General features: G+C 41.6%; 191 protein-coding genes, 4 tRNA genes and 5 pseudogenes (1 of these 200 cut by a window edge). 114 read left to right on the top strand and 86 right to left on the bottom strand.

Going from position 1 to position 230,686, the window contains the following annotated elements; genetic code table 11:
- Together MSG93_RS15215 and MSG93_RS15210 are read right to left on the bottom strand one after the other, a co-directional pair.
- Positions 1-951: the 5' portion of an alpha/beta hydrolase family protein gene (locus MSG93_RS15215; RefSeq protein WP_324622390.1), read on the bottom strand. It extends 648 nt beyond the left edge of the window; 951 of the gene's 1,599 nt are visible here — the first part of the coding sequence; the start codon lies at positions 949-951; its stop codon lies beyond the left edge, outside the window.
- 135 nt (positions 952-1,086) lie between these two features.
- Positions 1,087-2,025, bottom strand: coding sequence for a DMT family transporter (locus tag MSG93_RS15210; RefSeq protein ID WP_324622389.1), 939 nt, complete (start codon positions 2,023-2,025; stop codon positions 1,087-1,089).
- A 351-nt stretch (positions 2,026-2,376) separates the two neighbouring features.
- On the opposite strand from MSG93_RS15210, the gene pnuC reads away from it, so the two are divergent.
- Positions 2,377-2,982, top strand: a complete 606-nt coding sequence (gene pnuC, locus MSG93_RS15205; protein WP_324622388.1) for a nicotinamide riboside transporter PnuC — start codon at positions 2,377-2,379, stop codon at positions 2,980-2,982.
- Positions 2,983-3,022: 40 nt separating this feature from the next.
- Here the strand turns inward: pnuC and MSG93_RS15200 are convergent, their stop codons facing one another.
- Both MSG93_RS15200 and MSG93_RS15195 read right to left on the bottom strand, forming a co-directional pair.
- Positions 3,023-4,165 (bottom strand): glycerophosphodiester phosphodiesterase, encoded by a 1,143-nt coding sequence (locus MSG93_RS15200; protein ID WP_324622387.1) that lies wholly within the window; start codon positions 4,163-4,165, stop codon positions 3,023-3,025.
- 174 nt (positions 4,166-4,339) lie between these two features.
- Positions 4,340-5,953: a phosphoethanolamine transferase gene (locus MSG93_RS15195; RefSeq protein ID WP_324622386.1), complete on the bottom strand. Its 1,614-nt coding sequence runs from the start codon at positions 5,951-5,953 to the stop codon at positions 4,340-4,342.
- A 338-nt stretch (positions 5,954-6,291) separates the two neighbouring features.
- On the opposite strand from MSG93_RS15195, the gene MSG93_RS15190 reads away from it, so the two are divergent.
- The 3 genes from MSG93_RS15190 (at position 6,292) to MSG93_RS15180 (ending at position 11,699) form a co-directional block, all read left to right on the top strand.
- Positions 6,292-9,396: an efflux RND transporter permease subunit gene (locus MSG93_RS15190; protein ID WP_324622385.1), complete on the top strand. Its 3,105-nt coding sequence runs from the start codon at positions 6,292-6,294 to the stop codon at positions 9,394-9,396.
- Positions 9,397-9,689: 293 nt separating this feature from the next.
- Entirely contained in the window at positions 9,690-11,027 is a 1,338-nt protein-coding gene (gene mgtE / locus MSG93_RS15185) for a magnesium transporter (protein ID WP_324622384.1), read from the top strand.
- Between the two features lie 78 nt (positions 11,028-11,105).
- Positions 11,106-11,699 (top strand): DUF4112 domain-containing protein, encoded by a 594-nt coding sequence (locus tag MSG93_RS15180; protein ID WP_324622383.1) that lies wholly within the window; start codon positions 11,106-11,108, stop codon positions 11,697-11,699.
- Between the two features lie 57 nt (positions 11,700-11,756).
- Here MSG93_RS15180 and htpX read toward each other — a convergent pair whose 3' ends face one another.
- Both htpX and MSG93_RS15170 read right to left on the bottom strand, forming a co-directional pair.
- Positions 11,757-12,662 carry a protease HtpX gene (gene htpX / locus MSG93_RS15175; protein ID WP_005231873.1) on the bottom strand — a complete coding sequence of 302 codons (906 nt, stop codon included), beginning with the start codon at positions 12,660-12,662 and terminating at the stop codon, positions 11,757-11,759.
- Between the two features lie 217 nt (positions 12,663-12,879).
- A complete protein-coding gene (locus tag MSG93_RS15170) occupies positions 12,880-13,749 on the bottom strand; it encodes a lytic transglycosylase domain-containing protein (RefSeq protein ID WP_324622381.1) in 870 nt (289 codons plus the stop codon).
- 497 nt (positions 13,750-14,246) lie between these two features.
- Between MSG93_RS15170 and ttcA the strand changes: the two genes are divergently transcribed.
- Positions 14,247-15,152, top strand: coding sequence for a tRNA 2-thiocytidine(32) synthetase TtcA (gene ttcA / locus MSG93_RS15165; RefSeq protein ID WP_004774851.1), 906 nt, complete (start codon positions 14,247-14,249; stop codon positions 15,150-15,152).
- A 196-nt stretch (positions 15,153-15,348) separates the two neighbouring features.
- The gene (locus MSG93_RS15160) at positions 15,349-15,732 is read left to right on the top strand and encodes an SCP2 sterol-binding domain-containing protein (protein WP_005231862.1); all 384 of its coding nucleotides are present in this window, start codon (positions 15,349-15,351) and stop codon (positions 15,730-15,732) included.
- 55 nt (positions 15,733-15,787) lie between these two features.
- Here MSG93_RS15160 and MSG93_RS15155 read toward each other — a convergent pair whose 3' ends face one another.
- Entirely contained in the window at positions 15,788-16,897 is a 1,110-nt protein-coding gene (locus MSG93_RS15155) for a transglycosylase SLT domain-containing protein (RefSeq protein WP_324622380.1), read from the bottom strand.
- A gap of 376 nt (positions 16,898-17,273) precedes the next feature.
- Between MSG93_RS15155 and greB the strand changes: the two genes are divergently transcribed.
- The 3 genes from greB to MSG93_RS15140 all read left to right on the top strand — a co-directional run bounded on the left by greB (position 17,274) and on the right by MSG93_RS15140 (position 19,337).
- Positions 17,274-17,762, top strand: a complete 489-nt coding sequence (greB, locus tag MSG93_RS15150; RefSeq protein WP_005231858.1) for a transcription elongation factor GreB — start codon at positions 17,274-17,276, stop codon at positions 17,760-17,762.
- Between the two features lie 96 nt (positions 17,763-17,858).
- Positions 17,859-17,948 (top strand) — tRNA-Ser (locus MSG93_RS15145).
- A gap of 168 nt (positions 17,949-18,116) precedes the next feature.
- Entirely contained in the window at positions 18,117-19,337 is a 1,221-nt protein-coding gene (locus MSG93_RS15140; RefSeq protein WP_016541152.1) for a tyrosine-type recombinase/integrase, read from the top strand.
- Positions 19,338-19,612: 275 nt separating this feature from the next.
- Here MSG93_RS15140 and MSG93_RS15135 read toward each other — a convergent pair whose 3' ends face one another.
- Positions 19,613-20,092 (bottom strand): hypothetical protein, encoded by a 480-nt coding sequence (locus MSG93_RS15135; protein WP_016660198.1) that lies wholly within the window; start codon positions 20,090-20,092, stop codon positions 19,613-19,615.
- A gap of 450 nt (positions 20,093-20,542) precedes the next feature.
- Here MSG93_RS15135 and MSG93_RS15130 point away from each other — a divergent pair, with 450 nt between their 5' ends.
- Positions 20,543-21,643, top strand: coding sequence for a ComEC/Rec2 family competence protein (locus tag MSG93_RS15130; RefSeq protein WP_032860717.1), 1,101 nt, complete (start codon positions 20,543-20,545; stop codon positions 21,641-21,643).
- Between the two features lie 99 nt (positions 21,644-21,742).
- On the opposite strand, the gene MSG93_RS15125 is transcribed toward MSG93_RS15130, so the two are convergent.
- A complete protein-coding gene (locus MSG93_RS15125; RefSeq protein WP_016541154.1) occupies positions 21,743-22,000 on the bottom strand; it encodes a helix-turn-helix transcriptional regulator in 258 nt (85 codons plus the stop codon).
- Positions 22,001-22,193: 193 nt separating this feature from the next.
- Between MSG93_RS15125 and MSG93_RS15120 the strand changes: the two genes are divergently transcribed.
- From MSG93_RS15120 to MSG93_RS15110, 3 genes are all read left to right on the top strand, one after another.
- Positions 22,194-23,093: a hypothetical protein gene (locus MSG93_RS15120; protein ID WP_016541155.1), complete on the top strand. Its 900-nt coding sequence runs from the start codon at positions 22,194-22,196 to the stop codon at positions 23,091-23,093.
- Between the two features lie 225 nt (positions 23,094-23,318).
- Entirely contained in the window at positions 23,319-25,742 is a 2,424-nt protein-coding gene (locus MSG93_RS15115) for a hypothetical protein (protein WP_324622379.1), read from the top strand.
- A gap of 282 nt (positions 25,743-26,024) precedes the next feature.
- Entirely contained in the window at positions 26,025-26,942 is a 918-nt protein-coding gene (locus tag MSG93_RS15110; protein ID WP_016541157.1) for a YagK/YfjJ domain-containing protein, read from the top strand.
- Positions 26,943-27,059: 117 nt separating this feature from the next.
- Here MSG93_RS15110 and MSG93_RS15105 read toward each other — a convergent pair whose 3' ends face one another.
- From MSG93_RS15105 to MSG93_RS15095, 3 genes are all read right to left on the bottom strand, one after another.
- The gene (locus tag MSG93_RS15105; protein ID WP_016541158.1) at positions 27,060-27,824 is read right to left on the bottom strand and encodes an NYN domain-containing protein; all 765 of its coding nucleotides are present in this window, start codon (positions 27,822-27,824) and stop codon (positions 27,060-27,062) included.
- Positions 27,825-27,990: 166 nt separating this feature from the next.
- Positions 27,991-28,560, bottom strand: coding sequence for a hypothetical protein (locus MSG93_RS15100; RefSeq protein WP_016541159.1), 570 nt, complete (start codon positions 28,558-28,560; stop codon positions 27,991-27,993).
- 49 nt (positions 28,561-28,609) lie between these two features.
- Positions 28,610-29,026, bottom strand: coding sequence for a hypothetical protein (locus MSG93_RS15095; RefSeq protein WP_016541160.1), 417 nt, complete (start codon positions 29,024-29,026; stop codon positions 28,610-28,612).
- 681 nt (positions 29,027-29,707) lie between these two features.
- Here MSG93_RS15095 and MSG93_RS15090 point away from each other — a divergent pair.
- From MSG93_RS15090 to MSG93_RS15070, 5 genes are all read left to right on the top strand, one after another.
- Positions 29,708-29,941: a hypothetical protein gene (locus MSG93_RS15090; protein WP_016541161.1), complete on the top strand. Its 234-nt coding sequence runs from the start codon at positions 29,708-29,710 to the stop codon at positions 29,939-29,941.
- A 36-nt stretch (positions 29,942-29,977) separates the two neighbouring features.
- Complete coding sequence (locus MSG93_RS15085) at positions 29,978-31,027, top strand: DUF932 domain-containing protein (RefSeq protein WP_016541162.1); 1,050 nt, start codon at positions 29,978-29,980, stop codon at positions 31,025-31,027.
- A 165-nt stretch (positions 31,028-31,192) separates the two neighbouring features.
- Entirely contained in the window at positions 31,193-32,305 is a 1,113-nt protein-coding gene (locus MSG93_RS15080; protein WP_016541163.1) for a YqaJ viral recombinase family protein, read from the top strand.
- A 225-nt stretch (positions 32,306-32,530) separates the two neighbouring features.
- On the top strand, positions 32,531-33,427 hold the full coding sequence (locus MSG93_RS15075) for a hypothetical protein (protein ID WP_016541164.1): 897 nt from the start codon (positions 32,531-32,533) through the stop codon (positions 33,425-33,427).
- A 438-nt stretch (positions 33,428-33,865) separates the two neighbouring features.
- Entirely contained in the window at positions 33,866-34,621 is a 756-nt protein-coding gene (locus tag MSG93_RS15070; RefSeq protein ID WP_016541166.1) for a hypothetical protein, read from the top strand.
- Here the strand turns inward: MSG93_RS15070 and MSG93_RS15065 are convergent.
- The 6 genes from MSG93_RS15065 to xseA form a co-directional block, all read right to left on the bottom strand.
- Positions 34,604-35,089: a Mov34/MPN/PAD-1 family protein gene (locus MSG93_RS15065; protein ID WP_016660199.1), complete on the bottom strand. Its 486-nt coding sequence runs from the start codon at positions 35,087-35,089 to the stop codon at positions 34,604-34,606. The genes MSG93_RS15070 and MSG93_RS15065 overlap by 18 nt on opposite strands.
- Positions 35,086-36,849 (bottom strand): ThiF family adenylyltransferase, encoded by a 1,764-nt coding sequence (locus tag MSG93_RS15060; protein ID WP_016541167.1) that lies wholly within the window; start codon positions 36,847-36,849, stop codon positions 35,086-35,088. Before MSG93_RS15060 ends, MSG93_RS15065 begins: the two co-directional genes overlap by 4 nt.
- Positions 36,842-38,026, bottom strand: coding sequence for a hypothetical protein (locus MSG93_RS15055; protein WP_016541168.1), 1,185 nt, complete (start codon positions 38,024-38,026; stop codon positions 36,842-36,844). The genes MSG93_RS15060 and MSG93_RS15055 overlap by 8 nt, the downstream gene beginning before the upstream one ends.
- 1,034 nt (positions 38,027-39,060) lie before the next feature.
- Entirely contained in the window at positions 39,061-41,796 is a 2,736-nt protein-coding gene (locus MSG93_RS15050) for a UvrD-helicase domain-containing protein (protein WP_016541169.1), read from the bottom strand.
- Between the two features lie 93 nt (positions 41,797-41,889).
- Positions 41,890-42,084, bottom strand: a complete 195-nt coding sequence (xseB, locus tag MSG93_RS15045) for an exodeoxyribonuclease VII small subunit (protein ID WP_016541170.1) — start codon at positions 42,082-42,084, stop codon at positions 41,890-41,892.
- Positions 42,077-43,336 carry an exodeoxyribonuclease VII large subunit gene (xseA, locus tag MSG93_RS15040; RefSeq protein ID WP_016541171.1) on the bottom strand — a complete coding sequence of 420 codons (1,260 nt, stop codon included), beginning with the start codon at positions 43,334-43,336 and terminating at the stop codon, positions 42,077-42,079. The genes xseB and xseA overlap by 8 nt, the downstream gene beginning before the upstream one ends.
- A gap of 312 nt (positions 43,337-43,648) precedes the next feature.
- Between xseA and MSG93_RS15035 the strand changes: the two genes are divergently transcribed.
- The 4 genes and pseudogenes from MSG93_RS15035 (at position 43,649) to MSG93_RS15020 (ending at position 47,268) form a co-directional block, all read left to right on the top strand.
- Positions 43,649-44,011 carry a DUF2513 domain-containing protein gene (locus MSG93_RS15035; protein ID WP_016541172.1) on the top strand — a complete coding sequence of 121 codons (363 nt, stop codon included), beginning with the start codon at positions 43,649-43,651 and terminating at the stop codon, positions 44,009-44,011.
- Between the two features lie 658 nt (positions 44,012-44,669).
- The gene (locus MSG93_RS15030) at positions 44,670-45,776 is read left to right on the top strand and encodes an ImmA/IrrE family metallo-endopeptidase (protein WP_016541174.1); all 1,107 of its coding nucleotides are present in this window, start codon (positions 44,670-44,672) and stop codon (positions 45,774-45,776) included.
- Positions 45,769-46,275: a DUF4411 family protein gene (locus MSG93_RS15025; RefSeq protein ID WP_016541175.1), complete on the top strand. Its 507-nt coding sequence runs from the start codon at positions 45,769-45,771 to the stop codon at positions 46,273-46,275. The genes MSG93_RS15030 and MSG93_RS15025 overlap by 8 nt, the downstream gene beginning before the upstream one ends.
- 106 nt (positions 46,276-46,381) lie before the next feature.
- Positions 46,382-47,268: pseudogene (locus MSG93_RS15020) on the top strand (IS5 family transposase).
- A gap of 550 nt (positions 47,269-47,818) precedes the next feature.
- Here the strand turns inward: MSG93_RS15020 and MSG93_RS15015 are convergent.
- From MSG93_RS15015 to MSG93_RS15005, 3 genes are read right to left on the bottom strand one after another with little or no spacing between them, the layout of a single operon-like run.
- Positions 47,819-48,409: an MBL fold metallo-hydrolase gene (locus MSG93_RS15015; RefSeq protein WP_016660200.1), complete on the bottom strand. Its 591-nt coding sequence runs from the start codon at positions 48,407-48,409 to the stop codon at positions 47,819-47,821.
- Positions 48,410-48,457: 48 nt separating this feature from the next.
- The gene (locus MSG93_RS15010) at positions 48,458-49,105 is read right to left on the bottom strand and encodes a peroxiredoxin (protein WP_016541178.1); all 648 of its coding nucleotides are present in this window, start codon (positions 49,103-49,105) and stop codon (positions 48,458-48,460) included.
- Between the two features lie 32 nt (positions 49,106-49,137).
- Positions 49,138-49,533 carry a rhodanese-like domain-containing protein gene (locus tag MSG93_RS15005; protein WP_016660201.1) on the bottom strand — a complete coding sequence of 132 codons (396 nt, stop codon included), beginning with the start codon at positions 49,531-49,533 and terminating at the stop codon, positions 49,138-49,140.
- Positions 49,534-50,233: 700 nt separating this feature from the next.
- Between MSG93_RS15005 and MSG93_RS15000 the strand changes: the two genes are divergently transcribed.
- Together MSG93_RS15000 and cydB are read left to right on the top strand one after the other, a co-directional pair.
- Complete coding sequence (locus tag MSG93_RS15000) at positions 50,234-51,667, top strand: cytochrome ubiquinol oxidase subunit I (RefSeq protein WP_016541179.1); 1,434 nt, start codon at positions 50,234-50,236, stop codon at positions 51,665-51,667.
- On the top strand, positions 51,664-52,668 hold the full coding sequence (gene cydB / locus MSG93_RS14995; protein WP_016541180.1) for a cytochrome d ubiquinol oxidase subunit II: 1,005 nt from the start codon (positions 51,664-51,666) through the stop codon (positions 52,666-52,668). Before MSG93_RS15000 ends, cydB begins: the two co-directional genes overlap by 4 nt.
- Positions 52,669-52,790: 122 nt before the next feature.
- Here cydB and MSG93_RS14990 read toward each other — a convergent pair whose 3' ends face one another.
- Positions 52,791-54,185: an ATP-binding protein gene (locus tag MSG93_RS14990; protein ID WP_016541181.1), complete on the bottom strand. Its 1,395-nt coding sequence runs from the start codon at positions 54,183-54,185 to the stop codon at positions 52,791-52,793.
- Entirely contained in the window at positions 54,182-54,853 is a 672-nt protein-coding gene (locus tag MSG93_RS14985; protein WP_016541182.1) for a response regulator, read from the bottom strand. The genes MSG93_RS14990 and MSG93_RS14985 overlap by 4 nt, the downstream gene beginning before the upstream one ends.
- Before the next feature lie 109 nt (positions 54,854-54,962).
- Between MSG93_RS14985 and dsbD the strand changes: the two genes are divergently transcribed.
- The 3 genes from dsbD to dsbG are packed head-to-tail and all read left to right on the top strand — an operon-like array spanning position 54,963 to position 58,462.
- Positions 54,963-56,870, top strand: a complete 1,908-nt coding sequence (gene dsbD / locus MSG93_RS14980) for a protein-disulfide reductase DsbD (RefSeq protein WP_016541183.1) — start codon at positions 54,963-54,965, stop codon at positions 56,868-56,870.
- On the top strand, positions 56,867-57,703 hold the full coding sequence (locus MSG93_RS14975; RefSeq protein ID WP_016660204.1) for a TlpA disulfide reductase family protein: 837 nt from the start codon (positions 56,867-56,869) through the stop codon (positions 57,701-57,703). The genes dsbD and MSG93_RS14975 overlap by 4 nt, the downstream gene beginning before the upstream one ends.
- Before the next feature lie 12 nt (positions 57,704-57,715).
- A complete protein-coding gene (gene dsbG, locus MSG93_RS14970; protein WP_016541185.1) occupies positions 57,716-58,462 on the top strand; it encodes a thiol:disulfide interchange protein DsbG in 747 nt (248 codons plus the stop codon).
- Between the two features lie 199 nt (positions 58,463-58,661).
- Here the strand turns inward: dsbG and MSG93_RS14965 are convergent, their stop codons facing one another.
- From MSG93_RS14965 to MSG93_RS14935, 7 genes and pseudogenes are all read right to left on the bottom strand, one after another.
- Positions 58,662-60,119 carry a GMC oxidoreductase gene (locus tag MSG93_RS14965; RefSeq protein WP_016541186.1) on the bottom strand — a complete coding sequence of 486 codons (1,458 nt, stop codon included), beginning with the start codon at positions 60,117-60,119 and terminating at the stop codon, positions 58,662-58,664.
- 2 nt (positions 60,120-60,121) lie between these two features.
- Positions 60,122-60,469, bottom strand: coding sequence for a rhodanese-like domain-containing protein (locus MSG93_RS14960; protein WP_016541187.1), 348 nt, complete (start codon positions 60,467-60,469; stop codon positions 60,122-60,124).
- Between the two features lie 52 nt (positions 60,470-60,521).
- The gene (locus tag MSG93_RS14955; RefSeq protein WP_016541188.1) at positions 60,522-61,274 is read right to left on the bottom strand and encodes a glutathione S-transferase N-terminal domain-containing protein; all 753 of its coding nucleotides are present in this window, start codon (positions 61,272-61,274) and stop codon (positions 60,522-60,524) included.
- Complete coding sequence (locus tag MSG93_RS14950; RefSeq protein WP_016541189.1) at positions 61,271-61,792, bottom strand: hypothetical protein; 522 nt, start codon at positions 61,790-61,792, stop codon at positions 61,271-61,273. The genes MSG93_RS14955 and MSG93_RS14950 overlap by 4 nt, the downstream gene beginning before the upstream one ends.
- A gap of 92 nt (positions 61,793-61,884) precedes the next feature.
- Positions 61,885-62,784 carry a LysR substrate-binding domain-containing protein gene (locus MSG93_RS14945; RefSeq protein ID WP_016541190.1) on the bottom strand — a complete coding sequence of 300 codons (900 nt, stop codon included), beginning with the start codon at positions 62,782-62,784 and terminating at the stop codon, positions 61,885-61,887.
- A 186-nt stretch (positions 62,785-62,970) separates the two neighbouring features.
- Positions 62,971-63,327, bottom strand: a pseudogene (locus tag MSG93_RS14940) (integrase); the annotation flags it as partial.
- Positions 63,328-64,153: 826 nt separating this feature from the next.
- Complete coding sequence (locus tag MSG93_RS14935) at positions 64,154-64,504, bottom strand: hypothetical protein (RefSeq protein ID WP_324622377.1); 351 nt, start codon at positions 64,502-64,504, stop codon at positions 64,154-64,156.
- 193 nt (positions 64,505-64,697) lie between these two features.
- Between MSG93_RS14935 and MSG93_RS14930 the strand changes: the two genes are divergently transcribed.
- From MSG93_RS14930 to MSG93_RS14910, 5 genes are all read left to right on the top strand, one after another.
- Positions 64,698-65,045, top strand: coding sequence for a hypothetical protein (locus MSG93_RS14930; RefSeq protein ID WP_324622376.1), 348 nt, complete (start codon positions 64,698-64,700; stop codon positions 65,043-65,045).
- 35 nt (positions 65,046-65,080) lie between these two features.
- A complete protein-coding gene (locus MSG93_RS14925) occupies positions 65,081-65,398 on the top strand; it encodes a hypothetical protein (RefSeq protein WP_324622375.1) in 318 nt (105 codons plus the stop codon).
- Positions 65,399-65,479: 81 nt separating this feature from the next.
- The gene (locus MSG93_RS14920; protein ID WP_324622374.1) at positions 65,480-70,288 is read left to right on the top strand and encodes an RHS repeat protein; all 4,809 of its coding nucleotides are present in this window, start codon (positions 65,480-65,482) and stop codon (positions 70,286-70,288) included.
- Positions 70,285-71,310 (top strand): RHS repeat-associated core domain-containing protein, encoded by a 1,026-nt coding sequence (locus MSG93_RS14915; RefSeq protein WP_324622373.1) that lies wholly within the window; start codon positions 70,285-70,287, stop codon positions 71,308-71,310. Before MSG93_RS14920 ends, MSG93_RS14915 begins: the two co-directional genes overlap by 4 nt.
- Positions 71,311-71,313: 3 nt before the next feature.
- On the top strand, positions 71,314-71,811 hold the full coding sequence (locus MSG93_RS14910) for a hypothetical protein (RefSeq protein ID WP_324622372.1): 498 nt from the start codon (positions 71,314-71,316) through the stop codon (positions 71,809-71,811).
- Position 71,812: 1 nt separating this feature from the next.
- Here the strand turns inward: MSG93_RS14910 and MSG93_RS14905 are convergent, their stop codons facing one another.
- The gene (locus MSG93_RS14905) at positions 71,813-72,409 is read right to left on the bottom strand and encodes a DUF4291 domain-containing protein (protein WP_324622371.1); all 597 of its coding nucleotides are present in this window, start codon (positions 72,407-72,409) and stop codon (positions 71,813-71,815) included.
- A 196-nt stretch (positions 72,410-72,605) separates the two neighbouring features.
- Here MSG93_RS14905 and MSG93_RS14900 point away from each other — a divergent pair, with 196 nt between their 5' ends.
- Entirely contained in the window at positions 72,606-73,193 is a 588-nt protein-coding gene (locus MSG93_RS14900) for a hypothetical protein (protein WP_324622370.1), read from the top strand.
- A 763-nt stretch (positions 73,194-73,956) separates the two neighbouring features.
- Here the strand turns inward: MSG93_RS14900 and MSG93_RS14895 are convergent.
- Entirely contained in the window at positions 73,957-74,553 is a 597-nt protein-coding gene (locus MSG93_RS14895; RefSeq protein WP_005288361.1) for a LysE/ArgO family amino acid transporter, read from the bottom strand.
- Positions 74,554-74,941: 388 nt separating this feature from the next.
- Between MSG93_RS14895 and MSG93_RS14890 the strand changes: the two genes are divergently transcribed.
- Positions 74,942-76,105: an MFS transporter gene (locus MSG93_RS14890; protein WP_324622369.1), complete on the top strand. Its 1,164-nt coding sequence runs from the start codon at positions 74,942-74,944 to the stop codon at positions 76,103-76,105.
- A gap of 244 nt (positions 76,106-76,349) precedes the next feature.
- Positions 76,350-77,237, top strand: coding sequence for an ArgP/LysG family DNA-binding transcriptional regulator (locus MSG93_RS14885; RefSeq protein ID WP_005231855.1), 888 nt, complete (start codon positions 76,350-76,352; stop codon positions 77,235-77,237).
- 183 nt (positions 77,238-77,420) lie between these two features.
- Here the strand turns inward: MSG93_RS14885 and MSG93_RS14880 are convergent, their stop codons facing one another.
- Positions 77,421-77,756 (bottom strand): hypothetical protein, encoded by a 336-nt coding sequence (locus tag MSG93_RS14880; RefSeq protein WP_005288357.1) that lies wholly within the window; start codon positions 77,754-77,756, stop codon positions 77,421-77,423.
- A gap of 317 nt (positions 77,757-78,073) precedes the next feature.
- On the opposite strand from MSG93_RS14880, the gene MSG93_RS14875 reads away from it, so the two are divergent.
- The 3 genes from MSG93_RS14875 to MSG93_RS14865 all read left to right on the top strand — a co-directional run bounded on the left by MSG93_RS14875 (position 78,074) and on the right by MSG93_RS14865 (position 79,907).
- A complete protein-coding gene (locus tag MSG93_RS14875) occupies positions 78,074-78,490 on the top strand; it encodes a J517_1871 family lipoprotein (protein WP_324622368.1) in 417 nt (138 codons plus the stop codon).
- 65 nt (positions 78,491-78,555) lie between these two features.
- A complete protein-coding gene (locus MSG93_RS14870) occupies positions 78,556-79,179 on the top strand; it encodes a MarC family protein (RefSeq protein WP_005231852.1) in 624 nt (207 codons plus the stop codon).
- A gap of 206 nt (positions 79,180-79,385) precedes the next feature.
- Positions 79,386-79,907: an acyl-CoA thioesterase gene (locus MSG93_RS14865; protein ID WP_005231850.1), complete on the top strand. Its 522-nt coding sequence runs from the start codon at positions 79,386-79,388 to the stop codon at positions 79,905-79,907.
- Between the two features lie 138 nt (positions 79,908-80,045).
- Here MSG93_RS14865 and MSG93_RS14860 read toward each other — a convergent pair whose 3' ends face one another.
- The gene (locus MSG93_RS14860; protein WP_009511294.1) at positions 80,046-80,237 is read right to left on the bottom strand and encodes a hypothetical protein; all 192 of its coding nucleotides are present in this window, start codon (positions 80,235-80,237) and stop codon (positions 80,046-80,048) included.
- Between the two features lie 477 nt (positions 80,238-80,714).
- Here MSG93_RS14860 and MSG93_RS14855 point away from each other — a divergent pair, with 477 nt between their 5' ends.
- The 7 genes from MSG93_RS14855 to pgaD all read left to right on the top strand — a co-directional run bounded on the left by MSG93_RS14855 (position 80,715) and on the right by pgaD (position 87,452).
- Positions 80,715-81,728: a GTP-binding protein gene (locus MSG93_RS14855; protein WP_324622367.1), complete on the top strand. Its 1,014-nt coding sequence runs from the start codon at positions 80,715-80,717 to the stop codon at positions 81,726-81,728.
- Between the two features lie 81 nt (positions 81,729-81,809).
- Entirely contained in the window at positions 81,810-82,340 is a 531-nt protein-coding gene (locus tag MSG93_RS14850) for a YaeQ family protein (protein ID WP_324622366.1), read from the top strand.
- Between the two features lie 30 nt (positions 82,341-82,370).
- Positions 82,371-82,712, top strand: a complete 342-nt coding sequence (locus tag MSG93_RS14845; RefSeq protein WP_005288344.1) for an FKBP-type peptidyl-prolyl cis-trans isomerase — start codon at positions 82,371-82,373, stop codon at positions 82,710-82,712.
- 362 nt (positions 82,713-83,074) lie between these two features.
- Complete coding sequence (locus tag MSG93_RS14840; protein ID WP_324622365.1) at positions 83,075-83,476, top strand: hypothetical protein; 402 nt, start codon at positions 83,075-83,077, stop codon at positions 83,474-83,476.
- A gap of 258 nt (positions 83,477-83,734) precedes the next feature.
- Complete coding sequence (pgaB, locus tag MSG93_RS14835) at positions 83,735-85,732, top strand: poly-beta-1,6-N-acetyl-D-glucosamine N-deacetylase PgaB (RefSeq protein WP_199974697.1); 1,998 nt, start codon at positions 83,735-83,737, stop codon at positions 85,730-85,732.
- Positions 85,733-85,745: 13 nt separating this feature from the next.
- Entirely contained in the window at positions 85,746-87,002 is a 1,257-nt protein-coding gene (gene pgaC, locus MSG93_RS14830; protein ID WP_324622364.1) for a poly-beta-1,6-N-acetyl-D-glucosamine synthase, read from the top strand.
- Positions 87,003-87,035: 33 nt separating this feature from the next.
- Positions 87,036-87,452 carry a poly-beta-1,6-N-acetyl-D-glucosamine biosynthesis protein PgaD gene (pgaD, locus tag MSG93_RS14825; protein WP_324622363.1) on the top strand — a complete coding sequence of 139 codons (417 nt, stop codon included), beginning with the start codon at positions 87,036-87,038 and terminating at the stop codon, positions 87,450-87,452.
- Between the two features lie 130 nt (positions 87,453-87,582).
- Here the strand turns inward: pgaD and MSG93_RS14820 are convergent.
- Positions 87,583-87,668, bottom strand: a tRNA-Leu gene (locus tag MSG93_RS14820).
- A 212-nt stretch (positions 87,669-87,880) separates the two neighbouring features.
- Between MSG93_RS14820 and MSG93_RS14815 the strand changes: the two genes are divergently transcribed.
- On the top strand, positions 87,881-89,650 hold the full coding sequence (locus tag MSG93_RS14815; RefSeq protein WP_324622362.1) for an alkaline phosphatase D family protein: 1,770 nt from the start codon (positions 87,881-87,883) through the stop codon (positions 89,648-89,650).
- 124 nt (positions 89,651-89,774) lie between these two features.
- Here the strand turns inward: MSG93_RS14815 and MSG93_RS14810 are convergent.
- Both MSG93_RS14810 and MSG93_RS14805 read right to left on the bottom strand, forming a co-directional pair.
- A tRNA-Leu gene (locus MSG93_RS14810) sits at positions 89,775-89,860 on the bottom strand.
- An 8-nt stretch (positions 89,861-89,868) separates the two neighbouring features.
- Positions 89,869-89,942 (bottom strand) — tRNA-Cys (locus MSG93_RS14805).
- A 152-nt stretch (positions 89,943-90,094) separates the two neighbouring features.
- Here MSG93_RS14805 and folD point away from each other — a divergent pair.
- From folD to MSG93_RS14790, 3 genes are all read left to right on the top strand, one after another.
- Complete coding sequence (gene folD, locus MSG93_RS14800; RefSeq protein ID WP_324622361.1) at positions 90,095-90,943, top strand: bifunctional methylenetetrahydrofolate dehydrogenase/methenyltetrahydrofolate cyclohydrolase FolD; 849 nt, start codon at positions 90,095-90,097, stop codon at positions 90,941-90,943.
- Positions 90,944-90,991: 48 nt separating this feature from the next.
- Positions 90,992-91,660 carry a class I SAM-dependent methyltransferase gene (locus tag MSG93_RS14795; protein ID WP_005288333.1) on the top strand — a complete coding sequence of 223 codons (669 nt, stop codon included), beginning with the start codon at positions 90,992-90,994 and terminating at the stop codon, positions 91,658-91,660.
- 144 nt (positions 91,661-91,804) lie between these two features.
- A complete protein-coding gene (locus MSG93_RS14790; protein ID WP_005231835.1) occupies positions 91,805-92,086 on the top strand; it encodes a GNAT family N-acetyltransferase in 282 nt (93 codons plus the stop codon).
- A 55-nt stretch (positions 92,087-92,141) separates the two neighbouring features.
- On the opposite strand, the gene MSG93_RS14785 is transcribed toward MSG93_RS14790, so the two are convergent.
- Positions 92,142-92,564 (bottom strand): hypothetical protein, encoded by a 423-nt coding sequence (locus tag MSG93_RS14785; RefSeq protein ID WP_009511110.1) that lies wholly within the window; start codon positions 92,562-92,564, stop codon positions 92,142-92,144.
- A 260-nt stretch (positions 92,565-92,824) separates the two neighbouring features.
- On the opposite strand from MSG93_RS14785, the gene glpK reads away from it, so the two are divergent.
- Both glpK and MSG93_RS14775 read left to right on the top strand, forming a co-directional pair.
- Entirely contained in the window at positions 92,825-94,339 is a 1,515-nt protein-coding gene (glpK, locus tag MSG93_RS14780) for a glycerol kinase GlpK (RefSeq protein WP_005231833.1), read from the top strand.
- A gap of 51 nt (positions 94,340-94,390) precedes the next feature.
- A complete protein-coding gene (locus tag MSG93_RS14775) occupies positions 94,391-95,149 on the top strand; it encodes a DeoR family transcriptional regulator (protein WP_005231831.1) in 759 nt (252 codons plus the stop codon).
- 269 nt (positions 95,150-95,418) lie between these two features.
- On the opposite strand, the gene MSG93_RS14770 is transcribed toward MSG93_RS14775, so the two are convergent.
- Entirely contained in the window at positions 95,419-95,691 is a 273-nt protein-coding gene (locus tag MSG93_RS14770) for a hypothetical protein (protein ID WP_005288324.1), read from the bottom strand.
- 431 nt (positions 95,692-96,122) lie between these two features.
- Here MSG93_RS14770 and glpD point away from each other — a divergent pair, with 431 nt between their 5' ends.
- Entirely contained in the window at positions 96,123-97,643 is a 1,521-nt protein-coding gene (glpD, locus tag MSG93_RS14765; RefSeq protein WP_324622360.1) for a glycerol-3-phosphate dehydrogenase, read from the top strand.
- A gap of 64 nt (positions 97,644-97,707) precedes the next feature.
- Here glpD and MSG93_RS14760 read toward each other — a convergent pair whose 3' ends face one another.
- The gene (locus MSG93_RS14760; RefSeq protein WP_324622359.1) at positions 97,708-99,900 is read right to left on the bottom strand and encodes a TonB-dependent siderophore receptor; all 2,193 of its coding nucleotides are present in this window, start codon (positions 99,898-99,900) and stop codon (positions 97,708-97,710) included.
- A 199-nt stretch (positions 99,901-100,099) separates the two neighbouring features.
- On the bottom strand, positions 100,100-101,929 hold the full coding sequence (locus MSG93_RS14755; protein ID WP_199949881.1) for a phosphoenolpyruvate carboxykinase (GTP): 1,830 nt from the start codon (positions 101,927-101,929) through the stop codon (positions 100,100-100,102).
- Between the two features lie 398 nt (positions 101,930-102,327).
- On the opposite strand from MSG93_RS14755, the gene MSG93_RS14750 reads away from it, so the two are divergent.
- From MSG93_RS14750 to MSG93_RS14730, 5 genes are all read left to right on the top strand, one after another.
- A complete protein-coding gene (locus MSG93_RS14750) occupies positions 102,328-103,266 on the top strand; it encodes a diacylglycerol/lipid kinase family protein (protein WP_009511408.1) in 939 nt (312 codons plus the stop codon).
- A complete protein-coding gene (locus MSG93_RS14745; protein WP_324622356.1) occupies positions 103,247-104,014 on the top strand; it encodes a metallophosphoesterase family protein in 768 nt (255 codons plus the stop codon). The genes MSG93_RS14750 and MSG93_RS14745 overlap by 20 nt, the downstream gene beginning before the upstream one ends.
- Before the next feature lie 177 nt (positions 104,015-104,191).
- Positions 104,192-104,482 (top strand): co-chaperone GroES, encoded by a 291-nt coding sequence (locus MSG93_RS14740; RefSeq protein WP_004652030.1) that lies wholly within the window; start codon positions 104,192-104,194, stop codon positions 104,480-104,482.
- A gap of 59 nt (positions 104,483-104,541) precedes the next feature.
- Positions 104,542-106,176 carry a chaperonin GroEL gene (gene groL, locus MSG93_RS14735; protein ID WP_004878354.1) on the top strand — a complete coding sequence of 545 codons (1,635 nt, stop codon included), beginning with the start codon at positions 104,542-104,544 and terminating at the stop codon, positions 106,174-106,176.
- Between the two features lie 188 nt (positions 106,177-106,364).
- Positions 106,365-107,081 carry a hypothetical protein gene (locus tag MSG93_RS14730; RefSeq protein ID WP_324622355.1) on the top strand — a complete coding sequence of 239 codons (717 nt, stop codon included), beginning with the start codon at positions 106,365-106,367 and terminating at the stop codon, positions 107,079-107,081.
- A gap of 690 nt (positions 107,082-107,771) precedes the next feature.
- On the opposite strand, the gene MSG93_RS14725 is transcribed toward MSG93_RS14730, so the two are convergent.
- A complete protein-coding gene (locus tag MSG93_RS14725) occupies positions 107,772-108,146 on the bottom strand; it encodes a diacylglycerol kinase (protein ID WP_005231823.1) in 375 nt (124 codons plus the stop codon).
- Between the two features lie 191 nt (positions 108,147-108,337).
- On the opposite strand from MSG93_RS14725, the gene MSG93_RS14720 reads away from it, so the two are divergent.
- Together MSG93_RS14720 and epmA are read left to right on the top strand one after the other, a co-directional pair.
- Entirely contained in the window at positions 108,338-109,402 is a 1,065-nt protein-coding gene (locus tag MSG93_RS14720; protein ID WP_324622354.1) for a 4-phosphoerythronate dehydrogenase, read from the top strand.
- Positions 109,399-110,382 (top strand): EF-P lysine aminoacylase EpmA, encoded by a 984-nt coding sequence (gene epmA / locus MSG93_RS14715; protein WP_324622353.1) that lies wholly within the window; start codon positions 109,399-109,401, stop codon positions 110,380-110,382. Before MSG93_RS14720 ends, epmA begins: the two co-directional genes overlap by 4 nt.
- Before the next feature lie 18 nt (positions 110,383-110,400).
- On the opposite strand, the gene MSG93_RS14710 is transcribed toward epmA, so the two are convergent.
- From MSG93_RS14710 to MSG93_RS14695, 5 genes are all read right to left on the bottom strand, one after another.
- The gene (locus MSG93_RS14710; RefSeq protein WP_324622352.1) at positions 110,401-111,528 is read right to left on the bottom strand and encodes a helix-turn-helix transcriptional regulator; all 1,128 of its coding nucleotides are present in this window, start codon (positions 111,526-111,528) and stop codon (positions 110,401-110,403) included.
- A 181-nt stretch (positions 111,529-111,709) separates the two neighbouring features.
- Complete coding sequence (locus MSG93_RS19285) at positions 111,710-111,862, bottom strand: hypothetical protein (protein WP_420714316.1); 153 nt, start codon at positions 111,860-111,862, stop codon at positions 111,710-111,712.
- 105 nt (positions 111,863-111,967) lie between these two features.
- Complete coding sequence (locus MSG93_RS14705; protein WP_324622351.1) at positions 111,968-112,966, bottom strand: SUMF1/EgtB/PvdO family nonheme iron enzyme; 999 nt, start codon at positions 112,964-112,966, stop codon at positions 111,968-111,970.
- A complete protein-coding gene (locus tag MSG93_RS14700) occupies positions 112,963-114,645 on the bottom strand; it encodes an arylsulfatase (RefSeq protein ID WP_324622350.1) in 1,683 nt (560 codons plus the stop codon). Before MSG93_RS14700 ends, MSG93_RS14705 begins: the two co-directional genes overlap by 4 nt.
- A 133-nt stretch (positions 114,646-114,778) precedes the next feature.
- Entirely contained in the window at positions 114,779-115,396 is a 618-nt protein-coding gene (locus MSG93_RS14695; RefSeq protein ID WP_005231817.1) for a rhomboid family intramembrane serine protease, read from the bottom strand.
- A gap of 153 nt (positions 115,397-115,549) precedes the next feature.
- Between MSG93_RS14695 and nfuA the strand changes: the two genes are divergently transcribed.
- The 11 genes and pseudogenes from nfuA (at position 115,550) to MSG93_RS14640 (ending at position 131,030) form a co-directional block, all read left to right on the top strand.
- On the top strand, positions 115,550-116,188 hold the full coding sequence (gene nfuA / locus MSG93_RS14690) for a Fe-S biogenesis protein NfuA (protein WP_005231815.1): 639 nt from the start codon (positions 115,550-115,552) through the stop codon (positions 116,186-116,188).
- Between the two features lie 307 nt (positions 116,189-116,495).
- Positions 116,496-118,208: an amidohydrolase gene (locus tag MSG93_RS14685; RefSeq protein WP_324622349.1), complete on the top strand. Its 1,713-nt coding sequence runs from the start codon at positions 116,496-116,498 to the stop codon at positions 118,206-118,208.
- A gap of 168 nt (positions 118,209-118,376) precedes the next feature.
- Entirely contained in the window at positions 118,377-120,080 is a 1,704-nt protein-coding gene (locus MSG93_RS14680) for an amidohydrolase (RefSeq protein ID WP_324622348.1), read from the top strand.
- Between the two features lie 99 nt (positions 120,081-120,179).
- On the top strand, positions 120,180-120,377 hold the full coding sequence (locus MSG93_RS14675) for a hypothetical protein (RefSeq protein WP_324622347.1): 198 nt from the start codon (positions 120,180-120,182) through the stop codon (positions 120,375-120,377).
- A gap of 97 nt (positions 120,378-120,474) precedes the next feature.
- Positions 120,475-121,234: pseudogene (locus MSG93_RS14670) on the top strand (TorF family putative porin).
- Between the two features lie 370 nt (positions 121,235-121,604).
- Entirely contained in the window at positions 121,605-122,864 is a 1,260-nt protein-coding gene (locus MSG93_RS14665; protein ID WP_324622346.1) for a Zn-dependent hydrolase, read from the top strand.
- A 78-nt stretch (positions 122,865-122,942) separates the two neighbouring features.
- On the top strand, positions 122,943-124,343 hold the full coding sequence (locus MSG93_RS14660; protein ID WP_005288265.1) for an aminotransferase: 1,401 nt from the start codon (positions 122,943-122,945) through the stop codon (positions 124,341-124,343).
- A 203-nt stretch (positions 124,344-124,546) separates the two neighbouring features.
- Positions 124,547-125,962, top strand: coding sequence for an aldehyde dehydrogenase family protein (locus MSG93_RS14655; RefSeq protein WP_324622345.1), 1,416 nt, complete (start codon positions 124,547-124,549; stop codon positions 125,960-125,962).
- Between the two features lie 112 nt (positions 125,963-126,074).
- Entirely contained in the window at positions 126,075-127,403 is a 1,329-nt protein-coding gene (locus MSG93_RS14650) for an APC family permease (protein ID WP_324622344.1), read from the top strand.
- A 72-nt stretch (positions 127,404-127,475) separates the two neighbouring features.
- Positions 127,476-128,561 carry an agmatine deiminase gene (gene aguA / locus MSG93_RS14645; RefSeq protein WP_324622343.1) on the top strand — a complete coding sequence of 362 codons (1,086 nt, stop codon included), beginning with the start codon at positions 127,476-127,478 and terminating at the stop codon, positions 128,559-128,561.
- A 459-nt stretch (positions 128,562-129,020) separates the two neighbouring features.
- Complete coding sequence (locus MSG93_RS14640; RefSeq protein WP_324622342.1) at positions 129,021-131,030, top strand: ligand-gated channel protein; 2,010 nt, start codon at positions 129,021-129,023, stop codon at positions 131,028-131,030.
- 33 nt (positions 131,031-131,063) lie between these two features.
- Here the strand turns inward: MSG93_RS14640 and MSG93_RS14635 are convergent, their stop codons facing one another.
- Both MSG93_RS14635 and MSG93_RS14630 read right to left on the bottom strand, forming a co-directional pair.
- On the bottom strand, positions 131,064-132,071 hold the full coding sequence (locus tag MSG93_RS14635; RefSeq protein ID WP_324622341.1) for a hypothetical protein: 1,008 nt from the start codon (positions 132,069-132,071) through the stop codon (positions 131,064-131,066).
- A 25-nt stretch (positions 132,072-132,096) separates the two neighbouring features.
- Entirely contained in the window at positions 132,097-133,110 is a 1,014-nt protein-coding gene (locus tag MSG93_RS14630) for an alpha/beta hydrolase (RefSeq protein ID WP_324622340.1), read from the bottom strand.
- A 236-nt stretch (positions 133,111-133,346) separates the two neighbouring features.
- On the opposite strand from MSG93_RS14630, the gene MSG93_RS14625 reads away from it, so the two are divergent.
- Positions 133,347-133,961, top strand: coding sequence for a carbonic anhydrase (locus MSG93_RS14625; protein WP_005231802.1), 615 nt, complete (start codon positions 133,347-133,349; stop codon positions 133,959-133,961).
- Positions 133,962-134,065: 104 nt separating this feature from the next.
- Positions 134,066-134,506 carry an AAC(6')-Ighjkrstuvwx family aminoglycoside N-acetyltransferase gene (gene aac(6')-I, locus MSG93_RS14620; protein ID WP_324622339.1) on the top strand — a complete coding sequence of 147 codons (441 nt, stop codon included), beginning with the start codon at positions 134,066-134,068 and terminating at the stop codon, positions 134,504-134,506.
- A 27-nt stretch (positions 134,507-134,533) separates the two neighbouring features.
- Here aac(6')-I and MSG93_RS14615 read toward each other — a convergent pair whose 3' ends face one another.
- A complete protein-coding gene (locus MSG93_RS14615; RefSeq protein ID WP_171062181.1) occupies positions 134,534-135,157 on the bottom strand; it encodes an arylesterase in 624 nt (207 codons plus the stop codon).
- 42 nt (positions 135,158-135,199) lie between these two features.
- On the opposite strand from MSG93_RS14615, the gene MSG93_RS14610 reads away from it, so the two are divergent.
- Both MSG93_RS14610 and MSG93_RS14605 read left to right on the top strand, forming a co-directional pair.
- Entirely contained in the window at positions 135,200-135,904 is a 705-nt protein-coding gene (locus MSG93_RS14610; RefSeq protein WP_005231798.1) for an ABC transporter ATP-binding protein, read from the top strand.
- Positions 135,901-138,387: an ABC transporter permease gene (locus MSG93_RS14605; protein ID WP_324622338.1), complete on the top strand. Its 2,487-nt coding sequence runs from the start codon at positions 135,901-135,903 to the stop codon at positions 138,385-138,387. The genes MSG93_RS14610 and MSG93_RS14605 overlap by 4 nt, the downstream gene beginning before the upstream one ends.
- Here MSG93_RS14605 and MSG93_RS14600 read toward each other — a convergent pair.
- Entirely contained in the window at positions 138,384-139,190 is an 807-nt protein-coding gene (locus MSG93_RS14600) for a rhomboid family intramembrane serine protease (protein ID WP_324622337.1), read from the bottom strand. The two genes, MSG93_RS14605 and MSG93_RS14600, sit on opposite strands and share 4 nt — an antisense overlap.
- A 72-nt stretch (positions 139,191-139,262) precedes the next feature.
- Here MSG93_RS14600 and mtgA point away from each other — a divergent pair, with 72 nt between their 5' ends.
- Together mtgA and ppk1 are read left to right on the top strand one after the other, a co-directional pair.
- Entirely contained in the window at positions 139,263-139,937 is a 675-nt protein-coding gene (gene mtgA, locus MSG93_RS14595; RefSeq protein WP_005231795.1) for a monofunctional biosynthetic peptidoglycan transglycosylase, read from the top strand.
- 113 nt (positions 139,938-140,050) lie between these two features.
- Positions 140,051-142,129: a polyphosphate kinase 1 gene (gene ppk1 / locus MSG93_RS14590; protein ID WP_279696074.1), complete on the top strand. Its 2,079-nt coding sequence runs from the start codon at positions 140,051-140,053 to the stop codon at positions 142,127-142,129.
- A 53-nt stretch (positions 142,130-142,182) separates the two neighbouring features.
- Here the strand turns inward: ppk1 and MSG93_RS14585 are convergent, their stop codons facing one another.
- Together MSG93_RS14585 and MSG93_RS14580 are read right to left on the bottom strand one after the other, a co-directional pair.
- Positions 142,183-143,226 (bottom strand): NAD(P)H-dependent flavin oxidoreductase, encoded by a 1,044-nt coding sequence (locus tag MSG93_RS14585; RefSeq protein WP_324622336.1) that lies wholly within the window; start codon positions 143,224-143,226, stop codon positions 142,183-142,185.
- A 119-nt stretch (positions 143,227-143,345) separates the two neighbouring features.
- A complete protein-coding gene (locus tag MSG93_RS14580; protein ID WP_005288229.1) occupies positions 143,346-144,047 on the bottom strand; it encodes a VIT1/CCC1 transporter family protein in 702 nt (233 codons plus the stop codon).
- A 231-nt stretch (positions 144,048-144,278) separates the two neighbouring features.
- Here MSG93_RS14580 and MSG93_RS14575 point away from each other — a divergent pair, with 231 nt between their 5' ends.
- Positions 144,279-145,493: a hypothetical protein gene (locus MSG93_RS14575; protein ID WP_324622335.1), complete on the top strand. Its 1,215-nt coding sequence runs from the start codon at positions 144,279-144,281 to the stop codon at positions 145,491-145,493.
- 23 nt (positions 145,494-145,516) lie between these two features.
- On the opposite strand, the gene MSG93_RS14570 is transcribed toward MSG93_RS14575, so the two are convergent.
- The 9 genes from MSG93_RS14570 to MSG93_RS14530 form a co-directional block, all read right to left on the bottom strand.
- Positions 145,517-146,404 carry a hypothetical protein gene (locus MSG93_RS14570; RefSeq protein WP_324622334.1) on the bottom strand — a complete coding sequence of 296 codons (888 nt, stop codon included), beginning with the start codon at positions 146,402-146,404 and terminating at the stop codon, positions 145,517-145,519.
- On the bottom strand, positions 146,382-148,229 hold the full coding sequence (locus MSG93_RS14565; RefSeq protein ID WP_324622333.1) for a hypothetical protein: 1,848 nt from the start codon (positions 148,227-148,229) through the stop codon (positions 146,382-146,384). The genes MSG93_RS14570 and MSG93_RS14565 overlap by 23 nt, the downstream gene beginning before the upstream one ends.
- On the bottom strand, positions 148,230-149,480 hold the full coding sequence (locus MSG93_RS14560; protein WP_005231784.1) for a glycosyltransferase family 2 protein: 1,251 nt from the start codon (positions 149,478-149,480) through the stop codon (positions 148,230-148,232). It abuts the gene before it with no gap.
- Entirely contained in the window at positions 149,467-150,372 is a 906-nt protein-coding gene (locus MSG93_RS14555; protein WP_262769031.1) for a hypothetical protein, read from the bottom strand. The genes MSG93_RS14560 and MSG93_RS14555 overlap by 14 nt, the downstream gene beginning before the upstream one ends.
- The gene (locus MSG93_RS14550) at positions 150,372-151,121 is read right to left on the bottom strand and encodes a hypothetical protein (protein ID WP_005231782.1); all 750 of its coding nucleotides are present in this window, start codon (positions 151,119-151,121) and stop codon (positions 150,372-150,374) included. The genes MSG93_RS14555 and MSG93_RS14550 overlap by 1 nt, the downstream gene beginning before the upstream one ends.
- Before the next feature lie 179 nt (positions 151,122-151,300).
- Positions 151,301-152,743 (bottom strand): deoxyribodipyrimidine photo-lyase, encoded by a 1,443-nt coding sequence (gene phrB / locus MSG93_RS14545; protein WP_324622332.1) that lies wholly within the window; start codon positions 152,741-152,743, stop codon positions 151,301-151,303.
- Positions 152,744-152,862: 119 nt separating this feature from the next.
- Positions 152,863-153,345 carry an FKBP-type peptidyl-prolyl cis-trans isomerase gene (locus MSG93_RS14540; RefSeq protein WP_004770302.1) on the bottom strand — a complete coding sequence of 161 codons (483 nt, stop codon included), beginning with the start codon at positions 153,343-153,345 and terminating at the stop codon, positions 152,863-152,865.
- 125 nt (positions 153,346-153,470) lie between these two features.
- Positions 153,471-154,757: an NAD(P)/FAD-dependent oxidoreductase gene (locus MSG93_RS14535; RefSeq protein ID WP_324622331.1), complete on the bottom strand. Its 1,287-nt coding sequence runs from the start codon at positions 154,755-154,757 to the stop codon at positions 153,471-153,473.
- A gap of 93 nt (positions 154,758-154,850) precedes the next feature.
- Entirely contained in the window at positions 154,851-156,170 is a 1,320-nt protein-coding gene (locus tag MSG93_RS14530) for a D-alanyl-D-alanine carboxypeptidase PBP6B (RefSeq protein WP_032870412.1), read from the bottom strand.
- 439 nt (positions 156,171-156,609) lie between these two features.
- Here MSG93_RS14530 and MSG93_RS14525 point away from each other — a divergent pair, with 439 nt between their 5' ends.
- Positions 156,610-158,313 carry a M61 family metallopeptidase gene (locus MSG93_RS14525; protein ID WP_324622330.1) on the top strand — a complete coding sequence of 568 codons (1,704 nt, stop codon included), beginning with the start codon at positions 156,610-156,612 and terminating at the stop codon, positions 158,311-158,313.
- Between the two features lie 36 nt (positions 158,314-158,349).
- Here the strand turns inward: MSG93_RS14525 and uraH are convergent, their stop codons facing one another.
- Positions 158,350-158,751, bottom strand: a complete 402-nt coding sequence (uraH, locus tag MSG93_RS14520) for a hydroxyisourate hydrolase (protein ID WP_005231777.1) — start codon at positions 158,749-158,751, stop codon at positions 158,350-158,352.
- A 117-nt stretch (positions 158,752-158,868) separates the two neighbouring features.
- Positions 158,869-159,561 carry an outer membrane protein gene (locus MSG93_RS14515; protein WP_324622329.1) on the bottom strand — a complete coding sequence of 231 codons (693 nt, stop codon included), beginning with the start codon at positions 159,559-159,561 and terminating at the stop codon, positions 158,869-158,871.
- A gap of 150 nt (positions 159,562-159,711) precedes the next feature.
- Here MSG93_RS14515 and MSG93_RS14510 point away from each other — a divergent pair, with 150 nt between their 5' ends.
- From MSG93_RS14510 to MSG93_RS14500, 3 genes are all read left to right on the top strand, one after another.
- The gene (locus MSG93_RS14510; RefSeq protein WP_324622328.1) at positions 159,712-160,398 is read left to right on the top strand and encodes a heavy metal response regulator transcription factor; all 687 of its coding nucleotides are present in this window, start codon (positions 159,712-159,714) and stop codon (positions 160,396-160,398) included.
- A complete protein-coding gene (locus MSG93_RS14505) occupies positions 160,391-161,758 on the top strand; it encodes a heavy metal sensor histidine kinase (protein ID WP_324622327.1) in 1,368 nt (455 codons plus the stop codon). The genes MSG93_RS14510 and MSG93_RS14505 overlap by 8 nt, the downstream gene beginning before the upstream one ends.
- 327 nt (positions 161,759-162,085) lie before the next feature.
- The gene (locus tag MSG93_RS14500; RefSeq protein ID WP_005288190.1) at positions 162,086-164,317 is read left to right on the top strand and encodes an NADP-dependent isocitrate dehydrogenase; all 2,232 of its coding nucleotides are present in this window, start codon (positions 162,086-162,088) and stop codon (positions 164,315-164,317) included.
- Positions 164,318-164,453: 136 nt separating this feature from the next.
- On the opposite strand, the gene MSG93_RS14495 is transcribed toward MSG93_RS14500, so the two are convergent.
- Positions 164,454-165,257: a pseudouridine synthase gene (locus tag MSG93_RS14495; RefSeq protein WP_009511275.1), complete on the bottom strand. Its 804-nt coding sequence runs from the start codon at positions 165,255-165,257 to the stop codon at positions 164,454-164,456.
- Between the two features lie 193 nt (positions 165,258-165,450).
- Here MSG93_RS14495 and icd point away from each other — a divergent pair, with 193 nt between their 5' ends.
- Positions 165,451-166,707: an NADP-dependent isocitrate dehydrogenase gene (gene icd, locus MSG93_RS14490; protein WP_324622326.1), complete on the top strand. Its 1,257-nt coding sequence runs from the start codon at positions 165,451-165,453 to the stop codon at positions 166,705-166,707.
- A gap of 137 nt (positions 166,708-166,844) precedes the next feature.
- Entirely contained in the window at positions 166,845-167,465 is a 621-nt protein-coding gene (locus MSG93_RS14485) for a pentapeptide repeat-containing protein (protein WP_324622325.1), read from the top strand.
- 196 nt (positions 167,466-167,661) lie between these two features.
- On the opposite strand, the gene MSG93_RS14480 is transcribed toward MSG93_RS14485, so the two are convergent.
- Positions 167,662-168,273, bottom strand: coding sequence for a DJ-1/PfpI family protein (locus tag MSG93_RS14480; protein ID WP_324622324.1), 612 nt, complete (start codon positions 168,271-168,273; stop codon positions 167,662-167,664).
- Between the two features lie 273 nt (positions 168,274-168,546).
- Here MSG93_RS14480 and MSG93_RS14475 point away from each other — a divergent pair, with 273 nt between their 5' ends.
- Both MSG93_RS14475 and MSG93_RS14470 read left to right on the top strand, forming a co-directional pair.
- Positions 168,547-169,365: a PhzF family phenazine biosynthesis protein gene (locus tag MSG93_RS14475; protein ID WP_324622323.1), complete on the top strand. Its 819-nt coding sequence runs from the start codon at positions 168,547-168,549 to the stop codon at positions 169,363-169,365.
- Between the two features lie 144 nt (positions 169,366-169,509).
- Entirely contained in the window at positions 169,510-172,278 is a 2,769-nt protein-coding gene (locus MSG93_RS14470; RefSeq protein WP_324622322.1) for a pitrilysin family protein, read from the top strand.
- A 52-nt stretch (positions 172,279-172,330) separates the two neighbouring features.
- On the opposite strand, the gene MSG93_RS14465 is transcribed toward MSG93_RS14470, so the two are convergent.
- Positions 172,331-172,714: a DUF3144 domain-containing protein gene (locus MSG93_RS14465; protein ID WP_004770279.1), complete on the bottom strand. Its 384-nt coding sequence runs from the start codon at positions 172,712-172,714 to the stop codon at positions 172,331-172,333.
- Positions 172,715-172,819: 105 nt separating this feature from the next.
- Here MSG93_RS14465 and MSG93_RS14460 point away from each other — a divergent pair, with 105 nt between their 5' ends.
- Positions 172,820-173,452 (top strand): hypothetical protein, encoded by a 633-nt coding sequence (locus MSG93_RS14460; RefSeq protein ID WP_324622402.1) that lies wholly within the window; start codon positions 172,820-172,822, stop codon positions 173,450-173,452.
- A gap of 254 nt (positions 173,453-173,706) precedes the next feature.
- Here the strand turns inward: MSG93_RS14460 and MSG93_RS14455 are convergent, their stop codons facing one another.
- On the bottom strand, positions 173,707-175,155 hold the full coding sequence (locus tag MSG93_RS14455) for a CHAD domain-containing protein (RefSeq protein WP_324622321.1): 1,449 nt from the start codon (positions 175,153-175,155) through the stop codon (positions 173,707-173,709).
- 177 nt (positions 175,156-175,332) lie between these two features.
- Between MSG93_RS14455 and MSG93_RS14450 the strand changes: the two genes are divergently transcribed.
- The 6 genes from MSG93_RS14450 (at position 175,333) to rapA (ending at position 182,386) form a co-directional block, all read left to right on the top strand.
- The gene (locus MSG93_RS14450; protein WP_005231759.1) at positions 175,333-175,704 is read left to right on the top strand and encodes a DUF962 domain-containing protein; all 372 of its coding nucleotides are present in this window, start codon (positions 175,333-175,335) and stop codon (positions 175,702-175,704) included.
- 155 nt (positions 175,705-175,859) lie between these two features.
- Positions 175,860-176,471 (top strand): thiamine phosphate synthase, encoded by a 612-nt coding sequence (thiE, locus tag MSG93_RS14445; RefSeq protein ID WP_324622401.1) that lies wholly within the window; start codon positions 175,860-175,862, stop codon positions 176,469-176,471.
- Between the two features lie 82 nt (positions 176,472-176,553).
- On the top strand, positions 176,554-177,852 hold the full coding sequence (gene hemL, locus MSG93_RS14440) for a glutamate-1-semialdehyde 2,1-aminomutase (RefSeq protein ID WP_324622320.1): 1,299 nt from the start codon (positions 176,554-176,556) through the stop codon (positions 177,850-177,852).
- Between the two features lie 348 nt (positions 177,853-178,200).
- On the top strand, positions 178,201-178,617 hold the full coding sequence (locus MSG93_RS14435; RefSeq protein WP_324622318.1) for a GlcG/HbpS family heme-binding protein: 417 nt from the start codon (positions 178,201-178,203) through the stop codon (positions 178,615-178,617).
- A gap of 142 nt (positions 178,618-178,759) precedes the next feature.
- Positions 178,760-179,404 carry an RluA family pseudouridine synthase gene (locus MSG93_RS14430; RefSeq protein ID WP_324622317.1) on the top strand — a complete coding sequence of 215 codons (645 nt, stop codon included), beginning with the start codon at positions 178,760-178,762 and terminating at the stop codon, positions 179,402-179,404.
- A gap of 144 nt (positions 179,405-179,548) precedes the next feature.
- Entirely contained in the window at positions 179,549-182,386 is a 2,838-nt protein-coding gene (rapA, locus tag MSG93_RS14425) for an RNA polymerase-associated protein RapA (RefSeq protein WP_005231754.1), read from the top strand.
- Between the two features lie 58 nt (positions 182,387-182,444).
- On the opposite strand, the gene dps is transcribed toward rapA, so the two are convergent.
- The 3 genes from dps to fabR all read right to left on the bottom strand — a co-directional run bounded on the left by dps (position 182,445) and on the right by fabR (position 184,955).
- Complete coding sequence (gene dps, locus MSG93_RS14420) at positions 182,445-182,942, bottom strand: DNA starvation/stationary phase protection protein Dps (protein WP_005231753.1); 498 nt, start codon at positions 182,940-182,942, stop codon at positions 182,445-182,447.
- Positions 182,943-183,157: 215 nt separating this feature from the next.
- Positions 183,158-184,174, bottom strand: coding sequence for an AI-2E family transporter (locus tag MSG93_RS14415; protein WP_324622316.1), 1,017 nt, complete (start codon positions 184,172-184,174; stop codon positions 183,158-183,160).
- Between the two features lie 85 nt (positions 184,175-184,259).
- A complete protein-coding gene (fabR, locus tag MSG93_RS14410) occupies positions 184,260-184,955 on the bottom strand; it encodes an HTH-type transcriptional repressor FabR (protein WP_324622315.1) in 696 nt (231 codons plus the stop codon).
- A gap of 140 nt (positions 184,956-185,095) precedes the next feature.
- Here fabR and MSG93_RS14405 point away from each other — a divergent pair, with 140 nt between their 5' ends.
- On the top strand, positions 185,096-186,163 hold the full coding sequence (locus MSG93_RS14405) for a ferredoxin reductase (protein ID WP_324622314.1): 1,068 nt from the start codon (positions 185,096-185,098) through the stop codon (positions 186,161-186,163).
- Positions 186,164-186,177: 14 nt separating this feature from the next.
- A complete protein-coding gene (locus MSG93_RS14400; RefSeq protein ID WP_150956662.1) occupies positions 186,178-187,272 on the top strand; it encodes a fatty acid desaturase family protein in 1,095 nt (364 codons plus the stop codon).
- 55 nt (positions 187,273-187,327) lie between these two features.
- Here the strand turns inward: MSG93_RS14400 and MSG93_RS14395 are convergent.
- A pseudogene (locus MSG93_RS14395) lies at positions 187,328-187,796 on the bottom strand (hotdog fold domain-containing protein).
- A 111-nt stretch (positions 187,797-187,907) separates the two neighbouring features.
- Here MSG93_RS14395 and MSG93_RS14390 point away from each other — a divergent pair.
- Positions 187,908-188,540, top strand: a complete 633-nt coding sequence (locus tag MSG93_RS14390) for a TetR/AcrR family transcriptional regulator (protein WP_324622313.1) — start codon at positions 187,908-187,910, stop codon at positions 188,538-188,540.
- A gap of 34 nt (positions 188,541-188,574) precedes the next feature.
- Positions 188,575-189,036, top strand: coding sequence for a GFA family protein (locus MSG93_RS14385; RefSeq protein ID WP_324622312.1), 462 nt, complete (start codon positions 188,575-188,577; stop codon positions 189,034-189,036).
- A 48-nt stretch (positions 189,037-189,084) separates the two neighbouring features.
- Here the strand turns inward: MSG93_RS14385 and MSG93_RS14380 are convergent, their stop codons facing one another.
- Positions 189,085-189,786, bottom strand: coding sequence for an SIMPL domain-containing protein (locus MSG93_RS14380; protein ID WP_324622311.1), 702 nt, complete (start codon positions 189,784-189,786; stop codon positions 189,085-189,087).
- 466 nt (positions 189,787-190,252) lie between these two features.
- Between MSG93_RS14380 and MSG93_RS14375 the strand changes: the two genes are divergently transcribed.
- From MSG93_RS14375 to MSG93_RS14365, 3 genes are all read left to right on the top strand, one after another.
- Positions 190,253-191,623 (top strand): diaminobutyrate--2-oxoglutarate transaminase, encoded by a 1,371-nt coding sequence (locus tag MSG93_RS14375; RefSeq protein ID WP_312056646.1) that lies wholly within the window; start codon positions 190,253-190,255, stop codon positions 191,621-191,623.
- 3 nt (positions 191,624-191,626) lie between these two features.
- Positions 191,627-193,159: an aspartate aminotransferase family protein gene (locus MSG93_RS14370; protein WP_324622310.1), complete on the top strand. Its 1,533-nt coding sequence runs from the start codon at positions 191,627-191,629 to the stop codon at positions 193,157-193,159.
- 285 nt (positions 193,160-193,444) lie between these two features.
- The gene (locus MSG93_RS14365) at positions 193,445-194,875 is read left to right on the top strand and encodes an aldehyde dehydrogenase family protein (protein WP_324622309.1); all 1,431 of its coding nucleotides are present in this window, start codon (positions 193,445-193,447) and stop codon (positions 194,873-194,875) included.
- A 61-nt stretch (positions 194,876-194,936) separates the two neighbouring features.
- On the opposite strand, the gene MSG93_RS14360 is transcribed toward MSG93_RS14365, so the two are convergent.
- Entirely contained in the window at positions 194,937-195,422 is a 486-nt protein-coding gene (locus tag MSG93_RS14360; protein ID WP_324622308.1) for an Lrp/AsnC family transcriptional regulator, read from the bottom strand.
- A gap of 135 nt (positions 195,423-195,557) precedes the next feature.
- Between MSG93_RS14360 and MSG93_RS14355 the strand changes: the two genes are divergently transcribed.
- Both MSG93_RS14355 and MSG93_RS14350 read left to right on the top strand, forming a co-directional pair.
- Positions 195,558-197,279, top strand: a complete 1,722-nt coding sequence (locus tag MSG93_RS14355; protein WP_324622306.1) for an alpha-keto acid decarboxylase family protein — start codon at positions 195,558-195,560, stop codon at positions 197,277-197,279.
- A 138-nt stretch (positions 197,280-197,417) separates the two neighbouring features.
- Entirely contained in the window at positions 197,418-198,800 is a 1,383-nt protein-coding gene (locus tag MSG93_RS14350) for an amino acid permease (RefSeq protein ID WP_005231736.1), read from the top strand.
- A gap of 286 nt (positions 198,801-199,086) precedes the next feature.
- Here MSG93_RS14350 and MSG93_RS14345 read toward each other — a convergent pair whose 3' ends face one another.
- Positions 199,087-199,536 carry an SRPBCC family protein gene (locus tag MSG93_RS14345; RefSeq protein ID WP_199949931.1) on the bottom strand — a complete coding sequence of 150 codons (450 nt, stop codon included), beginning with the start codon at positions 199,534-199,536 and terminating at the stop codon, positions 199,087-199,089.
- Positions 199,537-199,880: 344 nt separating this feature from the next.
- Here MSG93_RS14345 and MSG93_RS14340 point away from each other — a divergent pair, with 344 nt between their 5' ends.
- The 6 genes from MSG93_RS14340 to blp2 all read left to right on the top strand — a co-directional run bounded on the left by MSG93_RS14340 (position 199,881) and on the right by blp2 (position 208,232).
- Positions 199,881-200,912: a substrate-binding domain-containing protein gene (locus MSG93_RS14340; RefSeq protein ID WP_324622305.1), complete on the top strand. Its 1,032-nt coding sequence runs from the start codon at positions 199,881-199,883 to the stop codon at positions 200,910-200,912.
- A 99-nt stretch (positions 200,913-201,011) separates the two neighbouring features.
- A complete protein-coding gene (pstC, locus tag MSG93_RS14335; RefSeq protein WP_004770234.1) occupies positions 201,012-202,391 on the top strand; it encodes a phosphate ABC transporter permease subunit PstC in 1,380 nt (459 codons plus the stop codon).
- The gene (gene pstA, locus MSG93_RS14330) at positions 202,388-203,776 is read left to right on the top strand and encodes a phosphate ABC transporter permease PstA (RefSeq protein WP_324622304.1); all 1,389 of its coding nucleotides are present in this window, start codon (positions 202,388-202,390) and stop codon (positions 203,774-203,776) included. Before pstC ends, pstA begins: the two co-directional genes overlap by 4 nt.
- A gap of 14 nt (positions 203,777-203,790) precedes the next feature.
- Positions 203,791-204,705, top strand: a complete 915-nt coding sequence (pstB, locus tag MSG93_RS14325; protein ID WP_324622303.1) for a phosphate ABC transporter ATP-binding protein PstB — start codon at positions 203,791-203,793, stop codon at positions 204,703-204,705.
- A 147-nt stretch (positions 204,706-204,852) separates the two neighbouring features.
- Complete coding sequence (gene sohB / locus MSG93_RS14320) at positions 204,853-205,815, top strand: protease SohB (RefSeq protein WP_005231730.1); 963 nt, start codon at positions 204,853-204,855, stop codon at positions 205,813-205,815.
- Between the two features lie 239 nt (positions 205,816-206,054).
- Positions 206,055-208,232, top strand: a complete 2,178-nt coding sequence (blp2, locus tag MSG93_RS14315; RefSeq protein ID WP_324622302.1) for an Ig-like repeat protein Blp2 — start codon at positions 206,055-206,057, stop codon at positions 208,230-208,232.
- Between the two features lie 25 nt (positions 208,233-208,257).
- Here the strand turns inward: blp2 and MSG93_RS14310 are convergent, their stop codons facing one another.
- A complete protein-coding gene (locus MSG93_RS14310; protein WP_324622301.1) occupies positions 208,258-208,896 on the bottom strand; it encodes a DUF2238 domain-containing protein in 639 nt (212 codons plus the stop codon).
- 38 nt (positions 208,897-208,934) lie between these two features.
- Positions 208,935-209,285, bottom strand: coding sequence for a hypothetical protein (locus MSG93_RS14305; protein WP_005231727.1), 351 nt, complete (start codon positions 209,283-209,285; stop codon positions 208,935-208,937).
- 260 nt (positions 209,286-209,545) lie between these two features.
- Here MSG93_RS14305 and MSG93_RS14300 point away from each other — a divergent pair, with 260 nt between their 5' ends.
- Complete coding sequence (locus MSG93_RS14300) at positions 209,546-209,950, top strand: hypothetical protein (RefSeq protein ID WP_032870496.1); 405 nt, start codon at positions 209,546-209,548, stop codon at positions 209,948-209,950.
- Here MSG93_RS14300 and rsmD read toward each other — a convergent pair.
- The gene (gene rsmD / locus MSG93_RS14295; RefSeq protein WP_324622300.1) at positions 209,947-210,495 is read right to left on the bottom strand and encodes a 16S rRNA (guanine(966)-N(2))-methyltransferase RsmD; all 549 of its coding nucleotides are present in this window, start codon (positions 210,493-210,495) and stop codon (positions 209,947-209,949) included. The two genes, MSG93_RS14300 and rsmD, sit on opposite strands and share 4 nt — an antisense overlap.
- Entirely contained in the window at positions 210,495-212,516 is a 2,022-nt protein-coding gene (gene mrdA, locus MSG93_RS14290; protein WP_324622299.1) for a penicillin-binding protein 2, read from the bottom strand. The genes rsmD and mrdA overlap by 1 nt, the downstream gene beginning before the upstream one ends.
- Before the next feature lie 238 nt (positions 212,517-212,754).
- Here mrdA and MSG93_RS14285 point away from each other — a divergent pair, with 238 nt between their 5' ends.
- From MSG93_RS14285 to MSG93_RS14270, 4 genes are all read left to right on the top strand, one after another.
- Complete coding sequence (locus MSG93_RS14285) at positions 212,755-213,273, top strand: hypothetical protein (RefSeq protein WP_324622298.1); 519 nt, start codon at positions 212,755-212,757, stop codon at positions 213,271-213,273.
- Between the two features lie 62 nt (positions 213,274-213,335).
- Complete coding sequence (locus MSG93_RS14280; protein ID WP_004652140.1) at positions 213,336-214,649, top strand: membrane protein; 1,314 nt, start codon at positions 213,336-213,338, stop codon at positions 214,647-214,649.
- Positions 214,650-214,732: 83 nt separating this feature from the next.
- Positions 214,733-215,386: an adenylate kinase gene (adk, locus tag MSG93_RS14275; protein ID WP_005231721.1), complete on the top strand. Its 654-nt coding sequence runs from the start codon at positions 214,733-214,735 to the stop codon at positions 215,384-215,386.
- A 61-nt stretch (positions 215,387-215,447) separates the two neighbouring features.
- Positions 215,448-215,633, top strand: coding sequence for a hypothetical protein (locus MSG93_RS14270; RefSeq protein WP_005231720.1), 186 nt, complete (start codon positions 215,448-215,450; stop codon positions 215,631-215,633).
- On the opposite strand, the gene nth is transcribed toward MSG93_RS14270, so the two are convergent.
- Complete coding sequence (gene nth / locus MSG93_RS14265; protein WP_324622297.1) at positions 215,630-216,316, bottom strand: endonuclease III; 687 nt, start codon at positions 216,314-216,316, stop codon at positions 215,630-215,632. The two genes, MSG93_RS14270 and nth, sit on opposite strands and share 4 nt — an antisense overlap.
- Entirely contained in the window at positions 216,317-217,114 is a 798-nt protein-coding gene (locus MSG93_RS14260) for an RnfABCDGE type electron transport complex subunit B (RefSeq protein WP_324622400.1), read from the bottom strand.
- 386 nt (positions 217,115-217,500) lie between these two features.
- Between MSG93_RS14260 and gdhA the strand changes: the two genes are divergently transcribed.
- On the top strand, positions 217,501-218,847 hold the full coding sequence (gene gdhA, locus MSG93_RS14255; protein ID WP_005231717.1) for an NADP-specific glutamate dehydrogenase: 1,347 nt from the start codon (positions 217,501-217,503) through the stop codon (positions 218,845-218,847).
- Positions 218,848-218,928: 81 nt separating this feature from the next.
- Here gdhA and MSG93_RS14250 read toward each other — a convergent pair whose 3' ends face one another.
- From MSG93_RS14250 to MSG93_RS14230, 5 genes are all read right to left on the bottom strand, one after another.
- Entirely contained in the window at positions 218,929-220,035 is a 1,107-nt protein-coding gene (locus tag MSG93_RS14250; protein WP_324622296.1) for an META and DUF4377 domain-containing protein, read from the bottom strand.
- 189 nt (positions 220,036-220,224) lie between these two features.
- Complete coding sequence (locus MSG93_RS14245) at positions 220,225-220,998, bottom strand: class III extradiol ring-cleavage dioxygenase (protein ID WP_324622295.1); 774 nt, start codon at positions 220,996-220,998, stop codon at positions 220,225-220,227.
- 100 nt (positions 220,999-221,098) lie between these two features.
- Positions 221,099-221,578: a 23S rRNA (pseudouridine(1915)-N(3))-methyltransferase RlmH gene (rlmH, locus tag MSG93_RS14240; protein ID WP_005231713.1), complete on the bottom strand. Its 480-nt coding sequence runs from the start codon at positions 221,576-221,578 to the stop codon at positions 221,099-221,101.
- Between the two features lie 318 nt (positions 221,579-221,896).
- Entirely contained in the window at positions 221,897-224,326 is a 2,430-nt protein-coding gene (gene lon / locus MSG93_RS14235; protein WP_005288076.1) for an endopeptidase La, read from the bottom strand.
- A 144-nt stretch (positions 224,327-224,470) separates the two neighbouring features.
- Complete coding sequence (locus MSG93_RS14230) at positions 224,471-225,058, bottom strand: 5-formyltetrahydrofolate cyclo-ligase (protein ID WP_324622294.1); 588 nt, start codon at positions 225,056-225,058, stop codon at positions 224,471-224,473.
- Between the two features lie 479 nt (positions 225,059-225,537).
- Here MSG93_RS14230 and MSG93_RS14225 point away from each other — a divergent pair.
- A pseudogene (locus MSG93_RS14225) lies at positions 225,538-230,686 on the top strand (ESPR-type extended signal peptide-containing protein); the annotation flags it as partial.

Raw genomic sequence — 230,686 nt, 5'->3', positions numbered from 1 at the left:
GCCGCGAGGCGAATGCTGGGCAAAAGGCTGTAAATGTCCGCCCTGTACTCCAACCAAATGAACGTCATGCTGAGCATGCTGAATACATTGGGCTGCTTTTACTCCTTCATTAAAGGGAAACAAGATATCTCTAAAACCCTGAATAATCAGTGCATCCGCTTGAGGTGCCTGTGCATGATCGCAAAACCAGCTGGCTTGATGGGTTTTTAAAAAATCATAGGTAGATGCTTTCAGTTGACCTTGTTGCGTTTCAAGATAGGCCTGTTTTAATTCGGGATCAAACTTATTCCAGTTCCACCAATCGCCAATCAGGTTGAGAAAACCGATCCAGTTACTTTTGGGTACTCCATTCGGCGCAAGACTATTGACGATGTCATACCAGGTGGTGATAGGAACGATGGCCTGTAAACGGGGATCATGTGCTGAAGCGATGTATTGTACGCCACCTGCATAAGACTCACCGATCATGCCTGTTCGTACGCCATGTTGATTTGTTGCCAGTTGCGGCAGGTTTTTTTCTGCCCAGTTCATCAGGGTGATGACGTCTTGAGCTTCTTTCTCCGGATCAGTCAGGCGGATTTTTCCTTGGCTATCACCGTGACCACGCTGGTCATAACTCATGACCCAGTAGCCCTTCTGCCAGGCAGTTTTCGCGACTTGTCCAGTAGGTAACAGGAAACCATACAAACTCAGTTCCGGGCGTTTCATCCGGGAGAGGCCAAAGCCATGGGTATGTAAAATTAAAGGTGCAGTCTGGCCTGCTTTTAAATGCGGTTGATATACCGTAAAGGCAAGTACAGTCCCATCCGGCGCCGTAGTCTTTGCCTGATAATAGCGTTGTTTTAGCTCGATGCTTTTGCCTTTAACCGATGCTGATTGCGAAGTGGCATGTACACACCCTTGCAACACAAACAACAAACCGAAGCAGAGCCAGAAGACGTAAGAACGCATAGATTATTTCATCCTTGAACAAATCTTTGAGAAATCACGAGGTGATCGGGATAGTTTACTGTGGCTTGTTGGCCGATACTATTGCTGACAGGTCCTGTTGACTGACCTGTCAGTTTTTAAAACCTTATCTATACCTTATTTTCTACGGTAAGCGTAAAGAAATAAGCCGAAGCATAGAAAAATAAGTCCAATGATCAGATGTGAGCTTAATGCTTCATTGTTAAACCATATTCCCCAGCCAGTCGCAAGGACGGGTGTTAATATGGTAATCAGCATGACCGTGGTCGGGTTCAGTTTCTGGATGAGGTGGAAGTAACAAATCATGGCCAGCACTGACGAAAATAATGCGCTATATAACAAGGCCAGACCTGTTTGCAGGCTCGGCAACTGGGTCGGTGCTTGGCTGAGGAAAAAGGGTAATAAACACAGGTAGCCGAACCACGAAACAAGCGTTGAGCCTGTGGTTTGAATAATGGGATGGATCCCGGCACCAATTTGTGCAACGGCAAACATGGAAAATACGTACAGCAGCACTGCAATAATTTCATAGATGACCCCAAGCCTATCTAGTTGGATGTGCGTTGCACCAAGACCTAAGGTGAGCGAAAGTCCGAAAACGGCCAGGATGAGTCCATACCATTGGCGTTTTAAAAAGTGTTCGCGTTTGAGGATAAATACGGCGATCAGTCCCGACCATAACGGTGCGGTCCCATAAATAATCGAGATCATGCCGGAAGAGACGCGGGTTGCACCCATATAACAAAATGTCATGGAGCCGAACAGCCCAAGTGCACCAGCACCATAACTGAGTATGGCAGTCTTGTTGATGGTCAGTTTCAAGCGAAAATAAAGCAGACACAGCAAGGCCAGTGGGATGGCAATACTGAATCGTAAGAATAATCCCCAAGCCCAGTGTATTTCATGTACTGTCCAGACCGCAGCTAAAGGTGTAAATGACCAGATTAGCACCACGGCGATGAATTGACCGACTGTAGCAAGGCGAGGGGAAACAGGGGCTACAGCCGGTTGTAGCTGTGGTATGGAGAGAGCATTCTTTTCGGGCAACTGGGTCATGGCATGATTCCTGTAATAACAACGGTGAAATTAAGACAATAAAAAAGGTCGCTCATGAGGCGACCTGTGGATTCAACTGATGTTTAAAGTGTCATCATCTGAAATATATCAAGTCCCCTCGCGGTAACGCGTAGACACGTCGCCATGCCGCATAGACAGAAATGTCATGCGCAATCACACTTGGACGTGAACAGGAAACTTGAGGGTTCAACATATAAGATATTCGAAACTGATTCTGATCTTTTATAGCATAGCGTGTGTTTGAAAAATAGCCATTTCTCAAATCAAGATAAAAATATAGGCAAAGTAAATCAACAATTGGGCATTGCTAAAATTGCAGATTTTTCCATAATGTTGCCAACAAATTCTGAAAGAAGTTTGCTCTTGTCTGCCTTTGAAATTTTTGCGATCGTGATCAGTCTGATTGGTGTGACCTTAACCATTCGACGCCACATGTGGTGCTGGTGGTTTAATTTTCTGGCGTGCAGTTTATACGCCTATTTTTTCTTTAGCATCCGCTTATATGGTGAAACACTGCTGCAATTTTTCTTTATTGCGATGAATGTGTATGGATTCTATTACTGGCTGAAAGGCAAACGACAGGACCATGAGATCCGGATTGAACCGATTGCCAAAACTCTGGTATTGGCGCAAATGGGTATGGCGGTTATTTTTGGTCTACTCTTTGGCTTGATGCTTAAACATTTTACTGATGCTGCGGTACCGATGCTGGATTCGCAATTGGTGGCATTCAGCTTATTGGCCACCTACTGGACCAGTCGAAAGCATATTGCCACGTGGATTCTGTGGATTTTTGTCAATATTATCTATGTGGGCATGTTTATCTACAAAGAAGTTTTCCTGACCGCAGGACTGTATGCCGCCTTTGTCGGGCTGGCGGCTTATGGCTGGTGGCAATGGCAACAGGTCAAGCAAAAACAACTTGGCCATGCATAAATAAGGGCAGCTGAGGCTACCCTTAAGTTTGAAACAAGACTTATTTTGCCGTGGCTTGATAACTTTGTACTGCCTGGCGCCCCAATGCTGGATCATCGGTAAAGATCCCATCTACACCCGCTTTGAAATACAGCTGCATTTCCTTGATTGAACCTGTGGCACAACGTTCCGCTTCTTTGGCTTTATCTGCGCTACATTTTAAGCTGGCTGGCAGGAAGTTATTTTCAGGCCGGAAGGTATATGGATGTACCTTTAGCCCCGCCTGATGAGCATCTTTAACAAAGGAGGTGGTTTCCGTCATGTCGTCATTTTTAAAGACATAGACTTTCCATGGGCCGACGCCATTGGCATATTTTGCAACCTCTTTAAGACCGCTTGCTGTGGCTAAATCTGCATAGGTTTTCGGATTGTTTTCAGCTACATAATCAGCAGGTTTGGTATCGGGCGCATCATAAAGCTGGATCAGTTGGGCATGTTTGACACTTTTGTGCAGATCAAGCTGGTTCTTTAAGTATTTCAAATTGCCGACTTCAAAAGACTGTAAATAGATCGGTGCAATATCGCGGGTGTATTGATATTGAGATAAGGTTTTCAGCAGACGATCTTCCATGGCAAGATTCTGCTTCTGGAAATAGGTCGGGTGCTTGGTTTCGATATAAAGACCAATGATTTTGCCGGTTTTCTTATAATGCGCTTCAGCCAATTCGATAATCTGTTCCAAGGTCGGAATTGGATAGAGATCATTGTATTTTTGATTGTCCGGTCGATATTGGGGAATGCGCTCACGTGCTTTCAGTTGTTGTAATTCGTTTAATGTAAAGTCTTCAGTAAACCAACCTTCTAAAGTCACGCCATCAATCACCTTGGTTTTTTTACGATCGGCAAATTGTGGCAGGGTCGAAACATTGGTGGTGCCGCCAATTTCATTTTCATGACGAGCGACCAGAACGCCATCTTTGGTTGAAACCAGATCTGGCTCAATAAAGTCGGCGCCGTCGTCAATCGCCTTTTGATACGATGCAAGCGTGTGTTCTGGGCGAAGTGCACTGGCACCGCGATGTCCCACCACCAGAATTTTGGCACCCTGATTATTCGGTTGTTTGATATTGTTTTGATCATTGTTGTCATCATTGCAACCAGCAAGGCTGATCAGGCACAGACAAAGAACTGCTTTTTTAAACATAGATAAGCTCATGTGTTTTTTTATTCAAGCCGCTAGTTTGAGCATTGAAGTTATCAAACACATGACAGGGAGATGATGATTTTATGAAAATATCAAGACTTTTAAATAGCAGCAGTACTTAAATAAAATTCCAGTTTGAAGACATTCTCAAACTGGATAAAAAATAATGTATTTTTAAAATTTATTTTTCCAATAAGGCCAGTTGGCTTCCGGTGTGAAATGATAATTGTCATCAAGCCAGTAAGTTTGAGAAGGGGAGGATTTGTCTTTCAGTCCCATAAGGTGCAGCAGATTATTGTCCAGTTCCGCAGTATTTAAGGTTTTTTCTTTATCTACACCTGTGCTGTGTAAGCGATCTGACCACATGATCACAGGAACTTGATAACCTGCTCTGGTATTTGGGCTATGACCGGCATAATCAATTTCATGTCCGACTTCATTGCCATGATCGGAAACCACAGTAAAAGATCTAAAATCAGGTATCGCATCTGCTCTTAAATTATCTAGAAATTGACTAAGTAATGAGTCTTCGTATAAGACCGCATTATCATAGTCATTGCGCAGTGAACGAATCCACGGATCAATATCTCTATTTTTGAGGTCAGTTTCGACAGCATCGTTACTGTTGCTGGAAAACCGGTTAAATGCCGCTGGATAGCGCTCTTCATAGTTTGGATGGGCGCCAATCAGATGGAGAATAATCAGTTTTTTCGGTTCAGGATCGGCCAGCGCCTGTTGATAATCAGGAATGAGTGATTCATCCAGAGAGGTGCTACTACGACCAGAGCGTTTGTTTTTATACACTGCTTTATCGGCATAAGAACCGAATAAAGAAGATAAGTAAGTATCGTCCTGATTACTGAGCCAGTAAATTTTATATCCTGCTGCCCGTGCATAGGCCAGAATACTTTCTGGTGAATATTGATCATGTTGTGAAGCCGGGCTTTCGGTTAACAGTACACGTAAGGCATTGATTGTAGAGGGTGAAGGAGAGAAAGCATTACAAAAGACTTTGATCTCATCCAGTCGTTTTGCCAGCTCAGGCGTGGTATTGCGTGGGTAGCCGCAGACACCTAGATTTAAACTGGTTAAACTTTCTGACAGGACCAGTACATGGGTCTGTTTACCTTTTGCCTGTTCTGTCAGTACCAGATTCTGCTTGGCACTTTTGTCCCATTGTTGATGAACATTTTTATGCTGTTTGATACGGTCTTTGAAATCCTGAATTTTGGCCTGATACTCAGTCCAGAATACAATCGGATGTACCTTGCGTGATGGTTTCATCAGATAGCTGGTGGTCGCCAGTAAGACCAGTAAAATAATACAGCCCCGATAAATTCGGCTGTGCCAGAGTTGGCTAAAATGAATCGGTTTAACCAGCTTGAAAACAGCAACACTATATAAGATGACCAATACGAATAGGCCAGCTGCCACAGTGAGCATGGTCGCGAGATGAAGCTGAAAAAATTCCAGACTTTCCCGACGGTTGGTATTGGCAAGCGCTTCAATAATGAAATAGGCCTCATTATCACTATTGAATAAAAACCAGGTGCTTGAGCGAAGTAAGGCATCTAACCAGGCCAAAAACCACCAGATAATCGCAAGGATATACCAATAGATTTTTTTTCGGGTAATCGCCAGATAAATAAATAGCACACCGGGCAATGATAAACAGCCAAGTCTTAAACCATCAGATAAATTACCGACTGCAATCAGTAAGCCGCCTGTGATCAAGGCGGGCAGTAAGATCAGCAGCAGAATATTCAAGTTTTTTAAGCTGGCCTTCATATATGCCTAATACAGTATGGGGAGGGGAGATAAACTAAGCGTGCTAATATCGTTTTTAGTGGGGGATGTGTCAATTCAAAATTAAGAAGTCTTTGATTGCACAGTAAATTAAATTGATTCGCACAGTTAAGCTGTTGAATTATTGCAAAGTTAGCGCATTATTTTTTATTGCGAATAACCTGAAATTCATTATTTCTCCGCAATTTACGGTTTTTGAAATGATATGTTAATAGGGATGGTGTTTGCCTGTCAGCTCGGTAATGATCATATTCTGAAAAGTGCCTGTATTTGCCTATCTTTTTGAAAAATTGACTGTTTCGCTAATGGGATAAACAGCCATGCTATCTAAGTTTTTTATTCATCGTCCGATCTTTGCGACTGTACTGGCAATTATTGTGATGGCAGTTGGTTTATTCGCCATTCTGAATTTGCCCGTAGAACGTTATCCCGATATTGCACCGCCCCGAATTACGGTATCGGCCAATTATAGTGGTGCGGATGCTCAGGCGGTTGAAGATAGTGTGACCCAGGTTTTGGAACAGCAAATTAAAGGCATTGATCATCTGCTCTATTTTAGTTCGAGTAGTGATGCAAGTGGTAGTAGCCGTATCAGTTTGTTCTTTGAGCAAGGCACCGATCCTGATCAGGCACAGGTACAGGTCCAAAATGCAGTCAATGGGGCAATTAACCGCCTTCCCGATGATGTTCAGCGTCAAGGTGTGAATGTTCGCAAATCTTTAAGTGATTCCTTTATGGTGATTGGGGTCGGGGATAAGTCTGGCCGGTCGACCAATCTGGATATTTCCGATTACATTACCAATAACTTTGAACTCAATCTAAGCCGGATTGAAGGCATTGGCGAAGTCAGTGTGTTTGGTTCGCAATATGCCATGCGCATCTGGCTGGACCCGCAACGACTTGAACGTTATCAGCTTCAGGTGGGTGATGTCCGAACAGCGATTGAAAACCAGAATACACAAGTGGCAGCAGGTGCGATTGGAGCACTGCCTGCGGCCAGTGATCAATACCTGAATGCCAAAGTTACTTCAGGCTCGTTGTTACGCACCCCTGAGCAGTTTGAAAATATTATTATTAAAGCCAATGCTGACGGCAGTTTTGTCTATTTAAAAGATGTGGCGCGCGTTGAAGTTGGGGCGGAAAACTATCAGGTGTTTAACCGTATCAATGGTTATCCTGCTTCGGGGCTGTCCTTGTCGCTGACTGTTGGCGCGAACGTGATGCAAGTGGCGGATGCGGTATATAAAGAAGTGGCCCGTTTGGAAAAAACCTTACCAGAAGGTTATTTTGTGATGTATCCACGGGATGACACACCATTTGTAAAAGAATCGATGTCACAAGTGGTGTCTACCCTGATTGAAGCCATCGGACTGGTGGTACTGGTGATGTTTATCTTCTTGCAAAACTGGCGTGCCACCTTGATCCCTGCCATCACCGTTCCTGTGGTAATCCTAGGCACTTTTGCGGTCTTGGCCGTTTTGGGCATGAGTATTAATACCCTGACCTTATTTGCCATGGTGCTGGCGATTGGCTTGCTGGTCGATGATGCGATTGTGGTGGTTGAGAATGTCGAGCGTCTTATGCACGAGCAGCAACTCAGCGCCAAACAAGCTTCGATTCAATCGATGCAGGAAATTAGTGGGGCCTTGGTCGGGATTACTTTGGTCCTGACCGCCGTTTTTATTCCGATGTCCTTTTTTAGCGGGGCGACAGGGATTATTTATCGACAGTTCTCCATCACCTTAGTGGTGGCGATGGGGCTGTCCTTACTGGTCGCCTTGATTCTAACCCCGGCTTTATGTGCCATTTTGCTTAAACCGCAACACAAACAAGCACGTTGGGCCGTCAAATTTAATCAGGGACTGGACTATATTAAAACACGTTATCTGAAGGTGTCTAACAAAGTCATCAGCCTGAAAAGCATGTCCTTGATCGGTATTGCTCTCCTGATTGGGTTTTTTGCCTGGGTCTATCGCGAATTGCCTAGTAGCTTTTTACCCCAGGAAGACCAAGGAACTTTAGCAGTGCAATTCCGTTTACCGGAAGGTACGCCGATGAGCAAAACGGAAAATGTCGGCAAACAGATTTCTGACTATTTCCTTGAACATGAAAAGGCCAACTTAAACGGGGTAATGGTGATTCATGGACGCAATTTTTCAGGTACCGGACAAAATCTTGGGCAGGCCTTTGTTTCACTGAAACATTGGGATGAGCGCAAGGGCACGGAAAACAGTGCCCAGCAAATTCGTGCGCGGGCGATGCAGTATTTTTCGCAGAATAATCAGGCCCGCATTATGGTGATGATGCCTTCGGTAATTCGTGGGCTTGGAAATTCAGATAAGATCGATTTCTGGCTACAGGACACCAAGGGGTTGGGCAGACAGAGTCTATTAAGCTCTTTTCAGGATTTACAGCAACAGGGCAATGCGCTGGATTCGGTCGAGAATGTGGATAAAAAAGGCAATGATGATCAGGCGGTACTGAATATCAAGATTGACCATAAAGCGGCCATGATTCACGGGCTCAACGTCAGTGATATTAACCGCACCTTATCCACCGCGTGGAGTGGCAGTTATATCAATGACTTTATTGATCGTGGCCGGATCAAGCGCGTGTATCTACAAGGAGATGCGCCATACCGCTCCAAGCCGGAAGATCTCAATTACTGGTATGTAAAAAATGCCAATGGGCAAATGGTGCCGTTTTCGCAATTTAGTCAGATTGGATGGCAGGGCGCGCCACCAATGCTGGAGCGCTTTATGGGCTATCCTGCCATTAGTCTGGAAGCGGATGCCGCAAGCGGTTTTAGTAGTGGGCAAGGGATGCAGGCCATTCAGGGACTGGTCGATAAAATGCCAGATGTCGGCCTGGCTTGGAGCGGACTGTCTTATCAGGAACAGCAATCCAGCAATCAGGCGATCTGGCTGTATCTCATTTCGATAGCCTTTATTTTTCTCTGCCTTGCAGCTCTATATGAAAGCTGGTCAATTCCTTCGGTGGTGATGGCGGCGATTCCATTAGGTGTCGGCGGAACGATTTTATTCAGTTACCTGTTTGGTTTTGCTAACGATATTTATTTCCAGATTGCCTTGCTCACCACTATTGGCTTGTCCTGTAAAAATGCCATTTTAATGGTTGAGTTTGCAGCCAGTCTGCAACAACAAGGCCAAACCGCACTACAAGCGGCGTTACATGCCGCAGGATTACGACTCCGTCCAATCTTGATGACCTCGATTGCCTTCGGTGCCGGGGTTATCCCGCTGATGTTTTCGAGTGGTGCGGGTGCGTTAAGCCGACAGGCGATTGGTTATAGCGTGTTTGGCGGGGTGGTTTTCGGGACCATTCTGGTACTGATCTTTATCCCGTTTATGTATGTCTTGGTGAGAACGGCATTCAAGCCAAAACCGAAGGTTGAAACTGCTTAACCATATTGTTTTATCATAGCGCCAAACTGAACAGTTGCTGGCTTAGTCTAAGCCAGCAACTGTTCAGTTTTGTTGAGTAAGTTGAGAATATTCAAAAAAATTTGTAGTATTGCCGTGCCGTATAAACGGTCTAATGAGGTTTGATTGCCTAAATGGACACGCAGAGTTGTAATTTATCCCAGATTACACATTTTTATTTTCATCAAAGTCTGCATGAAGCTTTCTATTTAGCAGTAAACCAATAGGCTGCTTGTAGTTCTTCATTGCAGAGCATTTGTAGTGAAGAGGCTGACATGAGCTACAATAATTTTTTATATTTACTAAGCGACGCACTTAAAAACAACCATCTTGAACTTGCACTCGCATCCGTACAGACCTTTCGGGCGGTGGATCTTGCCGATGTCTTGACCCAGCTCTCTGTAGAGCAAAGCCAACTGTTGCTTACCCACTTACCTGAGCGTGCCTACGTTTTCTCCTATCTTCCTCCCAATGAACAGGTCAAACTGGCCAAAGCCATGCCTAGACATATACTCGCAGAGATTATTGGAGAGATGTCTTCGGATAAGCGCGCTGATGTCTTCAAGTGTCTGGATCAGGAACAACAGAATGCATTATTGCCTGCCTTAGCGCAGGCTGAAAGAGAAGATATTCGTCAGCTTTCTGCTTATCTGGAAGGAACGGCAGGGGCAATCATGAGTTCTGAATACGCCACGCTCAAGCCTGATATTACGGTCAAGGATGCAATTAAAATGTTGCGTCTGGAAGCACCCGATACTGAAACGATTTATTTTGCCTATGTACTGGATCAGGCACGAAAAATTCTGGGGGTTTTATCCCTGAAACAGTTAATTCTGGCAGATGAAGAACAGAATATTAATGAGTTGATGGAAACCAATGTGCTGACTGCCTATGTCGATACCGATCAGGATGAAGTCGCCAAAACCATTGCCCGTTATGATCTGTTGGCACTCCCGATTCTTGATCACTACGACATGATGGTCGGGATCGTAACCTATGATGATGCGATGGATGTGGCCAGTGAAGAGGCCACCGAAGACTTCTTAAAAGTCGGGGCGGTCGATGCTTCATCCAAACTTAGCATTAAATCTGCACCTATTCTGCAGCTTTACCAGAAACGCGTGTTCTGGCTGGTTTTCTTGGTGTTTGGCAGCTTGTTGTCTGGGATCGGGATTGCGCATTATGAAGATGTAATTGCACAGAATCTGGTGCTGGTCTTTTTCTTGCCATTGCTGGTGGGGAGTGGCGGAAATGCAGGTTCTCAGTCTTCAACATTAATGGTCCGTGCTTTAGCAACGGGTGATGTGCAATTTAAAGATTGGTTTTATTTACTCGGACGTGAAAGTTTAGTTGCGCTGTGCCTGGGTGGCACCATGGCGGTTGCAGTGTCATTACTGGGCTATTTCCGTGGTGACGAAATGGTGGCACTAGTCCTTGCCTTAAGTATGATGGGAATCGTATTGATGGGTTGTCTGATCGGGATGAGTTTGCCATTTATTTTAAATAAGGCCGGGCTTGATCCAGCCAGTGCCTCAGCACCACTGGTCACTTCGATTTGTGATGCCACCGGGGTGATCGTTTATTTATTTATCGCCTCCATGATTTTATTCTAGGCTGTAATCATAATTGTACCGACAAAACCTAAAAACTACTTTATTCTCAAGCATAAACATCGTTTTTAGGTTGAGCGAATGACTGATTACCCAGAACAAAAAAAACTAACTCAGCAGCAAGCGATTGCGGTCGAGCGTGATTTGGCCAAATTTGCCAATACTATGGACAGTCTGGTCCGCATACCCTTTACCAAGCAGGGCGTGGGCGCGGATGCTGCATTAAGCACGATTCCATTTGCCGGAGATATTGCCGGTTTTATCCTGACCTTATATGCCTTTAAAAAAGCCAGAGAAGTCGGTGTACCGCAACATAAGCTCAAAGGTGTGGTGAAACTGGCAATTATGGATATGCTGGTTGGCTTCGTGCCGATTGTCGGCACTGTATTTGACGTATTCATCCGCCCTAGCCGCAAGACGCTGGAGATCGTGCATGAGCATATTCGGGAAGAGTATCAGGTCCACAGCGATATTCATGTGGTGCATCCATTCCTGCATGAGTCACTTGAGCAAAAACAGAAAACTTCTGTCTTCTGGCGTAATCCAGTGGTGAGCTGGATCTGGTTACGCATTCCCGATTTATTGGGCATCGCAGTGGTGATGTTACTGGTGCTGGCAGTGTGGGCAGGTTTCAGTTATCTGTGGCAATTTTATCAATCTTTCCAGACACGCTAGTCTTTAGGCAAAAATAAAGCCTCCATGATGGAGGCTTTATCATGAATCTGATACTGATTATTGAACGTTTAATTGCTGCAATGCCGCAACACGTTGTTCAATGGTTGGGTGGGTCTGGAATAAAGCCGCTAAGCTAAAGCCTTGTTCCTTACCTTCCGCAATTGCAAATGCTTTCATTTCTTTCGGCATTTGATCTGGCATTTCTGACTCTGCCTGTAAACGAAGCAGGGCAGAAATCATGGCCTGTTTACCTGCTAAACGTGCGCCAGCTTCATCTGCGCGATATTCACGTTGACGAGAGAACCACATCACGATGGCAGAGGCCAAGATACCGAAGACGATGTCGAGTACGATGGTAATGGCAAAATAAGCAAGACCGGGTGCTTCACCATCTTCACGACCAAATACGTTACGGTCGATGAAGTCACCTGCAATACGTGCAAAGAACATCACGAAGGCGTTGACCACACCTTGGATCAGCGCAAGAGTCACCATGTCGCCATTGGCAACGTGACCGATTTCGTGCGCCAGTACGGCACGAAGTTCATCTTTGTTCATACGCTCGAGTAGGCCTGTTGAAACAGCTACTAAAGCATCATTTTTATTCCAACCTGTCGCAAATGCATTGGATTGGTAAGAAGGGAAAATACCCACTTCAGGCATGTTAATACCTGCACGTTGGGATAATTGCGCCACTTCTTGTAATAACCAAGCTTCTGCTTGACTACGGGGTGCATTTGGGTCAATTAATTCTGTCCCAGTGGTTTTTTTAGCCATCCACTTTGACATGAACAGGGAAATAATCGAACCCACCATACCAAAGACAAAACAGACGACCAGTAGGTTGCCTAGATTCAAGCCACCCGCGCCATGGTAACTACCGACACCGAAGAGTGACAAGATAATGCCAGCTACAACCAGTACCGCGAGGTTGGTTAGCAAGAACAAACCAATCCGCATCATTGAGAAAACCCTCTTATAAAGAAAAAGTGATCTGATTTATAAATTATAAATCATAACGCTAATATGCAGGGCGAACCCCAAAAATTCAAGAAAAAAATCGGCGCAGATACATTTAGCCAATAAAAATATCAATTGACTATGAAACAGGGACTTAAATGCGATTTTGTCTAAAAAATAGCAGGAAAAATCATGCCATGAGAATACACAGCCTGAATTGTCAGTTACTTAGACGGATTCGGGCGGTTGCGGTGGCATTGGCGGTGGTATAGGTTCCCGATGGCGCATCGGTAAAGGTTCCATCTGCCAGTGTAATGATCTGGCGATTGTAGGATCTAGGGGCGGGAGTGGCTTCAGCAATATTATTGGATGATGAGGAATAATTCGCAGATTGCGCCAGTACCTGAGTATTGCTGCTGTTTGATTCTGTAAACGTGCCTAAGCCTGAAGCATAAAGATTTTGGTAACGGCTGGTAACACGACGGACATAATCCTGGGTTTCACGAAATGGTGGAATACCGCCGTATTTATCGACATTGCGTTCGCCGGCATTATAAGCCGCAATCGCCAGTTGGGTATTACCATTAAAGCGTTTCAGTAACCAGCTCAGATATTTTGCACCGCCAAAGATGTTTTGTTGTGGATCGTAGGCATTACTGACATTAAAACGACGTGCAGTGGCTGGCATCAGTTGCATTAAACCTTGTGCACCGACTGGTGAACGAGCCTTGATATTAAAGCCTGATTCGGTATGCATGACAGCTTTAATCAAGCCCTCTGAAATTCCGTGCTGTTGAGCGGCTTGACGGATCAGCTGGTCAAATGCATTTTTATTCCGGCTATAGCTTGGCAGTACAGAGGCTTCACTGGCGCCCCAGTTACTATAGTTATGAATATTACTGTCAGGATAATAAGTGGCTTTGACCACTTTTAGATGACTGTACTCTGCCTTTTTCTTATTGGTGAGTAGTGTTGTCCCATTATCATCTTTAAATTGATAAATGGTCTGCCCAGCATAACTTGATGCTGTCACATTAAAAAAACCGATTGTTCCCAAGCAAACAGCAAAAAAATAAGTTGTTTTGTTCATCGTTATAATATTCGCGAAAGGATGAGCATAAGTTGCATGTGGCAGTTTAACAAAAAAATGCATAAAAAGAACTTTTGCTACAATTTTTTTATTTTTGACTGTTAGACAAAAATCAAGTCAATTTGTGCGAATGTTCAGCAAAAAAAATTAAAAATTTTTTTTTAAAAACTAAGTCTTGACTTATATAAGTTATTGATTTTGAATTGATAAAATGATTGGTTAAAAAATGATCAATTTAATGGGAAGCCTTATTTTAAGATAAAGGTAGTTTGTCAATAGCTAAGAAATCCACAAATTTATCCACAGCTTTTGTGGACAACTGTGGAAAAGTTTGAAATATAAGCGATCTAGGCTATTCTAAATTTTTTTGATCACAATTTTACCAGTATGAAACTGAAATATGACGATTGAACGAAATTGAAAAATTCTTTAGATGCGCATTTTTTCGGAATGAGATAAAATCGCGCGGTATTTTTGTTTATGAGTAAATCACGTCTATGTACGCGCCAGTGGAGTCCAACCAAGGATTTAATTTCAAGCCAGAGCTTCCGACAAGTTCGGCGTATTATCGCCTGTTGAAAAAACTTCGTCGTCAGGTGGGGCATGCAATTCGTGATTACAACATGATCGAAGAGGGCGACAAGGTCATGGTTTGTGTGTCGGGCGGTAAAGACAGCTATACCATGCTTGATATCCTGTTGCAATTCAAGCGTATTGCGCCAATCAACTTTGATGTGGTTGCCGTCAACCTGGATCAGAAACAACCGGGCTTCCCTGAAGATGTCTTGCCACGTTATATGGAAGAGAACAATATTCCTTATTACATTCTGGAAAAAGATACCTATACCATTACCAAGCGCTTAACGCCTGAGGGCAAGACTTACTGTGCGGTATGCTCACGTTTACGTCGTGGTTCGCTGTATGGCTTTGCGCAGGAGATCGGCGCCACTAAGGTCGCGTTGGGTCACCACCGTGATGACATCATGGCGACCTTCTTTTTGAATTTATTCCATGGTGGAAGTTTGAAAGCGATGCCACCAAAACTTTTGTCTTCGGATAAAAAGAATATCCTGATCCGTCCTTTGGCTTATGTCGAAGAGAAAGACATCATCAAGTACGCGGAATTACGCCAGTTCCCGATCATTCCATGTAATTTGTGTGGTTCACAGGAAAACTTGCAGCGTGCCATTATCAATGACATGTTACGTGAATGGGACAAACAGCACCCGAAACGTTTGCACAGTATTTTTGGTGCATTACAGAACGTTTCTCCTTCGCAACTGGCGGACCGTGAGTTATTCGACTTTGAAGCACTTGATGGTCAACGCGAGTTTGACATGAAAGATCCGGAAGAGATGAAAAACCGTCTGGACGTGGTCAACCTGAGTTTTGCGGCAGAGTAAAGTATAAATTTTTTTGAAAAGGTACTGGTTAAGTACCTTTTTTTTATAAAAAATTTAAAAATTGAATCCTGCGTACAAAAAATCATAGCCCAAAATAAAAATTACATGCTATAACAGGGCACAAGCAAATTGCTTCATGAGATGTCGTCTGGATAGATGGCACAAGAAATTGAACAAATACATTTGAGGAATAATCATGGCTGCATTTTTAACTGATGATTGGTTTGCAACTGTTGAAAAACTTACTGCTGAAGCTGGTGATTTAAACTTGCCACCTGCGCTTGCGAATTTAGCGATTAACTTGGTTGTAACAGATGCAGCTGGTAATACAGAGCTCTCTTTGGATGCAGGTAAAATCCAGAAAGGTTTATCTTCAAATGCGAAAACAACCTTAAACATGGATGCTGAAACTTTACGTAAAGTATTCCTTGAGTTTGACATGGCTGCTGCAATGCAAGCATTCATGACAGGTAAAATCAAGGTGCAAGGTGATATGTCTCAGCTTATGGCTTTACAAACAGCGAAGCCAAGCCAAGAGCAAAAAGATTTATTCAAGAAAGTACTTGAGCAAACGGCTTAAATTTTTTCTCCATAAAAAAGCTTACCTAGTGGTAAGCTTTTTTATTGCCTGAAACTTAGACATCAATACGGCTATTGGTTTTGATGTGTTCTAAGTAGGTACGAATCCGCGTGACATATTGTAGCGCTTGCTTATAACGACCATTACGTGCCTGATTGCGTTGCAAGTGATCGTACAGGTTGACCCATTGATTTGGGTCCTTACCTTGGGCACGAATACGCTTCTGGATCTGGCTGACAGCGCCAGGGCCCATGTTATAGGCCACCAATGCATACCAGTTGCGGTCCGGATAAGGTACATTCGAAAACTGGTCCAGCATCAGATCAAAATACTTAGCACCGCCCTGAATACTCTGGACTGGATCAGAACGATTACTGACACCCATGGCTTGAGCTGTGCTATTGGTCAGCATCATTAAACCACGCACACCAGTGGGAGAGACTGAGGTCGGTTTAAGATAAGACTCCTGATAGCCAATTGCAGCCAGCAAGTGCCAATCTAAATTGTATTTAGAAGCACTTTGTTTAAAGCTGGCCTTATAAATCGGCAAGCGTTGTTTCAGATCTTTCTGAATGGTTGACCAAGACTCTGGCTTCACCACATTCCGGTTATAAAATGAAGCGAGCTGTTGGGTGGTTCCCATCTGTTTGCTCTGGCAGACATAACCACTTGCGGTTAAGGTCAGCGGATCATCTGCCTGTTTAAATACCCAGTTTAACTGAGGGTTTAAACCATTTTTACTGAGGCTGGCCTGATCGCCACAACTGGCTGAAAAAGAAACCAGTTGTTTGTTCTCAATTGCAGCGAGGTTGGCTGTGGTCATGGCAAGATTGGCTTTGCCCTGAGCCACCCATTTCAATGCCGTGGCATTGTCAGGAACCGTTTTAAAATCAAGTTTTACATTAAGACTTTGCGCATAATTACGCGCGAGATCATAGCCGAAACCATGTAAAAATTGACCATCATTAAATACTGTAGTTGGACTTTCAACTGCAACGACAGTAAGAACATTGGTGGTTACAACAGAGTTGTATTGATGCGATTTTTCTGCATTCAAGCTGTTAAAAGGTAAAACCGCAATAGTTAAAGCTAATGCTTGGAACGGGAGTGTGGAAGATAAAGAGTTAAGGCTAGGCCTAGACCCAGAACTTGAATTACTGTGCATGTTGTCTCCGCTACAGATAATTTATGCCCTAAAAGTTCAGCAATACACTGCCTTAACTTTTAAAAGTTGATAAATTCAATAAGGGGTGGGCAAGTCATGAACGTCATTCAAAATGACATCGATTAAAGGGAAAAAATGACGCAAATGTTTCACAACATTAATAATGCGTACAAAAAATAGACAAAATCAAACTTAGGCGCGCATATTAAGCGCCAAAAACCAGATTGTCAAATTTTAGCGTAAGAAAAAATGAGAATTGCATCACAAACACATGATTTAGAAAAAGAATAAAATTTATACACTTTAGTCGTGGCGAAATAAGGCATACAATGCAAAAACTTGTAAATAGAATGTTGTAGTAACGTATTTTAAGCCTATGAAATCGAATTTAATCACCCGTACCGGACATGATTTATTGGTTGCCGAACTCAAGAAACTTTGGCATGACGAACGTCCGGAAATTACTAAAAAAGTGAATTGGGCTGCAAGCTTAGGTGATCGCTCAGAGAATGCCGATTACCAGTACAATAAACAGCTACTCCGGAAAATAGACCGCCGTGTCCGTTATTTAGGCAAACGTCTGGAAGAATTAAAAATTGTAGATTATGTGCCTGAGCAGGAAGGCAAGGTCTACTTTGGGGCTTGGGTGGAAATTGAAAATGATGCCGGCGAACAAAAAAAATTAAGAATTGTCGGGGTGGATGAAATTTATGATCATCATCCTCAGCATATTTCGATCGAGTCACCGATGGCGCGCGCATTGCTCAGTAAACAGGTCGATGATGAGGTGGAAGTGCACACACCTTTGGGTAAAAAAGTGTGGTATATCAACTCAATTCGCTATGAAAAGCCTGAAAATTCGTAAAAATACCGCTTGTTGATTTTATTTTGAGCATTTGATGCAGGTTTTTAAATAAAAGATTTGCCAAGTTGGACTTTTATTTATATGATAGCCGCCATTGGAAGCGTGGCAGAGCGGTTTAATGCACCGGTCTTGAAAACCGACGAGGGTGTGAGTCCTCCGTGAGTTCGAATCTCACCGCTTCCGCCAAATTCAAGTTTCTGACACTGTTTAACACGATATAAGTTTATGATTTATAAGGTTAAAGTTGGAGATTTACAATATAACAAGCCGTGACGCACTACGCCAATCGGTAGTTATAAAGTAGTAAAAAATGCAGTAAGATTATTTCTTACTGCATTTTTTTATGTCTGAATTATGGCAACTCGTGGAATAAACAAGCTTAGTGCTTTACAGGTTAAAAAAGCTAAACCTGATCCTGATAAGATGTATAAACTGTCAGATGGTGGAAACCTTTATCTGCGTATAGACCAGAGTGGTAGCAAGTATTGGATCTTCAATTACACACGTCCGTTCCTAGGCAAGCGTAACGATTTATCTTTAGGTACTTACCCAGAAGTTTCGTTAGACGACGCTCGTACTATTCGTGATGAATATAAGAAACTCATCAAGCAGGGTATTGATCCAGCAATGGAGCGGATTGAAACCAAGTCTCAGAAACAGAAAGAAGCAGAAAACACCTTTCGTATCGTCGCTGAAGCATGGCTGTATAAACGTGAGCTAGAGCAAAAACAAGATGAAGAGACGATCCGTCGTTTAAAGCATGATGTCTATCCATACGTTGGTGATTTAACCTTTCCACAGCTTACCTTAGAAATTCTTGAGATTAAGGTCTTTAAGCGCATTATTGAGCGTGGAGCTTTGTCTGTTGCCAAGCGCCTTAAATCAGACCTCAACCAAATCTTTAAATCTGCGCGTAAAAAAAAGCTCATCCAATATAATCCGATTGAAGATATTGAATTACCAAAACCACAGAGTGGAAATTTTGCAGCTGTGACAGAAGAGCAAGACCTAGCCCCAATGCTGAATAAAATTTGGAATTACTCTAAGCTTTATACACGTTGTTTGCTGACCACACAGGTAGCATTAAAAATCTCGGTCCTGACTTTTCAGCGACCTGGGGAGATTCGCAAGCTGAAAAAGGATTATTTCTATCGTGAGGAACGCTGCTTTAAATTTACAGCCAGTAAAACCAAGCAACTTCATATTGTGCCTCTGTCAGATCAAGCTTTTAACTTGATTGAGTCAATTATTGATCTGCATCCATACAGCGAATACATTTTCGTAGGGCGGGATGGTAAAACCTTTATTTCTGACAATACCATTAACTCCGCTTTAAAACGCTTGGGCTATGGTGGTGAACAGACAGCACATGGCTTTAGGGCAACTGCACGTACCATGCTGGATGAAATTCTGGAGCAGCGTGTGGACTTTATTGAGCACCAGTTAGCCCATAAAGTAAAAGACAATAATGGTACAGCCTACAACCGAACTAAGTTTCTGAATAATCGTAGGGAGATGATGCAGGAATGGGCTAACTATTTGGAATCATTGCTTGAATATAGTGAACTGAAGTGAGAAGAATGCTGATCTTGTAATTAAATTGCTAGGAAAAAATATTAAAGACAAGTCTAAGAGAAGCCAATTTTTTTCAAATTGGCTCTGTTTATTTTAAAGAAATGAGGTGTTTATGCATAAGTAATTAATTTTATATAATGACCATTGTCTTAAATAGCAGTTGTAATGAGTGCTGAGTGAGTAATTTTTTAAGCTATCTCTTCACAAGAGGATAAAAGACATTTTGCATATGCATATGCTCTAACTTTTACCCATGTTTCATTTATCATGAAACACTAAATTAATAGAAAAATAACGTGTAGGATGATTAGAACATAGTATTCAGATGGTAATAAGCTTAGAGAGTTTATATCAACATATTTATCTTTGAATTTAACAAAGATTATTGAAAGACTTATTAGTAAGGAGGCTAAGATAATTACTATAGCTGTGGTTTTAAAAGCTAATAGATTTCTGCTAAATCCACAATTCATATTTTCTTTAAGAATTAAAGGATATTTTTTACTATCTCTTGTTTTTTCTTTTAGGTAGTTAATTGCTGAAATATAGTATTGATCAGCATTAGCAGGATTAGACCTTTCAGCTCTTTCAGTAACATTTTTAAAATTTGATACTAGGGAAACTAGCTTTTCTCTATATCTTTGTTTTGTAAATTTATCAAGCTCATTGTTTGAATGGCGTAAAATAAGAGTTGTAGGGGCACCACCCCATTTAGTAAATAATGTCTGTTGAATTAAATTTCCTTTTGATGACATTTGGTTGGAAAAAAATTAACTACTCCACAAGTCAATAAGATTGTTAACAGAGAGCCTAATAGTGTTCTAAGTGGTTCAAACAGTATATATGCCGTTAATATAATTGGTAACACAATAAAGAGTGCAGGTCTTACTCGTGCAGAAAGTGAGTATTGATCAAAATAGTCGGATAGTTTCACTATATTTTCTCATTCTATAAAGTATATGTAGTTTCGGTAGGATGCAGGTTTTTTAGTATTAGGCGTTTAGATACTCCTATACAGGAATTCTAAAGACTTACTCTCGCACTCCCAAGGTTATCAGTAAAATTTATAGCTAACTTCAGGGATGGAGAAATTCAAAAAAGTCCAACAACGCATAACTTACTAACTAAAAGAAATCATTAAATTTTAATTGAAATATAAAAAATAGCTACCACTTACTATACAAGAATGGTTTTGGGGTTTTAAGTTGATTACAAGTTATGAGATAGAGTTTTTGCCTGTTGGAAATGGGGAAAAAAGTGGAGATTGCATACTTTTTCATTACGTTGAAGATAATGTAGAAAAAATCATTGCCTATGATGGTGGAACTCAAACATCTGGCAAAGCTATGGTTGAACATATTAAAAAATACTATGGTATGGATAAGATTGACTATCTTATCAATTCACATCCTGACGGTGATCATGTTTCTGGATTAACATATGTGCTGGAAAATATGAAAGTTGGTGAAGTTTGGATCCATCAACCGTGGAAATATAGTGCAGAGATTCTAGATCTATTTCATGATGGACGTATGACTGCAAATAGTCTTAGTGAACGTATGAAAACTAAATTGAGACTTGCACATCGTGTGTATGAACTAGCTATACAGCAATCTATTCCAGTGTATGAACCTTATGCAGGCGCACAAATTGGACCATTTACAGTTCTGTCTCCTGATGAAGATTGGTACAAAAATACATTAGTACCAGACTTTTCAAAAACTCCACCAAAAGCAAAAATGGTTTTTGAAAATATTATGGATGGCTTAGAAAATCTTGTTGAAACAGTTGCGAAGCTACTAGAGGAATCATGGACTGATGAGAATCTTCCTAATAACGTTCAAACTTCAGCAGAAAATAATAGTAGTGTAGTGCTATATGCAAATTTATTAGGACGCGGATTCGTACTTACTGGTGATAGTGGTGTCGAAGCTATTGATAGAGCTTGTATTTTTGCTGAACAAAACAATTTAAGACTGAAAGAGGATTTAAAGTTTGTTCAAGTACCACATCACGGTAGTCGGAGAAATGTATCTACTACTGTACTAAACCGTTTATTAGGTGAGCCGATCAATTTTGATGCGCATAATCTTATTTTAAATAAGACGGCATTTGTATCAGCATCCCAATCCTCTAAAAAGCATCCAAGAGATCGTGTTGTGAATGCTTTTATGCGTAGAGGGTTTAAAGTTATTGCAACTAAAGGAAGTACAAAACGACATTATAATGGAATGCCTGAACGAGCTGGCTGGGGTTCAGTAACCCCATTAGAGTTTTCCTATGAAGTAGATGATACTGATAATTAAGTTTTCTAAAATTAACTACAACAAAGCTTATGCAAAATCTCATGATTTAATTCGCGATAAAAAAACAGCCTGTCTATGACAGGCAGTTTTTTATACTGCTTAATTATTTTTCTGCTCAAGCCACTCATGGATCTGGCTTTCAGTCCAAGTCGGCATACTTGAGGTCAGGTATGTCGGTGCGGGAAAGTCTCCTCGACGTACCATCTTCCAAAAAGTAGATTCTGCAATATTTAACAAACCTTTGCTGGCAGACTTATTTGAGAGTCTTCTTCTGCGGCCACCACGATCCACATAGTCCTTTGCGGGACGTTCAGGATAGTTGACCAAATCTCTAACACGATAACGATGCTCTAGCATGGTATATGATTCCAGTAATAAATTGACATTTAAGTTATGAATCTAATTGGCTAGATCCTTTCTAACTTGCTATGCCACAATCATATCGATCCATGTCCATGATTTTAATAATTCTAGTTAAGTAAAGATTTACTATACTATAGTGATATAAAACGTATCTGATAAATAACAGAATAATTGAGGTGGAAGTTTTATGGCTTATGTAGATCAAAATGAATTATTTGTATTTGTTTTTGAGGTATGCCAAGGGTTTCTTAACTACTGTACGAAAGCTACATATGAGCATGATATCGAAGCACCCGATAGGGATGATTTGGGGCTAGCTTATTTGCAAGAGATTCAGAGGAATTTTAAGGAAGAGGAGTTACAACAAATTGTTGAACTCATGGAGCAGCCTATTATTGTTAAAAGATATAATAAAACGTATTCAAGTCATGACTTTTTAGAAGTTTTAAGTCTCATCTTTGAGCTGATAGAACAATTTGATGAGCTCTCAGATAAAGAGATAAAAAAAGCGTATAAAGAAATAATTATTCAGTATGCTGAGATGGATGTAGATATTCTTTTTAGCAAGAAAATTCATACTAGAATAAGAGGAGTGCGTGGAGCAAATAAACGGTATCAAAAGAACCTATATAAAAAGCATCAAGTGATTTTTGACTTTATGCTGAATAAAGCTCAAGCCCAAGGCAAATGGGATAATCTGAATACAGCTGTAGACAGTGTCTTACCAGAATTAGACCTTGTACTTAAGCAATTTGATAAAAAGTGGATAGAAACCCAATTAGAAGAAAAAATGAAAACTCTAGAAGAGCTTCAGCAAGAGTTCAAACAATTTAAAGTAAATCCGCCAAGCTACAAACTAGGTTCAGGCTTAATCATAACTGCAACTCGAGAGCAGACCTATATCAATAAAATTAGACAACTTAGAGTTACATGCCGAGAGCTTCAAAACGCCTTGCAGATTGATGACCCATCAATTTTGCTGAAGAAGCAGCTTCCATTTAATACAGCTTATCAGCCTGAAGTGATCAAAAATTTATTACGTAAACAACCTGACTTTCTCACTCAAATATTAGACATGCCAAAGTAATCTTGGCCTAAATACATTAGAAAACTGCAAACGGAAGTGAGGAGTTTAATAGCAGGGGGCTGCACATTTTTGTACAGATTTTTTTGATTAGGACTAGATAGGGCTCTGTTATTTTAGTTAAAACTCGTGTGATTCTATTTGAAAATAACTGTGATTAATAGGAAGTTGTAATGTAGTATTAAATTAAATTAGCCTTTGCTATGAAAGCATTTGAATAGGATTTATATGGATTTTCAAGAAAAAATTTCTAATGATGATTTTTTTAAGTTGATGAAACATCGAATCTTCTCATGCTATTCAAAACGTACTACCTCGACTTTGCGGGAAGGTATAATTTTCAAAGAAACCATAGATGCTTTAAAGCTGTTAGAGAACTTTGCTTTTGAGATTAAAGATAGTGTGTGGGAGAAAGATTCATTAGTTTTAAAATGTGTATACCCAGAGATTAAAAAGCAATTTAATGATCTACGTTTGAAAGCATATTTATTCCCACACCCCGAAATGTTCAATCATTTATTTTTTCAAAGTGTGTATGGGGCATATAGACTTTTTGATCAAATACTAGAGAGCGAAATTCGAAAAGACAATTCTCTTAATTCTTCCGCCCAGATGCAAAAAAAGATTGAATTGGTATATTTAAAGAGAGCATTTGTTGTAGATAAACCTAGGGGTGTCGACACTACGACTTTTGGAATTATGCTAGAACAGAATAAATTTCTTGAAGATTTATTGTGGGTGATTTCTCAAATTCAGAATCGAATTGATCGAGGTATCCATAGGCAGTTAGCACAAGAGGAAAATGTATTTAATAATTTCAATCAGCAGACGAGAGTTTTTGATGACTTATTACGAAAACATAAGTCTGTTTATGTGTTGGTGTTAGATATTTACTTTGAGAGCTTCTTCAAGTCATTATCAGAGCCGACTTCGGTATCAGGGGAGTTGAAAATACATCAGATTGAACAGATTCGTATGATTCTGGCCCAGCTTGCTCCCCTCCATGGGATCATTAAGATCGAGACCCATTTCAAAGAAGGGCTGAATTTACATTGTGTTTTAATGTTTGAACCTACTAAAGGTTTTTCAGAAAAAAATACAATAGAGATGTTAAGGCGGTATCTCCAACAGGTTATAGGAAATTTAAATCATATTGATATTCGAAATTGGAATACAGTAATCAAAAAAAATTATTCTAAAACTGCTGTAGGTCTTATCGGGGCCTCACAACCCAAGAATGTTGCAGCATTCAAATACTGGATCTTAAGCTTTTTCTATACGCTTGATTTACATATTGAGCCCTATTTGCCAAGGCAATTAAAAAATCATTTGGCTATTAACGCAAATTTAGACTTCTACATCAATGCGGTTGTGGCGCAGAGTGAGAATCAGAGTCGCAAGCATGACATTACCGTGGAGAATGCCTTAAAGGATTTAGAAAAAGCGAATAAAGCTTTGCAGAAAATAGTTCAGCCCTTTTTCTCAGAGAAAGATGAAAAAAATGTTTGGAACACTAAGAGCTTATCTAACGTAAGTAAAGGCTATATAGAAGCAGTAATGCACTACTATCGAGAGATTGAATCTGATGAGCAAAAGCTTCAATCTATGATGCATATTGAGATTTTTATTGAAACATTGATAACTGCCCAATTTAAGGCATTTGATCTAAATGATTCTTTAGATCAAGATCAACTGACAGTGCAGCTTTTACGTCGGGCAATAACTCGTCTTGGTCAGAGATTTCTTTTACTAGGAAAAATTCAGGTAGAAAATGAATACTTTATTAAAACAATACATTATTCAAAGCTGTACGAATCTGAGGCTTTTCAAATAAGTAAGCAAATTTTCACGCAAATCGTAAATGGGCATAATCCTAAAGAGATAGTTGTTTACACACAATCTTATGTATCTGCCTTGCGTAATACTTTTACACAAGATTATGTCTGTTATGACAGAAAGACAATTAAAGAAATGAGAACGGATGCGTACTGGAAATATAAAAAGCGAATAAATGCAGCGAATGTCTTGTTCAAAGAATTGATGAAACAAGATTGTTTAATTTATAGAATGACTGTTGAATTGATTCCAGAAGTTGGACATATTCCTCAAGCTGAGTTAGCTGTTTTGTGGACTGCTTTTTTACATCAAGCACAACGGGCAGAGCCCCTATCATGGAAGACAGGCTACTTTGGATTATGGAGTAAAAATAATGAAGGACATTTTTATGCTGATGTCTTTTTTGTGCTGGATCATCGAGCATTTGCTGATAAAAATTCGATACCTCGATTGTTAAATAAAAAGTGGTGTAACTTTGTAAAGGATAAAGCTCAGTCAAAGCTAAATTGGGATGAAAATCCTAAGTTTAAAATTTGTAAAGTAGAAGGCAAACCAATGATGCAGGCCAATAAGGAGTATTTTTTGGAGCACTTGCTTATTGAGTCAACCAATAAAGAAAGGAAGATAGATTTCTTAAAAAAAGTTATTCCAACTTTCTTAAGCCATAGTGTTTTTATAGAAAATACTATGGCAGCTGAAGAACATAGACAAGCAGAAACAGACTCAAAACTTTTGATAAAAAGTAGTATCGCTGCGACGAAGAAAAAGAGGGCTACATCCAACAAAAAACTGGAAAAAATTTCCAGCTCATCTTAAGTGAGCCATAAGAATGCAGATGAACCATAACGTAACTTAAGCTTGTAAGATTTATTATAGACTTCTGTGATATGTGGGAATGCATATAGTTTAAGTGCTCGTGTACTACGGTCTTTTACTTTATGGAATTTACTGGGTTATTAATATAATGAATATATCTCTTTAATATCTTAAGTAATATTGCTTTATTCATAATCAATTCATTACATATCATAAGTACATTCTGTAAAACTTCAATAACTTCCTAGTTGTATGTAGTTCAAAACAAACTAGGAAGCATCAATGAATACATCTACTCCTACTCTTAATGAATCTAAAGTATTAATGGATATAGATAACTTCATTACCTCTATGTCGTATAAGAGATACACTGAGCAAGGTTTTAAAGATGGTTTAATACAACTCACTACTCAATTTAAGGCAATCTATCAATCCCACTTACGATATGCCCAAAGTATTGAGACTTTTCATTCTTTGACGAAAGCTATTGATAAAATGTTGAATGGTGAAGATATCTCTGCTGTAAAGCATCTTAATCCTATGCAAATGTCTCGTTTATTAGAGTTGCTACATTACGGGAAGTTAAATTTTGCACTTGAGATGATAGGGTTAAAAGCCCAAGAGCAACGTAATCAGCGTAGTCTTCGCGAGTATCTACAACAACTAACTCAACATTACTCCAAACTATTATTTATTCGTATAGATTTGAGTGTTGAGCTTAAACATCAGCATACTGTAGATATTGAGCAATTTAATGCCTATCTACGCACTTTTATAAATAGAGTGCAAAACCAAGATACTTGTTTTAAAGGTCTACAAGGTTATGCATGGGCTTTAGAACAAGGCGCAACTAAGGGTTATCACTGTCATGTCTTACTGATCTATGATGGACATAAACACCAAAAAGATTTTGGTATGGCAATACAGGTTGGACAGTGCTGGAGTGAGATAACAGCGAACAAAGGTTATTACTTTATCTCTAACTCCCCTGAGTACAAGGAGCAATTTCAAAAAAAGGGTAAATTGGGAATTGGTATGATCCATAGGAATAAGCCTGAGCAAATTCAGAACGCCATCAATGCAGCTATGTATTTGGTAAATCCAGAAAAAGATAACCAACATCTTCGAGCTAGAACTCCAAGGATGCGTAGCTTTGGCAAAGGGCAGTACGAGCTTAATAAGCGTAGAGGGACTATTTAAGCTGAGTAAAAGCGTTCAACAGGAAAGATGGTAAGAAAGTAGGATGTGTAATGTATTACTGCAATACGCATCCTATGTAATAATAATTAATCTAATCAATACAGCTATCTTTGGGAGTTAGGAAGCTTTAAGCCGAATATACATATGATAAATTTGAGATGAGTCATTCGGTTTACGTTTATCTATTTCCAGATAATTTAAATTTTCTACTAATGCACTTAGTTTCTCATAGCCGTAACTACGAGGGTCAAAGGAAGGATCACTTTTAATCATATATCCGCCTACTCCAGATAGAGCAGCCCAGTCTGAATCTTTCGATGAAGCATTAATGGCAACTTTTAGTGCATCTTTTAACTTTTTATCTTTAGATAAGGTAACTTTTTTAGGTACTTTGGGCTGTTTCTGATCCTCTGTTTCAGTTGATGCTACTTCTTCAACTTTAGGTGTAAGATTTTCAACAAAAATAAATTGATCACATGCAACTATGAAGGCATTCGGAGTCTTTTTTTCTCCAAACCCATATACAACTAATCCATTTTCTCGAATTCTTGTTGCTAATCTTGTAAAGTCACTATCTGAAGAGATCAAGCAGAACCCATCTAAATGACTTTGATGCAGTAGGTCCATTGCATCAATGATTAGAGCAGAGTCGGTTGCATTTTTCCCTGATGTATAGCTGAATTGTTGGACTGGTTGAATTGCATGTTTATGTAATTCTTCTTTCCATGATTTTAAGTTTGGTTTAGTCCAATCACCATAGATTCTTTTGATGTGGGCTGTGCCAAAACGAGCGATTTCTTTTAGTAAGTTTTCACAAACAGAAGCTTGAGCATTGTCAGCATCGATCAAGACTGCAAGTTTTAAATTATTTGTTTCAGACATTGATTGATTTTCTATCAAGAAATTAATCAAATCTATAATGAAATAATAATAAATACAACAACTTGTTGTTTCTATTGTTTCAAATATATTTTTGTACTATGTTAATTTTATAAAATTAACATAGTCTGGATTAGAGTTTTATTGGCGTGCGCCTATTATCATAAAATCATTCTTCGGCAAGGGCTTGATAAGTAAGTTTGCCATGTGTGGTATACAAATAAACTTCTTTGATTTCTTCAGCAGTACACCCCTTTAAAACAAGTTTAAATACATCTCCGTAATAAGACACATTTGGAAATTTAGCTGTAAATGGTTCTAGACCAACGACTTTACAGTTTGGATTGTCCATTTCAACCTTATCAATGACATCGTTTACCTCAGAGACCACTTTCAAACGAGTGGTGTCATAAATGGTTTGTGTGACTACGATAAAGTTTGGAGGAGAACCAATAGGGCGGAACTTAACTTCTACAGCTTCACTTGGTAGCAGTTCGCGCTTAAGTTGAGGTGGGGGAATATCAGTATTATCAGCTCCTGTATAAATACTGTCTGGATCATAACGATCATGGGCAATTGCAGCAGCTTCGGCTTCCTGCTCTTTCAATTGCTGCTTGGAATCATCTTGGATAGGAGTATTAGTTGATTCGCTTGTAATATCTGGCGAGGAAGGTTCTGGTGTTTTATGACAGGCTGTTAGAGTCACTAGAATGACAGCCGTAATGAAGATCTGTTTCATGACAGAATTTCCTTTTAATTCGAGAATGGATGACACAAAGATTGCTTGTTTACTGAGAACTAAACTGGGTACGTTGGACGTACTTCAGAACAGCTATACCTTTGATGTACAACCATCTGTCATTAATATTCTCGGCATGATAATCAAAGACCTGATAAGCAAAGTCATCAATATCAATTAACCTCTGTTCCTTTAAATCCTTACCTTCTCGAATAAGGGCATTCAGATCACCGCTATAGATGTAATAACGTAATCGATCATCTTTAGGAATAATTTGCCATTCTCTGCTAATTGCCACAAAAGCATTGCAATTTACATTGCCTTCGCAGCGTTTAATTGTTGGAGCAGAGGAAGGCTCATTAATGAGTGACATGACTTTATTCATATCAGCATGACAAACTGAGGCGATGGATAAGCATGCTGTGACAGCACTGTATTGTAAAAATGCTTTGATTCGGTTGTTCATTAAATTAAATCCTGATTATTGTTGTTTATTGATTTTTAGAACGTGCAGACAGACAGCATTGCTACATTTCAGACATAGAAGTACTTCAATGACTAAAGTTTCATTGAGGAATTAGAAAAGTAAATGCCTGATCAGCGTTAAAAATGCTGTGATGCAGATCGCTTTAGTCTGTTAAATGATCTGTCTTATGTGGCGATGAGCCATGACAGAAAGGGAAAGGCGAAGAATATTTAGAAATATAAAAAACAGTCATGATTGACTCCTTTGGGTATAAAGAAGTTTCACCACATCACTGTCAAATAATGGTGGCGAAACGAAAAGGGGTTGACAGACTGATACCCAAAAAGATCAGCACACCCGAAGGTGTCCCCCTCCCGTTCCGCCGCAGAGGGGGAGACGCAGGGTCGCCCACCAAAAAGTTAGACTTTTTAGTGTGCTTTGGGTAAACGGTCTGTCAAAACCGACTGACCATGTGGGTCAGCAGGCCCATCATAATCATAACGATTTCATAGGTCAATTCGATTTGTCCTGATGTTCTGTATAACCCAGTAAAAAATGAACAGGCATACGATTCTAAATTATTTCAAATACATATTACTGAAATGAAGAAATGCCAAGCAGCATCGTAATGAGATCTGCAACAGCGTTTTAAACAGTCATTTCTAACATTGGAGAACGTCCATGTCGTATTTGGAAACAGAAGAAGAACCGTATAGTCCTCGCTTTCGCGAACCACAACCACCGCAACTCAGCCTAGCCAGTGCACCCACAACTTTGGCGATATTAGGCATGAACCTTGCCAAGTCGATAGGTTTTTCACCGATGTTGGGTGGTGTGGCAGGCGCAGCCTTAGGTGGTGTGATTTTAGTGCTGGCAGATCAAACCCGATCCAATATCAGCACACCTAAATACTGAGTATGCAATTAACAACAGAATTAAAGGACATATCTTATGGCACATTTAGTTGAAACAATGGCATTCACTGGACAAACCCCTTGGCATGGCTTAGGCAATCAACTGACACCAAACCAACCTTTAGAGGTTTGGGCACAGCAGGCAGGGATGGACTGGCGGATTGAATCGTCAGATGTCAGTTACATAGCTCAAAACCAACGTGGGCAAAGTATCATCATGCCCTTTGAAGAACAGCGAGTTTTATACCGTTCCGATACCCATGCACCGTTATCCGTAGTCAGCCAGCGCTTTCAGGAAGTCCAGCCAATGGAAATTCTGGAGTTCTATCGAGACTTAACTGAACAATCAGGTTTTGAACTGGAAACCGCAGGTGTACTCAAAGGCGGCAAGAAATTCTGGGCATTGGCAAAGACTGGACAAACAACTGCCTTAAAAGGAAAGGATGTGAGTAATGGCTATATTCTCTTGGCAACAGCCTGTGACGGCACATTGGCAACCACAGCTCAGTTCACATCCATTCGAGTGGTTTGTAACAACACTTTGGCGATCGCTTTACGTGGACAGCAAGGGAATACGGGTGTGGTAAAGGTTCCGCACAGCACCCGATTCAATGCAGAGAAAGTCAAACAGCAACTTGGTATCTCAGTTCGTGCATGGGATGAACACATGTATGAAATGAAACAATTGAGTCAGCGTAAAGTGACGCAGCAAGAAGCTGCCGCTTATTTTGATGCAGTGTTTAACAATACTAATTTAAGCATGGCTGAGCAGGATGAAAGTATCATTCAGTTCTATCGAAATGTTGCTATGCCGAGTCCAACCAACTCATCTCGATCAGACAATAAGACAGAACCGAATGGACGTGCCATGTCTAAGGTGATGACCATGTTTAACGGGCATGGACGTGGGGCAGAGCTGAGTTCAGCCAAAGATACGGCGTATGGATTATTATGCTCAATCACCGAGTTCTGTGATCATGAACGTCGTGCCATGAGTAGAGATCATCGTCTGGACTCTGCATGGTTCGGTATGGGAGCAGCCATTAAACAACGAGGACTTGAACAGGCATTGAGAATGGTGGCTTAAATCAAGGCATCTATTCAGTTTTAATTAAGCTTAACGTCCTAATCTAAAACTACGGTAACAACCGTAGCAAGCAAAGCAATACCCTTTTGGCCACTTCCTCAGATGTGGCTTTTTTTATGCCCGAAATTCAGCATTTACAATTTTACCGATACAGGAATATTCTCTATGAATAGTCATACCCAAATTCAGAACACTCTAAATCATCCACCGTTACAACCTTATCCCATCAAGATTGAAACTGAACATAAGGTTGAGGTGGGCACCCGAACCAAGAAAACGCCAAAGAAAACCAATCATCTACCTTCAGCAAAACGTCTTGCCAACACTAAAAAGCTGAACTACCAACAATGGATAGAAGTCAGAAAACAGGGCATTGGCAGCAGTGATGCAGCAACCGCATGTGGCCTCAATCCCTATATGTCGATGCTGGAATTATGGATGATCAAGACCGGTCGTATGCAGCAAAATATTGAAGATGAAAGTGCTGGCCATGCACCTTTATATTGGGGTAAGCAGCTGGAACCTCTAGTGGCCCAATACTACAGTATGCATACCAACCATAAAGTCCGTCGGGTTAATGCCGTGCTACAGCATTCTGACGAAGACAAACACTTTATGCTGGCTAACTTGGACTATGCCGTGGTGGGTAATGAAGAAGTCCAGATATTGGAGTGTAAAACAGTAGGTGAGTATGGTTCAAAACTATGGCGGGACGGTGTACCGCTGTATGTTTTATGCCAGGTACAACATCAACTGGCAGTCACAGGCAAACAAGCAGCGCATATCTGTGCCTTGATCTGTGGACATGAAACCCGGATCTTTAAGGTAACCCGCAGTGAAACGGTGATCAAATACATTGTGGATGCAGAGCGTTACTTCTGGGAATGTGTGGAAAAAGATGTACCACCTGATGTCGATGCATCTGATTCAGCAGCCAAAGCCTTACAGCTTTTATATCCAGCCCATATACCACTCAGTACGACGGATCTATCTGAGGATGTCACAGCCAATCAATGCTTTGAGCAATTACTGCAACAACGTCATTTGCTGGAGCAACACCAAAGAAGTTTTGATCAGTTGAAGCATCAAATCCAAATCAAGATGCAGGATTCAGAACGGGCCATATTTAAGGCCGGTTCAGTCACTTGGAAGAAGTCGAAAGATTCGATCAGCTTAGACAGTAAAGCCTTATTGCAGCAGCATCCAGAGTTTTTACAACAGTTCCCACAAAACAAACAGGGCACACGTAGATTCCAGATTTATACAGATGCTGATTAATCCAACCGAATTAGCCTAAGCAAATCTTCTGAACTTCCACATCACTTCCCCAAATCCCATTTCATCAAAAAAGCGCAAAACAGCCCCCGTCACCAGCAAGTACCGTGAAGTACTTACTGATGACTAAATGGACTGTTCTGCGCTGAATTTATGCATTTAAAAAATGTTTGCTTCTTACACATATCAAAGGGGCAACCGTAAAAAATTACCGTAGAGGAAAGCAACATGATTAAAGGTTTAGCAATCACGCCACCCGTATTAGGACGTATCAGTATCGGCAAGATCGTCGAGAAGAATGGCAAACGTATACCTGAAAAAGATGATCAATTTACCATTACCAGCCAGATCCAGAATAAGGATGGATGGGTGAAACACCCATTGGATGAACAATTACGTGCTAGGGCACAAAACCAGAAACTCAGAACCATTCCTGTCAGGATGATTTTTAATGATCCTGAACTCAACTTGCGAGCCGAGTACACCTTGTTTGATAGACAAACTGGTCGGCCAATTTGTACCGGTAATGGAGATACTTGTCAGCGACATGGACCAAATGGAGTTGAGCAGCATCCATGTCCATCACCTGATTTATGTCCTTTGGCCCAAGGTGGGCAGTGCAAGCCTTATGGCAGACTGTACGTCAACTTAGATGAGTCGGATGAGTTGGGTACATTCATTTTTAGAACCACAGGTTTTAATAGTATTCGTACTTTGGCAGCAAGGTTGCGTTACTACCATGCCGCATCAGGTGATCTACTTTCATGCCTGCCACTGCAACTCACTTTGAGAGGAAAAAGTACTACCCAAAGTTACCGTACCCCCATTTACTACGTGGACCTGACACTTCGGGATGGCGTTAATTTGCAAGAAGCAATTGTCTCAGCGAAACAGATTGAGGAACAAAGCAAGGCAGTAGGGTTTTATCAGGAGGCATTAGATTATATTGCACGACAGGGCTATGGAAATGCTAGCTTTGAGGTGGATGGTGAAGAGGGACTAGATATTGTTGAGGAGTTTTATACGGATGAAGCGAATACAGAGCAGCGTCAGCAATCTAATGATTTAACTCATGTGCAGGATATCCAGAAAGGGTTGCAGCAGTCGGTACAGGCTTTGAATTGATGAGGTGAGAGCAGTACATTTTTTATTATAGCGAGCTCTACTATTTGATTAAATTACTGCTCGCATCAATGATTAGGAGAATGAATCATGAATGTGCCAAAAAGATCAAGATTTCCAGATGAATCAATTATTCAAGATTATATAAGTATGAGAAATTACTGGTCTAAGCTGACCAATAATTTACCTAATGATGGACTCAATGTCTAAGAGGTATGATGAAAGTTTTCCTAAATCTATCAAACTTTCTGTAAATCAAATGGCCTGACTGGCTCGAAAGTTAAATGGTTGAATTGAGCCTAAACCTACTGAAAAATAAAAAGAGAGTATAAGGCTCTCTTTTTTAACTGAAAGAATTATCATAGCAGTTAAGTTATCAGGGCTTTTAAACAATGCGCAGCATGCTAAAATTAGTAAATTACTTCTAGAATATATTAACTTATGAAAGACTATTTAGGTTTTTTTGATGCTTATACATTAAAGGCGAGGTTTCTACCAGCTTTTTTAGCCACCTTACCGCTGATAGCTTTGATTGGATGTTACTTCAATTTAAATCAAGCTTTTGTGTCAAATGTTGTAGTTGGTGGTTTAGTTGTTTTTACTGCCATTTTTGTTTTATCTAACTTTGCAAGATCAAATGGTTTAAAGGTTCAAGAAAAACTATTGAAGAAATGGAAGGTTTTACCTACCACCCAATTTTTGAGACACAACGACTCAACTTTAAGTAAGCAAAGAAAGCAACAAATACATGCCAAGATTTCGGCTAAAACTTCTATTCTTCTTCCAACTGCTGTTGAGGAAAGTAATGATCCACAAGAAGCTGATTTACAATATGATGAAGCTGTAACTTGGATTAGAGAGAATACGAGAGGCAATGATTTCAATGTTTTATTAACTGATAATATTAATTATGGTTTTATCAGAAATTGTTTAGGGTTAAAGTTTTATGCAATTGGCATCTGTATATTAGTTCTATTGGTTTTTATTATTCTTTTTTTTCTTTTCTATCCTACAGATAGTTTTAGTAGAGAAGCTATTTTAGCATTTTTAAAGGTGCAAAAAATGGCTATTTGGCTTACGGTAGGATTAACATTAGTCATGTTGATTTTATGGATAGCTGTTGTAACAGAATTCAAAGTTACAAAAGCAGCTCACAAGTATGCTAACTCTTTATTAAATTCAACATATAAACTTTAATTTATAAGAGTGCGTTGCAGTGTGGAAGGAAACATATAACCCTTCAGGAAATGTTTTTCTTCCAACTATGATCATGAGAAAACCAACGAAATCATGAATACTTTCTTTGACTAGCTTTTTCATTGAGTTCTCATCTGTAGATGAAGGAAAGGGGATATCTTGTGGATGTGTATGCCAGTCCCCTAAGAAATGTAAACCTAACTTATAATTTTCTTTAATTTCTGCTTGCTCGGCTTTAGCATTAGGTACATACCCGAATCTTGTTCGCCAATCTTGCGGACGAGGGCCTGTAATACCGATTATTTTAGTTGTATTGTGACCATTATACGAACCGAATAGTTGGCCTCCTGCTTCTCTAGAAAAGCAGGATTTTTGCTTATATTTTTCTAAATGTTCTAAAACTTCTGGTGAGAACTCGACAAAACCTAAATTTTCAGGTAATTCAAATGTCATTTTATTGTATTTCATTTCTTTTTCTTACATTGATTGCAAATATTACAGTTGAAAAGAGCTGTTTTTTCATACTCGAAAGCTCCATTAAAACCATTAGGCCTATACTTTAAGTGTTCTTGACTCCATTCTCCATGATGTTCTTTAATTTGGGAGGTAGGGCCAGCATATACACGATGCACTGAATTCTTAACTTTGTGGGTTAAAAAATCAATTGATAGACGGGTAACTATGAATTCTGCTCGACTAGCATCCAATGGGCCATAAGGTTGAAAAAGTGTGCCACATGCTGGTTCTGTTTGCATATAACCGCCTTGATCCCATTTTGTTTCTGGATTTTTTAGGATACCATTTTCATCCAATATACATTTTAATGAAATTTCTTGATCAAGTATGGCAACAGCATGTGAAGCCACCCCATTTTCATCTAACCAGCCATAAATTATGGGTTGTGGGAGGGAATAACTGTCTTGCCAATCAGAGAGTTGCCCTTCAGCACTCCACTCACCCATACAAGATATAATAAGATTATTATCATTAATTATATTAGAATGCTCTTTGAATACTTGTTGCCAAGTTTTAGGATAGCTTTCTACTTTGAGATGAGGGTATTTTTTTCCTATTTCTAATTTTAATTCGTCAGATTTATATTTATTTGTTGAATTGATACCTAAAGCATGTCTACCTATATTTGAAGGAACTAAGATTTCAGGATCAATAAGAATTAAGTTACCAATACCAGACTGGGCAAGACGCATAGCAACCTGTGATCCTAATGAGCCACACCCCAAGATTAATACTTTTGCATTCTCAAGATACACTAAACTTCCATTTTGATCCCTACCATGTACCCATTGTGCATCAAGTCGTTGAACATCCTTATTCTTCAGCATTCCTCTTTTTCTTCGTAATAATAAGTTGATCCTTTGATTATATACTTTCTTTCTTCTGAAGCCATTGAGACTTTGTGCACTTAATTCTGTTGCAATAAGGCCTATCCCATTAGGTGACTGAGCACCTAATACAATTAATGCTTTTTCATTAAAAGGAATGTTTGAAAGAACTCTAATAATCTCATTTGAAGTATTACGTAATAGCTTTAAAAGGGCTCTTGGATTTTTAGGAAACGGTGGCGTTGGTGGCGTGCTCAGGAAACCAAAAACTCCAACTTTAATATCCGAAATATCAAAATAAATATTTTCATTTTTTAACCAAGATTCTATCTGTTCTATATTTTCTCCAACCAATTGATATTTTTTAGAGGTCCATATATAAGTTAAACGAGCGGTACGGTTATTAATATTTAATAGTGATTTAATCGCGATAGATTTATTCGAATGATCCCAGTAAGATAAAAATTCTTTACTAAATTCTTCTTTTATATAATTTTCATCATTTTGACATCGTTCTATTAACTCAATTGCGTTTAGAAGACATTGATGAATATTAGCTTCAATTTCAATTGTATTTAAAAGAGGTAAACACAAGAGTCCATTAGGTTCAACATGAGGCCATTTTAAGAAATTATCCGTATCTTTATATGCTATTCGGATAGGGGAGTAAGGAAAGTATTCATCTAATAAAATATGGAAATTGAATATTTGATTTGAGGTTTGCAAACTTATTGCCCACCCACAAATGAAAATCTTACCTGTGTAAGAAGAAAGTACTTTAGTTGCTAATGTCTTAACGACATTAGCATTAGCCTGTAACCATTTCCACAACAGCGTTTTGGATGAATCAAACGTACTTCCAGAACTTTGAAGCGATTTAAGCATATCTACGACCACTAGCTTTTTCTGTTTCTCTTGGTGTTACACCTGGTTCTGCACCGAAGAATCCTCCACTTTTCTTAGTACCTAATTGTGGCCCTGTTGAAGTAATTTCTATTGTTAGGACATCTTCTTTACATTCCTCAGCTACACATAGAAATTTTCCATTAACTCCATTTAAAATCTCCTCGTATTCTTCTTTTGCTCGAATACATGGAGGATCATTTTCATCATCTTGTATCGTTTTGCTACTTGCGATAATAAATGCTTGATTCTTAGCTTGTGCTAATGCTTGACGAGCATCTACATCTACCACTGCTTCACGTTTCTTTTCTGACCAACTATCATGCGATAAAGAATGCCATGAACAATGATGAGGAGAAAGTAATACATTGTACTCTAATCTTTCTTTTTTCAATGAGTTACGACGCCAAACTCGTTCCCAATTCTGTACTTCTGCGTCTCCTCCAACTAGAAATAAACCAGCTTCATTATTATCGTTTGCTTTTATGCTAAAACGAATAATAGTACTTGATCTATTTTTTCCAGTAAGTTCTTTAGCTTCTTCTTCATTAACTAAAAGAGGGGCAATTAACCAAGCAGTAAAGGTGTTATCAATAATTCCACAAATTTTTCTAATTTGATCATCTGTTTTAACTAAAATGTCCGAAATATCATTTGTTTTACCATCTTTATCTTCACCTAAAACTAGAATACGATCACCATCTTTAATTGAAGATTTATTAGTGGTTTGTTTGTAAAGATTAACTCTACGACGTGCTTCTTTCCACCAAGCATTTGCATCTTCACATAAACCAGTCTCACTAACCTCTTTCTTTCGACGGAAAATAATTGGGGATGACCACATTTCACGAATAATAATTTTTTCATTATCATCATTTTTCCAGTCATCTGGTTTGCCTAAATGGAAATGTCTTTCAACACCTCTACAGTGATCCTGATCAGGGTGAGTCAATAAAAATGCATCAACATATAGTCGACCTTCTGCATCTCTCTGAAGCTTTTCTTTTAATAAAGTTGCGACATCTACAATGTCTTCTTGATTTTCATCATCTGCAGATTTTCGAATGTTTACGTCAATGAGTATAGTCCGCCCACTTTCAAGTGTTACTAATACCATATCCCCGTTATCGACAGGGAAGAAGTCAATTTTAGCTGTCATGAGTTAAGTCACATTACTTAATTAATATTTAGTTTGTTTCACAAGTTTCAATAAATTTTATTTCTTGCTTAAAAAATGATTTGGAGGTTTTTATTTTTATTTCAAGGCCTTAATTGAAAATATAAATTTAAATATTATTAATTAAATTTAATCATTGTTATTAATTTTTTTAAATATATAGGTGGGCTTGTTTTGATTTAATTTATAGGAATTCTTATTAAGGGGGTATAAATGGCCATATTTTAATAACCTCTAAACCAATTTTTATATAAATTTGTATTAACTTAAAATCTTAATTGATCACGATAGTTGGCTCAAGCCTGCATCATTTCAATACGTTTATTTAAGTGTTTGGTACGATTGTAGAATTTTCTGTGCATATCTCTGACGTGATGAGCTAGTTGCTACTCAATCTACGCCATAGGGTATTGAAATAGTCCAAGCTAATGCTTTGAAATTATGTCCGCATGCTTATTTTATGTATAGCCTTAGCGATGTAATGCCTGATTAACTGTATTCTCTGACATTGGGCGTTATCATGAGGTGAGGGAGAGGAAACATCTTGATGAAGAGCTACGAGCCAAAGTATCAAATCAAAACCAAAAGCTAAGAATTATTCTTGTCCGCATGATCTTCAATAATCATGGGCTGAATATAAAGGCAAATTGCAATTTTATTTGACTGTCAAATAGATCGACTATTCCCCTTAGGAAACATAAAAACCAGCTAACAACTTGGACATAACGAAGTTGAGCAACACACTGATTTAACAGTAGATATTATTTCATCAAATCCTGAATATCTAGGTTCTAGAAGTAATTTTATAATATTAAAAGAAATATGTGATCTAAAAGCTACAAACCCTAAAATTCAAGAAATATTAGATAGAACATATTGATCAGTTTATTCAAGGACTTTAGAGTAAGTGAAACAAGTGGATTTAAATATTATTAATTTGTAATATCTTTTATATTTCCTTTCAAACAACTGTCTGAATAGTTGAATAGCCATCAATTTTCTCAGCATAAATATGGTTAACGTTGTTTTAAATTTCTTTTATAGTCACAATTTGGATAACGGTTACAAGCCATAAAGTCACCATATGGCCCTGTTCTTTTCCACATACGTCCCTGATTACATTTCGGGCATCGCCATTTTTCTGGAATATCATGGTTAATGGACGTATTTTCATCTTGAGGTATATGAATAAATTCCTTGATGCTTGAGTCTTTGGTAATTTCCTCTAGGAATACTGAATTACGTTCACCAATAAGAAAGACTTTCTCTTTTGCCCGAGTCAATGCAACATAGAACAGACGGCGTTCTTCAGCATAGGCATGTGTTTCTGGTTGTGGCAAGACTAAGTTGATAAGAGGGTCATCTTCTTTTTCAGAAGGGAATGCACTACTGCCAGTATTTAAACCTAAAAGAATCACATAGTCTGCCTGTAGGCCTTTGGATGAGTGGATGGTTTTAAACTCAATGCTGCAATTTCTAAGAAAGGGTTGAATACTGTCTAGATTTGGTTTGTGATGTCTGTAGCGACCTAAAATATAAATGGATTTCTTTTTCCCTGAACCTGAATTGGCATTATTAATTTCCATAATGGTTTTCATCAGGTACTCATTAATTTCCTGAGTCTTAGTTAAAAAGCTTATCTCAACCACTTTACTAATGGTCTTATCAACAGCATTGACGACTTTTTGAAGCTGGGACTTATTTTTTTGGATAAAGCCACTGGCGACATTCGCAATGCCCTGATTGGAACGGAATGTCTGGGTAAGCTGTGTCTGCTTGGTATAGCCAAAGACCTTTTCAAATTGAGTAAAAATACTGATGTCTGAGCCTGCAAAGCGGTATATGGCTTGCCAGTCGTCCCCAACACAAAAAAGTTTAGCTTCAGGCATCTGATTCAGTAAGGATAAAATGAGTCTGGCCCTAGCTTGTGAAGTATCTTGAAACTCATCCACGATAATAAGCTTGAAAGGGCTTTTATATCTATTTTCATTGATTAATTGGGCAGACTCAATCAGCAGGTCATCAAAGTCATGTTCTTTACTGGTTTTTAATAATTGATCATAGCGCTGGTAAACCTTAGAAAATAGCTGTAAAAAAAGACTCTCTCGTTGGCTAAGTGATGGTTTGGCTAATAGACTAGCAATATTTGCTTGATTAGATTTGTAATGACTTAAAAAACTGACATAAAGTTCATTAGTATCATATTCATAGATGGACTGTGCTTTAACGTTGATCTCGGCAAGACTACGCGGCTTAAAAATTTGTCCTCTTGATTTAAGCTCTTTTTCCAACTTCTGAAAGATGGAACCTGTAATAAACTCATGAAAGGTGGTAGTAATTAAATCCGACTTATATTGTTGATGGATTCCTGATTTCCATTTCATGTCTTCCAGATACTTTTGCCCAAAATGCGCAGGCGGTTTGCCATGCTGGTCTACAGCATAGTGTTCTAGATATAGGTTGATTTCAGGTAGGTAAAAGTCAGGCTTGTATTGGCGGTGGTGTTCATTCGCTGTGTCATGCTCGTAGTTTCTTTCGTACTGATAGGGAACCCCCTGACTGTATAACCAGTTTGCTATCGCTTTTTCACCATGTGATTTAACGATTTCTCCCTGATAAGTTTCAAAACCATCCTTGAACCTGTCAAATGAACGTCTGCGAGCCTTTTCCCATTCACTTTGAGTTTTAAATGCAAATGGTGATAAGGGAGGTCTTAGGTAGGCCGTTTTAAATAAAAGATATTTTGCCTGAAAGTCTGGATCTGTTTCGATCAGTTGTTGAATAATCTTATTCAACAGGGACTGCGGTTTTCCTGCATCATTGGAAACAGAGGGGCTTTTTCCAGTGGCCTTACCAATCACCTTTACGCCAAACTTATGGAAATTAAGTGCTTCAACACGAGTATTAAACTGGGCGAGAATGTCTTTTAATCGAAAGTTAATACGTTCACTGAGTTCCTCACCTGCATTTTTATTAAATGCGAGAACCAGAATCTCTTCAGGTTTGTAGAGTCCAGTTAAGAGGGCATAGCCCACCTTTCCAACAATCGTGGATGTTTTGCCTGAACCAGCCGCAGCAACCAATAGGTTACGGTCTTCAAAGATAATTGAGGAAATACGCTGTTCATCGGTTAGAGGCGTACTCTCTACCTGATCAAAGAACTGCTTAAATACCTTTAACTCACTTTCAACAAAACGCTTATTCTTTGCATCGATGGCATAGTTTGCTTCAACTGGCAATTCAATAAACTGTCGCAATTGCTCAAACAGGTTCTGTAGAGGCGGTTCAAATGCAAAAGAACTATCCCTTTGAATCAGGCTGTTAAATTGTTCAATAGAGACTTTTGATCTTTGTGATAAATCTGACCTAAACAGCTTGCTGAGGCGATGGGAGAGGTAAATGTTTTGCTGGATAAATTTGTGATATTCCAGTAAGTACGGTTTTAAGGTTTCTTTGATCTTTTCAGCGTTTCTTTTATTTCTCAGGAATTCCGCGTCATTACGGATTTCAGCTTGAAACTGTTCAGCCTGTGTATTGAACATACCCTTGAACTGAAAGTTTTGATCAATGGTCTTGAGCATTAAAGATGACCATATCCAGCCTTTCTGGATATGCGTTTCCAGTACCTGTTCAGGATTGAGCTTTACGGTTCTGGTATCCAGTTCAAGTACCAGCTCAGGAAATGTATAGCTGAGTCGCCATTTGCTGGAACCTGCAAAAATGAAACTGAGTAAACTTGGTCGGATATTCATATTGCCCTAAAATGTTTTTTTAATAATTGAAGATTTATAAGTGGTTATAAAGTTTACAGAAATTTTAGCTAATTGTTTTTATTTCTTTCACAACTACTCCTTGAATGTTTCATTTAATGCTTGCTGTACAGCATCCACGCGTGACTTACATGCCTTGTAAGCAGTCATTGACTCTTCCACAATCTTCATTAGGTTGTCGATGTCTGGTTCTTCCTGAGATTCCAGTAGGGCAGCATTCTTTTTTAACAGTTCATAACCCTCTTTAAAGCTTAACTCATTTTTACTCATGATTTATTACCTCACTTACACTGGCATGAATATAGCCATCCTGCATCTCAATTGAAACAGTTGAACCGACCTGTTGTACAGAGCGAATAGCTTTATTTTGACTCCGTACAATAGCATAGCCCTTAGCAAGCACATTCTTTGGATTCTGCAATAAAGTTTCACGCACTAAGGACTCAATCTGAGTGGAGGCAAGCTTAAGCTGCTGCTGGGAAAAATATTGTGTTGTTGACTTAACCAAATCAAGATTTCTATTAGCTGTATTAATCTGATTCTGGGCATGAGTCTTGATGGTATTCATCAACTGATCATTTTGGCCCTGATATGCTGTGATTTGATGCTGTGACAGCAGTTTGATAGTTTGCAGGTAACCCATCACATCCTGAGAACGTTCTGAAATCACATTGCGAATACCTGTAATCACTTTACTTGGTGTATCAAAAGAACGATGGGCGATTTCATCCAGAATGGTTCGATCTTTTTCATGACCTATGCCCACCCAAATCGGCACTTTTCGTTTGCAGAGCAGGGCGGCAAGATCATAGTCATTTAAATAAGCTAAATCATTTACGGCACCACCACCACGAATGATCACAATGAGGTCAGGTGGAATAGCATAATCTTTAGCCCACTGGCGAAGTCCTGAACTTAAAGACTCCATAATGCTGTTTGCCGCAGTATTACCCTGAAATGTGGCTGTACAGTAAACAAAGTGGCAAACACCAGCTTTATTTAAGGCATCAGCATCTTTCCTAAAGTCACCCAATCCAGCAGCATTTTCTGGTGCAATCACTAGAACATTTTCAATATCAAAAGGAGCAGAAAGTGACTTGTTCAGATTCACCAAACCCTCGGTGCTTAGGCGGGAAAGAATCTGTTGATAGCGTTTGGCGATATCACCCAGCGTAAAGCTGGAGTCGATGTCCTCAATGTTGACTGAAAAGCCATATTGGGGATCAAAACGGGCTTTAATCCTAATCAGTACGTTTAAGTCTTTTGAAAGCTCAATGCCACTTTCACGCTCAAACTTAAGTACAATTTTTACGGCAGTGGATTTCCAGATCGTTGCTTTACAGCTTGCAATGACTTTATCTGTATCCTCTTCCTTTTCAGCCAACTCAAGGTAGTAGTGTCCGCCCTTGATACTAAGGTTTCGTATCTCAGCTTTTACCCAAACAGGTTCATCAAATGACAGGCGAATGATTTCCTGTACGGTTGATAAATAGTCACTTAGGGAAAATTGAGGTTCAGACATTATATAAGTCAAAAGAGCTGATGGTTTTATAGTATCAAAGTGAAAAGAACTTGAATATTGTGCTAAGAGGTTTTTAAAGAGATGAATCCAAATCAGAGTAGTAAAGCATTCCGATGATTTGACTCATGTTCAGGATATACAGAAAGGCTTGTAGCAGTCGGTGCAGGCTTTGAATTGATAGTAGCTAAATACATGAGCAAAGTTATAATTCAGATTTAAGCGACACTCAATGTCTCTAAATCTTAACTAGGAAGACTTTTTATTTAATTTAATGGTAGTGTTGGGTAATCCAATCATAGCGAGCTAAATACAATGAAAAGGGATTGGGATGTAATTCGTAGTCTGCTTATAGAGATAGAAGCGTTAACTTATTCAGATAGCTTTGATATCGATACTCATGCAATTGATAATCCGCAAGAAAAAATAAGATTAGAAATGGCAGACTTGTTACTCGCTAAAGGATTCTTTACTGGAGAACGGGTACCATATCTTGATGGTGGATTAGGTCTATATAGCTTACAGCTTACTTGGGATGGACATGAATTATTAGATACGCTTAGGGATCAGAATGTTTGGAATCGTATTAAAGAGATTTCTAAAGAAAAAGGTGTAGATATAACTTTTGAGTCTATTAAGGTCATGCTTGGTTTGGCTTTAACGAGTTTGTTAACTTAGAGCATTTTTAGCAAACAGATATATGGATTTTTGTATATATTAAAATTCGTATATAAAGGTGTTGTAAAATCTCAAAAGAGCTTAATTTGATGACAACTTCATCAAAAGGTGGAGCTAGTTTTTCTATATTGTTTTTTCATCAAGTTACTTAAAGCGTTAGGCCAGCGTTTCTTTATTTCGGATTTGCTTACTTAACAGGGTAAGCATAATCTACGGATAACGTATCGCGTTTGACTGATGAGTTGAATGTGACATTCGGTTCAGATTTTAGTGTAGCTGAACAATTGTTCTTTGATCTGGTTGACCTAGCCGCTATCGAAAATGAAGAAATTGTGTGTGAGGAGTAAATGCAAACTCTTTATATCGCTTCATTGAGTACTTATCTGGAGAGTTAATAGACTTGTTTCTTACCTGAATTGTAGGGAATGAGGAAACCTGTGATAAGGTCTTGAGTATGGAAAAATTGCGTAAAAAGTTGCTAAGTGATTAGCGAAGCAAATTTATACACGGACGGAAAAAAGAAGGCTTTAAAATATTTCTAATAAAAATTTCACGTCAAATTGTACCGTTCTGTTGTGAGTATTTATAGACAGAATTGCACAGTTAATTTATGTTAGCATAAGACAAGGTCAAATGGGCATATAGAGGAGGGAATGTAATGTCAATGCGTATCGACACTAACACATTGAATTATTATGTTCAAAATGCCCAAATTTCTTTGAGTGTTTTAAGAGCGAAAATTAATAATTTAGATCAGTTTTTAAGTGGAGAAAAACAGCCAACTTTTAATCAGTTATCTGAAATAGCAAAAAAAATTAATGTTCCAACAGGTCTCTTATTACTGAATAAAACTCTTGATATTGACATCAAGCGATTGGACTTCAGGACACTAGAGTCAGATTCAATAGATGAAGCAAGTGAAGAGTTAAGAGATACCATTGCGGAAATGGAAGTCAAACAAGAATTTTTGAAGAATGAAATTACTGAAAATTTAGATTTTGTTGGTCAATTTTCTATTGATTCCAATTTCTTGGAGGTAGCTAAAAAAATACGTGATAAGCTAGAAATTCCTTTGTTTTTTCAGAATCAAGCTGATAATCCATTAAATTATCTACGTGATAAGATTAATGGTATAGGCGTATTTATTTTTTTTAATGGTAAAGTGAAAGACAATACATATCGTCCTCTTAGTGTGAAAGAGTTTCGAGGTTTTGTATTGCTTGACCATAAAGCACCTATAATTTTTATTAATCAAAAAGATACTAAGAATGGTCAGCTTTTTACATTAGTACATGAGTTAGTACATATTTTTGTAGGTACTGAAGAAATATTTAATATTGTTGATACTGGTGATTATCGATTTGATCGAACTGAAGCATTCATAAATAAAGTAACGGCAGAAATTTTAGTTCCTCAAGAGATTTTTTTGCAGCTCGATTCAACTGATAGTAATTTTTTAGCTAAAAAATTTAAAGTTAGTGAGTTTGTAATCGTTAGAAGATTATTGGATTTAAATAAAATAACCCGTCAAGAATATCAAAATCGCATTATTGAGCTTGAAAAGAACATTAAATATCTCTTACCCAGTGATTCTTCTGGCGGGAGTTATACGAATAATATTAGATTTAGAATTGATAATAAATTTTTCAAATATGTTATGAATGCTGTTAATCATGATCGTATTTCATATACGGATGCATTTAATATTGTAGGTGTTGGATTCAAAGGATATAAAATTTTGATGAATAGAGGTGGCAATGACTAAGTATCTATTGGACACTAATATTTATATCAATTTTTATGAAAGATATTATCTATTTGATTTTTTTCCAAGTTTTTGGCAGAAAATAAAACTAATCATCAATTCACAAGTAGTACTTCCTGATATTGTTGTTAATGAACATTATCAAGATGAAACTTTTAAAAAGTGGCTTGATGAAAACTTTATAGGAGCTTCTTGTAAATACAAGGATTATGCTGATTTATGGGGTGAGGTTATACAGCATATTGCAACACATGAATGTTATAGTGACAAGGCTTTAACCAATGATAAAAGTTGGGCACGTGAAAAAATAGCAGATGGATGGTTAGTCGCAATTGCAAAAAAAGATAATTTAGTGATTGTAACAAGTGAAACAAAAAATATTAATTTAAACAGAAATCAACCTACACAAAATCCTAAAGTTCCTGATATTGCTAATGATCTTGGTGTTCGCTGTATAGATATGAACACTTTTTTTCAAGAGATTGGTTTAAAAATTTAGAGATAATTTATTTATAAATAGTCAAATTAATATGCTGTTTTTAAAATAGTGTGGCTTTGTTGCACAAATCTATTCTTTAAGGTTTCTTCAGCAATATAATTTCCAGATGAAGAAGCTTGTTCCTAAAATCTACCGTACAACCAATTGGTCCTCGTATAACCAAGCTTTAATCAAGCGAGGAAATATTTCAATCTGGTTTGATCCCAAGACCCAATGGTATGCACAGCCACAAGGCAAGCATGGACAAAATCAAACTTATTCCGATACAGCGATTCAATGCTGTTTAATGATCAAATCTCTATTCCGTCTTTCTTTACATATGGTCACTGGCTTTGCTCAAAGCCTGATTAAACTCTGTGGTTTGAATTGGACAGCATCAGATTACTCCACCCTCTGTAGACGACAAAAGCATATTGATATTGCGATAAGCTATCAAAAAAGTCGTGATGGGTTAGACCTACTCGTCGACTCTACGGGGTTAAAATTTTTAGGTGAAGGCGAATGGAAGCATAAGAAACATCAGCCCGAATATCGTCGCCAATGGCGTATACTGCCTATTGGTATAGATGCTAAGACCCTTCAAATACGAGCAGTTCAGCTTACAACAAGTAATATCGATGAACAGATTGATTCAGTCTATACAGACGGGGCTTATGACACAAAACAATGCCGTCTGGTCATTGCAGATAGGAAAGCGTATGCAGTGAATCCACCTAGAAAAATGCAAAGCCTTGGAAATATAATAAAGTTCATTCGCGAGAGCGAAATGAATTACTTCGAACAGTTAAACGTTTCGGCAGGACACTATGGAAACAATGGTCAGGCTATCATCACCGAAGTTTAGTGGAAACAAAGATGCCTTGCATCAAATTATTTAGCGATAAACTCAGTGCTAGGAACTTTCAAAGCCAAGTCAATGAGGTACATGCAGGTATAGCCATTTTAAATAAATTTACAGAATTAGGCCAACCTCACACTCGAGTTGTGCCTTGAATTTGATAGGTTAGGGGGAAACCAGTCTATGAAATGTTTGTGCAACAAAGCAAGCTAAATATAGAATGTTTCGCCCATCTCCCTCAGCAATAGCAAGCGTATTACCATATATACGATAATTTTCACTAGCCTATTGTATAAATTTATTTGGTTCAGAACCATATAAGTGTATTGATTCACCATATCTTTGATCCCAAATATTTCTCATTGTAAAGACTCCTGCGTTCAAACATTCATGTTGTAAATTTTAACTCTTAAGAAATAGATAAATGTCATAATAAATTAATTGGTACTTTTAAATAGGTTTTTCCTTTTTCATCCCTAGGTGGCATTTGACCTGCACGAATATTGACCTGTACTGATGGTAGAATTAACCGCGGCATTGCGAGAGTTGCATCTCTTGCTAGCCTTTTTTCGATAAATTTTTCTCGTGTAGTATTCTTACTAATGTGAATATTATTTTGTTTTTGATCAGCTACAGTTGTTAAGTATGTATGCGAGCGATGGTCGGGTGGATAATCATGGCAAATATATATTTCTGTATCATTATTTAAGCGCAATATTTTTTTATTGAATCATAGAGTTGTCCAGCATCACCACCTGGGAAATCACATCGTGCTGTTCCGATATCTGGCATAAACAAAGTGTCACCGACGAAAGCTGCTCGCTCATTGATAATGTAAGCGATATCAGCGGGTGTATGCCCTGGTGTGTGCAAAATACGAATCTCCATTGAACCAATTTTCAAAATTTCATTTTCTTGGAATAAATGATCAAACTGGTTACCATTTGGTAAAAACTCTTTTTCAAGGTTGAATATATCTTTAAAAATTGCTTGAACTTCTTGAATATGAGCTCCTATACCGATTTTTGAATTTAGAGTATCTTTAAAAAAAGGTGCTGCTGATAAATGATCTGCGTGTGCATGAGTTTCTAATATCCACTCAACCTGAATATTCTCAAATTTCACAAAATCAAGAATTTTCTGAGCGCTAGTGGTTGAAGTCCGCCCTGACTTATAGTCAAAGTCAAGTACGGGATCAATGATGACCCCGACATAGTTCACAGCATCAAATACAACATAACTGAAAGTTTCACTATCATGATCTAAGAATGCTTTGACATTAAAAGATTTATTCATGTTTTATCCTCGATGTAGTTTGGGGCTGTGAACTGAAAAACTGATAAACTAAAGTGATTTAGTGCTGTAATACCAGTCTACATAATTATAACCTTCTGATTTGCGTGCTTCTGCTGCTTCCATAGTAGCTGGTGGTGGAACAATGACTTCTTGTCCAGGTTGCCAGTTTTCAGGAGTAGCTACTTTATTATTGTCAGAAGTTTGAAGTGCTTTTAGTACACGTAAGAACTCGTCAATGCTTCGCCCATTACTCATAGGGTAGTAAACCATCGCACGCATAATTCCTTCAGGATCAATAATAAAAGTTGCACGTACAGCGGCTGTGTCGCTTGCTCCTGGTTGTATCATGCCATATGCTTTTGCAACATCCATAGAAAGGTCTGCAATTATAGGAAATTCAATTTTGACACCAAAATTTTCTTCAATACTACGGGCCCAAGCTATGTGAGCGTGAACACTGTCAATTGAAAGACCTAATAATTCACAATTTAGTTCTTTAAATTGTTCAGCACGTGTAGCAAATCCCATAAATTCAGTAGTACAAACTGGGGTGAAATCTGCTGGATGTGAAAATAAAATCAACCATTTCCCTTTGTAGTCTTCAAGGCTTTTCATACCGTAAGTGGTTTTAGCATTAAAGTTTGGAGCTGGTTTATTTAATTGTGGGAACATTACAGTTTCATTTGTATTAGACATGATAGTCTCCTTTGATGATGGAATAACAACAATTAATTAATAGGAAGATTTTCATTCAACCAAGTTTGTATACCTCCTTGGACTGAAAATAATTTTGTAAATCCCATTTTTTGTAGACTTAAAGTTGCTAGGGCAGAGCGTCCTCCAGTCTTACAAATAATATAAATATCCTTTTGAGAAAGTTCCTTTAACGAAATGTCCTCATCACAGTGATGATTGACAAGAGGATGTTGAGCAATTTTCATTTCAAGTAGACCTCTTGGAAAATTGACTGATCTATCTATTGAGGCTTCTTGATATTCTTCCGGTTCACGAACATCTATAAGAATTAAGTCATTGTTTGTAGTCCAAATTTTATGAAAATCTTTAACACTAATTTCTTGAATGTGCTGTTTTGCATCTAGGATTAATTGATCGGCTGTTTTCATTTTTTTACCACTTAATGGAATATGTTTATATAATATATATTTTTTAAATATATTATATAGAGTGTTGATTGTAATTTTTTTTATTTTAATCGTTTTTTTAGATAAGTTTTGATTTAATCATTAGCTCTGAAAAATAAGACTTTGTTTCATTTACGTTGGAAATTATGAGAACAAGACTGGTTAAATGGTATATATAATTTAATAGGTTAGCCTTAAAGTGAATGCAAAACATTTGAATTTTAGCGAAAAAATTTTAAGCAGTAATTAAAATTTTTTACACAATATTATTGACTATGGTTAGTAAATACAAAGTTTAACCTAACAAACAATGTTAAGAAGAGCCATCATCATACCTTATGTAGCGTTGATTAATTTTTATACAAAGAAAGTTGCTCTTTACTTTATAAAACCAGGTTGGAATCATGTTTCATGTTTCATGTTTCATGTTTCATGTTTCATGTTTCATGTTTCATGTTTCATGTTTTAATTGAAACGTGAATTTGAAACAAAAATCTAAATTCAGAAAAAATTCAGTTGTAATATATAAAATAACTTATTGTTTTAAAATATTTTTATAATTTTAAACTTTATTGGCATTCTCTTTGCTGTGTCCTATACATGTTGCATTTTTTAACTTCTCATATGGGTATTTAAATTTGTTAGTTGAGTACTCTTCTATTAATTTTTATCGGGAGTTCTTATGAATCTAGGACTAACCGCCTTAGAATTGGCTCGAATCCAATTCGCCTTCACTGTATCTTTTCATATCATTTTTCCAGCCATATCGATTGGCTTAGCCAGTTTCTTAGCCGTCTTAGAATGGCGATGGCTAAAAACCAATGATCCTATTTATAAAGATCTATTTAAATACTGGGTCAAAATCTTTGCCGTCGCTTTTGGAATGGGCGTGGTGTCTGGTGTAGTCATGAGTTACCAGTTTGGCACAAACTGGAGTGAGTTTTCCCGATTCGCAGGTGGTGTAACTGGCCCCTTATTAGCATATGAGGTGCTCAGTGCTTTCTTCTTAGAGGCTGGCTTTCTTGGCATCATGTTATTTGGTTGGGGACGTGTCGGCAAAAAAGCACATTTCTTTGCCACCCTGATGGTCGCAGTCGGAACATGTATTTCTATGTTCTGGATTCTGTCATCAAATAGTTGGATGCAAACACCTCAAGGTTTCACCATCGAAAATGGCATTGTTGTTCCGCAAGATTGGTTTGCAATCGTCTTTAATCCATCATTTCCTTATCGCTTAGCACACATGGCAATTGCAGCCTTTATGGTTGCCGCACTCCTTGTTGCTTCAACAGCCGCTTGGCATTTGCTAAAAGGTCGACGTGATGAATTGGTCAAGAAATCATTTTCAATGGCTCTGTGGTTGATTCTGATTTTAGCACCACTACAGGTTTTCGTGGGTGATGCGCATGGTCTTAATACGCTAAAACACCAACCTGCCAAGCTTGCAGCAATGGAAGGTCATTGGGAAACCAATTACGACGAGGGAATGCCACTCTATCTATTTGGCATACCAGACATGCAGGAAGAACGTACCAAATATGCAATTGCAATTCCCAACTTGGGCAGTTTAATCCTAACCCATTCTATGGATGGTACGGTTAAAGGATTAAAAGATTTTGCGCCTGAAGATCGTCCTAACTCTACAATCGTTTTTTGGAGTTTCCGCATTATGGTCGGCTTAGGCATGCTGATGCTTTTGCTTGCAGCGATGGGTTTATGGCTCAGAAAAACAGGTAAGTTTTATGAAAACAAATGGTTTCATCGTTTCGCTTTGATTATGGGACCATCAGGATTTATTGCATTACTTGCAGGTTGGTTTACTACAGAAGTAGGTCGTCAGCCGTGGGTGGTTTACGGTGTCATGCGAACTAAAGATGCCTTATCACCGGTTTCGGCTGAACAAGTAGGTTTAACGCTGATTATTTTTGTAGTGGTGTACTGCATTGTATTTGGTGTGGGCATTTATTACATGCTGAAACTGATGCATAAAGGTCCAGAGTTTATTGATAGCAAAGCTGAACAAGTGGGTGGTGTCGGTCATTTTAAAACACCAATGCGTCCGTTAAGTGCAGCTGATGAAAAAATTGATGATCGTGATCAAGGAGCTTCATCATGATTGATTTATCTCTGATTTGGATTGTAATCATTGCCATTGGTGTTTTTATCTATATTGTACTTGATGGTTTTGACTTAGGTATCGGGATTCTTTTTCCGTTTATCAAAGATCAGCAAGAACGCGATGTCATGATGAATACTGTTGCTCCTGTTTGGGATGGCAACGAAACATGGATGGTTTTGGGTGGTGCAGGTTTATTTGCAGCTTTTCCAATGGTTTATGCAGCAGTTCTATCTGCTTTTTATATGCCTATCATTTTGATGGTCATTGCGCTGATATTCCGTGGTGTCGCTTTTGAGTTTCGTTTTAAAGCAAATCGTACGAAGCATTTGTGGGATGCTGCTTTTATTGGTGGATCTGTACTTTCTAGCTTTTTGCAAGGTGTCATCTTAGGTGCTTATATTCAAGGGATTCATATTGTTGATGGACGATATGCAGGCGGTGGCTTAGATTGGCTAACGCCATTCTCTCTTTTCACTGGGGTCGGTGTTGTCGTTGTGTACGCTGCACTTGGTTGTGGATGGTTGATTATGAAAACAGATGATCGACTACAAATCAGCATGTACAACCTGATGCCAAAATTGATTATCGGGCTATTGCTTATCTTTGCATCGGTCAGTATTTACACCCCATTAGCGCATCCAATGATAGCTGAACGTTGGTTTACGCAACCTCAAATTTTATATTTCAGCCCTGTACCGATTTTAGTTTTAGTCTTTACTTATTTAACGATTAAAGCATGTCAAAAACGACAAGAATCAATGCCATTTTTATACACCTTGGCGTTGGTATTCTTGGCATATACAGGTTTTTTAATCAGTATTTTTCCTTATATTATTCCACCTTCTGTCACCATTTGGGATGCAGCCGCACCAGCCAATAGTCAATTATTCGCGCTTATTGGTGCACTTATTTTGATTCCGATTATTATCATTTACACCATCATGGCGTATTGGGTATTCAGAGATAAAGTTCGGATTGGTGATGAAGGTTATCACTAGGAGTTACGGATATGAAATTATCACAAACACAATGGTTTATCTTGCTGTGGTTAGGTGGTTTCTTCGGGCTACTACTGATCGCAATGCTGTTTAGGCTTTTACTCAAACTTGCATATTAATTGCTAAGGAGAATCACAAAGTGTATTTTTGTGATTCTCTTTGTTTGAAATCTTTACTTTTAAACCTTGCGGTAGATTTTGTAAAAACTGTATTGAAAATCCATATTTATCTAATAGTAATTTGACTAAAGATAAGCCTAGACCATGACCAATATTTTGTGAAGATTTTCGCCAAAACCGTTGTGTCAGTAAACCAAGTTCAGCATCAGTCAAACCAAAACCTGAATCTGTAATCATTAAATCCCCTTTATCCATATACACTTGAATCGAGTCTGTAGATTGTGCATGTAAGTAAGCATTCTCAATCAGGTTTTTAAGTACAATTGCTAAAGTAGGATGAGGTAATCCGATAGTGGAGAGATTTTTCCAATCGATATCAAGATGTTCTTGTATGTCATTGTATTTCTGCCCAAGTTCAAAAATGACCTGTTGCAAAGTTTGGGAAACTTCTGTGGATTCCATCGAAACATGCTCTGGTTGTATTTCAGTTTTGCTCAGTAATAGCAGTTGTTCAAGTAATTGCTCATAACGCTGAATACTTGCTTCTGCCTGTTGGAGATTGAAATCAATTTTGCTTTGTGTTTGTCCAGACTTGTTCAGCATAAGCTGACTTAGTTGAACATTGGTCTTAATTGCGGTGAGTGGACTGCGTAACTCATGAGCAGCAAAGGCACTAAAGCTTTTTTCATTTTCCAGACTTTGGTGCAGATTCTGAATAAGTTCCAGTAAACCATCGACAAAGGGTTGAATTTCTTTGGGAATATTCTGTGTTTTTAATTCTATTAAATAGGTGGCCGCATCTGATAAATTCTGTTTTTTATGACCTAGGTGTTGTGCAATTTGGTCTAAAGGTTGAAACTCAACCCGAATAATCCATAGAATTAAAAAAATACATAAAATCAAAGTAATGATTAAAGGGATTAATACTGATTGTAAAATCTGTTTGAGTAATGAATAACGTAATTGTAATTTCTCCGCTGCAACAACCTGTATTTGTCCTTTTTGCAAGACATAGCTACGCCATTCCACCCCATTTTCCGACCATGTACTTAACCCTATTTTTCGTGTGCTTAGACTTTCAGGTGAACCCAATGTCTTGGCAATCACCTGATGGTTGGCTGAGATATTGGAACTAAATAATGACACCTGACAGGCAATCAAATTTGGGGTGCTATGGTCTTGTTGTACTGCATTAACAGTATTGGCAATCTCATCTACTGGGAGTTGCTGAATTAAACGGGCAACCATGTGGGCAGACGCAGAAAGGCGTTCATCCAATGTATCTTGCAGGCGTTTTTCCAGTTCAAAATAAAGCCAGCAAAATACCAGTGACCACAAGATAACAAAGACTGCTAAAATGGTGGAAACCAGGCGCCATTTTAAACTATAACTTTTCATGTACTTTGCTCTGGTACTTTAAGCATATAACCTACACCCCGAATGGTCTGAATTATATCAGGATGAATCTTTTGTCTAAGGTGATGGATATGTACATTCAGTGCATTGCTTTCAATACTGTCCTGATAGCCATAAATTTTATCAAATAGTTGTTCTGTTTTTAACACTTGATTGGGATAAAGCATAAAGGCTTCTAGCAAACTGTATTCCCGTCTGGAGAGCGTAAGAAGTTGTCCTTGATAATGTGCCTGTTGAGTGTCCTGATGAATCTCTAATTCGCCCATATGCAATATATTTGAGGAATATCCACGATTCCGCCTAGCCAAAGCATGAACTCTTGCAATCAGTTCATTTAGCTCAAACGGTTTGGTTAGGTAATCATCTGCACCTAAATTTAAGGCATCCACACATTGCTGGGTTTGATTACGTGCTGTGAGTACCAGAATAGGTACATGAATTTGATCTTTACGCCATGTATTTAATAGGTCAAGACCATCCTGATCAGGCAGACCCAAATCAAGTAAACATAGGTCTACTGCACTGTTACGAATGAAATAATCCGCAGCTTTGGCTGTATCAACATGCTCAACTGAAATATTCAGGTAATCGAGTGCAGCAACAATACTCTGGGCAATATAGGGGTCATCTTCAACAAGTACAACAAACATGGTATTTCCTCATCTAGCCTACCTATTTTACAAACAAAAACAGCCCTTAATGTTCTGTTAATTTTGCACCCTTGATAATGCTCTGAATGTTAAGTTTAGATAAGCTCGTATGTTGATGAAACCATTTATAGCGATTGCACTGGGTATGGCCACAGCATCGTTATATGCAAATCATGATTTTCTGCCACCAGGTCAAGCATTTAAATTTCAGGCAAGTTCTGTTTCTGACAAAACCGCCGAGTTAAAATGGGATATTGCTCCTCATTATTATTTATATCATGATCAGTTTAAGGTGAGTCTAGAGCAACAGAACTTAGCTTTAAATCTACCTAAAGGTCAGGAAAAAGATGATCCAACCTTTGGTGTAACCAATGTGCATCATAATCAGGTGCTGACGCAACTGGATGTAAAGCCAAATAGCCAATATACAGTCAGTTGGCAGGGCTGTTCAGAGGATGGCTTATGTTACCCCGTACAACGAACTACAATCACAACGGATGCTACAGGTCTACTTCCTCAACAGAATTCTGAGGCAAGACACTCTCATCTTGCAACTTTAGTCACTCAGGAAAATACGCCTGAGGTGAAGTCAGAATCTGAAAGTGAAACTAGCCAGCAATCTATTCAACCAGCGCAAGAGAAAATCAGTCCAGAACCCTCTTTAAATGTACAGCAAGATAGTACAGATAGTCCTCATCAAGACAAGCGACAAGATCAGGTCAAAGCTCAGCCACAAACGGCATCATTGAGTGATGACTGGAATAATGACCAATTCTTTTTAAACCTTTTGTCCAGTCAAAGTGTTGTTTTTAACATTATCCTGTTTCTAGGGTTAGGCATTCTGCTTGCCTTTTTACCTTGTTCATTACCTCTGATTCCAATTCTTTCAGGCATTTTGGTGCAGCGTAAAAAGGGTTATAAAGCCGCCATTATCGCATTGACCTTTGTCCTGAGTATGGCATTGGTTTATGGGGTGATGGGGATTGTGGTTTCACAAATTGGTTACGGTATTCAGCGCTGGTTTCAAAATCCTGTATTCATTGGCATATTTGCCCTGATGTTTATTGTATTTGCGTTGAACTTATTCGGTTTATATCAACTGTCCTTACCACAAGGTCTTTTACAGCGTTTAGATCAGATACAACAACGCCAAAAAGGGGGAACACTGTTGGGTGCTGGCATCATGGGAGCAGTTTCAGCCCTGATCGTTGGCCCTTGTATGAGTGCACCATTGGCAGGGGCTTTGCTCTATGTCTCTCATCTGGAACATAGCCTGCTTGGTGGTTTCTACCTGTTCTTGCTGGGTTTGGGGATTGGGATACCGCTATTTATTGCCAGTGTCTTTGGAGCTAAATATTTACCCAAGCCAGGTTTATGGATGGATCGGTTAAAGTATAGTTTTGGTTTTATCATGCTGGCAATGGCCGTCTATTTTGCTCGTCCTTTATTGCCTCTAACTTTGTACTATGTAGGACTTGCCTTAATTCTGATCGCAATGGCGGGATATTTACTGGCTATTTTGCGCCATATTGTTCACGTCCCTTATAAAGCTGCCGTTCTGGTCTTGGTCTGTATCTGTGCTGTGAGTGGGATCTGGCATGTGAATCAGGCGATTGCGAATGTGAATACCACTGAAAGCGAGACACTTCATTCATGGATTGTTGTTAAAAATCAGCAGGAACTGAATCAGGCATTAGCTACACATGCCAAAGATACTATTGTACTGGACGTTTACGCTGACTGGTGTGTTGCCTGCCAGCCGATTGAAAGAGAGCTTTTACCAAGAGCTGACGTTCAGGATGCATTAAAAAATGTAACCCGTATTAAACTGGATTTGACCCAGTATGAAGCTTCGCAAGACATCATTTTAAAACAATGGCAAATTCTTGGCCCACCAACGGTATTGTTTCTTGCACCTGACCAGAAAGAACAACGTGATCTTCGTCTCACAGGGACTTATACCGCATCACAATTAATTCAGAATATTCAAAAATTAAATGAGGAGAATCAACCTTGATTTCTTCCCAAGCACTACATCTAGGTATGTTCATGCTGCCGTGGTCATTATTGATATTACTGTCAGGACTTGTTGGCGTATGGTTCATTGGAAAATATTTTAAGCAACGTTATCAATGGGATGATTCAGCTTGGCAGTGCTATAAGGATTCTTTATGGACAGCAATATGGGTGGGCTTACTTGCCGCAAGAGTTGTATTTGTGCTGATTAATGCTGATCTGTATCTGGCTCATCCTGTTGATATTCTGAAAATTCAGGATAAAGGATTTAACCTTTATGCAGGCATCATTGCGGGTAGTGGCTGGTTTATCTGGAAAAATCACCTATTAAAAGTGCCTGTATTGGTCAGCAGTTTTCTATTGTTTATCACAATACAGTTTGTGGGAATCAATCTACTCAACCATTGGAATGCACAACAACACTATCCAGATTTAGCATTTAACGACCTTAAACTGCAACCACAATCTCTTACTCAATTTATGGGTAAACCTACTGTGGTGAATTTATGGGCGAGTTGGTGTCCGCCTTGCCATCGTGAAATGCCTGTGTTGTATCAGGCACAGCAAGATTATCCAGATGTTCAATTTGTCATGCTTAACCAAGGTGAAACACCTGAAGCGATTGTGTCCTATCTACATCGTTATCAATTGAATTTTAATAATGTCCTGTTTGATCCTTATGGGGAAATGCCTCAACACATGAATATGTATGGCTTACCCAGTACCTTGTTTTTTAATGCACAAGGACAACTTGTGGAACGTCATCTTGGTGAATTAAGCCAAGCCATGCTTAAGCAATACCTGCAAAAAATTACTCATCCATCAAATCAATAGAGGTGCAACTTGATGAACACTCATTTAAAGTTAATGTCTGGCTTAGTACTATCCCTGAGTGCTGCTCAGGCATTTGCCGCTGTACCGACCATTAAGCAGAAACTGGAAAAAGAGGGCTTTAGCTTTGTAAAACAGATCGAAGCCCCTGCACAAATGACGGGTTGGGCAGGACATATGCAACAGAACCCTGCAACAGTCTTTATCTCCAATGACCAGAAATATTACATTATTGGTGACTTACATAATGCCAAAGGAGATAACCTTACTGTTGATGCCCTAAATAAGCATGTTAAACAATCTGTATTGGATGATGTCTGGAAAAGTCTGGGTAAATCCGCTTATATTCAGGACGGTAATGTTAATGCACCCCGTATTATTTACGTGTTTTCAGATCCAAACTGTCCATACTGTCATATGTTCTGGGAAAAAGCCCGTCCTTATGTGAAATCAGGAAAAGTCCAGTTACGTCATATTCAAGTGGCAGTGATTCGCCCTGAAAGTAAAGGCCAAGCGGCAACTTTACTTGCTGCTGCAAATCCAGCCAAGGTTTTTGAAGAATTCAATGCGACCAAAGGGAAGCAGAAGTTAAAGGAGATGAAACCAATCCCAGCAAACATTGCTCAAAAAATTGAAAATAATGAGGAAATGATGACCAAGTATGGGTTTTATGCCACACCAGCCATGATCTGGAAAAATAGCAAAGGGCAAATGGAGACAGCCTCTGGACTACCAAAAGATTTGAAAGGGATTTTTGAATAACTTTATTGCACTTATTATAAACTATTATGTTTTCATATCTGAGGGCTTAGTCAACAACTAAATTTATATATGATTAAGCCCACATCTAAAATCATGTTACTTAAGGTTTTATTAACCTTTAGTTATGGTGGCTAATGGTATAACAGCAATAATATTGCTTACAAATGTCAGAGACAGTATATATGGGGGGGGTAGTTACTCATTCATTGGACTCCTGTAATTTTTGTAAAATGGCCTGACTTACATGACTTGACCATGCCGCAATCGTCATGGATGGTGGCGTACCTGTTGCTGCTGGTAGTGCACTACCATCGGTGATATAGAGGTTAGGATGTCCAAAAACTTCTCCGTGTCCATCCACTACGCCTTGTTCTTCGTTTATACCAACACATGCGCCACCTAAGGGGTGTACAGTCATGGGGACTTGAGGCAAAAACCATGCACGACGTTTCGATATGATTTTTAGTTGTCGGAGTGACTGGTAAAGACTTTTAAAAATAGGGCTTTTGCTTTGTTCAAATTGTAAAGATATATCGTGCTGCCCCCAACTTATGTTGCCATCAGCCGCATCTTGACCCATTCCCACCAAAATCAACCAATGTTTTAACTGGCGTTGTAGCATTGTAGGCAGTAATGGAATTTGCTGCAAAATATTCAAACCTGTCGCATATAAGAACGGCGCATCTGGTTGATGACCAACTTGAAAGCGTCCCATGCTCGGTGGTGACTGACGGAAATCTTGTGTATCTCGACCTGCACGCCACAATGCAAATACATCGCCATTACCGGAAAAGCCTTGACCAAGCGCGGATAACCCAGTCAGTCCACCTACCTGTCGTGAACGGAATAAAATACGCATGCTATTAATGACACCTGCGCCTAGTACCACAGTTTTGGTGACAAAAACTTTGTCTTGCTGTTTTTGGTGATCAACGCTATGCACATGATAATAGGCGCCAACGCGTCGTATCGTCAGGCACTCATGCTCAGCATAGACGGTTAATCCTTGGGATAATCGTGGCAATAACAGTTGCTCGTCTAGTCCAACTTTATGATTTGCAGCATCACCGAGCATACCGTGATTGCTGTATTCGCCTCTAAAACGAAAACCTAAAGCTGGCTGCTCACACTGTGTATTGAGTGATGGATACTCTGCCAGTGCTTGATCAATTTTATTGGGTGCAACAGTCATCTGCTCTAATGGCTGAGAGCCCATTTGTGCCAAAATCCAATTGTAATGTGGTGCCATTTGCTTGGCACTTAATCCAATTGCACGATTATCCCAATACTGTGGATCTGTTGGGCGCATATTCATAGACCAGTACACATGACTACCACCACCGACGCCAGCCGAGCAAAGTACGCTCATTTGCGGATGTAGACTTAGATCAAATAGTCCATGCCGATTAAGCATTTTAGGACCATTTAATAGACCAATGCTCACTTGACGTAAAAAATGGCTAGGCAGCTGCCGTCCATGTGGGAATGGTTGTAGTGTTACGCCTTGTTGGGGCAAATCCGACTGTCGATTCGACTCACTATCTCGCCAAGGGCCACGCTCCAATAAGCTAACTTTTTTTCCCGCATCAACCAAACGAGCAGCACAAACAGCACCACCAAAACCACTGCCAATCACTAAAATATCAGTCTTGATCATGTTTAATCCCCCTTGACACAAGGTTGATCTCGCCGCCACCATTCGCGCATACCACCCTGTAATTGACTGGCATTGAAATTCATTTTATTTAACTGACGAGTTGCAGGAATACTACGATGTGCCGACAAACAAATCGTTACCACAGGCCGAGTTGGATCTAGATTAAGTTTGGCAATATGTGCTGAGTTAAACTGTGTGATTGGCAAATTAATCGCACCTTTGATATGGCTCTGCCGAAACTCTAGTGCTGTTCTAACGTCTAAAATTTGTACATGATCTATGGTTTTATTAAGCTGTTTTACTGTGATTTCTGGTACTTTGCCAAAAGGCAACCAATTTAAAATATTCATTAGGGCTTCCTCAAATGACGGGTTTTTCGATAGCACAGTCGAATTGCTTCCCTTAGGTGTATTGCTGCTCTAAATAACGAATAATTGCTTTGGACTCGAACAACCCTGTACCTGTGTTTGGGTCGTATAAGTATGGAAATTGTACTTTACCAGTACGAGCGAGTAGTTCAGCGCGCTTAGTCCCTGCGATCGGCTGATATGTCCCTAGATTGGGGCGAAGCCATGGTAGCCCTTGGTCTGCAAGTTGTTGCTTGCCAGAGTTTCTCAACACATAAGCAATACTGAGTTCAGATAATTTTTCTCGTACTAGTCTAGAAAAAGGACTGGCTTCAAAACTAAATAATTCTAATGGCTGTACTACCGCCTTGGCAGCTGAGCTATTCTGATGTGCTTTAAGTCCTGCTTTGAGTCGCAAAGCAGTCGCCAATTGTGACTGACGTAAGCCCAAATTTTGAGGAGCTCGTAGTGTCTTTTCTGGCATATAAGTTTGAAATAAATAGTCGATAATTTGACGTGCGTCATACAGGTAGCGACTGGTGTTGGGATCATATAGAAAAGGAACTTGTGACTTGCCACCGAGTGCGGTTAGCCGATCCCAATAATGATTACTGCCTTTGGGGCAAGGATAAATCAAGACATCCAGATCTAATTGAGTTAATGCCTCACGAACAGGACGACAATAAGGACAGCCCTCAATATCATAAAACTCCAGTAGTTTGGCTGGTTGATCTAGACGAACAATGGCAGATAAGCCTTTCCCTCCACGAACACCAGATGCTAACGCCGAGGTCAGTAATGTCATCATGGCGCAACTCCTTTTGACACAGTTTTTGGGCTGCTTAAACTAAAGTACGCCACACAATAAAATTGATCATTGGCTAACCAGTTCATTCTAGCCAAAAACTGATTCTCGCCTAAAACGCGTACCTCACCTCGGATATGCCTTAACAATGACGGATTACTAACAACATTATAATCTAGCCAAAGACAGGGTTGCTGATCAACTAGGCTATCTTGTTCTAACATGGTGTATTGGCCAAATTGTTGCCCCCACAACCATAAATTGGCACCTGTATCGTCCACATTAAAAGCCTTTCCTTTCCAAGGGTTTATTGCTGCGCTGAGTACGGTGGCCACTGATTTTCGAACCAGTGTTGGCATTTTTTCTACTTTAATCAGTGCATAGAGCTTACCCACCCATGCGCGACCTGCAAGCTGATCGGATGTTGCACTGGGTAATGTCGAGAAATACTCTACCAGTTCTGATTGTTGCTTTAACACCAATTCAGATAACGGCAGCGCTGCTGTGGTCGCGTTTAACATTCCTAACACTCACTAAATAAGTTGTATAGTTAGTGTGCTTAAATGTTGATTGGCTGACAAACGATATAAATTATGTCTGCACATTAGAAAAACTAATTTAAATCTTGCAAGCGCTGTATAAGCCATGCCAAGAAAGTTTGAATGGCTTGCTCTTGTAAACGCCCTTGCTTGGTCACTGCATAAATTTCGCCATATCCTGAAATTGCAGGTCCAACAGCGACCAGCTGCTCATTTTTGATCGCAGTATTCTCAATTGGATACAAAGCGAGTGCCACACCAAGGTTGTTTGCAGCATCAATCGCAGCGGGGTAATCATCAACATAGATCGATTCATTTTTATCGGGTAAGGACAATCCTAAATAGTCAAACACCAATGTCCATGCTTCTGGTCTGGATGTCATATGAATTAAAGGGGCTTGAGTTAAGCGTTCAGGATGTGATTTTAAGTTGAGCTGAGAAGCAATTTTTGGCGCACATACAGGCTGAATATCGAGATCCACTAATTTTTGATGCTCACAACCAGACCATGGTGGCTGGCCAAAACGTATAGCAACATCTGCTGTATTATGTTGCAAGTCTATATATTTTAATGAAACATCAAACCTAAGCTCAATCTCAGGCCAAGCTTGTTGAAATGTGCGTAAATGAGGAAAAATAACCCGACTCGCCACGGGTGGCATACAGCTAATTTTCAGCACTGTACTGTTATATCTCTGCATGAGCTGAACTGTATGATCTTGAATCAACGATAATTGCGGCTGAATTTTTTGCCAGTACCATTGTCCTGCTTCAGTCAGCTTGAGTGACTGATGTTGGCGCTCGAACAACAAAATACTCAGATTGGCTTCAAGATTCTTAATTTGCTGGCTAACGGCTGAAGGAGTGACACATAATACTTCAGCAGCTTTTTTAAAACTTTTATACTCAGCAGCAATATTAAAAACCCATAAAGCATTAAATGAGTCAAATTTTTGATGTTGCACAGAAATCACACTTATCCTGTTTTGATTTAGTTACACAGAAATACTAAGTCTTTATTCACTCCTAATTTATTGATCTATAAGATAATAGTTTTTTGTTAACACAGTCTCTAGCCGAGTAATGGTACAGTAATGTTTTGTATATACATCATTTTCAACTATTTATATTTTAACAGATAAGCTTGTTATTTGATCATCTTAAATACAAGTTAAAAGTTGCGAATCAAATTTGATTATATTGCAAAACTTTGCCCAATCTTTCATTAATCCTTTACGTTTTTCAAGATATGCCCCACGCAAATAAGCAGCTTCAACCTCATCTAGTAGCTTATGTACTAATACATGCTCACAAACTTCACGTGGATATCCAGTCTTATCAACTGACTAGTCATGAAAAGTAGAGCGAAAACCATGTGTTGTAATTACTCGGTTTTGTTTAGGATCGATATAGCCTAAGCTATTTTCCTTCAATTTCTGTTGATGCATGAGCTTAATCAAAGCAGTTATTTACATATCAGAAAGCATGCTATCACTACGAGGTTCAGTGGAAATGTAACCTTATGATTGTGTATCAGACTGAAAAGATTTCAATAATTCACTGGTTGGCTCTCAAAGTGAAACCAGATTTTCTTTCTATATGTTTGTATTTTAATATATTAATTTCGTTTTAATATTGGTTGAGACGCAGTATATTAGTCTTAATTTCTATCTTATTGTGGTAATAGGAGTTCGAAAGACAGACTTTCTATAAAGCAGGAATCGAATTCTAAGATGTGTAAATATATGGGATTTAGTGCTGAAACAAAGAAAATGTGATGTAGTAAAAATAGTAGTAAAAAATTATATTTAAAATATTTAATTTTTTACTATCAATAATTTATATTTTTAATTCGACTGTCACCGCTTCCGCCAAATACGAAAAAGCCCTTGTGAACACAAGGGCTTTTTTATTGCCTTTATTTGTCCCACATAAAATAGCGATGCCGAATTAAACCAGCTTGATTAGGTTATAAAGCTGAGTCTAATAGATGAGCTATGACCAAAGTTATGGTTATAACAGATACCGTCGAGGAGCTGAACTCGGTTCAGCTAAAGATACTGTCTTTGCTCTGCTCATTCATAGAATTTATGGAACAGAAACGTCGAGTGATATAGTGATCAATGAATTGAGTCAAGTTTGAATTAAGCTTCTCCACCTAATCTAAAATTTCGGTAACAATCGTAGTAAGCAAAGCAATATCCTTTTGACCACATCCAACAGATGTGGCTTTTTTTATGCTCAAAATTCAGCTTTTACGATTTTATTTTTAGCATATCCCTTATAAATTTTAATATAAGAATATAGTGGATATTTAAAATAAATATTTTTCTTTTTTTGTAATTAAAAGTCTTGAAAAATATAAGTAATTTCTTTTTGACCATCTATATTACAATCAGTTTTTACTCGAATAGTAATAGGTTTTTTTGATATGGCTGCTGATAATAGTAAAGCATAATAAGGTTTGGCTAAAGGATTGGTAGTTGTGAAAAAATAATACTCATTGTATCCATTAGTATTTTTGGCACATGTGTCTGTTCCTTGTAGGCGGAAAAAGTAATTATTACCTGAAAGATAAATTCGTTGGATTACCCCAGTTGAGTTTTGTAGATTATTTTGTGCTGCAAAAGTACTGGAAATTGGTAGTAAAAGTAATAATATGAATTTAAATAAATTTTTATTAAGTGTAGCCATATTTATGTCCTTTTTACTGATTGTATAACTAAATTGATTTTTATGTATTGATGGAAATATAAAATACTCTGTTTTTTTTTGAAAGAAAAGTATAAATTATTCGTATAGATTTTCTCCCTGCTCTTAAGAATTTAGTTGTTGACAGAAAATAAAAAATAAAATTTACTGTGATTAAAAATCTAAGGATAGAATAATGAAATATACCTGGTTTATTTTAATTTTTACTCTTTTTATCCAGCTAGCTCATGCTCAGGAAGTCACTAATTTAAAAATAGTAAAAATTCGTGTTATTGGCAGTTATCCTTCACCCAATTTGGAAAATACCTTAGAGCTATGGTTTTCTACTCCTATACCTTGGGTTTCTGGCTCAAAATGTATTGATACTAGACGAGTATATGTAGATGCAAAACAAAAACATATAGTAGCAGCTGCCTATCTTGCAGTGGCTTCAAAAAAATTAGTAAATATATATGCAGCTTCAAACTTGCCAATTCGAAATGGTGTTTGTGAAATTGCATATTTAGATATTATTTCTCCATAAAAAGAAGTAAAAGGTGATCAAATGTTAAAAAAATAATGTGTTTTATTATCTTGCTCTGTTTTTTGGGACCTGCTTATGCAAGCACAGCACGAGGAAAGGTAAGTAAAGTCTTTGTACGAGATTCAGATGGATTAGTCTATGTAGTAATCGAAGGAACACGAACCGAAAAACCAGCCTGTGCTACAGGTAGTTATTTAATGATAAAAAATGAAAAATCACTCGTTGGAAAGCAACAGCTTACTTTACTTTTAATGGCGCAAGCAACTAATAAAGTAGTCAGTATAGTTGGCTATGATACCTGTAGTCGTTGGGGCAATGGTGAAGATATTAATTATATTACAATTGAGAAATAATCTTAATTTATTATAAGAAAATATCTTATCTCATTATTTGATTGGAAAAAATCTTGTTAGATTTAATTTATAAGAGTTAACATGAGAAGAATAATTTATCTGTCAATGCTGTGTTGCATTGGAAATTCAGCGATAGCTGGAGCGATTGATTGGTCTGTTGCAATGACTTCTTTCCCTTCTGATCAAAGTATTGGTGATACAGGGCATGAGAAAACATCTGGTGGTTATGTTGATCTCATGAGCGGTAACCTTGTATTTGATATACCAGAAGTAACCTTGAAAGGTGATCGTGGTCTCAATTTTACGCTATCGCGCTCATACGGAAAAGTAAATAACGGTTTCCGTGCAATGGGTAATTGGGAACTAGAATCTCCAAGGTTGGTGATGAATACAGGCCCTTCAACTGTGTTGCAAGGTGATCAGAATGGTTCAGGTATCTGTGAAGCAAATGGCGATGCAACATCTAATTCAACAGGCCGACCTTATTTTTCAGCAGTACTACTTGATACCCCATTTAAAAGTAAAATAGTGAAGTCATATGTAAACCAGTCAAATGTATTTTTAGCAAATAAAACATTAAACTCGATCATTAATTTATTACAATATTTTGCTGTTGGAGATCCTAATGCTCAATACAACCAACAGCAATCACAGGCAGCACTTAATAACTTACAATTACAAATTTTTCAGGCCTTTGCAAATAATGTAACCTCAATAACGTATACATATACTGAGGCTGAAACTAGAAGAAAACAATTCGAAGATTCAATTAGTGGGCTTTTAAGAAATAACCAGGGTATTAAAGTGAATGGAACTTTACTTAACACAGGTAATATTAGTTCTGTTTTAGATAACTTATCAGTCAATTCAAATTTAAAAGTTGAAACTACATCACCTCTAATAACTCCTTTTGCGCAGCAAGTAGTGGTTGGCTATCTTTATTTTGTTAATATTAAAAGAATGAAGCAACCAGGCTTCTCAACCTCCATGAGCAGTTCCACCTCTTTAACAACATCAAGCGATGTTGACTCTAGAAAGAGGGTTATCAGTTTGTATTTACCTGGCCAGAAGAATATAGTTTTTTATCCAACCAATGGTAAAGCACAAGGTTATCCTAGCTCGGCAAAATATATCTCTCAAGACAATTGGTTTATTAGTTGTGCAGAGTCAGGGAAAGATTTTGTCGTACGTTCAAGCTCAGGTGTGACTTACTATTTCCCGAGTGTAAATAGAGAAAATCAAACTGGCTTTACTTCATTTTTCTCAAGTCAATATATACCAGGTAAAGTGACAATTTATGCTTCGAAAATTGAGAATCAGTATAAGGAAGGTTATTTATTAAATTATTTTAATAAACAATCAGGTATGTTGCTTTATAGTGGTTTTAACAAGTCAAACAAATTGTTTTTGAAGTCAGTGCAACATACTCTTGATAATAAAGTAGTAAATGAAAGTTTACCAGAATTGGTGCTCGATTATGTTAAAAAGTTAGATAGCACAGAAAATATTAATGAAAGTCAATTCGATACAGTGAAAGGTGATATTTTTCTTAAGAAAATAAAAAGGTTAATTAAAGGTAGTTATAAGGAATGGGCATCTTATGTCTATTCAGTAGGGGCAAAAGCTGATGCTAATTATAAACTTGATAATCCTATTTTAATCAATGATACAATTGGTAATTTTCAAGATCAAAACGCTGCAAATTTCTATTTGGATACAGCAGGTTATATAAATGGTGATGCAATTACATATAACTATGGTGGTCCGTATCGGATTGTTGGAAATGCGAGTCCTACTGAAATAGGTGGTTTTACCGCGCAAGAGTTTTTATGGTTTTATAGTGATCTAAAAGGGATTAGATATTCTAAGACCTCAAAAAATGGCTTAGTTAATATTAAATCAGTTGATTGGGTATATGAGCTTATCAATAATTCTAGACCTGGCTTTGTTGAACAAAAGTCATTCAAAGTCAAAAGCTCTGCATATTTGAGTTCAGACGTTAATCCATATCAAATAAATTATAGTTATAGTCGAGATGATTCGGCACACGAGCAGACGACAATCGTTACAACTAAAGATACTTTAACGGGACTCACTAAAGCTTATACCTATGTGATGAATGCTTTTGCTGGGGGTGGGGCTGAAAGTTACTTACATGGCTTACTTAAAAGACTTAAAATTGGTGATCGGGAGGAAACTTACTCTTGGACAACTTCGTCAATTATTGGACAAAAGACAAAAACTACAGAAGATAATTACACAGATTATGAAGATGTAAGATTAGTACGTTTAGCTCAAAAAATTATTAACCATTTTGGCGAATATAAAACTACTTATAGTAATTTTGATCAATATGGTAATGCTCAAACAATTGCATCAACTGGTATGAATGGTACTAGTCCTGTTCAGATGCCGAATACTTCCATCGCATATTTCAACTCTGATTTCGCAAATAGTAATGTAAGCTCAGGAAGCCTGCCTTGGCTGATTGGCTTACCGAAGCAAAGAAATACTGGAAGTTTTAATTTACAAACAACTGATTATGATACTCAAGGCTCAATTCGTAGTGATACACAAGCAGGTCGTATCATCAAATATAAGTATGAAACTCTGTCGTTTACAACTTGTCTTGGTAATCTTGCTAATTTTCAATGGTCAAATTTTGTTAGCTGTATGTCTAGTTATGTATTCGGCGATCAACACATTGGTTTACCAATTGAGGTTGATGTTGGGAATGGTAAACAGATTACTCAATTTGCAGCATATCAAAAAGGAGTACCAACTCGAATTAAACTTGCTAGTGGCGGTGCAGAAGTCAATGTTGTTGATGATTTCGGAAATATTACTCAACATACGGATGCAGATAACATTATTTCAAAAAATCAATATGATGATGCTGGTCGCTTGAAAGTTGAAACGCCAATCGTTGGGTTAGCCGAAACTACGATTAATTATGATGGGTTAACAATTACAAAGTCCATTAGTGGAACTAGTCCATTTAGTAAAACAGAAAAATATAATGGGGATGGCTTATTAATCAGAAGTGAGGATCGAGCATCTGGTAAAACGATTGTTAATACAAGTAGATATGATGCCTATGGTAATTTGACTTTTAAATCCAACTCGAGCTTAAGTAGTACGAATGCGGGAGTATCAAGCAACTACGATATTTTTGATCGTCCATTGATAGTGAACGATAATGGCAGTGTTGTCTCTTATTGCTACCAATCTTGTGGGGATCGAAAGGGAGCGATTGCTAAGACAACAGATGAAACTGGTGCTACTGAATCTAACTTTCTAGCAGTAGGAGATTTTAGCGCTGACCTGAAAACTTTTGTAGCTCGTAAAGGTTTAGATGGTTCTATTTTTCAAACAACAACGGAATTTGAATTAGCGATCTTAAAGCCGAAAGTTGCTGTTTCGGGCAATTCTAAGCAAAGCTATACCTATAATACAAATACAAGTTTGGCGACAGAAAAAGACAATGGGATCACTGGTCAAAAAGTCTTTAAGTATGATGATACGGGACGTATTATAACGATTACACATCCTGATGCTTCGACTGAAAATATTACTTATGCACCATTAAATGACTTGATCGGTTCTCGTACTTGGCGAGGCGTAACCACTAATTACATTTATTCAGGAGCAGGGCGATTAAAGTCAACAACAAATAGTAATACTTCTCAAATACTTGATCGCGATAGCTATGGACGTGTAAAAACATCTACACAAACAGTAAAGGGGAATAATACAGATAAATCTTATATAGTAACTTATGGTTACAATGCACTAAATCAATTAACATCAATAGCTTACCCAAATGGAAAGTCGATAAATTTATCTAATCAAAATGCTTTTGGGGAAGTTACTAGTATTCCTAATGTCATACAGTCACTTGGATATAATGCACTGCATCAATTAACGACTGTCCAGGCTAATCCTGACATTAGTTGGGGATATTCATATAGTGAAAATGGGTTGCCAAGTAATGTATCTGCAAAAAGTTTAGATAAGTGTATTCTAAATATTAATTATGGCTATGATGCTTTAAATCGTATTAAAAAAATTACTGATAATTGTGGTGCTGTATATAACGCGACAATTAGTCGATATGGTACAGGTTTAATGAGCTCTGTTGATCTAGATCAAGCTCGCTATCAATATAGCTACAATAATGATGACATTATTTCAGTAAATATCACATCTAAAGGATCTTCTGTTAGTCCTGCAGTTTATACCTATAACTATGCAGCCACTACATCCCGTTTAACCAGTGTCACTGGTTCAAAATATAACTTTACTTATGATGCAATGGGTAACGTAATAAATGATGGTATTCGTAGTCTAACTTATGATGCTAATAGCCGTATGTCCAGTAATGGAAGTGAAACCTATATTTATAACTCTGATGGATTAAGAGTTAGAGCAATAAGAGCTGATGGCATAACAGATTATGTATATGATCTTGATGGCAATTTGGTCTACGACATTAACCATCAAACAAGTTATAGCAAAGCTTATGTGTACATCGCTGGTAAATTAGTTGCGACTCTTGAACGTTATCCAGACACAAATAAAGGATTTGATTTTGTTAATGACTTTGAGGCTGCAGAGTTAGGAGTTACTAATTTATTAGATAGTTATAAGGATAGTGATGGAGATGGATTACCTGATTATTTAGAACGTTTTATTGGTTCAGATCCAAATAATCCTGATACTGATGGTGATGGACACAAAGATGGGTATGAATATAAGTTGCTAGGTGTTAAGGGTGTATTGAATTCAAATATAAAGCCAAATGAGCCTGATCCAAATGAAGACATTGCAGCATGGTTGCCTCCAATACTTGATTTGATTTTGGAAGATAGCGAAGGGGAAGTAATATGAAGAATAATAAAAATTCTCTAGATAAGACATGGTTGTACCTTATACAATTGATTGTTTTGTGTGCGGCGATATTATTCAGCCCCTTTAGCTCTGCTAAAGATAGGATTCAATACCACGTTCAGAACTTTGATGGTTCAACTTTAAAAGTTATTAATGAACAAGGAATCGTTAGTCAATCCTATCAATATGCACCATTTGGACAACAATTACAGTTAAAGAAACCAAGCAATCTCAAGAATCCAAATGCATTTGTAGGTGGCGTGCAAGATGCAGGGGATTTGGTTTATTTAAAGCAACGGCACTATAACCCAGTGTTGGGGCGATTCTATCAACCCGACCCTGTAACTTTCTTAAGTAAAGGCCATGGGCAGACCAATCGCTACCAATATGGGTGGAATGATACTTATCACTTTACAGATGCTAATGGCGAAGCTGCCGTTGTTAGAAATGGTGTTTGGGTTGATGATGGAACAAACTTTTATTCCGCATCTGGGGGATATCTTACTGATCGCTTAGGTTCAACTTTTTTAAGTGATTTATCAACTTTAGCTCCTGCACCTTCATTTTTGAAATTTTCTTCTTTATATGGAACATTATTTGCTAAAAGTGGGTTTAGTGCATCATCCTTTTTATCAAGCCCAACTCTTGTTTACAGAACAATGTCCGAAAATGAATTTCTTTTTTTAAGTCAGCATGGCAGACTGCCAGCAAGCAGCACTGAAAAAATGATTTCTCCAACTTTAGCCTATGCAGAAAATTATAGAGGAATAACAGTTGAGTTTTTAATAAATTCAAAGTTTTATGATAATTATTTAAATATTGCGGCACGGGATTCTTCTAAAAAAGTATTAGCTATACCTCAATATGCTAGTCTACCTCCCGCTAAAGGTGGATGGTGGATGGATAATGCATTGAATATTAAGTCTGAAAAAGGAATTATAAGTATCGGTTTAGGCCGTGGACCTGGATTACAGTTATTTAATGAAAATATAATTCGTTTCCGTGAGGTTTCTAGGAGATAGAGAGTGGTTAATTACAAACTAATTGAGGCGTGTTATTTAGGAAATATTAACACCTCTCTTTTACAGAAAGAATTGGGATTTGACCATATAGACTTATATAGTTTTGCAAAAGAGTTAATAAATATGGCTGAATTTCATAAAAATAGTGATGCAATACATATAGCATTTATGATTTTTGATGATTATGAACTAAAGGAGGAAGATTTTATTTTATTAAATATTTTTTTTCATAATTGGCATGATGCTCATGAAGATATCGTTTTTACAGTAAGCAAGATAATTAATTGCAAATTAGTTGATTTTTTTTACAGTGCTATTTTTTTTATTCCAAATTACCTAAAAGATGATGATTGTAGAGCACTTGCAAGAAAATCATTTTTTGGTTTAGGTAATAACATGAAGTGTGTAAAAGCAGTTGAGTATTTGAGAAAATTTGAACTAGGAGAAGATGAATTGTTGTCTGAATTTGCAAAAGAGCAGTTTAGTATTAATAGGTTTTGAATTATAAATTGTTAATATCTATGTAAATGTTAGGAAGATATATTTCTTCATGAGGAAGTAAAATTTTTGCTTCCTCAATTTTGTTGCTTGAGATAAGATTTTTAATTTCTTGCGTGTACTGAGTTATATCGGTAATATCAGTTATCCAACTATTGACATAGTTTTCAACAGCTACACCACTTAGCCCAATTTGTATAGTTCTATATTTCAATGGATTTAAATGAATATCTCGCTCAGGATCCCATTGTACTCTAACCGGAGTTTCCTGTTTTAATTTTTGCCACTCCTCATTTGATAAATTTAAAGGTTTATGACTGGAACAACTATGATTAAGAGCCCAATCAAATCCTTCTTTAGTTATATCTATGGCAAGAATACGTTGTTGTTTTCCTTCTTTCATTCCCCAACCTGATCGATACATCATCCACAAAAAGGATGGTTTAATCCAAGTCATTCTTGTCATCTTAAAGAATGGATTATTTCTAAAGCTAGCAGTTTTAATTACATGATTTGCTAATTCATGAGAGTAAGCTTGATAAATGCGAATAGTAGATTCAGTCTGGACAGCTCTAATAGTTTTTTCATCGTACTTATCCATTACAAATGAATACCTGTTAACTTATTGTTAGTTATGATAATTTATTTAATTAAATTTTAAAACAAAAAATTATGTAAGGGGACCTCAGCAGCAGCAATTACTCTTGGGGCTATTGGATTGTTGAATTATGCAGGAAAAGGAAAAATTCCAACTAAAGGAATCCCATTTCCAGTTCCAGCTCATTAAGAGATTTACTATGAATTGTTTAAAATCTGAAATTCAAAAAAACTTTTCTGTTTATATTCAAAGAATACAAAGTGATCTTTCAACTTTTATTGACTCAATTGATATTGAGAATGAATTTAATTTTACATATTTAGATCTCTTCTTGTTGTTAAAAATCCAGCCAGAGAAATTTTATAAATTTATATCAAATGAAAGCTATTATTTTTGGTATTCAGAAGAAATGTCTAAAAAACCAACTAAAGGCGCTTTAAGTAATTTGGGTTTAAGTGAAAATGAACTAACTGAGCTAAAGAATAAGAGTGAAACTGAGTTTGTTAGTAATTTTGAAAAATGGTTATTAAATATAAATGATGAATATCGTTGTTTTTTAGATAAATTTGATTTTAATCTGATGTCTAGCGATTTTGAGATGAAAGATATAAAGGGGAAGGGTAATAAGGCTATTGTTCTAGCTTATGAAAATAAAATTTTCAATGTTTCAGGGTTGAGGGATTTTGTAATAAATGCTTTTCTTGATGAACTTATAGGGTTTGACGTTGCTTATAATCGCAAGAATGTTTTTTCTTTAAAAAGAATAAGAATTATACTTTTAAAATAGTATTGGATCCTTATGATATATTAGATGTTAATGAACTTTTGAAGAGCTATGGTATTTTTTATTTTGGATTGAGTTTTTTTGTAGAGGATAATGATGAGGGGAGTGTTTTTTATCCACCAGAAATATCATCTATCTTGTCAGAATTTTTAATTAAAAGGTATAGTGTTGACTTTAAAAATGCAACTTATGAGAATTCTAAAATAAGAATATATGCAAACATACAATCTTATTGTAAGTTGTTGAAAGTTTTATTGCCTAGTTTAGAAAGCTGTATTTCAGAAAAATAGCTTCTTTTTTATAGTTAGATAGCTATTAAAAATTATGGACCCAGATCAAACAACTAAGAAGAAAAACAGGCATCCCATCTAGTGTCGATGCCTCTGAGTCAGCAGTCAAAGCCTTGCAACAGTTTTACCTGAAAGGACTTCCAATATCGGTAAAACACCCATTGGCAGTTAGGGACATGTTAAGGAGGAAAATTATGGCCTCTAGATGATAGTGGTCATTCTAAAGAGCTAAGTTCTAATAAGACTTTAGTTCGGTTTGGTAAATTTAAAATCAAACACCTAAAAATGGATGGCAAAGAATTTCTGTAGAGTAATAATTAGAAAAATCTAAATGAAGTAAAAATAGTAGTAAAAAATTAAATATGAATATATATTGTTTAAAATCAAATCATTAGGATTTTAATTTGACTGGAACCGCTTCCGCCAAATACGAAAAAGCCCTTGTGAACACAAGGGCTTTTTTATTGCCTGATGTTTTAGATCAATAACTTGGTGGCAATTGCCCACATCATGAGGCCGACCAGAACATCTAATACTCTCCATGAGCTGGCCTTTTTAAATAAAGGTAATAACGCTCTTGCCCCATAGCCCAGCGCAAAGAAGAAGATCCACGACGCCAGAATGGTGCCTGCCGCAAAGAGATAGATCTGATCTGCAAATTGTACAGAAATAGAGCCAACCAGAATCACGGTATCCAGATAGACATGCGGATTGAGCCAGGTAAAGGCCAGACACATGCCGATAATTTTAAGCAGTGAATCCTTTTCAATTTCACTTGGATTCAGCCCACTATTATTCTGGATAGCAGAATAAAAATTTCGCAGGCCATACAAAAACAAAAAGGCTGCACCAAAGTATTTCGCAAGCGTGACAATCAGGGGGAAATCCACCACAATTTTCGAGAAACCGGTCACCCCAAGATAGATCAGAATAGAATCGGAAAGTGCGCAGATTAAACAGACCCAAAAGACATGCTGCTGTTTTAAACCTTGTTTCAGTACAAAGGCATTTTGTGCGCCAATGGCTAAAATGAGAGAAAAGCCGATACCAAGCCCATAGAAAAATGCGGTCATAGATTGAGCTCCTCAAGAATTAGGGTGGAATAGGATTGTTCTTTCCTGATCTGAGCTTTGGATGCCGATTTAAGATCAAACATCGCAATGACTTAGACGCTGAAAGAAGGGAGATGTTCCACAATGAAAATTTATGGTTGCTATTATCTTTTTTAAATTTTAAAAGTCAGTAAAATTAAGATTGTTTTGGGTTGCCTAAATTTTTTTAAGGTAGGTTGATGCAACCCAGTCGATTTCAAATCTTGTTGTCCGAATTTCCCCCCTTTGTTTTCCCATTATTGCCCTTATCTTGCGCGTTGTTTTAAATAAAAATTAAAAACAATCGACACAGGACGTGTTCGAGTGCATCTCTAAACAAATATTTTAAAAATAAGTCAGTGAGTCAGGCATGGATCTCAATCTTCCTATCCAAAGTGTAAACGATGGAATTTCCAGTAAAATACGGAAAGTAATTGCGCTTGGTTTTGCCACACAAGGTCTTGGCTACGCAACCGTAATGACGGCACTTCCCAGCATAAAAGGCCGCTTCAGGCTGTCTGATGATCAGTTGTCGTTGATTATTCTGGGGGTATGCATAGCAGCGGCGCTCGGTTCGGTTCTCGCTGACCGTACCGCAGTCAAGTTCGGATCGCGATTTGCTGTTGTAACGGGTTTTCTGCTTGAAGCTGTTGGGGTCGCAGTTGCTGCATGTAGTCCAAATGTGATGCTGATGATTGCCAGCTTTTTGCTTTATGGACTTGGACTAGGCTGTTTAGATGCAGCACTGAATATGCAGGCTGTTATGATGGAACAACGGCTTGGTAAGAGTGTATTTGGTGGTTTCTTTGCTTGTTATACAGCGGCGGCATTTTTGGGTGCATTAATAATGTCAGCCACTGTATCAACTTCACTTGGCGCAACGGCAGCATTATGTATTGCAGCAGTGATTGCATTGATTACTTCGCAACTCTCGAGACACTGGTTATTTCAGCAAAAACAATCTTCAGGATTATCTTCACCACAGAAAGCAGTGATTCCATATCCGCAACTTCTCATTTTTGGGATGATTATTCTGATTATATTTACGGTCGATTCTGCCATCAGTACATGGAGTTCAATCTATCTCAAAGATGTTTTAGCCAGCTCGGCCACTGTTGCTCCTTTAGGTTATGCCGCTTATCAGATTGGCATTTTACTAACACGCTTAGGACTGGATTACTTGCTGCAATTTAAAACTGCGACATGGGTTGCTTTGGTCACGCTTCTGATTGGGGCATTTGGCTGTGTGTTATCCGGGATAAGCCATTCACTCGTTACAGTGATTTTAGGTTTCGCACTGGCTGGTGTAGCGGTGGGCGCCTTGGTTCCACTTACATATTCTGCTGTAGGCCGTTTGGATGAAACCCGACGAGATGAAATTATTGCTCGTGTGAATATTTTTAATTATGGGGGCGCCGTCGCAGGTGCAGTGATGGTTGGGTTGTTAGCAACCCCCTTTGGTTATGCGCCGTCTTTTATCGGCTTGGCATTTGCGTTACTCAGTATTATTTATTTGAGAAAAAGACTGCTTTGATCTGCATCAATCCAGACAAAGTACTGGGTGATGGTCAGGGATCAGGAAATTAACAATGGCCCTGCAAAAATCAGGGAGGGCAAGCTAAATCAGAATGGCATCTTAAAGTCTTTAGATCGATTGCCTCAAAGCATGGGAAATTTTTCAGATTGAACGTTTATATTTACCGTTGCCTTTTTAAAATTTAAAAATTCAGTAAAATTAAGATTGTTTTGGATTACCTAAATTTTTTTTAAGGTTTGTGATGCTAGACAATAAACAATGTGAAGCCTTCTTTGCTGTTGCAGAAGATGGAAGCTTTGAACAGGCTGGAGCAAAGCTTTGTATTACTTCTTCAGCGGTAACGCTGAGGGTACAGGCGCTGGAAAAAGAGCTGGGGAAATTGTTATTGATCCGTGGTCGTCCTTGTGTACTGACTCAGGCAGGCCAGCAGCTGTTCGAGTATTTGCAACATATAAAACGACTGGAGCAAAACCTGTTGCATGGTTTGACGGGAGGAGGAGATGCCAACTTTTTCAAAACGGTGATCGGTTCTAATGAAGATTCTTTAGCAACCTGGCTTCTGCCTGCATTACAAGAGGTATTGCTCAAACAGAAAATCGTGATTGAGCTAAGAACAGATGACCAGTCACATACCTATTCCTTACTGGAAAAGGGCACCGTCAGTGCCTGTATTTCAATTGAAGACCAGCCAATGCGGGGCTGTCATGCAGAATATCTGGGGGTGATGCGTTACCGAATGGTGGCGACTGCGTCATTCAGAAAAAAGTGGTTTGCTCATGGTATCGACCGGGAAAATCTGCGCCATACGCCTGCGATTATTTTTAATCATAAGGACCGGTTACATTTCGATATACTTGAAAAGCATTTTGGCCTGATGAAAGGCAGCTATCCCTGTCATTTAATTCCATCTTCCGAATCTTTTGTAACCGCCATCAAGCTGGGACTGGGTTATGGCATGGTGCCGGAGTTGCAGTTGGTGACTGAGAAGAATGAGGATGCTTTGGTTGAGCTGTTGCCCGAAGCAAAAATGGAAGTACCCTTGTACTGGCATCACTGGAATCAACAATCCAAACCCTTACAGCTTTTAACCCAGCATATTGTCAGTCAGGCAAAAGCAATCCTGATATAAATAAACTAAGAAGTTTATTTAAAATAAAGAACGCATATTTATATACATATTATGACATGAGTAATATATTTAATTCTCAGGTCATATTTATACGGAGTAGCTTCTAAATATAATCGGCCGATATTTAGAAGCGGTGTTTCGAGATATATGAGGTCTAGGGGGGATTAAAATAGCTTGCAAGGATTAGAAAATTCTAGAGCTATCTATATATTGTTTAGACACATCATTTAAGGCAGCCAGGATAGAGGCTGCATCTTCAGTCGCCAAAGCGTTACTGATTTCCTGCATATAATGCGTGAGTTGGGCTTTCACTTTACTTGAAAAATCAGGGCTGACCGGTTGATCTTCATAGAGCAAGACATAATTTTTTGTAAAACCATAGATGAGTAATAAGGCACAATGTTCTAGAGGATGTTCGGCCTGAATAATGGCCTGTTCACATTGAGATTTGATTTGTTTGTAGGTATCTGTTCCATTCGGAAGCGCTTGAAAGGTTTCAAAGATCGTTTGGAAAGTCATTTGAATTACTCACTCAAAAAGAAAATCTACAGATCATTGCAATGAAAATCAAGTCATAATTTTATATTTAAAATAATTATTACAAACTATTTAGTTTAGAAGTATAAATAGGGATTTATGGGTCTAATCATTTAAATCCTGATATTAAAAATAAAGATGTATTAACTGTGAATATTGATTGAACAATCTCATTCGCAAGGTGAGGTGTGCTAAATTTTTTAACATTTCCGATACTAGCTATATACATGCAGTACAAATTAAAAAAAGCTTAAATGTGGGAAAATGTATGGAATTATTTGATTTTTATTGGGTTAGCTATGGTTGCGAAGAATATTTTATTGGCCGGAAGTCTTGCTTTTGTTTTGGTGGGCTGTACTTCGATAACAACCATGACACCTGCTCAATTCAGTCAGTTAAGTCCGACCCAGATTCCATTTTCAGGGAGCTGGTCTGGCGAGGCAGGGGCATCGATGGCCGTTTTAAAACTAAATCGTCAGGGAAGCGGTATGTTGTGTATGGATGATCGTAAGGAAGCGATGTCTTACAAGGTAAAATTGGTCGACAATGTGCTGTACAGTGATCAAGGTATAAAATTTAATGTGAAAGCATTGAACCCTAGTCATGCAAAAATTCATGTGAGTTTGTTGGGTATTGGTGCGACGCTGGATCTGAATAAAGATGATTCACTCAACAATGTCACACCCCGTTGCAAGCAGCTTTTAACCGGTGCATGAGTTGATGATTTGATTTTTTCTTATGTTGTTCATTTTTAAATTTTTCCGCTGATCACGAGAGTGCTATGTTTTCTCCTTATATTCATGCATTTGCATTGTTTTTCTCTCTCTTAAACCCCTTCCTGATGAGTGTCTATATGGTGGGGATGATCCGTAATACCGAGGCCAAGGTATTTAGTAAAGCATTGATTCAAGGCAGTTTAATTGCTTTTGGGGTGTTTATCCTGTTTGCATGGGGTGGTGAAAACATTTTTAGCCGTTATTTGAATGTCCGCTTTGAATCCTTCCAGATTTTTGGTGGCTTCATCTTTTTGGTGATTGGCTACCGTTATGTGTTTCAGGGTGCGGAAACCATTGGTGAGATGCGGGGAGCGCCTGAGCATCTGGCGGGTACCATTGCGATGCCTTTTATGATCGGTCCGGGTACGATTAGTGCAGCGGTCGTGACCGGAGTGAGCGTACCGTTTAGCGGTGCAATTGCAGTGATCGCGCTTACCTTGATCCTGACCTGTAGTATTCTCATTCTGATGAAGTTTGGTCATGATCACCTTCGTTATAAACATGCCAAATATATTGACCGGTATTTTGATATTGTTGGTCGGTTGTCTGCCTTGCTGATTGGTACCATTGCAATTGATATGATCGTCAATGGAGTAGTGGGTCTGATACGCTCGGCCAATTTAAGCTAGAACCATTGAATAATCTTTGAACTGGAGCTGTTTTTATCCGGAATAGAGCCTTTTATCCCGTGTAAAAACAGCTTTAATGTCATTATTTCCAATTAAATAATAGAAAGATCATAAAAATAATTGATGATGTTTTAGCGTTTTGCGCATATTTTTATGCGCATGAATCAACGATAATAATCAGGTTACATTCTTAATGAGCTGTTCTCATGTATCAATTAGATCAAGCGAACCAGGCGCCTGATGACCAGTCAGAGCTGACCATGACCGTTTTGATGACCCCAGACATGGCAAATTTTTCAGGCAACGTTCATGGGGGGACGATTCTCAAGCTGCTCGATCAGGTTGCATATGCATGTGCAAGTCGATACTCAGGAAGTTATGTGGTGACTTTATCGGTTGACCGGGTGAATTTTAAAGAACCGATTTATGTGGGCGAACTGGTGACATTTCTGGCCAGCGTCAATCATGTTGGGCGCACCTCAATGGAAATCGGTATCCGTGTCGAAGCGCAACATATCCAGAATAGAACCATACGCCATACCAATACCTGCTATTTCACCATGGTTGCAGTGGATGAGCAGCGTAAGCCTAAACAGGTACCCGCCTTAAATCTGGATACGGAATGGAAACGTTGTCGTTTCGAGGCAGCAGAGCAGCGTAAGGCTACACGTTTGCAAGAAGTTCATCAACCTTCATGCAGTATGTTTAAAAAATCGACGCAATGCTAAGCGTCTAAATTTTAATATGCTTAAAAAGTAAAAATCGGACCGCAGCATGGTCCGATCTTTTTTTACATTGGTAATGAAATAAGCGTTAGATCATTACGAATGTTGGTCTAAAGGTCTGGAGGAGACCTTCAGATCTGCTTAGTTTGTTGGTGCAGGTGTAGATGCAGGTGCTTCAGCAGTTGCGTCAGTCGCAGCTTGAGTACCAGGTTGCTCTTGAGTAGAAACAACTACTCTGTCCTGAGTCTGAGCTTGTTCTTCAGCTGTTGCTGCAAATGAAGACGCTGCAGCAAGAGTAAGAGTTGTTGCAAGAAGAGTTTTGATAAGTTTCATGTTTGGCATCCTTATTTCATTTAAAATAACAGCCATCAATGGAGGATTCAGTCAATCCGAATCTCTCATTTCGGCATGAGGTCCATGCTATGGGCCAAACGTTTTTGCAGCAACATCCTTAAAAATCTATTACGTCCTTCTTAACAATATGAAATATTGCGTCGCTTTATGTAGTCGCTGTGTAAAATAGCATGGAGAAATTAAGGATGAAAATGTATGGAAATATGTTTTTGTGATCAAAAAATAAGCGAATTTTTTACGTATTTTAAACATTGATTTAAGTTTAACGAATATTGGTTAATTGAATAAACCATTTGTTTTTTTAGATTAAATATATTTTTTAGATGTTGATTGTGATGAATATCACCTTATTTTTAATTAATGCGTTTAAAGGCATAGTATATCAATCGATATTCTTTAATTTATTTAATCAATTTTTCTCTTTAGAATGAAATAAATTTTTAATGCGAGTGTCTGGTGAAATTTCTTGCGCCCAAAACGGTCCCCACCCATATTATTTCCGGTTTTCTAGGAGCGGGTAAGACTACGTTATTACAGCACTTATTGACGCAAAAGCCTGAGAATGAGACTTGGGCAATCTTGATGAACGAGTTTGGCCAAATTGGTGTCGATCAACAATTGATTAGCCAACAACAAGGTTATGCAGTCAAAGAGCTATTGGGCGGCTGTCTATGTTGCAGTAGCCAATTGCCGATGCAAATTGCACTTGCACGACTATTAACTGAAAGTAAACCTGACCGTTTATTTATCGAGCCGACTGGTTTAGGCCATCCTGCGCAACTTCTGGAACAATTGACTGAGCCACACTGGCAAAGCAGTTTGGCGATGCGGGCTTTAGTGATCGTGTTGGATGGTAGCCGTTTACATGATGGGCAGTGGGTCAAGCAAAACTTATATACAGATCAACTCAAAGCGGCACAAATTGTGGTGCTATCCCATATTGACTGTATGACTGCAGAGGACCGTCAGGCTTATATTGCATTAAAACAAGACTATGAAACCTATGTTCAATATTGGATAGAAGCTGAAAATGGGCAAGTGGATATTCACCGACTGGATATTCAGCAGCAGGCACTGCAACGTAAAATCCAGCCTTTATTAAAGCTACAACAAGCACAACCGACCCATGCACCAGTCGCTGAAATTAAACAGCTGCCTTATCACTATATTGAGACGGCTCAGGGGTATACGGTTGCAGGCTGGAAACTTCCCAAACGTTGGCAGTTCAATTTTTATGAGCTGCTGGATCTGTTGTGTACACAGCAAGACTGGGTACGGATCAAGGGAATTTTTCATACCGATCAGGGCTGGAAAAGTTTTAATTTCAATCCGCAGCAATTTAACTATAAATCTGCCGAAGAAGGCATTGATAACCGGATTGAGGTGATTACGCAGTCTGAGCAGGATTGGCTGGCATTTGAGACCCAGTTACTGGCTTGTTGCAATCCTGAAGATTCATCGAGCACCTGAATAATTCAGCGCATTCTTGCCCGCAAAATAGAGTATGCTTAGCGCCAAATTTGAGAGTACCGTATTTTAAGAGTATCGTTTATGGCGTTAAAAGCAACAATATATAAGGCAGACCTGAATATTGCCAATATGGATGAGCATATCTATGCAGATTATCAACTGACACTGGCATTGCATCCATCTGAAACCATTGAGCGTTTAATGGTTCGCATTCTTGCTTATGCGCGTTTTGCCGATGAGCGTCTGGAATTTACCAAAGACCTGTTTGAAACAGATGAACCTGCTTTATGGCAAAAAGACCTTACAGGACTGTTGGAAAAGTGGATTGAAGTGGGTTGCCCATCGGAAGATAAAGTCAAAAAGGCCAGTGCCCGTTGTAAGCAGGTGGCTGTCGTGACGTATGGCTCGCAAGCAGACGACTGGTGGCAGAAGAATAGCAAGATTAAAACCTTAAACAATGTACAAGTGTGGCAATTGACCCCTCAAACCACACAAGCGCTTGAAGGCTTATGCGAACGGACCATGCAATTACAGCTGAATATCATGGATGGCGAATGGACCTTGCTCAGCGACAAAGGTCAGGTCGACATTCAATGGCAACAATTGCAATAATCTTGGTTTGAGTAATTTGGAGAGATAGAAATGAGCGCAGAATTAGAAATTATTGATTTAAAAGTCGGTGAAGGTAAAGAAGCGGTGAAAGGTGCCTTAATTACCACGCACTATACCGGATGGCTAGAAGATGGCACCCAGTTTGATTCTTCACTGGATCGCGGCAACTATTTTGAAACCGTGATTGGCACAGGCCGTGTGATCAAGGGTTGGGATCAGGGCATTATCGGCATGCGCGTGGGTGGCAAGCGTAAACTGATTGTGCCAGCACACTTGGCTTATGGCGCGCGTAAGATTGGAAAAATTATTCCGGCCAATGCCAATCTGACCTTTGAGATCGAGCTTTTTGATGTAAAAACCCGCGACGAATAACATTTTTGTAGCGTAGTAATGAAGGTGATTTAGTCTGATTTTTAGCTAAATCACTTTAAAATCAAATATATACTATTATAAATACAATCATTAAATAACATCATGATTTTTAAATAAATTTCTTTTATCTGAATTATAGAGCAACCCAAGAGAAAAATATTGATTCTATATACGCTCCTGTATATGTTTGAATGAAAAGCGCAATTTTTGATGATGCTGTTGCAAAACCCCATTATTCACTACAGGTCATGATCATTTGTGCTTTAGGTGATTACAGGTTGCGGGGGCGAGAGCAATCGTAATTCAGCCATGATAAAAAATAGCATAAGCAACGATAAGAATTTGAGTGAGTAGAGGTGGGTATGAATGATTATTTGGATATCACTGCATCAGAGTTGTTAAGGGAGCTGGATCATTTTTTTCTGATTGATACCCATGATGGTGCGGAAACCGGTTTCTGGGTCAATGAAAAAGCTTTAATGGATAAACATTACTGGCTGGATGGTGAATATAAAGTCGAAATTTTGAGGTCATTGCAGCCATCGCATCAATATGCGCCGCATGATTATAAATTGACCCGTTTGGCGACAGGCGGAGATGACAGTAATGTGATATTACTGGAATATGATGGTGTGCATAAAAAAATATTGACCTTTCGCCGTGGGGAATGGGTGAACCGTTTAAATAAATATTTTTATCAAAAAGAACGGCACTATTTACAGCAGCTCGCAGATGATCCGAATTTTCAGTCCATCCAGTATTAAAGCCAGCCAATCACGACTCGAAAACTCCTAATGTTGCGTGTCATCTTAGGAGTTTTTAGATTTTTGTTAATAAAACTCCAGTTATCCTGTGATTTATTTCATAAAAAATACTTTTAAGTTTATTTTCAGTTTTTAAAATTATAAATACAATCCATATTCCCAGCTGATCATTTAAATTCTCTGATGTTTCAATAAAGTGTAAGAGGCTTCAGGCATGCTTTGCGATCAGCACATTTCTAATCTTGAGACGATATCTCTATGACCACACGTTTCGTGTCTCCGACCTTAAATACAGTTTTAGGTCTTGTGTTTGGCGTGGTTGCCAGCACCACTACGTTTGCTGCAAAACCAAAAATCGATGCAACCACCTTAACCGTCATTGGCTATCATGAAATTACAGACAGGAAAGATGCGCTGATTCCTAGCTATTCGGTGACGGCACAACAGTTCAGTGAACATATCGACTGGCTCAAGAAGAATGGCTATCACTTTATTAATGTTGATCAGTTGATCAAGGCACATCAGGGCAAGTATCGACTACCGGCAAAACCAGTGTTGTTAACGGTGGATGATGGTTATCAATCTTTCTACCAAAATGCCTATCCGATTATTCGTGCTAAAAAAATCCCGGTGGTGCTGGCAGTGGTGGGGTCATGGCTAGAACCTAAGGCGGGCCAGAAGGTGGACTTTGGCGGTGAGGAAATTGCACGCAATAAAATCTTGAGCTGGGAAGAGCTGAAAGATATGCAAAATAGTGGTCTGGTGGAAATTGCCAGCCATAGTTACCATTTGCATCAAGGCATTAATGCCAATCCTCAAGGCAATCTGGAGCCTGCCGCGATTGCACGCATTTATGACCCAAAAAGCAAAAGCTATGAAAGTGATGCAACTTATCAGGCACGTGTCTTTGGTGACCTGAAAAAGAATAATGAGCTATTAAAAGCCCATGGCCTCCGTTCACCGCGTGTCATGGTCTGGCCGTATGGGCGCTATAACATGCAACTGGTACAAGCCGCGAAGCAGCTCGGTATGCCGATTACCATCACGCTGGACGATGGGGCAGACCATGCCAAGCAATCCTTACAGAATATGAGTCGTATCCTGATTCAAGGCAGTATGTCGACCAGTGCACTGGCGCAAGAAATTAAAAACCGTGAACTGAACCTGAACGACAATAATCGTCCGCAAAAAATCATGCATGTGGATCTGGACTATATTTATGATCCGGATGAGAAGCAGCAAGAACGTAATCTGGATCATCTGATTGACCGTATTAATGGCATGGGCGTCAATACCGTCTATTTACAAGCCTTCTCTGACCCGGACGCCAACGGCTCAGCGGATATGGTGTATTTCCCGAACCGCCATATTCCAATGCGCGCCGATTTATTTAATCGGGTGGCTTGGCAAATCCAGACCCGCACCCCTGTACAACGTTTATATGCGTGGATGCCATTATTGGCGTGGGAACTGCCTAAAACCGATCCGGTATCCAAAGATCTGGTAGAAACGCAGCAGGCAAAAGCAGGCGAGCATTTGAATATGGGCTATATCCGTCTCAGCCCATTCTCGCCAGAAGCGCGTCAAACCATTAAGGAAATTTATCAGGATCTGGCAAAATCGACGCCGTTTGATGGCCTGTTGTTCCATGATGACGTGACCTTGTCAGACTACGAAGATGCGAGTCCAGAGGCTTTGGCTGCTTATGCTAAGCAAGGTCTGCCGACCGACTTGGCAAAGATTCGTGATAATGACGCTGATTTGCAAAAATGGACGGCGTATAAGACACGCTATTTAGATGATTTCGCAATGGAACTGGCAGGAGAGGTGCGTCAATATCAACCTTTCCTGGTGACTGCACGTAATTTATATGCACAGGTGGCGTTAAATCCTTATGCGGAAAACTGGTATGCCCAGTCGTTGGAGCAATCACTGAATCGTTATGACTTCACCGCGATTATGGCCATGCCTTATATGGAGCAATCCGAGAATCCGGAAAAGTTCTACAGCGATATTTTAAATCGTGTGAAGAAGTATCCCAATGGTGTGAAAAAAACCGTAATGGAGCTACAGGCCATTAACTGGCGCAATAATGAAAAAGTGCCTTCCGAGGAAATGTCAGCGACCATTAAGTCTCTATATGAGCAGGGCGCGATGCATATTGCCTATTATCCTGACGATCCGATCAAAGGGCATCCAGATGTAGAAACAATGCATAAGGCTTTTAGTCTAAAATCATCTCAATTAGTACCATAGTCGAGTAATGTAGATGAGTTGGCTTGCTTTATTGTGGTCATATGCCATTAAGTTTGTTTTTTACTATCCCTTGTTCATGTCGTATTTGTGGATGGTCGGGGCAATTATTTTCTACTGGAAAGAGCGTCAGGATCCGCCTTATCAGCAACCTGCTGCTTTACCTGAGTATCCAAAAGTTGCGGTTTTGGTTCCCTGCTTTAATGAAGGGGACAATGCTGAAGAAACCATTAGCCATGCACTGAAACTGGACTATCCCAATTTTGAAGTGATTGCGATTAATGATGGCAGTTCTGACAATACTGGTGAAGTGCTGGATCGTTTGGCGACCCAGTACGACAAATTGCGTGTGGTCCATTTAGCGCAAAATCAGGGTAAGGCCATGGGTCTGCAAGCAGGTAGTCTGATGACCGATGCTGAATTCCTGATCGGGATTGATGGCGATGCCTTGCTCGATCTGCATGCCGCTACATGGATGATACGACATTTTCTGGAAGATCCAACGGTTGCAGCGGTAACAGGTAATCCACGAATCCGTACCCGTTCGACCTTACTTGGACGGATTCAGGTGGGCGAGTTTTCTTCAATTGTCGGCATGATCAAGCGTGCCCAGCGTACTTTTGGCCGTTTATTTACCGTATCCGGGGTGATTACCGCCTTTCGTAAAAGTGCGGTGCATCAGGTGGGCTACTGGTCACCGAACATGCTGACCGAAGATATTGATATTACCTGGAAACTGCAACGTGCCGGTTGGGATGTGCGTTTTGAGCCGAATGCGCTGGTGTGGATTTTAATGCCTGAAACCTTAAACGGGTTGTGGAAGCAGCGCTTGCGTTGGGCGATGGGCGGGGCACAGGTACTGGTCAAGAATATTGATGTCTTCCTGAAACCAAAATTAAATTTTTTATGGCCGTTGATGTTTGAGCTGTGTTTGACACTCGTTTGGTCATATTTGATGCTTATTATGGCGGTGATCTGGTTATTGCATTTCGTGCTTGCGATACCGGCACTGGCAGTGGTCAGCTCTCCATTTTTACCATATGGCAGTGGAATTTTATTGGGGGCCACCTGTCTAATTCAGTTTGCTTTAAGCAAATGGATGGATAGTCGTTATGAGCCAAACTTAGGGAAAAATTATTATTGGATGATTTGGTACCCGTTTGTGTTTTGGTTAATCACGATTACTGCTACAATCGTCGCCTTTCCAAAGGTCCTGTTGCGTAATGATGAAAAGCGTGCCCGTTGGATTAGCCCAGATCGTGGAATTCGTTGAATCGCAAAGATTCATTTTGCTGAGTAACAAGCAATGAAAGCAGACAGTTTGATTATTGATATACGTCGCCAGCTCCCATGGCATAAACGTTATTTTTCGACCACCACCACCGCAATGATGTGGGCAGTCTGGTTGTTATTATGGCGTCCCTTTATTTTGGTCTGGGTCTTGATTGAATTACAAAAGGCCCATATTGCCCAGCGTTTGATGTCGGCATTGAGTGACGGCATCGAGCATGGCGTCACGGCCCTGTTTATGTGTGCAGTTGCCTTATTGCTTTGGGGACTGTTACCGGCCAAACGTGTACATCAAAAACATGTAGTGGAAAAGACACTACCTGATTATGCACGTTATTTTGAGCTACCTGAGCAAGAAATTCAGGCAGGGCGTCAGCAGAAGATCAGTATCGTACATCATGATGAGAATGGTAAAATTATTCGGGTGGAATAATCTTTGCTGTTTTAGAGTGAATGCCTGAGTCTTTTCTCGGGCATTTTTATTTTATCTTTATAAATTTCAGGCATAAAAAAACCAGCTTACGCTGGATCTTTATTTGCACCATCTTTCATTAGCTGAAAAATGGTGCCCGAGGCCAGACTCGAACTGGCACGCTTTGTGGGCGGGGGATTTTAAATCCCCTGTGTCTACCGATTTCACCACTCGGGCATGTGCGCAATAATAGAGGACACTTTAAAACTTGGCAAGAGTAAAACTCACTATTTGCTTTTTTTTCAAGCGATTCAGAAGTTTGTCTGATGAAAATTAAGCAGTGTCATATAACCTTCATGATTCTTTCATCAAACTGAGATTAAAGCTTCATGTTGGCGAATTAACTTTACTCATTTATTTAAACCAATAAAAGTAAGGTAGCTATCCAAATGACAGCAAAAATTTCACGGCGGGAACTCATTCAAAAAAGTCTATTCGGTTTCGGGGCGTTGTCTTTAACTGCGGGGTTGACGGGCTGTAACGACAGCTCAGATCAAGAGACAGCAACATTGCAAGTGAATTTTGAACATGGGGTTGCCAGTGGTGATCCATTGCAGGATCGCGTGATCTTGTGGACACGCTTGACGCCAAGCGAGAGTAGTGCGCGTCTGCAAGTGACCTGGGAAATCGCTTTAGATCAGCAATTTAAGCAAATCATTAAAACCGATAAAGTCATGACAACGGCAGCCTATGATTTTACCGTGAAGGTCGATGCCACAGGTCTAAAAGCAGATCAAAGCTATTTCTACCGTTTTATCTTTGGAGATAAGGTTTCACCTATCGGTCAAACCAAGACTTTGCCCAGCAGTGCGACAAAAGTCAGTTTTGCGGTATGTTCATGTTCTTATTATCCGGTGGGCTATTTCTATGTCTATCGTGAAATGGCCAAGCAAAATGTCGATGTAGTGATTCATCTGGGTGACTATATTTATGAATATGGTGCAGATGGTTATGCAAAAGATGAAGCTGTTCGTAAACTTGAAGCAGATAATAATACGGAAATTATCAAATTAAATGATTATCGCAAGCGTTATGCGCTGTATCGTAAAGATAAAGACTTGCAGGCATTACATCAACGTCATCCGTTTATTGTCGTCTGGGATGACCATGAGTTAGCCAATGATGCATGGCGGGAAGGAGCGGAAAATCATATGGAAGAAACTGCACAAGCAAAGAATGAAGGTAAGTTTTTAGAAAGAAAGTTGGCAGCTCTACAGGCTTATTTTGAATGGATGCCGATTCGTCCAGTGGATGAGCAACATACCAAGATTTATCGCCAGTTTGACTTTGGCGGGCTGGTGAATTTGATGATGCTGGATACTCGTATTATTGCGCGTGATCAACAGTTGGATTATGCCGAGTATATGTCTGCTACAGGGCTGGATATTGCCAGATTCCAGGCGGATTTAACCAATCCAGCACGTACTCTAATGGGCTATACCCAACGTGACTGGCTAATTGGAAAACTGCAACAGTCGACAGCAAACTGGAATGTACTTGGCCAGCAAATTCTCATGACCAAGATGCTGGTGCCTGCTGAGTTATTATTTGCATTGGCAGAAATTACTTCAGGAAAGCCAAGTACGGGCACCTTAGAAAAGATGAATGCGCAGATTGCCGAGCTGATAACCTTGAAAATCCGTTTACAGAAAGGTGATCCGACTTTAACGGCACAAGAAAAAGCACGTGTGTTAACTGTTGCACCCTATAATCTGGATGCATGGGACGGTTATTTTGCCGAGCGTGAGATTGTGTATGCTGCTTTGGCCCAACTCAAGAAAAAAGTCGTGGTGCTGGCAGGGGATACCCATAATGCATGGTCCTCAAATTTATACAGTAAAGATGGGGCATTTGTTGGGGTAGAGTTAGCCACCAGTTCAGTGTCTTCACCAGGGCTGGAAAAGTACCTGAATATTCCTTTGGCCCAGTTGCAGCAATTTGAATTTGCCTTTACCACCTTGATTGATGAATTGAATTACTGCAATTTAAATCAAAGAGGTTATTTAATGGTTCAATTTGATACAGCGCAGGTTCAGTCACAGTGGATTTATCTGGATTCGATCAAAAAGTCTGACTATGCGGTTGATCAGAGCCGTGGCTATCAGTTAACACTGGATAAAAACTTAGTCGCAGTCAAAACAGGGCAGCAAGTGGCTTAAGTTTCAAGCGTGGTGGGAAGCCAAGTCAATGTACTTGGCTTTTTTATGATATTCCAAATTTCAGGCATAAAAAAACCAGCTTACGCTGGATTTTTATTTGCACCATATTTCATTAGCTGAAAAATGGTGCCCGAGGCCAGACTCGAACTGGCACGCTTTGTGGGCGGGGGATTTTAAATCCCCTGTGTCTACCGATTTCACCACTCGGGCTTTACCAATGGAGGCGGAGGTCGGAATCGAACCGGCGTACACGGAGTTGCAGTCCGCTGCATGACCACTCTGCCACCCCGCCATCTCTTGGTGATGCACATATTAGCAATCTTTAAAAAAAAAACAATAGTGTTTATCGCGAATATGCACATAAAAACAACATCTAAAAGAATATTGCTCAAATTATCATGTATTATTTACCCAATTCATTCATACCCACTTTGGAGATGTGCTGTGGCATTGGTTTTAGACGGTCGTGCATTAGCAAAACAAATTGAAACGGATTTGTTGGTACGTGTAGAAGCATTAAAAGCAAAATCGGGACGTACCCCAATCTTGGCCACCATTCTGGTTGGTGATGATGGTGCATCTGCCACTTATGTGCGTATGAAGGGTAATGCCTGCCGCCGTGTCGGGATGGATTCGCTTAAGGTTGAGCTTCCAAAAGAAACCACAACTGAACAGCTTTTGGCTGAAATTGAAAAATTAAATGCCAATCCTGATGTGCATGGCATCTTGTTGCAACATCCTGTGCCTGAACAAATTGATGAAAGAGCATGTTTTGATGCGATTTCGTTGGCAAAAGATGTGGATGGGGTGACTTGTTTAGGTTTTGGTCGTATGGCGATGGGCGAAGCGGCTTATGGTTCAGCGACTCCAGCGGGTATCATGACCATTTTGCAAGAAAACAAAATTGAAATCGCAGGTAAGCATGCAGTTGTTGTGGGCCGTTCTGCTATTTTGGGTAAACCGATGGCGATGATGCTGTTACAAGCAAACGCGACTGTGACGATTTGCCACTCTCGTACTCAAAACTTGGCGGAACTGGTGAAACAGGCCGATATTATTGTGGGTGCAGTGGGTAAAGCTGAACTGATCCAAAAAGACTGGATCAAGCAAGGCGCAGTTGTGGTGGATGCCGGTTTCCATCCACGTGATGGTGGCGGTGTAGGTGATATCCAGTTGGTGGGTATTGAAGAGGTTGCTTCAGCTTATACCCCAGTGCCGGGTGGCGTGGGTCCGATGACGATTACCACCTTGATTCGTCAAACTGTAGAAGCTGCTGAAAAAGCATTAGCATAAGCATTGATAACCCCTCGCCAAGAGGGGTTTTTTTAGAACTAAATCTATATGAGTTGTACATTTCAATTTGCCAAGGCGCCTGAGCAATTGTTGAAGGCATTGCATGAGGTCATTCCAAACACCGACTTGCTGGCACAACAGTTACCTGAAACGCCGATTTCACTGTGGTTGATTCCTCCGGTATTTCCAACCGACCGTTTAGATGATGAAGTGATTCGACGCATCTGGAATGAAACACCGTACTGGATTTTTTGTTGGGCTTCTGGTCTGGCCATGGCGCAATGGTTATTGGCAGAGCCGCATCATGTTAAAGATAAAGTGGTGCTGGACTTTGGTGCTGGGTCGGGTGTAGTTGCCATTGCAGCAAAAATGGCGGGTGCGAAGCGGGTGATTTGCTGTGATATTGATCCGGTCAGTCTGGCATCATGTCGTGAGAATGCGCTGCTGAATGATGTGGAGCTGGAGTATCTGGATGATTTGTATCAGTCCGGGCAAGTCGACGTATTGTTAGCTGCAGATGTGCTCTACGATCAATGTAATCGTTTCTTTCTGGATGAATTCCTGAAGTTTGCACCTGAAGTGTGGGTGGCAGATAGCCGGGTCAAAAATTTTAGCCATCCGCAATATCTAAAAATTGACGAGCGCAGTGCTACCACCTGGCCAGATCTGGATGAATCAAAAGAATTCCGTAATGTGAGCTTTTATCGAACCAAATAACATTAGGCAGGTTCAGCATGAGCTTAACGTCAAATGGATCAATATAAAATCTTAACATAGCACGGCCCAAGCCCATGTTAAAACATAGAAGAGCGGTAATGACGTTGTAAGATGACATTAAATAGAACATAAAAGGAGCATTATATGGGAATTGAACACGTTGACGATGGTAAACACGGCGCTTTTAAGTTATTTGAAGGTGAGCTGCTGGCAGGTGAAATGGCATATACCTGGGCGGGAGACGCTATGCTCATTATTGACCATACAGATGTCGATGATCAATTTCGTGGGCAAGGTGTAGGGCATAAGCTGTTAAAGGAGTTGATTGCCTTTGTGCGTGAACGTCAGGTGAAAGTCATTCCTTTATGTCCGTTTGCAAAATCGGTGTTTGATAAAGATCTCTCGATTCATGACGTTTTAAAATAATAAAAAAGGATATCTCCAGTGCCGGGGATATCCTTTGTTTAAACAATCGGCTTGATTAAGAACAGTTGTAACGTACCACTTTTAAGGTGGCAGGACGGGCTTCAAGCGCCTGACGAGTTGCATAACCTTCGCTATTGTTGAAATCTGGCGAGTTTGATAGGCCAAAAGTTGCGCGACTGTTACCGAGCTTGACGCCATATTGTTCTTGTTGGGTCGGATTCATAATTTCATTGACGCTAAGCACTGAAATTTTGTAGTTTTTTTCTGCACCTAAGACCTGTTTGCAGGCATGTTGTAACTTTTTCTCATCAATATCACGATTGCTATGTGCTGCCAGTGTGTAGGCAATCGTTGCCGAAGTCGTTGTTTTATTTTCAATTTGGTAGCCAGTCACACCATTATATTGATGTGGACTGCTTTGACAGGCTGCAATAAGAAGAGTACCGCTTACAAGAAAGAATAAATTCGTTTTTTTCATATCAATGGTCCTGTTATTTCTGCTTTTAGTATCGCATAAAAACAGCTTTTTATTGTGAGTTATCTTTAAAACACGGGCTATTCATCGTTTTTATGTTCAAAGTTAAAGAAAGAATTTTCGTTTTCGAACAATTTTGCATATAATCTGCCAAGTTTTTTATTTAATACAGAAGTCATTGCTTTTTTGCAGTATTGGAGCCCGTTTTTTAACGGGCATTTAATTTATTGCACTATACACAAGCAAGTCTGGATAGGTATGTCATGATCTCTACAGATAGTCAAAAAAAATACGTGGTTGCATTTGACCAAGGTACAACGAGTTCCCGTGCAATCGTATTGGATCACGATGCGAATGTCATCAGTATTGCTCAGCGTGAATTTACGCAAATTTACCCACAACCAGGTTGGGTTGAGCATGATCCTATGGAAATCTGGGCGACGCAAAGCGCAGTATGGGTTGAAGCTTTAGCGCAGGCGAGTATCTCAAGTGATCAGATTGCGGCGATCGGGATTACCAACCAACGTGAAACGACGGTGATCTGGGATAAGCAGACAGGTAAACCTATCTACAATGCAATTGTATGGCAAAGTCGTCAAAGCAATGAGATTTGTAACCAGCTTCGTCAGGATGGCTGGCAAGACTACGTCCGTAAAGTGACGGGTCTCGTGATTGATCCATATTTCTCGGCAACAAAAATTAAGTGGATTCTTGACCGTGTAGAAGGCAGTCGTGAACGTGCAAAGCGCGGTGAATTGCTGTTTGGTACGATTGATACCTGGTTGTTGTGGAAACTGACCAATGGTCAGGCTCATGTCACTGACTATACCAATGCATCACGCACCATGTTATTCAATATTGAAACACTGGAATGGGATGATAAACTGCTTGAAGCTTTGGATATTCCCAAAGCGATGTTGCCAGAAGTGCGTAGTTCTTCAGAAGTCTATGGTTATACCCACACCATTAGCGGTCAGGAAATTGGAATTCCAATTGCCGGAATTGCGGGTGATCAACAGGCAGCCTTGTTCGGTCAAATGTGTGTAGAAGTTGGGCAGGCAAAAAATACCTATGGTACCGGCTGTTTCTTGCTGATGAATACCGGCAAACGTATGGTTCAGTCAGATCATGGTCTGCTAACGACGATTGCATGTGGTCCGCGTGGAGAAGTGAATTATGCACTGGAAGGTGCGGTGTTTAATGGTGGTTCATGCGTACAATGGTTACGTGACGAACTGAAAGCCATTAATGACTCACATGATTCTGAATACTATGCCACCAAAGTCAAAGATAGCAATGGTGTCTACGTGGTGCCTGCATTCACTGGCCTGGGTGCACCGTATTGGGATCCGACTGCGCGTGGTGCAATTATGGGCATTACCCGTGGTGTGAGTATTGAACATATTATTCGTGCCACACTCGAGTCGATTGCCTATCAAACCCGTGATGTACTGGATGCCATGCAACAGGATTCAGGCGAAAAGTTACGGACCTTACGTGTGGATGGTGGTGTTACTGCCAATAACTTCCTGATGCAGTTCCAGGCCGACATCATGGGGACTTCGGTAGAACGTCCAGCCATGAAAGAAACCACGGGGATGGGTGCTGCATTCTTGGCAGGTTTGGCGGTCGGTTTCTGGTCTGACCTGAACGAATTAAAGAGTAGAATGACCATCGAAAATACCTTTACTCCAGAGTGCGGTCAGGAAGTGACTGAAAAACTGTACAAAGGTTGGTTAAAAGCGGTCGGACGTACTCGTGATTGGGCGGAAGATTAAGTTAAAATAACCCGATTGAGTAACCCCTAAAATAATACAGGATGGATGAGCATGAGCTTGATATTGCGCCAACAGAAAACCCTCGAATTAGTGAGAGAACGTGGCTATATCAGTATTGAAGAGCTTGCTCAGCATTTTGATGTGACGCCGCAAACCATCCGCCGTGATATCAATCAATTGGCGGATGAGGGTTTATTGCGTCGTTACCATGGTGGTGCAGCGCATGATTCAAGTGTCGAAAACACTGAATATACCATGCGTGTCGGGCATATGCTGGAAGAAAAAAGAACCATTGCAGCGGCTGTCGCTGCAGCCGTTCCGGATCATGCTTCATTATTCATTAATATCGGGACCACAACCGAAGCAATTGCGCACGCATTGTTGAACCATACCGGTTTGCGGATTATTACCAACAACCTCAATGTTGCGAAAATTCTCAGTACCAAAGAAGACTTTGAAGTTCTGATTGCCAGTGGTCGTGTACGTCCGGATGGTGGGGTGATTGGTCAGGCGACTGCGGACTTCTTTAAACAGTTCAAAGCGGATTATGCACTGGTCGGGATTAGCGGCATTGAAGAAGATGGGACTTTACTGGATTTCGATTTTCAGGAAGTTTGCGTTTCTCAAGAAATCGTTTCCAGCGCACGTCAGGTTTTTCTTGCTGCCGATAGTAGTAAATTTGGCCGTAATGCCATGATTCGTCTGGGGTCACTTAAGCAGGTAGATTGTATTTTTACCGATCAGCAACCGAATGAGGCTTTTATGAAAACCATTCAGGAACTGGATGTCGGTTTGATTATTGCTAAATAAATCTTCATTTTCGAATTCGAAAAATTGTTACTTTTCTTGAGCTAAAGCTATTTGGTTCAGGATGTGTATGAAATTTTTTAATTAAAATTTAAATAATATTTTATAGATTTATTAGATTGAATTATTTGTTGGATTTATATTAAACCAGTATTTTAGAATCTCTATATTTATCAAATTCACATTTTTGTTGATAAATTTTTTTGTTGAAATTTTATTAATGTTAATTTTAGGAAAAAGGTCTATTTAATTTAAATAGACCTTTTCAGAAATTATGGGGTGATGGTATCTGAACATCTACCAGCTGGATAACGTGGGACCACTAATGAGTAGGTTTCAGTCAGGAATGCTCCACCATTAGGTTTTATTTGTTTACGTTTATAAGTGCATTTAATCCAGTAGGTATCAGGTTCAGATTTAATGAGATACCACGGTCCCCATTGTTTTGGCCCATTATTGCCAATGACAGTATCGGCTGATGTCATTGTGCTAATTGATAATAACGTTAAGAAAAATGACATAAACAATATTTTAATCTTATTCATAAGGATTCCGATAATTGTTAATAATTTAGTGGAAAATTTTATTTTAGCCTTTTTAATATTTATCTAAAATAAATATTAATTAAAAAGCTGTTTATAATATAAATTATTTTACCAAAAGGTAAAATAAATATTTTTATTGAATGTATCAATTTATTTCGATTTTTTTGTTTATCCATGATTGCAACTTTTAGGGTAAAACAAATACTTCCTTGCAATTAGAGTAATAGACTTAGTAATGCTTCTGCTTAACTTCTCTCTTTACTCGAAAATTTTTGCTACATCTCTATTGCTTCAGTGACAACTTTCGTTTTTGACCATTTATCTAAAAATGTCTATAAATTGGCATTTTTTAGGCTGATCTTTATTGTTTATTTTCATTTAACATGTTTAAATGTTCGTAATTGAACAATAATGAACATTTGCGGTGATTTATGCAAACTTCTCCTCAGTCAAATGACAAAATTTATGATCTTGCCGTGATTGGTGGTGGTATCAATGGTGTTGGTATTGCTGCTGATGCATCAGGACGTGGTTTGTCGGTGTTCTTGTGCGAAAAAGATGATTTGGCCAGCCATACATCTTCTGCAAGTAGTAAACTGATTCATGGTGGTCTGCGCTACCTTGAGCATAAAGAGTTTCGCTTGGTGCGTGAAGCATTGGCTGAACGTGAGGTATTGTTAGCTAAAGCGCCGCATATTATCCGTCCAATGCGTTTTATCATGCCGCATCGTCCGCATTTGCGTCCGGCCTGGTTAATCCGTACCGGTTTGTTCTTTTATGACCATCTGGGCAAACGCGAAAAATTATTGGGTTCAAATAATGTCTACTTTAAGGAAGACAGTCCGCTAAATGCGGCGATTACCCGTGGTTTTGAGTATTCGGATTGTGCAGTCGATGACGCTCGCCTGGTGGTGTTGAATGCCATGCATGCACGTGAAAAGGGTGCTGATATTGTGACCCGTACCCGCTGTTTATCTGCACAACGTGAAGGTCAGTACTGGGTGGTTGATCTGGAAAATGACCAAGGTCAATTCCAGATCAAAGCTAAGGCTTTGGTGAATGCTGCTGGCCCATGGGTTGCACAATTCATTAAGCAGGATTTACAGCTTAAATCACCATACGGTATCCGTCTGATTCAGGGCAGCCACATCATTGTGCCGAAGCTGTATGAAGGCGACAAAGCATTTATTATGCAAAATGATGACCGTCGTATCGTGTTTGCGATTCCGTATCTGGATCAGTACACCATGATTGGAACCACAGACCGTGAGTACCAAGGTGATCCAGCACAAGTGAAAATTACCCAGGAAGAAACGGATTATCTGATTAAAGTGAGCAATGCACACTTTAAAAATCAGTTAACGCAAGCCGATATCGTGTCTACTTTTGCGGGTGTGCGTCCATTGTGTGATGATGAATCGGATAATCCGTCTGCCATTACCCGTGACTATACCTTGGCACTGTCTAAAGAGTCGGCTGAGCAGGCACCGCTACTTTCAGTGTTTGGCGGTAAATTAACCACTTACCGTAAGTTGGCAGAGTCTGCCATGCAACAGTTAAAACCATTTTTCCCGGAGATGAAGGGAAGCTGGACGGCAACTGAAGCCTTGCCAGGTGGTGAAAATATGGAGTCGGCTGAACAGTTGGCAAAAGAAATTCGTGCACAAGTGACAGATGCTTCTGAGGCTTTAGCAAAACGTTGGGCATCTGCATACGGTTCGCGCATCTGGAATATTGTGGGTGAAGCCACTTCAATCGAGCAGCTTGGACAGCATTTTGGTCAAGGCCTGTATGCAAAAGAAGTTGACTACTTATGTGCTGTTGAGTGGGCGAGCAATAGTCAGGATGTTTTATGGAGACGTTCTAAATTGGGTCTGAACTTTGCGCAAAGCGAGATTGAAAGTTTAGATGCCTATCTGGCAACTAAACCACATCGCACTGTTGCTGCTTAAGTCTTTTTCATAAAAAAAGCCCCTTATCTGAACGATCAGTAAGGGGCTTTTTTATGGCGATTGATTAGTATTTAAATTTTAGTGCAACGGTATAATTTGCTGGCTCGCCGTAGAATGCCTGACCATCAGTGAAGCTGTTCAGGTACTTTTTATCGGTGACATTGTCGGCATTGGCCTGAATGCTAAAGTTAGGGCTGACTTCATAACTTGCCATCAAATTCAGCAAGGCATAATCACCCTGTTTCAGGTAAGTCGAATACGTTGGATCAAAGCGGCTAATCTTGCTTTGCCATTTTAAGCCTGCGCCGACTTTCAGTTTTGGTAGCTGGGTAGGTGAATAAGTGGTCAACAGGTTGAAGCTTTGGGTTGGATTATAAGTTCTGGCCGCACCGCCATTTTTCATATCTTGCAGACTGAATTGGGTATAGCCCAAAGAGACATTGACCTGATCGGTGAGTTGACCAGCCAAACCGACTTCTACACCTTGTGAGCGTAAGTCGCTAATTGCTGAGGTACGATTGAGCGGATGACTGTCGGCTGGTCGAAGTGGATAATTATTTTCCTCGGTTCTAAATACGGCTAATGTGCCGGTTAGTTTATTGTCTAACCATGCACTTTTTACCCCGATTTCGTAGCTTTTACCTTCGATTGGATCGCCAACTTTCCCTGTTGTTTCATCCACTGATGTTTGTGGTCGAAAAATCGAGGTATAGCTCATATAACCTGTATATTCAGGAGTAAAGTTATAGGTGATGCCTGCATACGGTGAGACTTTGCTTTCATCATAATTCATCGGTGAGCTATAACTTGCGCCTTTACTTTTGGCTTGAACATAGTTCGCACCTAAGGTTAATTTTAGGTCTTCGTTTAAATGCAGTCGGGTTGCTGCGTAAACGGACTGATTCCGTTGGGTGTAATCCGCAGCATCCGTTAAGGCACTCCAGGTGACATTGTTTGGTGTCCAGCTTGCCCAGCCCGTTGTACATTGGGCTTGGTATTGATTAGCACCTGTACCACGGGTACATGACCCGATATTGTTGTCGAGGATCGTTCCGGATTTCTGCTTATCTTTTTGTTCGCTTTGAGAATAGGTGTAGCCCACAATGGCTTCATGTTCGCGTCCTAAAAGATCAAATTTACCTTGCAGGTTAAAATCGGCAGTTTGTAGTTTATTATGTTCTGTTCCACCCCAAGCGGTTAGATCGACATCTGAACCATCGGCTTTTGGATAGCCATAATAATAAAGTAACTGGCTACTACGCTCTTTTTCATTGTAGTTATAGCTCAGGTTGGCAGACCATGTGTCAGAGAGCTTTTGTTTTAGTTCAAAGAATGCATTACGTGAGGTGTTGTCCCAATAGGTCCAGTCCGGATTGGGGTTGTAAGAACGATCATAACTGAGTTGCTTGCCTGTGGAATCCATCAGCGGTAACGCACCCCAGTTGTTGGCATTCGGTTTGTTCTTTTCTTGGCTGGCACCCACTGTAATGAGGGTGTTATCCGTAAGATCTGCCTCTAATACCCCTGCAATCCCGTTTTTTTCGGAGGTGTAGCGATCTAAATGGGAGTCACCGGTCTGCTCAAAACCGGCAAGGCGACCACGAATATTGCCACTTGGTGTCAGGCTACCAGAAGCATCTGCTTCATAGCGTTGCGTATCCCATGAACCATAGCTCAGCCCGGCATTAGCCTGAAATTCTTTGGTCGGACGTTTGCGAATATAGTTGATGGTTGCGCTCGGGTCGCCAAAGGCATTGGTGAGCGCATCTGCACCTTTAATCACTTCAATGCGATCATAAAAAAAGCTATCCGGATTGGTATCGTTATAGTTCCATGCGCTTGCAGGGAAGCCGACACCATCGACCAGAATATTGGAAATCTCAAAACCACGTGCCATATACACAGAGCGTTCAGTTTCAGATGAGTTGACGGTCACCCCCGGAGTGTTATTTAAAATGTCGCGGGAACTGGTGAGGCCAAAATCATCAATCTGCTGACGTGTCACCACATTAATCGTTTGCGGGATTTCTTTGGCTTCAATGTTGAGCTTGGTTGCACTTGAACTGTGCTTGATCGTGTAGGCTTTGCTTTGTTCGCTAGGGCCATCATCCTGAGTGGCTTGTACCTTAATTGTCGGGAGTTGTTGTGATGCCTCATCAACTGCATGACTATATGAGCTGATACTGACGAGTGTAGAAATTGCTAAAAACAGGGGAGTGCGTTTAAACAGCGGGGAAGAGCTCATGCTTACAACCATGTAAATGAGAAATATTATTATTATAATTATTGTTAATATTCGTTAATTTTGCAATTTGTTTTGTCTTAAGCTTAATGGGAATAGTTAGGGCTAAGCAGGGGATTGATAGAAAATTTCGACAAGCCATAAAAAAAAGGCCACCGAAGTGACCTTTTTATTCTCTTTGAACCCGCTTTATGAAAGAGGGAAGTTAAGAGGCTTAAGCAGATTTAACCGCTGCCAGTAATTCATTTTGACGATCTTTAAGCGCTTGAGGTAAGCGGTCACCAAGTTTGGTAAATAACTCAGTGTGGCTTTCAAGTTCTTTGATCCACTGGTCTTTGTCTTGTGCAGTGACTGTTTCGAATTGCTCTTTAGAGAACTCGATACCTGTCCAGTTCAATTGTTCGTAAGTTGGAACATAACCGATTGGTGTTTCAGTCGCTTCAGCGCGGCCTTCGCAACGATCGATGATCCACTCAAGAACACGCATGTTTTGACCGAAACCAGGCCATACGAAGTTGCCTTCAGCATCACGACGGAACCAGTTTACGTTGAAGATTTTTGGTAATTTGTTACCCGCAGCTTCAGCTTTCGCACCGACTTTTTTGCCCATCTCTAACCAGTGACCGAAGTAATCAGCCATGTTATAACCGGCAAATGGAAGCATTGCGAAAGGATCGCGACGAACGATACCTTGTTGACCAACAGCCGCAGCAGTGGTTTCAGAACCCATGGTTGCCGCTTTATAAACGCCGTCAACCCAGTCAAATGCTTCAGAGACTAAAGGCACGGTGTCGGCACGACGACCACCGAAGATGAATGCAGAGATTGGTACGCCTGCTGGATTTTCCCAGTCAGCATCAATCGAAGGGCATTGACCCGCAGAAACGGTAAAGCGTGAGTTTGGATGCGCAGCTTTTTCGCCTTCAACGTATGGCTGGCCTTTCCAGGTGATAAGATCAGCTGGAACTTCTTTAGTTAGACCTTCCCACCATACTTCGCCATCTTTGGTCACTGCAACGTTGGTATAGATAACATCTTTATGCATCGTTGCGATACAGTTCGGGTTAGTCTTGGTATTGGTACCCGGCGCAACACCGAAGAAACCAGCTTCTGGGTTGATTGCGTATAAGCGACCATCTTCACCTGGTTTGATCCAGGCAATATCGTCACCTACAGTCTCAATCTTCCAGCCTTCATAGCCAGCTGGTGGAATCAACATGGCAAAGTTGGTTTTACCACAAGCAGAAGGGAATGCAGCTGCGATGTAGTGTTTTTCACCTTGCGGATTGGTCACGCCCAAAATCAGCATGTGTTCAGCTAACCAGCCTTGTTCGCGGCCCATTGCAGAAGCAATACGTAATGCAAGGCACTTTTTACCAAGCAAGGCATTACCGCCGTAACCAGAACCGTAAGACCAGATTTCACGTGTTTCTGGATAGTGAACGATATATTTTTCATTGTTACATGGCCAAGCAACATCTTTTTGACCATCTTTAAGCGGTGCAGCAACGGTGTGTACACATGGGATGAATTCGCCATCTGTGCCTAACACGTCATAAACTGCTTTGCCCATACGTGCCATTTTTGTCATGCTGACAGCAACGTAAGGTGAATCTGTTAATTCGATACCAATGTGTGCAATGTGGCTTCCTAAAGGACCCATCGAGAAGGGAACCACATACATGGTACGGCCTTCCATTGCACCGTCAAATAATCCATTTAATTTTGCGCGCATTTCCGCAGGAGCAACCCAGTTATTCGTTGCGCCAGCATCTTCTTGGTTTTGAGAGCAGATATAAGTGCGGTCTTCAACACGAGCAACGTCAGAAGGATCAGAATTTGCAAGATAAGAACCAGGATGTTTTTCTTGGTTAAGTTTCTGCATGGTGCCGTTAGCGATCATCAAGTCCATAAGACGTTGATATTCCTCTTCGCTGCCGTCACACCATTCGATTTTTGCTGGTTTGGTTAATTTTGCAATTTCTTCCACCCATGCAATTAGCTTAGGGTGACGAACGAATTCTGGTGCGTTCACTTGGGTCATGGTGATGCCTTTTTAAAGTGTGTACAACGTACAAGTTCTATCTACTGGATGGCAGTAAGACAGATGAAGTAAAAAAAGTGGCTGTATTAAAGCATAAAATCATAAAAAATATAAGACTAAAGAATAGGGTGGGTTCTAAAGCAGGGAATCTGCTTTTGATTTTAAGTTATTGTTTTTACAATTAATTATCATTTTATATTTTGCTATTTTGTTTATTTATATATGTTATTTTTGTTATAAATTTTTATTAAAAACAATAGTTTAATTATTTTTTTATTTTCTTGAGAATTGTTATTGATTATATGAATGAAGCTCATTCAAAATTTACATAAACAAGCTATTATTTGTTGATTTTGTAAACAAAAATAGCCCTGTAATCTTCCTTAAGGTTGAAAGTTATGCCCCCTAATGTCCAGCCTCTGTCCATTATTTATAATCAAAAATCAGGATTTCATGCGGCACAGCAAGATGAAGAATATGAGCGTCTGATGACCTTCTGGACGCAATATGGATTCGAAATTCAGGTATTTGAGCTCAGTTCGCAAACAGATTTTGATGCCATGATGAGAACGGTGCTGGCCCGGCATCAACAGACGGAATCACGCGGCGTTGTGGTGGCAGCAGGAGGAGATGGCACGCTCAATGCGGTCGCAAAAAAACTGATGCATACCGATATTCCGATGGGCATTATTCCCTTGGGCACTTTTAATTATGTGGCACGGGTCTTGAATATTCCCCTAGATGTGTTTCAGGCTGCAGAGGTGATTGCTACCGGCGCGATTCAGAAAGTCCATATTGCCACCATCAACGATCAGATTTACTTAAATAATGCCAGTCTCGGCTTATATCCTTTATTTATTAAAAAGCGTGAGCGCTTTAACCAGCATCTAGGGCGTCTTCCTTTAAATGCTTATACCTCTGCGCTAGATGTTTTGTTGCGTGAGCATAAATCCCTGAAACTGTCAGTCAGCGTGGATGGAGAAAAATATCCTGTGGCAACGCCATTGATTTTCTTTGGCAATAATCAGCTACAACTCAGTGACATGAAATTAAGAATTGCGGAGTGTGCTGCCAACGGCAAACTGGCTGGGGTGGTGGTGGCTAAAAGTGACCGCTTCAGTTTGTTAAAATTGTTATGGAAACTGATTCAAGGGAAAATCGATCAGGCTTCTGGTGTCTATACATTTTGTGCCGAGCATATCCAGGTCGATTGTAAAAAGCCACAGTTAACTGTTGCAATAGATGGAGAGTTGAAAGAGATGCAAACCCCATTAAAATTTGCCGTTGAAAAATCTGCTTTAAAGGTAATGGTTCCGAATGTTACTGCATCTGTCTGACCTGCATTTTGGAACGGAGCGTGAAGCCTGTATTGACGCGATCAAACAGTTTTGTCTGGATCATCGTCCAGAAGCGGTGGTGGTGAGTGGCGATCTGACCCAACGTGCGCGATTAAAACAGTTTTATGCCTGCCGTCAATTTCTGGATGCATTGGAAATTCCTTATCTGGTGGTGCCTGGTAATCATGACATTCCGCTTTATCATGTCTGGAATCGTTTTTTCTCTCCTTTTGTGCGTTATCAGGCCTTCTTTGGTCGTATGGAAACCACTTTGGAGACTGAACATTTTTATCTGGTGGGGGTGAACAGTATCCGGCGGCGCTACCATACCCGGGGACATGTTTCTCTAGAGCAAATTCATGAAACTTATCAGCGTTTGAACAATGCGCCCGCGCATAAAATCAAAATGGTGGTGTTTCATCAACCTTTTTATACCTTTCCCAATGAACATGGCGATAAAGACTGTCCAGTCCTGGGGAAAATTGCTTTGGAGCAGTGGGGTAAAACTGGCTTGTTCGGTTTATTACATGGTCATTTACATAAAGTGGCGGTACACGATCTCAATCAGATTTTTCATTTGGGGTTTGATCATCCGATTCTGGATATTCATGCAGGAACAGCCACATCCAAGCGTTTACGCTTCAGATTATCCAATAGTTTTAATGTGATTTCGGATCAGGGGCGGATCGAGCATTACTGGTTCGATGAATCGCTGCAAACATTTGTGAAAACACAAAATGTTGTTTAATTCGGCATAACCTTATTCTTGTGCTCAAAAAAACATCTATAAATAGAATTTTTTTTTATTTCCCCCTTGAAGCCATTTTTTTCATCCCCAAAAAAGTGGCATACCAAAATTTTATATGTGTTGCCACGAACTGGTGACACACATTAATCAATAAGACTAAGTCTGATGGAGTTAACTATGAGCAACATTCGTCCATTACATGATCGTGTTGTGATTCGTCGCGTAGAAGAAGAAACCAAAACGGCTGGTGGTATTTTACTTCCAGGTTCTGCTGCAGAAAAACCATCTCAAGGTGAAGTAATTGCAGTCGGTAATGGTCAGATCACTGACAACGGCGTTCGTGCTTTAGACGTTAAAGTTGGCGACAAAGTATTGTTCGGTACTTATGCGGGTACAACAGTAAAAGTAAGTGGTGAAGAACTCTTGATTATGAAAGAGTCGGATATCTTAGCTGTGCTTGAAGGCTAATCGACACATAACTCAAATTTATTATCAGATTCAGTAATTAAAAAGATTCGGAGTTTAACATGTCAGCTAAAGACGTAAAATTTGGTGATTCAGCTCGCTCAAAAATGATTGCAGGCGTTAACGTACTTGCAGATGCAGTAAAAGTAACTTTAGGCCCTAAAGGCCGTAACGTCGTTATTGACCGTTCTTTCGGTGCGCCACACATTACTAAAGACGGTGTGACTGTTGCGAAAGAAATTTCTTTAAAAGACAAGTTTGAAAACATGGGTGCTCAACTTGTTCGTGAAGTTTCTTCTAAAACCAATGACATCGCGGGTGACGGTACAACAACTGCAACCGTACTTGCTCAAGCAATTTTAAATGAAGGGATCAAATCAGTAACTGCTGGTATGAACCCAATGGATTTAAAACGTGGTATCGATATCGCAGTAAAAACTGTGGTTGAAAATATCCGTACCAATGCAAAACCTGCTGATGATTTCAAAGCAATTGAACAAGTAGGTTCAATCTCTGCGAACTCTGATACCACTGTAGGTAAACTGATCGCTCAAGCGATGGAAAAAGTGGGTAAAGAAGGTGTCATCACTGTAGAAGAAGGTTCTGGCTTCGAAGACGCTTTAGACGTTGTAGAAGGTATGCAGTTCGACCGTGGTTATATCTCTCCATACTTCGCAAACAAGCAAGATACGCTTACTGCTGAACTTGAAAATCCGTTCATCCTGCTTGTTGATAAAAAAATCAGCAACATCCGTGAATTGATTACGGTATTGGAAGCTGTTGCTAAAACAGGTAAACCACTACTTATCATCGCTGAAGATGTTGAAGGCGAAGCGCTTGCGACTCTTGTTGTGAACAACATGCGCGGTATTATCAAAGTATGTGCGGTGAAAGCACCTGGTTTTGGTGACCGTCGTAAAGCAATGCTTCAAGACATCGCGATCTTGACTGGCGCGACTGTTATTTCTGAAGAAGTCGGTATGTCTTTAGAGCAAGCTTCTCTTCAAGATTTAGGTACTGCGCACAAAATCACAGTATCTAAAGAGAACACTGTGATCGTTGATGGTGCAGGTAATGCTGAGCAAATCGCTGAACGTGTTCAACAGATCCGTGCGCAAATCGAAGAATCTACTTCTGAATATGACAAAGAAAAACTTCAAGAACGCGTTGCTAAATTAGCAGGCGGCGTTGCAGTCATCAAAATTGGTGCAGCAACTGAAGTTGAAATGAAAGAGAAGAAAGACCGCGTAGACGATGCGCTTCATGCAACTCGTGCAGCAGTTGAAGAAGGTGTTGTTGCGGGTGGTGGTGTTGCATTAGTACGCGCTGTAAATGTGTTAGATGGCTTAAAAGGCGCTAACGAAGACCAAACTGCGGGTATCAACATTTTACGTCGTGCGATTGAAGCGCCACTTCGTCAAATCGTTTCAAATGCAGGTGATGAGCCTTCAGTTGTGATCAATGCAGTTAAAGCTGGTGAAGGTAACTTCGGTTATAATGCTGCAACTGGTGAATATGGCGATATGCTAGAAATGGGTATCCTTGACCCTGCTAAAGTAACGCGTTCTGCACTTGAACACGCAGCTTCTGTTGCCGGTTTAATGTTGACGACTGAATGTATGATTACTGACATTCCAGAAGACAAACCAGCTGCTCCAGATATGGGCGGTATGGGTGGTATGGGCGGAATGATGTAAACTGCCTATGCTGTGATTAATGCTTTGTAATTTATATATTTATTCGTAAAATTTTTATAAGTTACTCATAGTGTTACTCACAAAATAATTTGTTGTAAAAAAGGTCGCTATTTTAGCGACCTTTTTTAATTTATAGACCGCTATTAATTCGATCTTATAGTTGACCTGAGTTAATTACAAAATTAGATTTGGAAGATGCTGAAATTTTATGTCAGATAAGGGGGAAGGCGCCTGTATGGGCTGATGCGGTATTAGATGTGTTTGGGACTGTTGGAGGATCTCATTGGTCAGAGAGAGTAGTGAATTATTTACATCTACAGTATTTACTGATATCGCTAATAACTAGTCTAGGAGTAGAGAAAAGATGGAAAGAAAAAAGCGGAGAAAAAATAATGGGATCTTATGAGTTAACGAAATATGATCACTTTATAAATCCTATTTTTATTAAGGATGTAAAGAGTGAACTCATTCTTTTAATTTTTTCATTAGTCTGCTTATGGATACTAGTACCTGCTATTTTTAATTCTGATAGATGGGTTGTAATGATTTTTAATTTTAATATTTCATTATATTATCTTTACCCTGTTATTGTTGGTTTAATCTGTTTGTTATATATATTTAGGAAAGTTTTTAAATATTATAGTCGTGCCGTATTTCACTTTTATTTTAAAGATAATTTTTTAGTGCTTAATATCTTTGAGTTTAAAAGTGTCCAGTTTAGTACATTCAATTTTGTTTTAGACAAGTATCGTATTGGGCACTGGAATGGATTTAAGAAAGAATATTTTAATTGTGTAGGGATTGAAGTTAATAAAAGAGTGTATCTGATCCCTGTTGCAGATGGCAAACAAGATGAGCTTGTAAAGCTTTTACTTGATCGTGGTGGGAACCAAACATATTATTGAAGACAACAAGAATTGTGGTAGGTATGGTATATGTTAGATCAATTAAGTACGATCCAGGTTGTAAGTATTTTTGTCATACCTGTTATCGTGCTATTGGGAGTACTTTTTGGCCCAGAAAAATTCAGAAAACCCTTGTGGGTTGGGCTTGTTATATTGCTAACAACTTATTTTATTCGATTGTTTTAATGCAAGTTAATTAACTAGGAAGCATAGTTTTTAAATTTATTTGAAAATTTAAGAAAGCTAAAATAAAGTTACAAGTTAATGGAGTGGCTTTGGTTTTTTTAGTTATGTTGATGGTCGTACCACGAGGGCAATCTTTTTATTTTAACTATTTTTTGATTTGGGTTTATTTCTGGTTGGTTTTTTACATGTGAGATTGCTTATACGTCAGTTGAAAGAGTATTTGCTTGTTAAAGACAATTAATCATTAAGGTAAAGAAAATACAATAGAGATATCTGATGATTATCTATTTTGGGTAGTAGATAAGAAATGGGGCAAAAGTATTGAATTTAAAGAAGGTCAATAACTTTTAGATGCAAATAAACAAGTTTATAAAGTTGTTCCATTTTCATAAAAAAGAGTGTATTTAGATACACTCTTTTTTTACTGCATTTTAAAGTTTTAGGATTAACTGATTAGTATTACTGTATGCACAGGGATTTTTTTATGTGCCAAATATTGAATGTTTATTTAAATAAAATAATTGTCCAAGTAAAAAAGATAATGGCTAAAGAAACAAACTGCGCAGCGCTACCCATATCTTTGGCATTTTTAGACAACTCATGTTTTTCCAGCGAAATGCGGTCAACAACGGCTTCAATGGCGGAGTTGAATAACTCTACAATAATCGCCAACAGGCAGACAGCGACCATTAAAGCTTGTTCCAAAGCCGAGACATGCACAAAAAAGCTCAGCGGAATCAAGATGACATTGAGCAAGATCACTTGTCTAAATGCAGCTTCATGACTAAACGCTGCTTTAAAGCCGGCTAGTGAATAGCCCGTGGCATTGAAAATCCGTTTGAGGCCATTTTTGCCTTTATAAGGAGAGTAGGGTGTCATTGCGATATGGAGAGACTGAAGAAAGCTTTAGTATAAATCCAAATATGTTGCAGTAAATTGGCAAGATGTCGCATGCGTGTACCAATCAGCGCCTTTTTTTGCCATCAAAACAGGCCGTGTGGTATTTAGGAATTGTCAATTTGAATCAGGCTAAGGATAATAAGCATCAATCTATTGAGGAAAGCTGCTGCATGAAAATTATCGCAGATGAAAATTTGGCATTTACCGATTATTTCTTTGCGGAATTTGCAGAAATACAGCATCGGGCAGGACGTAGCTTGACGCATCAGGATGTACAGGATGCCGATGCACTGTTGGTTCGTTCGGTGACCAAAGTGAACCATGCCTTAATTGATCAGACCAAGATCAAGTTTGTTGGCAGTGCCACCATTGGAACTGATCATTTAGATATTCAGGCTTTAGAACAACAAAACATTGCTTGGAGCAATGCGCCAGGCTGTAATGCACAAGCGGTGGCGGAATATGTGATTACGGCCTTATTGCATTTAAATGTGGATTTATTAGAAAAAAATAAGGACTTCACTTTAGCGATTGTGGGTCTGGGCAATGTGGGTAGCCGTCTGGCGGTGATGGCGCAACTATTGGGTTGGAACGTGATTGGTTACGATCCTTATGTGCAACTTGCCGGGATTGAAAATGTTTCTTTTGAGGCATTGTTAAATCGTGCCGATGCCATTTCAATTCATGTACCTTTAACGGTGTCTGGCGATTATCCAACCCAGCATTTATTTAATGCGACTGCATTTGCTGCAATGAAACTCTCCGCTATTTTAATCAATAGTGCGCGTGGTCCTGTGGTTGAGCAAGCTGCCTTGATAGAGGATATTGCAACAAGCAAACGCCAAGTGGTACTGGATGTATTTGAGTTCGAGCCAGAAATTTCAGAACAATTATTGGATCTACTGGCATTAGCGACACCGCATATTGCGGGTTATAGTCTGGAAGGTAAGGCCAGAGGCACGCAGATGATCTATGAGGCGTTTTGCCAGACCTTTGCTTATGAGCTAACAAAACGTTTTGAAAGCCAGTTGCCACAGGTGCCTCAATACTTTGATCATGATTTAAAAGCGGCACTTAAACAGCATCTCACGCAGATTTATGATATTGCTGCAGATGATCAGCAACTGCGTGCTTGTGTTCAGGATGGCAAGGTCGAGCAAACTGCATTTGATTTACTCCGAAAAAATTATCCTTTGCGCCGTGAATGGGCTGCACATGGTGGACCGAAAGCATGAGCCAGACGATGAACAACTATCAGCCAACGTGCTCCATTGAAGCCTTAAAAGCGCGTGCAGCGATGTATCAGAAAATCCGCCAGTTTTTTGCTGAGCGTGAAGTACTTGAGGTGGAAACCCCAGTGCTGTCTCAGGCAGGTGTGACTGATGTGCATTTGGCTTCAGTGCAGGTACAGCGCCATATTCATGGCAAATTAAATACCCAATATTTACAGACCTCACCCGAGTTTCCAATGAAACGCTTATTGGCCAGTGGAAGTGGACCAATTTATCAAATCTGTAAAGTATTTCGTGATGATGAGCATGGGCGCAAGCACAACAGTGAATTTACCATGCTGGAATGGTATCGTCCGGGGCTGGATTTAAAGGCACTGATGCATGAAACGGTGGATCTGTTAGCAACCTGTTTGGCACATCGTTTTGGTGAAATTCGTCCAGTGGTGCTGAGTTATAAGCATGCCTTTCAGGATCGTCTTGAGATTAATCCATTGCAGGCAACCTTAAAACAACTCAAGGATACCGCCAATCGTGTCGGTCTGAATCTTGACTTGGGGGATGATCGTCTGGGGTATATGGATCTGTTGTTTTCGCACTTTGTCGAGCCAAGTCTGGGTTTTGATGCGCCTGTCTTTTTAACCGATTTTCCACCTGAAATGGCGTCACTGGCCAAAGTGAAACAGGATGAAGAGGGTGAACTGGTTGCAGCACGTTTTGAGGTTTATATTGAAGGGCTGGAACTGGCGAATGCCTATGATGAATTGCTGGATGCCGAGGTATTGGCCTCCCGTTTTGAAGCTGATAATGCAGAGCGAGCACAACAAGGTTTGCCTGTGATTCCAACCGATCAGTATTTGCTGGCAGCTTTACCGCATATGCCTGAATGTTCCGGGATCGCGTTAGGGATTGACCGTTTATTGATGGTGGTGATGAATCAGGTCAAGATTGATCAGGTGATTGCTTTCCCTGCCGAAATTGCGTAACGCTGCGTATTTTATAGCCTAGACTAATTGCATCAGCAACTGGATCAATTCACTTTGCCGATGTGTTCTGGTCTTTTTGAAAATAGCTTGCAGGTGCTTTTTGACGGTATCGGCCTGAATTTCATATAAAAGGGCAATTTCTTTAGTGGTTTTGCCCTTCAATAGTTGCTCGCATATTTTATGTTCGACCGGTGTGAACATAAACAGCTGGGTACATCGGTCTTTTTGATATTTAGGCAGATGTTGCAGCCCTGAAAATGTTGCCAGTAATACGGGGCGTAAACCAAAAATCTTATGGGTTTTTTCGGGGCAGAGCAGATCCAGTGTTAAAAACAGCTGATGATCGAGGTGCATCACCTGACTTCGTTCAGCATAACCGACCTGAGAACTGGTGTGATGCAGGCGTTCTAATTCAAGCAGGTGCTGTTCAAATATTTGCTGTTTATGTGGTTCGAAGTAGAAGCGGCGCTGTTCAATCCGGATGTGCGTATTATGTTCGAGAAATTTTTCTGCCTCGGCATTCATCTCCAGAATATCGCCGTTGAGATTAATAATCGCAATGGGTTGATTCATTTTCCGGATCAATTGTGATCCAAGTAGGGTCATGGTGGAATATTCAAAATGATGGCGATAGTGCTGAAGCTTTTGCTGGATCTGTGGCAATATCTCATAAATCGGCTGGAGTTCAGAGCAACTTAATGCACCACGATCGGGGCTGGTGAGCAAGGCCAGAATCACACAGATTTTATGATCATAAATGACCTGAAGTGCTGAGCAAAAACGTAAATTGAGCGGTTGTAAAATCTGTTGGTAGACCTGGGTCTGAACAATATCCTGTTCGCTAAAGTGTTGTGTGCAATGCATCCAGCCTGTGAGTGGTGCCGCCAATAATTTTTTTAATTGTAGGTCATCATCAAATGCTAGACGAAGTTGTTGCAGCGCCGCTTTTTCGAGTTGCTGGGGATCAAGATCAACCCCGTGATGTACACTAAATGACAGGGCCTGCACTTCAAGATCGACTGCCAGAAGTTGTGTGGCCTGAAGGTCAAAATGCTGGTTTAGCTGTTCAAGGAAAATCAACCAGTCATCAGCATGTTGAACCTTGTTCAGAATGTCCAGTACAGCATGGGATTGGGTTTGATTCATTGAATGTGTCCAGCAAAGAGCAAGATCTATTTCCATATAGTTTATATGGGTTTTACCCAAATAAAATGTTCAATCAGAAAAAATGTAATTTTTTATACAATGGCAGATGAATTAAGCCATTCAGGGACGATGGAAAACAAATCAATTGCCTCAACCAACATGGCTTTAGGCAAGATGACATTTAGCAACGGCCTTTTTTGGCCTGTCCGGGTGGGCAAAAGTCGTCATGGCCATCGTGATATTCTTCCGGATCGTCTACAACACTGCCATGCGGTGTATGCACTGCACAAGCGGATAGGCTGAATATCAACAGCAGATCAAGGTAGCGTGATATTTTTTCATGGTTCCGTCCCGTATTTTTATTGCTTTAAGGATCACTTTAAAACGATCAGTTACTTTTTACCAGAACGGGACTAAAACTTTAAGATGGATCTCACAGTTAAGGTCGTAAAACGGTCCTAAACCCGACATGGGTTGCCGCCAGATCAAACTCCTGAGGATAACGACTGCTATTGCGATAACGTGCACAGAAATTAGAGGCACATAAGAATGAGCCACCTTTCAGCACATATTGCGTGGTCGCGTTATTATGTTGACGCAAGTCGGTATAATTACCCATGTGTTGATCATGCGCGCCATGATAGACCGAAGACGTCCATTCCCAGACATTGCCAATCATGTCAAACAGTTTAAAGGCATTGGCCGGGTAACAGCCGACAGGGGCAACGCCTTCAAAATGATCTTCAACGGTATTGTTACCTGGAAAATCACCTTGCCAATAATTGGCTTGCGGATGTTGATGGGCATCTTGTGGGACTTGGTGTAAAGGGGTATCTGTTTTTGAACCTGCTTTGGCGGCATATTCCCATTCCAGCTCGGTGGGCAAATCGTGCCCTAACCAGACTGCATAATGCTCTGCATCATTCTTGGTGACATAGCGCACGGGTTCGGAGGGCAGAGGGGATTGACCCTGAGAGCCATTCGGGCTTTTCCAGGTATAGTCAGCTTTGAGTTGCCACCATTGATTGGGATGATTTAGATCAGGAGAAAACACCGCCGCCTGCTTTTGCTTTTCTGCATCGGTAACGTAGCCCGTCGCTTTGACAAAACTGGAAAACTGGGCAACCGTGACTTCGGTCTGGTCGATCCAGAAGCCCTCGACTTGACGCTCTCTCGCGCCAAAATTGAGTTCATCGGGATAGGCCTGATTAGAACCCAGTGAAAAGGAGCCTTTAGGAATCCAGACCATGCCCGCTGTTTTATGTTTTTGCCAGGCATCGGGTAAGCCAGAATAATTCTGGCATTGGCTTACAGAGCCCAACGATAAAGGTTGAGCCGTTGGGTGTTGTTGCGATGGCTTTACTTTCGACTCAACTTTGCTGCAACCTGCCACAAGGGACAGGCTACAGAGGGAAACTAGAATGCTACTCAGTTTCATTGAGGGTTATATTCCTTAACGCCATTTTGCTGGGTGTATTTGTTATATACATCGACCAGTTCTTGTAGCTTCGCTGGATTACTTTGGGCAAGGTTTTGGGTTTCACCCCGATCATTTTTCAGGTTATAGAGTTCCCAATTGCCTGTACCTAGTTCAGCTTTGCCTTGTAGGGCAATTTTCCAGTCGCCTTGGCGTGCATATTTGCTGCCATGTAATTCATCGGCAAAGCTAAAGTTGACTGGGCGAATTGCCTGAGCCTTGTTTTCAAGTAGTGGTTTCCATGAATAGCCGCTTGGGGTATTCACCTGACGACCTTTATATTGGCCCTGTGGCACAGCAATATTGGCATAATCTAAAACCGTCGGGAAAACATCCAGCACGGAAGCAAAACCATGGTGAGTCGCCTGAGCCTGGGTTTGATAAGGGAGTTTTACAATGGCAGGGGCAGTGGTGGCTCCTTCACCTGCCGTATCTTTCCACAAATGGAATGGTGCAGCACTCACTTCTGCCCAGCGTGGCCCGACATAATGATATGAACTGGATGTACCCACATTGCTGACACTATTATCAAAGCCTGATTCGGGACCATAGTTGCCACGAATAAAACCTTCGGCACCATTATCTGAAACAAAGAAAATGAGGGTATTGTCATATAAATTATTGCGTTTGAGATATTGAATCAGTCGGCCAATATTGGCATCCAGATTCTCCACCATGCCCGCGTAGATTTCCATTCTACGGGCTTCCAGTGCTTTTTGTTCAGCCGAAAGCTCGTTCCATTTGCCATATTTTTGTGGGGCATTTTGCGTGGCAATCGGTTCTGCGGCAATAAAGTTGGCTGGAATCAGGCCGAGCTGTTTCTGGCGGGCAATACGTGCATCGCGAATCACATCATAGCCGACGTCATAAACACCACGATAGCGGTCACGATATTCAGCAGGGGCTTGTAAAGGCCAATGCGGTGCAGTGTAAGCCGCATAGGCAAAGAAGGGCTTGCCTGAGTTTTTACCTGACTCTAGATAACTGATCAATTTGTCTGTGAAATAGTTGGTCGAGAAGAAATCATCAGGTAAAGATGAAATCGGCACTTGTTTACCATCTTCGGTATAGGTGGCATTACGCTTGTAGGCAGTCGGTGCCTGTTTAAAATGCAAATCCAGTCCTTGTAGTAAGGTAAAGGAATGGTCAAAACCTTTGGCATGGGCATTGGTTGCAGGGGTTAAGCCCAAGTGCCATTTACCACTGATATAAGTGCGATAGCCATTGTCTTTGAGGACTTCAGCAATCGAAAGTGAACGTTCATTCAGATAGCCCTCATATCCGGGTTGGCCTTTTAAATGATCTGGTGTCAGCTCGGCCATCGCGCCAATACCTGCCAAGTGGTGGTCAGTCCCTGAAATCAATTGCGAACGGGTTGGCGAGCAGGTTGGGGCAGTGTGATAGTCGGTTAAAATACGACCTGCTCGAGTGAGTTCATCAATATTGGGGGTATGAATTTCTCCACCAAAAGCCCCTAAGTCTGAATAGCCTAAGTCATCGGCCATGATGAATAAAATGTTAGGTTGTTTCTGGGTTTCGACCACAGTACTGGATTCTTTGGAATCATCATTACTGCATGCTGAAATCGAAAGGCTAAACAGGGCAATCGACAAGGTGGTGAGCAGGCTGTTACGAGGCATGAGAATCGACTTAATCCGTTAAAATAATAGAGTCGAGTTTAGAGAGATGATTTTTATGATAAAAATAATTAAAATTTGATTATTAATCTTAAAAAAAGAAAAGCCCCATCTCTGGGGCGAATATTAAATCTATTTAAAAAGGCAGTTTGGTCAACTGGTTCAGGAAATGTGGAATGACGCGAGGTTCCAGAATAATGGTAACCACAACACCATAGGCTGCGCCCCAAAGATGTGCACTATGGTTGATATTGCTATTGCCCCGTTTGCCAGACCAAATGCTATAAGCCACATATAAAATCGCAAAAATAATCGCAGGCACTGGAATAAAGAACACGAAGATCAGGTTCCAGGGCTGGAACAGGATATAAGCGAATAGTACAGCTGATACTGCACCAGAGGCCCCTAGGCTGGCCCAGTGGGCATCATGGCGATGTTTTAAATAACTCGGCAAAATGGCAACAATCAGTCCGCCCAAATAAAATAAGACAAAGCCCATGTCATAAAAAAACTGACGGTAAAAACTTTCAATGATATTGCCAAAGAAAAACAGCGTGATCATATTGAACAGGAGATGCGTGCCGTCGGCATGAATAAAACCATGCGTGATAAAACGGTCATACTGCCCGCGTTGCATGGCAGGTGGCCAGAAAATCAGACGGTTCATCACTGCCTGATTGGAGAAAGCCAACAAGGAAATTGCAACAGTAATAATGATCAGGGTCACAGTGTGACCAAAGGGTAGATGTAACATAAATAGTTTAAATTGATCAGAGTCTAAGCAATAATGCCATTAAAAACTTAATAAACAATGATCTTGCATAGAATTCCTACAAAAATGGTTGATTTTTTTTAATTACCCTCCATCTTCGGTTAATATAACGACATCAGCTTGAGGATTATTGTTATGTCGACTGAGAACACCAACACTGCTGTCGCAGAAGAAATTCCAAACCTTTTGATTACTCCCTCTGCACAAGAGTATTTAAGTGATTTATTAGCAAAGCAGAATACTCCAGGGATTGGCGTTCGTGTTTTTGTAGAAAATCCAGGTACTCCACGTGCTGAATGTTGTATGGCTTATAGTGCCCCTGAAGAAGTGGCACCAACAGACTATAAGCAGGACTATCCAGATTTTCCTGCCTATGTTGATGCGCCCTCAATTCCATATTTAGTGGATGCAGTGATTGACTACAACAAAGACCGTTTTGGTGGTCAATTGACGTTCCGCGCACCGAACTCGAAAGTGCCACGCGTTGGTCCAGATGCCTCAATTGAAGAACGTATCACCTATGTGTTGCAATCTGAAATTAACCCAGGCTTAGCAGGCCACGGCGGTAACTGTAGCCTGGTTGAAGTACAGGATAGTCCGGAGCACGGCTTAACCGCTGTATTGAAATTCGGTGGTGGTTGTCAGGGTTGTTCTGCAATTGATGTCACTTTGAAGCAAGGTGTAGAAACCACCTTAAGACAGCATGTACCAGAGTTACAGCGCGTTGTGGATCAAACAGATCATACACAGGCAGAAGGCGCGTATTTTAAATAATCGCGAGAAATCTACTGTATTTTAAAAAGTCCTTTCGAGGGCTTTTTTTATTTTTAACATGCTGATTTTGATACTTTTAAATGAAAATTAACTTTGCACTTAACCACCCCATGAAGTTGCTTAGAGACAGACTTTATTCAGATGTGTTCATCACTCCTGATCAATAAAACAGAGCATAAAAACTTTAGTCGATGTACGGGACTTAAAATGGTTCCTGTTTTTGCAGGCAGATTGGTTCTAGGTTTTACGAACAAAATAGACAAAATAAAAACAGCAGAATAATTCAGGATAAGGGTGTAAGGGATTTATGAATAAGACATTCGTGTTGGGCCTCAGTATTGGTGTCATGAGTCTGGCAAGCTATGCAAAAACGCCGCAAGTTGATGTGATTGTGTTCAATGCTGATGTGCGAACTTCTAATCCGGCAAAGCCAAAAGCACAGGCATTTGCGGTCAAAGAGGGAAAGTTTTTGGCGGTAGGCAATAACAGTTTTATCCGGCATATGGCAACCGAGCACACGCGCGTTATTGATGCTCAGGGTCGTACCGTCATCCCGGGTTTAACAGATGCGCATACACATTTTGGTAGCGGGATGGAAATTGCGCAAGGCATTGATCTATATGGTTTGAAGGATCGTGCTGAATGGTTCAGGCAAATTGCAGAACGTGATAAGCAGCTACCCAAAGGCCAGTGGATGACCGGAGGCCGCTGGGATATCAGTTTGTTGTCTGAGCAAAGCTTGCCGACACGACAGGAACTGGATGCGATTGTACCAGATCGACCCGTGGTATTGCTGGATATTGATTATCATACCGCATGGCTGAATAGCAAAGCCATGCAACTTCTGGGAATTGATCGTAACACCGTCGCACCAGAGGGAGGCGAAATTGTTAAGGACCCACATACCGGCGAGTTGACCGGGATATTTAAAGAAACCGCCGCAACACAACTGGTGCGTAAAAATCCGGTCTATCTCAAAGCGGTGGTTGCTGGAACAGAAGCACTGCCTGTTTTGAAAAAACTGGTTGCGCATTTTAATCAGTTGGGCGTGACCTCAGTCCATGATATGTGGAGAAGTGATTGGTCGGTTTATCCTGCAATGCTACAACAAAAGCAACCATTACCCATGCGGGTCTGGTTTGGCTATATGGCAGATACATCGGCAGAAAAAACCACAACAGCACAATTTGCTGAGTATGCAAGACAACGCGATGAACTGAACCAGCAATTTAAACAAAAAGAACAGCAATGGTTACAGGGACCGCAATTCCGCTATGGTTATCTTAAATATTTTGTCGATGGCACACTATTTAGTTATACCGCTGCATTGAATGCAGATTATGCAGACCGGCATGATTTTAATAGTGAGCCAATAAGCTCACAGGCCAAATTAAATGATCTGGTCAGCAAGGCAAATGCGGTGGGTTTTCCTGTTGCCATGCATGCGATTGGAGATAAAAGTGTCGATATGGCCTTAAATGCGATTGAAAGCAGTCCCCGCCATCGTCAGTTTGCCAATCGAATCGAACATATTGAAGTCATGAGTGAAACAGCCATGCCGCGTTTTGCCCAGTTAGGTGTGGTGGCTTCGATGCAGCCTGATCATGCCATCTCAGGTAATTACCAAGAATCACGTTTGGGCGAAGCACGTATGCCCTATAGCTATGCATGGCAGTCGCTATTAAGCAGTGGGGCTACGCTGGTCCTGGGGAGTGACTGGCCGACCGCCGTAGAAAACCCGATGTTACAACTCAGTGATGCCATATTTCGTGAATATAACGGAAAACCCCGTTATAGCGAAAACGCCCTGAGTCTGGATGAAGCCTTATATGCTTATACGAAAGCGCCTGCCAATGTTGCAGGCTGGGGAAATGAAACGGGCAGTATCAGTGTGGGTAAATGGGCCGATTTTGTCATTTTACAAGGTACTTTACAGCCACCACTGCCTAAGAACCTGAAGGACTGGCGGGTCGCGGAAACCTGGTTTGCAGGCCGACAGGTCTATGCTGCAAAACCGTAGCCACGATAAAAGGCATTCGAACAGGTAGCTGCTTTCGTTTGACTTGAATCGGTGGTATGTCAATAAAAATGGTTCCTGCATTTTCAGTTGAATTGGTTCTAGGTTTTGCAGAGAAAGCAACGAGAATAAAAATGGAAAAATAACACTGGATAGGGAAATAAGGGACTTATGAATAAGAAATTATGGTTAGCGATCAGTATCGGCGTCATAAGCTTAAACAGCTATGCACAAATGCCTCAGGTTGATGTCATTGTACTGAACGCCGATGTTCGGACATCCAATCCGGCCAAGCCAAAAGCACAAGCTTTTGCTGTGAAAGATGGAAAGTTTCTGGCTGTAGGTGACAACCGCTTTATTCAGCAGATGGCGACCAAGCAGACACAAATTATTGATGTAAAAGGCAAGACGGTGCTGCCTGGTTTGACCGATGCGCATACCCATTTATTGGGTGGGCTAGAGCTTTGGGAAGGGGTGGACCTTTTCGGTATCACGGATCGTCAGGAATGGTTTAGATTGATCGCCGAAAAGGATAAACAGTTACCGAAAGGCGCCTGGCTGGTGGGTGGTCGTTGGGATGTCAGCAGCCTCAAAGATGGTCATATGCCGACCCGTCAGGAACTGGATGCGATTGTGCCCGATCGCCCTGTGGTGTTACAGGACATTGACTATCATTCGGTCTGGGTAAATAGCAAGGCCATGCAATTGCTGGGGATTGATAAAAATACCCAAGCACCGGAAGGGGGCGAGATTGTCAAAGACCCAAAAACAGGAGAGCCGACTGGTATTTTTAAGGAAACTGCGGGCATGCAACTGATTTTGGGCAATCCCAAGTACAGCAGTGCATTACTTTCGGGCAAAGCGGCACTTCCTGTCATTGAAAAAATCATTGCGCATTTTAACAGTTTGGGGATTACCTCCGTACATGATATGTGGACTGAGTTGGCTACGGTTTATCCTGCTTTACTGGAGTCGAAACAGCAATTGCCGATGCGGATACGTTTTGGCTTGATGGCGGGAGAGGATCAGGTTACACCAACCCATTTTCAGGCTTATGCAAAGCAACGTGATCAACTCAATCAGCAGTTCATGCAAAAAGAACAGCAGTGGAAAACTGGGCCGCAGTTTCGCTTTGCCTATATGAAATACTTCGTCGATGGTACCTTGATGAATTACACCGCTGCATTGAATGAACCGTATGCAGATCGTCATCATTTTAATATCGCGCCGATTACCTCACAGGTAGAGCTAAATAGTTCAGTGAAAAATGCGAATGAAGCAGGTTTCCCGGTGGCGATACATGCCATTGGTGACAAAAGTGTCGATATGGCCCTGAATGCGATTGAGAATAGTCCGAAACATCGTCAGTTTGCCAATCGAATTGAGCATATTGAAGTGATCTCTAAAGATGCAATTCCGCGTTTTGCCCAGCTAGGGGTGGTGGCTTCAATGCAGCCGGACCATGCCATTAGCGGTAACTATCAGGAGTCGCGTTTGGGTAAGGCGCGTATGCCATATAGTTATGCTTGGCAATCTTTGCTCAGTAGCGGCGCTACCATGGTATTGGGAAGTGACTGGCCGACTGCATCTGAAAATCCAATGCTACAGCTGAGTGATGTGGTTTTCCGTGAGTATCAGGGCAAAACCCGCTATAGCGATAACGCTTTAAGTCTGGATGAAGCCTTATATGCCTATACTCAAGCACCTGCCAATATTGCAGGCTGGGGGGATCAGATTGGCAGTATCAGTGTCGGAAAGTGGGCTGATTTTGTGGTCTTGCAAGATGCTTTAAAAACGCCATTGAATAAAGATATCAAAGACTGGAAAGTTGCTGAGACCTGGTTTGCAGGCAAACAGGTATATAAAGGGAAGTGAATAAACAATAAAGAACAGAGCACCTTCAAAAGTCAAAAAATGCTCAACATTGATGTTAAAAGTTCCTTCTTCCTTGGGAGACGGTTAGGATGAGGGGAAATGCTTGATCTAAATCCTCTCCCTTTTACGCGTAACTACGCTCATCCTTTAAAAAGGAGAGGGGACTTTTATTGTCTATTCAATACAGTTAAAAATATGACTGATGTAAAAATGTTAATAAATTTTAAAATCAAAGAAAGCGATAAGCTTGCTTTGATTTTATGCGGATATGAATTAAACCTAGTTTTTATAAAATAAATGGCTCTTCTGTTTTTTGTGAAATTGGTTCTCGATTTATAGGATGTGTGAAAGATAATCAGAATTCAAAAAAATCATATATTCATGGAATAAATAGATGATCAACAAGAAATGGATTCTAGCTATCTTAACATCTACACTATTAGCGCCAGTATATGCAAAAACCGCCGATAGTCCTACTGAAAATCAGCAGCAACGTTTTTCAGTCAGTGGTTCAATGGCTTTTTTAACAGAGTATTATTGGCGTGGCACTACGCAAACCAAAGGAAAACCGGCTATTCAAGGAACATTAAGACTAGATCATGATTCAGGATTGTATACGCAACTGTTTGCATCAAATATACAGCTGGATATTGGCAGTAGTTTAGAGCTGGATTATTATATTGGCTATAATTATCAAATAAATAATGATCTTAAACTGAATCTGCAATATCTGAATGTAAACTACCCTGGAGAAGATAAAACCCTGCCCCGTGTAGATTTTGAGGAATACTCAATTGGCGTGTTGAGATCAAATCTCCTCCATGCTCAGGATGAGTTGAATCTGGCTTTTTACTATTCACCTGATTATACGCTAGAGACCGGTAAAATGCTGCGTTATGAAGTCGGATATCGTTATCCAGTCGCGGAGCAGTGGAATATATACGCAAGTAGCATATAACCAGTTTGCAAATAAAGATGCCTATGCTGTACTTTGGGGAACAGATCAGAGAAGCCACTTCTATGATTATAAGTTAGGAGTGGATTTTAATTATCAGGATTTTATTTTTGATTTATATTATGCCAATGCAAATGTTAATAAAGATTTGCCAATTGCAGATAAGACAGTGGTATTTAGTTTAACCAAACTGTTTTAGTTTAAATGTGAGCATTTGTATTTTTAAATCATGCTTTGATGGTTAAAATAGTCCTATTTAAAATTTTCTTAGATCAAACAGCAGCCAAAAAGTTTTATATATAAAACTTTTTGGCTGTTTTGTGTTCGGTGTTGAATGGGATTAGAAATAATTAAAAAGTAATAAAAAATAAATTGATTTTTATAAAAATAGGATTAGTTTAATCATTTGCTTATTCGTTTGAAAAACAAAAGGAATTTTATTTATTTATTGATATTTAAATTGGTACCTGTTTTTTTGAAAGAATTGGCACTCGTTTTTAATGGAAGAATTAATCAAAGTAGAGTGAATAAAGCGATAGTGATATATCGATAAAAGGGATGTTAAAACAATGAAAGTGAATGCAGAGCGTTTATGGCAGATGCTCATGGACATGGCAAAAATTGGTGCCACCAGCAAGGGTGGTAATACACGGTTAGCGCTTACGGATGAAGATATTTCAGGTCGGGCTTTACTGCTTGAGTGGGCCAAGCAGATTAATCTTTCTATTCATTATGATGAAGTCGGTAACCTGATTTTACGCCGTTCCGGTCAAGACCATACCGCATTACCTATCGTTATGGGCAGCCATCTGGATACCCAGCCCAAGGGCGGACGCTTTGATGGTATTTATGGTGTGCTGGCGGGTATGGAAGTATTACAGCGCCTGGAAGAACAGAATATTGTGACGGCTCATCCACTTGAACTGGTGGTGTGGATGAATGAAGAAGGCGCACGTTTCACTCCGGCAATGATGGGCTCCGCCGCTTTCGCTGGGGTATTAGCTAAACAGCAAGTCTATGACACCACCGATAAAAACGGTATTTCTGTTTATTCCGAACTGGTCCGTACCGGACAACTCGGCGATTATCCACTGGCGCGTCCATTCCAGGCGTATTACGAAGCCCATATTGAGCAAGGGCCTGTATTGGAAACAAACCAGATCTCGATTGGCGTGGTCACCGGTGGTCAAGCCATTCTGTGGCTAGATGTTGAAACCCAAGGCAAAGCAGCACATGCGGGCACAACCCCGATGAATATGCGTAAAGATAGCATGGTCGGTACCGCAGAAATGATCGTGGCTGTTGAAAAATGCATTCTTGAGAAATTCCCGCAAGGTTTGGTGACCTTTGGTGAAATGCAGGTGGCAAATTCATCGCGCAATACTATCCCGGGCCAGATTCAGTGGACCATTGATTTACGTCATCCAGATGATGCTGCACTCAACGTCATGGAAGTGGAAACCAGAGCAATCTTGTCTCGTCTGGCGACAGAAAGAGATCTGGATGTTCAGGTGTCTCAACATTGGCTGAGTCCGGCGACTTATTTTGATAAGACTTGTGTGGCAACGGTTCAAGCAGCGGTAAACAGTCTGGGCTACAGCAATCAGCCGATTGTGAGTGGTGCAGGACATGATGCCATCAATATCGCAAAACATTGTCCGACGACGATGATCTTTATTCCGTGTATTGATGGTTTAAGCCATAACGAGGCAGAAGATATTTATATGCAAGATGCGGCTCAAGGTGCCGATGTGTTGTTGAATGCGATTTTAAATTATGACGCACAGTCAACCGCACAAGTGGTGCAGAAGAATACAGCAACAGTTTAATGATCAACAAATTAACAATGTGTAAGACATGCATGCTGCTGGAATGGAGCATTGCAATAAAAAATGGATGGATAGAAGATGAACTCAAAATTACCTGTAAATGTCGATATTCAGGATATCTGGCAAAAAGATAAGGATCATGTGATTCACCCATGGACAGATTTTTCGACCTTTAAAGACGAAGGCTCTTTAATCATGTCGAAAGGTGAAAATGTCTATGTATATGATGCGCAGGGCAATAAATATCTAGATGGTATTGGCGGCCTGTGGTGTGTCAATGTCGGTTATGGACGTAAAGAAATTGCCGATGCCGTTGCTGAACAGATCATGGAACTACCTTATTATTCACCATTTGGTCATCAAACCACAGCACCAGCAGCCAAGTTGGCGGCTAAACTGGCTGAGTTGGCACCGGGTAATCTGAATCATGTGTTTTATGGCTGTGGTGGTTCAGTAGCGAACGATACTGCAGTACGTTTAATTCACCACTATTTCTATCAGATTGGCAAACCATCGAAAAAGAAACTGATTGCCCGTAAAGACGCTTATCACGGCAGTACCTATATCAGTATGACCTTGACCGGTATTGAAGCCGATCATGTCGGTTTCGAGATTCACAATGAGCTGGTTCACCATGTGTCATGTCCAAATCCGTACCGCAAGCCAGCATCGCAGTCGATGGAAGATTTCTGTAATGAAAAGGTTCAGGAACTGGAAGATACCATTCTGAAACTTGGCCCGGACAATGTCGCGGCTTTCTTTGCCGAGCCAATCATGGGCGCGGGCGGGGTGATCGTTCCACCAGAAGGCTACCATGCTAAAACCTTGGCCGTCTGTAAGAAATACAATGTGCTGTATGTATCTGATGAAGTGGTTACCGCATTTGGTCGCCTAGGCCATATGTTTGCTTCAGAAGACGTGTTTGGCATTGTGCCTGACATTATTACCTGTGCAAAAGGCCTGTCTTCGGGGTATCTGCCTTTAGGTGCAACCATCATTTCGGATGAAATTTATGATGCCATCAGTAAACCGCATCATGAAGGTGGTTTGCTTACCCATGGCTTTACCTATTCAGGTCATCCGGTCAGTTGTGTGGCTGCACTCAAGAATATTGAAATTCTGGAAAAGGAAAAGATTTGTGAACATGTCCAGGACATGGGCGTTTACTTTGAAGAGCAATTAAAGACGTTGGCAGATCTGGAAATTGTCGGTGAAGTACGCGGCAAAAAATTCATGATGTGTATCGAAAACCTGCGTAACAAACAAACCAAAGAACTGTTTGACCGTTCTGTCGGGGTAGGCAAACGTATTGCCAATCATTGCCAGAAACTCGGTTTGATTGTACGTCCTGTGGGACACATGAATGTGTTGTCTCCACCCTTGATCCTGACACGTGATCAAATTGACTTTGCCGTGAAAACCTTACGTCATGCGATTCAGAATACCATTCAGGAATTAAAGGCTGAAGGTCATTTGTAAGCCGAATCTCTTTGATCTTTCGAGCAGTCAACTTGCCCTGCGGGGTGAGTTGAGTCTCGCTGATCGATAGAAATAGTGGGATAACAACAGATGATGTCGATGGAATGAATGAGGAATAAAGCGACTGGGTTGACTTGAAGCAGGCTGAAATCCTGTGGGCAGTCACGATGAATCCGCGTTAGGACTCGTATGAGAGTAAGCAGATGAAGAATTATATCAATGGAAAATGGGAAAATACGTCAGGAAGCTCCCAGATTACGGTGGTGAATCCAGCCAGTGAAGAAGAATTAACCCGTTTTACCACCGCTTCCCCACAAGATGTAGACGCTGCCGTGGCGGCTGCGCAACAGGCGCTGGAAAGCTGGAGTTTGACCAGTCCTGAACAACGGGCAAACTGGTTAAACAAAATTGCCGATGCCATAGACGCAGCAAAGAATACCCTGATTGAACTTTCTCATCGTAATAATGGTAAATCTTCGGAGCAAGCCCAAGTCGACGTCGAGAATAGCATTAAGTGCTATCGCTACTATGCCAATCTGGTCAAAGAATTTGCGTTTAGTCAGGTGACCCAATGTGAAGATGGCATTGAACTGACCCATCAGCAAAATCCGGTGGGTGTGGTTGCTTTGATTACGCCGTGGAATTTCCCTTTAATCACCAGCGCTTGGAAAATCGCACCTGCCCTTGCCGCAGGTTGCACACTGATCTTTAAACCATCCGAACTGGTGCCATTGCCAGAGTATGAATTTACCCGATTACTGGATCAGATCCAGTTTCCGCAGGGGGTCTTTAACCTGATTCTGGGAGATGCCGTGGCAGCCCAGCATCTGGTAACCCATCCAGAGGTCAATAAAGTCTCCTTCACCGGTAGTACGGAAGTGGGTATTCACGTGATGCAGGCAGCAGCGCAATCGGTCAAGCGTGTCACGTTAGAGCTAGGTGGCAAATCGCCGATCCTAATTCTTGAAGATGCCGATCTGGATGAAGCCGTCGATAAAGCACTTGGTGGCATGTTTTATAACAGCGGTCAAATGTGCTCTGCAACCTCACGTTTACTGGTACACCAATCACTGGCAGAGCGCTTTTACCAGAAGCTTAAAACCGCGGTGGAGTCGATGACTTTAGGTTCTGACCTGAGCGGACCGTTGAGCATGGGACCGATGACGACACAAAAGCAATATCAGAAAGTTCATGAATATTTAACTATCGCACAACAGGAAAAGCTTCAATCCTTAATTGATCCTGAACAGATTGCCATTCCGGAAAAGGGCTTTTTCATTCAGCCCCATGTTTTTGTAAATGTACCCACTGAAAGCCGCTTATGGAAAGAGGAAATCTTTGGCCCGGTGATGTGTTGTCGAAGCTTTGAAACTGAAGAAGAAGCGATCCGGCTAGCCAATGATTCTGACTTCGGCCTGGCTGCCACCATTATCACCGGATCTTTGCAGCACGGTAAAAAAATTGCCAAGCGACTTCGCTCTGGTCATATCTGGATCAATTGTCATCAAATGATTCAGCCTGGCTCCTTATGGGGCGGGTTCAAGAAAAGTGGAATTGGACGTGAACTGGGTGAATCGGGAATGCAAAGCTATCTCGAAGAAAACGTGATTACGCTCTAATTCTTCAACTGCTTATTGAATCGGGAAAGGGACTTCTCTGTTCAGTATCACTATCCAAGATGAATAAAAAAAGCACTGCGAAAGTGTTTGCATTGATGCAGGAGAAACATGCATGGAAAGCGAAAACAACCGAAAAGGGCTGTCATTGTGGCAAGTGGTTGTCATTGGTGTGGCTTATATGGCTCCAGCAACTGTATTTGATACTTTTGGTATTATTTCAAGAGTTACCGAGGGAAGGGTTCCTCTGGCTTATATTCTGGCTTTATTTGCGATGCTCTTAACTGCATTTAGCTATGCACGCTTTAGTAAACTGACGCCAAAATCAGGATCAGCTTATACCTATACCACTGAAACATGCGGCAAGACAGCGGGTTTTTTTGTGGGCTGGTGCTCGCTGATTGACTATCTCCTGATTCCGTTAGTCAATGTTTTACTCGCCTCATTTTATCTTAATGCACTGATGCCCGACATTTCCTATACCACCTGGGTGGTGATCATGGTCGGGAGTATCACGCTGATCAACAGCTTTCGTATCAATATTCTGGCCAATTTTAGCTTTATCTTTATTGCAGCTACGATTTCAATGATGCTGGTGTTTATTTTTCTGGTGGTCACAGGCATGGGGCATTCGCAGGGTTATCAAAGCCTGGCGACAATCAAGCCGTTATTCAATGGTAATCCCGAATATCTGACCTTGCTGACAGGTGTGTCATTGGTCTGTTTCTCTTATTTGGGCTTTGATGCGGTCTCGACCTTAGCCCATGAAAGCCGCAATCCGACCAAGACCATTCCCCGGGCGATTATGCTGACAACCTTATTAGGTGGCCTGATTTTTATTACGGTTTCGTGGTTTGTTCAATTGTCCTTTCCGACACTGGAACAGTTTAAAAATCCAGATGAAGCCTTACCTGAAATTGCACTGTTTGTTGGAGGCGTATTTTTCCAGTCAGCCTTGCTTACCGTACAGATCATGAATGCATTTGCCTCCGGTTTGGCCTCTCATGCCAGCGCTTCACGTTTACTTTACATCATGGGGCGTGATGGTGTGTTTAACCAAAAAATATTCGGTTATGTCAATCACAGACTCGGTACGCCGTTATATTCGATTTTATTTGTGGGCCTGATTTCCCTGTTAGCGATTACCGTCGATCTTGCAACGGTGGTGAGTCTGGTCAGTTTTGGTGCCTTGATTGCATTTACCATGGTGAACTTCTCTGTATTCATGAAATTCTTTGTGCTTCGTAAAGAGCGTACGGGCTTGAAAAACATTTTCTTCAATTTGCTGCTACCACTGGTTTCAGTGCTGTGCCTATTAGGTTTATGGATACATCTGGAAAAATCGGCACTGGAATTTGGAGGCGTGTGGCTATTGGCTGGGGTTTTACTGCTGCTTTATAAGCGTATCCGAAAACAGCCGCTCTCGTTTGGGGCCACCACTTAAACCGTTTTAAACAATTGATTTGATCAATGTAGATTTGACTTCAAAAGATATGAACATATGGAGATAGACAATATGGAACAGAATGCGACAACCCCAAAGCAGCAAGGTTTTAGCATGCCCGGCGAGTGGTCTGCACAAGAAGCGGTATGGATGATCTGGCCGTATCGTACGGATAACTGGCGTGGCAATGGCGCACCTGCACAACAGGCTTTTGCCCAGGTTGCGGCTGCAATTGCCCAGAAAACGCCAGTATTTATGGCTGTTCCTCAAGCAGAAATGGAAAAAGCACGTCAAGTTATGCCTGCACAGGTCACACTGGTGGAAATGGAAAGTGATGATGCCTGGACACGTGATACGGGACCAACCATTGTCAAGAATGCACAAGGCCAGAAAAAAGCCATTAACTGGGTATTTAATGCATGGGGTGGGGAAAATGGCGGATTGTATTTCCCATGGGATCAGGATCAGTTGATTGCAGGCAAAATCGCTGCTCAGCACGGCATTGATACTTACTCGACACCGCTGATTTTAGAGGGCGGCGCCATTCATGTAGATGGAGAAGGCACATTGTTGACCACTGCAGAATGCTTGCTGAATCCGAACCGAAATCCACATCTGACTCAGGCCCAGATTGAAAATATTCTGCAAGAATGCCTGGGTGTCACCGCTTTCATCTGGTTGCCTCAAGGTGTATTTAATGATGAAACCGATGGGCATGTTGATAATATGTGCTGCTTTGTCCGTCCTGGTGAAGTGGCATTGCACTGGACAGATGATCTCAATGATCCGCAATACGCACGTTCACAAGCCGCATTACAAGTATTGGAAAATACAAAGGATGCAAAAGGCCGTCAATTGAAAGTGTGGAAGTTGCCATCTCCCGGGCCACTGTATGCCAGTGGAAACGAGACGATCGATATTGATAAGGGCAATGCCATTGAACGTTTTGAAGGCAATCGTCTGGCGGGCTCTTATGTCAATTACCTGATTAGTAACCAGCAGATCATTTTTCCGTTACTGGATGAACGTACTGATGAACAGGCGAAGGCATTGTTCCAGCAGATGTATCCAGACTATCTGATCACAGGTGTTCCTGCGCGCGAAATCTTACTCGGTGGCGGCAATATTCACTGCATTACCCAGCAAATTCCGGCTTAAGTCACGATGTGACATGCAAGTTGAAACGTGGTCCAGATATGGGGCGCGCTTTTCAACTTGCGCAATCAAAAAACAACGTAATATGCATAAAAATTACTAGAAAAGTATCATAATTTTAAAGAAGCGATTTAAGCTATAAAACGTCTTTAAATTTGAACAGCTTGAGTCAGTCGATCATTTCAATAACAGCTAGTCTCTAACACAGACTCCATCATTAACTTTTTTACTTAAATGTAATCAGATCATTGTTAAATAAAATGAATGATTTGGAATCATTATTTTTGACTGAAATCTAAAAAGTTCAACTGGTTTGCCTCAATTGATAAGCTATCGGCAAACAATTAAAAATGAACATATAAATAATAATAATTATCATTTATATTGAGTTTTATTTGTTTTTTGTTAGAATTCCCATAAATTTTAAGCAATATTTAAGATATCTCTGAATCGGGTGGGAATATGTCCAACAAAATAGCACGTCAATCACTCCTCACTATTTCCGTATTGGGCGGTATGATGGCGCTTGCACAGGCAGCAGAAATTCAGGCCAATAAAGAACCTGTACAACTGGAAAAGATTGTTGTCACGGCAAGTGGATTTGAGCAGGACATTAAAAAAGCAGCAGCGTCTATTTCTGTGCTTACACAAGAAGAAATAAATAAAAAAGCATATCGTGATGTGACCGATGCACTGAAAGATGTTCCAGGTGTGGTGGTTACAGGAGGCGGTAGCTCAAGTGATATCAGTATCCGTGGTATGGGCAGTGCCTATACCGTAATTATGGTTAATGGAAAGAAAGTAAATTCACGTTCAGTACGTCCAAATAGTGATAACTCAGGCATTGAACAAGGCTGGTTACCGAATATTGGCGCTATTGAACGCATTGAAGTGATCCGTGGACCAATGTCTGGCTTATATGGTTCAGATGCGATGGGTGGTGTGATTAACATTATTACCAAGAAAAATGTAACTGAGTGGACGGGTTCGATCAAGCTTGATACCACGTTGCAGGAAAATTCTGACTCAGGTAATCAATATCAAACCAATGCTTATATTGCAGGTCCTCTAATCGCCAATCTATTGTCGTTTAAAGCCAATGGTCTTTATTCGCAACGTGATGAAGATGAAATCTATGGTGGCTATAAAAAGCAGAAAATACGTGCAGGCGGAGCTGCCTTTAGTCTGACCCCCAATGATGATCATACCATTGATCTGGAGTATCAGCGTTCGATTCAAAACCGCAATGCAACTGTTGGCAAGAGTATTTCACCTGTACCAACAGGCAAAAAACCACCAGTAAATTCATTTGCAGATTATTATCGTACCGAATATAGCTTAACGCATCGTGGTCAGATTGGAGCAGTTGAAACCCACTCTTATATTCAACGTGAAGAGAATGAAAATCCATCACGGAATATGGAAGCGACCAATACTACATTTAATACCATCAATAAAATTAATTTTGACCGTCAGAGTTTGAGCTTTGGGGGATCATATTTAAAAGAAGAATTAGATGACAAAGGCAATCAGCTAAGCGTGGGTGGGGCAAAACCAATTTCCAATCTTGAGCGTTATAGCTGGGCTTTATTTGCGGAAAATGCCTGGAATATTGTCGATGATTTCACCTTAACCAGTTCACTGCGTTTAGATAAAGATGAGAATTTTGGTGATCACTGGAGCCCGAAAGTCTATGGCGTTTGGGGACTGAATGATAATTGGGTGATTAAAGGTGGCGTCTCAACGGGTTATAAAACACCAACACTTAGAGAAACAGTCGCATCATGGGGGCAAGCAACAGGTGGCAGTCAAAGTAATGGGGTGATTGTTGGTAATCCGGATTTAAAACCTGAGAAAAGCGTAAACTATGAAGTTTCTTTTAACTGGGATAACTTGGACAACCTGACTGCGGGCCTTACGCTATTCAATAGTGAATTTAAAGATAAAATCACCGAGATACGTGATTGTGATAAAGGTGCAGGTTCCGCTGGCTGTGATTGGCTGGGAGAAAAATTTGACTTTGTTAGCTTAAAGGAAAATGTGGATAAGGCTAGTATGCGTGGCGCAGAAGCTACTTTTGGCTGGAAAGTCTTACCAAATGTGAACTTGAGTGCGAATTACACCTTCACGGATACTGAACAAAAGAGTGGTGTGAACAAAGGCAAGCCTTTAAATGAAATGCCTAAGCATATGTTTAACACCACAGCAGATTGGGAAATTAATGATCAATTCTCAAGCTGGGGTCGTGTGAATTACCGTAGTAAAACTTCGGATTACTTGGGCCGTACAGCCATGGCCAAAGGTAAACCGGCTTATACGATGGTGGATGTTGGAGTGAACTATAAGCCAACGCAAAATATTGCGGTTGCTGCAGGCATTTACAATCTATTTGATAAAGAGATTGATACTGCGACCTATAACTATGTGTTAGATGGCCGCCGTTATAATCTTGGTGTGACCTATAGCTTCTAAGACTTGAAGGGAAGGGTAAGGTTTTTTAAAGCCTTATCCTTCTACTTTTAAGATATGTACGACTTGATCCGAATAATAAAACTTTTCTAAATAAGGGCGGGCACGCTCACGTAAATAACCTGTCTCGATTACCTGTTGCAGTACAGGGATAAGTAATTGACTGAGTTCATGTTCAATCAATGCCTCCTCAATATTCAGGTCACGTAATAAAAGATCAAAAGTCCGTTCCTGATTACGTGCGTACCAGGCATAGACGCCATCATGCACTTGTTGTTTCAGATAAGGCGCCTGACGAATATGATCCCAGATTTCGTGTCCCATCGCGACCGTCTTTGGTAAGTCCTGTACTTCGATATAATTCCGCAATACCGATAAGGGCATGACTTTAATTTTATGCCAGAGATTGGCCTGAAAATGATAGAGCTTGTCATCATTAAAGTGCTGATTGAGCACTTTTTCACTCATTTGACTGATTTTTAAAATATTTTTTTGCAGATAATGGGCAATGGTCTGGTTCAGATTGGAGTCGGTCACTGTTTCTAAAACCGATTTGCCCATTTTCATAAAATGCCCGACACCTGGAACGCGTTTCGACATCACTGAATTATCCAGATAATCCTGAATCGAGTGCTGGATTAACTGACTAATCAATACTGAGAACGCGGGATTGTTCACCACGGTTTTAATTAAACGCTGCCGATGTCCACTTTTACTGGCCACATACTGGGCAATCGAATCTACTGTCAGCACAGGAATAATATCTTCAATGCTGGTCTGGTCGTTAACTGGATGAATCAGGGCAAAACGGATATGCTCCGCAATCTGCTCAACCAAAAAGGCACTTGCCGGTGTCGCAAGAATCTGTTTTTCAATCAGGTTAAAAATTTGTTCAAAAGACCAGAGTTGCTGTAACGGTTGCAAGCGTAACCAATGATAGAACTGTTTAAATTCTGATTGAATGGTGTCTGGTTGTGCAAACTCATGTTCAAGAAAGTCGAGCTGTGCATCAATCAGTTGTTCTATCATTGGATGTTTAGACATATATTCTCAAATCGCTAAATTAAGTTTATTGCGCTGGAGCCGCAGCAGTTTTTTGTGCCTGAATCTTGCTCAGGAACGGCAGATATTGCTGAACCACCAGTTGATCTGCTTCCAGAATCGGCATATGACCGACATTGTCCAGAATGACAGGCGTCTGGGCATTTTTCAGTAATGCTTTTAATTCTGGTACCACCTCAACATTAACGATTTTATCCTGCTTGCCCCATAAGATCAGGGTCGGTGCATCAATCGATCTTGCCAGCAAGGCAAATGAATCTGGGGTATAGAGCTTGTTCAAGGCAATCACCTGATCGACCATTTTCTGGGTCTGCTCAACCTGACCAATCATCATTTTTTCTTGAGCCTGAGCAATTTCTTTTGGAATGAATGGTGGAGTAAACATGGCTTGTTGCATCAGGAAATTGAAATCTCCTTTTTTGCTCACAATCATGTTCTTCACCTGATTTGGATCTTTTAAATAAGGTGTATTCGCTGCTTTATAGACACCTGCCGCGTCAATGAGGAAAAGACTCTTGGTTTCAAAGGGATATTGGCCTGCATAGAGCATGGCAATAGAACCACCCAGTGAATGACCGGCAATATGTGCAGGTCCGGTCAGATTGGCGGCTTCCACAAAACGGCGTAATTTTTCGGTGACATTCGGCACAGAATAGTCAAAATCCTTTGGAACCAGTGTTTCACCGCTGGCTGGTAAATCCGGAATAATGACGTGGTAATTTGCTGTGAGGGCGCGTGCGACACGGTTCCAGTTGTCACGGCTGCCTGCCAGACCATGAATTAAAATAATAATAGGCTTGCCGGCTTGACCGCCTTCACTATAAGACCAGGTAATATCACCCACTTTTAAGGTTTTGCTTTGTAAACCAGCCCAGGCACGTTCTTGCTGCAACAGGTTTTGAAAGCTCATTTCTATTTCGGCAGCTTGAGTTGTAGTGACAGCAACCGTGCTTAAGCTACAGGCCAGTAAAGCTGCACCGAGTGTCTTACGCAACGGTTGGGCAAATCGGGTATTGATCATCTTTGTTCAATCCTTGATCTATTTTTAAACCAATTGATTATTGAGGAAGAGACGACGCGAGTCATTTGCATAATCTACAGATGTATGGAAATTCTTGCCAATGAATTCAGCAATTTTCCGCTATTTTAGCGTTCAAAAGATTAGCAAGTATGCTGATCGTTTCTATTTTTGTCAGTGACTTTCAAACGGGCGCACATTAAACTGTTGCCTCAGGTCAATCACACATGGATATACACATGCTCACCGCACAAGAAGCATTAGAACGTTTAAAAGCTGGTAATGCCCGTTTTGTAAAAGGAGAAGCAGTTCAACAAAAATTGTTATCTCACCAAGAACGTGCCGAGATGGCTAGTGATCAAAATCCTTTTGCAATTGTTTTAGGCTGTTCTGATTCACGTGTACCTGCTGAAATGGTTTTTGACCAAGGCTTGGGTGACTTGTTCGTGATTCGTGTGGCAGGCAATATTGTGGCACCTTCACAGGTCGGCAGTGTTGAATTCGCTGCAGAGCGTTACGATTGCGCCGTGGTGGTGGTGCTGGGACATAGCCATTGTGGCGCGATTCAAGCCACGATTGATACCTTGATGAACCCTGATCAGCCGCCTTCATCGAATTTAATGTCGATCGTCAACCGTGTCCGTCCTTCGGTTGAAATACTGATGCAAACCGAACTCAAAAATGATTTGAAAAAATTGTCTGCGCATGCGGTCCGTTCAAACGTATTTGCTTCTGTGAATCAGCTCCGTCATGGCTCTGCTGTACTGGAAAGCCTGATTGAAAAGGGCAAAATGATTGTGGTTGGTGCAGAATATTCACTCGAAACCGGTGAAGTTTCTTTTTTTGATTTCTAAGCATCAGGGCGAGTTTTAACTCGCCTTAATTTCTCTGATTAAAGTATAAATCTTTATTTTTTATTGAATTAGAAAAATAAGCAAAGTAAAAGGGCAGAATCGATATGAAAATCATGCCTGTAACCGAGCCGTTCTTGGCCGACTGGCTGCAATTAAGACGATTACTCTGGCCTGATCATGAAGACACGCATTTACTGGAAATGCGGCAGCTACTCGAACAAACACAGACCCTGCAATTATTAAGCTATAACGATCAGCAGCAAGCAATTGCCATGCTGGAAGCCTCGATTCGATATGAATATGTGAATGGCACGCAAAGCTCACCGGTGGCTTTTCTGGAAGGTATTTATGTGTTGCCAGAATATCGACGTTCAGGTGTTGCTAGCGCGTTGGTACAGCAGGTAGAACACTGGGCCAAGCAGTTTGCATGTACCGAATTTGCTTCGGACGCTGCGCTGGATAATACGATCAGTCATGCCATGCATCGCGCGCTGGGCTTTCAGGAAACCGAGCGTGTGGTTTACTTTAAGAAAAACATCAGTTGAAATCGTCAATTTTGTCAAAGGCGCGGTTTATAACGCAGCTTTGATATAAGGATAAGCCAGATTCAGCATCAGGGGTTGTGCTTTCGCATTCGGATGGATCTGATCGTTCTGGATCAAGTGCTTCTGTCCTGCGACGCCGTCAAGAAAGAACGGCAGTAATTTCACTTTATATTGCTGGCTGACCAGCTTGTAATTATTTTCAAAGGCCTTGCTATACGCTGTGCCATAATTCGGTGGTATTTTCATCCCAAACAATAAAACATGGGCTTTCTGTTTCTGACTCAACTGTACCAACTGGGCAAGATTGTTTTGAATCATTTGCGGAGGCTGGCCGCGCAAGCCATCATTGCCGCCCAGTTCAATCACCACCACTTCCGGCCGATAGGTTTGCAATAATTTTGGCAGTCTGGCCAGTGCGCCGCTGGTGGTTTCGCCGCTGACACTTGCATTGACCACCTTGTGCTGTTTCGGATACTGTTGGTCTAAACGTTGTTGTAACAAGTGAACCCAACCTTGTTTTGCATCTATGCCATAACCCGCGCTCAGGCTATCACCCAAAATTAAAATAGTCTTTGCTGAAACCAGTGTCGGAATCAAGCAGACACTGATCATTGCAAGCGTTTTAGATACTGACAAGATAACTTTAGATATTTGCATTGCACTTCAAATTTGTCCTAAAGGATACGTGACATCATGCCACAACCGATTATTTCTGCCCAAAAAGTTACACAAAAGATTCAAATTAATCAGCAAAGTTTAACGATTTTAAAAGAGATCGATTTGGAAATTTATCCAGGCGAACAGATTGCCATTACCGGTCGCTCTGGTTCAGGCAAATCAACCTTATTGGGTATCCTGGCAACGCTTGATCGTCCCAGCGCAGGGGAGTTATGGGTATGTGGACAGGCAGTGCATAGCTTGTCTGAAGAACAGCGCGCACAGGTTCGTCTGGAAAATATCGGTTTTGTATTTCAGTCTTTTCAGCTATTGCCGCAGCTCAGTGCACTGGAAAATGTCATGTTGCCCTTACGTTTACAGCCTGACTTTAATTTCAGGCAGGCAGAACAAAAAGCATTGGCCTGGTTAGAACGGGTTGGGCTGGTACGTCAGGCCCAGCAAACACCGAAAGTGCTTTCTGGTGGGGAGCAGCAGCGCGTAGCCATTGCACGTGCCCTGATTGCAGAACCAAAAATTATTTTTGCCGATGAACCGACCGGCAATCTGGATGGACAAACGGCTGAAGAAATTGAACAGCTGTTATTTGAGTTGAACAAAGAACTAGGCACAACCTTGGTGCTGGTGACGCATGATCAGAATCTGGCTGCTTTATGTCAACGTCATGTCAAACTGGCGGATGGGCAGATTCAGGACATCGTCAAACTTGGAGAAGGCCTATGAGTTCAGTACTTAAGCCTCTCTTACTGCAAAGCTTTCGTACGGGAGGCTTGTATTTATTAATCATTGCCCTTTCTTTAGCGATCAGTGCCACCACAGCCCTCAAGTTTAGTAATACCCAAGTCCAAAATGCCGTAACCCTACAGGCTGCTGAAATGTTGGCTGCGGATCTGGTGCTCTACGATAAGGACCCGATTCAGACCGAATGGTCACAGCAAGCCCAAAAACTTGGTTTGCAACAGGCAGCGGTGACGGTATTTAGTTCGATGGCGCATACCTCGGATCAGTTTGTGATGGTCAATGTCAAAGCGATTGATGCACATTTTCCATTACGCGGTGAACTTGAAATTCAGCCCAAGTCACAAGGCCTGCAAACTGGACAGGTCTGGTTGAGCCCGCGGGCCGCTGATCTGTTACAGGCGAAAGTAGGGGATCAGGTTGCGATTGCGGATGCTCAGTTTAAAGTGACCGGGATTATTGAACACGATGCTAATCAGGAGCTTGGCTTTTCTGGATTTTCGCCGACAGTGATGATTCATCAGGCTGATATTGCCAAAACCCATGCCGTGCAAGTGGGCAGCCGGATTGAGTATCGGTTATTGATGGCAGGGCTGCCTGAACAGGTTAAGGCTTTTAAACACGTCTTCAGGCAACAGACCCATCCTGAAGCGATGCACGACCAGCCCGATGAGCAGCAGATGGAAGAGGGTGAACAGGCTTCGCTGAAATTACGCGATGCCAGCCAATCCAATACGCGCTTAATGAAACCGATTGAAAATCTGGATACCTTTTTACAGCTTGCCAATTTATTAACCATTTTGCTGTGTGGTATTGCCATTGCCTTGACCAGTCAACGTTATGTGCAACAAAATCAGGATCATATTGCCCTGATGCGTTGTCTGGGGGCAAGCAAGAGACAGATTTTGCTGGCTTATCTGGCCTTGCTTGGTATTGTCAGTGCTTTGTCAATTGGGCTGGGCAGTCTGATCGGGATTGCTTTAGGCTATGGTTTATTGCAGCTGATGTTACAGCTGATTCCACAATTACAATTGAGCTTTGCACTGGCTGATTTGCTGTTTGCCTTGCCAGTCGCCATTTTTACCAGTGTGATGGTGCTGATCGGTTTTATCTTGCCCAGTATCTGGGAGTTACTCAATACCCCTCCGATACGGGTGATCCGTCAGCAGGAGCGGTCACGTAAATCGTATATCGCCATGTTTGCAGTTGGTATCGCCAGTCTGGTGATGTTTAGTCTGGTGCTGAGTGATAATTTGCAGTTAAGCCTATGGGTGTTGGCCGCGATCTTGATATTGTGTGCGGTGCTTTTTGCCGTGATCTGGTTGCTGTTAAAAGCAATCAAGCAGCTCAAGCATCCGATCTCTGCCTATGTACGCATTCCGCATCAAACTGCGCTACAGATTACCGCTTTGGCTTTGGGGCTGAGCCTGATTACGGTCTTGAGTGTCTTAAGAACAGATTTATTGCAGCGTTGGCAGCAACAATTGCCGGCAGGGACACCGAACCAGTTTGTTTATGGCTTACCGCCATTTGATATGCCGCAATTGAAACAGCAGCTTGAGCAGAATCAATGGTCGAGCACCCCGCTTTATCCGAATATTCGAGGCCGGTTGCTGGCCAAAAATGGTCAGCCTTTTGCAGCAGAACTGGTCAAGCAAAATAATTCGTTGCGTCGTGAACTGAATCTGACCCAAGCCGCAGTGTATCCGAAAGATAATCTGATTACTGAGGGCAATCCAGATTTTACCCAGACGGGGCAGGTGTCGGTCGAAGCCAAACTGGCCACGGAACTTGGAATCAAGATTGGCGATCAACTCAGTTTCAGCTTACCCGAAGGGCCACTGAATGCGACCGTCATCAATCTGCGGAGCGTGGAATGGGAAAGTTTTAGTCCGAATTTCTTCTTTATTTTTTCACCGAAAACCATGGATGAAAACGCAGGCAGTTATTTAGGCAGCTTCTATGTCCCGCCAGCGGATCAGCCGAAAATGGTGCAATTGATTCAGCAATTTTCCAACACGGTATTTATTGATGTCGGGCGTATTCTGGAAGAGATAAAACGTCTGGTCAATGTTCTGGTGCAGATTGTCACGGTTCTGGCCTTGCTGGTGGGTTTATCGGGGGTACTGGTACTGATTGCCTGTTTAAATGTGCTGATGGATGAGCGCCGTAAGGAGGTGGCTTTATTGCGCTCCTTTGGTGTCGCTAAGTATAAATTAAAACGCATGCTCAGTCTGGAAATCGGTTTTATCGGTCTGCTGGCGGGTGTGGTGGCCTGTCTATTTGCAGAGGTGATTAGTGCCATTGCCAGTTATAAGATGCAAATGGCGATTCAGTGGCATGCTGAAATCTGGCTGATTCTACCGTTGAGCATGCTAGTGGTCTGTACGCTGATCGGGCGCTATCGTTTGAGTTACTTATGCGATATTCCGCCCTTACAAAGTTTAAGAGAAATGAACCAGTCTTAGAAAGTAAGCTGGTTCTGACGCAGGATTTCATTCCACAGTGGAGTAAGTCCTGTGCTTAATTGGGTGCAATAAAAGTAGAATGCATAGAGCAGTAAGCTGCCCATAATTATGGCAATGGCTTGAGCCAGTGCTTTTCTTGGCGTTTTCTGGCTGAAATACCAGGTTGCGGCCAGTAATGCCCCCATCAGCATGCCGCCAATATGCGCGGCATTGTTAATCCCTGAAACGGTGAAACCGAAGACAAGGTTAATCCCCATCACCATGAGTAATGATTTTTTATCTAGCAAAAAGCGTTGCTGTGGCAAAGGGGGAAACAGGGAAATAACCGTAAGTGCTGCACCGAGTCCCATCACTGCACCGGAGGCGCCTGCACTGATATGCGGGAGTAATTTCGGGTCAAAATGTTGTAACAGCGCGTAGCCATCGCGGATGCTCAGATAACTGGACAGGACACTGCCCATCAGGCCAGCCAGCACATACATAGCGATATAATAGCTGCGACCAAATAATTGTTCTGCCACACTGCCAAAGATATACAGCGCCCACATATTTAACATTAAATGGATCAGGCCAAAATGGAAAAACATACTGGTAAATAAGCGTTCCGCCTGCCCGGAAAAGGTGAGCGGGGTAAAATCTGCGCCCCAGGCGATTGCATCAACAGGGGCAGGGTCGGTAATATTCACCCCTGAAACAATTTGCCAGCCAAATAATCCGACATTGACTGCGATTAATAACGCAGTAAACCACCAAGTTTGTATTTGCAATTTTTGGTTGATTTGTGGTGGAGTCGTTTCAGTCATATGTTTAGGCTAGTGATTGATATAAAAAATAGCTTAGCATGAATTTATTGCATGATGGAGTGATGCACTTTAATGAAAGCCTTTTTAGCACGCGCAGTAATGTTGATTATCGGCGTCATTCTACTGATCCAGCTTTGGATTTTTAGTAGTCTGGTCTGGTGGCGCACCCATCCGGTCAATACCACCATGTTTATGCGTTGGGATTATTTGACCGACTTTAAACCGATCAAGCAGGAATGGCGTGACTATGACAACATCAGTGATAATTTCAAACGCGCTATTTTAGCGGGTGAGGATGCCAAGTTTATTCATCATCATGGCTTTGACTGGGCAGGGATTCAGTTTGCGCTGGAACGCAATAGCGAAAAAGGTGAACTGGTGGCGGGTGGTTCAACGGTTTCCCAGCAGTTGGCAAAAAACCTGTTTCTGTATAATAAACGTTCTTTTATTCGCAAAGGCCAGGAAGCCGTGGCCACCTGGATGATGGAGCGGATGTGGTCAAAACGACGCATTCTGGAAGTGTATATGAACTCGGTTGAGTTTGGCCAAAACATCTATGGAGTTGAGGCGGCAGCCCAATTTTATTATGGTAAAAGCTCTAAAAGTCTAACCCGGGAGCAGGCTGCATTTTTAGCCGCGCTGTTGCCCAATCCAAAGTATTATCAGGACAACCGTAATGACCGTAAGCTGCAATATCGTAAGCGGGTGATCCTAAAATATATGAACGGTATACAACTTCCACAATAATTCACCAAATTTTAAAAAAAAGCCCAATATTTTGGGCTTTTTTACCAAATTGACATAATTTTGCAGCATACTTAAATCATCACTTGATGAATGATAAAGCAACAAGGTTGGGTATGAATACTGCAGTGACGACAACAACGCCAATAGAATATAGTTACAACGATCGTTATATCAATCGTGAGCTTTCGATTCTCGATTTCCATCTACGCGTACTGGAACAGGCTGTCGATCCACTTCATCCATTATTAGAGCGGATGAACTTCCTTTTGATCTTTTCACGCAATCTGGACGAATTCTTTGAGATCCGTGTTGCGGGCATGATGGAACAACTGACCTTGGGCAATGAAAGCCGCACGCCAGATGGCTTGACCCCAAAGCAGGTGCTGGAACAGATTTCTAAAACCACGCATGCCGCGATCGAACGTCAGTACCGCATATTAAATGAAGAAATCCTGCCGAAATTACGTAAAGAAGATATTTGCTTCCTGCGTCGTGGTGAATTAACACCGGCACAATCCGCATGGATCAAAAAATATTTCCATGAGCAGGTTGCACCTGTGCTTACGCCTATCAGTCTGGACCCGGCCCATCCGTTCCCGCGACTGGTCAATAAAAGTCTGAACTTTATTGTCACGCTGGAAGGGAAGGATGCATTTGGTCGTCAAATTGATCTGGCTGTTGTACCTGCGCCACGTTCATTGCCGCGTGTAGTCCGTTTGCCTGATGAATTGACCGATGGTAAAGAACATCACGTGATGCTTTCGGCGATTATTCATGAACATATTTCTGATCTGTTCCCGGGCATGACTGCAACGGGTTGCTACCAGTTCCGTGTCACCCGTAATGCCGATTTAGCGCTGAATGAAGATGTCGAAGATTTGGCCAAAGCCCTCAAAGGTGAATTAAGTTCACGCCGTTTTGGTCGTGCGGTCCGTCTGGAAGTGACCCATAACTGTCCAAAGCATATTTATGAATATCTGCTTGATGAGTTCGACCTGAACGAAGAACAGCTTTATCGCGTTGACGGCCCTGTCAACTTGGCACGTTTATTGTCCAACTTTAAACGTCCGCATTTACGTTATGATTCGCATACGCCTGTGATTCCGAAAGCCTTTAAAAAGTCGGAAAGTATTTTTGCAGCCATGCAAAAACAGGACATTTTATTGCACCATCCTTTTGAATCCTTCGCACCTGTAATTCAACTGTTACGTGAGGCTGCGCGTGATCCGCAAGTGCTGGCGATCAAGCAAACCCTGTATCGTAGTGGTGCAGACTCGGAAATCGTGCAGGTGCTTGCCGAAGCGGCACGGAATGGGAAAGAAGTCACAGCGGTGATTGAATTACGTGCCCGCTTTGATGAAGAATCCAACATCGAAGTGGCCAATGTGTTGCAGGAAGCGGGTGCTGTGGTGGTGTATGGCATCGTCGGTTATAAAACCCATGCCAAAATGATTCTGGTGGTACGCCGTGAAAATAATAAACTGGTGCGTTATGTGCATTTAGGTACAGGCAACTATCATGCAACCAATGCCCGTATCTATACCGACTATGGTTTAATGACCACGGATAAAGACCTGTGTGAAGACGTGCATCGTATTTTTCAGGAATTGACCGGCATGGGTAAAATGGCCAAGCCGAAAAAGTTACTGCATGCGCCATTCACTTTACATGCGCAGTTGATTAATTATATCGATGACGAAATTGCCAACGCTAAGGAAGGCAAACCTGCACAGATCATTATTAAAGTGAATGCCTTAACCGAAGTTCAGCTGATTAATAAACTATATGAAGCCTCACAAGCGGGTGTGCAGGTCGACCTGATCATTCGTTCAATCTGCTGTTTACGTCCAGGTTTACCGAATCTGTCGGAAAATATTCGTGTGCGTTCGATTGTCGGGCGTTTCCTGGAACATACCCGAGTCTATTATTTCAGTAATAACGGTAATCCGCGTATTTACGGTTCAAGTGCTGACTGGATGGACCGTAACCTGTTTAACCGCGTTGAAGCCTGTTTCCCGATTGAAGAGCCGACCTTGAAAAAGCGGATTTATCAGCAGGGTTTACTCAACTATCTCAAAGACAATCAGCAAGCCTGGCTGTTACAAGGAGACGGGGTGTGGGAACGTGCACGACCTTTAGAAGGTGAAGCGCCACACAATGCCCAGCAGACCTTGCTGGAAGCCATTAAATAACCTGATCGAGCAAAAAGCCGATCCTGATGGGTCGGCTTTTTTATCGGTAAAATTTAGTTGGTTTTTATTTCCAGCACCAGTTGATTGACGAGATCTGCTGCCTCTAACTCTCTGATTTGTGCCACATTACTCCCAGCCCAAAACGCGCCATAACTGAAATCATGCTGTGCACTGGCAATGCTCATCAACTGCTTGGCCAAGTCATAGGTATATGGGTATTGCGGGGTTGCAGGACGATTCGGTGTATCAATCTGGGTATGCCAAGTCCCAATCAAGCCACGTGCCGGACGACCGGAAAGACTGGCGCTGATCTGGGTAATACTTTGATTGAACAATGCTTTGCGATAGGCGGCATTGGCACTGGAGCTTTTACACTGCACAAAGGCGGTCCCTAGCTGGACTGCTGACGCACCACGATTCAACATTTCCTTGGCCTGTTCGCCATTCATGATCCCGCCCGCGGCAATCACTGGACGATCGCAGTGTGTGGTAATCAGTTGAACCAGATCGCTGGTTTTAATTGCAGCATCAAAATGTTGATTGAAAATCCCGCGATGCCCGCCAGCCTCAATGCCTTGCGCAATAATAATATCAATCCCCGCTGCTTCAATCGCTTGAGCTTCAAGTAAATTGGTTGCGGAAACCATGGTGATGATACCTGCTTGCTTCAAAGCCTGAATCTGATGCGGATGAGGGATACCAAAGTGAAAACTGACCGCCTTGGGACGGGTTTCCAGCACGACATTCAGGAAGTCGTCATTGTCTAGAAAGCTTGGATAAATACAGTGAAGTGCGGTTGGCGCTTCTGCAGCGAATTTCTCAAATTGGGGACGGAGATAATCAATCCATTGCCGGGCAATTTCGGGGTCAAGTTGTTCAGATTGATGACAAAAGAAGTTGACCTGAAAGGGATGATCGGTCAATTCTTGTGTCTTCAAGATTTGTGCTTTGGCTGTTTCAGGGGTATTGGCTCCCAGACCTAAAGAACCGAATGCACCTTGATTGGACACTTCAGCGGCAAGTTCCGGTGTGGAAACCCCAGCCATCGGCGCAAGTAAAATCGGGTGTTTTATTTCTAATAATTCTAAAATCGACATGATCAATGACTCATTGCACTTTTAATCACCTTAACGTAAAAACAAAAAGGCTTGCAAATAATAATCGCTATTTAATTATTGAATATAGGTACTATTTTCAATAGGTCAACATCTTCGGTTTAAATCGGGGTGACATTAAACAGGGAACCGACCCAGCTGGAAAATGCCATGGCCAGCATGCCCCATAAGCTAATCCGCAGACTGCCTTTCAGCAGGGAAGTGCGGGCAAAGTAACTGGACAATGCCCCCAAGAGCGCCAATGCAATAATCCCGGTAATTAATACAGCTGATGCAATCCAGCGGTCTGGACTGAGCAAGATCGCTAGCATCGGTAAGGCCGCCCCACAGGAGAACGAGGCGGCAGAAGAAAGCGCCGCCTGAACAGGATTGGCAGCGGTATTTTCATGGATGCCAATTTCATCCCGTGCATGCGCACCCAGCGCATCATGCTCGGTCAGCTGTCTGGCCACTTCATGTGCGAGTTCCGGATTTAAACCGCGTGAGATATAAATCTGGGTCAGTTCCTTGAGTTCGGCATGCGGGTTGTTTTCCAGTTCTCGGGCCTCAAAACGCAGGTCGGATTTTTCAATATCTTCCTGGGACTTGACTGAAATATATTCGCCTGCCGCCATAGAGGTCGCACCAGAGATCAGCCCTGCGATACAGGTGATCAATAAGGTATGCGAGCTGGCACCACTGGCTGCCATCCCCATAATCAGGCTGGTCACCGAAATGATGCCATCATTGGCGCCGAGCACAGCCGCACGCAGCCAGCCTGAGCGTTGGATGACATGAGGTTCTGCATGATGTGAAAAAGACATAATCCTACTCGTTTAAATTTATTTAATCTGTTCAGGCCTGGTTTTATAAGGGCTCAATTGTCTGTAAAATTCTATTGTTGTTTCATAAACTTAATCTATTATAAATTAACTTATTTTAACGATAGCATAACGATGATTTGGTTATCATATGTGAACAATTTAACATTTTAAATGCGAATAAGCCCTTCTTGCCATAGGCCCTGTTGTGAGTATTTTTAGTTGAGATTTGCGATGAACAATTCCAAAAATAAGCTGCTGAGTCATACACTATTCATTTTGGGGCTAATCTTGCCTGTACAACAGGTACTGAGTGCCGAGCCTGAATTTGTGAAGGAAGGGGATGCGGCCTATAAACCGGGCAATCCGATTTATGACCGTTGGGACAAGTTTTACAAGCTTGAACAAAGCCAGCCGGAAGAAGCTGAAAAAATCCTGCTTGAATTGGGGCAACTTACGCCACAAGACCTTAAAGTCTGGAAAAGCCTGACCTATTTGCAAATCCGTTTGAACAAGCAAAATGAAGCCATCCAGAGTGTACGTAAAGCCGAGCAGCTTGCACCGCAGGATGAACAGCTGAAACTACAGGAAGCCTATTTACTCAATCAGCAAAAAAGAAATAAAGAAGCCTTAGCCATCTTTAAAGATTTATCGGCTTCATCTGATCCGGAAATGGCAAGCAAGGCTCAGCAAGCGGTACAGAATCTGAGTGCTTCAGCCGTCCCATCCACCTTTAAAGATGTCTACTTTGCACCTTCTTATGAATCGCGTTATGACGATTTCATTTTTCCATTGAAAATGCGCTACGGGAAAAATCTGGATAATGGTCGGGCACAGGTGTATGGCTTTGTAAACCTGAACCGTGATACCAAATCCAAAGGCGGGGTACGTCCCGAGATTATCGATGAAAATGCAGTAACCGTCGGTGTTGGTGCAAATTATCAGCCGTGGCAATCGATTCCTGTACGTGCCTATTTAGAGGTGGGCGGGAGTTATGATCTGATTGATCGTAATCGGGATAAGTTCCGTGAAAGTGTGGTCGGTGGTGTTACTGGCTATCAGGAATGGTATGCCAATCCAGCTGTTGATCAACGTACCCTCTGGAATGATTATTTTACTGATTTATATGGTAATGTCGCGAGTTACTCCCGAGAAGACTATAACGTTATTGCCGACCTACGATTGCGTTCGGGTTTTAATCTCTATCGTGGAGAAGCGGGTACCGTACAGGCTTATGGCAAGCTACATACTTTGGCGGACTCGGAAGGCGAAAATTATAATAACTTATTTGAATATGGTGCAGGTGTTGCATGGCAGCCATTTAACTATATACCGGTAAAACTACGCGTTGAGCGCTTGTACGGGCACTATTTCAAAGATGCGCTGGCTGATGGAACGGATCGTTATAACAACACGCGCACGGAACTGGTGTTTTATAAGAGCTTCTAGTCGCGCGCGTTTGTAAGATAGGGTTATCCGCTAGAGCCGTATTTCAGTTTGTACCATAATGCCACGGCATAAACAGTCATACGGTTCATATAATGCGGACCGTCAAAAATATACACTTTCTGTCCTTCATAGGCCTTAAGCTGTTCCACCACTTCCCACGGATAAGCTGAGCGGAACTGGCCTGATTTTGCTGGACGGAAAGCTTCCAAAACAATCACCACCTTATCCTTACCAAACTCTTTCTGAAGATTTTCCAGAATCATTTTTGCTTGCTGGGGCGAACGCGTTCCGACACCGACACCATCTTGAAAAAAAACATGGGTATTGTGCGGTAACCAGCTTTTTAGCCATACATCCAGATGTTCAGGGGACTGTTCAGCACTGTAGATACTGACCCAGACCGGTTTGGGCAAGCTACTGATCGCCTGTGCCAACATACCGACACCGAGCCAGGTCGGATCAGCCTCAACAGGAAAATAATAACCTTTTAGAGGAACGGACTGGGTTTTTTCAATGATCTGTTTCGAACTTTCTGCCAGTTGCAGCACATTAGAGCGGGCCAGTTTTTCATCATATTCACCTGCCAGTCCTAAAATAATATTTTCAGACCACGGCTGCTGGTTGAGCTGTTCTAAGTTAAGTGTTTTGTCCCACTTTTCAAAGCCCATGTCATGATCGAACCAGGCTTTGGACTGCACCGTTGACCATTGCGGTACAAAGGTGGAAACGCCAAGTAAATTCCAGTTGCCTGAGGGGGGAGCGGTGGCCAGATCGGGTTGCCAGAATATTCCCTCAATCTGGGGAGGCTGCACATCTGCCTGAAACAGATGCATGCAACCTCCTAAACTGATTAAGGCTGATAACGTAATCGTTTTTAAAAGTTTAGATTTAATCTGCCTTATTTTTAGCATTCGGTCGTTTACGCCAGTACCAGAGCAAAATTGCCAGAATCATGATAGCAGAGATTATTACCACCAAGATAAAGAATGATGATTGCTGAACCAGAGGCGCTTTCTGATTACCGACAATAATTTTTTGTAAGATAAATACTTGTCCGTTTTCTGCCACCAATATTTTGCTGGCATTATTCGGGATGTTGGTTTGAATCTTATCCCAGAGCTTGCTGAAATTTTGCGCACCTTCAATCGAGTCGGTAATCACATCAAAACGTTGCTCATGGAAACTGACCAGAAAACCGCGTGCAGTGGCGGGCGCGTACAGAATATCTTTATGCATCAAAACTTGCTGACGGTAGATATTCGGGTTGACCTGTACATTGAGAAGCTCTGGTTTGGCTGGATCAAACTTGACCAGATTTAATGGAATCGGATCATTGGTCATCAGCATCTTTTTCGCCACCTGACTCATGGTCATGGCAATTTCCAGACTGCCCGAATTGCCATCAATCGCAATGGTAGGATGGGTGGCAAAACTCATCGAAAGCGAAGCGACACCGTTTTTGATTTTATGCGGCAGTTTTACGGTCGATTTTTGTGTATCAATCCAGAGTGAGCCTTTGGCGGTTGGTAAACATTGCGAGTTTACAATCACCGAGTTTTCCAGCTTCATGCTGAAGTTGGTATTGTTGGAAATGGTTTTGGCAAAATAGTTAAATTGCCGGTTGACCGGATCTGAATCCAGTTCAGCGGTTTTTAGGCTACCGGCCAGACCGCCATCAATCCATGTGGTAATATTTGAGCCTTCCAGTAAACCACTCTGCACGCGCAAGGCGATTTGCCCTTGCAAAATATCGGTGGGTTGCCAAACCGCAGGGAAGTTTAAGAACAGGTTCTTTTCTGCCTGATTGAGTCGGAAATCGCTGATGCCCAAATCGGCAAGGGATTTGATCTGTTTAATTCTGGCCCAAGACGGTGCAGCCAGCTTGTTGGGTAGCGTCGTGGAAGAGGTATCCAGTTGCTGTAAATAATTTGGATTTAATAGGCCATTGATGGCAGAGACCAGTTTTTCTGGATTGTCATATTGAATGCGTAAAGTCGGGACCTCATTCTCGGCACTAATCTGTACCAGGGTACCATTCGGTAAAGGCGTTGCAGACTTTGCAATTTCAATAAAAAAGTTAGCTGGCTGGTTCTCTGGCGCATTTTTTTCATACCACTGGATCGGGGTAACTGAGCTCCAGGCACTGATTAAACGCCCCAGCATCGAGGCTTCATTGAGATTGGCCGGATTGTATTTTAATACCCCGACAAAAGGTGTTGGACGGACCACCTGCGGGTTAAATAAGGCATCAGGTAAATCTTTTAAACGATAAATAGGCCGATGGCGGGAATAATCAATCTTGGAATTGCTGAGATAGGTGACCTGATCCACATCTTCACTACAGAAGGTGGTTCGATCAGCTGCAGGCGAGGTCGGTGGCGAATATTGTTGCAAGATGAAATCTAGACGGTGAAAGCCACTCTTGGTCGCTGGAATATTAAAGTTCAGCGTCCCATCACCATTCAAGGTGGTGTTATAAATCAGCTTGTCATCATATTTCACCAGCAAAGTGGTGAAATGTTCGGTCGAATATTCACTGCTAAACTGAATATTCTGCCACTCCGAGCCTTTGCCCACATAAAAGAAATGCGGTTCAATGGTGTACTTATTGGAGGTATTGATATTATCAAATGTCCAGGTGTTTATCGTATCGGCGAAGCTTAACCCCGGCAAGGAGATCGCGGCACTCGCGACCAGTATTTTAAAAATCTGTTGATGTAATGGCTTCTTTTTCATTTATTTTTTCTCCTTGCTGCGCTCAGTTTTGTACCATTGTAGTGAGTTTCCCTGTATCTTATTTTTCAGCATGTCATAGGCCGCTTTGAACACGATAAACAGAAACACCTGTGAATAGGTGATATACGATAAAACCGAGAAGAAATAGAGTTGAGGTTGAGCTCTTTCCAGAGATAGGGTAAACCACATTTGTGCGACGTATAGACAGAACGATAAGCCCCAAAGCAGGGTAAACGGGCCAGGAACGGTAATCCCGGCAATACCCAGTAAACCGAGGGTTAAAGTAATGTGACTCCAGATCAGGGCAGGCACAAACAGGACATAACACATAATATTGTTAAAAATTTCAATGCCGATCGGGAAGGGTTTTCTTAGCGCAATCGGTAAATATTTACTGGTGACATAGAAGTTTCCTTGGGTCCAACGCGAGCGTTGCTTGACAAAGACACTTAAGGATGGCGGATCTTGCTGCCAGCCGACGGCGTAGGGTACCCATTTAATCCGACGTTGACCCAGAAAAATCCGGAAACTCATTTCGGTATCATCGACCAGAGATTTTTCATCGAAGCCACCCAGGGTTTCCAGTGCATCCCGCCAGATCACATAGTTGGTTCCCATCAGGGTAGAAAGTTCGAAACGTTGCCAGCGTCCTCCCTGAAAAATCCATTGGAAGAAGATAAACTCAATGGCAATGAATCGGGTCAGGATACTGTCACGCCAGTTACGGGTACGTACTTTACCGTTGACGGCAACCAGTTTTTTATCTGCCAATAAGGTCTGTGCCAATAAACGTACACAGTCCGGCTCAGGGGTACTATCTGCATCATAGACCACGATTAATTCACCTTTGGCATGTGGCAGGCCATTATTCAAGGTGCGGGATTTACCTTTACCGCCCATGCCTTTGGGGACATTGACGATTTTAATGCAGGGGTAAATCGCTGCCATACGTTCGGCAATTTCTAACGTATTGTCTTTAGATCCGTCATTGATCAGTAAGACCTCATAGGCATGCGCTGGATAATCCTGTTGTGCAATTGCATGTAAGGTATCTTCAATGACCACACCTTCGTTATAGGCAGGAATTAATACGCTTAATACTGGCCAATGCTCCGGCACAGGCATGTTTTCCAGTTCTTTGGCGGCATTTTTAGAATATTTCCAGGCCTGATAACTGAGCCATGCCCAAAAGGCCTGAGGAATCCAGATGCCCAGAAAGCCAAATAGAAAAAGAATATCAATTGCGGGCATTTATTCTTCTCCTGCGAATGATGGAAATGATCAGGATCAGCAGTAATCCGCCGCCAAGCAGTAAGGAAATCCAGGAAATAGAGCTACCAAAGGTGCTGAGCAGGCTTGGATAATGCGCGGAATAGATATAATCCAGCGGAATCACGACCGTACTCAAGGCAATCAGCAAATAACCGAACAGATTGGTTTCTACACCGTCGATGGTGCTGGTGTATTGAATATTGTTAATGTCCCAGGAGATGCCCAGATGCGGATATTCAATATTATCTACCGGCATGTCGGTTGGGGGATTGATCACCACCTGATAACCCGAAGCTTGCGAAGGATCCTTGATCACCTGATAAAAATAATGTTGATGCTGCTGAATTTTACGTGCAGGAATTCGAAGTTCATTGGGGCTATCGGATTGAATCAGATAACTCCCAGCTGGTTGCGAAATCAGGTTTTCATCCCAGCCTGTTTCAATCAGGGCAGCGAGGGGCCGGAGTCCAAGGGCCGTTGAAAAGGTGGCTTTGGCGGCAAAATATTTGGAATGCTGCATCTGATAGAAGGCGACCGGAATCGCACCCTCATTGACTGCCTTTTTGATTTTATAATATTTAACTGCGCTAAAATATTCATTGGGCAGGATGATGCCCGGTTTGATCCCTTTCTCCATCAGTTGTTTAAAACTTTCCGATTCTACCTGATCGGCGGTAAACACTGGCCACCAGGTCGAGGGTTGCGGGAAAAAACCTGCGATCGTTCTGGGAAGTTGGGTTTGAGGGTTGAGCTGATTTTGTGCAGGCTGGATCGAGCAGTGATAGTACTGCTGATAAAACTGTTGCAAGGTGGTATCTGGATAATTTGCGGTGGTCACCAGCAAACCACAAATATTAAGCAGTACGGACATTAAGGCACCTCTTGATCTTGAGGGCGCAGATATTCAGTGTGTTGTTCAATTTTAAGCTTTAATACCGACATGTCTTGAAGTTGCTGGATAAATACAGGATAGACCTGATTTTCCTCAATTACAGGCTCATGAATGACGATACTTTTGATCTGGCTCAGCTCTTCATTGATAAAATGATAAATGACGCTGTCTCTCTCGGTGGAAAGAATCGCCATGATCTTGTTCTGCGTTTCTTTCCAGATATCTTCACCCAGCATTTCCCGGATCAGCACCGTATTATTGATCTGAGTGGTAATAACCTTGTAATGATCCTTCTGCGTAAGTTTAAGCAACTTCTTTAACTCGCCCTGAAAATGTTTCAAGGCCGTCAGTGGCAAGATATCGTGTTGATAATTACGATCATAACTTTGAATGGCTCGGAAGGTCTTGAGCGCATTCTGAATGTTGTGACGAATGGCACTTAAAAAAATCGGGGTAATCGGCAGCACAAACAGCAACAGCAGTTGACGTTCCACATAGGTTTGATTGGCCAGGTCAAGCAGGAAATAAACAGCGACGCCAATAAAGGTAATTAATCCCAGAATGATGGCCAGACCGACATTTACAAAGGCACCGGCGATCAACAGGATAAGCAGGAAAACCCAACTGCCACGATAACTTGCCGGTAACCACTCATACGCGACGATGCCCATAAAAACATGGGCTGAGATAATCCACAAGACGAGTGCTGAAGCCGGATTTTTCTGCATAATATTTTTAGTTTTAATAAATGTATTTTGTGATCAAGGTATCATTATTTTACGGCTATGACGATAAATTTTCTGTTAGGGATTGTGTAAAATAATTTTATAAACAGTAACATACAATATAGTCTATTCAAAGGAACGAAGAAAAGCTTTGTATTTCAAATAAATTTTATTTTATGTAACTAGGATAAATGCGCTTTGAATACCTCGATGGCACGGGCACGGCTGAGCTTTAAATCAACGATGGGGTGGGGATAATCCAGCGCCAAAGAGTGCTTTTTTGCATAGGGTTCATGGATGGTTTTTTTATCAAGTTGGGCCAGCTCGGGCAGCCATTTCCGAATATACTCACCCTCAGGATCAAACTTCTGTGATTGGCTTACCGGGTTAAAGATACGGAAATAAGGGACGGAATCTGTACCGGTCGATGCACACCATTGCCAACCACCGTTATTGGCTGCCAGATCGCCATCAAGCAGATGCTGCATAAACCATTGTTCACCTTTACGCCAGTCAATCAGCAGGTTTTTGCTCAGAAACATGGCACAAATCATCCGTACCCGATTATGCATCCAGCCAGTTGCCAACATTTGACGCATACCCGCATCAACGATTGGAATGCCAGTCTGACCTTGCTGCCATTGTTGTAAAGCGACGGGGTCATCGCGCCAAGGGATATTCTGCGTTGATTGCTTAAAGGGTAAATGCCGTGAGACACGCGGAAAATCAAACAGGATATGCTGATAAAATTCCCGCCACAACAATTCATCCAGCCAGCTTTGCTGGGCATCGGATTGAATATCAAAATGGCCCTGCTGTGCTCTGAACAGGGCTTGCAGACACTGGCGTATCGAAATGATGCCGATATTTAAATAAGCCGAAAGCTGACTGGTACCCGCGCGTGCAGGGAAATCGCGTGCAATTTTGTAGTCACTGAGCTGCTCCTCAATAAACTGGTCGAGTTGTTGCAAGGCATAGGCTTCGCCGACCTGCCATTCGTGATCATGGGGGTGCTGGATGTGTTTTTGATATTCAAGTTGTAGTGACTTGATATCGGTTGATGGGATCAGCTTTAAATCGGTTATCGCTTGTTGGGGCGCAGGGGCTGGATAGCATTGTGGTAGAGCAGGCTGTAAACGCTGATAACAGGTCTTTTTAAACGCACCAAAAACTTGATAGGGCAGATTGGACTGGTTACGGATCGAGCCAACAGGAAACAGGGTACGATCATGAAAAAGCATCAGTTCCTTGTCTTGCTGATTTAAAAGTTTCTGTACAGCCTGATCGCGTTTTAATTCATTTACACCCAGTTCAACATTGGCATATACATGTTGAATTGGTAGTTGCTGCATTAAGGTTGCGAAATACTCAGGTATATCTTTCCAGAGCGAAATGCTGTGAACCAGTAGTGGTATATTCAGACTTGCAAGTTGGTGTTTTAAGCTTTGCAGTTGTCGAAGATAAAAGTCAATTTTAATCGGGGCATCATCGTGTAATTGCCACTGTTCAGGCGATAAAATCACAACCGCGATGGTAGGGCCAGCCTGAGTCGCATGCCAGAGCGCAGCATGATCCCGAATTCTCAAGTCCTGACGAAACCAGAGCAGTTGATAAGCAGTCGACATAATTCTGTTTATTTTAAAGAAATTGACATGACCATAAGCGATTTTTTGATTTTATAAAAGTAGGGCCAATAAAAAAGCAAAGCCGGAGCTTTGCTTTTTCCATCTAATTCAAAAATGAATTAGTGGTGGTGGCCACCTGCACCGTGTACGTGACCGTGATCTAATTCTTCTTGAGAAGCATCACGGATTTCAACGATTTCTACTTCGAAAGTAAGGTCTTGACCAGCAAGCGGGAAGTTTGCATCAACGATGATGTTATCGCCTTCAATCGCTTTAACAGTTACGATTTGAACACCGTCATCAGTTTGTGCTTGGAATTGCATACCAGGCTGGATGTTGTCCACGCCTTGGAACATTTGCGCCGGAACTTCTTGAACAAGTTCAGGGTTATATTCGCCATAACCTTCAGCAGCTGGAACGTTTACAGTGAATTTTTCGCCTACAGTTTTACCTGTAAGTGCATTTTCTAAACCAGGAATGATGTTGCCCGCGCCGTGCAAATATGCAAGTGGTTCACCTTGAGATTGATCAAGTGTTTCACCCTCAGCGTTTGTTAAAGTGTAGTGGAATGAAACCACGTGGTTATTTGCAATAGCAGTCATGTTTTAAATCCATGTCATCAATAGTTTTAACTGTATATCATAAAGTGAAAAACAGCTTTTGTTGACTATTTTCCACTTTTTGAAACGATTTAGTTAAATATTGAGACGAAATATCAAATTTCAACTCAATACAGTTTAATTTTTGGACGGACACGACGCGTCAGGAAATCTTTCATGGTCAGCATGCCCGCTTGGGTATAACCATGAATATTGGCCTGATGCATCCGATAAAGTGAAACATACATGGTTTTGGCAATGAAACCTTGTACGCTGACATCACCTAACAATTCTCCTACCGCCTGATTACGACTCAGTGAAACCAGTGAACCTTTGTCATTAAAGGTAAACATCGGTTGTGGAGAACCGGATAAACGTGCAGCTATGGCATCGACGAGGAAGGTTGCTTGCTGACTCGCTACCTGTGCACGCGGGCCTAATGGCGGCTGGCGTGCATCTAACTGACAGTTGGCACAGTCACCAAACGCAAATACATTTGGATCAGAATAGGTTTGCAGGGTAGCGTACACCATCAGGCGATTGATCTTGTCCCGTTTAAAATCAGTCAAAGACTCGAGAACTTTCGGCGCTTTGACACCTGCGGCCCACACCGTAATATCGGAGTGAATGACATTACCATTACTGAAATAGACTTGGGTTTCTTCAACTTTCTGGACTTTATGTTGAGTCAGAATCTCAATCCCCATTTTCTTGAGCTGCTTGGCGCTATGCGCTGCTGTTTTTTCATTTAGGGCAGGCAAGATGCGATCAGAGGCTTCAATGAGGGTGATTTTGACTTGCTTCGGATTAATTTTCTTTAATCCATAGCGATAGAAGTTCTTGGTGGTTTCAATCAGTTCTGCTGCCAGTTCCACCCCGGTTGCGCCCGCACCGACAATGCCAATATTCAAGGCCCGTTCATTTGACTGATTCTGCGCCTCGATATAGAGGTGAAATAAATCCTGCTGGAAAATATCGGCTTGTTGACGGCTATCCAGAAAATGACAGTGTTCACGTACACCTTCGGTACCAAAGTCATTGGACACAGAACCGACTGCCAAGACGAGCGTGTCGTAGCTGAGGGTTTGAATCTGCGGCGTATGTTCTTTAGAAAGCTGTGGGGGAGAAAGGGTAATTTGTTTTTGATCTTTATTTACATCAACAAGTGTGCCGAGCACGAACTCAAAATGATGTTTTTCTGCATGGGCAAAATAATTGGTTTGTTCTTCGTGAGGGTTTAGCGAGCCAGCTGCAATTTCGTGGAGGAGCGGTTTCCATATGTGTGTGAGATTTTGATCGACTAGGGTAATTTTGGCTTTCTCTCGTCTGCCAAAACGTTCACCTAACTGTGTCGCAAGTTCCAAACCACCTGCGCCACCGCCCACAATCACGATATGATGTAAGGTTTTGCTCATGATTAACCTAATTATTTTTGTGAAAGGATGGCTGGATTATGCCATCCTTTTTTCAATAATGTATGTTTAATCTTGATAAAAAAAGTTGGTTTTTTACCCTTGATTTAAAGGATAAAGTTTGGCAGTTTTGCTATCGCTGGTCGAAAAGAATGAAAACAGGTTAGAGAACCAGAGCATAATTTTCTGAAAAATATTGGCTTCTTCAATCTGCACATCATTTTCAATCTGTAAGCTGCGAATCAACTGGTTATTCTGGTAAATTGAAACCGTCGCCAGATTCATGGCCTGCGTCAAAGGTGCAGTCAAGTGCTGTTCATTCAATTCAATATTGATACGGGTATTGGTGGTTTGTAGCGGTTCAACCGTCGTCACTTGCTGATTGGCATCGGTTAGATGAATGCGTTGGGTGAGTAGATCAAAAGTATTTAAGTCGATAGGTGTTGCCTGACCGTATAACGATGTGGTGACGATAGTCGGTTGCTGCGTTTCGACCTTAAACATTTTCAAGGTTGATTTAATCACAGGCAATTCTGCAATCAGTTTTTGTTTTGGAATGACTTCCTCATCACGGGTATAGGTATAGGCCAGGTTCATTAACTTATGTGCCACTTCCGCGCGTTTGACTGCACTTGGCGTTCCCAGTACCACCACAATCAGACGACGTTTATCAACATGCGGATTAAATGTTGGACGTTCTGCTGTCAGGGCAAGGTTATAACCTGCCGCTTTGGTATAACCTGTTTTAAGACCATCTGAGGTAGGGTCCATTTTCAAGGCAAGGTTAGTGGCATGGTGGAAACGTTGATTATAGCTAAAGCTCGGCATTTTAGAATAATACAGATATTCAGGCGTTTCTTTCACAATGGCTTTGGCTAACAGGCTGAGATCAGCTGCTGTTGAATAATGATCGGTCATGGTGATCCCAGCAGGATTGCTGAAATGGGTATCTTTCATGCCCAATGCCTGAGCTTCCTGATTCATCCGGGCGACGAATTGTGGCACGCTGCCAGAAATTTTCTCAGCAAGTGTTACTGCGGCATCATTGGCAGACATCACGATCAGACCTGCTAAAAGCTGATCAACAGAAATCTGTTCACCTGCTTTTAAATACATTTGTGATTCATCCCACATCACCGTACTGACCACAGGTGTTGCAGTCAGAACGTCTTCTTTACGTAATTTACCAGCCTCAATATCTTTTAATGCGATATAAGCCACCATCATTTTGGTGAGTGAAGCTGGGGCGCGTTGAACATGGCTGTTGTGTTCAGCAATGATTTGTCCAGATTGGGCATCGATGATGGACCATGCTTCAGCCTCAACTGTTTCAGGTGCAATGTTAAGCAAGTTTGCATGGGCGAGATTTGCACAGATGAGACTGAACAACGTAAAGAGAGAGAGGAGAAATTTCACGTGCATACCTTGTATTGCCGATCCGGTGGCCTTAAATGTGAGAGGAGAATGCTATGACTTTTTTGTTGAAGAATCTAGGGGCTATTGACATTTTATATATGAATTGCGTTGTAGGCTAAAAATTCATCAGACGAGGCATGAAACGCAGGGAATGGCTTTTCCCTTATCAAGTTTCATAACGAAGTATGAGGGATTTTTAGCTACAACCCTTTGGGACAGGGGCATTTTTTGTCGCTACTGCGTTATGCCTTGTTCATTTAGAACGACTAAATTTCTCAAGGGCATGCCTTGTATCACCTAAAAAACGCCCGCTGTCGCAACCATAGATAAAGTGACAATAGCCCCCTAAACTTTTGCTGACAATTACGACATCTGCGCATGACTTTGTAAAAAAATGCTAAGCTGTGTGAAACCGTTCCTATTTTCATGATTAGAAATTATGTTGCACTATCAAATTGAGTTCGACGATTATCGCCAACACCTGATTCATGTCACCCTACGTTTTCTTGCCAATCCTAATCAGGAGTTGTGGTTACCGACCTGGATTCCTGGCAGCTATCTGATTCGGGAGTTTTCCAAGCATATTGAGTCGGTGAAAGCCTCTGATGAAGCGGGGCGTTTACTGAATATTAAAAAAACCGAGAAAAATCGCTGGCGTTTATTCAATACCGATCATGAACTGATTACGGTTGAATATGATGTCTATGCTTATGATCTATCTGTACGTGGCGCCTATGTCGATCAGAGCCGTTTGTACGTTAACCCAGCCTGTGTCTGTTTGGGCTTGCAAGATCAGGAGCAGGCCGCTTGTGAAGTTGAGGTTTTCCTACCGGATGAATTAAAACATTTTCAGCTTGCAACGGGTTTACCGAGCAAGAGTCTGGTCAAAGGGCGTTTTACCTTAAAAGCAGACAATTATGATCAATTGATTGATAGTCCATTTGAACTGGCAGAGCAGAGCCGTTTCAGCTTTGAAGCAAACGGGATTCCACATGAGTTTGTGATTTCGGGGAAACACACGACCAATATGGGCCGTTTAGAGGCGGATATTCAAAAGATCTGTCAAACTGAAATCAACCTGTTCGGTTCAGCGCCCTTCCAGAACTATACCTTTATGACCATGGCAACGGGTAATAGTTATGGTGGCCTGGAACATTGTAATAGCACCAGCTTGATTACACCGCGCGACGATTTGCCAAAAGTAGATGAAGCCGAAGAACCATCTAAGGATTATCAACGCTTCTTGGGTTTATGTAGCCATGAGTATTTCCATTCATGGTTAGTTAAATTTATTCGCCCGGAAAACTTTGCCCATTATGATTTACATAAAGAGGGCTATACCAGCTTATTGTGGATCTTTGAGGGCTTTACCTCTTATTATGATGACCTGATTTTATTGCGTAGCGGTGTGATTTCGCAGCAGTCTTATCTGGAGCTATTAAAAGCACAGCTGGATCGTTATTTGCAGAATCCGGGCCGCTTGATTCAATCGGTTTCTGAGTCAAGTTTTGATGCGTGGATCAAGTTCTATCGTCAGGATGAAAACTCCAATAATGCAGGCACCAGTTACTATAACAAAGGTAGTTTAGTGGCACTTTGTCTAGATCTGGGCTTACGTTTGCGTGGTTCAAATCTGGATGCATTAATGCGCCGTTTATATGAAAATACCCAACAGGGTATTCAGGTCAATGACCGCACTATTTTTGAATTATGTCATGAACTGACAGGCGATAACTGGATTGAGCAAATCAATCACTTGATCAATACCACCGATGAATTACCACTGGATCAGTTGTTCCCCGAGTTTGGATTGAGTTACACGCTTAAACATGACAAGGCTCTGGCTTTTGGCTTGAAAGGGGTAGATAAGGCGGAAGGCGTGGTGATACAGCAAGTGCGTCGTGATAGCGCAGCCGCTCAAGCAGGTTTGTCTGCCAATGATGTGATCCTTGCCATTGATGGAGTTAAGGCTTCCGAGAAGCTGTTAGCCAAATATGCCAAACAACAAGGCACATTTACGGTTTATGCCTTCCGTCGTGATGAGCTTTTACAATTTGAACTGCAAGCGGGTGAAAATGAATTGACCACGGTTGAATTAAAAGTTGAAGACCAGCAAAAACTTGATCGCTGGCTACAAGGCTAAGACTCGTTAAAAAGGACGCGACTAGCGTCCTTTTTATTAGCTGCCCCGATAAGTCGAATACCCGTAGGGACTGAGCAGTAATGGAATGTGATAGTGCGGTAAACTGCCGTCAACTTCAAAAATAACCGGAATTTCGGGGAAAAAACTGCTTTGCTGTTGTGCTTTATACCAGTCACCTGTTTTAAACGTCACTTTATAAACACCCGACTTTAACTGTTGCTGTGCCGGATAAAGCGCAGTAATTCGTCCATTCTGATCAGTTTTGGCCTGATTGATTTCGATCCACTGGTTTTTTTGCTGGGTTTCGAGCACAACGGTGACATCAGCAGCAGGTAGACCATTCTGCTGGTTGAGCACATGCACACTCAATGGGTTTGTCGCTGCGTACAAGCTGCTTGAAGCCGAGAGCGCGGCGATGGCGAATAGATTTTTATACATCGCAATATTCCACCTTGATTAATCAATGTTTTTGTATGTATTGCCGTCAGTTGTTGTGAGGGCAATACATGGGGGACGAGTGCAAAAAAAGGCACTGCTGATCAGTGCCTTCAAAATTTAGAATGCGTATCTGGCACCGAGATAGAACTCACTTGAATAAAGATGGGCTTTCATCTGTTCATCTTGCAAGTTACGTGCATTGGTGAAGTTATTCAGACCGCTATCAGCTTTGCCCAAGTCGACATAACGGTAGCCCAAGTCAAGCTTAAGGTTGTCAATTGCTTGATAACTTGCACCCGCACCTATGCTATATACCAGTTGGGTTTCGGTATTGGAAAGATATTGGCGAGAGGCATTACCTTGCCAGCCTGAAGATTCGGTACGGGCAACCCCTAATCCCAGATTGCCGTATACAGCAATATTCTGCATGACTTCAAAATCACGATAAGCATTCAGCATCAGGCGCTGCGTCTCGACTTTATGATGGTTGAGACTGCTTGGAAAGTTAGTTGAACCGCTGGTAAATTCTGCATCATTTTTAAAGGTATATTCTCCTTCAGTACGCCAGCCATTGCTAAAGTCATAACCGAACCCCAGTGATGCATTGGTTAAATCTTTTTGATCGTCACCTGCGACAAATTTGCCAATCCCGGGGCGTAAGCTGGTTTCCATATTGTCCGCTCTGAGTTGGGCTGCCGCGACTTTTGCGGAGAGATAATAGCCAGAAAGCGCTGTATCTTGCGCATAGCTGAATGATGCGGTCATCAATAATACAGCACCTAAAGTGAAGCGCATAAATTGCTTGTCCATATACAATTTTCCAAATTTCATGAAGACGTGTTGGGCGATAAAAATCTTTATTTCCTCAGTACATGCTAGGAAAAAATGCATCGGGTCATGATGACAATTGGATTACCGATTTGTAATCTTTGCGCTGAATAAAAAAGGTTAAGATGTGGGATGCATATTTTAATTGTTGAAGATGAATCCAAGATTGCGCAGTTTCTGGCAAAAGGATTAAATGAATCAGGCTATACCAGTGTGATTGCGAAAGATGGCATGGCCGCATTGTCACGCTTGCAAGAAGAAGCATTTGATTTATTAATTCTGGATGTGATGTTGCCGAAACTGGATGGCTGGCAAGTGTTGCAGACCCTACGGACCTTTTCAAAAATCCCTGTGCTCATGCTCACGGCGAAAGATCAGGTCATGGATCGGGTCAAAGGTCTGGAACTGGGGGCGGATGACTATCTGGTTAAGCCATTTTCATATATCGAATTATTGGCACGCATCAAAAGTTTATTACGACGAGTTCCCAAGGTTGAACAAGAAATTTATAGCATTGCCAACCTTAGCTTGAACCGTTTAAGTCGGGAAGTGCATCGTGCAGAGAGCAAAATCGATTTAACCGCCAAAGAGTTTGTACTGTTGCAATTATTGCTACAGCATCGCGGTGAGGTGCTCACACGAACACAAATTGCCTCTATGGTCTGGAATATCAACTTTGATACTGACACCAATGTGGTCGATGTGGCGATACGTCGTCTACGCGCAAAGATTGATGACCATTTTTCTCCCAAGCTGATTTATACGGTGAGAGGAATGGGCTATAAAATCGATTTAAAAGAAGACCATGACGATGAATAGATTGTCTTTGGCTTCGCGTCTGAGAATCGCGTTTAGTCTGATTTCATGCGTGGTTTTTATCAGTATTGGCACATTGTCTTATCAAAGTTTTCGTGAAATGGTGTATATCCAGCAGGACAAAGCACTTGCGGCACGGATTAAACGCATGGAAGTGTTTTTGACCGATGCCTATACCGTGCAGATTCTGGGCAAATATCCCAAGCTGTATGAAAATATGGTCGGACATGAGGACAGTATCTTTATCGTTAAAGAGGCGGGTAAAGACCTGATCCGAATCAATCCGTTAAACGTCAACATCCCTCACTTAAACTATTCCAGTAAAATCCAGTTTACGAATAATAGTCCTGAACAGCCAACCACACGGCTTGCATTTCAATCGGTACAACATGGCGATCAGCATTATCAACTGATTGCAGGCCAACAGTGGTATGCAGTCAATCAAACCCTGAAGCAATATTTCTGGAAAATTGCCTTTTATAGTGGGCTGGGCATTTTATTGTCGAGTTTATTAGGTTTTATGGTCGGGCATTACCTGTTCCGTTCGATGCGGGAGTTGATTGCAGCAACCAGTAAAATCAACGTGCAACAACTCAATCACCGCATTCAGGTCGAGACCACCAATACCGAAGTACAACAACTCAGCCATGCCATGAATGAGATGCTGGATAAAATCCAGCAGGATTATCAAAAACTGGCCCAGTTTTCGGAAGATATTGCACATGAATTAAGAACGCCACTCAATAACTTGATGGGGCAAACCCAGATTTTGCTGTCGCAACCGCGTCAGAAAGAGGAACTGGAGAATCTACTGTATTCGCACTTGGAAGAGTACGAAAGACTGACCAAAATGATCGAGAGCATGCTATTTATTGCCCGTTCCGAATATGGAGAACACGGGCTTGAGAAAAGTCTGGTGAATATTCCAGAGTTGATCCGGAATGTGACGGAGTATTTTGATTATCTGATCGAAGAACGGCAGATGAGCTTGGTGCTTCAGCTTCCTGATGAAATGAATTTAAAGGTGAATGAAGCCCTCATGCAGCGTGCGATTGCTAATTTAATTAGTAACGCGGTGGTCTATGGTGCAGAACAGGGGCGTATTACCCTAACGGTACAAAGGGAACAGATGGATTGTGTGATTGGTATTGTGACGCATGGCATCTGGATTGATGAAAAACATTTGCCTTATCTATTTGACCGTTTTTATCAAGTTGATGAGAGTCGACATAACAGAGCGCAAACCGGTGGGCTGGGGCTGGCCATCGTCAAATCAATTATGCAGTTGCATGGTGGTTGTGCTGAAGTTGAAAATCAGACTGAAGGCGTCACATTTAGGTTGCGATTACCACTAAAGCCTTAATCTAAGTTTCATGAAATTCTGACAAAATAGGGCACATTTATTTATCAATACCTATTTGTTTGCTAAATGATCAGTTTGCTGGGCATTTTCTGCCAGATAAAGCTTTTGTAGTTGAAAAGGCAACAGTTGGCCCAAATTATATGAACTTGCAGTATCTATTATATATAATTGTAGTATTTTTTAGCGAAATGTCGTTATCACGGGATAGGGCGTTGACTAGTATGCTATGAACGCTGATACTCTCAAGTTTGTTTTAAGCAAATCGGTTCTAGGAGCTGGGCCACAAGCGCAGTTTTCCATAACTCAATCCAACACAAGGGGCTATATATGGCTGGTGGAAAGTCAAAAATCATTTATACACTGACTGATGAGGCGCCGTTATTGGCGACCTATTCATTGCTACCGATCATTGAGACCTTTACCAAGCCTGCTGGCATCGAGATTGTGAAAAGTGATATCTCAGTTGCAGCACGTGTACTTGCAGAATTTTCAGATTACCTTAAAGATGAACAGAAGGTAAACAATAACCTTGCAGAGTTAGGTCGTCTTACGCAAGATCCAGATACCAACATCATTAAACTTCCAAACATCAGTGCTTCTGTGGCTCAGTTGACCGCATGTATCAAAGAGCTCCAGTCGAAGGGCTATGCGATTCCTGACTATCCAGAAAATCCAGCAACTGAAGAAGAGAAAGAACTTAAGGCGCGTTATGGCAAATGCCTAGGCTCGGCAGTTAACCCGGTATTGCGTGAAGGTAACTCTGACCGCCGTGCGCCAGCTGCTGTGAAAAACTACGCGAAAAAACACCCGCACTCAATGAGTGAGTGGAAACAATGGTCACAAACTCACGTTTCTCACATGGATGAAGGCGACTTCTACCACGGTGAAAAATCAATGACTTTAGACCGTGCGCGTAATGTGAAAATGGAGCTCATCACCAAGTCTGGTGAAACGATTGTGCTGAAGCCAAAAGTTGCACTTCAGGATGGTGAAATCATCGATTCAATGTTCATGAGCAAGAAAGCGCTTTGCGATTTCTATGAGAAAGAACTTGAAGATTGTCGTGAAGCGGGCATCCTGTTCTCGTTACACGTCAAAGCAACCATGATGAAAGTCTCACACCCGATCGTATTCGGTCACTGTGTGAAAATTTACTACAAAGATGCGTTTGAAAAACACGGCAAATTATTTGACGAGTTAGGCATCAACGTAAATAACGGTATGGCCGGTCTTTACGAGAAGATCGAAACTTTACCGACTTCACTTCGTGAAGAAATTATTGAAGATTTACATGCTTGCCAAGAACACCGTCCTGCACTGGCGATGGTTGATTCTGCGAAAGGCATCACCAACTTCCATTCACCAAATGACGTGATTGTAGATGCATCTATGCCTGCAATGATCCGTGGTGGCGGTAAAATGTGGGGTGCTGACGGCAAACCTTACGACTGTAAAGCAGTGATGCCTGAATCAACTTTCGCGCGTATCTATCAGGAAATGATCAATTTCTGTAAGTGGAATGGTAACTTCGACCCACGTACCATGGGTACTGTGCCAAACGTTGGTTTGATGGCGCAGAAAGCGGAAGAATACGGTTCACACGACAAGACTTTCGAAATTTCTGAAGCAGGCGTTGCCAACATTACGGATCTAGACACGGGTGAAGTGTTGATGAGCCAGAATGTCGAAGAAGGCGACATCTGGCGTATGTGTCAGGTGAAAGACGCACCGATTCGTGACTGGGTGAAACTTGCAGTAACACGTGCACGTAACTCTGGCATGCCAGCAATCTTCTGGTTAGACCCGTACCGTCCACACGAAAATGAATTGATCAAGAAAGTTGAAAAATACCTGAAAGATCATGACACCACAGGTCTTGATATCCAGATCATGTCACAAGTACGTGCAATGCGTTATACGCTTGAGCGTGTAGCACGTGGTTTAGATACCATTTCTGTAACCGGTAACATCTTACGTGACTACCTGACTGACTTGTTCCCGATTATGGAATTGGGTACTTCTGCGAAAATGTTGTCAATCGTGCCGTTAATGGCGGGTGGCGGCATGTATGAAACTGGTGCAGGTGGTTCAGCGCCGAAACATGTTCAGCAGTTGGTCGAAGAAAACCACTTACGTTGGGATTCTTTGGGTGAGTTCCTTGCATTGGCTGTTTCTTTAGAAGAATTGGGTCTTAAAGAAGACAATAACCGCGCGAAATTGCTTGCCAAGACACTGGATCAGGCAACAGGTAAACTGCTTGATAACGATAAGTCTCCATCACGTCGTACCGGTGAGCTGGATAACCGTGGTAGCCACTACTACTTGGCATTGTACTGGGCTCAAGCATTGGCTGCTCAAGACGAAGATGCTGAGTTAAAAGCGAAGTTTGCTCCGCTTGCGAAAGCACTTGCTGACAATGAAGAGAAGATTGTTGCTGAGCTTGCTCAAGTACAAGGTCAAGCGGCTGATATCGGTGGTTACTATGCCATTGATCCTGCAAAAGTAAGCGCAGTCATGCGTCCAAGCGCAACATTGAATGCAGCACTTGAAACAGCTTAAGTTTAAATATTACTGACAGTTTTGTTGGTGGTATAAAAAGGCCGATGCGAAAGCATCGGCTTTTTTGTGGATGATGTCTTAGATGATCCCCATAAAAAAAGCCCACTATCGTGGGCTTTAAAATAATCTCTAAAGATTAACGACCATTACGGCTACGACCACGCGGTGCTTTGGTGTTTGGACGCGTTGTACCATTGGTTTTGCGACGTGGCTTTTCACTTTCATCCATTTGCCAGATACGCTTGGTGCCTGATTTTTTCTTGTCGCCGTCTTTTTTATCACCTTCTTTTTTCTTCTGGTGCATTGGCTTGCCACCTGTACCACCTGGTTTTTTCACATAAGAGCGAGAGCGATACGGTTTATCTTCAGGCAAGTCTTTAAAATCAGGATAAAGTAACGGTTCAATTTCAGTTTGCTCACCGGGTTGTAAGCCCAGACGAATCAGATCGATTGCACCGATTTTGGTCCGGATCAAACGTAGCGTCGGGAAACCCACCGCAGCAGTCATACGACGCACCTGACGGTTACGGCCTTCACAAATTTGCAGTTCAATCCAGCTGGTCGGAATATTGGCACGGTAACGCACAGGAGGATCACGATCCCATAACCATTCTGGTTGATCCACTTTAAGCGCTTTTGCCGGTAAAGTCATACCATCAGCCAGTTCGACGCCTTTACGAAGTTGTTCCAATGCTTCTTCAGTCACATCGCCATCGACTTGCGCAAGATAGGTTTTAAATTTCTTATTGGCCGGATTGGTAATGTATTGATTCAGACCACCATGATCTGTCAGAAACATCAGTCCTTCTGAATCAAGGTCAAGTCGGCCCGCAAGACGTAAATCAGGATCATGGATAAAGTGGGAAAGGGTGAGATGAGCGGAATCCTCACGGAACTGTGACAAAACGTCAAAAGGTTTATTTAATACGACTATTTTCATATCTGTATACTGCTTTGGCTATGGGCGGCATCATAACAATAAAGGTTTTTATTTAATGGGAAAATGTTGTTATTTCCCGTATAAATCTCAAAAAAACCTGTTTTGAACTAAACTGTTTCATGTAATAAAAAACGAAAGCTTGCCACAGAAGGCATCGACATAATCGCTAAATACATGAGGGAGAACCTGCAAAATGGGTTATCAGAAGATCGTGGTTCCTGCAGACGGAGACAAAATCACAGTAAATGCAGACCTGTCACTGAATGTTCCAAATCGTCCGATCATTCCTTTTATTGAAGGTGATGGTATTGGTGTGGATATTACACCAGCAATGAAAGCAGTAGTAGATGCCGCCGTGCTAAAAGCTTATGGTGGCAAACGTTCGATCGAATGGATGGAAGTCTACTGCGGTGAGAAAGCAGACAAAATTTACGGCAGCTACATGCCAGAAGAAACTTTTGATGCTTTACGCGAGTTTATTATATCAATAAAAGGCCCTTTAACCACACCTGTAGGCGGTGGAATTCGTTCTTTAAATGTCGCATTGCGTCAGGAACTGGATTTATATGTCTGTGTACGGCCCGTTCGCTGGTTTGAAGGCGTGCCTTCGCCAGTCAAGCATCCCGAACTGACCGATATGGTGATCTTCCGTGAAAACTCGGAAGATATCTATGCTGGGATTGAATGGCCAGCAGATTCTCCAGAAGCGAAAAAAGTAATTAAATTCCTGCAAGAAGAAATGGGCGTCACTAAAATCCGTTTTCCTAAGGAGTGTGGTATCGGGATTAAGCCTGTGTCTAAAGAAGGTTCCCAGCGTCTGGTGCGTAAAGCGATACAATTCGCAATTGATAATGATAAACCGTCTGTGACCTTGGTGCACAAAGGCAATATCATGAAATACACCGAAGGTGCATTTAAAGAGTGGGGCTATGAACTGGCGATAGAGCGTTTTGGTGGACAGCTGCTGGATGGGGGACCTTGGGTAAAAATCAAGAATTCCAAAAATGGTAAAGACATTATTATTAAAGATGTGATTGCCGATGCTTTCTTACAGCAAATTTTAATGCGTCCTGCAGATTATTCGGTGATCGCGACCCTAAACTTGAATGGTGACTATATTTCTGATGCACTTGCTGCTGAAGTCGGTGGTATTGGCATTGCACCGGGTGCCAATATTGGTGGTGCGATTGCCATGTATGAGGCGACGCATGGTACAGCACCTAAATATGCAGGACAGGATAAAGTCAATCCGGGTTCGATTATTCTGTCTGCGGAAATGATGTTGCGGGATATGGGCTGGACAGAAGCTGCGGATTTAATTATTACTGGTATTTCAGGCGCGATTTCAGCTAAAACCGTGACGTATGATTTTGAACGTTTGATGTCAAATGCAACCTTGCTGCGTTGTTCGGAATTTGCACAAGCGATTATCGAACATATGCAAGATTGATGATTTATTTTCACTAAAAGGGCGGATTTTTCTGCTCTTTTTTATTGAGGAATAGATAAGGTTGTCATGAAAAAAGCATGTACAAAACTAAAGACCTGGCATATTTTGGACAATTCTAAAATAAAAAATTGAATATCATGGCTGAAAGAAAATATGGTGAAGCTGCGCCCAAAACAACAGACAGCATTGCCAGTTTAGATTGGTACGAGCAAGTGCTCAGGAATCAGAAATATGAGCGTACTTTATTTGTCGATTTAGACATGTCTGAGGCGCATAGCACTGGTGTAGTATTTAATGAATGTACTTTTCGCCGTGCCCGATTTAATGGTTCAGTCCATCAAAACAGCGCTTTTATCAACTGTACCTTTGTTTCCAGTAATTTCTTTGACAGTCAATTTACTGAATGTAAGTTTGTGGGCAGCATGTTCAGTGATTGCCAGTTTCATCATATGCGGGTGGAAGACAGTGACTGGGCCTTTGTTGGGTTGCCGGGTGCTGATTTAGAGAAAGCCTCTTTTCTTCGAACGCGGTTAAGAGAAGCCGATTTGACTGGGGCGCGTTGTCGTGGGAGTTCACTTCGGGAGAGTGACTTATCGGGTGCATGGCTGCACAGTGCAGATTTGACTGAATGTGATTTAAGAGGCAGTGATTTAAGTGCATTAGACCCGAAAGAAACTCAAATAAAAGCAGCCATTATTAACCTTGATCAAACTTTAATGATTGCAGAGAACTTGGGTTTTGATGTTCGCATCGACTGAGCAGGGGCAATACGCTTTACTCAACATGAGCGGGATGGCGCCACTCATTTTAAAAGAATGAATACAACATGAATCCTTAAAAAGATCAGTGCACATAAATGCCATCCACACTAGGTCAATCGTGATTCGCCATAAAGCAGAGCTGGAAAGACGCCAGTATCACTGATCAATGATTCGGTCTCATCAGCTAGCGCGATTATTCAGCTTTCACTTTACAGAAGGGATCAAGGTCTGGATTGCTGTTCCAGAGGTATTCGGCTTCTTCGGCACAAAGTTGGGCCATATTTTCACCTTGCGTGTCCTGAATAAAAGCAAGGGTCATATCCATACCTGCACTGACGCCAGAAGAGGTATAAAACTTTCTATCAGTCACCCAGCGTGCCTGAGTTTGCCATAACACTTGATTATTGAGGCTTCGTACAATTTCTAAGGCCATTTTATTCGATGTCGCTTTAATACCATTCAAAATACCGGTTGCTGCCAGTAACGAACTCCCTGTACAAACCGTCAGAACATATCTGCTTTGATCTGCCAATATTTTGAGTTGATCGAGAAACTCCTGATTTTTCATGAGTTCAAAGGTGATGATCCCGCCTGGTATCAGCAAAATGCTTTCTGCATGTGTCTGTATTTCAGTAAATGGTTGGGTTTGAATACAGACTCCATGTTTGTTGGAAACCAGTCCGCCATTCAGGCTATAAAACTGCACTTGATAATGTTGTTGCAGTAAACCAAATAATTCGACCGGCCCCATAATATCGAGGGTTTCAAATTCTTCAAATACAATGGCATGAACAGGAATACGCATGACTTTTCTCACAAGTTTTATCTATCTCATACCTTAGAGAGCTTCAAATTTTTGATTGTGAATATTGTGTATGGCTTATTTTGAATTATGCTAAATCATTGGACTTTTGATCTGATTTGTTAGCAAGCCGCGCATACTTTTGGCTTGATTTTTAATCATTTAAGCAGCTAAAACAAGAAAAGCTGTGGTGTATCGTAAATTTAGGAAAATCTGTATCTATCAATTCGTCTGTAGATGGTCAAAATAGTGGAAAAATAGAGCGAGTGCTATGCCATGAAAATGTATCAAGTGGATGCTTTTACCCAGGAATTATTCAAAGGAAATCCAGCAGCTGTCATCGTGCTTGATGAGTGGTTAGATCAGCAGTTGATGCAGAATATTGCAATGGAAAATAACCTGTCAGAAACCGCTTTTGTTCGAACGCTTGATGACAGCAATTATGAGATTCGCTGGTTTTCTCCATTGGAAGAGGTGGCATTTTGTGGTCATGCCACGTTGGCCAGTGCTTTTGTACTGTTTAAGGATTTTACGCAAGCCACCACAATTCAGTTTCATGTCCGTGATTTGGGCATTTTTATCGTTAGTCAGGATGCGGATGGTAAAATCAAGATGAACTTCCCGATTCGTAGGGCGGCGCTTGCATCTGACTATCCTTCAGAACTGCGTGAAGGGCTAACCAAGCCGTTTAAAGCGGTGTATCGCAATCCTCAAGCTTATATTATTGAATATGAAACGGTGCAGGATGTATTGGATGAGCAACCTGATCTGGAAGTATTAAAACGCTTAGGTAAAATCCGGACAGCGATTACTGCTTCCCAACCTGACGTGGCAATTACTGCTCGAGGCGAAGGCAAGTTTGATTGTGTTTCTCGTTACTTTGCCCCTGCGATCGGTATTGATGAAGATCCTGTCACAGGTTCGATTCATACCGCGATTGTGCCGCTGTGGGCTGAAAAGCTCAACCAGACACAACTGGTGGCGTTTCAGGCGTCAGCACGCGGTGGCGTTTTAGATTGCGTGATTGAATCTGATGAGCGTATCGAAATTTCAGGTTATGCCAAACTGTATATGCAAGCTGAACTGGCAATCTGATTTTTAGCTTAAATTGTGCAAAAACAAAGATAAAAGCTGTTTAAATAAACAGCTTTTTTCAAAACATAACTATTAAAAATGCGAATCATTCTCTACCATAGCTTGTCTGTATGATTTAAATCACCATAAATAATTGGATAAATTATGTTAATGCGCTTTAAGCAGCTTACTCTCTCTCTATGTTTGATCGGGTTGAGTGCGACGTCTTGGTCTCAGACAGTGCTCGTAAAAAGTGAAAAAAATATCGAAGAATATAAATTAGATAATGGTTTCAGGGTTATTCTGGCGCCAAACGATAAAGAAAATAAAGTCTATGTCAATACGGTTTACCTGACGGGTTCACTGAATGATCCAAAAGGTAAGGGTGGCCTGGCACATCTATTAGAACACCTGGCTTTTAAAGGCACTCAAAATGTGAAAGGTGAAGAGTTCCAGCGCCGTCTGGATCAATATACCTTGATGACCAATGCCAGTACCGATTATTACGCGACCAAATACTTAAATATCGTTCGCCCTGAAAAAAATGCATTGAATGAAATCCTGTATCTCGAATCCGAGCGTATGGATAAACTGGTGTTGCAGGAAAAATTTGTACCCTCTGAAATTGAAATCGTAAAACGTGAACGCGAAATCCGTATGGATCAGCCCTTTGCAGTTTTAATGGATCAGGTCTGGAAAGCTGCCTATGGCAATCAATATTTAGGGCGTTTGCCGATTGGTGACTTACCTGAGCTCAAGTCGATTCAGCTCAATGAATTGAATCAGTTCTACAGAACCTGGTATGCACCGAATAATGCGGTTATGGTCATTTCGGGTAAGTTTGATAAAACCGAAGTACTGAATAAGATTGATCAGTATTTCAGTCCAATCCCTGCACGCGCGGTACCTGCTCAGGTGAAAGTGCCTGTGCTCGACGCCAGCAAGATTGAACAACGTCAATTCACCGTGAAAAAGGGCAGTGATCTGGCCAAATTCCATATTTATATGAATGGAAAAAATACCGAATTACAACCGATTCTGGCACTGGCACCTTCTCTCTATACCATGCAACCGAGCGGGCCTTTATATAAAAATATGGTCGAGACCGGGATCAGTACCGCAGTTCAATCTGCAACCTGGTTAGATCAGGATTTTAACGTGGTGTTTATGGGCGCAGTTTATGCACCAAGCCATGATGCGAAAAAAGTTGATGATGCATTGAAAACTGGCGTGGAAAACAGTCAGCCATTCACCGAAGCCGAGTTACAGCGTATCAAGAATATTACCCAGAATACCGCGGATACTATTGCCAATGATGCAGTAGCTTTAGGTTCACGTCTCAGTGACTACGCCGTCTCGTCTCAGGGACAATGGGACCAGTACTTCAAAGACTTAAAGACAGTTCAAGGATTAAAGCTGAAAGATACCAATGCAACGCTGAAAGCGTTTTTAACCGCTTCACATCGTATCTCAGGGGATATTTTGCCAACCCCTGAGGACCAGAAGAAAGCGATGACGTTGAAGGCGGAAGAGAAACCAAAAACCTTGGATCAAAGTAATGAGCAGCCTGAGCCGTTAAAAGATCCAAATGTTTACAAGCAGGAAGTGACCCAGTTTATGTCACAGTCTGCCCAGCAATTACAGAAAAACGAACAGAAAATCCAGCGTGGTGAGTTGAAGAATGGTATTCGTTATGCCTTGTTCCCGACTGCAACCCGCGATGATAAAACCTATGCCACCATTAGCCTGGATTTTGGTGATGAAAAAGCATTATTTGGTAAAGGTGTCACACTGGATCTAACCAGTTATCTGATGTTGCGTGGTTCTGATAAGCATAGTCTGCAAGAAATTACCGATAAAGCGATTGCTGCCAGCGGTGGTGCATCTGTAAGCTCGAATGGCAATGGTTTTACCATTGTGGTGCAGGCGAAAAAAGACAAATTTGAAGACTTCTTCAATTTTATTGTCGATGTGCTAAAGCAGCCAAAATTCTCACAAACAGAATTTGATCTTGCCAAAAATCAAAGTTTATCGGTACTGGATCGTCCTTATACCGAGCCTGCGGTTGTGGCTTCGATGACCTTGTCTAAAATTCTGGAAATCTATCAACCTGGTGATTTGCGTTATCATTTTGAGCCTGATTTTGCGAAAAAACAGATCAGTGAGGTGACTCAGCCGCAAGTGAAGCAATTCTATGATCAATTCTTTGTGACCGATCATGCACAGATTGCGGTGACGGGAGATTTTGATGCCAAGAAAATGCAAAAGACCTTACAAAAGGCATTTGGTTCTTGGAAAGCAAAACAGCCGTATACCAAAGTGACAGGCCAATATACCGTCTATAAAGCGCAGAAAGTGCATGCTTTATCGGAACAGCGTGAATTCGGTAGTTACCAGAGTGTGCTGGCATTGCCTGTTGGTTCATATCATCCAGATGCACCCGCGTTAATTATCCTGAGCCATATTTTGGGTAACTCGCAGCTTTCATCGCGTCTGGCGCAAGAGTTACGTGAGAAAAATGCCTTGGTCTATGGTTTTGGCAGTGGTCTAGACCTGGATCCAGATATTAATGATGGTACTTTAAGTATTACTGCGAACTATACCTCTGGACGCTCGGCGCAAGTATCACAATCGGTGCATAAAGTCTTGAATGAGCTGTTAAGCAAAGGCGTGACCGAGCAGGAAGTTGAAGCAGCCAAAGCAGACATCATGAAAAAACGTGTCACGGCTTTGGAAGATGAGCGTAACATTCATGGCATGTTGACAGGTCAGTTAGAGCGCAACAAGACCTTGCTGGATCGTGCTGAACGTGATCAGGAACTTGCTAAATTAAGCAAAGATGATGTGAATGCAGCCATCAAAAAATATATCAAGCTGGATCAGTTTGTCGAAGTAATGGCGGATCAGTATGGTCAGCCTCAAAACTTGAAATAAGCAATCAAAAAGAAAGCCACCGGTCAGGTGGCTTTCTTTTTTGCATCAAAGCTTAATGATCATGTTTGTGGGCATGAAAATCTTCATTTTTGCGGAAACGTAAGTAATTTTCGAACTGTTCGCAATATTCGTCAAAATTATCTTCCAGCATCATCTGGAACTGTTGCAGCAGATAAGACATCACTTGTTCTTTTGCTTCACGCATTTCTTCGCCATCTTTAAAGTTATTGGCTGCCACCCAAGTGTTGAAACGGGCAGTAGCGAATAACATGGCTGCGCTGACCTGACCTCGTAGTTCTTCGGGTTTGGCTTGCTGGCCCTTTGGCGGACGGCAAAAATCATTGGCGAGTTTGATAAATTCATCGGCACGCTCAAAAAATACGGCATTTAAAGCTTCTTCTTCCGTCACATCGGTAGCGTTAATTTTTTGAGACATGAGATTTTCCAGCGACAAGTTAAGACACATTATTATAGACAAAGCCTTGTCGAAACTAAACCTTTGCCTTAACCTAAAATAGCCTAAGCAATTCGAAGAATGACTATGCAAGATGCAATCGCGATTCAAAGCTTAAAAACGGATATTGCCTTACTGCGCCAGCATATCTATCCGCCTCAATTTTTAGAACATGTTGAAGGCCTGCCGATTTATTATGGTTTAAAGGATGAAGTCGATGAATATTACCGACAATGGCAGCCTTTGATCGACAGGGCGCAGCAGTTATGCCAGCCTTTTATGGAAGATGAGGTGCTGGATGCCATTCATTTACCCAGCCACTTAAACCTGCCGCTGTTTTTCTTTCATGTCGATCGGATCAGAATTAATAAAACCCGTGCCAAAGAATCGAAAACTTTTCGCGGTGTTGCGGCCTTATTGGAAAAATGTGGGCAGTTTGAGACCGATCAGATTATTGCCATGCAAGAATGGTTAGGGAGTGACGATACCGCTGCTTTGGTGGCGCATCGTGAGTTTATTGATTTACGGACTTATGTGTTTCAACATGGACAAAGTGACTATACCCGCACCCGTTTTTATATGAATGGCGTGATTTTGAGTGTAGAGCCGCATTTTAAATTGGTGGATGCGCGGGATAAACCACGTAAGCAGCGTAATGATAGCTATAGTGACCCGATTGCGGATAATGGCACGTGGAAGATTTTTGGAAAATATCGGTAAATGATTTAAGTGAGTATCTTACTCAGGAATATGAGCGTCGGGAGCGTCATCTACAACCTGCGTGGTATTAAAAAAGTGAATGATTTTGGTGAGTTGATAAAATGAGATGTGTGAAAGCAGAGAACAGGTTTTGTAGATGACATATGGTTTTGCCTACTTTTCCCGAAAGAAAAGTAGGTCACCGAAGGTATATCCTGAAATTGAATGAGAACTCGGCATGACTCCGCTATGAAGTTAACTTGGGAAATAAAACTTTATTTCCAAAAAATATCTTTAGTCGATAAAGCCTGTAGTTTCTTTGCCGCTTTCTTTGCAACATGCGGTTGTTGAGCCTTAACCCAGCCTAAAGCAAATAAAAACTGAGGATGCTCGGTAGCTTGTTGCTCAAAGATCTGTTCAGCTACAAACAGGTCATTATAGAAGCCTAAATACTCCTGAATCGGCTGTAACTTACTCAAAAATTGCTGAACCTGTTTTTCCGGGTAAATCCCTGCAATAAAGTCGATGCAATAACGCAATTGTTTAACGCGCTTACGGGTACGATGTTGTTGTTCCACCGCTAAGCTTGAAAATTGAGCTGCATCTTTCAGTATCTTTTGATACAGCTTGGTTAAGCTTTTGGCAGCTTGTTTAGAAAGTTTGGATTTTGATTGTTGATCACTATAGCTAAAGCTGAATAAGGATAAAAACAGCTGGGTTGTTTTGCTGTCACTTAATAATCCAGCAATATTGGCGTCGACATTTTCAGGGAAGGGAAAATCAAAATCACAGACTTGTTTGACTAATGGAACGACGGAGTCCTGAATGGCATCATTATCACGTGATTGTCCCAAGGCTCTAAAGATTTCTGCCAATTGGTTTTCCCACTTCGGGTCAATCTGTGCCGACCAGTTGGAAAAATGTTTTAAAGCCGAGCGCAGGCGACGTAAGCCGACACGGGCTTGGTGAATATGATCCGCTTCGGCGACGCCATCCGCAATCGCTGCTGCATTGGGCAGGATATGATTAAGGGTATTTTCAATAATCTGTTTAATAGCCTGTTCAGCGCTAACATCTTTATCTAGGTTCAGTGATTTCGCTTTGGTGGCAGCAGAGACGTCTTTGCCTTGGGCCAGTAAATTTCCACGTTCAGCTTTACTGCGTACATCCAGCCAGAGCTGGTATTGATCGACCCAGGTTTTGGCAAACTGAATGAGCTCTTGTGCTGAACCTTGTTTTAACTCAAATTCGACTTCACAAATTTGGGCATGATCAGTTGGGGTACGGATTTCACCATCATCCAGACAGACTTCAATGTGTGAACCTTCAAACTCGAATACATGAAAAGTACGCTGTACATTGGTCTGGAACTGTAATTGTAGCTCGGCTGGTGCTTCGCCTAAAACCTCACGCAGTACGGTTTGAACGGTTTGATTATGTTTATAGAGGGACAGATCAAGCTCAGGTTCTTGAGCACATTTGCCTAAATAAATATCTTCTTCGATACGTTGTAAATGATTCTTACTGGCGGCTTTAAAGGTTTGTACCCAATGTTCGCCTTCTTGACGTAGACGGATTGCCACATAATTTTTAGCAAGCAAACGTTCAGCGGTATCATAGTATTTTGCCTGTAACTGAATTTTTTGTGCTTTTTGTTTGCTTAAGGCCTGTAAAACACTTTTTTTCTTAGATTCAGGAAGTTGAAATTTTAGCTCTATTTCCATGATGTTATGACTCCTGACCAGCGAGAATGATAAATATATAAATGAGTATAAACTGTTGATCTGAAAAATTATTGTAAAGTTGTTTTAAGGATTGAAAGCAGGGCACACAATGACTTTATTTTGTACAAAAAATGCATTAACGTGTGTAGAGTCTTGCAGGATTAGGATGATCTAGAAATGAATGCACCAGCCAATATTACCCAGCCAGTGGAATTTTCATTACCGATTAAAAACTATGATGAATTTTATCGCTTTTATTTAACTGAACATCGCAATATTGCTAGCCGCCGTTTGCATGCGGCAGGTAGCTCGATTGGTTTGTATTTCTTTAGCAAAGCCATTCGTAAGCGTCAGGCCAAATATGCCCTATATGGTTTGGTTTCGGGTTATGCCTGTGCCTGGGTCGGGCATTTCTTTTTTGAACATAATAAGCCTGCCAGCTTTAAGCAGCCACTATATAGCTTTATTTCGGATTGGCGGATGCTGTCGGATATTGCACGTGGCCGTTTGAGTCTGATTGATCGTCAGTTTGATAAAATTGAGTCTTGAAATCGATGGGGTATTTGAAAAGCTGCTTTGGCGGCTTTTTTTTATTTGTTCTGTTTTATAACGATTAATGATGTAAATACACTCCCTCTCTTTAAATTTTAGATAAGAGAATATACCCTGAAGCTAATGTAATTATAGTGAATAGTGAAACGTTCATGCGCGGTCTTTACCTCATTACCAACGATGATCCAATCCAGCTCTTACTTGAAAAACTAGATGTCGCATTAGCCACCGGGAAGGTTGCGATTCTGCAATACCGTCGTAAGAAAGTCGCAAAAGCAGATCAGCCAAGTGAAGTCGAGCAGATCAAAGCACTCTGTGAACAACATCAAGTGCCATTCGTCATTAATGATGATCTGGCACTGGCTGAACAGTTTGGTTTGGGTGTTCATCTTGGACAGTCCGATGGGGAAATAAGCGATGCTGCTGCACGTTTACCAAAAGGTGTGATTATTGGTCGTACCTGCCTAAACTCACTGGAATTGGCTGAAAAAGCGATTGTCGATGGAGCGACTTATGTGGCGTTTGGTGCAGTCTATGCTACTTCAACCAAACCCGAAGCCGGTAATGTCGGTATCGAAGTGATCAAACAGGCGAAACAAAAGTTTGCTGTACCGATTTGTGCAATTGGTGGCCTGACTGTGGAAAATTCTCAAGTGGTGATTGAGGCTGGGGCGAGCCTTTGTGCAGTAATTAGTGATATATTAGGACGATCAACAGCCGAAATTCCTGCTCGTGTCACTGCATGGGCAACGTTATTTGACTAATTATAGGCATCCGCTGTGCGGAGCTTTCATTGTTTCTCGGAACGACAGCGTTCCTCGTCCTTGATTCCAGGTTGAGCCTTTTATGAGTTTATCTCCAAAGCAAGAACAGCTATTTAAACAAGCAAATAAACATATTCCAGGTGGGGTTAACTCACCTGTACGTGCATTTAACGGTGTGGGCGGTACGCCAGTCTTTATCGAAAAGGCAAAAGGGGCGTATTTATGGGATGTTGATGGCAAACGCTACGTAGACTATGTCGGTTCATGGGGCCCAATGATCCTAGGTCATGCGCATCCGGATATTATTCAGGCAGTACAAACTGCGGCAGAAGATGGTTTAAGTTTTGGTGCGCCAACTGTGCACGAAACGACGCTGGCAGACACGATTTGCGACATTATGCCTTCAATCGAATTGGTGCGTATGACCAGTTCCGGTACAGAAGCGACCATGACCGCGATTCGTCTGGCACGTGGTTATACCGGGCGCGACAAGATTGTAAAATTTGAAGGCTGCTACCACGGTCATTCAGACTCATTATTGGTGAAAGCAGGTTCAGGCTTATTGACGCTTGGTGAAGGTGAGCCAACTTCAAAGGGTGTACCTGCTGATTTTGCTAAACATACCTTAACCTTACCGTATAACAATATCGAAGCCTTAAAAGAATGCTTTAGCAAATTTGGTCATGAGATTGCAGGTGTAATCATTGAGCCGGTTGCAGGTAATATGAATCTGGTAACGCCAATTGATGGTTTCTTGCAAGCAATTCGTGATGTTTGTGATGAATACAAATCAGTGTTTATTATTGATGAAGTGATGACTGGTTTTCGTGTCGCTTTAGGTGGCGCACAATCGGTGTATAAGGTTAAGCCTGACTTGACCACGTTGGGTAAAATTATTGGTGCTGGCCTACCGGTTGGTGCTTTTGGTGGTAAACGTGAAATCATGGAATGTATCGCACCTTTAGGTGGTGTTTATCAGGCTGGTACATTGTCAGGCAATCCATTGGCCATGCGTGCCGGTATCGCGATGTTCAAGCATTTACGTGAACCGGGTTTCTACGACAAGCTTGCTGCGCAGCTCGCCAAATTGCTTGCCGGTTTACAGGCTGCTGCAGACGAAGCAGGCATTCCATTTAAGACCCAGCAAGTCGGTGGTATGTTTGGTTTGTATTTTACCGATCAGGATGACATTACCAGTTTTGATTCAATGTTGGCCTGTGATGTGGATGCATTCAAGAAATTCTTCCATGGCATGTTAAAGCGTGGCGTCTATCTTGCACCATCCGCATTTGAAGCAGGATTTATTTCGTCGATGCATTCAGATCAGGATATTGCCGATACCATTCAGGCCGCAAAAGAAACTTTTGCTGAAATGAAGTAATGTTGTGATGTCTAAAAAAGCCCGATTTTTTCGGGCTTTTTTAATGGATATATCTTTAATCTGAAATGAATAAAAAACTTAAGGTATTAAAAAAATAAGAGTGGGCCTTAACGCAACCGTACTGATTTTCTACCTGTTTATAGGATAAACCTTTGCGATCAACAAAAAGATAAATAATCTTTATTGTACCGCCAGCTAAAATAATGCTTGAATAATAAACTATATTTGCGTTGGTCTGCGACTGCTGCAAAGCATTTACGTTCTGGTTGGCGCAGGTGATAGAGAGCGCTTCTATATATTTTATTTTGAATAAGCTTTTGATAACAAACTCATGGGAATGGAGTAACAATGAAAACTAAACATTATTTAACTGCGGCGGATGTGGAAATTCTGGTTAATGCAGCAGCACAATATGCGACAGCACATAATTTTAATGTCAGCATTGCTGTTGTCGATGACGGTGGCACCTTGTTAATGATGAAGCGCATGGATGGCGCATCGGTATTATCGACACAGATTTGTCAGGAAAAAGCACATTCTGCTGCGGTCAGCCGCAGAGCAACCAAGACATCCGAAGATATGATCCGTGATGGCAAAATCGGCTTTTTAACCATCAATGCTGCGAAAGGCATGCTGGAAGGCGGTGAGCCGATTGTCTATCAAGGACAGGTTGTGGGAGCTGTGGGGGTTTCGGGGGTACAATCTTTTCAGGATGCAGAAATTGCCCAGCATGCGATTCAACAATTTCTAGAGCAACACACCTAAATCATCATTTAAATTCGAATCTGGATGAAAAATCGAGAGAAACACGAAAAAAATCAGTAAAAATACGTGTCATGCATTGTAATTCAGCGCCAAGCTTTTTATGATTGCCCGCTTGTTTTCATCCAGTCGTTGGAAGGCTACCTTGAGTGATTTTCTAAGTGAACATTTGATTCATCGTGATGAAGATTTTATGGTCATCCATAAACCAGCAGGCTTACTCACGGTACCTGGGAAAACGCCAGATTTACAAGATTGTTTAATCAATCGTCTACTAGAACTAGAACCCAAAACCTTACTGATTCATCGTCTCGATCGTGACACTTCAGGTATTCTGGTGTTTGGTTTATCCAAATTTGGACAGAGCACGATTTCACGTCAGTTTCAGGATCGTCAAACTTCAAAAATTTATCAAGCTTTGGTTCCTGGCCATTTAGAAGGTCAGGGCACCGTCGATATACCTGTGATTTATGACCCAAGCCGCCCGCCATTACATATTGTTGATGCCACCCATCACAAACCGGCATTAACGGAATGGCAAGCGATTGAACATTTGGAAATTCAAGGACAAGCTGTAACCCGGGTGAAACTGATTCCGATTACAGGGCGTTCACATCAGCTTCGTGTGCATATGCAATATTTAGGTCATCCGATTCTAGGCGATACCTTATATGCCACACCAGAACAGCAGCAGCTTTATGCGCGTTTGTGCTTACATGCCACGCAATTAAGCTTCGCTCATCCTAAAACAGGCGCGCAACTGACCTTTGATTGCGCGGTACCGTTTTAGTCTAAAAACTTTTTTATGAAACACGATGTGATGCACGCTATTTAATGATGCTTTGTGTCAAAATACATCGTTGAAAACTACATAAAATGCCTTAACTTTTATTGGGGTCAGGGCATAAAATATGTGGGCTAACTTGAGATAAAGGTGGAAAAATTGCAGCAGTTTGCTATTGGTCAACGTTGGTTATCAGATACTGAAACTGAACTCGGTTTAGGGGTTCTGATTGATGTAGATGAACGTTCTATCAGCATTTTATTCCCTAAAAGTGATGAAACGCGTGTCTATGCACGTAACAATGCACCTTTATCTCGCATCATCTTTAACGTGAATGATGAAGTCCAAGACCAGGAAGGTATCAAGTGGACGGTTGAGTCGATTGAAGACCGTCATGGTGTACTGCGTTATGATGTGGTTCGTAGTCTGGAAAATGGCGAACAAGAGCGCAAGTCACTGAACGAAACCCGTATCGGTGCACAAATCCAGCTGTCAAAACCATTAGAGCGTTTGTTAGCTAGCCAAGTTGATTATAAAGAATGGTATGACCTGCGTATTGAAGCCATGTTATTGCAGGCGCAAATGCATACTAGCCCGTTACGTGGTTTTCTGGGTGCCCGTGTCGGCTTGATTCCGCACCAGCTTTATATTGCCCATGAAGTCGGTAAACGTTTTGCGCCACGTGTTTTACTGGCGGATGAAGTCGGTTTAGGTAAAACCATTGAAGCAGGTTTAATCATTCACCAGCAACTGAAAACTGGCCGTTCAGAACGTATCCTGATCTTGGTGCCTGATTCACTGCAATATCAGTGGATGATTGAAATGCGTCGCCGTTTCAATTTGCAATTCTCTTTATTTGATTTGACCCGTACCGCATCGATCAAAGAACATGATCCTGACCTGAATCCGTTCCTGACTGAACAATGCATTATTGCCAGCGTTGACTTGATGGTTGACCATGATGACTTGCGTGAGCAGGCGATGGAAGCCGGTTTTGATCTATTGGTGGTCGATGAAGCCCATCACTTGATGTGGAGTGAGGAAGAGGGCGGCAATGATCGCTATGACCTGGTTGAAGAATTGGCAGAACAGACCGCAGGTGTGTTGTTGCTCACTGCAACCCCAGAGCAACTGGGTGTAGAAAGTCATTTTGCCCGTTTACGTTTGCTTGATCCGCAACGTTTTAGCAGCCTTGACCGTTTCCTTGATGAAGAAGAGCAATACCAGCAAACTGCGAAAATTGCAGAAGTATTGATGTCAGATGAGGCCTTAACAGAAGAGCATCTGGCTGCACTGGAAGGCTTATTGGGTCATCGGATTGATGATCAGCCTGAACAGCGTATGCGTGCGATTCATGAATTATTAGACCGCCACGGCACAGGTCGTATCTTGTTCCGTAACACCCGTGAAGCGATTCAGGGCTTCCCGGGACGTGATTGCCAGCCAGCGCCTTTACCAGCGCCAGAAGACTGGTCAATGGACGGCAAAATGCGCGAGCAGATGTGGCCAGAAGAAGGTCAACTCGATGGCGCATGGATGGAAAATGATCCGCGTGTGCCTTGGTTGATGGAAGTGCTGCGTAAAGAATTAAAACACAAAAAAGTGTTGTTGATTGCCCGCAGTGGTCCTGTAGTTGAAGCATTGGAAAATGTTCTACGTTTACATGCTGGGATTCGTACCGCGATGTTCCATGAAGGCATGAGCCTGCTCGAACGTGACCAGGCGGCAGCCTACTTTGCCGAAGACAGTTATGGCGCTCAAATCCTGTTGTGTTCTGAGATTGGTTCAGAAGGGCGTAACTTCCAGTTTGCCAGTGACTTGATTTTATTTGACTTGCCAGCAAACCCGGACGTCCTTGAGCAGCGTATTGGTCGTCTGGATCGTATTGGTCAGGAAAACCGTATCCAGATTCATGTACCTTACCTCATGGGTACAGCGCAAGAGCGTATGTTCCGCTGGTACAATGAAGCACTGAATATTTTCAGCAATATTTCTCCAACAGCGCAAACACTACAAGAGAATTTTATTGTTGAGCTGAAAGATTGCTTACTCGCAGATCAAGGTCAGACCTTTGAAGACCTGCTTGAAGAAGTCAATGTACAACGTCAAGCGCTGGAAGCTGAATTACAGGCGGGTCGTGACCGTTTGCTTGAGTATAATTCATGCCGTCCCGTAGTTGCGCAGGGTATCGTGCAAGCGCTTGAAGATTATGATGACAACACCACTTTGCCCATGTTTGTGAAGCGTTTCATGTCATCAACCAATATTGATTTTGATGAGCAAAGCAATGGTACCGTGATCATCAAGCCGACCGATCAGATGCAGGTGCAAGGTCTGACCTTGGATGAAGAAGGCATGACGGCGACGTTCTATCGTGATCAGGCACAAATCCGTGAAGATGCGCAATACTTGACGCTGGAACATCCATTTATTGAAAGTGTGATGGAAATGATCCGCACCCAGTCATTTGGTAGTACCAATGTGGCTTTGTTGAAATCGAATGCATTGAAACAAGGCTCGGTATTGCTTGAAGTCTGGTTTAAGGTCGATGTGGTGGCGCCAAAAGCATTGAATCTGCCATCAAGCTTACCGAAACAACTGATTCGCGTATTACTCAGTGAAAATGGTCAGGATTTGTCTGCCAAGATTGATCCAAGCATTTTACGTCCGTATCTGCATCATTTGGATGGCAATAGCTGCCGTCAGGTGGTGAAAGCGCGCCGTGAAGTGATTGAAACCCGTTATGCGCAAGCTTTAGAGATTGCCAAGGGATCATTGCCAGAATTGATGCAGCAAGCCAAAGAGCATTACAGTGGCAAGTGGCAATACGAGATTGACCGTTTAAGCTATCTCAAGCAATTCAACCCAAGTATTCGTGAAGATGAAATCGAGCGCTTACAGAAATTCCAGAAAGAAGGCTTGGGCCTGTTAGATGGTCTTTCTGTAACTCCTGAGGCGATTCAGGTGCTGGTGGTGGTTAAACCATAATCGAGCGTTAAATAAAAAAGAGGACCGTGGGTCCTCTTTTTTTTATCAGCTGTTTTAATTATTTTTGTTCGATATTGGCTTCCAGGAACCATAGATATTGATCCAGATCCTCTAAGGCAGCATGGATAATATCTTCTGAAATCGGGTCCTGAATTTCATCAATGGTATCACGCAAATGGTTAGCGACCACGCCATAGCGGTCTGCCAGTTCTTTTAAGTGATCCTGCACCGCATGAATGGCAACCGGATAAGGCTTCAGGTGTGAACTTTCACCCACAGACTGCGTGGTTCCCAACGCTGTGCCACCAATCTGTACTGCACGCTCAGCCACATTGTCCAGATGGGTAATTAACGACGTACGGAACGTATCTAACATTTCATGCACTGCAATAAAGTTACTGCCCCGCATGTTCCAGTGCGCCTGTTTGGTCAGTAACGACAGATCGATCAGGTTGGCAAGAATTTGGTTTAAAATTTTTACGGTCGATTCTTTGATCGCATCATCTAAATTATTACGTGTATATACTTTTAAAGCTTTAGTTGCTGAAGAACTCATAGTTACCTCATTTAATTATATATGTGATGAAATAGAACGAATAAAACCGTTACTTCATCTCTAGCTTACGCCTTGAACCGGCTTCTAAGTGTTTTCGTTTTCTAACCTTTTGTAAGTTTACTTATCGGTACTTTTCTTTTTATAACAACCGTTTTAATTCAGATTAAAGAGTGCTTCAGACTGTTATGCCCAGTATTTTGAATGTATAAAAATACTTAGATTAGACCGGCATCCTTAGATTCCAGTTTGATATAGGCATAGAAAATAGGCGCAACAATCAGTCCACTCAATCCAAAAATCGCTTCAAAAATCAGCATCGCCAAGAGCACTTCCCAGGCACTGGCATTGATTTTGGTGCCAATAATTTTGGCATTAATAAAATATTCAAGCTTGTGAATAATCACCAGATAGGCCAAGGCAATCGCTGCCACAGACAGAGAAATGGTCAAGCCGGCCATGATGATCAGGGTGTTAGAAATCAGGTTGCCAATAATTGGAAGCAAACCAAAAATAAAGGTCAGAATGGTCAGGGTTTTGGCAAAAGGTAAGTGGATATTAAATATCGGTAGCACAATAAACACAAAGATCATGAATAACACGGTGTTAATCAGTGAAATCTTGACCTGAGCAAAAACAACATTTTTAAAAGAAACGGAAAGCTTCTGGATGCGATGCAGAATGGCCGCCTTAAACGCAGGTTGTGGGGCATGTTGTTTAAAATTCTGGATGGATACCAGAATACCCACAATAAGCCCGATCACCATGGTGGCCAGATTGTGCAGAATATCGGTGCCTGTATTTTTGACAATGGAAATATTGTTCTTGATAAAGGACAAGATCTGATTTTTGATATCAGCCACACTATGGGGCAGATAGCCTGGCAAATAATGGCTCATTTCAGCCTGAAACTTGATCAGGGTCTGGTCGATTTTGATATTGAAAGAATTGAGTCCTGTGCCTTTAAGATCATAAATCACAAAACTGATCAGGCTGGTGATAAAGAAACCGATCAGCACGGTTGCCAATATCCCTAGAATAATACTGATAAAGATACGCGCACGTTGGCCATCAATATGCTTTTCAACAATCAAACTCAAACTGTTAATAATTTCAAAAACCAGAAATCCGGCAAAGAAACTCGGCAGTAAATGCAAGGGAATGACCATCATTAAAAATAAAAACATCAGGATAAAACTGGCGATGATGCTTTGACGGTCATTCAGTAGATTCATGATCTATAGGCCTGATTAGAATGTGGGGTGATGCAAAGGACAAAATTTAATTTTGCCGAGGTCCATCGTAGGATGATACAAACAATTAATCAATTTCCATTTCATTCAGATGACGGGCGCCTTCTAAAATCATACGGATCATTACCATGGTCTGTTCCGCAACTTCGGTACGTTGCTCCACAGGCAGATCAATCACTTTCGCACCCATGTTGAACACCAGCTGGGTAATGGCCTTGGCAGCCAGATCCGCATGACTGATTTTACTGTTATTCAGACGTTCCAGACGGATCAGGTCTTCTTGCAGCTCTTGCTGGAAGAAATTGAGCTGACGGTCAACCGCAGCTTTGTACGAGGTTGAACCGGTATAACCCTCGCGTAATAACAGACTCAGGTTGCCTTCATCGGTATTCAGTTGCTGAATAAACACTTCAACCGAACTACGGATAATGCTTTGCTGCTTGGAAGCCTGTAAACGTGCTTCACGGATAATACGGCGAAGGACCAGACCGGATTGATCAATCAGGGCAATGGCCAGTTCATCAATATCCTTGAAATGACGATAAAAGCTGTTTGGTGCAATGCCAGCTTCACGTGCAATTTCACGCAAACTGAGTGAAGCGATACTTTTTTGTGGGCCGATCAGGTTCAGTGTGGCCTGAAACAACTCTTCTTTGGTAATCGTTGCTTTCCTACCCACCGAACGTACAGGAGATTTCATGGGAATGACATCTTGTTCGTTTACGGTGTCATGGCCGAGCGGTAAAAAAGAAGAATGAACCATTATTTTCAATATATAAGTAAGCTACTCGGGATTATAGCGATTGTCGGTGTACTTGTGAAATGTAAATTCTTATACGAGTGTATATACAAATATATATACATATGTATAATAATTAGCAAACCACCAGAGTAAAACTGCTCATGCAAGCAATTGAAAAGAGAAATTCTCTATTTAATTCGTTGGCTCAAAGTGTAATGAACAGCCATGATGCCAATTTTTGGTTACAGAAAATCAATCCATTGTGGTCAATCAATCAGCCACTTGCCAAAATCGTAAAAAAACAAAATGTGGCAAAAGATACGGTCAGTCTTATTTTGCAATGCAACCGCCATGTCATACGCGGTGTGGCAGGGCAGCATCATCCGGTAACCGTTGAGATTGCAGGACGTCATTACGAGCGGACCTATAGTTTGATGCAGGTTGATGCCGATCACCTGTGTTTAACCGTGAAAAAAGTTGAACAGGGTTTAGTGAGTTCATGGCTGGTTGAACACAGTCAGACCGGTGATATGTTACGTTTGGGACAACCGTATGGTGACATGCAACAGCACATTGCAACCCCACACTTGCTATTGTTGGCGGCAGGCAGTGGCATCACCCCGATGCTGAGTCTGATTGAAGCCTTGTGCCAGTCTAAACAGTTAAATCACCATACGGCTCAATTGCTGTATTGGGTCAAAACGCAGCCTGACGCAGCCTATGTTGAATATCTTCAAGAAGTATCAGAAAACTTCCCTAATTTTAGTTATCAGATTTTTTATACCCAAGAACAGGATCAGCGTTTAAATCAAAGTCATGTGGATCAGTGCACGGCTTTAAGTGACACCACAGTTTATGCATGTGGACCTTCGGGTTTTGCCGCATCAGCGGAAAGCCTGTTTAAAGATGCCGCAGCACTGCAAACAGAAGCCTTTAGTTTGAGCCAGTTTGCAGAAGATAGCACTGAGACCGGTTTTATTAATGTGACCTTGACACAATCGAATAAGACGATTGCGATTCCGAAAGGCCAGTCGATTCTTGCAAGTTTAGAGCATCAAGGTATTAAACCGAATCACGGTTGCCGGATGGGAATCTGTAATAAATGTGCCTGCAACAAGGCGCAAGGTGCGACCAAAAACCTACTAAATGGCGCTGCCAATAATGAACCGGCTCAGTTGCTAAAAATTTGTGTCAATTCAGCCCAGTCTGATCTTGTGATTGATCTATAAGAGAGAAATTGATTATGAACATGCCTGTTAAAATTGAATTTTTCAAAAATCCTAAAAACCGTGATCTGACTGCTGCCGAGTTAGATGCGTTTGCCCGTGAACTGGATCAAATTAAACAAGACGTACTGGATGATATTGGTGAAAAAGATGCCAAATACATTCGCCGTGTTTATTCCACCATTCGTTATAGCAGTTTGGCTGGGCGTGCCTGTTTATTCCTGGGCTGGTTCCCGCCAGCTTGGTTACTCGGTACGGGCTTACTCGGTTTCGCCAAGATCATGGAAAATATGGAATTGGGCCATAATGTGATGCACGGTCAATATGACTGGATGAATGATCCAAAATTCAACGGTCAAACCTATGAGTGGGATACGGTCGGTACCTCTGACAACTGGCGCCAGACCCATAATTATAAGCATCATACCTATACCAACATTAAAGGGATGGATGATGATGTTGGCTATGGCGTCTTCCGTTTGTTCCCTGAACAGCGCTGGTCTAAATTTACCTTGATTCAGCCGCTTTACATCGTGCCATTTAGCCTGTTATTCCAGTGGGGGGTTGCGATCCAGAATCTGGAGTTGGGCAAGGTTGTATATAAGCGTAAAAGCATCGCGCAATTCAAGCGTGAATGGCAACCTGCACAGAAGAAAATTCTTAAGCAGATGTTTAAGGACTATGTGTTCTTTCCACTGATTGCAGGTCCAGCTGCGATTCCTGTATTTACAGGCAATCTGGTGGCCAACGGGATTCGTAATGTCTGGACCTTCAGTATCATTTTCTGTGGTCACTTTACCAAAGATGTGGAAGTATTCCCGAAAGCGGTATTACAGAATGAAAGTCGTGGGCATTGGTATATGCGCCAGATCCGCGGTTCATCGAATCTGACCGGTTCAGAAGCTTTTCATATTTTAACCGGGCATTTGAGCCATCAGATTGAACATCATTTATTCCCGGATATTCCGGCACGCCGCTATCGTCAGGTTGCCCCGAAAGTACAGGCAGTCTGTGAGAAATATGGACTGCATTATAACAATGCCAGCTTTGTAAAACAGTTTGGTGAAGTGGTTGGGCGTATTTTTAAATATGCACTGCCATTTAAAAAGTAAGGGATAAACCCTTAACAAAAGCCCTGAGGCTATGTACCTCAGGGCTTTTGTTATTTTATTTCTGCTTTTTGGAAACCCACATGGTGATGGTGGCGTGAAATACCTTGTCCTTGTGCTGATCAAGCACATCGACATTCACCAGATATTCACCCGCCTGATCCCAATCGTAGTGGTCATCAACCGGGGTAGCAATTGCAACCAGATCGGTTTCAGCTTTTTTTAAATATTCAACCGTCATTCCTTTGGGAATCCAGCGGTGTGTCGCAGGAACCGTCACCTCGGTCATGGTACCCCCCCGCCAGTTCGGCCATATTACACATCGCAATCGCGTGCACCGTACCAATATGGTTCAGTACGGAACGCTTTTTCCTGATACTGATTTTACAAGAGTTGGGTTTCAGCTCTTCAAATAGCGGAGAAATACTACTGAAATAAGGGGCTTTGAGGCATAACATGCGGGTAAAGGTCCATTTCCCGGCCGGTAAGGCTGAGACTTTATGCCAGAGTTCTAAGGTTGAAGCCATGTTCAGATGTCCTGTAACAGAATTAAATTCTTTTACAGAATATAATTCTGTTTACAAGTTGTGGTCAAGTCATACACAATAGTTCCGACCATTGGTAAATTTGATAGAACTATGCAGGCCGCGCAGCAATTATTGGAACGCTTATATCCGCAACGGAAGTCCTTATTAAAACGGCAAATCTTGCTGGATGCCTTGTGCTGTTTTCTTGACTATGGTCTGGAAACCACCAGCATTGAAATGATCCGTGAAAAATCCGAGAGTAGTGTCGGAGCGATTTATCATCATTTTAAAAACAAGGAGGGGATTGTCGCGGCACTGGTATTTGCGGCTCTGGAAGATCAGGCACAATTGCGTGAACGGTACCTGCAGGAAGCACATTCTTTACAACAATGCTTGTACGCCCTGATTTACAGTTATACCGACTGGGTCTCTGATCAGCCTGAATTTGCCAGATTTCTGTTACTGGCTCACTTTAATGTGATGCAAGGGGAATACCGACCGCAGCTAGATGAGAAAAACAAACTGCGGAATCAGAAAATTGCCAGCCAGATCGGGCGTTATACCGAGGCAAAGCTGTTGAGAGCCGTACCCGCAGAACTGATGATGTCTCTGGTTATTGGAGCGGCAGAAAGTTATAGCCGGGCCTGGCTATCTGGAAAAGTCAGTACAACGCCGAGCCTTTATCGGGAAACTTTGGCCCAAGCTGCTTGGGATTCATTACAGAATCTGGCTCAAAATAAATAAAAAGGCCGATCAGCAATTTTCAGGATAACAACACATGCGTGTAGTCAATGACAAACAGTACTTTAGCGGCAAGTGCTTATGTAGCGCGGTGCAATTTGAATTGCATCTCAACCGGATTAAAATGATCTATCGTTGTTATTGCAGTCTATGTCGCAAGCAGAGTGGGGCAGCCTCCAATGCCTCTACCGTCGTGCCGACTGGTGCATTCCGGTGGCAGCAGGGCGAGCAATTGATTCAGACCTATGTCAAGGAGACGGGCTTTACCAGTTGCTTTTGCAAACAGTGTGGTTCTCCTGTCCCGAATGCCTTAGGCAGTAAGCCAGAGATTATGTGGATTCCTTTGGGCTTGCTTCAGGAACAGTTCACCCCTGAACTTGAGTTAAACTTTTGTGTAAATTCCAAAGTGAGTTGGGCGGAGGCACATGAAGTGCTTCAGATATTTGATGAGCTACCCGATTTGAATGAATTGGAAAATTATTTTGACATGAATCGATAAAGGCAGAAGTTATTGCAGTTCTGCCTTTATCGAAGGTTATAAAGTGAGTTATTTAAACTGGATCGAACCATTGGCACTGACAGTAATTTTTGATTCGCCCGCAGCCATGTCCTGCGCGGGAGCTGCTTCTGCCATCGCAAATTTTGCCATGCCGCCACGCGCCATCGGTTGCGGGAAATAATTACTGGTATTCAGGTTTAGACTGACCAGATTGTATTGGGCTTTGTTCCATGCCTGAGTGATGGCCTGCGCACGTTGCTGGAAGTTTTTCGATGCTTCAATCATCAGCTCGTTTTCGACTTTTTTACGCTGTTCATCCGACACGGTAAAGTTGATCGACTGGGTCTGGAAGCTTTGCTGTAATTCACTGATCAACTGGCTTGCGGCCTTGAAGTCTTTACTTTCAAGCTGGATCTCGGCACGGGCACGCCACTCTTTCAGTTTATTGCTGTCATTGTCATAAATAGGATAGGTACTTTGTGTACCGGTTTCGACCTTGACCTGATTGTATTTACGTGCAATTGCTTGCGCCTGATTCATCAGCTGATTGATCTGGTTAGAGAGTTCAGCTGGTTGTTTGTTGCTTTTTTCAATATAAAGGACGGCACGCATCTCATCATTTGCGACTTGGCGTGAGGCATCCGCCTGGATATTCACAATATTATAGTTCAAGTTTTCTGTCTCATGGGCAAACAGTTTTGGGCTAAGAGCCGCCCCGATCATCAATGTAGCAAGTGCTAAAGTACGCATAAAATTGTCCTTAGAATTTGATATCGAAAATTTATTTTTTACAGATTTGATATTAAAAAGAACTGATGGTGAACTTCGGCATATTTTGTGGTGACTTTGTAAGGGATTAGCAGTGTTTTGCAACAGGTAAAATAAATGAAAAACTTTAAAAATTAGATAATTAGATTGATTGATTTGACCATTTATCTAAAAATGGAATCAGGATTTAAAAAAGCTTACTTTCTTTCGCTTGTCACATAGTATGATCATAATTCATCATAGTTGTTGGAATGATACATTTTTTCAATAAGATTAGATCAATGTCAGGCATAAAAAGTGTTTATTTTCTTGCAAAATTAGGTATCATCTCGCTCCTAGTTGAAAGATATAAAATTTGTGTCTCACTAGATTCTAAAAAGCACCGAGTCAAACGACCGCAAGTCACCAGACTTATTTCTTTCACCCATATCAGAGATGGTAATTCGATATGAGCGTTACTTCCGTAAATCCTGCCGCTAATGCAACCAACGAATATTATTTGACTCGCCAAAGTCAGATGGAATCAAATGTTCGTAGTTATCCACGTAAATTACCGTTAGCGATAGCGAAAGCACAAGGCTGCTGGGTTACTGATGTTGAAGGTACACAGTACCTTGATTGTTTAGCTGGGGCAGGAACATTGGCTTTGGGCCATAATCATCCTGCGGTGATTCAAAGTATTCAAGACACATTGGCAAGTGGTTTGCCATTGCATACTTTAGACTTAACGACTCCTTTAAAAGATGCGTTTACTGAAGCGCTTTTGGCATATTTGCCAGGCGGTAAAGAAGAGTATTGCTTACAATTCTGTGGCCCAACAGGCGCAGATGGTACAGAAGCAGCAATTAAGCTTGCAAAAACTTATACGGGTCGTAGCTCTGTGATTAGTTTCTCAGGTGGCTACCATGGTATGACCCACGGCGCGCTTGCAATGACAGGCAACCTGAACGCAAAAAATGCGGTCAATGGTTTAATGCCAGGCGTGCAGTTTATGCCATATCCACATGAATATCGTTGCCCACTGGGTTTAGGTGGTGAAGCTGGTGTTGATGCTTTGACATACTACTTTGAAAATTTCATTGAAGATGTTGAAAGCGGTGTAACCAAACCTGCAGCTGTCATTCTTGAAGCGATTCAGGGTGAAGGCGGTGTGGTGACTGCGCCAGTTAAATGGTTGAAAAAAATTCGTGAAGTGACTGAAAAGCACAACATCGTTTTAATTTTGGACGAAGTTCAAGCTGGTTTTGCACGTTCAGGTAAAATGTTTGCCTTTGAACATGCAGGAATCGAGCCTGATGTTGTGGTGATGTCGAAAGCGGTGGGTGGTAGCTTGCCATTGGCTGTGTTAGGTATTAAACGTAAGTTTGATGCATGGCAGCCAGGTACACACTCAGGTACATTCCGCGGTAACCAACTTGCGATGGGTACAGGTTTGGCATCACTTCAAGTGATCAAAGAACAAAACCTTGCTCAGAATGCGCAAGAGCGTGGTGATTTCTTACAAACTGAGTTGAAAAAACTTGTGCAAGAATTCCCATGTATCGGTAATGTGCGCGGCCGTGGCCTGATGATCGGTATCGAGATCATTGATGAGCGTAAACCTGCTGATCATATGGGTTCTCATCCTGCAGATGCTCAGTTGGCAGCAGCGATTCAAGCCGCATGTTTCAACAATAAATTATTGCTTGAGAAAGGTGGTCGTAACGGTACAGTTATTCGTTTACTTTGCCCGTTAATCATCAACCAAGACGAATGTGTTGAAGTGATTGCTCGCTTCAAGAAAGCGATTGCTGAAGCATTAAAAGCAGTACGAGGCTAATTCATGGTTGATTTTGCAGAACATCGTAAAGCGTTACTCTGCAATGATGCTCAATCTATTGCTGACTATCAGTCAGCAATGGGCGAGGCGGTAAATGCCGTTTCAGCATGGTTGCAAAATGACAAAATGTACACAGGTGGCAGCATCAAGGATTTGCGCGCAGCAATCTCTTTTGCGCCTTCAAAACAAGGTTTGGGTGTACAGCAGTCATTACAACGTATGGTTGAGCTTTTCCTCAATAAAAGCTTGAAAGTCCATCATCCACATTCACTGGCACATTTACACTGCCCAACCATGGTGATGAGCCAGATTGCGGAAGTGTTGATCAATGCAACCAACCAGTCGATGGATTCATGGGATCAAAGCCCAGCGGGTTCTTTGATGGAAGTGCAGTTGATTGACTGGCTTCGTCAAAAAGTCGGTTATGGTGCAGGTCAGGCGGGCGTGTTCACTTCGGGTGGTACGCAATCTAACCTGATGGGTGTATTGCTGGCACGTGACTGGTGTATCTCGAAAAACTGGAAAGACGAAAATGGCAAGCCATGGTCAGTTCAGCGTGATGGGATCCCTGCAGATGCAATGAAAAACGTCAAAGTCATCTGTTCTGAAAATGCGCATTTCTCTGTGCAAAAGAACATGGCAATGATGGGCATGGGTTTCCAGTCGGTTGTGACTGTACCTGTGAATGAAAATGCCCAAATGGATGTCGATGCACTGGAAAAAACCATGGCGCATCTTCAGTCTGAAGGCAAAATCGTTGCATGTGTGGTTGCGACTGCAGGTACCACAGATGCTGGTGCGATTGATCCACTCAAGAAAATCCGTGAAATTACTACCAAGTATGGTTCATGGATGCACATTGATGCAGCTTGGGGTGGTGCACTGATTCTTTCAAATGACCATCGTGCAATGCTGGATGGTATTGAATTATCAGACTCAATCACGCTTGATTTCCATAAGCATTATTTCCAAAGCATTAGCTGTGGCGCTTTCTTGTTGAAAGACGAAACCAACTATCGCTTTATGCATTATGAAGCAGAATATCTGAACTCTGCTTACGATGAAGAGCATGGTGTACCTAACCTGGTATCTAAATCATTGCAAACGACTCGTCGTTTTGATGCATTGAAATTATGGATGACCGTTGAAGCATTAGGCGAAGAGCTGTATGGTTCAATGATCGATCATGGTGTGAAATTAACACGTGAAGTTGCTGATTATATTAAAGCAACAGCAGGTCTGGAATTGCTGGTTGAACCGCAATTCGCATCAGTTCTGTTCCGTGTAGTACCAGACGCTTATCCTGCTGAATTCATCGATAGCTTGAACCAGAACGTTGCAGATGAACTGTTTGCACGTGGCGAAGCGAATATTGGTGTGACTAAAGTTGGCAATGTTCAATCATTGAAAATGACCACTTTAAGTCCGGTTGCAACACTTGAAAACGTTCAGAACTTGCTTGCAATGGTGCTTGCAGAGGCTGATCGTATTAAGGATGCAATTGTTGCGGGAACTTATGTTCCGGCCATCGATTAATCGATCGTTCCATAAAAAAGGCACCTCGGGTGCCTTTTTTATTGTCCAAAAATTTCTTTTAAGTTCTTGTGTTGGTTTTGCAACGTTTATGCACAAAATATGCATCTTGAATCTAAATCAGAAATAATTATGCATGAAGTGTGGATGGCAAATTCCATATTGTATTGATAGACCCTCAGTGTCTGTGATGCATTGATGTCATTCAGGATCGCGTTTACTTGACTTATATTCCAATCATAGACGCGGACAATAAAGCGGAAAAGACAGTTAAGATCAGGAAAAGAAATGCAACAAGTGAATATGCAAAACGAATTTAAACTTATTATTGACGGTCAATCTTGTTTAGGCGAACAAGGTGAACTCGAGATTATTAATCCTGCGACAGGTTCAGTGGCAGCACGTTGTGCCAAAGCCTCCGTTGCTCAGGTGAATCAAGCCATTGCTGCGGCAAAGCAGGCCTTTAAAAGCTGGCAGCGCTGTCCGCATGAAGAACGTAAAAATATACTCAACAAAATTGCCGATGGTATCGAAAAGCATGCTGAAACTTTGGCTGAGTTGGTGGTATTGGAACAGGGCAAGCCATTGGCATTGGCGCAAATGGAAGTGCAGGGTGCGATTGGCTGGACCCGTTATACGGCAAGTCTGGACTTACCGGTTGATGTCCTGGAAGATAGCGAACAGAAGCGTATCGAGCGTCATTATCAACCCTTGGGTGTAGTGGCTTCAATCACACCATGGAACTGGCCGTTGATGATTGCCGTCTGGCATATCATGCCTGCTTTGCGTGCAGGTAATGTGGTGATTAATAAGCCTTCTGAATTTACGCCTTTAGCCACTTTAAAGCTATGTGAAATCATTCAGCAGGAAGTGCCAGCAGGGGTCATCTCGATCGTGGTGGGAGATGGCGAAATTGGTGAAGCACTCTCCACGCATCCGGACGTACAAAAGGTGGTATTTACCGGTTCAACCAGAACAGGTCAACACATTATGTCCGGTGCAGTAAAGACCTTAAAACATTTAACACTAGAGCTTGGCGGTAATGATGCCGGGATCGTGTTGCCTGATTCGGATCTGGATCAGATTGCACAACGGATTTTCAACGTTGCATTTTTAAATGCTGGACAAACCTGTGCAGCTTTAAAACGTCTGTATGTGCATGAAAGCCAATATGATGCTTTAGCACAAAAACTTGCGGATATCGCCAAGGCACAGATTGTAGGAGATGGCATGGCATCGGAGACCACTTTCGGGCCTGTGCAGAACCAGATGCAATACCAGAAGGTTAAAGCCTTGATTGCTGATGCCATTTCTCAGGGAGCCAACGCTCTATCGGGTGATCAGAGCTTACCTGCAGAGGGTTATTTTATTGCCCCGACGATTTTAACTGATCTGGATGAAACATGCCGAGTGGTACAGGAAGAACAGTTTGGCCCGGTGTTGCCGATTCTGAAATATAACAGCATTGATGATGCTATCGCGCGTGCCAATGCCTGTGAGTTCGGCTTGGGTGGCTCAATCTGGTCAACTGATCTGAAAGCGGCACAATTCTATGCAGCACAACTTGAATGCGGTACTGTCTGGATCAATACCCATGCGGAAATTGTGCCGCATGCGCCTTTTGGTGGCTGGAAAATGTCGGGTGTTGGTGCTGAATTTGGTATGGAGGGATTACTGGAAAATACCATCGGGCAAACGCTGCATATCAATAAAGTCTAACTTTTTAATATGTTAAGGCGGATTCAATATCCGCCTTTTTTGAGCCTCACTGTTCCTCGGCTTAGCTCACTGGGTGGTAGCTCGGGCTTTTGCCTTTGCTCATGAAATGATTCTGTTCCTTGATCTTTTTTAACACAATGTAAGATTTAATATGGCCAATAAAATGATAAGACAGTAGCCGCTCAGTCACAAACTGCGACAGCTGTTCCAGATTTTCTGCCACTACTTTCAAAATAAAATCGGCATCGCCACTAATTGAAAAGGCATCTTGAATATTATCTTCTGCTTCAATTAACTCCTGAAACGCTTGCTGTGACTTGGCTTCATGGATGCGCAGGTTAATGTGAATCATCGCGGTGACTTCCAGACCTAAAGCCTGTTGGTGGATGCGTGCTGCATAACCCAGAATCACACCTTTCTGCTCCAATAATTGTCGTCTTCTTGAGCATTGAGATGCGGATAAACCGATTAAATCACCAACTTCCTGATTGGTGAGCCGTCCATTCTTTTGTAATGCCTGAATGATTTGCCAGTCGAACTTATCCATTGCATAAAATCCTTTTATGATACACAAATATTGTATTTTTATTAAAATCCGTTTCCATTATGCACGAAATCTAAAACACAGATGAAATATTATTTTTCTATGGAATAAAAAATTGACTTGAAAGGATGTAGCGCAATGTTCATAGAAATCGGTGACTTTTTAAATCTTCGTCTAAAACAAATGGGTATCCTGCATCTCTTTGGTGTACCTGGTGATTTTAACCTGTCTTATCTCGAACAAGTAGAAGCAGACTCACAACTCGAATTTATCGGCAATTGTAATGAATTAAATGCGGCCTATGCCGCAGACGGCTATGCACGGATCAACGGTTTTGCGGCCTTGACGACGACGTATGGTGTAGGTGACTTAAGCGCGATTAATGGCATTGCCGGTGCTTACGCCGAAAATGTACCTGTGGTACATATCTCGGGTATTCCACCGTTGCATGTGGTTCAGAAGGGCACCTTGGTGCACCACACGCTGGTGGATGGCAATTATGACAATATCATGAACTGTATGAAAGAGTTCACCGTGGCACAAACCCGTTTGACGCCTGCCAATGCTGCATTTGAAATTGACCGTGTGTTACGCCAGTGTTTTCTGGATCGTCGTCCAGTGCATATCCAGCTCCCTTCAGATATTACCCATGTCAAAATTGAAGTGACAGACCGTCCATTGGATTTATCCTATCCAGCGGTTGAGCCAGAGCTGCTACACAGTGCTGTGGCGAAACTATGTGAAGTGATCGGTGCTGCTCAACATCCAGCCTTGTTAATTGATAATGAAGCATCCGTATTTGGGGTGACTTCATTGCTGAATGATTTATCGCAAAAATGTTCGATTCCTTTTGCCAGCATGCTCACGGCAAAAAATATTATGGATGAAGGTTCACCCCGTTATGTGGGAACCTATGTAGGAGGCGCGAGTCAGCCGCATGTCCGCAATACCATTGAACAATCTGACTGCCTGATTGGAATCGGTGTCCGTTTTTCCGATGTCGGTACGGGTGTGTTTACCCATCAGATCGCCACTGAACATTATATTGAAATCAAACCCTATGCCTTGACGATTTTTGGTCAGGATTATCCGGGAATTGAGATTGGACAGCTTCTGGTTGAACTTAACAAGAAAGTTGCGCCACGTAAACTTTCCAAGCCGATGCTGGAAAAACAACCCTCACCAGCAATTGATGTCCCTGAACAGCAAAAGCTGAGTCAGGATATTCTCTGGAATGCAGTGGCTAATTTTATTAAAGAGGATGATGTCATTATCGGCGAGGTAGGGACTTCCAATTCTGCACTGGCAGGTTTAAAGCTCCCGGCAACGGCGAAATATATTGCCCAGCCACTGTGGGGCTCGATCGGTTATACCTTACCTGCCTTACTGGGCAGTTTGCTGGCGGCCCCGGAACGTCGTCAAATCCTGTTTATTGGTGATGGTTCATTCCAGTTAACGGTACAGGAACTTTCCACCATTATCCGTCATGATCTTAAGCCGATTATCTTCCTGTTGAATAATGGCGGCTATACCATTGAACGTTTGATCATGGGAGAAAATGCCGCTTATAACGATATTCAAAACTGGCACTATACCCAGATTGCTGGGGTATTTAATGGCAAGCACCAATATAAGAGCTGTGTGGTTGAAACCGCAGGTCAACTTAAACAGACCCTGGACAGTATCGAGCAATTTGATGGTCTGACTTTTATTGAATTAAAACTTCCCGCAATGGACGCACCACTGAGCCTGAAAAAATTTGCTTCGGTGATTGCGCGCTTTGACTATGGTGATCGCGGCTATGAAATTCTCAAACAGCGTGCTCAGAACACGCCCTGTCAAAAAGTGATTTCTTTCTAGATCAGCGATCAGGCAGGAACAATCTTCAAATTTATAAATTGATAAGAAAGCGAACCAGATTCGAAGCCGGACTTTTGGCTTCGAATTTAACGCTGCATAAAGGTGTACAGGATGTGACACACACATTGGAGATAAGTGATGGATGTAGACAATAAACATGATTTAAAACAGGGTTTATCCAATCGGCATATACAGCTGATTGCATTAGGCGGTGCGGTTGGTACAGGCCTGTTTCTGGGTATCTCCCAAACCATTAAACTGGCAGGACCTTCGGTTCTGCTGGGTTATGCACTGGCTGGCGTGATTGCCTTTTTAATTATGCGTCATCTCGGTGAGATGGTGGTCGAGGAGCCGGTCAGTGGCTCCTTTAGTTATTTTGCCAATAAATACTGGGGCCCGATGGCAGGCTTTATGTCGGGCTGGAATTACTGGGTACTGTATGTGCTGGTGAGTATGGCGGAACTGAGTGCAATCGGTACCTTTATACAGTTCTGGTGGCCTGAACTGCCCACATGGATCACGGCCTTATTCTTTTTTATCCTGATTAACGGCATCAACCTGGTGAATGTCCGCTTCTTTGGCGAATCCGAGTTTTTATTTTCCTGTATCAAGATCATTGCCATCCTGAGCATGATCGGTTTTGGATTCTATTTACTGGTCTCTGGCAGTGCAGGCCCACAAGCGAGTGTGGCCAATTTGTGGCAATACGGCGGATTTTTCCCGAATGGCATGCATGGTTTCATCATGTCGATGGCCGTGATCATGTTTGCTTTCGGTGGTCTTGAGCTGATCGGGATTACTGCGGCCGAGACCAAAAATCCAGATAAAACCATTCCTAAGGCGATAAACCAGATCGTCTACCGGATCCTGATTTTTTATATCGGTGCGATTGGGGTATTGCTGTGTTTATTTCCATGGAATCAACTGGCGGAAGGAGGCAGTCCCTTTGTACTGATCTTCCAGTCCTTAGATAGTCATGGGGTCGCCAATGTGCTGAATTTTGTGGTACTGATTGCAGCAATTTCAGTCTATAACAGCTGTATTTATTGTAATAGCCGTATGCTGCATGGCCTGGCAATGCAGGGCAATGCGCCTAAAATCCTGCAAAAGGTCAATCGCCGTGGTATTCCAATGGCAGCAGCAATTGTATCTGCTTCCGTGACGGCACTTTGTGTGGTGGTGAATTACCTGATGCCAGGCAAAGCCTTCCAGTTTCTCATGATGCTGGTGGTGGCGGCGTTGGTGGTGAACTGGTTAATGATTTCCTGGACCCATCTTAAATTTAGAAAAGCCATGCAGCAGCAACAGCACATCACCAAGTTCAAAAGTATCTTAACGCCATGGAGTAATTACCTGACCATTGGTTTCATCTTTGCGATTTTACTGATCATGAGCCTCACCCCGGATATGCGGCTTGCCGTGATGCTGGTGCCAATCTGGCTAGCGCTACTGGCATTGGTCTATGTGCTGAAGTATAAGAAGAAAGAAGTGTTGTCGACGCAAGCTCAGCCAAATATTTAAAACTGAGTCGATTTAAACGTAGAGAAGAGGAGTTCAACTATGAACTCCTTTTTATTTGGGGCAGGGTAGATCATGAGGCCATCAATTCAAAAGTCAGATTTTTCCCAAAGACGCGATTTTTCTGAATCGGACGTTTGTGCGGTGATGAGCTATGCGATTAATCAGCAGAATGTGAGGGCAGTGATCGGCCATAGATGAGTCATGTTCTATCTCCAATAGCTTGGCATAGACTTGAAAACGGCTGATGGAAAATAGTGGCGTGCTATTGTCAGCGCTAGCAACACCATCAAAAAGGCGGAAACTTATCCTGTACCAGATGAAGTTCTAGACCATGTTCTAGATAGGCTTTTAAACCATCTAATACAGTGGTGAAGCCACCGGTACTATCAATAATAAAAGCAATCAGTTCTTCGCCCTCTAAGGGAATATTGTAGTTGTGGATAGTGAGATAGGTCTGTGATTCATTGAGTGCTTCAAATTTAAAGTCCACGGTCGTGCTGGGTTCACCCCATTGAATCTGGATCAGTTCATTTGCAATGATGTTTGTCACTGTGACTTTTGTTGAGACTTGGTATTTTTCCCAGGTCCAGCTTACGGTATGGCCTTGTTCGAGTTTTCCCGTGGAAGCGCTAAACCAGAATTTTGAGGTGATTTCTGGATCAATAAAGGCTTCAAACACGTTGGAGACCGGCTGACCAATCATCATTTGTGTTGTAATTGTGACAGGATTTGGCATTAGAGCTGACCTTTTTTAGACTGAATTGTCATAAAACATATATAAACTGGCGTTTGCACCCAACAGGTTTTTTGTTAATTAAAATTTTTTAGTTGGCTGTAAAGTTTAATTAAATTAAGTGCTTATGTTTTTATTCTTTATGATTTGTGACAAATCTGAAAGCTAAGCTGAGATTTTATCAGCGATAATTTTCTAAAAAATTAAGATGGAATATGACCATCACAAAAGCGTCATAAAGTTGTCACTTAATTGTCATATTATCTGCTCAAAATGCAGTTAACCAAAGTACAACACTTAACTTGAAAAGAGTTGTAAATCAAATTGCATAAATGAGAGAAAACAGAATGCGCTTAAATCCACGTCACATCGCAATTGCATTAGCTGTATCTGGGGCAACTGTAGCAACGACTGCAAATGCAGCTCGTGATACGATTCAAATTGCTGGTTCATCTACTGTATTACCGTTTGCAAGTATTGTTGCTGAAGAGTTTGGCAACACCTTCCCTCAATTTAAAGCACCTGTTGTTGGCTCAGGCGGTACGGGTGGTGGTTTGAAACAATTCTGTCAAGGTGTTGGCGATAACACGATTGATATCGCAAATGCTTCTCGTCAAATCAAAGATTCAGAATTGGATACATGTAAAAAATCTGGCGTAAACCAAGTACAAGAAATCAAAGTGGGTTACGACGGTATTGTATTCGCTTCAAATGTTAAAAAAGCAGCTTATAAATTAAAACCAGTGCATGTCTTCATGGCATTATCTGCACAATTACCTTCAAATGGTAAACTGGTTCCAAACCCATATACAACCTGGAACCAAATCGATAAATCATTACCAAATGAAGCCATTACTTTGGTGATTCCAGCGTCTAACCATGGTACCCGTGAAGTGTTCCAGGAAAAAATGGTAGATGCAGGCTGTGAAGCATTTGATTACTACAAAGCTTTAAGCAAAGATGATCAAAAGAAAGCATGTTCAACTTTCCGTAAAGATGGCCGTGTGATCGAAATTGCAGGTGACTATACTGAAACATTAGCGCGCCTGAAAACTTCTCCAAATGCAGTGGGTGTATTTGGTCTAGGTTTCTATGATTCAAACCGCGATAAATTACGTGTCGCGACAGTAAACGGCGTGACACCATCAGAGAAGACAGTTCTGGATGGTAGCTACCTGGTTTCTCGTCCATTATTCTTCTACGTGAAAGGCGAACACTTGAAATCAATCAAAGGCTTGCCACAATTTGCAGAATTCTTCTTGAACAAGAAAATTTCTGGTAAAGGTTCTAAATTAGAAAAAGCGGGCTTGATTCCTTTAAGCGATAAAGAGCGCGCAAAAATCTTGGCTGATTTCAAAGCAGGTAAATCAGTTAAATAATATTGTTAAAAGGGAGGCTGGTGAGACTTAGGTTCATCAGCCTTTTTGTCTAGCTAAGTTTTTTCAAATCATGAAAATTGGGAAAACAGTGGAGATTACATGAATCTGCTACTTATCGGTGTGTTATTAGCCCTTGTGGCAATTGCATATCAAATCGGGCTGAGCAAAAGCCGTAACCTAGCAGGTAAGGGAAATAACTCAGCAGCACTACATTCTCGTCCAGGGTATTATGGGGCATTGGTTGCGCTGTGGTGTGGTGTTCCTGCTTTTTTAATTTTGATTATTTGGAACTTGGTTGAGCCAAGTGTTTTACAACATATTATTTTTAATAATATCCCTGCTTCTGTAAGTTCAACTTTAGATGCGGCGGGACGTGATGTATTAACCAGCCGTGTACAAGCACTGGCTTCTGGTTTTGGGGTAACTGATCAGCCAGCAGCTTATGAGCTAGCAGCAGCACAAGAGCTTTCAAAATTCCAGACCATTGGTTCTTTTGCCAAATTAGCCGTGGTGATTAGTGCTGGATTGGCGGGGCTGGTTTGGGCAAAACGTCATGTTAGTCAACAATTCCGCGCACGTAACCAAGTTGAAAAGGCAGTTAATGTTGGTTTGATTTTATGTTCTGGCGTCGCGATCCTGACCACGATTGGTATCGTGCTGTCCATGCTGAATGAAGCATTACACTTTTTCCGTTTCGTCAGTCCTTTTGATTTCTTCTTTGGTACCGAATGGAGCCCAGGCTTTAGCACATCTGGTAACGCAGAAGGAAGCTACGGCATTTTACCCTTAATCTGGGGTACCTTAATGGTGAGTGGTATTGCACTACTCGTTGCTGTACCAGTCGGGTTGATGATCGCGATCTATTTGGCAGAGTATGCGTCTCCTAGTTTACGCGCTTGGGCAAAACCAGCGATTGAAGTATTAGCGGGTATCCCAACGATTGTTTACGGTGTATTTGCCCTGATGATCATTGGCCCATTCTTCAAAATGTTAGGTGAACAAGTCGGCTTACATATCAATGCAACCAGTGCACTGACCGCAGGCTTTGTAATGGGCATCATGATTATCCCATTCGTTTCTTCACTTTCAGATGACATCATTACACAGGTGCCACGTGCATTACGTGATGGTTCTTTAGGCTTAGGGGCAACCAAGTCTGAAACTATTCGCCAAGTGGTTTTACCTGCGGCTTTACCCGGAATTGTTGGGGCATTCCTGTTAGCCGCTTCTCGTGCGATTGGTGAGACCATGATTGTGGTATTAGCAGCAGGGAATAGTCCATTACTGCATGTGAATCCTTTAGAAGCCGTTTCGACAGTTACCGTAACGATTGTGAACCAATTAACTGGTGATACTGACTTTGCCAGCCCGCAAGCATTGGTGGCATTTGCCCTAGGTTTAACGTTGTTTGTCATTACTTTGGGTCTAAACATTATTGCACTGTATATCGTGCGTAAATATCGTGAGCAATATGAATGAGTTCATCAAATACAACTTCTATGGATGCGTTAGATCCAAAAGTAGCTGCTGAACAACGTGAACAGCGCAAAAGAAAAATCCAGAGCTCTTTGGCTAAGCGTCATCGTCAGGAAAAGGCATTTCGTTTTGCTGGTTTCTCTGCGGTTGTGATTGGTCTTGCTTTTGTCGCTTTACTTTTCGGTAGTATTTTAAGTAAGGGCTTACCAGCATTTTGGCAAAATAGCCTAACTGTACCTGTATATTTTGATCCAGCAATTATCAATGCGGGTGCAAAACCCAAAATAACAGCAGGGGAAACACCTGCACATTTTGAAGAGCGTATGGTGGCTTGGCAAACAGAGATGGGTATGGTGGATTGGGATGCCCTGATCGTGAATGGCATTGTTGCTAAAGATAAGGCTTTAGAATCTCAACGTGATGAGTTAAGTAGTTTGTATACCAGCTCTGAAACCTATCGTCTTCGAGATATGGTGCTTAAAGATCCATCTTTAGTTGGCACTAAAAAAGAAATTAAATTTTTGGCAGATGCGAATGTTGACGTCTGGTTAGCAGGAAATATTGATCGCTCTTTACCTGATGATCAACAACAGTTAAGCCCAGAGGTTCGTCAGCTTGCAGATAAGTTAAAAGCACAAGGCGTTATAACAAATACCTTTAATACCAATTTATTCTTTAGCCCAGACTCTCGTAGTTCTCCTGCAACCAGTGGTTTAGCGGGTGCATTTATGGGCTCACTGTTCATGATGCTGATCGTGATTGTGATCTCTATTCCGATTGGTGTTGCAAGTGCAATCTACCTTGAAGAGTTTGCGCCAAAGAACATGATGACCGATATTATTGAAGTTAACATCAACAACTTGGCTGCTGTTCCTTCAATTGTGTTTGGTTTGTTGGGTGCAGCGATCTTTATTAGCTGGATGCATTTACCCTTATCTGCACCGCTAGTGGGTGGTCTGGTACTGAGCTTAATGACTCTGCCAACTGTGATCATTACCACACGTGCATCGTTAAAAGCAGTACCTCCTTCGATTCGTCAGGCTGCTTTGGGTCTTGGGGCTTCAAAGGTTCAAACTATTTTCCATCATGTTCTGCCTTTAGCATTACCAGGGATTCTGACTGGTGCAATTATTGGGGTGGCGCAAGCATTAGGTGAAACGGCTCCATTATTATTAATTGGTATGAGTGCCTTTGTTGCAAGTGTTCCGACAACGCCATTAGATCAGGCGACTGCATTACCTGTACAAATTTATTTATGGCAAGGTAATGAATTACGTAACTTCTTTGAAGGGCGTACAGCAGCAGCGATTATTGTGTTACTTGCCTTAATGATCAGTTTAAATGGCCTTGCTATCTGGCTCCGTAAGAAATTTGAAGTGCGTTGGTAATTGAGGAGAGTACAATGAATACGATTGATATTATGAACGCCGTAGAAAAGGATAAATCAGTGAATCCACAGCAAACAGAATTTACGTCATCTGAAGCGCAAGTTAAGCAATCAAATACTGCATTTGTCTCTCAGTTCGAAACGGCGGCTTCAATTAAGAAACCTCAGACAAGTGAAGTGAAAATCAGTACCAAAGATGTTCATGTGTACTATGGTGAAACTGAAGCAATCAAGGGGATTGATCTGGATGTTTACCAAAATGAAGTGATTGCATTTATTGGTCCCTCAGGGTGTGGTAAATCGACTTTCCTGCGTACCCTAAACCGTATGAATGACACCATTGATAGCTGTCGGGTAACCGGTAAGGTGACACTTGATAATCAGGATATCTATGATCCAAATCTTGATGTCGTTTTACTTCGTGCACAAGTGGGGATGGTGTTCCAGAAGCCGAACCCATTTCCAAAATCAATTTTTGACAATGTAGCGTATGGCCCGAAATTGCATGGCTTGGCACGTGACAAATATGATCTGGAAGAAATCGTAGAAAACAGCTTGCGTAAAGCAGGTCTATGGGATGAAGTCAAAGATCGTTTAAGTCAGCCGGGTACTGGTTTATCGGGTGGTCAGCAGCAACGTTTATGTATTGCCCGTACCATTGCGGTGAGTCCGGAAGTGATTTTGATGGATGAACCCTGTTCAGCACTTGATCCAATTGCAACGGCAAAGATTGAAGAGCTGATTTCGGAATTGTCAGAACAATATACCATTGCAATCGTCACCCACTCGATGCAACAGGCGGCGCGCGTATCGGATCGTACGGCATACTTCCATTTGGGTGACCTGATTGAAGTCAACTCAACCGAGAAAGTATTTACTCAACCTGACCATCAGTTGACTGAAGCCTATATTACTGGTCGTTTTGGTTAAGCAAAGCCAGATCAATCAAAGAGCCTATGGGCTCTTTTTTTTATTATATAAATGAAAATGAATCTATTTTGCAAATTCACTATTGAATTTTTATTCAGCAGGCCACATCTTAGATGGATAAAGCCGAACTTATAGAGCACTTACTGTATGTTATTCCATTTACCCAAATTTCCCGCTGAAATTCGTATTAGTCATCTCAATGCGCGTGTGAATGAACAAAGAAAAAAAATTGCACAAACAACAGCGTCTCGTCTGGAATTACTCCAACTGGTTCAGCAACTTGCCAAAGAAGCAAAAGTGCGCCGCAAGAATGATCAAAAGATTTACGTGCTCGATTTTAAAGGCGATGTACAGGCTTCTGCTGTGGATACCATCCGCGAAGAAATCACTTTAATCTTGGCAACAGCAAAAGCTGGACATGATCGTGTGGTGGTGCGTCTGGAAAGCCCAGGTGGCATGGTGCATGGTTATGGGCTGGCAGCAGCGCAACTGGTGCGTTTACGCGATGCTGGCTTTCATGTCACGATCTGTGTAGATAAAGTGGCGGCAAGTGGTGGTTATATGATGGCGTGTATTGCCAATGAAATCATCTCGGCACCATTCGCGGTGGTAGGTTCAATTGGTGTTGTTGCCCAGGTTCCTAACTTTAACCGCCTGTTAAAACAACATAATGTCGATTTTGAATTGTATACCGCAGGTGAATACAAACGTACCGTGACCATGTTTGGGGAAAACACCCCGGAAGGCAAGGCGAAATTCGAAGAAGAACTTCAGCAAACCCATGCCTTATTTAAGCACTTTGTTGAGAAATATCGTCCTCAACTGGATGTTGCCAAAGTTGCAACGGGTGAGCACTGGTATGGTGAAGATGCCCGCGAACTCAATTTGGTTGATACCTTGCAGACCTCAGATGAATATTTACTGAGCCTGTTGCCAAAACATGATATTTATGTGATTAACACGCGTAAACGCCCAACATTTGGTGAAAAGCTGGGCCTACAAGCGGCACAAATGGCTGAGAGTCTTATACCGGCGGTAATGGGTAAAATTACAGATAGCCTTGCGAAGGCCAATAGTACGCTTGTACAAATGCGCGATCCAAAATTCTAATCCGAGTCTACTTCAAGAAACCAGCCAGATCAGGCTGGTTTTTTTATATGGCATCAAAATATGAATCATTTTTTATAGTCTGGTTTTTGAATGCATGGTCAATTTAAATTAAACCGCATAAATGCTGCTGTAGAGATTGTTGTTGTAGGAATGTTTTGATATTTTAAATGCGGATGAATTACTTAATTATTCATTAACCGACAAATAGATAAAAATATAATTGATAAGTGAGCATAAAAATGACAAGAGTTGTCGTTTCTTCGAAGAAAAATTCGAATATTTTACAAGATGGACAAATAAAAGCGGTCATGCTCGATCAGCCTTCGATTGTCCAGATTGGTGTAAATCAGGACGATATCAAATCTATTATGAAACAAGGTAATGATCTTGTCATTACACTTAAAAACGGTGAAAAAATCATTATTAGTGATTTTTATACTGATGCAAATGTCATGGAACACACTTTGGCTTTCCCTGAACAAGATGGTAGCTATAGCATCGCCCAGTTTGATGATTCAGGCCAGTTCGTGCGTTATGTACCGACCACGCAACTGACTCAGTTTGCTTATACGCAACCACCTTCACAGAGCATGATGATGTCAGATGCTACAGAAGACTTGGGGATTACCAAATCACAGTTGCTCAAAGCGGGATTGGTGGCCTTGGCGGCAGAAGGCGTTTATTTGCTAGCTGTTAAAGATGATGACGATAAAAAGGACAGTAACAATAACAAACCGATTGATCTGACTCCACCTGAGACGCCGACTGCAACTTTAGGCACCGATACCCAAACGATTACTGGTAAAGCTGAAGCAAACGCCAGAATTGAAGTCAAGGATGCCAGCGGGAAAGTGCTTGCCACGGGACAAGCCGATGCACAAGGTAATTATACGGTCAAACTGGAGCAGCCTTTGGTGAATGGCGGCAGGGTTGGAGTCACTGCGATTGATAGCGCGGGAAATGCTTCAAAGATGGCTGTTGTAATGGGAAATAAAGATACTATTGCACCTGATCAACCGACTGCCCAGCTGAATGCCGATGGCACCATTGTCACCGGTAAGACCGAGGCTAATGCCAAAGTCTCGATTTATGATGCCAATAATAACCTGCTCGGGACCGTAATCGCCAATAAACAGGGACTGTATTCGATCAAGGTTTCACCTCCTTTAACCAGCGAGAAGGGGGGAACTGTTGTGGCGGAAGATAAGGAAGGCAACAAGTCAGAACCTTCAAAGGTATTTGCCGGCAAGGATACGGTTGCACCCGATCAACCGACCGTAGAAGTGAATAAAGAAGGGACTTCAATCGTAGGGCGGGCAGAAGCCAATAGCAAAGTTGTGGTCAAAGATGCCGAAGGTAATGTGATTGGAAGTGGCACCACTGATGCGCAAGGTAAGTTTGAAATTGGCTTGTCACCAGCTTTAGGTGCGGATAAAAAGGCCTCTATCGTGCTGGAAGATGCGGCAGGTAATGTCTCAAAACCACTGGAAATCACTGCAGGTAAAGATACCATCGCACCAGACAAAGCTGCTGCCCAGATCAATGCTGCAGGTGATACGGTTACGGGCACTGCCGAAGCGAATAGTAAAATTGAAATTAAAGGCCCGGATGGCAAAACGATCGGGACAGGCACGGTTGGAGCCGATGGGAAATTTAGCATCACTGTCTCTCCTGCGTTAACCGATAAAAATATGGGTAAAGTATATGTGATTGATGCGGCTGGTAATCGTTCGGATGCCACTGACGTACTGGGCGCAAAAGATACCATTGCACCGAATAAACCGATCTTGCAAACGGTGACTGATGATGTGGGACCAGTCAAAGGGGCCATTGCTGCGGGTGCAAATACCGATGATAGCAAGCCGACTTTAGCGGGGATTGGAGAGGCCAAAGCAGTACTGACGATTTATGATAATGGACAGCCGGTGGGTACGGTAACCGTAGGGGATAATGGCAAATGGAGTTTTAACTTTAGCCAAGAATTAGGACTCGGCGCGCATAAGATCACCCTGACCCAGACCGATGCTGCGGGTAATATCAGTGAAATGAGTGATGGATTTAGTTTCAATGTGGTTGCGCCGACCACGACAGCATCACTACAAAGTGAAGCTTCGGACTCTGCCGTAACGCAAGCCTCTCTGGTTGATGCCATCAATCTGGAGGCTTTTCAAAGCAAACAGGCAGCGGTCTCGCCCTCATCTGCAGCAGAGAAGTTAAATCTTAGTGAATTGTTGTCTACTACTGAGACGTCAAACCATCAGGTCGATGAGGTGTTGAATCAAATTATTGCTACTCAAGCCCCATCAACGGCGACTGCAAGCCCAGACCATCAGCATTTAGAAAATTTTGATTTTGCCCAAACCATCAAGGCCGGGCCTTTTGACCAGTTGGATGTATTACAGCATTCAATTATCTAATCCATCTACTGATGTAATAAGACGCTTATTTTTCAATAAGCGTCTTTTGTTTTACCAGTTGAATAATACCGGTCAGGATCGCTCCAATTGTTGCCAGGAACATATCTTTATGCGCATCCCACATATCACCTTGCTGACCATTATAGTTTTCTGCATCTTCCGGCGATAACCTGATAGAAAGTCCCCATTCCAGCAGTTCATAAAATACACTGGAGGCCATGACAAACTGGATCACAAGCAGAAATAACGAAAATGGCTTTGCAGTGGGTAGCCAGACCTGAAAGCAGCGATAGACAAAAGGATAGAGCAACAGTCCATAAGAAAAATGAACCAGCCGATCATACATATTGCGTGACCAGCCCATGCTTTGATCTAAATCAAAATTGAAAAAATACAGGATCCATTGGTTATAAGGGACATAGGAGTAGAGGTAGTGCGCACCAATAATATGAATCAGAAGAAAGACAAGATAGAAGCAGAAACTTGCATAATCAAGGCCCACTTTTTTGAACGTCAGCAGCAGCACAATCAACATAAAGACAGTGCCGGCCTGATGTAACAGATATGCCTCAAACTCCAGTGGATCAATACTTGCAATGGCAACGGCGACTACAATCAGCGCCAGTGCCAGATAATGTTTTAAAGTAAATTGTTTTTCGATCATGTCACGTCCTAAACGCGATCAGGAAAAGCGTATTATCCTTACTCTGTAGAAGTTACAGCAATCGGTTCTTTTGTTGTAGATATACCGCCAAGTGCCTGACACGCTTGTATATATAATTGATATTTTTGTTGTACAACTTCATCTAGGGGAATGTCAAAGAGATCTTCACCATTTTTATATTGTTCAATATAAGAAGCGGCCTTTTCCTTATTGGCAGCCAAGGATTGCTGATAAAAGGTTGAAATAGAAGAGGTCGCCAGCTCACTGGATTCAATATTATGACATTGAAAATTTTGTAAGACTTTCTCTGCACGTTTGACCTCGCTTGATTTTCCAAAGATACAACCGGTTAAGCTAAGCGTGGCAAGGAGTAAGCACAAAAGTTTCATGATAGATCGAGATACAGTGAAATTTTAAAGACGCTATTATTGTATAGAAGTTTAGTTTTATAAATTAAATATTTATGTCTGACAGAATAAAAATTAAAAAAACTTATACATCTTTTGCATGATTTCATCCTAGCAAAAACTGCAGGATTGAAATAGCCCATCGGACCATGCATAAAGATCAGTCGAATAAATTTTAATTGATTGATAAGAAATAACTTTTAGCGTTATCCTAGTTTGGGGGATAAGTAATATAGATGATGATGCGTATTAAGCATATTTTTTTACTGTTTCTGCTGCTTTGTTGCACTGCTGGGGCGCAGGCAGAAGACTATGATTTCTTTGAGCCGTTCCATGATGATCGCGAAGAAATGTTCGACGCCGCTTATCCGCAAATGAAAACAGATTATTCAGTTTTGCATAACCTGTTTTTTCAGAATGAACGGTGGCGTATCTATAACCATACCGCTTATCAGACCAATCAGTTTAACCATAAAATGCTAACTGGCGATACCAGCAGTTTGTCTTTAGACGACTTCTCGATTTCAGTGGGGTATGGTGTCGCTTATCAGCTGAATTTCCGTCATCGCATTGGTTATGAATATCTGTCCAGTTTCCCTTTTGATCGTGGCCAAATGATCCGGTTTTTCTGGCTGAGTATTTTCTAAACCACTTTTTGATAGAGGCCTGCGCGAACCATACCCGCTTTGGTTTCTTTGATTTTTTGCCAACTCACCGGAAGCTTCAGTTGGGACAGGTCACGGTCGGCTTCTACATAGATATAAGCATTTGGATTGATCATTGGATCGGCCAGTTTAGCCAGCTCTTGCCACAGATCAAGGCTATAAGGCGGATCAAGAAAGACCACATCAAAGCTGTTTTTTAATTTGCTTAAAGCCTGTTGGGCCGTTGTGACCAGTAATTGACAATTTTCAGCTTTTAACAGCTGAATATTGTTTTTTAAAAAGCGTGCCTGGGCCGGATTCGGTTCAATCATGGTGACTTGAGCTGCACCACGTGAAAGGGCTTCAAAGCCCAACGCACCAGAACCGCTGCACAAGTCGAGCACTTGCGCATTTTGAATATCCCACATTAACCAGTTAAATAAGGTTTCCCGGACACGATCCGGGGTTGGGCGTAAACCTTCAATACTTGCAAAGGGCAAAGTACGGCGTTTCCATTCACCACCGATAATTCGTAATTGATTCTTCATTATTCAGTGACTCCATCATCTGCGGGTTGAGCGGCTGGCGGTGTGGTCGCAGGTGGCGTTGCGACCGGGCTCGAAGCTGGCGCTGCATTTTGTGCTGCTGCCGCATTTGCCATCGATAACTCACCTGGCTTGATGCCAGCCGTCATTAAACCGCCACTGACCTGATGATTGGCTGGACGCAGTGGATTCTTCTTACGCGTCACCAGCCAGTAATCAAAGATTGGGCGGGCAATCTGTGCAGCTGAACCACCATGTCGACCATTTTCCCAAACCACGGCAATGGCAATTTCTGGATGATCAGCGGGTGCAAAGCCAACAAACAGACCATGGTCCCATTGGCGCGAGGACAGAGCCGCTTCGTTATAGCGTTTGCCTTGTGCAATACTCTTCACCTGTGCCGTACCGGTTTTACCTGCAATTGAATATTGCAAACCACCTTTGATGCCGCGACCTGTACCGGATTGAATCACGTCAACCATTGCATCATGCATATTGGTCCAGTCTTGTTCTGTGCCGTTAAACTGGATTTTGCCATCAGGCGCATTGTGTACCGCAAACTTTTTGGCACCTTTGGTTTCTCTGAGGACATGCGGCGTAACATGCGAGCCTTTATTGGCGGTAATCGCAGTGGCCATGGCCAGTTGTAATGGTGTTGCGGTAAATGCACCTTGCCCGATACTGACCGAAATGGTTTCACCTTTGAGCCATTTGGATTTGCGGGTACGCATTTTCCATTCCGGGCTTGGGTAGAGGCCTGAGCTCTCGCTTGGTAAATCTACACCAGTTTTTTCACCAAAGCCAAACTGACGCATCCAGTCATTCATTTTTTCAATGCCCATGCGATAGGACAGGACATAGAAATAGGTATCGCAGGAAACGATTTGAGCCTTGTGCATGTTGACTGAACCATGTCCACTTTTCTTGTGGTCACGGAAGCGGTGGCTATCGCCAGGCAGGGAGAAATAACCCGGATCTGAAATGGCTGTGCCCCAATCCACCAGACCATAGTGAATGCCACCTAAACCGAACATCGGTTTAATGGTTGAGCCGGGTGGGTAAGCGCCTTGAACTGCACGGTTATACAGGGGCTGGTCGAGATTATCACGCAGTCCGCTATAGTCTTTTGAACTAATCCCCGTAACAAACAGGTTTGGATTAAAGCTTGGGCTAGAGACCAGTGCCAGAATTTCACCTGTACGTGGAACCATGGCCACAATGGCACCACGACGGTCTGCTAATTGCTGTGCAGCAACGGTTTGTAAACCATAGTCAATTGATAAGTACAGATCATTACCGCGTGCAGGGTTTTGGCGTCCTAGATTACGCAGTACATTACCGTGGGCATCCGCTTCAACAGATTCATAACCCGGTGTACCGTGTAATAAGTCTTCATAGCTTTTTTCCACCCCGATTTTACCAATCAGGTTGGTGCCAGCGTATAAGTCCTTATCAATCGATTTGAGTTCTTTATCGTTAATACGTCCAACATATCCAATCACATGGGCAAAAAGTTCGCCATGCGGATAATAGCGGGTCATCTGCGTTTCAATTTTTACCCCGGGAAAAGCATATTTCACTTCACTGAATTTTGCGATATCGGCTTCAGTCAGGTTTAATTTGATTGCCAGACGTTCGGTTTTACGTGCAGTTTTGACCCGGCTTTTAAAACGGTCTACATCTTCCTGACTGAGATTTAAAATTGGGATCAGACGGGTAATGGTATCGTCAATATCGCTGACATCGGCCCGGCTTAAGGTTGCAGTGAAGACCGGATAGTTATCTGCGAGCAACACCCCGTTGCGATCATAGATATAACCACGGGCAGGTGCCAGGGGTTGTAAGCGAATTCGGTTCTTATCTGAGGCGGTTGTAAAATCATCGTAATGAACAATCTGTAAATATGCATAACGACAGATCAGTAAAAGTAGGAAAAAACCGACCAGAAAAATGGCAAAGAAGATTCGACCCTTATAAATGCGCTTTTCTTGTTGCATGTTTTTTAAAGGAAAGTGCTGTTTCATAGGGTGTCGACTTAATTACAGAGGTGAGAGATACAAAGACGCAATATTTTAACGTAAGTTGCATGATCATACTGTAGAATTTTCAACAATTCATGCAAATGTTGACGCGACAGTTTTTGACTTTGCAGACATTAAAATTATAGGGTCTTGTATATTAGAAGCAAAATAATTCTGTTAAAGTCACAAACTATTCGAAATAGGATTTTCCAATACAGACATAGGGAAAATGGAGAAAATAATGAGAAAAATTTGCCTTTTATTATCGGTTTTAACACTTACGGGCTTAAGTCATGCGGATGATAATCCATTTATGCCTGAGCCTAAATTGAAAGATGCAAACGTTTCAACATGGAATGTCGGGGCAGGTTTTACTAAAAAATTATTACATGGCAATTTGGAATGGGTCAATCCTTACGGGATCGTCTATGCAAAAGCGGGCGCTTTCTTAAATGATGACAACGAAATTGGTGGGCAAGTCGGTTTTCGCTATCCGTACTATCTAACTGGTACTGATAAAAATGGTTATTACGTTGGGGTCTATGCAGGCCATTTAGACAGTAAAAATTATGGCGGTAAGCAAAAAGCCAACCTGGGTGTTGGGGCTGATCTTGCATATGTCTGGCTGAACAGTGAACGGATTAGTACCTTCAGCGTCGGCGCAGGAGTACGTGAAAAATTAGAAGATGGGGATGGCAACACGGTGAAAAAAGCACAACCCGTGCTGCAGTTTTCTTACACCTTAAGTTTTGGTTTATAAGAGGAGAATGCAGATTTATTCTTTTATAAGCCATCATGTATCAATAATTCTGAGAGTCATGCATGTTTGATTACGTCAATGAATTGTGGCAGATTTTCTTAAATCGACCAGACCATCTGGCAGTGTTAAGTATCATTCCCGTGACCGCCTTTGTAACTTGGGCGCACGTGTGGATGGCACTGAAAATGGTATTTTACCCAATTAATTTCTGGGGATTCCATTTAGGCCCGTTACCTGTCGGTTGGCAAGGGATCGTGCCGCGTAAAGCTGGACGTATTTCAGGCATCATTACCGATAATACTTTATCTAAATTGGGATCACTGCGCGAGTTTCTGGAAGCCATGGACCCTGAAGATATGGCCATGATTATTGGTGAACAGGTTGGTTTTGAGCTTGAACACCTGATTGATGAGGTGATGATCGATCGTAATGCGGTGCTCTGGGAAAATCTGCCTTATTCGATTAAGCGTCGTATCTATGCACAAGCCCATAAACAATTACCCAATACGCTTAGAGAACTTGTGACTGAGCTGACCATGAACGTGGAGTCACTGGTGGATATGCGTGAAATGGTGGTGAGCCAGATGGAAGGTGACCGCCGTTTAATGGTGCGCATGTTCCTGAAAGTGGGGCAGAAAGAGATCAACTTTATTTGGCATATCAGTGCCTTGATCGGGATGTTCTTTGGTATTTTCCAGATGATCGTCTGGTTTGTGGTACCGTGGCACTGGACGGTCCCGTTCTGGGCTGCCATCTGGGGCTTTTTAACCAACTGGATCGCCATCTGGATGGTCTTCAATCCGATTGAACCGCACTATATCCGCTATCCACAGATCTTCCGTTTGACCAAAGACCGTAAATTCCCGTGGATTGTACCTGTCTTGAAGATTGGAACCTATAATGTCCAGGGCGCATTTATGAAGCGTCAGGAAGAGGTTTCGGATGTATTTGCCAGTGTAGTGACTGAAGATTTAATTACCTTAAAATCGATCATGACAGAGATGATGTATGGCAGCAAGAAAGACAAAACCCGTCGTATTGTCAAGCGCCATATCAATGAAATCATGGAAACCCCATTAGTCAGAACCTCATTGCAGCTTTCATTAGGGCCAAGAGAGTATGCTAGACTCAAGACTGACTTGATTGATCGCTCAATTGAAATTACCATGGGACCAGTATGTGACCCAGCTCTGAATGCAAGTCGTGCGCAGAAGATCTTTCAAATGTTTAGAGACCGCATCCGTGAACTAACACCGAAAGAGTTCCAGAATTTATTGCGTCCTGCTTTCCAGGAAGATGAGTGGATTTTGATTGTACTAGGTGGAGTGACTGGTTTCTTTGCTGGTTTAATTCACTTATTTGTTGCTTTCTTATAATTAATTTGATGTTGGTTGAGCGATAACTCTGTATGATATTGCTCAATTTAAGATTTATTGTTTTTAAATGAGGATGTTCTTTTATGCGCATTATTTTACTCGGACCACCTGGGGCAGGCAAAGGTACTCAAGCTCAGTTGATCTGTAAGCGCTACAATATCCCACAAATTTCAACCGGTGATATGCTCCGTGCTGCAATTCGTGAAGGTACTGAACTTGGCTTAAAAGCAAAAAGTGTCATGGAGTCAGGCGGTTTAGTTTCTGATGAATTGATCATTGGTTTGGTGAAAGAGCGTATTGCTCAGCCTGATTGTGAAAATGGTTGTATCTTTGACGGTTTCCCACGCACAATTCCACAAGCTGAAGCATTAGAATCAGCGGGCATCAGCATTGATCATGTGATTGAAATTGATGTACCGGATGAAGAGATCGTGCAACGTCTTTCTGGCCGTCGTCAGCATCCAGCTTCTGGCCGTGTTTATCACACGGTTTACAATCCACCAAAAGTGGAAGGTAAAGATGACGAAACCGGCGAAGACCTGGTACAACGTCCAGATGACCAGGAAGAAACCATTCGTAAGCGCCTTGGTTCTTACCACAGCGAAACTGAGCAATTGGTTGGCTTCTATCAAGGTCGTGCTGCGTCTGGTGAAAATGCACCGACTTACGATAAGCTAGATGGTTTACGTGCAATTGAAGACGTTCAAAAAGAATTATTTGCGATTTTAGATAAATAATCTGAATTGCAGACGATAAAAGAGCTCTGGTATAGGGCTCTTTTTATTTTGGAGAAAGTCCATGCTACTAAAAGTTGTTCTGATTTTAGTTGTAATTTTTAGCTTGGTTTTGCTGTTATTTTTATTATATCAAAGCCAAAAAATGTTGCGCCATGTGCAAAAACAGCAGGCTTTGGAAAATAAACTGAACGGTAAAGCACGTCAGCTACATCCAAAATTACAACAGCATAAAAAACCTCAGGATTAACTGAGGTTTTTGACGACAATGGCTTTGTTTGCGCCAAATTCAAAGCGATCCGGCCAGTTACAGACATCGGCAACCACACATTCGTCACACTTTGGTTTACGTGCAATACAACAATAACGACCGTGCAAAATCAGCCAGTGATGCGCATCGATGATAAACTCTTTGGGAATCACTTTAATCAAGCGCTCTTCAACCTCGAGCACATTTTTACCCACCGCCAGACCTGTACGATTTCCCACACGGAAAATATGGGTGTCGACTGCCATGGTCGGCTGACCAAATGCAGTATTCAGTACCACATTCGCTGTTTTACGGCCGACACCTGGTAAAGCCTCCAGTTCTTTACGTGTTTCTGGAATTTTACCCTGATATTGCTCTACCAGAATGCGGCAGGTTTTAATTACATTCTCAGCTTTGGAATTATATAGACCGATGGTCTTGATATATTCTTTTAAGCCATCTACCCCAAGATTTAAAATCGCTTGAGCGGTATTGGCAACCGGATAGAGTTTATCGGTGGCCTTATTTACGCTGACATCGGTTGCCTGAGCAGACAGCAGAACCGCAATCAGCAATTCAAACGGTGAAGAATAGTTCAGCTCGGTTTGTGGATGCGGTCTTTGTTCACGTAAACGTTCGAAAAAAGTCTGAATCTGCTTTTTGGTCATATTTTTAACGGGCATTTAGATGTCCTGCAATTCATTTAAACGTTGTTGTAAAGTCAGTAACTGGGCTTGTTTTTGCTCATCTGCACGGACACTCAGCTGTTTTTCCAGTTTCTTGATCTGCGTGCGTACTTTGGCAAGTTCAATGGTGGTTTTAGCATCCAGTGCTGGCGTTTCTTTGGGTTTATCCACGAGGGTAATCACAGGCACATTGTTGAGTGCCTGAGAAAACTGGGCAAAGAATTCCACATCAATTTCTGCACGGACAATCGGGCCTTTACGGCTTAAACGACGTTTCTCTTCACGTTGAATATGTGCGTAGTAACGATGTCTTAAATCGTCCTGTTCAACGCTGCGTTGTTCTGCGCTTGGCAAGGGTTGGCTGTCTGCCACCAGATCAATGCAATCCACTGGACAAGGTGGAATACATAACTCACAGCCTGTACACAGATCGGTCAAAATGCTATGCATCAGCTTACCACTGCCGATAATTGCATCCACTGGGCAGGCACTAATACACTTGGTACAGCCAATACATTCATCTTCCCGAATTATCGCTTTCATACGCTGTGGACGACCATCCGCTCGAATTTCCCAGACACTGGATTCAGCCGGAAGAGAAGGACGTTGCAATAGCGCCGCCAATGCATCAGCAACAGGTTGGCCACCCGGTACACACTTATTTGCCTCTTCGCCTTCTGCAATCGATTTTGCATAAGGTAAACATCCATCACGATGACCACATAAACCACATTGTGTCTGTGGTAAGAGCTGATCTATTTGGACGATAAGAGAATGTTGTACGGTTGATGACATGGACATGGATGAAGCAAAAAACAGGGAGCCTAGTATAGCAAATAATGACTTTAGGCGGGGTCGACAAGCTGGAAAATCATCCAGATCGCATGTTGGTTTTTTGCTTAAAAATAGTGCGATTGTTGATGTTTTTTAGTGCGAACTAAAAATAGGGCCGCGATATGAAGGATAAAGCTGGAAAAATATCACCGCATTTTTTAAGCAATTATAGGTACATTTATTATAAAAATAATGAACATTTATTTAAATAAGTTTTTGATTATTAATAATATAAAGTTTGGCCTAAAAAATAATATTGTGATGCAATAGTAATCTGTATTAAATATATGCGATATTCTATTTTGGTGCATTTTTCGCACCAAGATAAATCATGGACTTGGGGGTGAATGTTGAAGTACAACAGCTTAAATGACTTTCTGGATTATGTTAAAGCGAGAGATCCTAATCAACCTGAATTTTTACAAGCTGTCGAAGAGGTCATGACCAGTTTGTGGCCGTTCATTGAGAAAAATCCTAAGTATGCTCAATATGGTCTGCTCGAGCGTCTGGTTGAACCTGAACGCGCCATCCAGTTCCGGGTATCGTGGATGGATGACCAAGGTCAAACCCATGTGAACCGTGCTTTCCGGGTGCAATACAACTCAGCGATCGGGCCTTATAAAGGGGGGATGCGTTTTCACCCTTCAGTGAATCTTTCAATCTTAAAGTTTTTAGGCTTTGAACAAACCTTTAAAAATGCCTTAACGACGCTACCCATGGGCGGCGGTAAAGGCGGTTCTGATTTTGACCCGAAAGGTAAATCAGATGCCGAGATCATGCGTTTTTGTCAGGCATTAATGCTGGAGCTCTATCGCCATCTCGGTTCGAATACCGATATTCCGGCAGGGGATATTGGGGTCGGTGGTCGTGAAGTTGGCTACATGACCGGCATGATGAAGAAGCTGAGCAATGACACTTCTTGTGTCTTTACCGGTAAAGGGATTTCATTTGGCGGTTCCTTGGCCCGTCCTGAAGCGACAGGTTATGGCACGGTTTATTTTGCAGAAGAAATGCTGAAAACCCGTGGCGAAAGCTTTGCAGGTAAAACGGTTTCGATCTCAGGTTCTGGTAATGTTGCACAATATGCAGCAGAAAAAGCCATGTTCTTGGGGGCAAAGGTAGTGACCTTGTCAGATTCAAACGGCACAGTCTATTTAAAGAATGGTTTCAGCAAAGCATTACTTGATGAAGTGATGGAACTGAAAAATGAAAAACGTGGCCGTATTTCCGAGTTTGCTTCAAAACATGGTTTCGAATATTTCGAAGGTCAAACACCTTGGCATATTCCTGCGGATATTGCTTTACCGTGTGCGACACAAAATGAGTTAAAAGCGGAAGATGCTGCAACTTTGCTGGCAAATGGCGTGATTTGTGTTGCAGAAGGGGCCAACATGCCCTCAACGCTTGAGGCGGTTGAAAAGTTTGTTGAAGCGAAGATTTTGTATGCACCCGGTAAAGCTTCGAATGCGGGTGGCGTTGCAACCTCAGGCCTTGAGATGTCACAAAATGCTAACCGCTTGGGCTGGTCTTTTGAACAGGTCGATGAGCGTTTACATGCGATCATGAAAGAGATCCATCGTAACTGTGTCAAATATGGTACTCAGGAAGATGGTTCAATCAATTATGTTGATGGTGCCAATATTGCGGGTTTTGTAAAGGTTGCTGATGCCATTTTAGCGCAGGGTATTTATTAAAAATCTCCCTTTAATCAAGAGGGACCTCCCATAAAAAAATCCGATGTTAAGACATCGGATTTTTTTATTTACCGCTATAAATTATGGTTTTTTAACAATCTCTTGTTCAACAACCATATCGAGTACGTCTGCAATGCTTGATTGATCAGCAGCTGGGTTTTGAATGTCAAAACGCTTCACACGTACAATCACACGTTGTTGTGGATTGTGCTCAAAACCTTCGATTTGACCGTAGTAAAGCGACCAGTTTTTGTCAGCGTAAGTTTTTAAACCTTTGTCGTCATATTTAACTTCACGCACTTGCATACAAGTTTGTGGCGCAACGCCTGTGCAAGATTTAGTTTCTGGTGCAATTTCCAAGAAAACAGTTTTACCTTCAGACTGGTATTTTGCTTCAGGTGTCATTTTACCCACGAATGTATATTTTTGACCTTTTGCATCCGCGATGACCAAAGTTGGTTGTTCTGGATTGCTTGTATTCACTTCATAAGCGATTTTACGTTTTTGTAAAAGGTCACCCGCAAACTGTTCCTGTTTCATTAAGGCAGGTTCACAAGCCATCATTGTTGAAGCCAACGCACCAGTCACAATCGCGCCGTTTTCGATTTTCCAAGAAGTATTTTGACGGTTACAACCCGTATCTACAGATAAACGGTCATTTGCCAAGAAGCTTAATACGATTGGACGTTTGCTATCAGCAGGTTGATATGACCAGGTATAATTGGTCAATACATTGTTATTTGTCACTTTAGCACCTGTGAATACGTGTTTTTGACCTTTGCTGTCCGTCACAGTCAAGATTGCCTGACCATTCACCGTACTGATCTCAAATGGTACTTTTTTCTCGCTGAAAATATCAGCAGATAAACGTTCTTGTTGCATTAAATCGTCTGCACACGCCATCATGGTTGATACCAGTGGAGAAGTGACAATGGTATTGCCTTCAACTTTCCAAGTCCCGCCCTGATTGTTACAACCGGTTTGGATTGCAAGCTTCTGGTCTGCACCAAATGCTAAAACCAAAGGTTTAGACGCTTTTGAACCTTGGTAAGTCCAGTTGTATTCAGCCAAATTTTTTGCAGCAGTTGTATTAATTTGTGAAATCACGTTATCAGTCACATTTTGTACCGTTTGACACGCCATTAAAGAAAGTGGAAGTAAGGCAAGAACTAAATATTTAATTTTCATATTCAAAACAACGGGAAATAAATAACAGACCTAAGCTTAAAGTATTCTTAAAAAAAGAGCATGGGTGCCACTTAGGCATTAAGTTTGTTAAATGTTTCTATTTGTAAATTTTAAAAAATATAATGGATTTATAGGCTTGCTAATATTATATGCAAGCCTATTTTATTTTTATGTGATTCAGTACGCAATTTAGTCGAATCGGTAAATATCCATCCCGAGGGAGCCCATCGAGAAGCTGCTATGCACAATATTAAAGCGATTTCCTGTGCCCATCGCAAAGAAAAGTGGTGCAAAATGCTCTAGAGAGGGGTGATTTCTCTGTACATAGGGTAAGGATGGCCAGTCCAGCACAGCATCATAATCCTGATGAGTCAGTTTGTTGACCACTGCATTACGGAAAGTGCTGGCCCAAACTGGCACATCGGCATCTGCTTGCCAGGAAAGTTCAGCCAGATTATGGGTGATACTGCCTGAGCCGATCAGTAAAATCTGTTGTTCACGCAGTGGTAAAAGTACTTGTCCAATTTTATAAATCTCGTCGGCATTCATATGTATCGGTAATGAGATTTCAATCACCGGAATATCTGCATCTGGATACATATGCAGTAACGGCATCCAGACTCCATGATCTCGTGGACGGGTACTGTTGGCATGTGCAGCCAAACCTGCTTCAGCAAACAGCGTCAATATTTTTTCTGCCAACTGCGGTGCGCCAGGTGCCGGGTAGCGAATCTCATAAAGTGCAGGTGGAAAACCACGAAAGTCATGCCAGGTTTCAGGGCGTGTCGATGTACTGACTTCCAGCGCCTGACTTTCCCAATGTGCCGACATGACAATAATCGCTTGAGGTTTAGGCAGGTTGCTACTCAAGCGATTTAAGGCCGGGCCAACCTGTTCCGGGTCAAGGGCAAGCATAGGCGAACCATGAGAAATAAAGAGTCCGGGTAAGGTCTGGAAAGTCATATAGGGCACCTGATTAAAATGACATGATTATCGTGACAAAAAAGTGATGACAATGACAGCCATTAAACGTCAACATATTGTTCTAAAATCAGAACAGCCTTTAGGCCCGATGATAAGGATGATTATGGTTAATACTCATCGCTCTATATAACTGTTCAATTAGCAGGATACGCACCATCGGGTGGGGCATGGTCAATTTCGATAATGACCAATGCCAGGCTGCTGCCTTACGAACCGCATCTGAATGTCCATCCGGCCCACCAATTGCAAGCGCAATATCATTGCCTTCTAGCATCCAGTGTTTCATGGTATCTGCCAGTTTTTCGGTACTGAGTTCGCGCCCGCCGACTTCTAAGGCAATCAAGGTTTCATTTGGCTTGAGCGCATTTAAAATACTTTCACCTTCAATTTGACAGTATTTTAAAATATCCGCTTCGGAGTCATTTTTTCCGCGTTTTGCCATCGGTAGTTCAATCACTTGCGTTTGCACGAATGGCTGGATACGTTTGAAATAGTCTTCAAATCCGGTAAGAACCCAAGCAGGCATTTTTTGACCAATGGTAAGAATGCGAATTTTCATAAGAATGGCTTATTTGGCAAATTCCACACATTATAAATGTTGCGGACCCGCATAGGGCAAAAGCTGCGGTTTATCTTGTCATAAATAATACAAAAAGCTGTTTTATATTTTCCATAAAAAACGCAGCTCAAAATGCGTATGAGCTGCGATCAAAGAGCCATCCGTCTGGAGTTCAGATGGCACTAAAATGAGTTCACTGAGTCAAACTTGATCTTTGTTTTATCGACTCTATTTTATTATGCAAGATATTGGTTATTTTTCAACCAGAAGATGTAACAAAAAAAGAGAGCCGAAGCTCTCTCTTTTATCAGTCACTGTTTAGTGACGTGCAGCTTTTGCCTCTTCCACCGGTTTTACAATCGGTGTTTTAGGTAAAGGCTTCGGTGTATCCGTTAACGCTAAAGGCAGGATTTCATCAATACTTTTCACAGCCTTGATTTCTAAACCTTCTTTCACGTTGTCTGGAATCTCAGCCAAGTCGCGAACGTTATCTTGTGGAATGAAGACCAGCTTGATTCCGCCGCGGTGGGCTGCAAGAAGTTTTTCTTTCAGACCACCAATACGCATCGCACGGCCACCGAGACTGGTTTCACCGGTCATGGCGATATCTGGACGAATCGGAATACCTGTGAATGCCGATACAAGGGCAGTCGTAAGAGCTAAACCAGCAGATGGTCCATCTTTTGGCGTTGCACCTTCTGGTAAATGCACGTGAACATCGGTTTCTTCAAAACGTGAAGATTCAATGCCCAATTCATCCGCACGGGTACGTACCACGGTCATTGCTGCGGTAATCGACTCTTTCATAACATCACCGAGTGAACCGGTTGTAATGAATTTGCCTTTACCTTTAACTGCAGCAACCTCAATGGTCAGCAATTCACCACCAACAGACGTCCAAGCCAGACCGTTGACACGACCCACCTGTGCTTCATCTTCAGCGATACCAAAGTCAAACTTATGCGGACCCAAGTATTCAGGAAGATTGGCAGAAGTCACGTCAATCTGTAAGTTTTTCGACTTCTTGCTGACCGCTTCTTTTACCACTTTACGGGCAATTTTAGAGACTTCACGCTCTAAGCTACGAACACCGGCTTCACGTGTATAACGTTGAACGATGTCACGGATTGCTTCTTCATGAACAGTCAATTCTTTAGTACGTAAGCCATTGTTCTTGATTGCTTTCGGAACAAGGTAACGTTCAGCAATATTGACTTTTTCATCTTCGGTATAACCCGGTAGACGAATCACTTCCATACGGTCCAGTAAGGCCTCTGGAATATTCATGCTGTTTGCGGTACAGATGAACATCACTTCAGAAAGGTCAAGATCAAGATCTAAATAATGGTCATTGAACTTGCTGTTTTGTGATGGATCAAGTACTTCCAGCAAAGCTGATGCCGGGTCGCCACGATAATCCTGCGCCATCTTGTCAATTTCGTCGAGTAAGAACAACGGGTTCTTTACACCAACTTTTGTCAATGACTGCACGATTTTACCTGGCATCGCACCGATATAGGTACGACGGTGACCACGAATTTCAGCTTCATCACGTACACCACCGAGTGCCATACGAACAAACTCACGGCCTGTCGCTTTGGCAACAGATTCACCAAGCGAGGTTTTACCCACACCTGGAGGACCGACGAGACAGAGGATCGGACCTTTGAGTTTTTTCACGCGAGACTGAACTGCTAGATATTCCACAATACGATCTTTAACGTCATCTAGGCCGTAATGATCGGTATCAAGAATTTCCTGAGCTTTATTCAGGTTAATACTCACCTTGCTGGCTTTGTTCCATGGCGTATCCAAAATCACTTCCAGATAGTTGCGAACTACAGCAGCTTCACTTGAAGCAGGTTGCATGGCCTTAAGTTTACGAAACTCAGCTTCAGCTTTTTTGCGTACGTGTTCAGGTAAATCGGCTTCAGCCAGACGTTTTTCAATTTCTGCAACGTCATCTTCAGCCCCGCCATTCATATCGGAAAGTTCACGTTGAATGACTTTCATTTTTTCATTTAGAAAGTATTCACGTTGGTTCTTTTCCATTTGGCGTTTTACACTGTCGTGCAGCGTTTGTTCAATTTGCTGTTCAGCAGATTGATTCATCAAATAATTCATCAACTCTTGCAAGTGAGCTTCAAATTCATCGTGCTCTAAAAATTTTTGTTTGACTTCAATATTTAAAGGCACACGAGTGGCAACGAAGAACATCAATTGTAATAAGTCTTCAATTTTATTTGCTGCTGCGACGAGTTCACGCGCATTACGTAATTTTGCTTCGGCATATTGAGCAAAAAGGGTACGTAATTCATTTAAGCGAGTTTCTTGGGTCTCTTGATCCAAAGATAATGTCATTGGGCTTAAATGATGTTCAGCTGTTAAGTATTCTTCACCATCAATAATACGTTCTAACTTAGAACGGTGTAGGCCTTCGATCAGTACTTTAATGCAGTTTTCATCATTTTCATGATTAACAACCTGTACGATTTTAGCCACAGTTCCATATTGATAGAGATTATCGTGATCAATTTCTTCTGTAAGCGAATCTTTTTGCGCAACTACAAATACTAAATTGTCACTGTTACGAGCCACATCCACTGCATTGATCGATTTTTCACGACCCACGAATAGCGCAATTTGCATGTGCGGATACACCACAACATCACGTAACGCTAATAGTGGTAATACACTTGGAACCTGTGGCTCTAAGCTTGTTTCATTATTTAAAATATATTCAGACATGGGCACTCCTAATGAGTGACAACGGTGTTGCCATGTTTTTTATAGTGATGTGCATTTTAAAAATTACAAGGGTTTTTACTTAGAAAATATAAAAAAAAGACTAAATTACTCAAGATTTAGGCCCGTGATAACAAAAAGTGCGAGTTAGCGCTTGAAAAAATAGAATTTTTTAGGTGTGAGTAATCCATCTAGAGGTTGATCCCATTTCTCCCGTAATAAAGGTTGTTGTATATATTGGAAGTCATGGGCCAGACCGAGACGATAAGGGCGCTGTTGAGCACTGGCTAAAGTCCGGTCATAAAAACCACCTCCCATGCCGATACGTGTGCCCAGGTAATCACAGGCCAGCAAAGGCATAAGCAGTAGATCGAGTCGGGAAACATGGTGGCCGCGATTTGCCATGGGTTCCTTCATACCTAGCGGATGGTGTGAAAAGCGTTGATTAAAATATTGGTTTGAATGCACCCGTACCCAGACCAGTTGCTGGTTCATATTACAGATCATGGGTAAATAAACCTGTTTTCCGTGCTGAAAACAGAGTTTTAGAATTTTGTGAGTATGAATTTCACCAAAGGCATGTAAATACAGCCCGATTTTTCTTGATGTTTGAAAAGGGACTGACTTTCTGAGCTGAATCAAAACCTGCTGTTCAGCTTGCTTTTGTTGATAAGAGGAGAGTTGTCTTCTTTTAACGCGTAGCTGTTTTCTTAATAATTTTAAATCTTGGCCCATAAGATTGCAGCAATATTTTTGATAAGAGAATCATACTCGATTTAGCAAACAATATCTAAAACCCAGTGTTTTGAAATTTATAAGTAAAAATTGATAGTGTCGTGGTTATTTTTATCCCAGCTAATAAATGGTTTTTTGATTACTTATTTCAATAATTAATGGTAATTAAAGGTATTGAATATTATTTTGCTTTGTTTTATGGAGTTTTTGCTCTACTTTTCATTTTATTTGTAAAAAGAAACAAAATGAAAACAAAAGAAAACATAAAATTATTTTTGTAGTTAAATCATGAATTTATTTTACATGATTTTTTAATAATGTGAGAAATAAGTCTCACATTTTATCAAAAAGTGTTCATTGTATCTTTACCAATTTACTCGGTTTTATTAGCATCCGCGGCTCTTTTTCGGCATCGAAACTAAAAATGCTCATTTGCATTTTTAGACCATCAATAACTGTAGTAAACATCTGAGAATTTTATGAACAAAGTGTATAAAGTGGTTTGGAATGCATCTATTGGCGCATGGGTTGCAACCTCTGAACTGGCAAAAAGTAAAACCAAAACTAAGTCAAAAATTTTAAATTTGTCTGCTGCAGTACTGGTTGGGGCGATCAGTTTTTCTCCTGCGGCATTTGCCGCAAGTGGGATTGATAATGGAGGGGGGGCCGGGACTTCTATTTCTGGTTCAACGATGAACTGTCGCGAAGGCGCTGCAAATACTGCCAATGGTAAAGATGTTGCCATTGGTTGTGGTGCTAAGACACAAGACTCTACCACTACCAATATCGCAAACCGCCAAAATCCATATAACAATTCAACAGGTGCTTTTGCAGGAGCAATGAAACAAGGCGGTTCAATTGCCTTGGGTACAGGTGCGACCACTGAAAAAGGTTTAGGTACGGCAATCGGTTCTTATGCAACCACGACCGATATTGCCGGCGTTGCAATCGGAACAGGTGCTTTATCAAAAGGGAATACTGCGCTTTCGATTGGCCGTCAGTCAGCAGCAACTGGAGACTTTTCGCAGGCAATTGGTAATGTGGCAGCCGCAACAGGTAAAGGTTCTTTAGCGATTGGTCACTCTGCAACTGCAGAAGGTTACCGTTCAATTGCCATTGGTTCTCCAGATATTGAAAATGCAGGTTCTGTCGCAGGTCAGGCAGGCGCATCCTATCAGCCAAACATGGCAACCAAGGCGACAGGTAAAGATTCGATTGCATTTGGTGGTGGTGCGGTTGCAACACAAGAAAACTCTTTGGCAATTGGTGCATTCTCGGCATCAACTGGTAAAAAATCAGTTGCGATTGGTACGGGCGCAAAAGCCAATAAAGATGAAGCTGTTGTAATTGGTGACCAAGCAGAAGCTACTTTTGATGGTGGTGTTGCAATCGGTAAGGGTGCACGTTCAGAAGCTGAAAACAGTATTGCTTTAGGTAAAGATTCAAAAGCGACTCAAGCGACTGGTGAAAGTTTCCTAACCAAACAAGCTGCACCAACAGGTGTTTTGTCTGTAGGGGATGTGGGTGCTGAGCGTCGTATTCAAAATGTCGCAGATGGTGCAGCTGATTCTGATGCTGCAACGGTTGGTCAGTTAAAAGCTGCACGTACCCATTATGTCAGTGTCAATGACAATGGCATGCAAGGTGGTAACTATGAAAATGATGGTGCAAAAGGCCGTAATTCAATCGCGGTTGGTGTAAATACAACTTCAACTGGTTCTGAATCGGTTGCGGTCGGTTCAAGTGCAAAAAGTGCTGGAGTTGGTGCTGTTTCTGTAGGTAGTGCCAGTGAAACAGTGGGCAGCGGTGATGTATCGATTGGTCGTAATGCATCGACTCGTGGCGCTGCAGGTACAGCGCCTGGCTATAGCAATCAATCGATTGCAATCGGTGACCAGACCAAAGCGATTGGCGACCAGTCAGTTGCGATTGGTGCAGATGTTATTGCGCGAGGTAACTCATCTGTCGCGATTGGCGGTGATGATGTTGATAAAATTGCCCAAGATGCCGAATTAAGTAAAACCTATACTGATATTACAGGTGGAACTTTAAAAGCAGGTCGTTATCCAACGACTGAAGCGAATCATGGTTCAACTGCAGTGGGTACTCAGGCTGTAGCTACGGGCGCATTTTCTTCTGCTTTTGGTATGACCTCTAAGGCAACAGGTGATGCATCAGCTGCTTTTGGTGTAATGTCGAATGCCTCTGGTAAAGGTGCTGCTGCATTTGGTGCGGTCGCTCAGGCGACAGGCGATGGCGCATCGGCAATGGGGATTAACTCACTTGCATCTGGGACCAATTCAACTGCAATTGGTTCGGGTAATAAACCAGGTGAGGGTGCGACTGCAACAGGTAATGGTGCTGCTGCAATCGGTAGCAATGCTAAAGCAACGGGTGATAGTGCTGCTGCGGTAGGTAAGGGTGCTGAAGCAAGCAATGAAAATGCTGCTGCGATCGGTGGCGGTGCCAAGGCGACAGGCAAAAACGCTGCTGCAATTGGTGGCGGTGCTTTAGCTGATCAGGAAAATGCAGTTGCTGTTGGTCAAGGTGCGCAATCTCTGGTTGTCGGTGGTGTTGCATTAGGTGCACGTAGCCGGGTTGAAGCAGAAAACAGTGTGGCTTTAGGACAAGATGCTGTTGCGACAGAAGCAACAGGTAACTCATTCCTCACAAATCGTGATGCATCAATGTCAAATGGTGTGATCTCTGTTGGTTCTGCGGGTAAAGAACGCCGTATTACCAATGTTGAAGATGGTGCTGCCGATTCAGATGCCGTGACTGTTCGTCAGCTTAAACATGTTGATTCTCGTGTGAATGAGAATGCGCAAAACATTACCAATCTGGATCAGAAAATTGATAACACCAAAACTGATTTGGGTAATCAAATTGCAGATACCAATAAAAATCTGAATGATGCTAAAACAGATTTGGGTAATCAAATTAACAATACTAAAACTGAGCTAAACAGCAAGATTGACAACACCAAGACCGAGTTGCAAAGCAAGGGCTTGAACTTTGCTGGCTATGCGGGTAAAGACGTTCACCGTAACTTGGGTGACAAGCTCAACATCGTGGGTGGAGCGGATGCTGCAACAGCAGAAGACAAGACCAGCGGTGAAAATGTCATTACCCGTACCACAGCAGATGGCATCAAGATCGAATTGTTGAAAGATGCGAAGTTCGACAGCATCACCACTGGCGACAGCGTACTCAACAATAATGGTTTAACCATCAAAGATGGTGCAAGCATCACTAAAGATGGCATCAATGCAGGTAATAAAGTTATTACTAACGTTGCTGATGGTGTAAACGGTAAAGATGCAGTCAATGTTGACCAGTTAACCAAAACCAAAGATGGTCTGGATAACAAGATTACTGATACCAACAACAAGTTAGACGATGCTAAAAAAGACTTGGGTAACCAGATCACGGATACCAATAACAAGTTAAATGACACTAAAGATTAGTTAACCAATCAGATTACTGATACCAAGACTGAGTTAAACAGCAAGATTGACAATACCAAGACCGAGTTGGAAAACAAGGGCTTGAACTTTGCTGGTAATGCAGGTGCAGACGTTCATCGTAACTTGGGTGACAAGTTAAACATCGTGGGTGGAGCTGATGCTGCAACAGCAGAAGACAAGACCAGCGGTGAGAACGTGATCACACGTACGACTGAAGATGGCATCAAGATCGAATTGTTGAAAGATGCGAAGTTCGACAGCATCACCACTGGCGACAGCGTATTGAACAACAATGGCTTAACTATCAAAGATGGTCCAAGCATCACTAAAGATGGCATCAATGCAGGTAATAAAGTCATTACCAATGTTGCTGACGGTGTAAATGGTAAAGATGCAGTCAATGTTGATCAGTTAACCAAAACCAAAGATGGTCTGGATAACAAGATTACTGATACCAACAACAAGTTAGACTACGCTAAAAAAGACTTGGGTAACCGTATCACAGATACCAAAGATCAGTTAACCACTCAGATTACTGATACTAAAACTGAGTTAAATAACACGATCAATAACACCAAGACTGAGCTAAATAGCAAGATTGACAACACCAAGACCGAGTTGCAAAACAAGGGCTTGAACTTTGCTGGCAATGCGGGTAAAGACGTTCACCGTAACTTGGGGGATAAGCTCAACATCGTGGGTGGTGCTGATGCTGCAACAGCAGAAGACAAGACCAGCGGTGAAAATGTCATTACCCGTACGACTGAAGATGGCATCAAGATCGAATTGTTGAAAGATGCGAAGTTCGACAGCATCACCACTGGCGATAGCGTACTCAACAACAACGGTTTAACCATCAAAGATGGTCCAAGCATCACTAAAGATGGCATCAATGCAGGTAATAAAGTCATTACCAATGTTGCTGATGGTGTAAATGGTAAAGATGCAGTCAATGTTGACCAGTTAACCAAAGTTAAAGACAGTTTAGATGGCAAGATTACCGATACCAACAACAAGTTAGACGACGCTAAAAAAGACTTGGGTAACCAGATCACGGATACCAATAACAAGTTAAATGACACTAAAGATCAGTTAACTAATCAGATTACTGATACCAAGACTGAGCTAAACAGCAAGATTGACAACACCAAGACCGAGTTGCAAAACAAGGGCTTGAACTTTGCTGGTAATGCAGGTGCAGATGTTCATCGTAACTTGGGTGATAAGCTCAACATCGTGGGTGGAGCGGATGCTGCAACAGCAGAAGACAAGACCAGTGGTGAAAATGTCATTACCCGTACTACAGCAGATGGCATCAAGATCGAATTGTTGAAAGATGCGAAGTTCGACAGCATCACCACTGGCGACAGCGTACTCAACAACAATGGCTTAACCATCAAAGATGGTGCAAGCATCACTAAAGATGGTATTAATGCAGGTAATAAAGTTATTACTAACGTTGCTGATGGTGTAAATGGTAAAGATGCAGTCAATGTGGACCAGTTAACCAAAACCAAAGATGGTCTGGATAACAAGATTACTGATACCAACAACAAGTTAGACGACGCTAAAAAAGACTTGGGTAACCGTATCACAGATACCAAAGATCAGTTAACCACTCAGATTACTGATACTAAAACTGAGTTAAATAACACGATCAATAACACCAAGACTGAGCTAAACAGCAAGATTGACAATACCAAGACTGAGTTGCAAAACAAAGGCTTGAACTTTGCTGGCAATGCAGGTAAAGATGTACATCGTAAGTTGGGTGACAAGTTAAACATCGTGGGTGGCGCTGATGCTGCAACAGCAGAAGACAAGACCAGCGGTGAAAATGTCATTACCCGTACGACAGCAGATGGCATCAAGATCGAATTGTTGAAAGATGCGAAGTTCGACAGCATCACCACTGGCGACAGCGTACTCAACAACAATGGCTTAACCATCAAAGATGGCGCAAGCATCACTAAAGACGGCATCAATGCAGGTAATAAAGTCATTACCAATGTTGCCGACGGTTCAATTGCCAATGGTTCTAAAGATGCCGTGAATGGCGGTCAGATCAAGAATATTTCTGACAGCATCAAGAACAGCATAGGTGGTAACACCACGGTTAATCCGGATGGCAGTATCACCACGAATAACATTGGTGGTACAG

It is taken from the genome of Acinetobacter sp. IK40 (assembly GCF_035615075.1).
GTDB classification, from domain to species: Bacteria; Pseudomonadota; Gammaproteobacteria; order Pseudomonadales; family Moraxellaceae; genus Acinetobacter; species Acinetobacter courvalinii.
Note: the sequence above shows the minus strand (reverse complement) of the source record. Positions and strands in the feature narration are given on the sequence as shown.

Bases quoted from the DNA above. Each gene is read 5' to 3' on its own strand.
- blp2 (WP_324622302.1), top strand. From the start codon at position 206,055: ATGACAAGAGTTGTCGTTTCTTCGAAGAAAAATTCGAATATTTTACAA.
- MSG93_RS14305 (WP_005231727.1), bottom strand. From the start codon at position 209,285: ATGAAACTTTTGTGCTTACTCCTTGCCACGCTTAGCTTAACCGGTTGT.
- MSG93_RS14905 (WP_324622371.1), bottom strand. From the start codon at position 72,409: ATGGATAAGTACGATGAAAAAACTATTAGAGCTGTCCAGACTGAATCT.
- MSG93_RS15100 (WP_016541159.1), bottom strand. From the start codon at position 28,560: ATGAAACAGATCTTCATTACGGCTGTCATTCTAGTGACTCTAACAGCC.
- MSG93_RS15135 (WP_016660198.1), bottom strand. From the start codon at position 20,092: ATGTCATCAAAAGGAAATTTAATTCAACAGACATTATTTACTAAATGG.
- MSG93_RS14795 (WP_005288333.1), top strand. From the start codon at position 90,992: ATGAGTTGTACATTTCAATTTGCCAAGGCGCCTGAGCAATTGTTGAAG.
- epmA (WP_324622353.1), top strand. From the start codon at position 109,399: ATGAGCCAGACGATGAACAACTATCAGCCAACGTGCTCCATTGAAGCC.
- MSG93_RS15105 (WP_016541158.1), bottom strand. From the start codon at position 27,824: ATGTCTGAAACAAATAATTTAAAACTTGCAGTCTTGATCGATGCTGAC.
- MSG93_RS15060 (WP_016541167.1), bottom strand. From the start codon at position 36,849: ATGCTTAAATCGCTTCAAAGTTCTGGAAGTACGTTTGATTCATCCAAA.
- fabR (WP_324622315.1), bottom strand. From the start codon at position 184,955: ATGGTTCATTCTTCTTTTTTACCGCTCGGCCATGACACCGTAAACGAA.
- MSG93_RS14285 (WP_324622298.1), top strand. From the start codon at position 212,755: ATGAGAAAAATTTGCCTTTTATTATCGGTTTTAACACTTACGGGCTTA.
- MSG93_RS14755 (WP_199949881.1), bottom strand. From the start codon at position 101,929: ATGACCCAAGTGAACGCACCAGAATTCGTTCGTCACCCTAAGCTAATT.
- MSG93_RS14455 (WP_324622321.1), bottom strand. From the start codon at position 175,155: ATGGAAATAGAGCTAAAATTTCAACTTCCTGAATCTAAGAAAAAAAGT.
- MSG93_RS14250 (WP_324622296.1), bottom strand. From the start codon at position 220,035: ATGAAAATTAAATATTTAGTTCTTGCCTTACTTCCACTTTCTTTAATG.
- MSG93_RS14790 (WP_005231835.1), top strand. From the start codon at position 91,805: ATGGGAATTGAACACGTTGACGATGGTAAACACGGCGCTTTTAAGTTA.
- MSG93_RS14665 (WP_324622346.1), top strand. From the start codon at position 121,605: ATGAAAGTGAATGCAGAGCGTTTATGGCAGATGCTCATGGACATGGCA.
- cydB (WP_016541180.1), top strand. From the start codon at position 51,664: ATGATTGATTTATCTCTGATTTGGATTGTAATCATTGCCATTGGTGTT.
- pstB (WP_324622303.1), top strand. From the start codon at position 203,791: ATGAATACGATTGATATTATGAACGCCGTAGAAAAGGATAAATCAGTG.
- MSG93_RS15190 (WP_324622385.1), top strand. From the start codon at position 6,292: ATGCTATCTAAGTTTTTTATTCATCGTCCGATCTTTGCGACTGTACTG.
- pnuC (WP_324622388.1), top strand. From the start codon at position 2,377: ATGTTGCCAACAAATTCTGAAAGAAGTTTGCTCTTGTCTGCCTTTGAA.
- MSG93_RS15200 (WP_324622387.1), bottom strand. From the start codon at position 4,165: ATGTTTAAAAAAGCAGTTCTTTGTCTGTGCCTGATCAGCCTTGCTGGT.
- MSG93_RS14720 (WP_324622354.1), top strand. From the start codon at position 108,338: ATGAAAATTATCGCAGATGAAAATTTGGCATTTACCGATTATTTCTTT.
- MSG93_RS14350 (WP_005231736.1), top strand. From the start codon at position 197,418: ATGGATGTAGACAATAAACATGATTTAAAACAGGGTTTATCCAATCGG.
- MSG93_RS14390 (WP_324622313.1), top strand. From the start codon at position 187,908: ATGCAGGCCGCGCAGCAATTATTGGAACGCTTATATCCGCAACGGAAG.
- MSG93_RS14435 (WP_324622318.1), top strand. From the start codon at position 178,201: ATGAAAACTAAACATTATTTAACTGCGGCGGATGTGGAAATTCTGGTT.
- glpD (WP_324622360.1), top strand. From the start codon at position 96,123: ATGCAAACTTCTCCTCAGTCAAATGACAAAATTTATGATCTTGCCGTG.
- pstC (WP_004770234.1), top strand. From the start codon at position 201,012: ATGAATCTGCTACTTATCGGTGTGTTATTAGCCCTTGTGGCAATTGCA.
- MSG93_RS15125 (WP_016541154.1), bottom strand. From the start codon at position 22,000: ATGCTAGAGCATCGTTATCGTGTTAGAGATTTGGTCAACTATCCTGAA.
- MSG93_RS14760 (WP_324622359.1), bottom strand. From the start codon at position 99,900: ATGGTTGTAAGCATGAGCTCTTCCCCGCTGTTTAAACGCACTCCCCTG.
- dsbG (WP_016541185.1), top strand. From the start codon at position 57,716: ATGAACACTCATTTAAAGTTAATGTCTGGCTTAGTACTATCCCTGAGT.
- MSG93_RS14775 (WP_005231831.1), top strand. From the start codon at position 94,391: ATGAGCTTGATATTGCGCCAACAGAAAACCCTCGAATTAGTGAGAGAA.
- MSG93_RS14375 (WP_312056646.1), top strand. From the start codon at position 190,253: ATGAGCGTTACTTCCGTAAATCCTGCCGCTAATGCAACCAACGAATAT.
- MSG93_RS15195 (WP_324622386.1), bottom strand. From the start codon at position 5,953: ATGAAGGCCAGCTTAAAAAACTTGAATATTCTGCTGCTGATCTTACTG.
- MSG93_RS15005 (WP_016660201.1), bottom strand. From the start codon at position 49,533: ATGAAAACAGCCGATCAATTAATCCTAGATGCAAAACAGCACATTCAA.
- adk (WP_005231721.1), top strand. From the start codon at position 214,733: ATGCGCATTATTTTACTCGGACCACCTGGGGCAGGCAAAGGTACTCAA.
- phrB (WP_324622332.1), bottom strand. From the start codon at position 152,743: ATGTCGACTGCTTATCAACTGCTCTGGTTTCGTCAGGACTTGAGAATT.
- pgaB (WP_199974697.1), top strand. From the start codon at position 83,735: ATGACCACACGTTTCGTGTCTCCGACCTTAAATACAGTTTTAGGTCTT.
- MSG93_RS14930 (WP_324622376.1), top strand. From the start codon at position 64,698: ATGAAATATACCTGGTTTATTTTAATTTTTACTCTTTTTATCCAGCTA.
- xseB (WP_016541170.1), bottom strand. From the start codon at position 42,084: ATGAGTAAAAATGAGTTAAGCTTTAAAGAGGGTTATGAACTGTTAAAA.
- MSG93_RS14610 (WP_005231798.1), top strand. From the start codon at position 135,200: ATGCCACAACCGATTATTTCTGCCCAAAAAGTTACACAAAAGATTCAA.
- dps (WP_005231753.1), bottom strand. From the start codon at position 182,942: ATGAGTTCTTCAGCAACTAAAGCTTTAAAAGTATATACACGTAATAAT.
- MSG93_RS14915 (WP_324622373.1), top strand. From the start codon at position 70,285: ATGAAGAATAATAAAAATTCTCTAGATAAGACATGGTTGTACCTTATA.
- sohB (WP_005231730.1), top strand. From the start codon at position 204,853: ATGTTATTCCATTTACCCAAATTTCCCGCTGAAATTCGTATTAGTCAT.
- MSG93_RS14695 (WP_005231817.1), bottom strand. From the start codon at position 115,396: ATGTTACATCTACCCTTTGGTCACACTGTGACCCTGATCATTATTACT.
- ppk1 (WP_279696074.1), top strand. From the start codon at position 140,051: ATGAATACTGCAGTGACGACAACAACGCCAATAGAATATAGTTACAAC.
- MSG93_RS15155 (WP_324622380.1), bottom strand. From the start codon at position 16,897: ATGCACAGTAATTCAAGTTCTGGGTCTAGGCCTAGCCTTAACTCTTTA.
- MSG93_RS14550 (WP_005231782.1), bottom strand. From the start codon at position 151,121: ATGCAGAAAAATCCGGCTTCAGCACTCGTCTTGTGGATTATCTCAGCC.
- MSG93_RS14865 (WP_005231850.1), top strand. From the start codon at position 79,386: ATGTATCAATTAGATCAAGCGAACCAGGCGCCTGATGACCAGTCAGAG.
- MSG93_RS14700 (WP_324622350.1), bottom strand. From the start codon at position 114,645: ATGCCTCGTAACAGCCTGCTCACCACCTTGTCGATTGCCCTGTTTAGC.
- MSG93_RS14260 (WP_324622400.1), bottom strand. From the start codon at position 217,114: ATGTCATCAACCGTACAACATTCTCTTATCGTCCAAATAGATCAGCTC.
- MSG93_RS14815 (WP_324622362.1), top strand. From the start codon at position 87,881: ATGACAGCAAAAATTTCACGGCGGGAACTCATTCAAAAAAGTCTATTC.
- MSG93_RS14355 (WP_324622306.1), top strand. From the start codon at position 195,558: ATGTTCATAGAAATCGGTGACTTTTTAAATCTTCGTCTAAAACAAATG.
- MSG93_RS14750 (WP_009511408.1), top strand. From the start codon at position 102,328: ATGCCCCCTAATGTCCAGCCTCTGTCCATTATTTATAATCAAAAATCA.
- MSG93_RS14300 (WP_032870496.1), top strand. From the start codon at position 209,546: ATGCGTATTAAGCATATTTTTTTACTGTTTCTGCTGCTTTGTTGCACT.
- MSG93_RS14630 (WP_324622340.1), bottom strand. From the start codon at position 133,110: ATGATCAATACCCGATTTGCCCAACCGTTGCGTAAGACACTCGGTGCA.
- MSG93_RS15050 (WP_016541169.1), bottom strand. From the start codon at position 41,796: ATGAATATCCGACCAAGTTTACTCAGTTTCATTTTTGCAGGTTCCAGC.
- MSG93_RS14685 (WP_324622349.1), top strand. From the start codon at position 116,496: ATGAATAAGACATTCGTGTTGGGCCTCAGTATTGGTGTCATGAGTCTG.
- MSG93_RS14365 (WP_324622309.1), top strand. From the start codon at position 193,445: ATGCAACAAGTGAATATGCAAAACGAATTTAAACTTATTATTGACGGT.
- MSG93_RS14525 (WP_324622330.1), top strand. From the start codon at position 156,610: ATGTTGCACTATCAAATTGAGTTCGACGATTATCGCCAACACCTGATT.
- MSG93_RS14900 (WP_324622370.1), top strand. From the start codon at position 72,606: ATGAATTGTTTAAAATCTGAAATTCAAAAAAACTTTTCTGTTTATATT.
- icd (WP_324622326.1), top strand. From the start codon at position 165,451: ATGGGTTATCAGAAGATCGTGGTTCCTGCAGACGGAGACAAAATCACA.
- lon (WP_005288076.1), bottom strand. From the start codon at position 224,326: ATGTCTGAATATATTTTAAATAATGAAACAAGCTTAGAGCCACAGGTT.
- MSG93_RS14360 (WP_324622308.1), bottom strand. From the start codon at position 195,422: ATGGATAAGTTCGACTGGCAAATCATTCAGGCATTACAAAAGAATGGA.
- MSG93_RS14415 (WP_324622316.1), bottom strand. From the start codon at position 184,174: ATGAATCTACTGAATGACCGTCAAAGCATCATCGCCAGTTTTATCCTG.
- MSG93_RS14660 (WP_005288265.1), top strand. From the start codon at position 122,943: ATGAACTCAAAATTACCTGTAAATGTCGATATTCAGGATATCTGGCAA.
- MSG93_RS15065 (WP_016660199.1), bottom strand. From the start codon at position 35,089: ATGAAATACAATAAAATGACATTTGAATTACCTGAAAATTTAGGTTTT.
- MSG93_RS14245 (WP_324622295.1), bottom strand. From the start codon at position 220,998: ATGACTTTCCAGACCTTACCCGGACTCTTTATTTCTCATGGTTCGCCT.
- MSG93_RS14485 (WP_324622325.1), top strand. From the start codon at position 166,845: ATGGCTGAAAGAAAATATGGTGAAGCTGCGCCCAAAACAACAGACAGC.
- MSG93_RS14885 (WP_005231855.1), top strand. From the start codon at position 76,350: ATGCTAGACAATAAACAATGTGAAGCCTTCTTTGCTGTTGCAGAAGAT.
- mtgA (WP_005231795.1), top strand. From the start codon at position 139,263: ATGAAAGCCTTTTTAGCACGCGCAGTAATGTTGATTATCGGCGTCATT.
- MSG93_RS14710 (WP_324622352.1), bottom strand. From the start codon at position 111,528: ATGAATCAAACCCAATCCCATGCTGTACTGGACATTCTGAACAAGGTT.
- hemL (WP_324622320.1), top strand. From the start codon at position 176,554: ATGAGTTTATCTCCAAAGCAAGAACAGCTATTTAAACAAGCAAATAAA.
- MSG93_RS14895 (WP_005288361.1), bottom strand. From the start codon at position 74,553: ATGACCGCATTTTTCTATGGGCTTGGTATCGGCTTTTCTCTCATTTTA.
- MSG93_RS14860 (WP_009511294.1), bottom strand. From the start codon at position 80,237: ATGAAACTTATCAAAACTCTTCTTGCAACAACTCTTACTCTTGCTGCA.
- MSG93_RS14990 (WP_016541181.1), bottom strand. From the start codon at position 54,185: ATGAAAAGTTATAGTTTAAAATGGCGCCTGGTTTCCACCATTTTAGCA.
- MSG93_RS14510 (WP_324622328.1), top strand. From the start codon at position 159,712: ATGCATATTTTAATTGTTGAAGATGAATCCAAGATTGCGCAGTTTCTG.
- MSG93_RS14385 (WP_324622312.1), top strand. From the start codon at position 188,575: ATGCGTGTAGTCAATGACAAACAGTACTTTAGCGGCAAGTGCTTATGT.
- nfuA (WP_005231815.1), top strand. From the start codon at position 115,550: ATGTCGACTGAGAACACCAACACTGCTGTCGCAGAAGAAATTCCAAAC.
- MSG93_RS14310 (WP_324622301.1), bottom strand. From the start codon at position 208,896: ATGATCGAAAAACAATTTACTTTAAAACATTATCTGGCACTGGCGCTG.
- MSG93_RS14450 (WP_005231759.1), top strand. From the start codon at position 175,333: ATGAATGCACCAGCCAATATTACCCAGCCAGTGGAATTTTCATTACCG.
- MSG93_RS14460 (WP_324622402.1), top strand. From the start codon at position 172,820: ATGCAAGATGCAATCGCGATTCAAAGCTTAAAAACGGATATTGCCTTA.
- MSG93_RS15090 (WP_016541161.1), top strand. From the start codon at position 29,708: ATGTCGTATTTGGAAACAGAAGAAGAACCGTATAGTCCTCGCTTTCGC.
- MSG93_RS14955 (WP_016541188.1), bottom strand. From the start codon at position 61,274: ATGATGACATTACTGACCTCGGCGTTAGCATCTGGTGTTCGTGGAGGG.
- groL (WP_004878354.1), top strand. From the start codon at position 104,542: ATGTCAGCTAAAGACGTAAAATTTGGTGATTCAGCTCGCTCAAAAATG.
- MSG93_RS14650 (WP_324622344.1), top strand. From the start codon at position 126,075: ATGGAAAGCGAAAACAACCGAAAAGGGCTGTCATTGTGGCAAGTGGTT.
- mrdA (WP_324622299.1), bottom strand. From the start codon at position 212,516: ATGAAACAGCACTTTCCTTTAAAAAACATGCAACAAGAAAAGCGCATT.
- MSG93_RS15120 (WP_016541155.1), top strand. From the start codon at position 22,194: ATGGCTTATGTAGATCAAAATGAATTATTTGTATTTGTTTTTGAGGTA.
- MSG93_RS14270 (WP_005231720.1), top strand. From the start codon at position 215,448: ATGCTACTAAAAGTTGTTCTGATTTTAGTTGTAATTTTTAGCTTGGTT.
- MSG93_RS15025 (WP_016541175.1), top strand. From the start codon at position 45,769: ATGACTAAGTATCTATTGGACACTAATATTTATATCAATTTTTATGAA.
- MSG93_RS15035 (WP_016541172.1), top strand. From the start codon at position 43,649: ATGAAAAGGGATTGGGATGTAATTCGTAGTCTGCTTATAGAGATAGAA.
- MSG93_RS14705 (WP_324622351.1), bottom strand. From the start codon at position 112,966: ATGAAACTGAGTAGCATTCTAGTTTCCCTCTGTAGCCTGTCCCTTGTG.
- ttcA (WP_004774851.1), top strand. From the start codon at position 14,247: ATGTACGCGCCAGTGGAGTCCAACCAAGGATTTAATTTCAAGCCAGAG.
- MSG93_RS15110 (WP_016541157.1), top strand. From the start codon at position 26,025: ATGAATACATCTACTCCTACTCTTAATGAATCTAAAGTATTAATGGAT.
- MSG93_RS14785 (WP_009511110.1), bottom strand. From the start codon at position 92,564: ATGAAAAAAACGAATTTATTCTTTCTTGTAAGCGGTACTCTTCTTATT.
- xseA (WP_016541171.1), bottom strand. From the start codon at position 43,336: ATGTCTGAACCTCAATTTTCCCTAAGTGACTATTTATCAACCGTACAG.
- MSG93_RS15070 (WP_016541166.1), top strand. From the start codon at position 33,866: ATGAAAGACTATTTAGGTTTTTTTGATGCTTATACATTAAAGGCGAGG.
- MSG93_RS14535 (WP_324622331.1), bottom strand. From the start codon at position 154,757: ATGAGCAAAACCTTACATCATATCGTGATTGTGGGCGGTGGCGCAGGT.
- MSG93_RS14380 (WP_324622311.1), bottom strand. From the start codon at position 189,786: ATGCGTACTTTAGCACTTGCTACATTGATGATCGGGGCGGCTCTTAGC.
- MSG93_RS14280 (WP_004652140.1), top strand. From the start codon at position 213,336: ATGTTTGATTACGTCAATGAATTGTGGCAGATTTTCTTAAATCGACCA.
- MSG93_RS14585 (WP_324622336.1), bottom strand. From the start codon at position 143,226: ATGTCGATTTTAGAATTATTAGAAATAAAACACCCGATTTTACTTGCG.
- MSG93_RS14655 (WP_324622345.1), top strand. From the start codon at position 124,547: ATGAAGAATTATATCAATGGAAAATGGGAAAATACGTCAGGAAGCTCC.
- MSG93_RS14890 (WP_324622369.1), top strand. From the start codon at position 74,942: ATGGATCTCAATCTTCCTATCCAAAGTGTAAACGATGGAATTTCCAGT.
- MSG93_RS14405 (WP_324622314.1), top strand. From the start codon at position 185,096: ATGCAAGCAATTGAAAAGAGAAATTCTCTATTTAATTCGTTGGCTCAA.
- MSG93_RS14470 (WP_324622322.1), top strand. From the start codon at position 169,510: ATGTTAATGCGCTTTAAGCAGCTTACTCTCTCTCTATGTTTGATCGGG.
- MSG93_RS14340 (WP_324622305.1), top strand. From the start codon at position 199,881: ATGCGCTTAAATCCACGTCACATCGCAATTGCATTAGCTGTATCTGGG.
- pgaC (WP_324622364.1), top strand. From the start codon at position 85,746: ATGAGTTGGCTTGCTTTATTGTGGTCATATGCCATTAAGTTTGTTTTT.
- MSG93_RS15030 (WP_016541174.1), top strand. From the start codon at position 44,670: ATGTCAATGCGTATCGACACTAACACATTGAATTATTATGTTCAAAAT.
- MSG93_RS14505 (WP_324622327.1), top strand. From the start codon at position 160,391: ATGAATAGATTGTCTTTGGCTTCGCGTCTGAGAATCGCGTTTAGTCTG.
- MSG93_RS14555 (WP_262769031.1), bottom strand. From the start codon at position 150,372: ATGTCCGTACTGCTTAATATTTGTGGTTTGCTGGTGACCACCGCAAAT.
- MSG93_RS15140 (WP_016541152.1), top strand. From the start codon at position 18,117: ATGGCAACTCGTGGAATAAACAAGCTTAGTGCTTTACAGGTTAAAAAA.
- MSG93_RS15010 (WP_016541178.1), bottom strand. From the start codon at position 49,105: ATGTCTAATACAAATGAAACTGTAATGTTCCCACAATTAAATAAACCA.
- MSG93_RS15095 (WP_016541160.1), bottom strand. From the start codon at position 29,026: ATGAACAACCGAATCAAAGCATTTTTACAATACAGTGCTGTCACAGCA.
- MSG93_RS14965 (WP_016541186.1), bottom strand. From the start codon at position 60,119: ATGATCAAGACTGATATTTTAGTGATTGGCAGTGGTTTTGGTGGTGCT.
- MSG93_RS14845 (WP_005288344.1), top strand. From the start codon at position 82,371: ATGAGCGCAGAATTAGAAATTATTGATTTAAAAGTCGGTGAAGGTAAA.
- MSG93_RS14960 (WP_016541187.1), bottom strand. From the start codon at position 60,469: ATGAATATTTTAAATTGGTTGCCTTTTGGCAAAGTACCAGAAATCACA.
- MSG93_RS15115 (WP_324622379.1), top strand. From the start codon at position 23,319: ATGGATTTTCAAGAAAAAATTTCTAATGATGATTTTTTTAAGTTGATG.
- greB (WP_005231858.1), top strand. From the start codon at position 17,274: ATGAAATCGAATTTAATCACCCGTACCGGACATGATTTATTGGTTGCC.
- MSG93_RS14370 (WP_324622310.1), top strand. From the start codon at position 191,627: ATGGTTGATTTTGCAGAACATCGTAAAGCGTTACTCTGCAATGATGCT.
- mgtE (WP_324622384.1), top strand. From the start codon at position 9,690: ATGAGCTACAATAATTTTTTATATTTACTAAGCGACGCACTTAAAAAC.
- MSG93_RS14345 (WP_199949931.1), bottom strand. From the start codon at position 199,536: ATGCCAAATCCTGTCACAATTACAACACAAATGATGATTGGTCAGCCG.
- MSG93_RS14580 (WP_005288229.1), bottom strand. From the start codon at position 144,047: ATGTCTTTTTCACATCATGCAGAACCTCATGTCATCCAACGCTCAGGC.
- MSG93_RS14230 (WP_324622294.1), bottom strand. From the start codon at position 225,058: ATGGGCCAAGATTTAAAATTATTAAGAAAACAGCTACGCGTTAAAAGA.
- MSG93_RS14935 (WP_324622377.1), bottom strand. From the start codon at position 64,504: ATGGCTACACTTAATAAAAATTTATTTAAATTCATATTATTACTTTTA.
- pgaD (WP_324622363.1), top strand. From the start codon at position 87,036: ATGAAAGCAGACAGTTTGATTATTGATATACGTCGCCAGCTCCCATGG.
- uraH (WP_005231777.1), bottom strand. From the start codon at position 158,751: ATGTATAAAAATCTATTCGCCATCGCCGCGCTCTCGGCTTCAAGCAGC.
- MSG93_RS14880 (WP_005288357.1), bottom strand. From the start codon at position 77,756: ATGACTTTCCAAACGATCTTTGAAACCTTTCAAGCGCTTCCGAATGGA.
- MSG93_RS14680 (WP_324622348.1), top strand. From the start codon at position 118,377: ATGAATAAGAAATTATGGTTAGCGATCAGTATCGGCGTCATAAGCTTA.
- MSG93_RS14605 (WP_324622338.1), top strand. From the start codon at position 135,901: ATGAGTTCAGTACTTAAGCCTCTCTTACTGCAAAGCTTTCGTACGGGA.
- MSG93_RS14600 (WP_324622337.1), bottom strand. From the start codon at position 139,190: ATGACTGAAACGACTCCACCACAAATCAACCAAAAATTGCAAATACAA.
- MSG93_RS15210 (WP_324622389.1), bottom strand. From the start codon at position 2,025: ATGACCCAGTTGCCCGAAAAGAATGCTCTCTCCATACCACAGCTACAA.
- MSG93_RS14565 (WP_324622333.1), bottom strand. From the start codon at position 148,229: ATGAAAAAGAAGCCATTACATCAACAGATTTTTAAAATACTGGTCGCG.
- MSG93_RS14640 (WP_324622342.1), top strand. From the start codon at position 129,021: ATGTCCAACAAAATAGCACGTCAATCACTCCTCACTATTTCCGTATTG.
- MSG93_RS14840 (WP_324622365.1), top strand. From the start codon at position 83,075: ATGAATGATTATTTGGATATCACTGCATCAGAGTTGTTAAGGGAGCTG.
- MSG93_RS14770 (WP_005288324.1), bottom strand. From the start codon at position 95,691: ATGAATAAGATTAAAATATTGTTTATGTCATTTTTCTTAACGTTATTA.
- pstA (WP_324622304.1), top strand. From the start codon at position 202,388: ATGAGTTCATCAAATACAACTTCTATGGATGCGTTAGATCCAAAAGTA.
- dsbD (WP_016541183.1), top strand. From the start codon at position 54,963: ATGTTGATGAAACCATTTATAGCGATTGCACTGGGTATGGCCACAGCA.
- MSG93_RS14515 (WP_324622329.1), bottom strand. From the start codon at position 159,561: ATGGACAAGCAATTTATGCGCTTCACTTTAGGTGCTGTATTATTGATG.
- rlmH (WP_005231713.1), bottom strand. From the start codon at position 221,578: ATGAAAATTCGCATTCTTACCATTGGTCAAAAAATGCCTGCTTGGGTT.
- MSG93_RS14475 (WP_324622323.1), top strand. From the start codon at position 168,547: ATGAAAATGTATCAAGTGGATGCTTTTACCCAGGAATTATTCAAAGGA.
- MSG93_RS14500 (WP_005288190.1), top strand. From the start codon at position 162,086: ATGGCTGGTGGAAAGTCAAAAATCATTTATACACTGACTGATGAGGCG.
- MSG93_RS14625 (WP_005231802.1), top strand. From the start codon at position 133,347: ATGCTCACCGCACAAGAAGCATTAGAACGTTTAAAAGCTGGTAATGCC.
- MSG93_RS14950 (WP_016541189.1), bottom strand. From the start codon at position 61,792: ATGTTAAACGCGACCACAGCAGCGCTGCCGTTATCTGAATTGGTGTTA.
- MSG93_RS14570 (WP_324622334.1), bottom strand. From the start codon at position 146,404: ATGCTAAAAATAAGGCAGATTAAATCTAAACTTTTAAAAACGATTACG.
- MSG93_RS15015 (WP_016660200.1), bottom strand. From the start codon at position 48,409: ATGAATAAATCTTTTAATGTCAAAGCATTCTTAGATCATGATAGTGAA.
- MSG93_RS14675 (WP_324622347.1), top strand. From the start codon at position 120,180: ATGCTTGATCTAAATCCTCTCCCTTTTACGCGTAACTACGCTCATCCT.
- MSG93_RS14495 (WP_009511275.1), bottom strand. From the start codon at position 165,257: ATGAAAATAGTCGTATTAAATAAACCTTTTGACGTTTTGTCACAGTTC.
- MSG93_RS15080 (WP_016541163.1), top strand. From the start codon at position 31,193: ATGAATAGTCATACCCAAATTCAGAACACTCTAAATCATCCACCGTTA.
- MSG93_RS15085 (WP_016541162.1), top strand. From the start codon at position 29,978: ATGGCACATTTAGTTGAAACAATGGCATTCACTGGACAAACCCCTTGG.
- MSG93_RS14870 (WP_005231852.1), top strand. From the start codon at position 78,556: ATGTTTTCTCCTTATATTCATGCATTTGCATTGTTTTTCTCTCTCTTA.
- MSG93_RS15055 (WP_016541168.1), bottom strand. From the start codon at position 38,026: ATGACAGCTAAAATTGACTTCTTCCCTGTCGATAACGGGGATATGGTA.
- MSG93_RS14725 (WP_005231823.1), bottom strand. From the start codon at position 108,146: ATGACACCCTACTCTCCTTATAAAGGCAAAAATGGCCTCAAACGGATT.
- MSG93_RS14540 (WP_004770302.1), bottom strand. From the start codon at position 153,345: ATGACTGCTATTGCAAATAACCACGTGGTTTCATTCCACTACACTTTA.
- MSG93_RS14745 (WP_324622356.1), top strand. From the start codon at position 103,247: ATGTTACTGCATCTGTCTGACCTGCATTTTGGAACGGAGCGTGAAGCC.
- htpX (WP_005231873.1), bottom strand. From the start codon at position 12,662: ATGATGCGGATTGGTTTGTTCTTGCTAACCAACCTCGCGGTACTGGTT.
- gdhA (WP_005231717.1), top strand. From the start codon at position 217,501: ATGTTGAAGTACAACAGCTTAAATGACTTTCTGGATTATGTTAAAGCG.
- MSG93_RS14560 (WP_005231784.1), bottom strand. From the start codon at position 149,480: ATGCCCGCAATTGATATTCTTTTTCTATTTGGCTTTCTGGGCATCTGG.
- MSG93_RS15075 (WP_016541164.1), top strand. From the start codon at position 32,531: ATGATTAAAGGTTTAGCAATCACGCCACCCGTATTAGGACGTATCAGT.
- MSG93_RS14875 (WP_324622368.1), top strand. From the start codon at position 78,074: ATGGTTGCGAAGAATATTTTATTGGCCGGAAGTCTTGCTTTTGTTTTG.
- MSG93_RS14850 (WP_324622366.1), top strand. From the start codon at position 81,810: ATGGCGTTAAAAGCAACAATATATAAGGCAGACCTGAATATTGCCAAT.
- nth (WP_324622297.1), bottom strand. From the start codon at position 216,316: ATGCCCGTTAAAAATATGACCAAAAAGCAGATTCAGACTTTTTTCGAA.
- MSG93_RS14920 (WP_324622374.1), top strand. From the start codon at position 65,480: ATGAGAAGAATAATTTATCTGTCAATGCTGTGTTGCATTGGAAATTCA.
- MSG93_RS14740 (WP_004652030.1), top strand. From the start codon at position 104,192: ATGAGCAACATTCGTCCATTACATGATCGTGTTGTGATTCGTCGCGTA.
- MSG93_RS14575 (WP_324622335.1), top strand. From the start codon at position 144,279: ATGAACAATTCCAAAAATAAGCTGCTGAGTCATACACTATTCATTTTG.
- rsmD (WP_324622300.1), bottom strand. From the start codon at position 210,495: ATGAAGAATCAATTACGAATTATCGGTGGTGAATGGAAACGCCGTACT.
- MSG93_RS15160 (WP_005231862.1), top strand. From the start codon at position 15,349: ATGGCTGCATTTTTAACTGATGATTGGTTTGCAACTGTTGAAAAACTT.
- MSG93_RS14465 (WP_004770279.1), bottom strand. From the start codon at position 172,714: ATGTCTCAAAAAATTAACGCTACCGATGTGACGGAAGAAGAAGCTTTA.
- MSG93_RS14985 (WP_016541182.1), bottom strand. From the start codon at position 54,853: ATGTTTGTTGTACTTGTTGAAGATGACCCCTATATTGCCCAGAGTATT.
- thiE (WP_324622401.1), top strand. From the start codon at position 175,860: ATGCGCGGTCTTTACCTCATTACCAACGATGATCCAATCCAGCTCTTA.
- MSG93_RS14480 (WP_324622324.1), bottom strand. From the start codon at position 168,273: ATGCGTATTCCTGTTCATGCCATTGTATTTGAAGAATTTGAAACCCTC.
- aguA (WP_324622343.1), top strand. From the start codon at position 127,476: ATGGAACAGAATGCGACAACCCCAAAGCAGCAAGGTTTTAGCATGCCC.
- MSG93_RS15170 (WP_324622381.1), bottom strand. From the start codon at position 13,749: ATGAACAAAACAACTTATTTTTTTGCTGTTTGCTTGGGAACAATCGGT.
- MSG93_RS14925 (WP_324622375.1), top strand. From the start codon at position 65,081: ATGTGTTTTATTATCTTGCTCTGTTTTTTGGGACCTGCTTATGCAAGC.
- MSG93_RS15000 (WP_016541179.1), top strand. From the start codon at position 50,234: ATGAATCTAGGACTAACCGCCTTAGAATTGGCTCGAATCCAATTCGCC.
- glpK (WP_005231833.1), top strand. From the start codon at position 92,825: ATGATCTCTACAGATAGTCAAAAAAAATACGTGGTTGCATTTGACCAA.
- MSG93_RS14400 (WP_150956662.1), top strand. From the start codon at position 186,178: ATGAACATGCCTGTTAAAATTGAATTTTTCAAAAATCCTAAAAACCGT.
- MSG93_RS14635 (WP_324622341.1), bottom strand. From the start codon at position 132,071: ATGTCTAAACATCCAATGATAGAACAACTGATTGATGCACAGCTCGAC.
- MSG93_RS15180 (WP_324622383.1), top strand. From the start codon at position 11,106: ATGACTGATTACCCAGAACAAAAAAAACTAACTCAGCAGCAAGCGATT.